This is a genomic window from Pseudomonas sp. BNK-45, assembly GCF_047456255.1.
GTDB lineage: Bacteria > Pseudomonadota > Gammaproteobacteria > Pseudomonadales > Pseudomonadaceae > Aquipseudomonas.
The window spans coordinates 5,219,946-5,444,855 of record NZ_CP179909.1 but is presented as its reverse complement, the minus strand read 5'-3'; the positions used below and the strand labels follow the sequence as shown (position 1 = coordinate 5,444,855).

Genomic DNA, 224,910 nt, shown 5'->3' with positions numbered 1-224,910 from the left:
CAGGCAACTCCGACCAGCAGTCGGTGTTCGTTGCCGGCACCGAGCGCAGCCTGCGCTTCCAGGACATTGCTGCGTTGCGTGAAGGGGACTATTTCAGCGGCGGCAAGCTGCACGATGCCGAAGGCAATGAGGTTCCGCTGGTGGCTGAGGTTGCCGGCCAGTCATCGCCGCAGCCCGGAGACGGTTCTGCGCCAAGCCATGCCCGCGGCAGTGCCGAGGTCACGCATTGAGTGCCAGTGTCGCGGCATGAAGAAACGGCGCCCTGAAGGCGCCGTTTTTTATCGAGGCGTGATTATTCGAGGTTTTCCAGGGGCTCCAGGGCCTGCAGGACCTCCGGGTTGTCCTGGTACTGGCTGCGCAGGGCGGCGAGTTGGCGATCGTGGCCGACGCAGACTTCATTGACGGCCTTCTCCAGTTCGGCCCGGCGCTCTTCGTCGTAGGCCTCCTCGCCGGCAAAGTGCAGGCAATCCTCGTGGCGCTGGATAAAGGTCGTGACCTCGCCGGGAAGTTGCGGGCTGCCGTAATGACTGCCCAGTTGCAGGCGCTTTTCCTCGACCCAGCCGCTGTAGTCCTCGCCGTCCTTGGCGATGTACATGATCTGGGCCCAGCCACTGTCGCTGGAGGCGTACACCGTCAGGCCGTCGCCAGGGATCACATAGAGTTTCTTGTTGATGCAGGCGGCGTCTGGTCCGCTGTGCAAGTGCAGCCGTCCTTCACCGATGACCTTGGCCTCCAGGGGCGGGCGGTATTGGCCGGCCTCCAGGGAGGCGTTGTCACTCAGGGCGGCGCAATCCACCGGCGGGCTGGCCTGGGCCGGCAGCGGCAGCAGTGACAGCAGTCCACACAGAGGCAGGAGGCGCAGGGCTCGGTCCATTGCAGGGTTATCCGTTGGGGGGATTCGAAGGGCGCGATGGTAATGACAAAAACGCGGCCTGGGAATGACCAGGGCCGCGTCGGCAGAGGACAGTCCTGCTATTGCGCAACGTTATCGAGTTGCTCCTGGCGCACCAGGGACACGGCAAACCCCACGACCACCGCCGCGGCCACCGACAGGGTCAGGGGCAGGCCATAGCTGCCACCGCTCATGGCCGCGCCACTGAGTAGAGGGCCCAGCAGGCTGCCGATGCCCCAGAGCAGGCCGGCACTTGCATTGGCGGTGACCAGGTCCGCGCCGCTGAAGGATTGACCGATCAGCACGATGGCCAGGGTGTAGATACCGCCTGCCGCCGCTCCCAGGATGACCAGGCTCGGCCAGATCAGGCCGGGGGCGCTCATCAGCAGTGGCAGGCACAGGCCGATCAGCAGGGCGATGCAGCCGCAACCCAGGTAGATGCCGGGGCGTCCCAGCTTGTCCGAGAGCCAGCCCAGGGGAAACTGGAACGCCGTATCCCCCAGGAGAATGATGGTCACCATCAGCGCCGCCAGCTTGATGCTGTAGCCGTGGCCGGCTGCGTACACCGGAAACAGCGACAGCACCACGCTGTCGAAAAAGGCGAAGAACAGGATGCCCACGCACAAGGCCGGGGCGATGCGGATAAAGCCCAGAACCGAGAAGCTCCGGCTTTGCTCATGGACGTCCGAGGCGTCTGTCTGGGGCAGGGTCAGCCAGACCACGGCAATCGCGATGGCATAGCCGACGCTGACGATCGCCAGTACCGCCGGCCCTTCTGTGCCGAGCAAAGACACCAGCCCTGGGCCCAGCAGTTGGAAGAAAGTGAAGCAAGTGGTGTAGACCGCCACCAGTCGTCCGCGACTGGTGTCCTCGGCCATTTCATTGACCCAGGTCTCCCCGAGAATGATGATCAGCCCGGCACCCAGCCCCATGGCGACCCGGGCCAGGCCTAGGCTGTAGAGACTGGCATCGGGCAGTTCCAGGGCGGCCACGCTCAGCGCGCAGAGGCTGAAGCACAGCAGATAGATCTGGCGTCGGGTCAGGCGCTGGCCCAGGGCATTGACCAGAAAGGCCGAGAGCATCATGCCCGCCGCAGGCAATGCCGACATGATGCCGATCTGGTTGTTCGAAGCGCCGGCCTGATACAGGCGCAGGGCAAGGATCGGCACCGTGGAACCTATGCTCAGGCCGACAATGGAAATGCCCAGGATCAGGGCGGCTAACAAGGCTTTGTTCATGTTCAAGACCTGCGCCGGCAACTTCAGGCGCTGAAAAAATAGAGGTGTTGCGGAGGCCGCGTGACAGCATCCGCCGAGATATGGGCGATAGCCGGGCCTGTGCCCTTGGCGTCGGGGCCGGCTGCAGGCGAAGCGCTCAATGAAGTGGGGGCACTTCGAGACGTCTTTGCTGGTCAGCCAGATTCGGCCGGCGGCACCGGGCTCAATCGCGGTTAGCGACGTCCCTGGTGCGGGGAGAAGGTGAAGGCGAACAGGACGCTGCGGCGTCGACGGTTGATCGCGCAATCATGCTGGGCAACGGCCAGGGTTGCCGAAGGGCTCATCGAAGGGGAGAGGCACGGGGACTGTGCTGGCAGGAACATCGTGGTCTGACTGGCCGGAAAAGTAGGCGCACAGCCTACGTCAGGCCATTGCGCCAAGGCAACCAGACCTTGGCATGACACATTCGGTCCGGCAACGCACTTTTCCCGCATGCCGGACTGACATGCGGGTCGGGGAACTAACAGGGGGGGTATGAGCTTGGTCTGATTTGCCGCAAGAGCAGGGCGCTCTTGTTGGGTGTGAGGCAAATCAGTGCAGGAATATGGCTCCACGACCTGGACTCGAACCAGGGACCCAGTGATTAACAGTCACTTGCTCTACCAACTGAGCTATCGCGGAATGCGCCGTATCTTACTGATTCAAAAAGGGAAGTCAACAAGCTTGGGAGATTTTTTTAAGCACGGCGCGAATCTGAATCAACTGCCGGCATGACTTCGAGGGTTTTATCGGCTGGCGGGCCGATACGTGAGCCGATAGGGGCTACCATGGCTGCCCGGAAGTGGTTTCACGCGCTACCGGCCTCCAGTCGCACAGGTAAGCCTTTATGATCCGCTTCGATTTATCCCAGGTTCCTTCCCGGTTGTTCCCGCCTTGCTGCGGGGTACTGTCATGAGCATCGAGCAGATCAGCCTGCCCAAAGGGGTAGGGCCTCAGGCCAGCAAGCTGTTGGACGCCATCACCCAGGCCGGGTCGGCGCCCGATCTGCAGCGTGCCGGCGGCAAGGCCGAAGGTTTTGTCCTCGGGCTGGAAAGCGCCAAGGCCATCAAGAGCCAGGTGGCCGAGGCGTTGTACGTGGCGTTTGATGATGCCGCCAGTCAACGCTTGGCTGAACTGACGGGCTGAGGCAGCTCAACCGCCGAAGGTCAGGCTGCCGAGCATCAGTTTGGCCATCAGCGACGTGGCCGCCAGTTGCACCAGCCACAGGGCCAGCCCGCCGAGAAACACGCCGAGGGCAATTTGCAGTACCAGGCTCTTCTCGCGTTTCTGCGAGCGGGGCAGATAGTGCTCAAGTTCGTCGCGGTCGGCCCGCAGGTCATCGTTTTTCATCGGTTTCTCGATCAGCAGGGGAAACAAGGTCACAGTCTAGAGGGTGCAGGGCTTGGCAATAGCTGAGCGCCCACAAAAAAGGGAAGCCGGCTGGCTTCCCTTTTTTTACTACGGGTGCGGATCAGATCACCTGGAGGATGGCCTTGGTCACTGCCTCGATGTTGCTCTGGTTCAGCGCGGCAACGCAGATGCGGCCGGTGTCCAGGGCGTAGATGCCGAACTCGTTGCGCAGGCGGGTCACTTGCTCGACGGTCAGGCCGGAGTAGGAGAACATGCCGCGCTGGCGACCGACGAAGCTGAAGTCGTGCTCAGGGGCGCCTTTGGCCAGCAAGTCGACCATCTGGGTGCGCATGCCGCGAATCCGCAGGCGCATTTCCGCCAGTTCCTGCTCCCACTGGGCGCGCAGTTCCGGGTTGTTCAGCACCGCGGCGACGATGGTTGCACCGTGAGTCGGCGGGTTGGAGTAGTTGGTGCGGATCACGCGCTTGACCTGGGACAGCACGCGAGCGCTTTCCTCCTTGGAGCTGCTGACGATGGACAGGGCGCCAACGCGCTCGCCGTACAGCGAGAACGACTTGGAGAACGAGCTGGAAACGAAGAAGGTCAGGCCCGACTCGGCGAACAGGCGCACGGCCGCGGCGTCTTCATCGATGCCGTCGCCGAAGCCCTGGTAGGCCATGTCGAGGAATGGCACGAGGTTTTTCGCCTTGACCACTTCCAGGACGTTTTTCCAGTCCTGCGGGCTCAGGTCGACACCGGTCGGGTTGTGGCAGCAGGCGTGCAGCACCACGATCGACTGGGCCGGCAGGGCGTTGAGGTCTTCCAGCAGGCCGGCACGGTTCACGTCGTGGGTGGCGGCGTCGTAGTAGCGGTAGTTCCGCACTGGGAAACCGGCTGTTTCAAATAGTGCGCGGTGGTTTTCCCAGCTCGGATCGCTGATGGCGACCACGGCGTTGGGCAGCAGTTGCTTGAGGAAGTCGGCACCGATTTTCAGGGCGCCAGTACCACCAACGGCCTGGGTGGTGACCACGCGGCCAGCGGCCAGCAGTGGCGAGTCGTTGCCGAACAGCAGCTTTTGTACCGCCTGGTCGTAGGCGGCAATGCCGTCGATCGGCAGGTAGCCACGGGAAGCGTGTTGAGCGGCGCGAATTGTCTCGGCTTCGACAACGGCGCGCAGGAGTGGAATGCGTCCCTCCTCGTTGCAGTACACGCCCACTCCAAGGTTGACCTTGTTGGTACGGGTGTCGGCGTTGAATGCTTCGTTGAGGCCCAGGATTGGATCGCGTGGTGCCATTTCGACAGCGGAGAACAGGCTCATTTTTACGGCGGCTCTGAATGGAGTGTGGAGGGACGTGTCGCGCTCCAGCCGAATGCACTAGAGCGGTGCACAAACGGGGAGCTAGTATAGAGGCCATCATCGCGGGGGGCGACAGCCGATTGACCTTTTGCGACAAGTTTTTCGCTTTATTTTTCGACCGTTAGTCTTATTGCAACCTTCCGGGTGTTAACGGGTGTAAGACCTTTACCTTGAAAGCCGTGGTATCTGCCTCCACATCCAGCTCATTCCGGTTTTTTTCCTCGGCGACATGGGTCGTACGCGGTGTTTCTCGTTCCTGTACGGTATGGCCGCGCATGAACGATCCCAGAGGTAGATATGTCCGAATTCCAGCTAGTCACTCGCTTCCAGCCCGCCGGCGACCAGCCGGAAGCCATCCGCCTGCTGGTCGAAGGCATCGAGGCCGGACTGGCCCACCAGACCCTGCTCGGCGTGACCGGCTCGGGCAAGACCTTCAGCATCGCCAACGTCATCGCTCAGGTGCAGCGCCCGACCCTGGTACTGGCGCCGAACAAGACCCTGGCAGCCCAGTTGTACGGCGAGTTCAAGGCGTTCTTCCCGAACAATGCGGTGGAGTACTTCGTTTCCTACTACGACTACTACCAGCCCGAAGCCTATGTGCCGTCCTCGGATACCTTTATCGAGAAGGATGCCTCGATCAACGACCACATCGAGCAGATGCGCCTGTCGGCGACCAAGGCGCTGCTGGAGCGCAAGGACGCGATCATCGTCACTACGGTGTCCTGCATCTATGGCCTGGGCAGCCCGGAAACCTACCTGAAAATGGTTCTGCACGTGGACCGCGGCGACAAGCTCGACCAGCGTGCCTTGCTGCGCCGCCTGGCGGACCTGCAATACACCCGCAACGACATGGACTTTGCCCGTGCCACCTTCCGCGTGCGGGGAGACGTGATCGACATCTATCCGGCGGAATCCGACCTTGAGGCGATCCGCATCGAGCTGTTCGACGACGAGGTGGAAAGCATCAGTGCCTTCGACCCGCTGACCGGCGAAGTGATCCGCAAGCTGCCGCGTTTCACCTTCTATCCCAAGAGCCACTATGTGACGCCACGGGAAACCCTGCTGGATGCGATCGAAGGCATCAAGGTGGAGCTGCAGGAGCGTCTGGAATACCTGCGCTCCAACAACAAGCTGGTAGAAGCCCAGCGCCTGGAGCAACGCACCCGTTTTGACCTGGAGATGATCCTCGAGCTGGGCTACTGCAACGGTATCGAAAACTACTCGCGCTATCTCTCGGGCCGTCCCGCCGGGGCCGCGCCGCCCACCTTGTACGACTACCTGCCGGCGGACGCGCTGTTGGTGATCGACGAATCCCACGTCAGCGTGCCCCAGGTCGGCGCCATGTATAAGGGCGACCGTTCGCGCAAGGAAACCCTGGTGGAGTACGGCTTCCGTCTGCCGTCGGCGCTGGATAACCGGCCGATGCGCTTCGACGAGTGGGAAGGGGTCAGCCCGCAGACCATCTTTGTCTCCGCCACTCCGGGCAACTACGAGGCGGAACACGCCGGGCGCGTGGTGGAGCAGGTGGTGCGCCCCACCGGCCTGGTGGACCCGCAAGTGGAAGTGCGCCCGGCCCTGACCCAGGTGGACGACCTGCTGTCGGAAATCACCAAGCGCGTGGCGCTGGAGGAGCGGGTGCTGGTCACTACCCTGACCAAGCGCATGGCCGAGGACCTGACCGATTACCTGGCCGACCACGGCGTGCGCGTGCGCTACCTGCACTCGGACATCGACACCGTGGAACGGGTGGAAATCATCCGCGACCTGCGCCTGGGCACTTTCGACGTGCTGGTGGGGATCAACCTGTTACGTGAAGGCCTGGACATGCCGGAAGTGTCCCTGGTGGCGATTCTCGACGCCGACAAGGAAGGCTTCCTGCGCTCCGAGCGCTCATTGATCCAGACCATCGGTCGGGCTGCGCGCAACCTCAATGGCCGGGCGATTCTCTATGCCGACCGCATCACCGGCTCCATGGAGCGGGCGATTGGCGAAACCGAACGTCGGCGCGACAAGCAGATCGCCTTCAACCTGGCCAACGGCATCACCCCCAAAGGGGTGTTCAAGGATGTTGCGGACATCATGGAAGGCGCCACCGTGCCGGGCTCGCGCAGCAAGAAGCGCAAGGGCATGGCCAAGGCGGCCGAGGAAAGTGCCCGCTACGAAAACGAACTGCGTTCGCCGAGCGAAATCAGCAAGCGCATCCGTCAGCTCGAAGAGAGGATGTACCAGTTGGCCCGCGACCTGGAGTTCGAGGCCGCGGCGCAGATGCGCGACGAAATCGCCAAGCTGCGCGAGCGCCTGCTGACCGTCTAACGACGCTCGATCCCTCGTAGGAGCCGGCTTGCCGGCGAAGAGGCCCTCAAATCCTGTGCAAGGGTTGGGAGCCTATTCGCTGGCAAGCCAGCTCCTACAGGCAATTCGTGGGTCAGTGGGCTTCTCCTGCCTTCAAGCCCTTGGGCAGGGCCTTGGTCAGCAGGACCGCCAGCATGCTGACGCCCAGGGCGATGCCGACAAAATGGAAGGCGTCGTTGTAGGCCATGATCTGCGCCTGCTGGTGGGTGATCTCGCTGAGCTTGCCAAGGGCCGCGGACTCGCTGCCGAACTTGTCGGTGAGGGTCGCCAGGCGTTCCGCCACCTGCGGGTTGCTGGGCACCAGCGCTTCACGCAGATAGTCGAAATAGGTCTTGGTCCGGGCATCCAGCAGGGTCGCCAGCAAGGCGATGCCGATGGCGCCTCCCAGGTTGCGCAGGATGTTGAACAGGCTCGACGCCGAGCCCGCGTCCTGGGGCTGTATGTAAGCCGTGGCGATCAGCGAGATGGTGACCATGATCAGCGGCTGGCCCAGGGCGCGGATGATCTGGATCTGGTTGAACTGCGGTCCGGCGAAGTCCGGATTGAGCACGCCTGACGAGAAACTCGCCAGCCCGAACAGGCCGAACCCCAGGGCGCATAGCCATTTGGGCGAGATGAACTGCATCAGCTTGGGCACCAGCGGAATCAGGAACAGCTGCGGTATCCCCATCCACATGATCACTTCGCCGATCTGCAGGGCGTTGTAGTTCTGGATCTGCGCCAGGTACAGCGGCAGCAGGTAGATCGAGCCATACAGGCCAACCCCCATGCCCAGGCTGGAAATGCTCGACAGGCCGAAGTTGCGATTGCGCAGGATGCCCAGGTTGATCAGTGGATTGGGCTTGGAAACCTGGACGATGACGAAGGTGATCAGGCTGACCAGGGCGATGCTGCCCAGGGTCACGATCAGGTTCGACTCCAGCCAGTCCTTGCGGTGGCCCTCTTCAAGAAACACCTGCAGGCAGCCCAGGCCCAGGCCGAGGGTCAGGATGCCGGTGTAGTCGGTGCTTTTGAGCAGTTCCCAGTGGGCTTCCTTCTTTTCCAGGCCGTACAGCATGCCGGCGATCATCAGCAGGCCCGGCGGCACGTTGATATAGAAGATGTATTCCCAGCCCCAGTTTTCCGTCAGCCAGCCGCCCAGGGTCGGGCCGATGGAGGGGGCGAAGGTGGCGGTCATGGCGAACATGGCCATGCCCTTGGCCCGGTGGTGCTCGGGGAGCTTGATCAGGGTCAGGGTGAATGCCAGGGGAATCAGCGCGCCGCCGGTAAAGCCCTGCAGGGCGCGGAACACGATCATGCTTTCCAGGCTCCAGGCCATGGAGCAGAGCAGGGAGGCGATCAGGAAACCCACCGAAACCCAGGTCGCCAGCCGCCGGGCCGAGAGCAACTGCACCAGCCAGGCGGTGAGGGGGATCATGATGATCTCCGCCACCAGGTAGGAGGTGGAGATCCACGAGCCTTCCTCAAGGGTGGCGGAGAGGGCGCCCTGGATGTCCTTCAGCGAGGAGTTGGTGATCTGGATGTCGAGCACCGCCATGAAGGCGCCGAGCATGGCGCTCATGACCGCTATCCAGTCGCGCCGGCTGGGCTCCGCCAGCGGGTGCAGCAGTTGATCACCGGCCATCGACAGGGTCTTTGACGTTCACTTTGACCGTGACCGACATGCCCGGACGGATCTTGCCCTGTAGGGGGGTGTCGGGGGCGAAGGTCAGCTTTACCGGAATGCGTTGTACCACCTTGGTGAAGTTGCCAGTGGCGTTGTCCGGTGGCAGCAGGCTGAACTGTGCGCCGGACGCGGCGAATAGGCTGTCGACCCGGGCCTGGATCGGGGTGTCGCCGTAGGCGTCGAAGGTCAGCTCGGCCTGTTGTCCGGGTTGCATGTGACCGATCTGAGTCTCCTTGAAGTTGGCCTGAACCCAGATGTCCTGGTCAGGAACGATCGACAGCAGGTAGGCGCCGGCCTGTACCACCTGGCCGTTGCGCGCTGCACGCTGGCCGATGATGCCGCTGATGGGGGCGTGGATTTCGCTGCGGCTCAGGTTCAATTGCGCCTGGGCCAGGTCGGCCCGGGCATTGGCAATCTGTGCGTCGAGGCGCTTGATCTCGGCGTTCAGGGCGTTGACCTGCTGGCGCTGGCCTTGCAGGTCGGCTTCAGCCTTGGCTACTTGGGAGCGGGCGATGTGGTTGTCGGCGGAAAGGGTGGTGACCCGTTCTTCGGAGACATAACCGGGCTTGCGCAGGGTCTGGGCCCGGAACAGGTCGATCTGCGAGCGACCGAGGCTGGCCTGGCTCGATGCCACCTGGGCCTGGCTGGCGGCGATCAGGCTGGCTTGTTGGGTCAGTTTGCTCTGGGCCTGCAGGCGTTCGGCCTCGCGGGTGGCGAGGGCGGCCTGGGCGCGATCCACCGCCAGCTGGAAGTCCTGACCTTCCAGGCGTATCAGCAATTGGCCTTGCTCTACGTGCTGGTTGTCCTGCACGCGCACTTCTTCAATCCGTGCGCTCAGTTGGCTGGAAACCCGGGTGATTTCGCCCTGGACGTAGGCGTTGTCGGTGGTTTCATAAAAACGGCCGTGGAACCACCAATGGGCGAGCAGTCCCAGGGCGATCAGCAGGACCAGAGACAGGAAAACAAACAGGCGACGCTTGAGTTGGGCAGGCATGGGCAGACTGTAGTCGAGAAAAGTGTAAGGAAATCTATCAGCCGGCGAATCTGGCATATAGCCACTGGGTGGTAAATGCCGCTTGTTGATTATTGGCCATTCAGCGGGCTGGCAGCGGCCTGTAGTCGCAACCTTGGCTTAAATGCCCTCCTCACTGGAGCGGTGCTGGTGTCGCCTGTTACCATTCGCCCCCTGTTTTATTCCTCGTTTTTCTATCTGTTCGAGACCAGCCATGACCACCGTTCGCACGCGCATCGCGCCATCGCCTACCGGGGACCCCCACGTAGGTACCGCTTACATCGCTTTGTTCAACTACTGCTTTGCCAAGCAGCATGGCGGTGAGTTCATTCTGCGTATCGAAGACACCGATCAGTTGCGCTCGACTCGCGAGTCCGAGCAGCAGATCTTCGACGCCTTGCGCTGGTTGGGCATCAATTGGAGCGAAGGCCCGGATGTCGGCGGTCCTCACGGCCCGTATCGCCAGAGCGAGCGCGGTGACATCTACCAGAAGTACGCCCAGCAACTGGTGGACCTGGGCCACGCCTTCCCGTGCTTCTGCACCGCCGAAGAGCTGGACCAGATGCGTGCCGAGCAGATGGCTCGTGGCGAAACCCCGCGTTATGACGGCCGTGCGCTGCTGTTGTCCAAGGAAGAAGTGGCCCGGCGCCTGGCGGCCGGCGAGCCTCACGTGATCCGCATGAAGGTGCCGACCGAAGGCGTCTGTGTGGTGCCGGACATGTTGCGTGGCGACGTCGAGATCCCGTGGGATCGCATGGACATGCAAGTGCTGATGAAGACCGACGGCCTGCCGACCTACTTCCTGGCCAACGTGGTCGATGACCACCTGATGGGCATCACCCACGTGCTGCGTGGTGAGGAATGGCTGCCTTCGGCGCCGAAACTGATCCTGCTGTACGAATACTTCGGTTGGGAGCAGCCGCAGCTGTGCTACATGCCGCTGCTGCGCAACCCGGACAAGAGCAAGCTGTCCAAGCGCAAGAACCCGACCTCGGTGACCTTCTACGAGCGCATGGGCTTCATGCCCGAGGCCATGCTCAACTACCTGGGGCGCATGGGCTGGTCGATGCCGGACGAGCGCGAGAAGTTCTCGTTGCAGGAAATGGTCGATAACTTCGACCTGTCGCGGGTATCCCTGGGTGGGCCGATCTTCGATATCGAGAAGCTGTCCTGGCTCAATGGCCAGTGGCTGCGGGATCTGCCGGTGGAAGAGTTCGCCAGCCGGGTCCAGACCTGGGCGCTGAACCCCGAGTACCTGATGAAGATCGCGCCCCATGTGCAGGGCCGGGTCGAGACCTTCAGCCAGATCGCACCGTTGGCCGGCTTCTTCTTCGCGGGTGGTGTGACCCCGGATGCCAAGTTGTTCGAATCCAAGAAACTTTCGGGTGATCAGGTGCGGCAACTGATGCAGTTGATCCTGTGGAAGCTCGAAAGCCTGCGTCAGTGGGAGAAAGACAGCATCACCGCGACCATTCAGGCAGTGGTTGAATCCCTGGAACTGAAGCTGCGCGACGCCATGCCGCTGATGTTCGCGGCCATCACTGGCCAGGCCAGTTCTGTATCGGTGCTCGATGCCATGGAGATTCTGGGGCCGGACCTGACGCGTTTCCGTCTGCGTCAGGCCATCGATCTGCTCGGTGGTGTGTCGAAGAAAGAGAACAAGGAATGGGAAAAACTGCTGGGCGCCATCGGCTAAGACGCCTTTGCAGGACGGTTGCGCCAAGGGCGGCGATCTTTTCGGCTACGCTTGAAATCCAGGCGCAGACGGTTTGATCGTCGCCCTTGGCGTTTTCTGTCGGCCTGTAACGAACCTTTTGCGGGGGTTGATGCGGGTCGACAAAGCCGCAAAAGCCAGGGTTTTCGGGGCGGGGCGGTAAGTGGTTGTTATCCCGGCAAATTTTTTTTCAAAAAGCGGAAAAAAAATTGACAGCCTTCAGATCCCCCCTTAAGATTCGCCCCGTCCTCACCGACGAGGGGCTATAGCTCAGCTGGGAGAGCGCTTGCATGGCATGCAAGAGGTCGACGGTTCGATCCCGTCTAGCTCCACCAATTTACAGTTCAAGGCCTGGCCACACCGGCCTTGAATCGATCAGTACTCAGCACTGGTCAGTTGTATAGAAGGGTTTGCGTCCCCTTCGTCTAGTGGCCTAGGACACCGCCCTTTCACGGCGGTAACAGGGGTTCGAGTCCCCTAGGGGACGCCAGTTTCACACAAGCGATGTTGCAAGATGTCGCTGCGCCGCGAGGCGAAAATCCGGGGCTATAGCTCAGCTGGGAGAGCGCTTGCATGGCATGCAAGAGGTCGACGGTTCGATCCCGTCTAGCTCCACCAATTTACAGTTCAAGGTTTGGCCACACCGGCCTTGAATCGATCGGTACTCAGCGCCGATCAGTTGTTTAGAAGGGTTTGTGTCCCCTTCGTCTAGTGGCCTAGGACACCGCCCTTTCACGGCGGTAACAGGGGTTCGAGTCCCCTAGGGGACGCCAGTTTCACACAAGCGATGTTGCAAGATGTCGCTGCGCCGCGAGGCGAAAATCCGGGGCTATAGCTCAGCTGGGAGAGCGCTTGCATGGCATGCAAGAGGTCGACGGTTCGATCCCGTCTAGCTCCACCAATTTTTACAGTTCAAGGTCTGGCCACACCGGCCTTGAATCGACCAGTGCTCAGCGCTGGTCAGCTGTCAGAAGGTTTGTGTCCCCTTCGTCTAGTGGCCTAGGACACCGCCCTTTCACGGCGGTAACAGGGGTTCGAGTCCCCTAGGGGACGCCACGATTACCCGCTCTGCGGGATTTTTAAGGGTCATTCAATTATTGAATGGCCCTTTTGTTTTTCTTGCGCCCAGCCAGCTCCCGCTTTCTTCCTGAACCTGTACTTCTGACCGATGGTCACACTGGCGACTTGCGGAAAATTATTATGAGTATAATATTTTTTCCGTAATATTCGGAGGCAACGATGAACGACAAAAAAGCTCAAACCCGCGAACGCATTCTCCAGGCCGCCAGTTCCGCGCTGATTCAGCGGGGCCCGGCAGAGCCCAGTGTGGGGGAAGTCATGGGCGCGGCCGGGCTGACCGTGGGCGGCTTCTATGCGCACTTTGAGAGCAAGGATGCGTTGATGCTCGAAGCCTTCACCCAATTGCTCTCCCATCGTCGAGGCTTGCTCGACGAGATGGACTCAAGCCTCAGTGGCGAGGAGCGCAGGGCGCTGACGGCGGCTTTCTACCTGTCGCGCAAGCATCGCGATTCGACGGAACAGGCCTGCCCGATTCCGGCGTCCGTGGGCGAATTTGGGCGCTTGCCCGAGAGTTTCCGCAAGGCCTTGACTGAACACATGGAGTTGATGGTGGCGCAGTTGGCCACTTGCCCGGAGGACACGGACAAGGCTCTGGCGGACATGGCGTTGATGGTGGGAGGGCTATCCCTGGCGCGGGCCCTGGGCCCGGGGGAGTTGTCCGATCGTTTGTTGCGTGCCGCCAAGTCGGCAATTCAATGACCTGAAGTTCGGTTGCGAGGTAGCGAGAGATGAACGGATTGAGCTGGATTCGTGGCGTCAATGGCACCCTTGGCTGGGTGGCGCCTCAATGGGCGGCGAATCGGATGCGCCAGCTGTTCATGACGCCTCGCGAGCTGCCGCCGCGGGAATGGGAGCTGCCGCTGCTGGAGCGCGCCGAGCGACTGACCCTGCGCTTTGGGCTTTCTGCCTTGCGTTGGGGGCAGGGGCCAACGGTCATGCTGATGCATGGCTGGGAAGGGCGACCCACCCAGTTCGCCAGCCTGATCGAGGCGCTGGTGGCGGCCGGTTATACCGCGGTGGCGCTGGAGGGGCCGGCCCATGGTCGCTCTCCGGGGGATGAGGCCAATGTGGTGCTGTTCGCCCGAGCGATGTTGGAGGCCGCAGCAGAGTTGCCGCCGTTGCGTGCAGTGATCGGCCATTCCATGGGGGGTGCCAGCGCCATGCTCGCGGTGCAATTGGGGCTGCGTAGCGAAACCCTGGTCAGCATTGCCGCGCCCGCCCGCATCCTCGGCGTATTGCGAGGTTTCGCCCGATACATGGGCTTGCCGCCCAGGGCGCGTTCGGCCTTTATTCGTCAGGTGGAGAAAGAGGTCGGCATGCGCGCGGCGAGCCTGGATGTGGCCCAGTATCAACTGGACATGCCTGGCCTGATCGTTCACGCGGAGGATGATCGCTTCGTGCCGGTCAAGGAGTCGGAGCTGATCCATCAAGCCTGGTTCGACAGTCGCCTGTTGCGCTTGAGCGAGGGTGGTCATCAGCGGGTGCTGGCCGATCCGCGGGTGGTCGAAGCGGTGATTGCCCTGGTCGCGGGGCGTCATCTGCAAGCGCGCCAATCCGCCTGAGCATCCGTTACACTGCCCCGGTCAAAAATCTGACCGGGAGTCGGGCATGAGTTGGGATCTGGCAACGCCATTCGTCATCGATCTGCAGGTGGCGGCCGAGGATATCGATGGACTGGGGCACGCCAACAACGCGGTTTATGTCTCGTGGCTGGAGCGTTGTGCCTGGCGGCACTCCCAGCGCCTGGGGCTGGACCTGGCGGAGTATCGCCGGTTGGATCGGGCGATGGCCGTGGTGCGACACGAGATCGACTACCTGGCTGCGGCTTACGAAGGGGATGAGTTGCAACTGGCCACCTGGATCGTCGATTGGGATCAGCGTCTGAAGATGACCCGGCGTTTCCAGTTGGTTCGCCCGAGCGATGGCAGCACCTTGTTGCGGGCTCAGACCACCTTCGTCTGCATCGAGCTGTCCAGCGGCAAACCCAAGCGCATGCCCGCCGAGTTCCTCGAAGGCTACGGCCCGGCCCTGCAAGGCGCCTGACGCCTGCCTGTGCCCGTAGCGTAACGAAGGCGTCCACCAAGGCTCGTTCGCGACCTGCAGGCCCCGACAAAACTCCTGCTCAAGGGCGAAACCCAGTAAACTGGCGGACGTTTTTTCGCCCGTTTTTTCGTTGAGTGTGTTTCATGCAAATTGCCCTGGCGCCCATGGAAGGGTTGGTCGACAACATCCTGCGGGATGTGTTGACTCGTGTTGGCGGGATCGACTGGTGTGTCACCGAGTTCATCCGCGTCAACGACCGTCTGCTGACGCCTGCCTATTTCCACAAGCTCGCTCCCGAGTTGCTGCACGGTGCGCATACCGCTGCCGGTGTGCCGTTGCGCGTGCAGTTGCTGGGTTCGGATCCGGTGTGTCTGGCCGAGAACGCCGCGCTGGCCTGTGAGCTGGGCAGCGAGGTTATCGATTTGAACTTCGGTTGCCCGGCCAAGACCGTCAACAAGTCCCGGGGCGGCGCGGTGCTGCTCAAGGAGCCCGAGCTGCTGAACCAGATCGTCGAGCATGTGCGGCGCGCGGTGCCGGCGCACATTCCGGTCACGGCAAAAATGCGGCTGGGTTTCGACAGTCCGGACGGCTCGCTGGTGTGTGCGACCGCTTTGGCCGAGGGCGGTGCCGAGCATATCGTGGTTCACGCCCGGACCAAGGTCGACGGCTACAAGCCGCCGGCTCACTGGGAGTGGATTCCCCGGGTCCAGGAGGTGGTCAAGGTGCCGGTGTTCGCCAACGGTGATATCTGGAGCGTCGAGGATTGGCGGCGCTGCCGGGAGATCAGTGGTGTCGAGGACATCATGCTCGGCCGAGGCTTGGTGTCGCGTCCGGACCTGGCACGACAGATCGCCGCTGCCCGGGCGGGCGAAGAGGTGGTGGCCATGTCCTGGGCCGATCTGCAGCCCCTGCTCCAGGACTTCTGGGCCCAGGTGGTGGTGCAATTGACGCCGCGTTCGGCGCCGGGGCGGCTCAAGCAGTGGCTGGCCATGCTGACCCGCAACTACCCGGAGGCGGTGGAGTTGTTTACCGCTCTGCGCCGGGAAACCGACCTGGACCAGGTGGGGCGCCTGCTGGGTGTACCGCGCAGCGAGGCGGCGTAAAAAAATTCAAAAAAGGGCTCTTGAAATGCCAGGGCCGATCCCTATCTCTTGGGTACGCGACGCCGAATTCGGGTCGCGGAGATAACCACTCGCTGAAATATCAGGAGATAGACCCATGAGTACTGCATTTTCCCTGGCTCCACTGTTCCGTTCCTCTGTTGGCTTCGACCGTTTCAACGACCTGTTCGAATCGGCGTTGCGCAATGAGCCGGGCAGCAGCTATCCACCCTACAACGTAGAAAAACACGCCGACGACCAATACCGCATCGTCATCGCGGCTGCCGGTTTCCAGGAAGAAGACCTGGAACTGCAAGTGGAGAAAGGCGTGTTGACCGTGAGCGGTGGCAAGCGTGATGCCAATGAAAGTGTCACCTACCTGCACCAGGGCATTGCCCAGCGTGCATTCAAGCTGTCCTTCCGCCTGGCCGACCATATCGAGGTCAAGGCCGCGGCCTTGAGCAACGGTCTGTTGAACATCGACCTGCTGCGGGTTGTGCCGGAAGAGGCCAAGCCAAAGCGCATCCCGATCAACGGTGCGCAGCAGCCGGCTCTGCAACACTAAGACCGCTGCAAAAAAAGGGCGCCCTGGTGGCGCCCTTTTTCGTGCCCGTCATTTCAGCAGTTTCTTGAATTCGCCGAGGGGCAGCGGCCGGCTGTGCAGGTAGCCCTGGTACAGATGGCATTCCAGCCCCTGGAGGAACTCCAGTTGCTGCGGGGTTTCCACGCCTTCGGCGATGACCTTCAGGTTCAGGCTGCGGGCCATGGCGACGATGGCGCGGATGATTTCCGCATCGTTGGGGTCATGGGTGGCGTCGCGGACGAAGGACTGGTCGATCTTCAGGGTGTCCACCGGCAGGCGCTTGAGGTAGGTCAGGGACGAATAACCGGTGCCGAAGTCATCCATGGCGAAGCTGACGCCGAGCTTTTTCAGGCGGCGCATCTTGCTGATGGTGTCGTCCAGGTTCTGGATCACGATGCCCTCGGTGATTTCCAGCTTGAGCAGCGATGAGGGCAAAGCGTACTCGGTCAGGCTGTGTTCGATTTTCTCGACAAAGTCGGTCTGGCGGAATTGGCGCGGACTGATGTTGACGCACAGGCTGAAGTGATAAGGATCCACCAGACCCTCTTCCATCAGTTGGCTGAAGGCCAGGCAGGCTTCATCGAGAATCCAGGTGCCGACTTCAAGGATCAGGCCGCTGTCCTCCAGCACCTTGATGAATTCGGTCGGTGATTGGGCGCCCAGTTCCGGATGCTGCCAGCGCACCAGGGCCTCGGCGCCGACGATGCGGTTGTCGCGGGCGTCGACCTGGGGTTGGAAGTGCACGCTGAATTCGCCGCGGGACAGGGCCAGGCGCAGATCGGTTTCCATGCGCAGGCGCTCGCTGGCGGCCTTCTGCATGGTGTTGTGATACATCTGCGTGGTGTTGCGCCCGGAGTCCTTGGCCCGGTAAAGGGCGATGTCGGCGCGCTTGAGCAGGTCGGTGGGGGTCGAGCCGTGATCGGGAATCAGCGCCACGCCGATACTGGGGGTGACCTGCAGGCGCTGGCCGTCGAGGAACATCGGTTCCGAGAGCAGTTCGCGCAGGGTTCCCGCCAGGTGCCGTACCTGTTCGCTGACCTCGTTGCGCGAGCCTTCCAGGCCGCTGAGCAGCACCACGAATTCATCGCCGCCCAGGCGCGCCACGGTGTCCTCCATGCGCACGCTGGCTTCCAGCCTGGCGGTGATGATCTTCAGCACGGTGTCGCCCACCGGATGGCCCAGGGAATCGTTGATGTGCTTGAAGTGGTCCAGGTCGAGGAACAAAAGGGCGCCCCGCAGGTTGTGGCGCTTGAGCAGGGCGATCTGCTGGCTCAGGCGGTCCATCAGCAGGGCGCGGTTGGGCAGGTTGGTCAACGGGTCGTGGTAGGCCAGGTGGCGGATCTGCGCCTGGGCATTCTTCAGCAGGCTGACATCCCGGGCGGTGAGCAGCAGGCACGGGGTTTCGTTGAGGATGATCGGCTCCACCGACACCTCCAGGGTGAGGATTTCCCCGCGCTTGTTTCGCCCGAGCATTTCCAGGTGGTGCACGCGTCCCTTGAGTCTGAGTTCCGCCAGCAGCGTGGCGAGCTGGCCTTCTTCGGCCCAGATGCCGACCTGGTACATGGTATGGCCGAGCACTTCATCGGTGCGGTAGCCGGTCAGGCGGCAGAAGCCGTCGTTGACCTCCAGATAGCGGCCGGTCTCGCGCTCGGTGATGGTGATGGCGTCGGGGCTGGAGTGGAAGGCCTTGGCGAACTTCTCCTCGCTGGCCTTGAGGGCGGCCTCGGAGCGCTGCTGCTGGGTGATGTCCCGCAGCGTGGTGACGATGCACGGCTGTTTGTCGACGGTAATCAGGCGGCTGGAAATGATGCAGGTCAGCGAATGGCCGTCCTTGTGGTTGACCATCACCGCCACGTTGTTCAGCGCCTGTTCGCGAATCACCTGCTCGATCCGCCGCAGGCGCGGGGCAGGATCCTCCCAGAAGCCGATCTGCTCGGCGCTGCGGTTGATCACGTCGTCCTGGGTCCAGCCAAAGGTCTGGGTGAAGCTTGAATTGATCTCGATGAACTGGCCGGTTTCCAGCAGGGTCAGGCAGATGGGGTCCGGGCTGACCTGGAACAGACTGGCGAATTTCTCCTCGGAGGTGATCAGGCGCTGTTCGCGCTCCACCTGCTCGGTGATGTCCAGCAGCGTCCCGGCCATGCGCAGGGGATTGCCCGAGTCGTCGCGATAGAGGCGGGCGCGGCTTTCGAGGTAGCGCGAGCTGCCGTCCGCCAGTTGCACCCGGTAGGTCAGCTGGTAGTTGCCCGCCGGGCCTTCGCGCAGGCTGCGATAGGCATCGCGCATGCTGTCGCGCTCTTCGGTGGGTACGCCCTCGAAAAAGGCCTCGAAGGATTCGTGGAAGGGCGCCGGGGCCAGGCCGTGCAATTGCGCGGCCCGCGCAGAGCCGTACAGCATGCCGCTGGGAATGTGCCAGTCCCAGGTGCCCAGTTGTGCCGAGTCCAGGGCCAGGTCGAGGCGTTCCTGGCTGTCCTTGAGCGCCTGTTCAGCCCTTTTGCGCTCGCTGGTGTCGAGAAAGGTGCTGAGCAGGTAGGGCTTGCCTTCCAGTTCGATCTTCTGCGCGCTGAGGATGCCGTTGTGGATCTGGCCGTTGCTGGCGCGGAACTGCACTTCGAGGCTCGCGGCCTGGCCTTTCTTCTGGACGGCCTTGATCAGTTGGGCGCGCTGCTCGGGATTGACCCACAGGCCGATCTCCAGGGTGGTACGGCCGATCACATGTTCGGCGGGCCAGCCGAACTGGCTTTCGAAGTACTGGTTGGCCTCACTGATCAGGCCATCTTCCAAGCGAGTCAGCAGCACCGTATTGGGGCACAGGTGAAACAGGGTGGCGAAGCGCTTTTCCGAGTTGCTGAGGGCTTCCTCGCGTTGGCGCTGGTGGGTGATCTCGCGGATCACCCCGATCATGCGGGGTTTGCCGTGCTTGTCCGGCAGTACGCTGCCGTTGATCTCCAGCCAGTGCAGGCTGCCATCGGGCCAGCGAATGCGGTGGTGCATGGCGTGTTCCAGCGGGGCGCCCGCCAGCACCGAATGAAAGGCGCGCACTGTCCTGGCCCGGTCCTCGATGGGCAACAGGTCAAGGTATTCGAGGTTTTCCGGCAGCGGCTGGCGCGGGTCGAAGCCAAACAGCGCCTGGGTGCCCCGGGACCAGCTGATCTGCCCGCTTTCAATATCCCAATACCAGGCCCCCAATCGAGCACCATTGAGGGCGGCAAGCAGTTGTGGCGCGCTTTCCCAGCTTTGCTCCGACTCCTTTGGGTCGATGGCATGGATGCGCGGCATGGGTGGAATACGATCAGCGGGTTTTGGCATGGGGGTCAGGCCTTGAGCTGAGTCATTCGTTTTACGCGAGGAACTCATGGCGGTGCGGCGTGGCACGGGCACTACCCGGAAAAGCTATGCCGGGTTCCCTGGCCAATCGACTTGTGCATCCAGTAGGGCCATGAAAGCCCGCGCAGCGTTCGACAGCGTCCGTTCGGTGTGCAGGATATAGCCTAGCTGGCGTCGCAGTTGTATGCCCGGTAAAGGGATGCGCGCCACCTGATCATCGAGCATGGTACGCGGCAGCACGCTCCAGGCCAGGCCGATGGACACCATCATCTTTATAGTTTCCAGATAGTTAGTGCTCATCGCGATGTTCGGTGTCAGGCCCTGGGCCTCGAACAGGCGTTGGACGATGTGGTGAGTAAAGGTGTTGCCGCCGGGAAATACCGCCGGATGCAGGGCGATGTCCGCCAGGCTGACCTGGCCATTGCTGACCAACGGATGCTCCGGGGCGGCAACGAAGTCCAGCGGGTCGTCCCAGACGGCGCTGGCCCTGATCAGGCTGTGGGGCTCTGGCGCCAGGGTGATCACTGCCAGCTCGGCCCGGCCATGGAGGATTTCCTCGTAGGCCACCTCTGAATCGAGGAATTGAATGTCCAGCGCCACTTGCGGGTAGCGCCGGGTAAAGGCCCGCAACAGCGGCGGCAGGCGATGCAGGCCGATGTGATGGCTGGTGGCCAGGGTCAGGCGGCCGCTGACTTCGCCGTTGAGGTTGGTCAGGGCGCGGCGGGTGTCGTCCAGCACGTTGATGATCTGATAGGCCCGGGGCAGCAGGGCGCGTCCGGCCTCGGTCAGGCCGATTTCCCGGCCCAGGCGGTCGAACAGCCGCACATTGAGCTGCTGCTCCAGGCCGGCGATGCGTTTGCTGATGGCGGGCTGGGTCAGGTGCAGGCGTTCACCGGCGCCGGAAAAGCTGCCGGTTTCGGCAATGGCAATAAAGGCGTTGAGGTTGGCCAGGTCCATGGTTGCATTCCAGTTGGTTATCCAAGGCATGAAAAAGATGAATTTGAGTTATTTAATCTAACGCCATAGCATCAGCCTCACAAGCCAAGGGGTTATTGATCGGCTCGCGATCAGGGCCCGGGGCATAGAAACAAGCTGATGAGGAATGGTCCGATGGCCGGTAAGACGCTTTACGACAAGCTCTGGGATTCGCATTTGGTCAAGCAGCGCGACGATGGTTCGGCGCTGATCTATATCGATCGTCACATCATCCACGAAGTGACCTCGCCACAAGCTTTCGAAGGCCTGCGTCTGGCCGGGCGCAAGCCTTGGCGCATCGATGCCAACATCGCCACCCCGGACCACAACGTACCGACCACCCCCGAGCGCAAGGGCGGGATCGAAGCGATTGTCGACCAGGTTTCCCGTCTGCAGGTGCAGACCCTCGATGACAACTGTGACGAATACGGCATTGTCGAATTCAAGATGAACGACGTGCGCCAGGGCATCGTCCACGTGATCGGTCCGGAGCAGGGCGCCACCTTGCCGGGCATGACCGTGGTCTGCGGCGACTCCCATACCTCGACCCATGGCGCGTTCGGCGCGCTGGCCCACGGTATCGGCACCTCCGAGGTGGAGCACGTGCTCGCCACCCAGTGCCTGGTGGCCAAGAAGATGAAGAACATGCTGGTGCGCGTGGAAGGCACCTTGCCTTTCGGCGTGACCGCCAAGGACATCGTTCTGGCGGTTATCGGCAAGATCGGCACCGCCGGTGGCAACGGGCACGCCATCGAGTTCGCCGGCAGCGCGATTCGCGACCTGTCCATCGAAGGCCGCATGACCATCTGCAACATGTCCATCGAAGCCGGTGCTCGTGTCGGCCTGGTGGCGGCGGATGACAAGACCGTGGCCTACGTCAAGGGCCGTCCGTTCGCCCCCAAAGGCGCCGAATGGGACTTGGCGGTCGAAGCCTGGAAGGATCTGGTGTCCGATGCCGACGCCAAATTCGACACCGTGGTCGAGCTCGACGCGGCGCAGATCAAGCCGCAGGTCAGCTGGGGCACCTCGCCGGAAATGGTCCTGGCCGTGGATCAGCGGGTGCCGGATCCGGCCCAGGAAATGGACCTGGTCAAGCGCGACTCCATCGTCCGCGCCTTGAAATACATGGGCTTGAGCGCCAACCAGGCGATCACCGACATTCAGCTGGACCGGGTGTTCATCGGCTCCTGCACCAACTCGCGGATCGAAGACCTGCGCGCCGCCGCGGTCATCGCCAAGGGCCGCAAAGTGGCTTCCACCATCAAGCAGGCGATCGTGGTGCCGGGCTCGGGCCTGGTGAAGGCCCAGGCCGAATCGGAAGGCCTGGACAAGATCTTCCTCGAGGCCGGTTTCGAATGGCGCGAGCCGGGCTGCTCGATGTGCCTGGCGATGAACCCGGATCGCTTGGAGTCCGGTGAGCATTGCGCTTCCACCTCGAACCGCAACTTCGAAGGGCGTCAGGGCGCGGGTGGGCGTACCCACCTGGTGAGCCCGGCCATGGCCGCCGCCGCCGCTGTCAGCGGTCGTTTCGTCGACGTCCGTGAATTGATCTAAGGAGCGCAGCATGAAAGCTTTCACTCAGCACAATGGTTTGGTCGCGCCTTTGGATCGTGCCAACGTCGACACCGACCAGATCATCCCCAAGCAGTTCCTCAAGTCGATCAAGCGCACCGGCTTCGGCCCCAACCTGTTCGACGAGTGGCGTTACCTGGATGTGGGGCAGCCGTACCAGGACAACTCCAAGCGTCCGTTGAACAAGGATTTCGTTCTCAACGCCGAGCGTTACCAAGGTGCCAGCGTGTTGCTGGCGCGGGAGAACTTCGGTTGCGGCTCCAGTCGCGAGCACGCGCCGTGGGCGCTGGAAGAGTACGGTTTTCGCAGCATCATCGCCCCGAGCTATGCCGACATCTTCTTCAACAACAGCTTCAAGAACGGCTTGTTGCCGATCATCCTCAGCGATGCGGAAGTCGATGAACTGTTTCAGCAGGTCGAAGCCACCCCGGGTTACCAGTTGCATATCGACCTTGAGGCGCAAACCGTGACCCGTCCTGACGGCAAGGTGCTGAAGTTCGAGATCGATGCCTTCCGCAAGCACTGCCTGCTCAACGGTCTTGACGATATCGGCCTGACCTTGCAGGACGGCGACGCCATCGCCGCCTTTGAAGCCAAGCACCGGGCCAGCCAGCCCTGGTTGTTTCGCGACGCCTGATCGCCGGCAAGCCGGTGCCTGCGAAATTGCGCAGGTGCCGGCCTTGCAGGAGCTGGCTTGCCAGCGAACGCTGTTTCCCTTGTCCAGAAGGATCGTGCCATGACCAGCAACGCCCACAGCCAGGTAGTACAGAAGCAATTTGGTGAACAGGCTTCGGCCTACCTGAGCAGCGCTGTACACGCTCAAGGCGCCGAATTCGCGCTGCTACAGGCCGAGGTGGCGGGCCAGGAGCAGGCGCGGGTCCTCGACCTGGGGTGCGGTGCCGGCCATGTCAGCTTCCATGTCGCGCCGCTGGTCAGGGAAGTGGTGGCCTACGACCTCTCCCAGCAGATGCTGGATGTGGTGTCGGCAGCCGCCCAGGAGCGTAATCTGCACAACATCCGCAGCGTGAAAGGGGCTGCCGAACGCTTGCCGTTTGCCGACGGCGAGTTCGATTTTGTCTTCAGTCGCTACTCGGCTCACCACTGGAGCGACCTGGGCCTGGCCCTGCGGGAAGTGCGCCGGGTGCTCAAGCCCGGTGGCGTGGCGGCGTTCATCGATGTCTTGTCGCCGGGTAGTCCGCTGCTGGACACTTACCTGCAAAGCGTCGAAGTGCTGCGTGACACCAGTCATGTACGCGATTATTCGGCGGGTGAATGGCTGCGCCAGGTCAGCGAGGCCGGGTTGCACACCCGCAGCACTGCTCGGCAAAGACTGCGCCTGGAGTACCACTCCTGGGTCGAACGCATGCGCACCCCCGAGTCGCTGCGGGTGGCGATCCGCGAGCTGCAGCAGGCGATGGGCAACGAAGTGCGCGAATATTTTGAGATTGAGGCCGATGGTTCGTTCAGTACAGATGTACTGGTGCTGTGGGCCGAGCGATAGAACTTTTCCGGTTGCGCCCAGGGGCCGGCCGACAGAGCAAACGAGGAACGCATGAGCAAGCAGATTCTGATTCTCCCAGGTGATGGCATTGGTCCGGAAATCATGGCCGAGGCGGTCAAGGTGCTGGAGTTGGCCAACGACAAGTACGGCCTGGGCTTCGAGCTGAGCCACGATGTGATTGGTGGCGCGGCCATCGACAAGCATGGCGTGCCTCTGGCTGACGAAACCCTGGATCGTGCCCGCGCCGCCGATGCGGTGTTGCTGGGTGCGGTGGGTGGGCCGAAATGGGACAAGATCGAGCGCGATATTCGCCCTGAGCGCGGCCTGTTGAAGATCCGCGCGCAACTGGGCCTGTTCGGCAACCTGCGTCCGGCGATTCTCTACCCGCAACTGGCGGATGCCTCGAGCCTGAAGCCGGAGATCGTTTCCGGCCTGGACATCCTCATCGTTCGCGAGCTGACCGGCGGCATTTACTTTGGCGCCCCTCGTGGCACCCGCGAGCTGGAAAACGGCGAGCGCCAGTCCTACGACACCCTGCCTTACAGCGAGAGTGAAATCCGCCGCATCGCCCGGGTCGGCTTCGACATGGCCCGTGTGCGCGGCAAGAAGCTGTGCTCGGTGGACAAGGCCAACGTCCTGGCCTCCAGCCAGCTGTGGCGTGAAGTGGTCGAGCAAGTCGCCCAGGACTACCCGGATGTCGAGCTGAGCCATATGTATGTCGACAACGCCGCCATGCAACTGGTGCGTGCGCCGAAGCAGTTCGACGTGATCGTCACCGACAACATGTTCGGCGACATTCTTTCCGATGAAGCCTCGATGCTCACCGGCTCCATCGGCATGCTGCCGTCGGCGTCCCTGGACGCCAACAACAAGGGCATGTACGAGCCGTGCCACGGTTCGGCGCCGGACATCGCCGGGCAGGGCATTGCCAACCCGCTGGCGACCATCCTCTCGGTGTCGATGATGCTGCGCTACAGCTTCAACCTGACCGAGGCGGCGGACGCCATCGAGCAGGCGGTGAGCCGGGTGCTGGATCAGGGTTTGCGCACCGGGGACATCTGGTCGGCCGGTTGCACCAAAGTCGGTACGCAGGAAATGGGCGATGCAGTAGTCGCCGCGCTGCGGAATCTGTAATCTTTCGGGCCCACTGCATAGACAGTGGCCCACTTTTGTAAAGGTGTAGTTGCGATGAAACGTGTAGGTCTGATCGGTTGGCGCGGTATGGTCGGTTCCGTGCTCATGCAGCGGATGCTGGAAGAGCAGGACTTCGATCTTATTGAACCGGTGTTTTTCACCACTTCCAATGTCGGTGGCCAAGGGCCGTCGGTGGGCAAGGATATTGCTCCGCTGAAGGACGCCTACAGCATTGAAGAGTTGAAAACCCTCGACGTGATTCTGACCTGCCAGGGTGGCGACTACACCAGTGAAGTCTTCCCCAAGCTGCGCGAAGCCGGCTGGCAGGGCTACTGGATCGACGCCGCATCCAGCCTGCGCATGCAGGATGACGCGGTGATCATCCTCGACCCGGTGAACCGCAAGGTCATCGACCAGCAGCTGGATGCCGGGACCAAGAACTACATCGGCGGCAACTGCACCGTCAGCCTGATGCTGATGGGCCTGGGCGGCCTGTTCGAAGCCGGCCTGGTGGAGTGGATGAGCGCCATGACCTACCAGGCGGCCTCCGGTGCCGGCGCGCAGAACATGCGTGAGCTGATCAAGCAGATGGGCGCGACTCACGCGGCCGTTGCCGATGACCTGGCGAACCCGGCCAGCGCCATCCTCGATATCGACCGCAAGGTAGCCGAGGTCATGCGCAGCGATGCCTACCCGACCGAGAACTTTGGCGTGCCGCTGGCCGGCAGCCTGATTCCGTGGATCGACAAGGAACTGCCCAACGGCCAGAGCCGCGAAGAGTGGAAGGCCCAGGCCGAAACCAACAAGATCCTCGGGCGCTTCAAGAACCCGATTCCGGTGGACGGCATCTGCGTGCGTATCGGTGCCATGCGCTGCCACAGCCAGGCGCTGACCATCAAGCTCAACAAGGACGTGCCGATCGCTGATATCGAAGGGCTGATCAGCCAGCACAACCCCTGGGTCAAGCTGGTGCCGAACCAGCGTGACATCAGCATGCAGGAGCTGAGCCCGACCAAGGTCACCGGCACCCTGAATATCCCGGTTGGCCGTCTGCGCAAGCTGAACATGGGTTCGCAGTTCCTCGGTGCCTTCACCGTGGGCGACCAGTTGCTGTGGGGCGCGGCCGAGCCGCTGCGGCGCATGCTGCGGATCCTTCTGGAACGTTGATCCGCTGAGTGGTTGAAAGAACCCGCGCCCGAACCAGGACGCGGGTTTTTTTATGCTTGCCTTCGCAGGGGCAGGCTGGCCGGCGAAGAGGCCCGTTCCTGCCGCTGGCCCTCGCGAATTGCCTCGTCACCCCGTGCCGGGTAAAGTGCCGCTCCCCCGTTTCACCTGAGGTAGCGCCATGACTCCATCCTTTGATATTGCCGTGATCGGTGCCACCGGTACCGTTGGCGAAACCCTGGTGCAGATACTCGAAGAACGCGATTTCCCGATTGCCAACCTGCACCTGCTGGCCAGCAGCGAGTCGGCCGGTCATTCGGTGCCGTTTCGCGGCAAGAACGTGCGTGTGCGTGAGGTCGACGAATTCGATTTCAGCAAGGTGCAACTGGCATTTTTTGCCGCAGGTCCAGCGGTCACCCTGAGCTTCGCGCCCCGTGCCACCGCGGCCAACTGCGCAGTGATCGACCTTGCCGGCGCCTTGCCGTCGGCCCAGGCGCCCAATGTCGTGCCTGAGGCCAACGCCCAGGTGTTGGCCGGTTTGAGCAAGCCCGTGCAACTGAGCAGTCCCAGTGCCGCGGCCACCGCTTTGGCAGTGGCTCTGGCGCCTTTGCAGGGCTTGCTGGACATCCAGCGGGTGAGCCTGACCGCCAGTCTGGCCATCTCCAGCCAGGGGCGTGAGGCGGTCAGCGAACTGGCTCGACAAACTGCCGAGTTGTTGAATGTGCGTCCACTGGAGCCGCGCTTCTTCGACCGCCAGGTGGCCTTCAATCTGCTGGCTCAGGTTGGCGCGCCGGATGCCCAGGGCCATACCCTGCTGGAAAAGCGTCTGGTCAGGGAACTGCGTGAAGTGCTGGGGCAGCCTTTATTAAAGATTTCTGTCACTTGCATTCAAGCGCCGGTGTTTTTTGGCGATAGCTATAGCGTGACTCTGCAGTCGGGTGCCGATGTCGATCTGGCGGCGGTAAACGCGGCGCTGGAGGCCGCTCCGGGCCTGGAATTGGTGGAAGCCGGTGATTATCCCACCGCTGTGGGTGACGCCGTGGGCCAGGACGTAGTCTATGTGGGGCGGGTTCGTTCCGGCATCGATGATGCGACGGAACTGAATCTGTGGCTGACCTCGGACAACGTCCGCAAAGGTGCGGCCTTGAACGCTGTGCAGCTGGCTGAATTGTTGATAAAAGACCTGCTGTAAAAGATACTTGGCAACAATTTGCAGAATGAATCTAGCCGGGCGCTATGCTTGGCAAGTTGCTGGAGGTGAGTGGCCGTCAGGTGCTCCCGGGGCATGCAGAAAATAATCCCGCGTGGTGGTCGTGGCCTCCGCGCAGTGCCTTATGGCAGCCGCTACAAAACCTTCTCGCTGGCCGAGGAAAGTTCAAACAAAGGATGAGGCTATGGTTCAAGTTCGCAAACTGGTGTTAGCAATAGCGGCCGCCTCGGCGCTGTCCTCCGGTATGGCGCAGGCGCTTGGGCTTGGGGAGCTGACCCTGAAGTCGAGTCTGAACCAGCCTTTGGTAGCCGAAATCGAATTGCTCGATATCAAGGACCTGACTGCCGCTGAAGTGGTGCCCAGCCTGGCCCCGGCAGAAGAGTTCGCCAAGGCCGGCGTCGATCGCCAGGCCTTTCTCAATGACCTGAGTTTTACCCCCGTTCTCAATCCCGGCGGCAAGAGTGTGCTGCGGGTGACTTCGAGTCAGCCGCTGTCTGAGCCGATGGTCAAGTTCCTGGTGCAGGTGATGTGGCCCAACGGCCGCCTGCTGCGCGATTACAGCGTGCTGCTGGATCCTTCGAAGTTTTCCCCGCAAGCCGCCGCTGCTGCTCAGGTTGCTCCGGTCGCAGGTCCCGCGGTGAATGCCCCGGTTACCCGTGGCAACAAGGTCAGCAAGCCTGCGCAATACACCACTGCGGCCCGTGACACGCTGTGGGAAATCGCCGCGAAGAATCGCAATGGCGCCTCGATCCAGCAAACCATGCTCGCGATCCAGGCGTTGAACCCGGATGCCTTTATCGACGGCAACATCAATCGACTGAAGGCTGGCAGGGTCCTGCGTCTGCCTGACGTAGTGCAGAGCACTGCGTTGGCACAGCCCAAGGCCATTGCCGAGGTGGCTGCGCAAAACGCGGCCTGGCGCCAGGGGCGTCGGGCCGGGGCCCGCAGTCAGCAGCAGGTGGATGCCACCCGTCGTGCCGGTGCCGACAAGGCACCCAAGCAGGTCAATACCAAGGACAACTTGAGCCTGGTCTCGGCAGAAAGCGGCAAGGCGCGGGGCAAGGGGGCGGCAGGCGACAGCAAGGCGCTGAACAACAAGCTGGCGGTGACCCAGGAAAGTCTCGACGCGACCCGTCGCGACAACGCCGAGCTCAAGGAGCGCATGGCGGATCTGCAGAGTCAGCTGGACAAGCTGCAGCGTCTGATCGAACTGAAGAACAACCAGTTGGCCAAGCTGCAGGCCGAGGGTGCGGCGCCGGCTGCTCAGCCTGTACCGGCGATGCCGGCCGAGCTGGTGGCCAAGCCTGAGGCTGCGGCCCCGGTGGTGGCGCCAGTGGCTCCTGCGGCGCCAGTCAGTGAACCGGCTGCCGCTCCGGCAGTGGATGAGCTGGCCAAGACCGACGAAGACAAATATGGCGATCTGCTGACCAATCCGATCCTGCTGGGACTGGTAGGCGGCGGTGCGGTAGCGGCCGTGCTGTTGCTGTTGCTGTTGCTTGCCCGTCGCCGCAAGGCCCAGCAGGAAGCGGAAAAGCACCTGCGCATGGCGCGGGCCTTGTCCGAGGAAAGCAATGACTTCACCGAGGAGCTGGAATTGCCGGAAGGCAGTTTCGAAGGCCTTGAAGTTCCACCGCCCAGCGTCAAGCTGGCTCCAGCCCCAGCCCCAGCCCCAGCCCCAGCCCCAGCCCCAGCCCCAGCCCCAGCTCCAGCTCCGGTGGTGGCACCCATCCCGGCGGCACCGGTGGAGCGGGCCACGGACGTGCTGGGCCAGGCACAGAATCATATCGACGCCGGTCGTCTGAACCAGGCCGCTGCGCTGCTTGAAGAGGCAGTCAAGCTGGAGCCGCAGCGCAGTGATCTGCGCCTCAAGTTGATGGAGGTCTACGCGCATCAGGGTGATCGCAGCGCCTTTGTCGCCGAGGAGCGGCAACTGGTGGCCAATGGTGATAACCATGCCCAGGTCGAGCAACTCAAAAGCCGTTTCCCGGCGATGGTCGCAGTGGCTGCGACGGCCGGTCTGGCGGCGGCTGCGGTGGCGGCTGAGCTGGATGCCCAGTACGTCAAGGAGCTGCTGGACGAGCCGCAAACCCCTGAGCCTGCGGCGCCTGTCGAGGGGCTGGATGCGGATTTCGACCTGAGCCTGGACGATCTTGAGGCGGCTTCGCCTGCGGTCGTGGCGTCCGAGCCTGCGATCGAGCTGGAAGACTTCCCGCTGGATGACGACCTGAGTTTCGGTTCGGTACTGGAGCAGCAGACCGCCGCTCAGGAAAGCCTGGATGACCTGGGGGACTTCGATCTGGACCTGGGGGCTGATCTGCCCGCGGCGACCCAGAACGATGAAGATTTCCTGCTGAGCCTTGAGGATGATCTCAAGGATGTGCCGGCCGGCGATGTGCCTACGGTTACGGAGGCGGCTCTGGATGATCTGGACTTGTCGGCGGATTTCGATCTGTCCCTGGCCGATGAGATGGATGCGGCCGCCGAGCCCAAGGATGCGTTCGCTTCCGAGCTGGATGATGTCAATGCCGAGCTGGATCGTCTGGCTCAGAGTCTGGATCAGCCTGAGCCGGCCGTACCGAGTTTCACGGCTGAAGATGCAGCGGCGGCGCCTGAAGAGGCCGACTTCGACTTCCTGTCCGGCAGCGATGAAGTGGCTACCAAGCTCGATCTGGCTCAGGCCTATATCGATATGGGAGACAACGATGGCGCGCGAGACATCCTTGGCGAAGTGCTCAGCGAAGGCAGTGAAGGGCAGAAGAGTGAAGCCCAGGAAATGCTGGCGCGACTGGCCTGAAGCCAATACCGCTTGACCAGAACGGCAGCCGATGAGGCTGCCGTTTTTGTTGGTGCCGTTTTTTGGGCTGTTCGAATCGGAGCGCTTTGCTCGGGCGTGGCGTTGCTCTCTTTGTCCGGTGTTGAGCGAGGAGGGCGATGAAATGGCGGTCGATGCGCTCAATCTTCAACTAAACCGTGGCGGTGCATGGCGTCTGCCCCCGGCGGCCTTATAATGAGCGCCTTTGCGCATATCAGCAGGCTGTAAGTTCTTGGCAAATATAGATAACCCGGCAGCCGAAATGGCAGCCGAAGGCTTTTCCCGCATTGCTCTGGGTGTTGAATACAAGGGGTCGCGCTATCGCGGTTGGCAGCGTCAGGCCACGGGTGTGCCCAGCGTCCAGGAAACTCTGGAGAAAGCCTTGTCCAGAGTCGCGGACTCTCCCGTGCTGGTGTCCTGTGCGGGGCGCACTGATGCCGGTGTACATGCCTGCGGTCAGGTGGTGCATTTCGACACCCAGGCCGTGCGTTCGATGAAGGCATGGGTCATGGGGGCCAATATCAACCTGCCCCATGACATCAGCGTCAGTTGGGCTCAGGAAATGCCCGCGCATTTCCATGCGCGGTTCAAGGCCATAGCCCGGCGTTATCGCTATGTGATCTACAACGATCAGATCCGTCCGGCTCATCTCAATGAAGAGGTCACCTGGAATCATCGCCCCCTGGATACCGAGCGCATGGCCCAGGCCGCACAGTTTCTGTTGGGCACCCATGATTTCAGTGCCTTTCGGGCGGGTCAGTGCCAGGCCAAGTCGCCGATCAAGGAGATTCATCACCTGCGGGTGACCCGGCACGGCAAGATGATCGTCCTGGACATTCGTGCCAGTGCCTTCCTGCATCACATGGTGCGCAATATTGCCGGGGTCTTGATGACCATTGGTGCCGGCGAGCGCCCGGTGGAGTGGGCGCGGGAAGTACTGGAGAGTCGGGTTCGCCGCGCGGGCGGGGTCACCGCCCATCCTTTTGGCCTGTACCTGGTTCAGGTCGAGTACAAGGACGAGTTTGCGCTGCCAGAGCGCTACATCGGGCCACATTTCCTTACCGGTTGGCCTGAACTTGACGGCTGACGCCCGGAAAAGCATTTGCTACCATCCGGAACTTTCCGAATTTGCCCCCGAGGTTCACACGACATGTCAGCTGTTCGCAGCAAGATTTGCGGGATTACCCGCATAGAAGACGCGTTGGCGGTCGTGGAGGCGGGGGCTGACGCCATTGGTCTGGTGTTCTATGCCAAAAGTCCGCGGGCGGTGTCGGTGCAACAGGCGCGGGCGATCATTGCCGCCTTGCCGCCGTTCGTGACCACGGTCGGGCTGTTCGTCAATGCCAGTCGTTGCGAGCTGGGGGAGATCCTCGATGCCGTACCGCTGGATTTGCTGCAGTTTCACGGCGATGAGTCGGCGGCCGATTGCGCCGGCTATCACCGTCCCTATATCAAGGCGCTACGGGTCAAGGCCGGAGATGATATTGCCGCGGCCTGCCTGGCGTATCCGCAGGCCAGCGGAATTCTGCTGGATACCTATGTCGAGGGCGTGCCGGGGGGAACTGGCGAGGCTTTTGACTGGTCACTGGTTCCTCGGGAAGTGAGCAAGCCTATCATCCTGGCCGGCGGCCTCAGTGCGGAGAACGTTGCCCAGGCCATTGCCCAGGTTCGTCCTTATGCGGTGGATGTCAGCGGCGGAGTCGAGCAGGGCAAGGGCATCAAGGATCCGGCCAAGATCCGGGCATTTATGCAGGCCGTGCGTCGCAGCAGTGAGTCGATGTGACGGCTGGCAGTCTGCCGCCGTCCATAACACCACTGTACAAAACAGGCAGGCGTCGCCTTCAGGCGAGGCCGGAATCGAGTGGCAACCGCTCTATTGCGGGTTGTCGGGATGGCTGAGGAACGTTTCGTTGCAGGCAGGTCGAGCCCGGTGCTGACCGCGGTAGCGAAGTGAACATCGCCGCACACATGAATTTAGCTCAAGGGCATACGCGGGGTTGCGAACCAGAGCGTTCGGGCCGCCGGTACTGGAGAAAGAAAGCATGAGCAACTGGTTAGTAGACAAACTGATCCCTTCGATCATGCGTTCCGAGGTGAAGAAAAGCTCGGTGCCTGAAGGTCTGTGGCACAAGTGCCCGTCCTGCGAGGCGGTGCTTTATCGTCCGGAGCTGGAAAAGACCCTGGATGTTTGCCCCAAGTGCAATCACCACATGCGTATCGGCGCGCGGGCGCGCATCGACATCTTCCTGGATGCCGAGGGGCGTGCCGAGCTGGGCGCCGATCTGGAGCCAGTGGATCGCCTGAAGTTTCGTGACGGCAAGAAGTACAAGGACCGCTTGACCGCGGCACAGAAGCAGACTGGCGAGAAGGACGCGCTGATTTCCATGAGCGGCACCCTGCTGGGCATGCCGGTGGTGGTCTCGGCCTTTGAGTTCTCCTTCATGGGCGGCTCCATGGGGGCGATCGTCGGCGAGCGTTTCGTTCGTGCGGCCAACTACGCCCTGGAAAACCGTTGCCCGATGATCTGCTTCTCCGCCTCCGGTGGTGCGCGGATGCAGGAAGCGCTGATTTCCCTGATGCAGATGGCCAAGACGTCCGCGGTGCTGGCGCGCCTGCGCGAAGAGGGCATTCCCTTCGTCTCCGTGCTGACCGACCCGGTCTACGGTGGGGTATCCGCCAGCCTGGCCATGCTGGGTGACGTGATTGTCGCCGAGCCCAAGGCCCTGGTGGGCTTTGCCGGTCCGCGGGTCATCGAGCAGACCGTGCGGGAAAAACTGCCCGAGGGCTTCCAGCGCAGTGAGTTCCTCCTGGAGCATGGGGCGATCGACATGATCATTTCCCGTCAGGAGTTGCGTCCGCGCCTGGGCAACCTGCTGGCTCAACTGATGGGGCTGCCGACGCCCGAGTTTGTCGCGGCACCCGTTGAACCTATTGTGGTTCCGCCGGCTCCAGCAAACCTATGACCCAGCGCACCCTGGGCGATTGGCTCGCCTACCTTGAGCAGTTGCACCCTTCGGCCATCGACATGGGGCTGGAGCGCTCGCAACAGGTAGTGGCCCGGATGGGGCTGGGCAAGCCGGCGCCTCGGGTGATCACGGTCACCGGAACCAACGGCAAGGGCTCTACCTGTGCCTTTGTCGCCTCCCTGCTGCGAGCCCAGGGCTTGCAGGTGGGGGTCTACAGTTCACCGCACCTGCTGCGTTACAACGAGCGGGTGCAGATCAATGGTCTTGAGGCTTCCGATCAGCAGCTGTGTGAAGCCTTTGCGGCGGTAGAGGCGGGACGCGGTGACACTTCCCTGACCTATTTCGAAATGGGCACGCTGGCGGCGTTCTGGCTGTTCCAGCGGGCGGCGCTGGATGCGGTGGTGCTGGAGGTCGGTCTGGGCGGGCGCCTGGATGCGGTCAATCTGGTGGATGCCGACCTGGCGCTGGTGACCAGCATTGGTGTCGATCATATCGAGTACCTGGGGGACTCCCGGGAGTCGGTAGCCTTTGAGAAGGCCGGGATCTTCCGTGCCGGTGCACCCGCGTTGTGTGGCGACCTGAATCCGCCACAACCGCTGCTGGATAAGGCGCGGGAGCTGGGGTGTCCGTTTTTCCTCCGGGGACGGGATTTCGATCTGGCGCTGACCGAAGAGCATTGGCAGTGGCGCGGCCTGGATGCCCAGGGTCATCAGGTCGAGCTGCGGGATCTGCCGCTGCTCGATCTGCCCATGGAGAACGCGGCACTGGCCTTGCAGGCTTACCTGCTTACCGGGTTGCCCTGGCAGCCTGAGCAGATTGGCGCGGCTCTGCAGCAGACCCGGGTGACCGGTCGTCTGGATCGTCGGCAGATCGAATGGCAGGGCAAGCGCCTGAACCTGCTGCTGGATGTGGGGCACAACCCCCACGCCGCGCAGTATCTGGCCGAGCGCCTGGCACGTCGACCGCTGAACGGTCGGCGCCTGGCGGTATTTGGCCTGCTGGCGGACAAGGATCTGCCGGGGGTGGTGGGGTGTCTGCAGTCTTCGGTCCAGAGCTGGGCGGTGGCACCGCTGGATTCGCCCAGGGCGCGCCCGGCGCAGGATCTGCAGGTCGCGCTGGAGAGCCTTGGCGCTTCGGTAGCGTCCTACGCCAGTGTTGCAGCGGCATTGGAAGCGCAATGCGCGCAAGCGACCGCGGATGATGAAATTCTGCTGTTCGGATCTTTTTATTGTGTCGCCGAGGCGCTTGAGTGGCTCGCCCGGCGCTCCACGGAGGAAGCTGCACATGGCAATGCTGGATAACGTCTACAAGCAGCGAATGGTTGGAGCACTGGTGTTGGTGGCCTTGGCCGTGATCTTCCTGCCGATGCTGTTTTCGCGCGAGGATGAGCAGCGCCACGTAGCAGTTGAGGCGCCACCTGTGCCGCAGGCCTCGGCCATGCCGCAGGTTCAGGTTGAGCCGGTGGTGGTTCCCGAGCCCAAGGCCTTGCCTCAGGAGCCGGTGCCTGTCGAGGAGCCGGTGGTGCAGCAGGTTGCGCCTTCCATGCCGATTGCCCCGAGTGCGCCGGCGGTGGCTCCGGCGCCTGCAGTGGCGAGCAAACCGGTGCCAAAGCCTGCGCCTGCGCCTGTGCCGACCCCGGCGCCAGCCCAGCCGATTGCCGCCGCCAAGCCTGACACCAGTCAGAGCCGGATCGATGCCAATGGCCTGTCTATCAGCTGGTCGGTGCAGCTGGCCAGCCTGTCGAGCCGGGAAGGTGCGGAAAACCTGCAGAAAACCCTGCGCAGTCAAGGCTATAACGCATATATCCGTTCCGCCGAAGGCAAGAACCGGGTATTCGTCGGGCCGCTGATCGAGCGGGCCGAGGCTGATCGTCTGCGTGACCTGTTGGGTCGTCAGCACAACCTCAAGGGGTTTGTGGTGCGCTTCCAGCCGGAGCGTGGTTGAGGCTATCTGGCTGATTTCAAAAGCACAGTGAATCGCAGCTTACCGACAGCCAAGCGCTCTGTTAAAATGCGCCGCCTTATCCGTCTGTAGGCTGCACTGTGCCATTTACCTGGGTTGACTGGGCGATCGTTGCAATAATCGCCATCTCCGCTTTGATCAGCTTGAGCCGCGGTTTCGTCAAAGAAGCCTTGTCGTTGCTTACCTGGATCATCGCAGGAGTCGTTGCCTGGATGTTTGGTGGCTCACTGTCCGAGTACCTCGGCGGTTATATCGAAACTCCCTCGGCTCGCGTGATCGCGGGCTGCGCAATCATGTTTGTCGCCACCTTGCTGGTGGGGGCAATGGTCAACTATCTCATCGGCGAATTGATTCGCGTCACCGGCCTCTCCGGGACCGATCGATTCCTCGGCATGGCCTTCGGCGCGGCGCGTGGCGCGCTGCTGGTGGTCGTGGCAGTCGGGCTCTTGAGCCTGGGGCCGGTACAGCAGGATTCCTGGTGGCAGCAGTCGCGGCTGGTGCCACAATTTCTATTGGTTGCAGACTGGTCCAAGAACCTCATCCTGGGGTGGAGCAGTCAGTGGCTGGCCAGCGGTATCAGCGTACCCGCTGAAATACCGTTCAAGGAGCACCTCTTACCGGCCAAAACGCCTCAGTAAGATGGGTTCAGTTCAGTTTCATTAAGTAGGGGTTGCGTCGCATGTGTGGCATCGTCGGTATCGTCGGTAAGTCGAACGTCAATCAGGCGCTGTATGACGCGCTAACCGTCCTCCAGCACCGCGGCCAGGACGCTGCCGGTATCGTGACCAGCCATGATGGCCGGTTATTCCTGCGCAAGGACAATGGCCTGGTGCGTGATGTGTTCCAGCAAAGGCACATGCAGCGCCTGGTGGGTCACATGGGTATCGGTCATGTGCGTTATCCAACCGCGGGCAGCTCGACCTCGGCCGAGGCCCAGCCGTTCTACGTCAACTCGCCTTATGGCATCACCCTGGCGCACAACGGCAACCTGACCAATGTTGAACAATTGGCCAAGGAGATCTACGAGTCCGACCTGCGCCACGTCAACACCAACTCCGACTCCGAAGTGTTGCTCAACGTGTTCGCTCACGAGCTGGCCCAGCGCGGCAAGCTGCAACCGACCGAGGAAGACGTGTTTGCTGCGGTGACTGACGTGCACAACCGTTGCGTCGGTGGTTACGCGGTGGTGGCCATGATCACCGGTTACGGCATCGTCGGTTTCCGTGATCCCCACGGCATCCGCCCGATCGTTTTCGGCCAGCGTCATACCGACGAGGGCGTGGAATACATGATCGCCTCGGAAAGCGTTTCCCTGGATGTATTGGGCTTTACCCTGATTCGCGACCTGGCTCCGGGCGAAGCGGTCTACATCACTGAAGAGGGCAAGCTCTACACCCGCCAGTGCGCGACCAATCCGCAGCTCACTCCATGCATCTTCGAACACGTCTACCTGGCCCGTCCCGACTCGATCATCGACGGTGTCTCGGTGTACAAGGCGCGGCTGCGCATGGGCGAGAAGCTGGCCGAGAAGATCCTGCGCGAGCGTCCGCAGCACGATATCGACGTGGTGATTCCGATTCCCGACACCAGCCGTACCGCCGCGCTGGAGCTGGCCAACCACCTGGGGGTTAAGTTCCGCGAAGGTTTCGTCAAGAACCGCTACATCGGCCGTACCTTCATCATGCCGGGCCAGGCAGCGCGGAAAAAATCCGTGCGCCAGAAGCTCAATGCCATCGAGCTGGAGTTCCGCGGCAAGAACGTGATGCTGGTGGACGACTCCATCGTTCGCGGGACCACCTGCAAGCAGATCATCCAGATGGCCCGTGAAGCCGGCGCGAAGAACGTCTACTTCTGCTCGGCGGCTCCGGCAGTTCGTTACCCGAACGTCTACGGCATCGACATGCCTAGCGCCCACGAGTTGATTGCTCACAATCGCTCGACCCAGGACGTGGCTGATCTGATCGGCGCTGACTGGCTGATCTACCAGGACCTGCCGGACCTGATCGAGGCGGTCGGTGGCGGCAAGATCAAGATCGAGAACTTCGACTGCGCGGTGTTCGACGGCAAGTACGTCACCGGCGACGTCGACGAGGCCTATCTGAACAAGATCGAGAACGCTCGCAACGATGCGTCCAAGGCCAAGACCCAGGCGGTCAGCGCCATCATCGATCTGTACAACAACTGATCCAGAGCATTTAAGAAGACATTAGGAGTAGGCGGCATGAGTCAGGATTGGGATGCCGGTCGGCTGGACAGCGACCTTGAAGGCGTAGCGTTCGATACCCTGGCGGTGCGCGCCGGCCAGCACCGTTCGCCGGAAGGCGAGCACGGTGATCCGATGTTCTTCACGTCCAGCTATGTGTTCCGTACAGCCGCCGACGCGGCTGCACGGTTCGCCGGCGAAGTGCCGGGCAACGTCTATTCGCGTTACACCAACCCTACGGTGCGCTCGTTCGAAGAGCGCATCGCGGCGCTGGAGGGTGCTGAACAGGCGGTCGCCACGGCCACCGGCATGGCGGCCATTCTCTCGGTGGTCATGAGTCTGTGCAGCGCCGGCGATCACGTGCTGGTATCGCGCAGTGTGTTCGGCTCGACCATCAGCCTGTTCGAGAAGTACTTCAAGCGTTTTGGTGTTGAAGTCGATTACGTGCCCCTGGCGGACCTGTCCGGGTGGGATGCGGCGATCAAGAGCAACACCAAGCTGCTGTTTGTCGAATCCCCCTCCAATCCGCTGGCCGAGCTGGTGGATATCGCCGCCTTGGCTGAACTGGCGCATGCCAAGGGCGCGATGCTGGTGGTCGACAACTGCTTCTGCACCCCGGCCCTGCAGCAACCCTTGAAGCTGGGCGCGGACGTGGTGGTGCATTCGGCCACCAAGTTCATCGACGGCCAGGGTCGTTGCATGGGGGGCGTGGTCGCTGGACGCAGCGAGCAGATGAAAGAAGTGGTGGGCTTTCTGCGCACTGCGGGGCCGACCCTGAGTCCGTTCAATGCCTGGATCTTCCTCAAGGGCCTGGAAACCTTGAGCCTGCGGATGCGTGCCCACTGTGCCAATGCTCTGGCCCTGGCGCAGTGGCTTGAGCAGCAGGACGGTGTCGAGAAGGTGCACTACGCCGGTCTTGCCAGCCACCCGCAACACGAACTGGCCAAGCGTCAGCAGCGTGGTTTCGGTGCGGTGGTGAGCTTCGAGGTCAAGGGTGGCAAAGAGGGCGCCTGGCGCTTTATTGATGCCACTCGGCTGATTTCGATCACCGCCAACCTGGGTGACAGCAAAACCACCATCACCCATCCGAGCACCACATCCCACGGCCGCCTGGCGCCGCAGGAACGTGAGGCGGCCGGTATTCGCGACAGTCTGATCCGTATTGCGGTCGGCCTGGAGGACGTGGCTGATCTGCAGGCCGACCTGGCTCGTGGGTTGGCAGCCTTGTGATCGAGTTGTCCACGCCTCAGGGTGGCGGCAACGGACGTGTCGCGCTGGTGACTGGTGCGGCACGGGGCATTGGCCTGGGCATCGCTGCCTGGCTGATCAGCGAAGGCTGGCAGGTGGTGCTGACCGATGTGGACCGGGAGCGCGGCTCCAAGGTGTCCAGGGTGATGGGCGAGAATGCTTGGTTCATCACCATGGATGTGGCGGATGAAGAGCAGGTGGCGCAGGGCGTGGCCGAGGTGCTGGGGCAGTTCGGGCGCCTGGACGCTCTGGTGTGCAACGCCGCGGTGGCTGATCCGCACAACATCACTCTGGAAAGCCTGGATCTGGCTTACTGGAATCGGGTGCTGGCGGTGAATCTCGGTGGTCCCATGCTGCTGGCCAAGCATTGCGCGCCTTATCTGCGCGCCCATGGCGGTTCCATCGTCAATCTGGCGTCGACCCGGGCTCGGCAATCGGAGCCCGATAGCGAAGCCTATGCGGCCAGCAAGGGCGGTCTGTTGGCCCTGACCCATGCCCTGGCCATCAGTCTGGGGCCGGAGATCCGGGTCAATGCCGTGAGTCCTGGCTGGATCGACGCGCGTGATCCCGCGGTGCGGCGTGCCGAGCCCTTATCCGATGCCGATCACGCCCAGCATCCTGCGGGCAGGGTAGGGACGGTGGAGGATGTGGCGTCCATGGTGGCCTGGCTGCTGTCGCGTAATTCGGGTTTTGTCACCGGCCAAGAGTTTGTGGTGGACGGTGGCATGACCAAGAAAATGATTTATCAGGCCTAGGGCCGCGCCAGGCTTTAAGCGGCAAGTGGGTAGTGCGGTTGCGTGCCAGCCGCTTTTTTCTTGCAGCTGACAGTTGGGCGCTTCCGCTGTTTTTTTTAAAAAACTTCAAGCCTGCTATTGACTTAGCTTCGTTACCTGCGTAAATTTCGCGGCCTCAGCGAAGCAAAGGGTGATTAGCTCAGCCGGGAGAGCATCTGCCTTACAAGCAGAGGGTCGGCGGTTCGATCCCGTCATCACCCACCATTCCTGAGTGTCTTTCGCAAGAAAGACGGAAGCTTCCACGGAAGCCTCCAACCGACGCGCAGCGGTAGTTCAGTCGGTTAGAATACCGGCCTGTCACGCCGGGGGTCGCGGGTTCGAGTCCCGTCCGCTGCGCCATATTTTCCAAGCCAGGCTCGCCTGGTTTGAGATCGAAAAGCCTCGAAGCTCTTCTTTCAGACGATTTAAACGATTCACATGGACGCAAGTCCAAGCGATACGCAGCGGTAGTTCAGTCGGTTAGAATACCGGCCTGTCACGCCGGGGGTCGCGGGTTCGAGTCCCGTCCGCTGCGCCATATCAGCCTCAAGGACCACTGAACGCCTTGAAGCAACGAAGCAAGCTACAGGCTTGGTTCGCATCGATAGCAAAGGCCCTCGTCGAAAGACCGGGGTTTTTTGTTTTCGGAATTTGCCTTTTTGCAATACCTGTTGTTTGCGCATAAAAAAACCGCCTGTTCGGCGGTTTTTTTGTGGCTGCGAAAAACTCGGGCTATCAGAAGCCAAGCTTGTCGCGAAGGCTGTAGTACCAGGCGCCCAGGGCGGTGAATGGCGTGCGCAGCAGCTGACCGCCAGGGAAGGGGTAGTGGGGCAGGTCGGCGAAAGCGTCAAAGCGCTCTGCCTGGCCGCGCAAGGCTTCGGCCAGCACTTTGCCCGCCAGGTGGGTATAGGTCACGCCGTGGCCGCTGCAGCCTTGGGAGTAGTAGATGTTGTCGCCCAGGCGGCCCACCTGGGGCAGGCGCGACAAGGTCAGCAGGAAGTTGCCGGTCCAGGCGTAGTCGATCTTGACGTTTTTCAGTTGCGGGAACGCCTTGAGCATCTTCGGTCGGATGATTGCTTCGATGTTGGCCGGGTCGCGAGCGCCGTAGACCACGCCGCCGCCGAAAATCAGGCGCTTGTCGCCGCTGAGGCGGTAATAGTCCAGCAGGTAGTTGCAGTCTTCGACGCAGTAGTCCTGAGGGAGCAGGCTGGCTGCCAGTTCGTCGCCCAGGGGCTCGGTAGTGATCACCTGAGTGCCGCAAGGCATGGATTTGGCGGCCAGTTCCGGGATCAGATTGCCCAGGTAGGCGTTGCCGGCGACGATGATGAACTTGGCGCGGACTTTACCCTGTGGAGTATGGACGACGGGATTGGCCCCGCGCTCGATGCGTACTGCCGGGGATTGTTCATAGATGGTGCCGCCCAGGGATTCCACGGCCGCCGCTTCGCCCAGTGCCAGGTTGAGCGGGTGGATGTGGCCGCCGCTCATGTCGAGCATGCCGCCCTTGTATTGATCACAAGCCACGACTTCGCGAATCCGTCGCTCGTCCAGCAATTCCAGTTGAGTGTGGCCGTAGCGCTCCCACAGGCGCTTCTGCGACTCCAGGTGGCCCATCTGCTTGCTGGTCAGTGCAGCGAACACGCCGCCGTCTTTCAGGTCGCACTGGATCTGGTACTTGGCTACCCGCTCGCGAATGATCCGGCCGCCCTCGAACGCCATTTGCCCCAACAGTTGTGCTTGCTTGGGCCCGACACTGCGCTCGATCACGTCGATGTCGCGGCTATAGCTGTTGACGATCTGTCCGCCATTGCGCCCGGAGGCACCAAAGCCGACCTTGGCAGCTTCCAGCACTGTTACGCGAAAGCCGTTTTCCAGGAGAAACAGGGCGCTGGACAGACCGGTATAACCCGCACCGATCACGCAGATATCGGTTTCCACTTCGCCTTGCAGCAGCGGGCGTTCCGGAGCTGCATTGGCGGATGCGGCGTAGTAGGACTGTGGGTAGGGAATATGCGCCATCCTGCGACCTCATGTGTTTAATATATTTTACGAGTGCGTCGATGCTACCTGAGTTGTAAAAGCGCTACCAGACAGAAGGAAAAACTTCTTCCGGGCGCCGAAATTAAAAAATTCGCATATTCATAGGCTTAGCTGCAAAAAAGGTGTTGACACCCCTTTGGAATTCCGTAGAATGCCGCCTCACAGCAGGCACGTAGCTCAGTTGGTTAGAGCACCACCTTGACATGGTGGGGGTCGTTGGTTCGAGTCCAATCGCGCCTACCAAACAAAATCCGCTCTGCTGGGCGGTCTAAAAGGGGTTCACCGAGAGGTGAGCCCCTTTTTTGTTTTGTGCGTTTTTAACGGCGCCGCAACACCCGTTCAGTGCCTCGCTGCACTTCCGGTCTTCCTCTTATGGCGCTGCTGATGGTGAAGGCAGTTTGAGGGCGCAGGCCGGGTTGGGGATGAAGCGTCAGGGCATTTGGCAGAACGCCTATCCATTCTTGATCAGCGGCTTGGCGATGTTACTGGCTGCTCGTCGCATCAGTTCCTTCGGTGCATTCAGAGAGGCCTTTTCATGCGGCGCCCATCCTGGCGTTTGTGGATTGTCCTGTGGGTTGATCCACCCGTTTCTATGCCGTTGATTATCGGCCGCTCTCGAAGCGTTGGAGCTGGGGTTGCCGATACTCCTGTTGGTCCTCGCCTTCAAAGGTTCTGCTGTTTGTCGTTGGCGCTGTTGCAAGCGCCCGTCCTGCTGCGGCGTCGGTTACCGGGCGGGTTGAAGATCTTTTACGTGCGCTCTGGTCTTTTCAGCGTTGTGCTCGTCAGTTCCGTGCCGGGGAGTCGTGGTCAGGCACGACTCCCTGGGGAGGGATGATCAGTTCTGAGGAGTGAACCGGTCGCCATGGAAGCTGCGCACCGGGTTGCCGCGCTCCACGCTGTGGTGGGCATCGCGGCGTTGCAGGCGCAGCGCCTCGGCAGATTGCTGTTGCCGCTCAGCCAGGCGTTGCAGAATCAGCAGGCGCGCAACGCGCTTGTTGTCGTACTGGCTGCGTTCTGACTGCACTTTCACGCTGATGCCACTGGCCAGGTGCGTGGCGCGCACCGCGGAGTCCGTGGTGTTCACGTGTTGCCCGCCCGGACCTGATGCACGCATGGCTTCAAAGCGGATGGCGCTGTCCATGCTGTCCTCTTGAGCCTTGAACAGTTGGCCGGCGAAATACCAGTTCTTGCGTTTGTGTCCGGGGCGATAAGGGCTCTTGCAGGTCCAGAGCAGGGTGCCGATCCAGCGTTCGGCCAGTCCCGCAGCCTGTTCCCCATCAAGGCTGACCAGTACCGACCTGCAGGTGCCGCGGCCCTGGCCGGCCACCTGCTCGACGAGGCTGGCGCGCACGTTTTGTGCCTCGGCTTCGCGATACAAGAGTTGCAGGGCCCTGGTCACCGCCAGTTCGCACTCGACGGGTCCCTGAGCGGAAGACAGCTGTAACAGCAGCATCAGCAGCACCCCCGGCGTTTGTAGGTCAGCACCGGCTTGAGCCGCGCGATGATCTGCACCAGGCCGGCATCCCTCAGGCTGCCGACCACGCTGTCGATGCTCTTGTAGGCTTCAGGGGCTTCCTCGTACATCAATCCGCGGTCTTCGCAGATCACCCGGCTACCCAGTTGAGTGCGCTTGAGCTGGTCGAGGCTGAAGCGCGCCGCCAGCCTGCCCTTGCAATCGCTGCGCAGCCATTTGCGCCCGGCGCCGTGGGCCAGGGAGTAGAGGCTGGCAGTGGCCGGTATCGGATGAACCAGATAGCTGTAGTCGCCCCTGGAGCCTGGGATGACCACCGGCCCCTGGTCCGACGGCGTAGCGCCCTTGCGATGCAGCCAGCCCGTAACACCGTCGACATTGGCTGGCGATACCAGGTTGTGGTTGATGTCCAGTATCGAGCGTCCCTTGGCCCGCAGGTTGTACAGCAGGCGTTCGGCGATCAGTCGGCGGTTGGCCTCGGCGAAGCGCAGGGCGGCGTCGTGCTCTTGCAAGTACTGGGCGCCGGCGGCGCTGGCCATTACCAGGCCGTTGTGCCCGTGCTGGTCCACATGGCGCCGCAGGATGGCTTCTCCCAGGCCCCGGGAGCCGCTATGCACCAGCAGCAACAAGGCTTTGGGATTCAGCTCCAGGGCCTGCAGGGCGCTGGCGTCGTACACCTGATCGAGTTGTTGCAACTCGGCGAAGTGATTGCCGCCACCGATGGTGCCCAGTGAGTGTTCATGACCGTTGATGGGCAGTCCCAACTGCGCTCGCTCTTCATCCCTCTGTTCATCCAGGGGGAGGTCGATGTTGCCGATTTTCTTCTCCAGCTTGTCGAGGTTGAGGCGGCTGCTGGAGAGGTCGGTTTGCCACAGCGTCATGCCGCAGCCGATGTCGTTGCCCACCAGGGCCGGGTAGGCCATCTCGGTGGAAAAGAATGCTGCTCCCACGGGGTAGCCTCGGCCTGGGTGCAGGTCCGGCATGCCGACCACCTGGCGCATGCCGGGCAGTTGAGCGGTGGTTTGCAGTTGTTGGAGCGCTTTATCTTCGATCCAGGTGGTGTCTGAGGCGATCAGTGAGACGCCGTTCGACAAATGACGGATGCAAGTGTCCATGTCCAATTCCTGATTGGAAAAAAATAGTCAGGTAGTGGCAGGACGAAGCGGGGTTAAGCGAAGGCGCTAGCGGGTAGCGGATACAGCGTTTAAACCAGGCACGTCCTGCAAGGGGTGATCAGCTGTTGCATGGTGGATCTCCTTGGCAAAAGTGTGGGAAGGGGCGCGAAGGTTAAACCTTCGGCTGGACCATGACAATGGGGAGTCCCGAATAAACAACGCCGGCCCTTGTGGCGGGGCCGTTAAAGCCATGGCCTGGGAGAGCGAGGCCGTTGCTGCAGGCCTTGGTTGAGGGCGGTCAGGATGGCGCTTGCCTTGCAGTAGGTTTTTTCTTCTGTCTGACGCCTTTTTTCTGTCGCCTGAGCGATACTCTCGCGTTTTATGGACGAGGTGGCAGCATGCGGGTGTTGATGGCGGTGATGGTTGCGGTTTTGTTGGCCGGCTGTGCGGGTTCCATCATGGACGACGCTCGGGCCAGAACGCCCAACAAGACCCTGAGCTCGGCCAAGGCCGATCAACTGGTGGCGCAGTGCGTACAGTTCGCCTGGCAGGATGAAGCGGTTTTCGGTGTTGATGCTGCGGCTTATCTGCAGCCGGGCAAGGGCGGTGGCTACACGGTGTATACCCGCGCCGCCGAATCCTTCGTGGACATCAAGGTCGAGCCTTCTGGAACCGCCGTTCACTACTACGCAGTCGAGGACAACGCGGTCTCGAAGCGCCGTCTCGCGGCATTGGCAACCTGCCTATAGACAATGGATGGCTTCAGGTGTTTTTCAGGACGAACCCGGCAATGGCCGGGTTTGTTTTTTCTGCTGGGCGCTTTTTCGGTGTTAGTTGGGCTGCTTGAGGTTTTTCATAAAGTGAAAGAACAAGTCCTGCTGTAGAAAAGCGTGTAATACATTGACTCTTCAAGTTGTCAGTTCAAATCGGAAAGTCCAGGGTTTAATAGGGCTGGCGCCGACTTTTGCATATTGTCCTGATTGGTTAGTTTGCGGGTGCGTGAAACAAGTCGATAAAAGTGCGCTAAGTTAAAGGTGCTCAACGAGGAGCGAACTTAATTAATCAATGGAGTGAAAGATATGAATAAGCCACAAGCTCAACTTAAACATGGTCGCATCGTGTCGCCTTCCAGTCGTGGCTCGGTCGCGGTGGAACTGGGGCTGCTGGGGACCTGGCAGGTGAATGAGATGGAAGGGGGGAAAAACTTCCCGTCCCTGGTCGCCGGTCCCTTCCCGAAACCCTACGACAGCGATGTGGCAAGCGCCGTACCACCCGCAGATGGCCATATTCTCAGCGGTGGCAAGGTTGATGAGCGCGACTGCATCAACTTCACCAACGATGAGATGTCGAAGAAGCTCAACCGTGCATTCAACTGGCCGCTGCTCAGTGTCGATCCGGGTCAGGTCTTTCGCGTGCAGTGGGAATACACCGCGCCTCACGTCACCCGTGGTTACAGCTGGTTCATCACCAAAGATGGCTGGGACCCGAAGCAGCGTATCAGCCGTGCACAACTGGAGCCCCAGGCTTTTTATCAGGACTTTTATACTGAAGTCCCGTTCGACAAGTTTGGTTCGGTGCTCAAGGCCAAGACCCATCATGAAGTTGTACTGCCGAAAAACAAGAAAGGCCATCATGTTGTGGTGTTGGTGTGGATAGTTGCCAATACCGGCAATGGGTTCTATCAGGCGTTCGATCTGGACTTCAAGTAAGTTGCAGGCTTGCAAAGTTATTTATCCGTTCTCAAGGATTAGAACATGAATAAAATCGACTTCACATCGATCAAGAGTCAGCCCGCGGATGCCGCATCCCTGATGCCGAGCATTGCCGGCAAGAAGATCCTCATGGGCTTCTGGCACAACTGGGCCGCCGGTCCCGCTGACGGTTACCAGCAGGGACAGTTTGCCAATCTCAATCTGTTGGATGTGCCCAAGGAATATAACGTGGTGGCGGTAGCCTTCATGAAGGGGCACGGCATTCCTACGTTCAAGCCTTACAACCTGACGGATGAAGAGTTCCGGCGTCAGGTGGGCGTGCTCAACAGCCAGGGGCGGGCGGTGCTGATCTCCCTGGGCGGTGCCGATGCGCATATCGAATTGCACAAGGGCAACGAGCAACCCCTGGCCAGCGAGATCATCCGCCTGGTCGAGACTTACGGTTTCGATGGCCTGGATATCGATCTGGAGCAGAGCGCTATCGACTTCGCTGACAACAAGAGCGTGTTGCCGGCCGCGCTGAAGCTGGTGAAGGATCATTACGCCGGCCAGGGCAAGCACTTCATCATCAGCATGGCGCCCGAGTTTCCGTACCTGACCAGCAATGGCAAATACGTGGCGTACCTGCAGGCCCTGGAGGGCTACTACGACTTTGTCGCGCCGCAGTATTACAACCAGGGGGGCGATGGGCTCTGGGTGCAGGAGGCCAATGGCGGGCAGGGGGCGTGGATCGCCCAGAACAACGACGCAATGAAGGAGGACTTTCTGTTCTACCTGACCGACAGCCTGGCCTCGGGTACCCGTGGCTACACCCGGATTGCCGCGGACAAGCTGGTGATCGGTTTGCCGAGCAACGTCGATGCGGCAGCCACCGGTTATGTCATCGAGCCTGCGGCGTTGAACAATGCGTTCAAGCGTTTGCAGGAGAGTGGGCACGCCATCAAGGGCTTGATGACCTGGTCGGTGAACTGGGATGCCGGAATCAATCGGCAGGGCGTGCATTACGACTGGGAGTTCCGCAACCGTTATGCGCCGTTGATCCATGGCGATGGCGGCGAGCCGGAGAGGCCCGGGGCACCGGGCAATCTGCTGGTGCAGGGGACCACTCGCAGCAGTGTCAGCTTGAGTTGGGGGGCTTCCGGCGGCCGGCGACCGGTGGAGTTCTATACCCTGTACCGCGATGGCAATGCGGTGGGCAAGACCGCGACTGCGGCCTATGAGGACAAGGGGCTGAATGCGGATACTCAGTACAGCTACTTCGTCACGGCAACAGACACTCAGGGCCGGGAATCCTTGCCCAGTCGCAGCCTGAGTGTCAGGACCGCGGGAGGCGTGGTCGACCCGAGCTTTCCCGAGTGGCGTACCAGCCAGCGCTATAGGAGGGAGGAGGGCGTGACTTATGAGGGCAATCGCTATCTCTGCCTTCAGGAGCACACCTCCAACCCGGGGTGGACGCCTTCCGTGGCATTCACGCTGTGGAGCAAGGTGCTGCTGGAGCGTCATGCTTGAGATCTAGAGGTCAGTGCCTGAGGGCATGATGGGGCGGTCCGCGCGGATGTTGTCGATCCGAATGCGGGCCGCTTTTTGGGTTTTTCCGGGGCTGCTCGGGTTGCCTCGTTGGTTGGTATCACGCCTGCGCAGACGCTGGTGCGGGTCATCGCCGCCGGTCTGTTGCCCCGCGTGAGCTTGGCTCAGTTGTAATCATTGGTAAGCGATGCTGCTTTTGGGCTTGGCTTGGTAGTAGGCTCGCGGCTCGATTGCATGAGCAAGGAAAGCCCGCGATGTTTCAAATGAATAACCTGGTTCCGGAAATGTTGGTCAGTCATCTGGAGCGCAGTCTGTCTTTTTACCGCGATACCCTGGGTTTCAAGGTGGAGTATCAGCGTCCCGAACATTTCTTTGCCTTTCTTTCATTCAACGGCGGGCAATTGATGCTGGAACAGGATGATCGGGAGGAGTCGGAGTGGCGGGTAGGTCCCTTGCAGGCACCCTTTGGTCGCGGCATGAACCTGTCCATCGAGTGCCCGGATATTCGCCAGCTGGCGGCGTCGCTGAAGCAGGCCGGTATCGCCTTGCGCAGGGACATCCAGGAATGCTGGTATCGCCATGATGAGTTGCTGCATGGTGAATTGAACCTGCTGGTGCAGGATCCTGATGGCTACCTGCTGCGGTTTACCGAGGACTTGGGGTTCAAGCCGGTGGAGCCGTCAGCAGGCGCCTGACCGCTGTGCCCGGGGGCGACGCCTGCATTGCTGCGGCGCCGCGTGCCGGGAGGCAGCGGTAGGATGGGATGCCAGAAAGGGGCGTTAGTCAGTGGGTGACGAACATCCGGTGCGCGGGAATCTGCTGTAGCCGCTATCCATTGAGGACAGGCGAAGGTTCTGTGGGAGAAGCTCGGGTTGAACAAGGCACGCGCCACATCAGCCTTGGGGTGCAGGCGAGGAGCGGGTGCTGATTGTGTTCAAGGGGTTTCGCGCTTGTCCGGGGCAGTGAGTCCGGCCTGAATGCGTTGATAGATTTCTTCACGGTGTACCGCGACATTTTTTGGCGCGTTGATTCCGATGCGGACCTGTTGGCCGCTGACGCCGAGAATGGTGATCGTAATGTCGTCACCGATGTTTATGCTTTCACCGACTTTGCGGGTGAGTATCAGCATGATCTTCTCCTTGATAGCTTTGTAGGGCACCAGATTCAAACAGTGCAGAGGTCGGTCTTAGGTATAGATTAGTGCGAAGTTCCACTGAGTGGGTGCCTCTTTCTGACGCGCAGACGATCTATTAATTCCCAAGGCGCAACTATACAGAGGCAATAAATATCATTCTTCCTGTTTCGGCCTGATTTTGTGACGAGGTCTCTCGTGGCTGGAGTGCTAAAATCGCCGCCTCAGACTTTCTAGGGGTGGGTTGTGCGCACAGTAGCGATGATGATGGCGGTGTTGGCCTTGGCCGGATGCGGCGAAGGCAAACGGGTCGAAGCGAACAAGACCGCGGCAGCGCAGGTTCAACCGGTTCAGGCCTCCAGTGCACCGCAGTGGGATGTGCTGGTGGGCAGCGAGTTGCCTCAGGCGGTAAGCGATCTGACCGGCTGGCTGATCGAGCACGGGATCATTTCCAACGTGGTGACCGTTGAGGGCAAGCGCCTGGTGGTGGTCGGCCCGTTTGCTTCCCAGGCCGAAGCCGAGGCCAAGAAGAATGAAGTGATTGAAAAGCTGGTCAAGGCCAAGAAGCGCGATATCGACGTCACTGTCATCGAGCATCAAGCCGCGCAATAAACCTGTTTGCACAGGATCCAGGATCGCCCGCGTTCAGCGGGCGATCTGCTTTCAGCCACAGGCCTTGAGGTTGACCGCGCCGACGAATTCATTGCCGCGCCCCATGACGCAGGCCACGCTCTGATTGCGCTGGCGTTCCCAGTCTTGCACCGGGTAGGTCTTGTTCCAGGCTTCGAAGAGCTGTCGGTCCTGCTTCGACAGGCGCAGGCCGTACTGCTTGCTCATGTAGAAGTAGGTGCGGGCGATCATGCCGCGAATCGAAGGCCGGGGCATGACCTTCTTGGCCTTGAAGTCGACCTGGGTCAGGCACGAACCGTACTGGCCCGATTGCTCCGGCAGCCAGCCGAAGCTGAAGTTGCTGCGGTCGCCATTCACTTCGCCAATGCTCGGTACCAGGTTGTGCAGGTCGGCTTCGGCGCGCTGATAGACCGCATCGGTGCGCGTGCAATTCTTGCGTCCGCCTTGCTGCCAGCACTGACGCTGATGGCCGATCTGCCAGGCCGGCACTATGTGTTCCCATTCGATGCGTTCGGCGCGCTTGGCGTTCTTGCGCGGTACATAGCCGCAGGCCGCCAGGTTCACCCGATTGCCGGTGTACTTGCAGCCGCAATAGAACTCGGTGGATTGGGGGGCATAGAGCTTCCAGGCGACTTTCTTAGCTTCGCTGAAGGTACGGGGCGCATCGGCTTGGGCGGTACAGGCGAGAAACAGCAACAGCAGGGCAAAACAACGAACACTCATTGACTCAGTCTTCCTTCGGCACAACCCAGAAAATCTGCACGCCGCCATCGTCGCGATAGGCGAGGGTGACGTTGTCGTTTTCGGCGATTTCTTCCAGCAGGCGCTCCCACTCGTCCTGAGGTTCGTCGGCGAGGCGGAAGATCAGCGCGGCCTTGGCTTTCTGTGCGGTGGGGGAGTTGATGATTTTCTGGATGCGTACACCCAGGCGTTCGTAGGAGCTGAGGGGTGTTTGAGTGTTGGCCACGGAACATTCCTTATTAAGCTGTACGTGCATACAGTATTTAACTGTAAGACATTTCGCAACTGCTTAAAATTCAAGAAGTTCCTCTGACAACGCTTTACGCATTTGTCTCACGAGGCGAGCAGATATTTTTACTGGGAGGAAGGAGGCGGTATCGGGACCACCCGCCCGGGCGGGCGAGTGGTTGCAAAACCGCTCGACCGGGGCCGGTCGAGCGGGGTTCTGTCAGTATTCCCAGAACATGCGTTGCAGTTCCTTGCTGTCCTGAGTCTTGGTCAGGGCGACCATGGCCAGGATGCGGGCTTTCTGCGGGTTCAGGTCATGAGCCACGACCCAGTCGTACTTGTCGTCAGGCTGTTCGGCGTTGCGCAGCACGAAACCACCGGCATTGACGTGGGAAGAACGAATGATCTGTACGCCGTTCTTGCGCAGTTCCTGCAGGGCAGGGACCACACGGGAAGACACCGAGCCATTGCCGGTGCCGGCGTGGATGATGGCTTTGGCGCCGCCCTGGGCCAGGGCCTTGTAGGCGGTGTCGCTGACGTTGCCGTAGCCGTAGGCGATTTCTACGTCAGGCAGGCTCTTGATGTTCTTGATGTCGAATTCCGAATCCATGGTGTGGCGCTTGGCCGGCAGGCGGAACCAGTAGGATTTGCCTTCCACCACCATGCCCAGCGGGCCCCATGGGCTCTTGAAGGCTTCAGTCTTGATGTTGATCATCTTGCTGACATCGCGACCGGACTGGATTTCGTCGTTCATGGTCACCAGTACGCCTTTGCCACGAGCATTCTTGCTACCGGCGACGGCGACGGCGTTGTACAGGTTGAGCATGCCGTCGGCCGACATCGCGGTGCCTGGGCGCATGGAGCCGACCACTACGATTGGCTTGTCGGTCTTTTCCACCAGGTTGAGGAAGTAGGCGGTTTCTTCCAGGGTGTCGGTGCCGTGGGTGATGACGATGCCATCAACGTCCTTGCTGTCGGCCAGTTCGGCAACGCGGCGACCCAGTTGCAGCAGGTTTTCGTTGGTGATGCTTTCCGAGGCGATCTGCATGACCTGCTCGCCACGCACGTTGGCCAGCTGGTTCAATTCCGGGATGCCGGCGATCAGTTGTTCGATGCCGACCTTGGCCGCCTGATAGGTGGCGCTGTTGGCTGCGCTGGCGCCGGCACCGGCGATAGTGCCGCCGGTGGCGAGGACCACGACGTTGGCGAGTTTCTGCTGGGTTTCAGCTTCTTTGGCCTGCAGGGCGGCAGGCAGAAGCAGGAGGAGGGCCAAAGCGCCCGGGGCGAAGGATTTGAAGGCAGATTTCATTATTTTCTCTCTAGTAGTGAGACGGTGCTGATGCAGGTTCATCTAGAAACACCACGGCGGCAGATCTGTTTGCGCCGAGGCAGCGAGGGTTGAGCAGGATCTGTACCAGCACTACCTTGGTCGGATAAGTATTTTAAGTTACTGATTTATATCAATTTTATTTCTGTTTATGGTCGCATTGAGTCAGACGGCGTCCGGGTTTCCGAACATTTGTGCAGCGCCGTGTTCGGCAATCCGAAAGTGCTCGTCGCCGGTCCTGGCGCGGCTTCTTGCACTTTCATTAAAGAATGTTCTGCGGCGGTCGATGATCCTTCTAGGATTTTTCACCAGGAGTTCCCATGTCACTGTCAGTCGGATTTCCAGGGGCAGGAGCCATTCTGATCAATGGTAAGACCCCCGCAACCATCGATGCATTGAGCGACGCCACCGCCGAGCAGGCGTCTAGTGCGCTGGGCACCGACGAGTCGGGCGCTTTGCGGGTCGGTTCCAGCAAGCAGGCCGAACAGTCTGAAAGCGAAGGCTCAAGCGAAGACAACCACAGCATCGTGGTCAAGATGCTGCTCAAGCGCATGCAGGAACTGCAGCAGCAACTTCGGGAGCAGCAACAGCAACTGGCTGCCGCCCAGGCCGCCAACTACCCAACCCCCGAGGCCAAGCAGACGACAGTCATGGCCATTCAAGGGCAGATCGCCGAAACCAACGGTGCCCTGGCAGAGGTCTCGGGCAACCTGGTGCGGGAGTTGGCCAAGGAGTCGTCCTCCTCCGGTGGCCTGGTGAATACCACCGCCTGAACCATCAGCCTGTCCGGGCGCATTTCCCGGGCAGGTCTTTCTCCAAGCGGCCGGCTGCGGATGGCTGCCCACTCTCTCTGATCGCACTTTGAACAGCGTTGACAAACTCTGGCGAGGTTCGCATAGTTCGTTTTACGCAAACGTTTGCGCGGTGCTCGGGAAGCGATGATGGTCTATCTTTCCACGCATGGCGCCGGCCAGCGCCGCTGGAAACCTGGTGGCCCCGCCGGGCGAACGCTGCTCACAATAATCATAAGATCGGAGTGAACCCATGAAGCTGCCCTTTGCTGGACGTCTACTCGCTGTCGCCGTTCTGGTCGCTGCATCCGCCGCCCTTCCTCTCTCTTCGGCTCTGGCCGACACCCCTCAGAAACCCAAGGTCGCCCTGGTCATGAAATCCCTGGCCAACGAGTTCTTCCTGACCATGGAAGACGGAGCCAAGGCTTATCAGAAAGAGCACTCCGGCGATTTCGACTTGGTGTCCAACGGCATCAAGGACGAAACCGATACCGCCAACCAGATCCGTATCGTCGAGCAGATGATTGTTTCCAAGGTCAACGCCCTGGTGATCGCGCCGGCCGACTCCAAGGCGATGGTGCCGGTGATCAAGAAGGCGGTGGACGCCGGGATCACGGTGATCAACATCGATAACCAGCTCGATCCCGGGGTGCTCAAGAGCAAGAACCTCAGCGTGCCTTTCGTCGGGCCCGACAACCGCAAGGGCGCACGCCTGGTGGGCGAGTACCTGGCCAAGCAACTCAAGGCCGGGGATGAAGTGGGCATCATCGAAGGCGTCTCCACCACCACCAACGCGCAACAGCGCACCGCCGGTTTCAAGGACGCAATGGAGGCCGCGCAGATCAAGGTGGTGTCGCTGCAATCGGGCGATTGGGAGATAGACGCCGGCAACCGCGTCGCCTCGGCCATGCTCAGCGAGTATCCGAATCTCAAGGCATTGCTGGCCGGCAACGACAGCATGGCGGTAGGGGCCGTGTCCGCTGTGCGGGCCGCCGGCAAGGCGGGCAAGGTCCAGGTGGTGGGCTACGACAATATCAACGCCATCAAGCCGATGCTCAAGGATGGCCGGGTCCTGGCCACTGCCGATCAGTTCGCCGCCAAGCAGGCGGTGTTCGGTATCGAGACGGCGCTGAAGATCCTCAAGGGCGAGAAGGTCGACAGCGGTGCCAATGGCGTGATCGAAACTCCGGTTGAGCTGGTCACCAAGTAGTCGTTGCGACGGCACAACGGCGCTCACCCGCAAGGGTGAGCGCATGGAGAGTTTCTTATGTCAGTTTCCGCTGCGAACGCTGTCCTTTCGGTCAGCGGTATCGGCAAGACCTATGCACAACCGGTATTGACCGGCATCGACCTGACGCTGCTGCGCGGGGAGGTGCTGGCCCTGACCGGGGAAAACGGTGCCGGCAAGAGCACCCTGTCGAAGATTATCGGTGGCCTGGTCAGTCCGACCACCGGGCACATGCAGTTCAACGGGCAGGACTATCGCCCCGCGAGCCGCACCCAGGCCGAGAACCTGGGTATCCGCATGGTCATGCAGGAGCTCAACTTGCTGCCAACCCTGTCGGTGGCCGAAAACCTGTTTCTCGACAACCTGCCCAGTAACGGCGGCTGGATCAGCCGCAAGCAACTGCGCAAGGCGGCGATCGAGGCCATGGCCCAGGTCGGCCTGGACGCCATCGATCCCGACACCCTGGTGGGTGAGTTGGGCATCGGTCACCAGCAAATGGTGGAGATTGCGCGCAACCTGATCGGCGACTGCCATGTGCTGATTCTCGATGAGCCCACGGCCATGCTCACGGCTCGCGAGGTGGAGATGCTTTTTGAGCAGATCGCTCGTCTGCAGGCCCGGGGCGTATCGATCATCTATATCTCCCATCGCCTGGAAGAGCTGGCCCGGGTCGCCCAGCGCATTGCCGTATTGCGCGATGGTTGCCTGGTCTGTGTCGAACCCATGGCCAACTACAACAGCGAACAGCTGGTGAACCTGATGGTGGGGCGCGAGCTGGGCGAGCATATCGATCTGGGCGAGCGCAAGATCGGCGCTCCGGCGCTGACCGTGAGCAACCTCTGCCGTTCGGACAAGGTCCGCGATGTGTCGTTTGAGGTGCGCAGTGGCGAGATCTTCGGCATTTCCGGGCTGATCGGGGCAGGGCGTACCGAGCTGCTGCGCCTGATCTTCGGCGCCGACCTGGCCGACAGCGGTAGCATCGCCCTGGGGACCCCGGCGCGGCCCGTGAGCATTCGCTCGCCGGTGGATGCCGTGGCCAACGGTATCGCCCTGATTACCGAGGATCGCAAGGGTGAAGGCCTGCTGCTGACCCAGTCGATCAGCGCCAACATCGCCCTGGGCAACATGCCGGCCATTTCCCGCCGCGGCCTGGTCAGTGGCCAGGACGAGGAACAGCTGGCCCAGCGGCAGATCGACGCGATGCGTATCCGCAGTTCCAGCCCGGCGCAACCCGTCAGTGAACTGTCCGGTGGCAACCAGCAGAAAGTGGTGATCGGTCGTTGGCTGGAGCGTGACTGTTCGGTGCTGCTGTTCGACGAGCCCACGCGCGGCATCGATGTCGGAGCCAAGTTCGATATCTACGGTTTGTTGGGCGAGTTGACCCGCCAGGGCAAGGCTCTGGTGGTGGTGTCCAGCGACTTGCGCGAGTTGATGCTGATCTGCGACCGGATCGGCGTGCTGTCTGCGGGACGTCTGATCGACACCTTCGAGCGTGACAGCTGGACCCAGGACGAATTGCTTGCCGCCGCATTTGCCGGCTATCAGAAACGAGATGCGCTGCTCAATGAAGCGGCGCCTAGGAATGCACCATGAAAACTGCACCTGCAAGCGGCAAGCGAGGCGGCCATTACTACGGCCTCGGCACTTACCTGGGGCTGGCGGGGGCCTTGTTGGGGATGATCGTCCTGTTCTCCCTGCTCAGCAGCCACTTCCTCTCCTATGACACTTTCAGCACCCTGGCCAACCAGATTCCCGACCTGATGGTGCTGGCGGTGGGCATGACCTTTGTTCTGATCATCGGCGGCATCGATTTGTCCGTCGGCTCGGTGCTGGCCCTGGCCGCCTCGACGGTCAGTGTGGCGATCCTCGGCTGGGGATGGAGCGTGGTGCCTGCGGCGTTGCTGGGCATGGCGTGTGCGGCGCTGGCGGGAACCGTCACCGGATCGATCACCGTGGCCTGGCGCATTCCGTCGTTCATCGTTTCCCTGGGCGTGCTGGAAATGGCCCGGGGCGTGGCCTACCAGATGACCGGCTCGCGCACGGCCTATATCGGCGACGCCTTTGCCTGGCTGTCGAATCCGATTGCCTTCGGCATTTCGCCGTCGTTTATCATTGCCCTGCTGATTATCTTTCTGGCCCAGGCGGTGCTGACGCGCACGGTGTTCGGCCGCTACCTGATCGGTATCGGTACCAACGAAGAGGCGGTGCGCCTGGCGGGGATCAACCCCAAGCCCTACAAGATCCTGGTGTTCAGCCTGATGGGATTGTTGGCGGGCATCGCCGCACTGTTTCAAATTTCTCGCCTGGAAGCGGCGGATCCGAATGCGGGCTCCGGTCTGGAGTTGCAGGTCATCGCCGCGGTGGTGATCGGCGGCACCAGCCTGATGGGCGGACGCGGTTCGGTGATCAGCACCTTCTTCGGCGTCTTGATTATTTCCGTGCTGGCTGCAGGCCTGGCGCAAATCGGCGCATCCGAACCGACCAAGCGCATCATCACCGGTGCAGTCATCGTGATTGCCGTGGTGCTGGACACCTATCGCAGCCAGCGCGCCAATCGGCGGGTTTGATTCATGGCAACAATCAAGGATGTGGCGGCGCTGGCGGGGATTTCCTACACCACGGTGTCCCATGTACTGAACAAGACGCGCCCGGTCAGTGAAGAGGTACGGGTCAAGGTCGAGGCGGCGATCAAGCGCCTGGACTACGTGCCCAGTGCGGTGGCCCGCTCCCTCAAGGCCAAGACCACGGCGACCATCGGCCTGTTGGTGCCCAACAGCCTCAACCCGTACTTCGCCGAGCTGGCGCGGGGGATCGAGGACTACTGCGAGCGCAACGGTTATTGCGTGATTCTCTGCAACTCCGACGACAACCCGGAGAAGCAGCGCAACTACCTGCGGGTGTTGCTGGAAAAACGCATCGACGGCTTGATCGTGACCTCCGCCGGAGGCGACAGCGGCCTGGCCCAGGGCCTGGCCGGGGTGCGCACGCCGATGGTGATTGTCGACCGCGGGCTGGAGGGCGTGGATGCCGACCTGGTGCGCATCGATCACCAATACGGTGCCTACCTGGCGACCCGGCACCTGTTGGACCTGGGGCATCGTGACATAGCCTGCATTGGCGGGCCGGCCCAGACCAGCGTGGCGCAGTTGCGTCTGGCGGGTTTTCATCAGGCGTTGGGCGAGGCGGGGGTTGCAGTCCCTGCCTCGCGCCTTCTGGAGAGTGATTTCAGCAGCACTGGTGGTTATCTCGCGGCGGCGCAACTGCTCGATAGCCCGAACCGGCCCAGCGCGATCTTCGCCGGCAACGACATGATGGGTATCGGCGTGTTGCGGGCGGCTGCAGAGCGCAATATCCGCGTGCCCGGCCAGCTCTCGGTGATTGGCTTCGACGACATTCTCATGAGTCGCTATGTCTACCCGGCGCTGACCACGGTCGGCCAGTCGATCCTGCAGTTGGGCGAGACCGCGGCAGAGTTGCTGCTGCGCCGGATCGCTTCGCGGGAGTTGCCGGTCGACCAGCGCATCGTGACGCCGAATATTGTCTTGCGGGAATCGACGGCGCCGCTTGGCGGCGCCTTTGCCGAATACCGCTGAACCCAAATGATTGAGTATCGATGTATGCCAGCAAAAGTAGTGGTAGTGGGAAGCCTCAATATGGACCTGGTTACCCGGGCCGAGCGCCTGCCCCGTGGGGGCGAGACGCTGATTGGCAAGTCCTTCGCCACGGTGTCCGGTGGCAAGGGGGCCAATCAGGCGGTGGCCGCGGCCCGGCTCGGGGCGCAGGTCTCGATGGTCGGCTGTGTCGGCGATGACGCCTATGGCGAGCAACTGCGTGGCGCCTTGCTCGCCGAGCAGATCGATTGCCAGGCCGTCAGCGTGGTCGAGGGCTCCAGCGGCGTGGCCCTGATCGTGGTCGATGACAGCAGTCAGAACGCCATTGTCATTGTCGCTGGCGGCAATGGTCTGCTCAGTCCCGAGAAGGTCGCAGGATTCGATCGGGTGCTGCAGGAGGCCGATGTGATCATCTGTCAGTTGGAAGTACCCATGGCGACGGTGGGCTACACGCTCAAGCGCGGGCGCGAGCTGGGCAAGACAGTGATTCTCAATCCGGCGCCGGCCAGCGCGCCGCTTCCGGGCCAGTGGTATGGCTCGATCGATTACCTGATTCCCAATGAAAGCGAAGCCTCGGCACTCAGCGGGGTGACCGTGGACTCCCTGGAGAGCGCCGAGGCAGCGGCCGGGCGCTTGATCGCCGCCGGCGCCGGCAAGGTCATCATTACCTTGGGCGCGCAGGGCGCGCTGTTTGCCGATGGCCGCAGCTGTGAGTATTTCCCGGCACCCAAGGTCAAGGCCGTCGACACCACGGCCGCGGGGGATACCTTTGTCGGTGGTTTTGCCGCGGCCCTGGCTGCCGGCAAGAGCGAGGTCGAAGCGATCCGCTTTGGTCAGGCCGCCGCGGCGTTGTCGGTGACCCGGGCTGGCGCACAACCTTCCATTCCCACGCTGTCCGACGTTCAGGCGTTTGTTCCCTCATGAAAAAGACCCCTTTGCTCAACATTGCCCTGTCACGCTTGATCGCCTCCCTGGGGCACGGCGACATCGTGGTGATCGGTGATGCCGGTTTACCGGTCCCTCCGGGCGTCGAGTTGATCGACCTGGCCCTGACCCATGGCGTTCCCGATTTTCTCGGCACGCTGAAGGTGCTGCTCAGTGAGATGCAGGTGGAGAGTCATGTGCTGGCCGAGGAGATTCTGCTCAAGCGGCCGCAGCCTCTGTCGGGGCTCGATGAGCTGAACCTCGGTGGCCAGCTGGGGGCGCGCAAACTGCTCAGTCATGAGGATTTCAAGGTGCTCTGTCGACAGGCCCGGGCGGTGGTCCGCACGGGAGAGTGCCAGCCCTATTGCAACATCGCCCTGGTTGCCGGGGTGACCTTCTAGGCCTTTTCATACCCAGCACAAGGAGTGCGCCATGCACCGCTATGCTCAGCTATTCAATCACTGGTTCCGGAGTCTGCTGCTTTTGTCCCTGCTCACTGCTACCGGCGCTCAGGCGGCGGAAAAAATCGATCTGATCATCGATACCGATCCGGGGGCCGACGATGTGGTGGCCCTGCTGTTCGCCCTGGCTTCGCCCGAAGAGCTGCACATCCGTGCCTTGACCACGGTGGCGGGCAACTTGCGCCTGGACAAGACCTCGCGCAATGCCCGGCTGGCTCGTGAGTGGGCGGGGCGTGATGAAGTGCCGGTCTATGCAGGAGCGCCCAAGCCGCTGCTGCGCACGCCGATCTACGCCGAGAATATCCACGGCAAGGAGGGCATCTCCGGGGTGACCGTGCACGAGCCCAAGGCGCCGCTGGCCAAGGGCAATGCGGTCAACTACCTGATCGACACCCTGCGCGCGGCCAAGCCTCACAGCATCACCATCGCCATGCTCGGTCCGCAGACCAACCTGGCGCTGGCGCTGATCCAGGCTCCGGACATCACCCAGGGCATCAAGGAAGTGGTGGTCATGGGCGGTGCGCATTTCAACGGCGGCAACATCACGCCGGTGGCCGAGTTCAACCTGTTCGCCGACCCGCAGGCCGCTGAAGTGGTGCTCAAGAGTGGCGTCAAGTTGACCTACCTGCCCCTGGATGTGACTCACAAGGTGCTGACCAGTGACGCGCGGCTGCAGAAAATCGCGGCCCTGAACAACAATGCCAGCAAAGTGGTGGGGGATATCCTCAACGAGTACGTCAAGGGGGATATGGAGCACTACGGGATTCCAGGTGGCCCGGTGCATGACGCTACGGTGATCGCCTACCTCCTGAAACCCGAGTTGTTCACCGGGCGCCAGGCCAACATGGTCATCGACAGTCGCGAAGGGCCGACCTTCGGCCAGACCATCGTCGACTGGTACGACGGCCTGAAGCAGGAAAAGAACGTGTTCTGGGTTGAGAATGGCGATGCTCAGGGCTTCTTCGATCTGCTCACCGAGCGTCTGGCCCGTCTCAAGTAAGTCGCGCCCCGCAGGCGTGACCTGCGGGGCTCTATTCCCGTTCCGGGGCCTGGGCGCCCAGGTGGTCGGCAGGGTACTTCTCGAATACCTGCGCGATGAATGCACGGGCGGACTGGGTTCCCAGCTCCTTGACCAGCAGATCTATGCCAATGATTGCCAACTCTTCCGGGCTTCCCGGGCTATAGGAGCACTGGCCCTGGGGCCATTTGGCTTTGATGTCGGCGTCAATACTCACGGTTGCCATGAAGGTCTCACGAATTCGGATAAGGCGGGCCTCAGGTCCGGACCTGGGCTGGTGTTTGCTACGGCGCAGAGTTAAGCATGTTGCCGGGTGTTTGGCACTGCGACTTAGGCATCAGGCAGGTGCTGTGCGACACTGGCGCTTTTCCTGCGCTCAAGGAAGCCACCGTGCAAATCGATTTGAACCAGCCTGATGCCCTGACCCTGGAGGCGGTGCGTCAGCTTCTGGCTTCGGCCAGTGACAGCGTGCATACCCAGTTGCGTGTCACCAAGGGCGGAATTGCTTACATCTCTTCGGGGGTAGTGGGTGGTGCCGAGATCGAGGGCCTATTGTTTCGCCTGGAAACCTGGGCGGCGGGATCCGGTTACGTCGGCAACGTGGCGGCCAGCGATGAGGTCTGGGTGATGCAGATCTTCAATGCGCTCAAGCAGAACTGGCCGAAGCCGGCGTTTGACTATATCGACATCTATTGAGTGCCGTTCATATTCAGTGACGATTGTCCTGTGAAAGTGGGGCGATGGCTGAGGCAGACTTGTCCGCCAGCCGTGGGGCAGGGCAAAAGGCCATTGGTTTTTGAAACCAAACGTGAAATCGACTGTCGCACGAACTCTGCTTAATTTTGAAAAGGAGGCTTCATGCCTTGGAAGCTCGCTTCATTCGGAACCTTGTTGGCCGCCGTTGTCCTCAGTGGATGCAGCACCGCCGGGTCGACAAAGGAACCTGTGGCCTCTGAGTCCGGGCACACGCGTTGTGAAGCATCGGCTGCCGAATTCGCCATCGGTAAGAAGGCTTCTCCAGAGCTGCTGGAGCAGGCTCGCAGTCGTTCTGGGGCGCAATATGCGCGCTTCCTCAAGCCTAACGACATGATCACGCTGGAATACCGCTCCGACCGCTTGAACCTCAACACGGACGCTAGCCTGGTGGTGAATCGGGTCAATTGTGGCTGAGTAGCTTTTTACCCGCCCACAAAAAACCCCGTCACATGTACGGGGTTTTTTTAGCTCGCTGAGAAATTACTCAGGACGAACTTGTGCAGCTTGCATACCCTTTTGGCCTTTCTCAGCCACGAAGGAAACGGTTTGGCCTTCTTTCAGGCTTTTGAAACCGTCGCTTTCAATAGCTTTGAAGTGTACGAACAGGTCGTCACCGCCACCTTGAGGAGTGATGAAGCCGAAGCCTTTTTCATCGTTGAACCATTTTACGGTGCCGGTTTGGCGATTAGACATGGTGTATCTCCAAGAAACATATATTTTCAGTAGTACTGTGCTGCTCAGGCCAACTGGGCACACCGAGCTATCATAGTCGAAATGTTCGACTTGGGAGCCCCCTGTAGGAGTTCTTTGCCTGGTGTGCCGCTGTATTTTGCTCTCCAAGTTGGCTGCAGGCCGCGGTTTAAGCGGCTTTTGCGGAAAACAAATGGTGATAAAAAAACCCGTAAAAGCTGTGTAAATTGTGAAAAAAGCCGCGTTTCAAGCTCGTTGAATAGTCGGGACACGGCCTATTTCCGGCGCGTGCGAGTTATTTGACCACTCGGCAAGCGGCGATGGCGTCCAGCGCTCGGGTTCTGAGTTCTGCGCTGGGTTGCTTGGTTTTGCTCATCAGCTCCTTGATTTCTTCGGTGGTGAATTTTTCATTCAGCTTGTCTGCACCGCAGGCGCAGTGCTTCTCGGCGCTTTTGGCATCGATGTTTTGGCTGGCTGCGGCGGTGCAGTCCTTCATGTAGTCGGCGCGAGCTCCGGCAGGCCAGGCAGCCTGGGCGCTCAACGGCAGAAGCAGGGCAAGCGGAGCGGCGAGGGCGAGCAGTTGGTTGAGGCGCATGGGGCGGGTTCTCCTGAGGTCGATGGCTAGGACGACGATTCTCGATGTATTTGAGGCTCGGCGTACATCGCAAGTTCACTTTCCTGCCAACAAAAGGCTGGAAAGTGGCTGGCGTGAAACATGCCGCGCGATGCTGGGATTTATCTGTGCTAGCATGCCCGGCTTGGGTGTTTTCAAGCTTTGGGTATCTCACTTCCCTCGCAGTCTATGCCTCATTAATTTTTGATGTGAACCCCAGTCACTCTGGTTCGGTTTCCCGGTTGGCCGCAAGGCTCTTGCCACTGTGAGGCAGGCGTTTGTTACAGAACGGCTGGACTGAATCGCGTACTGGCTCATCCCAACCCACGTGACCTTTGGTAGGGGTCACCACTAGGAGAGGAGGCGCCATGCCCACTATTACTCTTCCCGACGGCAGTCAACGTTCATTCGATCACCCGGTTTCCGTAGCTGAGGTCGCCGCATCCATCGGTGCCGGTTTGGCCAAGGCCACCTTGGCCGGCAAGGTCAACGGCAAGCTTGTCGACGCCTGTGATGTGATCGACAGCGATGCAACCCTGCAAATCATCACGCCAAAGGACGAAGAGGGGCTGGAGATCATTCGCCACTCTTGCGCTCACTTGGTGGGGCATGCGGTCAAGCAGTTGTACCCGACTGCCAAGATGGTCATCGGTCCGGTCATCGATGAAGGCTTCTATTACGACATCGCTTACGAACGGCCTTTCACTCCTGAGGACATGGCTGCCATCGAGCAGCGCATGCAGCAGTTGATCGAGAAAGACTACGACGTGATCAAGAAGGTTACGCCGCGAGCCGAAGTCATCGAAGTGTTCAAATCCCGCGGCGAAGACTACAAGTTGCGCCTGGTGGAGGACATGCCGAATGAGCAGGCAATGGGCCTGTACTATCACGAAGAATATGTCGACATGTGCCGCGGCCCGCACGTGCCGAACACGCGCTTCCTGAAATCTTTCAAGCTGACCAAGCTTTCGGGCGCCTACTGGCGTGGTGATGCCAAGAACGAGCAGTTGCAGCGGGTCTACGGTACCGCCTGGGCGGACAAGAAACAGCTCGCCGCCTACATCCAGCGTATCGAAGAGGCCGAGAAGCGCGACCATCGCAAGATCGGTAAGCGCCTGGGCCTGTTCCATACCCAGGAAGAAGCGCCGGGCATGGTGTTCTGGCATCCCAATGGCTGGACTCTGTACCAGGTGCTTGAGCAGTACATGCGCAAGGTGCAGCGTGAAAACGGCTACCTGGAAATCAAGACGCCCCAAGTGGTCGATCGTAGCCTTTGGGAAAAGTCCGGACACTGGGCCAACTATTCCGAGAACATGTTCACCACCGAGTCGGAAAGCCGCGACTACGCGATCAAGCCAATGAACTGCCCCTGCCATGTGCAGGTGTTCAATCAAGGGTTGAAGAGCTACCGCGAGCTGCCGATGCGCCTGGCCGAATTCGGAGCCTGCCACCGTAACGAGCCGTCAGGTGCGTTGCACGGCATCATGCGCGTGCGGGGCTTCACTCAGGACGATGCGCACATCTTCTGTACCGAAGATCAGATGCAGGCCGAGTCTGCTGCTTTCATCAAGCTGACAATGGATGTCTATGCCGACTTCGGCTTTAAAGACATCGAAATGAAGCTCTCCACTCGTCCTGAAAAACGCGTGGGTTCCGATGACTTGTGGGATCGCGCGGAAAATGCCTTGGCTGCCGCTTTGGATAGCGCAGGCTTGCCGTACGATCTGCAGCCGGGTGAGGGTGCGTTCTACGGTCCGAAGATCGAATTTTCGTTGAAGGACTGCTTGGGGCGCGTCTGGCAGTGCGGTACCTTGCAGCTTGACTTCAACCTGCCTATTCGTTTGGGCGCTGAATACGTTTCCGAAGACAATAGCCGCAAGCATCCGGTGATGTTGCACCGGGCTATCCTCGGTTCCTTCGAGCGTTTTGTCGGGATTCTGATCGAGCATTACGAGGGTGCGTTCCCCGCGTGGCTGGCTCCGACTCAGGCCGTGGTGATGAATATCACTGATAAACAGGCAGATTTTGCCCTCGAAGTGGAAAAAACACTCAATCAAAGCGGATTTCGTGCCAAGTCCGACTTGAGAAATGAAAAGATCGGCTTTAAAATCCGCGAGCATACTTTGCTCAAGGTTCCCTATCTCTTGGTTATCGGAGATCGGGAGGTCGAGATGCAGACTGTCGCTGTGCGTACCCGTGAAGGTGAAGACCTGGGCTCGATGCCTGTGGACCAATTCTCGGCGTTCCTCGCACAAGCGGTTTCCCGGCGTGGTCGCCAAGATTCGGAGTAATTATTATTAAGCGTGATATGAGACAAGATAAACGAGCTGCACCGAAAGCCCCGATCAACGAGAATATCTCGGCACGCGAGGTTCGGTTAATTGGCGCTGACGGCGAGCAGATTGGCATCGTCTCGATTGATGAAGCGCTTCGTATAGCTGAAGAAGCCAAGCTGGATCTGGTGGAAATTTCCGCCGACGCAGTCCCACCTGTTTGCCGGGTGATGGATTACGGCAAGTCGATCTTCGAGAAGAAGAAGCAGATTGCCGCTGCGAAGAAGAACCAGAAGCAGATTCAGGTTAAAGAAATCAAGTTTCGTCCAGGGACGGAGGAAGGGGATTACCAGGTAAAACTGCGCAACCTGGTACGTTTCCTGAGTGACGGGGACAGGGCCAAGGTATCCTTGCGATTCCGCGGCCGTGAGATGGCCCACCAGGAGCTGGGGATGGAACTCCTCAAGCGGGTTGAAGCTGACCTGCAAGAGTACGGTTCGGTCGAACAGCATCCTAAGATGGAAGGACGCCAGCTGATCATGGTCATCGCCCCGAAAAAGAAGAAGTAATCAACAGGGCACGGCAGGCCTTCTGATTATGTTTATCAACTGAATGCGGAGTATCCGAACATGCCAAAGATGAAAACCAAAAGTGGTGCTGCTAAGCGGTTTCTGAAAACTGCTAACGGTATCAAGCACAAGCACGCTTTCAAGAGCCACATCCTGACCAAAATGTCGACCAAGCGTAAGCGTCAACTGCGCGGTAGCAGCTTGCTGCATCCGTCTGACGTGGCAAAAGTCGAGCGCATGCTGCGCCTTCGTTAATTTTTGGATCAAGAATAGAGGAAGTAACTCATGGCTCGTGTAAAGCGTGGCGTCATTGCCCGTAAACGTCACAAAAAAATTCTGAAACTTGCTAAAGGCTACTACGGCGCTCGCTCGCGCGTATTCCGTGTTGCCAAGCAAGCGGTAATCAAGGCAGGCCAATACGCCTACCGTGACCGTCGTCAGAAAAAACGTCAGTTCCGCGCTCTGTGGATCGCTCGTATCAACGCTGGTGCTCGTATCAACGGTCTGTCTTACAGCCGTTTGATCGCTGGCCTGAAAAAGGCGTCCATCGAGATCGACCGTAAGGTTCTGGCTGATCTGGCAGTGAACGAAAAAGCGGCGTTTGCTGCGATTGTCGAGAAAGCTAAAGCCACCTTGGCTTAAGTACCCCCGACAGTCATCCGGGCTCACCTATCGTGGGCTCTGGTGTTAAACGTCATAAATAGGGGAAGAGCCTTCAAGCTCTTCCCCTATTTTGTATCTGGAGTCTGTACATGGAAAACCTGGATGCGCTGGTTTCTCAAGCACTTGAGGCCGTGCAACACGCTGAAGACATCAATGCCCTGGAGCAGATCCGGGTTCACTTCCTTGGCAAGAAGGGCGAGCTGACTCAGGTGATGAAGACCCTGGGCAATCTCCCTGCCGAAGAGCGCCCGCAAGTCGGTGCGCTGATCAACGTGGCCAAGGAGCGTGTGACAGAGGTTCTCAATGCGCGCAAAGCCGCTTTCGAGGAGGCGGAACTCAGCGCCAAGCTCGCCGCCGAATGCATTGACGTAACCCTGCCGGGCCGTGGCCAGACCTCCGGTGGTCTGCACCCGATTACACGGACCCTGGAACGTATCGAACAGTTCTTCACCCATATCGGCTATGGCATTGCCGAAGGCCCTGAGGTCGAAGACGACTATCACAACTTTGAGGCGCTCAACATCCCAGGCCATCACCCGGCCCGGTCGATGCATGACACCTTCTATTTCAATGCGAACATGTTGTTGCGCACCCACACCTCGCCGGTACAGGTCCGCACCATGGAATCGCAGCAGCCGCCGATTCGCATCGTCTGCCCGGGCCGTGTGTATCGTAGCGACTCCGATATCACCCACTCACCAATGTTCCACCAGGTCGAAGGCCTGCTGGTCGACCGCGATATCAACTTCGCCGACCTGAAAGGCACCATTGAAGAGTTCTTGCGGGTGTTCTTTGAAAAAGAACTGGCCGTACGTTTCCGTCCTTCCTACTTCCCGTTCACCGAGCCTTCCGCTGAAGTTGATATGGAATGCGTGATGTGCAGCGGTAAAGGCTGCCGTGTCTGCAAGCAGACTGGCTGGCTGGAGGTGATGGGTTGCGGCATGGTTCACCCGAACGTGCTGCGTATGTCCGGGATCGACCCGGAAGAGTTCCAGGGCTTTGCCTTCGGCATGGGCGCCGAGCGTCTGGCCATGCTGCGTTACGGTGTCAATGACTTGCGCCTGTTCTTCGACAACGACTTGCGGTTCCTTGCGCAATTTCGCTAGTCGCGCGTCCGTAACGAATTTATTAGGAGAGCAGGATGAAATTCAGTGAACAATGGTTGCGTGGCTGGGTTAGCCCGCAAGTAAGTCGCGACGAGTTGGTTGCTCGTCTGTCGATGGCCGGTCTTGAGGTTGATAGCGTAACGCCAGCCGCCGGTGATTTCAGTGGGGTAGTGGTGGGTGAGGTGTTGAGCACCGAGCAGCACCCGGATGCCGACAAGCTGCGTGTGTGCCAGGTCAGCAATGGCGCGGAAACCTTCCAGGTGGTCTGCGGCGCACCCAACGTGCGTCCAGGGCTGAAGATCCCATTTGCGATGATTGGCGCCGAGCTGCCGGGCGACTTCAAGATCAAGAAAGCCAAGCTGCGTGGCGTTGAGTCCAACGGCATGTTGTGTTCGCAGGCAGAGCTGCAGATCGGCGAAGGCAATGACGGTCTGATGGAGTTGCCGGCTGATGCCCCGGTGGGGGAAGACATTCGTGCCTACCTGAATCTTGACGATGCCAGTATCGAGGTTGATCTGACGCCAAACCGCGGTGACTGCCTGTCCCTGGCCGGCTTGGCCCGTGAGGTCGGCGCACTATACGCGGCGAAAGTCCAGCGCCCTGAAGTGAAAGCAGTGGCCGCCGCCCACGAGGAAGTCCGCCCTGTGGAAGTCCTGGCTCCAGCCGCCTGTCCACGCTACCTGGGCCGGGTCATCCGTAACGTCGATCTTTCCAAACCGACCCCACTGTGGATGGTTGAGCGCCTGCGTCGCGCCGATGTACGCAGCATCGATGCTGCGGTGGACATCACCAACTATGTGATGCTTGAGCTGGGTCAGCCGTTGCATGCTTTTGATCTCGCTGAGATCAATGGTGGCATTCGCGTGCGCATGGCAGAAGAGGGCGAGAAGCTGGTACTTCTCGATGGCCAGGAAGTGACACTGCGTAGCGATACCCTAGTGATCGCTGACCATACCCGCGCCCTGGCAATCGCCGGTGTGATGGGGGGTGAGCACAGTGGCGTCACCGCCAACACACGTGATGTATTCCTGGAAAGCGCGTTCTTCGATCAGATCGCAGTTGCCGGGAAGGCTCGTTCCTATGGTCTGCACACTGATGCATCCCATCGCTATGAGCGCGGTGTGGATTGGCAGCTGGCTCGCGAAGCTATGGAGCGTGCGACCGGTCTGCTGCTGGAGATCACTGGCGGTGACGCCGGCCCGATCATTGAAACAGTCAGTGAGCAGCACTTGCCGTCTGTAGCGCCTGTAACTTTGCGTGCTGAACGCATTACCCAGATGTTGGGCATGGCGATGGATGGTTCTGAGGTTGAGCGTCTGCTCACCGGGCTTGGCCTGGCAGTGACTGCCGATGGAGCAGGGCAATGGCGTGTTGAAGTGCCGAGCCATCGTTTCGATATCAGTCTTGAAGTCGACTTGATCGAAGAGTTGGCGCGTCTCTATGGTTACAACCGTCTGCCGGTTCGCTATCCGCAGGCTCGTCTGGCTCCTCAGGCCAAGGCGGAAGCGCAAGGTGATCTGCCCGTATTGCGGCGTTTGTTGGTTGCTCGTGGCTATCAGGAAGCGATCACTTACAGCTTCATCGATCCAAAACTCTTTGAACTGTTCAATCCGGGTGTCGAACCGCTACTGCTGGCGAACCCGATTTCGGCCGACATGGCGGCCATGCGTTCTTCCTTGTGGCCTGGGCTGGTCAAGGCACTTCAGCACAACTTGAACCGTCAACAGGATCGTGTCCGCTTGTTTGAAAGCGGCTTGCGTTTCGTTGGCCAGTTGGAGGGGTTGAAGCAGCAGCCAATGCTTGCGGGCGTCGTTTGTGGCAGTCGCTTGCCTGAAGGCTGGGCACAAGGCCGCGATGTCGTGGACTTCTTTGACGTCAAGGCGGATGTTGAGGCCGTGTTGGGGATTGCAGGGGCTCTGGATACATTCACTTTCGTTCCGGGCAAGCATCCAGCGCTGCATCCTGGCCAGACTGCGCGTATCGAGCGCGATGGTCGCGAGATCGGCTATTTGGGGGCGATTCACCCAGAGTTGGCAAAGACCCTCGGCCTTGACCGTCCGGTTTATGTGTTTGAGCTGGTTCTGAGTGAAGTGGCTCAGGGGCGTTTGCCGAAGTTCCACGAGTTGTCCCGTTTCCCAGAAGTGCGTCGAGATCTGGCGTTGCTGGCAGATCGTGATGTTGCGGCGAGCGCCGTTCTGGACGTAATCCGTGAAAATGCAGGTGAATGGCTGACAGACCTCAGGCTATTTGACGTGTACCAGGGTAAAGGCATTGATCCGCATAGAAAAAGCCTTGCCGTCGGCTTGACCTGGCAGCATCCATCGCGCACTCTTAATGACGATGAGGTGAACTCCACGACGCAAAATATCCTCACCTCGCTCGAACAAAGGTTGAACGCCACGTTAAGGAAGTGACGTATGGGGGCTCTGACGAAAGCTGAAATGGCCGAACGTCTCTACGAAGAGCTAGGCCTGAATAAACGCGAGGCCAAGGAATTGGTCGAGCTGTTCTTTGAAGAAATCAGGCATGCTCTCGAAGATAACGAACAGGTCAAATTGTCCGGTTTCGGTAACTTCGACCTTCGGGATAAACGCCAGCGTCCTGGCCGCAACCCGAAAACGGGTGAAGAAATCCCGATCACGGCTCGCCGTGTGGTCACCTTTCGTCCAGGGCAGAAGTTGAAGGCCCGAGTTGAGGCATATGCTGGAACCAAGTCATAACGACGAGCTCCCGGTGATCCCGGGTAAACGCTACTTCACCATCGGTGAAGTCAGCGAGCTCTGTGCGGTCAAACCGCATGTGCTGCGTTATTGGGAGCAGGAGTTTCCTCAACTCAACCCTGTCAAGCGCCGCGGAAATCGCCGGTATTATCAGCGTCAGGATGTGCTGATGATCCGGCAGATCCGCGCGCTGCTCTACGATCAGGGGTTCACCATCGGTGGTGCACGCTTGCGCCTTTCCGGTGATGAGGCCAAAGACGACACCACCCAGTACAAGCAACTGATCCGTCAGATGATTTCCGAATTGGAAGATGTGCTTGTGGTGCTTAAGAAGTAATTCTCTGTTTTAAATACTTCCACTTTTCAAAAGCTTGCGGTATATTCCTCAACGTTTCCTGAGAAGTGAAACAGGTTTCACGCCTAGTCGGGGCGTAGCGCAGTCCGGTAGCGCACTAGCATGGGGTGCTAGGGGTCGAGTGTTCGAATCACTCCGTCCCGACCATATTTCAAAGAGAGATCAAGCACCTAGCGGCTTGATCTCTTTTTTCGTTTGGGCATGCGCAAAATCCGCGCAAGGCGATCAGATGATTTCGCTGATGTTCAGGTCTGGAACTGCCTCCGGGCCGAAGATTTCAGGCTGATGACCTCCGGCCGTCTCTCGTTACCTTCTCCATCGCGCATCCACGCGCTTTTCTGATCATCCTTTACGGTCTTTGGCTACAGGTGCAACGATTGCGCCCTGGGTCCATGTCATCCCCGCGTCTCTTCATCATTCCATCAGAAGCCTTCCTGGCCCCTTTGAGGGTTCAACCTGGGTCCACGGATCTTGTGGTTGTGCCTGTTTTGGCTTTCGGCGGGCAGATTTGCGCTGCATTGGGTTCGTGGGCAACCGCGGCGGTGCGACCGGGCGCGCCGCGTGGTAGACGCCAGGGCAAGCTGCTAAAGGAGTTCTGACGTTGAGTGTCATCTCTGTACAGCCTTCACGAGCGTCTTGCGCTGCAAGCTGCGCGATGCCTGCTTTGCAGATGCGCTAAGATCCGCGGCCCGTTGCAAGGAGATCAAAAGGAATGATCGGCCGTTTATGCACAACGTTCAGAATCCAGTACCTGCCCTTTGAAAGGCGTACTGATGCTTGCTGCTGGGTGCAACAGCCCGCCCGGCAGTCTCTGGATGTCCGTGGTGTTCAGATGATGGAGAGTGATCGGTGTTAATGACGTTGTGGGTCTTGTGCCATTGGGAAAGTTGCGAATCCCTGGCCATTCTTCTCGTTCCGTTCCAGCTCTATACCTTGTGTTTCATGTCGATCTCAATGTTGATCCTGCGTTTTCGTGGTCGTATGCCTATGTTCGTCGCCTGCCTCTTGATGCTTGTGATTGCGGGTTGGCCTTCTGCAAACCTTCTACTTGCGACGTTGCCTTACTCGCTTGACTACAAGGACTACCGGGAGAATCTGCGGCAGGTGAGGGCGCAAGAGCGCCAGCAGCAAAAACTGGCGATGAAAGATGTCGACAAGCAACCCGTCCACTTGGCGGGCGGGATGGCTGGGCTTGAGGCCATCAAGGTGATGATGGTGACGCTGCCTTACTGGATTGAAGCCCAGGAGCAGCGCAAGAGCGCCAGGGTCTTGCAGGAGCAAGTGCCTGTGCAGTCTCCAAAAGCGCCGGAGGCAGTTGGCGCAAAACCGCCAAAGGCAGTTGAACAAGCGCCTGAAGCAGTTTCAGACAATTCCGGGCAGTGATGAAAGGTTTCAAAAAATGCTTTGTACGGCTGCCCGCCGAGGAGAGCGGGCAGATCGGCACCAGGCGCTGGCGACGCGTCGACAACCCGGCGCAATGACCCGCTCCGCACTTGCATCCAGGTGGATATAATCCGTTCCTTTTTCCAGGGAACGGTCGATGAGAAGCTTGGAAGATCTGATAAACAGCGGCGATTCTGCGTTGCCTTTGATCAAGACGATGCTGGAAGAAACCCGTCTGGACCATCAGCTACTGCCCCCATCCAGCGCAAACGCCAGGGTGCTGTCTGCGCTGCAAGTCACGACTCGATCAACCTTGGGAGCGATGGCCTACGAAACCGGCGGGCTGTTGATCGATCACGGCTGGCTGCGGGTGCTGGGTTCAGGGCATGGGCACTTGTCGCGCAATCTTGCTGATTGGAATGAGGGTCGCGTACAGGGGGCCTTGCTGGTGGCTGATGACGCCGTAGGAGGGTTCTTTGCCATCAACGGTGGCGGCCTGGGCGCTGATGTGGGGGCGATGTACTACTGGGCGCCCGATACGCTGCAATGGGAGCCGTTGGAGGTGGGCTACAGCGACTTTCTCGCCTGGGCCCTGAGCGACCAGTTGGCCGTTTTCTACCAGGACCTGCGTTGGGATGGCTGGAGGGCTGAGGTGCAGGCATTGAGTGCCGATCAGTGCTTTTCCTTCTACCCGTTTCTCTGGACTCGGGAGGGTTCGGTCCAGCACAGCCACCGCGCGATGATTGATGTCGGCGAATGCTTCGCCACGCACCTGGACCTGGCTCGCACACTCGATGGTGGCGTTTCGCTGCCCGGCTGATGCGCCTCTAGCCGCCACTCGCCGCTGCATCGGGCGCCCGGCCGCGGGGCCGGTTCAAGCCGCGCCAAGGCGCTTGTCAAATCAATGGACGGTAATGCCGCAATGAAACGCAACATGATGTTGTTGGCCTGTGCGCTGGCGCTGGCGCTGGCCGCACCGGCCTGGGCCGACGGCAAGCGGCTGATACCGCACAGTGAGCAAGCCACTGGCGGTTACCTCTCCTCGCAGTTGTTGCTCAAGCCTTGTGCGGATATCGACGCGCTGGGGTTCGCGGACGACGAGACCGCGCAGCGCAGCGCCGTGGAAGCGCGCCAGGCCCTGCCGGCGGGCACCTGCGAGGATGGGGCCCTGGTGGAGAAGCTGTTCAAGGCACGGTTTCTCCAGCACGCCACTCTCGCGGTGGTCTACACCCCGTGGCAGCTCGACGAGCAGATCGCCCGGCAGCAGCGGGCCATCGGTCGCTGCCGGGATACGCGGTGCCTGGCGCGGGAGCTGGATCGGGTGATTGCCGTTCTGGCGCCGCTGTACCTCGGTGCCCGGCGGCAATGGCCCAGCGGCAAGGGGCTGTGCAGCGCCGACCCGCGGGAGACGCCCGCCAGCAACGCACTGGCGCTGCTGGGGGCCGACGCCGCCAGGGCCATCAGCGCGACCTGTGCCGAGAGCCAGGTCAATGCCCAGACGTGCCGCGGCCCCCAGGGCCCGTTGCTGCTGGTCAGCTGTGGCCTGAGCGGCAATCAGGTCAATTCGGATCAATGGCTGTTCCTGGCGCGCAAGACGCCTCCCGAGCCGCTGCTGGCGGTCGAGGACGGCCCGGTGGCGGTGCTGACAACCACCTGCAACGGCCTGCCGGACCTGATGACCCAGGCCCGGGTCAGTGCCGGGGAGCAATACCTGAGTTACTACCGTTACGACGGCCAGGCCTATCGGCAGGTGTATGCCCAGAGCAATGAGTTTGTCGGCAACGACGCCAACGGCAACGACCTGATGATTGCCCAGGGTAGGGCAGAGGCCCGGGTGGTCTGCCGCTAGCGGGGGCGGATAGCGGCCCGCTGGCCTGTGGCGCGTTGGCCGGCGCCGAGCGCCAGTCATGCGGCCGATGGGGTTCGGGGCCGCCCGGGGCCCGGCGCGCCCGGACTAGCGCCCGGCCGTCTCCGGCTGCGCCTGCAGCAGTTCGTCGAGCACCCCCATGAAGGCTTCCACCAGTTGGCTGCGCCCCTGCCTGCGGGTCAGTACCAACAGTTGCGCGGTGGCGCCGGGGTCCGTCAGCGGGCGGTAGGTCACGCCCTTTTTGGCCAGGGTCTGGGTGCAGCGCGGCACCAGGGCAATGCCCTGGCCGGCCGCCACCAGGGCGATGATCGAGGTGATCTGCCGACCGCTGGGGCCGGGGCGCAGAGGCAGGCTGTTGCGCCGGTAGAGTTGTTCGATCGCTTCGTTGAGCCCCGAGCCGTAGTCGGCGGGAAACAGAATCAACGGATGCTCGCTGAGCTCGGCCAGGGTCACCTGATCCTGGGCGGCCAGGGGGCTGTCGCTGGAGATGGCCGCCACCAGGGGTTCGTCTCCCAGGGACAGGGCCTGGATTTCGCTCTGTTCGCAGGGCGGCCGCATCCGGCCCATGCCGATATCGATCCGTCCGTCGACAATCTGCGACCACTGGCTGACCGAGGCGCCTTCGACTAGGGTCAGTTGCACGTCGGGAAAACGCTGGGCGAAGGCCTGGATCGCCTGGCTGAACAGGTCCGACAGGGCGATGGAGCTGGCGTAGCCCAGGGCCAGTTGTCCGGCGCAACCCTTGGCCAGCTTGCCGGCCATGACCTGGGTCAGGTCCACCTGCTCCAGCACCGCCCGGGCATAAGGCAGGAAGTGCCGGCCCTGGGCGGTGAGGCTGACGGTGCGGCTGGTGCGATCGAACAGGCGAAACCCGAGCTCGGCTTCCAGTGCCGAAATCTGCCGCGTCAGCGGTGGTTGCGCAAGGTGCAGGCGCAGGGCGGCGCGGCCAAAGTGCAGCTCTTCGGCGACGGTCAAAAAGTAACGCAATCTGCGTAGATCGAGCATCCGGTTCCCTGGGTATTGATCGGTCGTAAATCGGTATTGGTCTTGGATCGGCGGCGTATTTTATAAAGGCCTTTCGTCAGAAAACGAGAGGTTTCATGAACTCGCGCCAGCATTGTGCTCGCATTGCCCTGTTTTTGTGTGGCTGTGCGGCTTTTCTCAACCTGTATGCCACCCAGGGGATTCTCCAGGAGTTCTCCCAGAGCTTTGCGGTGAGCATCAGGGAGGCCGGCTGGAGCATTACCGTGACCACTCTGGCGGTGGCCATCACCGCGCCCTTCGTCAGTCGGTTCACCGGCCGGTTCCAGCAGCGCTCGGTGATTGTCCTGGCGTCCCTGTTGCTGGCGCTGCCGGCGCTGCTCGCGGCCTGTGCCGGCAGCTTTGCCCAGTTGCTGGTCTGGCGCTTCATCGAAGGCATGCTGATCCCGGTGGTGTTCGCCACCAGCGTGGCCTACATCGGTGATCGCTGGAGTGGCGGCACCGTCACCGAAGTCACCAGCCTGTATGTGGCCGGCACCGTGCTGGGCGGGTTCGCCGGACGTTTCGTCACCGGCTTCATGACCGAATACGTCGGCTGGCGCGAGGCCTTCGCCCTGCTGGCGGGCCTGAGCCTGCTGATCGGCGTGGCCATTCACTACCTGCTGCCGGCCAACCCGTCGCCGGTTGCCAGAAGCCGGCCGAGCCGCCTGGGCGCCCTGCGCGAACTGTGCAGCCGGCCGTTGCTGGCGGCTTACGGCGTGGGCTTTTGCGTGCTGTTCTCGCAAGTCGCCACCTTCACCTACGCCGGGCTTTACCTCAGCCTGCCGCCGTTCGACCTGGGCGCCGCCGCCCTGGGGGCGATCTACAGCGTATTCCTCCTGGCGCTGGTGGTGATCCCGATTGCCGGCCGCCTGAGCCGGTCCCGGCCCCAGGCCGAGCTGCTGGTCGCCGCGGCCCTGCTCGGGGTCTGTGGTTCGGCCCTGACCCTACTGCCCTCGCTATGGCTGATCGTGCTGGGCCTGGCCCTGAGCTCCACCGGGGTGTTCCTGGCCCAGGCCGCGGCCAACTCCTTTACCACCGCCACCGCTGGCCACAACAAGGCCGGCGCGGTGGGGCTGTACCTGACGTTCTATTACCTGGGAGGCAGTTTCGGCGCCGTAATCCCGGCCTTGCTCTGGAGTCACTGGGGCTGGCCGGGCTGCGTGGCGTTGATCGTGGTCTTCCAGTTGCTGTCGCTGTTGATCGCCTGGGGCGGCTGGAAGCCCCTCAAACCCGAAACGCCGGCCGCCATGCGGCCGCTCAACCCGCTTGATTCATCATCCAACAAGGAATACGTGAGGTGACCATGAATAACGTACTGACCCGGCAGAGCCAATTGCTGAAGATCGTCGAACCTGTGTTGAACGACATGCCGGCCAGTGTCTTGAAGCATGCCCTGTTCGAAGCCTTCTGGAGCGAGGAAAACGCTCTGGTGGACATCGAGAATGCTTTCGAGAAACTCACCTCGCGCCGCCACCCGCCTGCGGTGTTGCGCAAGTTCTTCGCCAGCTGGTCGAAGACCAACAACTCCGCCACCAGCGTCTCCGGCCTGGCCAACCGCATCACCTTGCTGGCCCGTTCCGAGCAGGGTTCGGAAGCCGCCGAGGGCCTCTACCGGGCCTGCGGCAGCCTGCAGCGGATCACCGACGAGGACCTGGGCGCGCTGGGCAACACCCTGCACTCGGACCTGTTCTACAACATGGCCACGCCCATCTGCGGTGACGATCAGTGGCTGCTCAAGGAAAACTGCCTGCCTTCGGCGCAGGCGTTCAAGGACTGGACCGACTTCCGCCGCCTGCGCGACCGGGACCTGCTGCAAGGCTTGCTGACCACCCTGGTCCACGAGGTCTATACCCACGGCGAAGTGGAGTACATCCACCCGCTGTACAAGCAGTGGTTCGTCCGCGACATGGGCGTGCCGGCGGAAAAGGCCCGGACCACCGTGGCCTGGGTCACCGTGCACACCGGCGGCACCGAGAGCAACCACTTCGCCCATGCCGTGGCGGCGGTCAACGAGTTCGTCGAGGCCATGCAGGTGCAGGTCGACCCGCAGGCCGCGCGGGACATCTTCGCCGAATACCTGCAGCGCAAGGCCCGGGTGATGCGCGACTGCGCCCAGGCGCTGCGCTGAGGGTCGCCGGCCCGGCCCCGCATGCGGGGCTTGTGGCCGGCTCCGGCTTGCCTATCCTGTGACTGATCCGCTTCCTTTCCCTCCTTGCAACCTGGCCGACGATGAATGATCTGAAACACAGCGCCTCCCTGGAGGCCGCGCCGATGACGGATGCCAGCGTGCGTCGTCGCTCCCTGTTCGCCGGTTGCAGCGCCCATGCGGTGCATGACGGCCTGACTGACGTGATCTACGTGCTGCTGCCGATCTGGCAGGCGCAGTTCGCCATGAGCTATGCCCAGATCGGCCTGCTGCGCGGGGTCTATTCCGGAATGATGGCCGGCTTCCAGCTGCTGGCCAGTCGCGCCGCGCGGCGCTGGGGGCGTGAGCGCCTGCTGGTGGGCGGCACCGCCCTGGCCGGGCTGGCCTACCTGTTGGCGGGGCAGGCCGGAGGCCTGGGCGTGCTGCTCCTGGCCCTGCTGCTCGGTGGCCTGGGGGCCAGTACCCAGCACCCGCTGGCCTCCTCGCTGATCACCGATACCCATGAAGCCGGCGGTGGGGTCAAGGAGGCCCTGTCCCAGTACAACTTCGCCGGGGATATCGGCAAGACCCTGGTCCCGGGCCTGGTGGGCCTGTTGCTGACCCTGATCAGCTGGCGCGCCAGCGTCACCCTGATCGGCCTTCTGGGACTGGCCGCCGCAGTGCTGCTGTGGTGGCTGATTCCCTCCCGGGCCGTGACCAAGGCCATCAGCGAGAAAGCGCCCAAGACGGTCAAGGGCCAGGGCTCGGCCAGCGGGATGCGCGCGCTGATCCTCACCGGCACCCTGGACAGCGCAGTGCGCATGGGCTTTCTGACCTTCCTGCCGTTCCTGCTCAAGGCCAAGGGCGCCGGCACCGCCGGTATCGGCCTGGCCCTGACCCTGCTGTTCGTCGGCGGCGCCTTCGGCAAGTTGCTGTGCGGTTACCTCGGCGCGCGCATCGGCATGATGAAAACCGTGTGGATCACCGAGTTCACCACCGCCAGCCTGATCGTGCTGGCGGTGTTCCTGCCCTATGCCGGCCTGATGCTGATGTTGCCGCTGCTGGGCCTGGCCCTGAATGGCACGTCCTCGGTGCTGTACGGCGCGGTGCCGGACCTGGCCGGTGCCGGCAAGCGCGAGCAGGCGTTCTCGCTGTTCTACACCGGCACCATCGGCGGCGGGGCTCTGGCTCCGGTGCTGTTCGGCGGCCTGGGTGACGTCACCGGGATTCCCCTGGCGGTGATGGCCCTGTCCGCCACGCTGCTGCTGACGCTGCCCCTGTCCTGGTACGTGCAGCGGGGCATGGACGCCGACGCGAGGTCAGTCTCCGGCGCCGCCTGAAGACCGTTGTCGAGCCATAAACCATCAGGCCCGGGGCTGTTCTGCCCGGGCCTGATGCATTCTGTGCGCGGCTCGCGGCGCCTTCAGATAGTTCTTACTTTTCCAGTATCAATCACGACGCAAACGGTATTGGCCGGTGTTTGCGACTGTCATCAGAATGTAAGAAGACCTGGCTGGGGGCCTTGGCCAGGTGGGCTGTGCAAGGTGTTTTCCCGACTCCGGGGCGCCTTGCTTCCAGATCGTTTTCGCAGGTAACAACATGAATAACAGCGAAGCCACTGCAAGCCGCTTGTCTTTGTCCAACCGTGCCCTCGGCCTCAGCGCGCCGGGCACATCCAGCATGCGCAGCAAAGCCAACGCCCTGAAGGAAAGCGGGGTCAAGGTGATCAATTTCGCCGCCGGTGAACTGTCCTTCGATGCCTGCCAGGACATGCGCACCGGGGCCATCGAAGCCATTGAAAACGCGCGCAATCGCTACACCCCGCCCATCGGCCTGCCGGCGCTGCGGGAGAAGCTCGCCCAGCGGGTCAGCCAGCGCACCGGCGTGACCTTTGCGGCCAATGAAGTGGCGGTGACCGCCGGGGCCAAGCAGGCCCTATACAACGCCTGCATGGTGCTGCTCAACCCCGGTGACGAGGTGATAGTGCCCAGCCCGTACTGGGAAACCTTTCCCACCCAGATCCGCCTGGCGGGCGCCACCTCGGTGCTGGTGCAGACCCGCGACGACGACTACCGGCTGACCCTGGAAGCGGTGCAGGGGGCGCTGAGCGAACGCACGCGGATGATCGTCATCAACACCCCGAACAACCCCACCGGTACTGTCTATCAACGGGAGCAACTGCTGGCGATCGCCCAGCTGGCCTTCGAGCGCGGGCTGTGGGTGATGTTCGACGAGTGCTATCGCGGCCTGGTGCGCGAACCCCACGAGCACCACAACATCCTGGCGCTGTTCCCGGCGCTGAAGGCCCAGACCGTGCTGATCGATTCCTTCTCCAAGAGCCAGGCGGTGACCGGCTGGCGGGTCGGCTACGCCTGCGCCCCGGCGCCAGTGATCGCGGCCATGCACAACCTCCAGGGCCACACCACCTCCAACCCCAGCAGCCTGTCGCAATACGCCGCGCTCAATACCTTGAATGCCGACTCGACGCAGTTCGCCGACCAGGTCAATCCGTTCCTGCAGCGACAACTGCACGCCGCGCGCACCTACCTGGATCGCCTGGAAGGCATCCGCTATGCGCCGCCGGAAGGGGCGTTCTACCTGTACATCGACATCGCGTCGCGCCTGGGCGGCTACTACCGCGGCCAGCCGATCCGCGACGTCGACCACCTCGCCGACCTGCTGCTGACCGAGGCGCACATTGCCGTGGTCCCCGGTTCCGGTTGTGGCGACCCTCACTGCATCCGCATTTCCTACGCCGTCGAGTACCAGGAGCTGATCGAAGGCCTGAGCCGCTTCGCCCAGTTCATGTCGGCGATCGTCATGGATTAGCGCTGCCGTCACCCGCATCTGCCACCGCGTTGTTCCGGTTCCCGAGCCCGTCCAGAGGCCCGGGGTGGCGACGCCTGGCTTGTTGTCCGTGAACCCAAGAGTCACTACAGGAGAGAAACATGGAGAGTTCCCGCGAGGCGTTCATCGGCTATGTGCATCAGGCACTGGTGGATGTCGAGGATCGGAATCTGGTGGAAGCCCTGCTCACCGGCTTTGAAAACAACCCCGGCCTGTTGGACGGTTATTGCCTGACCTACCAGCGCATGACTTCCCGCCGCTGGTCCGTGGATTCGCTGTGCGCCTTTTTCTGCGGCTGGCGCAGCCCCGACGGCGCCGCCCATGCGGTGTCGAGCATCATCGTGCGGCTGCTGCAGGAGTCCGCGGAGCTGCCCGGCGATGACAACAAGCTCAAGCTGCTGGCAGCCGCCCGGCACTGTGGCGAGATCATCGTCGAGGACGTCGGCCTCGGTGAAATGCATGGCCATCCCCATCACTCCAAGCTCTATCACCGCATGGCCTCGGCCATCTGCGGCTCGGACAACTGGCGCCTGCAGGACAAGTACCTGAACCCCATCACCAAGGAGTTCTCCACCTGGGTCGGGCAGAAGCGCCCCCTGGCGCCGAACCTGGTGGAGGCCCTGGAGATGATGGCCCTGACCGAGCTGTTCAACACCGGCGAATACAACCTCATGACCCCGCTGTGGAAGAACTGGCTGCGCGAGTCCTGCGGGCATCCGGCGGGGGAGGCCAACCGCATCGCCGGCTTCCTCAGCGTTCACTGCGGCGCCGTCGAGGCCCGGCACTTCCGCCACGCCACCGAGGCCCTGCGGCTCTATACCCAGGCCACCGGCCAGCAGATCGACTACCGGCGCATCGCCGCGCTGTCCGACGAGTACGTGGTGCGGGCCTGCGCGCACCTGGAAAAAATGGCCTCCGTACTCAAGGAGTAGGGCGCCCCTGCACCACGCCGGGCAGGACGCGCCTGCCCGGCAACCCCGACCTGATTGCGCTTTGCGCCTACCACTGGAGCACCTTGAACATGCGTCATGAATCCGACTCGATGGGGACCATCGCCGTACCGTCCAACCGCTACTGGGGCGCCCAGACCGAGCGTTCCATCCACAACTTCCCCATCGGCCGTTCGCGCTTCCAGTGGGGCGCGCCGATGATCCGCTCCCTGGGCATCCTGAAGAAGGCCGCGGCCCTGGCCAACCTCACGCTCGGCGAACTGCCGGAAGCCATCGCCCTGCCGATCGTCAAGGCCGCGGACGAAGTCATCAGCGGGCAACTGGACGATCATTTCCCGCTGGTGGTGTTCCAGACCGGCTCCGGCACCCAGTCCAACATGAACGCCAACGAAGTGATCGCCAACCGGGCGATCGAGATGCTCGGTGGCGAACTGGGCAGCAAGAAACCCATCCACCCCAACGACCACGTCAACCGTGGGCAGTCGTCCAACGACACCTTTCCCACGGCCATGTACATGGTGGTGGTCAGCGAGATCCACGAAACCCTGCTGCCGGGGGTGGCGGTCCTGCGCGACACCCTGGCCGACAAGGCCGAGCAGTTCCGCGACGTGGTCAAGGTCGGCCGTACCCACCTGCAGGACGCCACGCCGATCACCCTCGGCCAGGAGATTGGCGGCTGGGTCGAGCAGATCGACTACGCCCTGGGCGCCATCCAGCTCAACCTCGGCGGCCTCTACGACCTGGCCATCGGCGGCACGGCGGTGGGCACCGGGCTCAACTCCCATCCGCAGTTCGGCGACGAGTGCGCACGGGTCATCGCCGAGCTCACCGGCTACCCGTTCAAGTCGTGCAGCAACAAGTTCTTCGCGCTCTCGGCCCACGACGCGCTGGTCAACACCTCGGCGGCGATCCGCACCCTGGCCATGGCCCTGATGAAGATCGCCAACGATGTGCGCTGGCTGGCCAGCGGCCCGCGCTGCGGCATCGGCGAGATCGATATTCCCGAGAACGAGCCGGGCTCCTCGATCATGCCGGGCAAGGTCAACCCGACCCAGTGCGAGGCGCTGACCATGGTCTGCACCCAGGTCTTCGGCAACGACGCTTGCGTGGCCTTCGCCGGCAGCCAGGGCAACTTCCAGCTCAACGTCTACAAACCGGTGATGGTGCACAACGTGCTGGAAAGCATCACCTTGCTGGCCGAGTCCTGCCGTGCCTTCAACGACCACTGCGCGCTGGGCATCGAGCCGAATCGGGCGCGGATCGAGGCCAACATCGAGAAGAACCTGATGCTGGTGACCGCCCTCAACCGCCACATCGGCTACGACAAGGCGGCCATCATCGCCAAGACCGCCCACCATCAGGGCAAGTCCCTGCGGGAAGTGGCGCAACAGCTGGGCTACGTCTCGGCCGCGGATTTCGACCGTTACGTGGTGGCCCTCGACATGACCCACCCCTGAGGCGGCCCGGCCGCCGCGAACCCGGAGTTCCCCAACCACAAGAGGCGCGTGAATCCCATGCAGGACGCTGATATTCGCCGAACCAACCTCAGCCAGTTGCTGCGCCGCAAGCGCTGTCTGCGGGTGCTTGAAGCCCACAGCCCGATCTCGGCGCTGCTGGCCCAACAATCCCGACTGGAGCGCGGGGCCGGGCCCAGCCTGAGCTATGACGCCATCTGGTCCAGCTCCCTGACCGACTCGACCCACAAGGGCCTGCCGGACATCGAGATCCTCTCGCCGAGCAATCGCTTGCACGGCATTCGCGAGATCTTCGATGTCTGTTCGCTGCCGATGATTTTCGACGGCGACACCGGCGGCAAGGCCGAGCATTTCGCGATCCACGTGAAGATGCTCGATCGGGCCGGGGTGTCGGCGGTGGTCATCGAGGACAAGTGCGGGCTGAAGAAGAACTCGCTGTTCGGCAACGCCGTGAGCCAGCTTCAGGACTCCATCGAGGAGTTCTGCGACAAGATCCGCGTCGGCTGCAGCAGTCGCAGCCACGAGGACCTGCTGATCATCGCCCGCTGTGAAAGCCTGATCCTCGACAAGGGCATGGACGACGCCATCGAACGCTGCCTGGCCTATGTCGCCGCCGGCGCCGACGGGATCATGATTCACAGCCGGAAAAAGGACGGCCTGGAGATCCTCGAGTTCGCCAGGCTGTTCCGCCGCCACTGCCCGCGGGTGCCGCTGATCTGCGTGCCGACCAGCTATGCCCACCTGAGTTTCGACGAGCTGGAAGGGGCCGGCTTCAACGCGGTGATCTACGCCAACCACATGTTGCGCAGCGCCTACATGGCCATGCGCGATGTGGCGGTGGGCATCCTTGAACACGGAAGGACCCTGGAGGTGGAGCCCCGTTGCCTGGGCATCGACGAGATTCTCGATCTGGTGCCGGGTACCCGTTGATCACGGCGTTCTTGAAAATGGCCTGTTTCGTCTTGGTGGGGCAGGGGATTCAGGCCGTTGAGGAATAAGAATTTTCTTACATACGCGGTTCGGACCGATGCCTAGAATGGCCCCCGTTCGCCCGGCCAGGTATCACAGTGAACCGCAACATGGCGGTGCCTGGTCAGGGCGGGCTGCAACATCGCGGCATCCGCCCGCCCGGCCTTCGTTGTACCGCCTACTGCCCCTGGCTGGCCGGGTTGGCTCCTATCCCCTCCAGGCATTGCTCCGGCATCCGCTCCGCGTCCCGCCGAACCCGGTTGGATGCCTTATGCAGTCCTGCACTATTTTTCACACAGATTTACAGCTCTCGGAAAACCCTCGCGCTAGCCTGTGATCGCGGCATGTACCGGCACCGAAGCGCTTCGACGGCCTCGGACAGTGACCGGACTGCGGCTCAATACTGGATCGACCAGTCAGTCTATGAATCGCGCCGGCAAGGCCTGTGGCGCCAGGGTGGGCAATGAGAACGGTAGACCCCTACAAGATGGAAGCCCGGCGCCAGCAGATCCTCGACGCGGCGCTGACCTGCTTCGCCCGGAACGGCTTTCACGCCACCCGTACCGCGCAGATCTGCGCGGCCGCCGGCATGAGCCCGGGCAACCTGTTCCATTACTTTCCGAGCAAGGCGGCGATCATTGCCGCAATCGCCGAGGAAGACCGCAAGGCCATGACGCGCCTGTTCTCCCAGTGGGACGCAGCCGAGGACGCCCTGGACGCCGTCGAGCACATCGCCCTGGCGATGATGCAGGCCTGCAGCGAGCCGCTGCACGCGCGGATCAGTATCGAGGTGGCGGCCGAGGCCACCCGCAACCCGCAGATGGGGGCCTTGTTCGCCGCCAACGAAGCGCGGGTCAAGGCCGACCTGGCGGCCTTGCTCCGGCGCGGCATGGCCGCCGGCCAGATCGACCCGCAGCTGGACCCGGACATGGCCGCGGTGTGGCTGCTGGCGCTGACGGAAGGCGCCATCGCCCGGGTGGTGATGGAGGCGGATTTCCAGGCCCTGGCCCACCAGCCGATGCTGCGCCTGATCATTCGTCGCTTCCTGCGTCCCCAGCAGCCCGAACCCGGCTGACTGCCTCCTTGCAACGGCTCTGTGGCCGTTGCCCTGCTTGCGTCATGGCGTCTCGGGCCGCTTGCCGGCTCCGGGGCAGCGTGCCCGTGTTCCGGGCGCCGATGAATCCTTGAGTACCCGACACATGAACTCGATCGATCCCACTCCCGAGCAATGTCGCAGCCAGCGCTTGCGGCGCCTGGCCAAACATACCCCCAGGCTGTTGCTGGTGACGCTGCTGACCCTGGTGGGCACGCTGCTGGCCCTGTGGTTGCCGCAGACCCAGTTGCCGGCAAGCCACGGCCAGGAACCACCGCCCGCGTTGAAAGTCAGCAGCGTGCAGGTCCGTACCGGCAATGTCGGGCAGCGCATCTTCATCAGCGGCACCCTGGTGCCCCAGGAAGAGATTGCCGTCGGCACCGCCCTGCAGGATCAGCGCCTGGCCTCGGTCCGGGTGGAGGAGGGCGACCGGGTCAGTGCCGGGCAGGTCCTCGCCGAGCTGGAAACCCACAACCTGGATGCTCAGGTGCACCAGGCCGAGGCCGCGCTGGAGCGAGCGACGGCGTTGATTGGTCAGCAGCAGGCGTTGAGCGTCGAGGCCCGGACCAGCCATCAGCGCCTGGAACAACTGGGCGGCATCGGTGCCGCCAGCGCCCAGCAAGTCGACCAGCAACGGGCCCAGGCCCGCGCCACCCAGGCTGCCCTGGCGGCGGCCCGGGCCGAGCAGGCCCAGGCCCGGGCGCAACTGGCGGACGCCCGGACGCAACGCCAGAAAGCCACGCTGCGAGCGCCGGTGGCCGGCGTGGTGTCCGAACGGCATGCCCGGGTTGGCGCCCTCGCCGGTTCCGAGCCGCTGTTCCGGCTGATCCGCGACAACCGCCTGGAGCTGGACGGCGAGGTGACTGAAAGCGCCCTGCGCGCCTTGCAGGTCGGCACCCGGCTGGCGGTCCAGGTAACGGGGCTGCCGACCCCGGTGCAAGGCCAGGTGCGCCTGCTGGCGGCGAAAGTCGACCCCGCGAGCCGTCGCGGTCGGGTGCGCATCACCCTGGCGGCCGACCCCGAGCTGCGCGCCGGCAGTTTTGCCACCAGTAGCCTGGAACTGCCGGCCCAGGGCCCGAGCCTGGTGCTGCCGCAGCGCGCCCTGACGTTCACCAGTGACGAACAGGCCGCGGTGGTGGTGCTGGACCCGGAGGGCAAGGCCAGTCTGCGGCAGGTTCGCGTCGGCCGGCGTGACGGCATCCAGGTGCAAGTGCTGTCCGGGCTGGCGGAAGGCGAGCGGGTGGTGGCCCGGGCCTCGGCCTTCGTGCGTGAGGGCGACCGGGTCCGGCCGGCTGAAGACGAGGAGCTGGAACCATGAGCCTGCGCCTGTCCTCCTGGGCGATCCGCCGACCGATTCCGACCCTGGTGCTGTTCCTGGTGCTCAGTGTGGGCGGCTGGTTGTCCTTTCTGCAGTTGCCGATCAACGCCAACCCGCGGGTCGAGTTCCCGGTGATCACGGTGCTGGTGTCCCAGGTCGGCGCGGCACCCACCGAGCTCGAACACGCGGTGACCCTGCGGGTCGAACGCGCGGTGTCCGGCCTGGCCGGCATCCGTCATATCACCTCCACGGTGGCCGACGGGATCTCGGTGACCACCGTGGAGTTCCAGCTCGGAGTCGATCCCGGGCGCGCCGCCAACGATATCCGCGACGCCATCGCGCTGATCCGCGCCGACCTGCCGCAGACCATCGAGGAACCGATGATCACCCGCATCGACGTCGAGGGCGGGGCCATCCTCAACTACGCCGTGAAGGGCACCACGCGAAGCCTGGTGGAGCTTTCCTGGTTCGTCGACGACCAGCTCAGCCGCGAACTGCTGGCGGTGCCCGGGGTGCAGAAGGTGCAGCGCCTGGGTGGGGTTGAGCGCGAGGTCAAGGTCGAACTCATGGCCGAGCGCCTGCAAGCCCTGGGCCTCACCGCCGAGCAGGTCAACGGCCAACTGGTGCAGGGCAATATCAACGTGCCCGGCGGGCGGACCCGGCTGGGCCACAGCGAACAGTCGATCCGCACCCTGGGCAGCGCCCTGACGGTGGAGGCCCTGAGCCAGACCCCGATTGCCCTGGGCGAGGGGCGCTGGGCGCGCCTGGGGGAGCTGGCCCGGGTGCATGACGGCGCCAGCCAGGCCCGTTCCCAGGCGCGTCTGGACGGCGAGGAAGTGGTGGGGTTCGCGGTGTTTCGCGCCAAGGGCTCCAGCGACACCCGGGTGGCGGCCGGCGTCGAGGCGGTCATCCAGCGCCTGCAGCAACAGCGCCCGGACCTGGAGATCCGCCAGATCTCCTCTTCGGTGGACTACACCCTGGCCAGTTACGACGCGGCGATCATGACCCTGGTCGAAGGCGCGCTGCTGACCGTCCTGGTGGTCCTGGTGTTCCTCCGAAGCTGGCGCGCCACCCTGGTGGCGGCCATTGCCCTGCCGCTGTCGATCCTGCCGACCTTCGCCGTCATGGCCGGGTTCGGTTATTCGCTGAACAGCATCACCCTGCTGGCCCTGACCCTGGTGATCGGCATCCTGGTGGACGATGCCATCGTCGAGATCGAGAACATCGAACGGCATCTGGACCAGGGCAAGCGTCCCTACCAGGCGGCCATCGATGCCAGCGACGCCATCGGCTTTGCCGTGGTGGCGATCACCGCCACCCTGGTCGCGGTGTTCCTGCCGGTGAGTTTCATCGGTGGCTTCATCGGCCAGTACTTCACCCCGTTCGGCATCACCGTCTCGGCGGCGGTGCTGGCTTCGCTGCTGGTGGCGCGCCTGGTCACGCCGTTGATGGCGGCCTATCTGCTCAAGCCCAAGGCCCCGGGTGCGGGCCATGAGCCGCGGCCGGTGGCGCCCGGCGGCCTGCTGGGGCGCTACCTGAAGCTGCTGGAGTGGGCGCTGCGGCACCGGCGCCTGAGCCTGGGGCTGGCCGGGCTGTTTTTAGTCGGCTCGTTCGCCCTGGTGCCGCTGTTGCCTTCGGGGTTCATGCCGGTGAATGACCTCAGCCTGTCGCGCATCGACGTCTCTCTGCCGCCCGGCACGCCCTTGGTGCGGACCGACAAGGTGCTGGCCGACATGGCCCGGCAGATTCGCCAGCGGCCCGAGGTGCTCTCGGTGTTCGTCACCGCCGGCGGCGAGGATGCCTCCGGGGCCACCGACGTGGCCACCGGCCAACTGCTGGTGCGATTGCTCCCGGCGGACCAGCGCGAGCTCAGCCAGAAGGCCTTCGAACAGTCCCTGCGGCCGCTGCTCAACGGCTTTGCCGACCTGCGCTACGCCTTCCGTGGCGAAACCGCGGCGCGGGATATCTCGATCATCCTGGTGGGGCCCGACGGGCCGGCGTTGAGCCGCGCCGCCCATGCCGTGCAACGCGACATGCGGGCGCTCCAGGGCATCGCCAACGTCCAGGTCAACGAGCCGCTGCCGCGTCCGGAGCTGCTGATCCAGCCGCGGGTGGACGAAGCGGCCCGGGCCGGGGTCAGTGCCCAGGCCATCGGCAGCGTGGCGCGGATCGCCACCGTGGGCGAAATAAACGCCAGTTCGGCACGCTTCAATTTCCATGACCGCCAGGTGCCGATCCGGGTGCTGCTGCCGGCCATCGAGCAGGGCGACCTGAATGCCCTGAGCAACCTCGGCGTCAGCACCGACAGGGGGACGGTGCTGCCCCTCAGCGCGGTGGCTGATATCGGCTATGGCAGCGGGCCGGCGCGGATCGAGCGCTTCTCCCGGTTGCGCCGGGTGTCGGTGGATGCCGATCTGGCCGGGATCACCCTGGGCACGGCCCTGGAAGCCATCGGCCAGTTGCCGGCGCTGCAGCAGTTGCCCGACGGCGTGCGCCGTGTCGAGTACGGCGATGCCGAATACATGAATGAAATGTTCGACAAGTTCGGCGTGGTCATGGGCCTGGGCATCATGATGGTGTTCGCCGTGCTGGTGCTGCTGTTCCGCGATTTCCTGCAGCCCTTGACCATCCTCAGCGCACTGCCGTTGTCCGTCGGCGGGGCGATTGGCGGCCTGTTGCTGTACGGCGCCGCCATCGACATGCCGGTGGTCATCGGCCTGCTGATGCTGATGGGCATCGTCACCAAGAACTCGATCCTGATGGTGGAATTCACCCTCGAGAAGCGTCGCCTTGGCATGCCCCGGCACCAGGCCCTGATCCAGTCGGGGGCCGAGCGCGCCCGGCCGATCATCATGACCACCATCGCCATGGTCGCGGGCATGGTGCCGGCGCTGCTCAGCAGCGGCGCCGACGCCGGGTTCCGCGCCCCCATGGCGGTGGCGGTGATCGGCGGGCTGATCACCTCGACCCTGCTGAGCCTGGTGCTGGTGCCGGTGGTCTTCAGTTGCATGGACGACCTGAAGCGCTGGCTGGCGCCGCGCCTGGCGCGCCTCACCTCAGTCACCGCGCAGGACCGCGCCGAGGCACGACCCTGAGCCGGGGCTGCGCAAGCCGCTGGGCGGGGGGCGCGGCAGCGGTCAGCCGAGGACGGAGGAGGTGCCCTGCGGGAGGAGGCTGCTGGCCCGGAACCTGCGACCTGCGACCGCTCTCAGGCGCCCACCATCCATTTGGCCAGCCCGTGGCGACCGCTGACCCCGAGCTTGGCGGCGGCGCGCTTGAGGTAGGTTTCCACGGAGCTGTTCTTGACGCTCAGGCGCTGGGCCATTTCCGGCACCGTGCCCCCGGTCAGCAGCCCCAGGCAGACCTCTTTCTCTCGGGCCGAGAGGTTGATGTCTCCCAGTGACAGGCGCTCGTCGAACTCCCGTTGCAGCGGCGTCTGCCGACGCGCGTCCAGAGGTCGCAGGCTCCAGTTGCGCAGGTGCTTGAGCGCCTGTTGCCGATGCAACTGGGCGTGGCGTTCCAGCAGCGGCAGCAGGGTCGCCGACAGGCTCTTGAGAAATGACAGTTCGCTGAGGGTGAAGCCGCCCTGGGCGGGATCGCGGTAGAGGGCGATGACACAGCGCCGGCTGGCTTTGCGCGACACCAGGTGGCACTGGTGCGGGGTCGGGCGAGCGGGGCTGCCCTGGGCATTCATTTGAATCAGCAGCGAGTCGTCCATTTCCAGCATCTTTTGCAGCAGCGGGTCATGGCGTCGCGGGGGCTCCGGCAGGGGCAGGTCATCCTGCAACCCGGCGCGTCCCAGCAGGGTGATCTCCAGGGAACTGGCCTGGCATTCGTCGAGGGTCCATTCACTGAGCTGCAACTGGTTCACCGGCACCAGCTGGTTCACCAGTTGCAGCATGTCCTTGGCGAAGCGGGCATGGCCGGTGCTGGAGATCAACTGCCCCAGCTCGAAGTAGAAATGCGAGGTTGGCATGTTGGCGATACTGCGGGTCTGATTCATATCCATATCATCCTTGATCGAGACGAATCGCTGCTCGAAACGCGACTGCCACGGCGGTCCGTGGCAGAGGCTCCTTGAACCTGTAGCGGTTCCCGGCATTGGATTTAAGCCCGGGCGAGCTCTGTGCGTCTGTAGGGGAAAACCTGGACACACAGGCCTCGCCAGGGCCTGGGGACGCGGCTCAGGGCTGGGGCGAGTACATCCAGCGCAGCAGCGAATGGCGGCCACTGATGCCCAGCTTGATGGCGGCGCGTTTCAGGTAGCTCTCGACGGTGTTGACCTTGAGCCTGAGCTGTTCGGCCAGTTGCGGCGCGGTGCGCCCGGCCAGCAGCCCGACACAGACTTCCAACTCACGGTTGGACAGGCTCAGCCCGGACTGCGCCAGACGCTCGTTAAAGCGCAGGCGCAGGGTTTGAAGGCCTTCGAGGGTGGCGCCGTCCTGCTCCGTGGAGGCGGCCTGGGGCTGCAGGGCGCTGATGTGCTTTTCCACCATTGGCAACAGCAGGGGCGAGAAGTCCTCCAGCAGCAGGCGCTCCTGGGGCGAGAAACTCTCGGTCTGATTGCTGCGGTACACCGAGAGCACGTAATGGTAGGCATCCTTGCGGCCGGTCAGGTGCAGTTGTGCCGTCTCGGCGCAACCCTCGCGGCGCGGCGGCAGTTGCCGGGCCTCGGACGTGCCGGCCGGCTCGGGAAAACCGGCCTGCAACAGCGGCTCGTCGCCGCAGTGGGCGTCGCTGTGCAGCGGGTAGTGGCTCTGCAGCTGCGGCTGCTCGCTGTGCTCGGGCGACTGGTGCGGGTCCACCGGCAGTCGAGTGATGTGGGTGGCGTCCACCGGCAGTTGGGTGAGGATCAGGTCGTGGAGCATGCGCGGAAAATGGCGGCTGCCGGTGCTGGCAATGACCTTGCCGATGCGTGGAAACAATACTTGTGCGTTCATCATTTCATCCATGAATGTGAAGGTGTGGCAGGACAGCGTTATAGCAACGAGTTCGGGTATCGCTGATTGATCTCCGTTCTGGTTCCGATCGACAAAGGATCGCCTCGTATCCTAGTACAGGGTTCTGCCGGCTGTTCGATGATAGGCGCAAAATCTTGCGCAGTGGACGGCGGGCAACGTCCGCGCCAGGGCGGCGGCATCGATATCAGCGCCGCCGCGTCGGGGGGCGGCGGCGCAACGGGCGGCGATTACAGGCGCGGCTGCTCCGGGGGCAGGCCCAGCAACTGGTGCAGGGTGTTGATCAGAGCCTGCTGGCGCAGCCGGTCCTCCTGGTGCCGGGCTTCGGCGGCGGCGACATCGGCGTGGCAGTGCGGGCAGGTGGTCTCGACGGCGTGGATGTACTCCAGGCAACTGCGACACAGGGCCAGGCGCGGCGGAATGCGGCCTTCGGCGGGGGCTGCCTGGCCCTGGTTGACCCAGGCCAGCTTGATCACCTGACCGCTGTCGCTGACGCTGGCCACGGCTTCGCCGGTGTCGATGCGCTCGGTGATCAGGTCGAAGCGGCCCACGGAGAAGGACGCCGGGCCGGCGTCTTCGAGTTTGACGATGCGCTCGCGCAGGCCTTTTTTCTGCAGGTCCAGGGCCCGGTAGTGGCAATAGGGGTTGTTGCCCGGCTTGCCCAGCAGTGAGTGCGAGGTCCAGGTGCAGCCGCCGCGGCAGACGTCGTTGTAGTAGCAGCTGCGGCAATAGCCCCACAGATCATCCACCGAGCGCAGGCGGCCGAAATGAATGCCTTCGCTGTAGTGCCAGATGTCGTGCAGGCTCATGTTGCGCACGTTGCCGCCGGAGAATCCGACGGTGGCCAGGGACGGGCAGCCCTTGACCGTGCCGTCGGCCTCCAGGGCCAGCACCGTCTGCCCGGCGGCGCAGCCGGTCCAGTGCACCCGGTCGTCGCCGAAGCCGCGCCACATGTGTTCGTAGGGGCCGTAGTAGCCGATGTTGTTGCCGATGTTCATCAGCAGGCCGCGCTCGTTGCCTTCGCGGTACAGGCGCGCCAGCAGCGGCATGACCTCCAGCAACTGGTAGGGCTGCATCAGCAGTTCCGGGTGATCCACGGCGTTGCCCATGGCCACCGTCAGCTGGATCTGCCAGTGCTTGGCGCCGGCGTCGATGATCAGGTCCATCAGGGCTGGCAGGTCGGGCAGGGTGGCGGCGCCGATCTGCGTGTTGACGCTGATCTTCAGCCCGGCCTGCCTGGCCCGGCGCAGGGTGTCCAGGGCCTTGTCGAAGGAGCCCGGCACATTGCGCACCGCGTCGTGCAGCGGCGCCAGGCCGTCCAGGGACACGCCGACGCCATCGAGCCCGGCGTCCACCGCGGCCTGCATCTTGGCCGGGGTCAGGTTGCGTCCGCCGGTCTGGATCGCCACGTACATGCCGTGGTCGTGGATGGCCTGGATCAGTCGCGTCCAGTCCTTGCGCAAATAGGCTTCGCCACCGATCAGGGTGATTTCCCGGGTGCCCAGGGCGGCCAGTGAATCGATCACCGCCAGGCATTCCTCGGTGCTCAGTTCCCCGGGGCGCCGGTGCCCGGCGCGGGAGCCGCAGTGCAGGCACTTGAGGTCGCAGGCGAGGGTGATTTCCCAGACCACGTGCACCGGCACATAGCGCTTGAGGTCGTTTTCGCTGAGGTAGCGGGCGGGGAGACGGTCTGACATGAAAGATCCTTGCGCACCCAGCGGTGCGCGGCAGCAAGCCATCGAAACAGGCGCGCCTCGGGTGTGCGGTGCGGGCGCGATCGGTTTGGCCCAAGTCGGGGCCGTCCGCTGACGGCCGGCCCCGCTGGCCTGGACTCAGCGGCGCTCCAGGCGGCTGATTTCCGCCTGCAGCTGCTGCACCGCCTGGCTCAGGTTTTCACTGTTGGCCAGCTGCTGCTCGCCCTGGGCCACCAGCGCCTTGAGTCGCGCCAGGTCGCCGCTGGTCTGGGCCTCCTGCAGCGCCACCGCGTACAGCGGGTGGGGATGCATGGCGGGCTGGCCGGCCTGGACTGCGCGTTCGCCTTGTTTCTGCTCCACCGGTGCCTGGCTCACGGCGGCGTGTTGCACCACGTGCCAATGCCCCTGGTACTGGTACTTGTAGCTGGCGAAGCCGCTGGCCCAGTCGAGGCCGAGGATGCCCTGCAGATGGAACGTCTCGGCGATTTGGCTGGTGGGACCGCTGGGGTTGCCGGCCAGGCTGAGGATGATGTGGCCCTCGCTGGACGGATCGAGCTTGACCTGGGAGTAGTCGCCCCAGACATCCGCCCGGAACTGCAGCGGTGGCGAGGTGCTCTGGGTGATCCGGGCCACGCCGCTGACTCTTTTCTGCGGGGTGTTGACCAGCAGGTCGAGGGTCAGCACCGGCGCTCCGATCACAGGATTGGCGACGATGATGCGGGTATGGAACAGTCCGATTGTCATGCTGCAACTCCTTATCTGGATAGAAGGCATCAGGTGCGATGAATCGCCTTGATCAGCGGCGTTCCTGCTTCTTGATCTCGGCCTTGGCGGCGTCCAGCGCGGTGCGGATCAGCGGCAGCTGCTCCAGTTGCTGGGTGGCCACCCGATGCAGGTTCTTCATCTGGGCCAGATCGCCGCTGGCGATGGCGCCGTGGATCGGCCCGCCGTACAGCGCGGCGCTGGTGCTGTTCACCGCGCTGTAGTGGCCCTGGTGCTCTGGCGTCGACAGGCTGCTGGACTGCACCGTCTCCTGCAGGCGGGCGGGGGCCTGATTGACCGAAACCCAGTCGTGGCCGTTGAAGTACTGGTAGTTGGCGATGCCTTCCTTCCAGTCGTCGCCGACCACCAGGTGCAGCTTGAAGGTGATGATGGCGTTGGAGCCGGGGCCGCCCTGATTGCCCTGGGCGGTGATGAGGATCTTGCTGGTGGTGGGGTGCATGACCGTGAGGTAGGTGTACTGACCCCAGACATCGCTGTGCAGGTCGGGTGGCGGGTTGAGCGCCTGGGTGATGGTCGAACCGCCGCGGACACTGTGGTCGGGGGTGTAGACCAGCAGGTTGAGAATCAGACTGGGCGCCCCGGGCTTATCGGTACCGATGCGATAGCTCAGTGGGAACAGACCTTCGGCGTGGGAATTGGAACCGGACATATGCTTTGCCTCCATTCAATGACGGGGAAACAGCGATCAGTGCTGCTCCAGCCGGGCGACTTCCTTGGCCAGCCGCTCGTAGGCGCTTTTCAGATCCTTGGGTTCGTCGCCCTTCGGATCGCGCTTGGCCAGCAGGGCTTTCATCTGGGGTAGCTGGCCTTCGGCGATGGCCGACTGGATCGCGACTCCGTAGGGAACAACCGTGTGTTGCGAGGTGGGGCTCATGGTGTGTGCCTTCCGTGGGGTTTAGGGGGGCTGCGGTGCTTGGCAGCCCTTGCAGTTAAGCAGCGCGGGGGGAGTTGGCGGGGTAGTGGCACATTGATTTTGTGGGTTTCCGACGGGTGGATTCACGGGGGTAAGGGGTTGATTTTGTGGAAATTCCAAAGGGCGATATGCAAGGGGGAGGTGAGTGCGGATGGCGATAGAGGGGGGGGCTGGCGGTTTCGCTTTTGCAGCGGTGGGTGGGGTACATGTCCGTTGCTGCGGTCACGGTGGCTTGGGGTTTCGATCTTGCGGCGAGTGGGGCGGGGTACATATTCGTTGCTGCGGTCACGGTGGCTTGGGGTTTCGCTCTTACAGCGGTGGGCGGTGTACATATCCGTTGCTGCGGTCACGGCCACTTAGGGTTTCGGTCTTGCAGCGAGTGGGATGGAGTACATATTCGTTGCTGCGGTCACGGTGGCTTAGGGTTTCGCTCTTACAGCGGTGGGTGGTGTACATATCCGTTGCTGCGGTCACGGCCACTTAGGGTTTCGCCCTTACGGCGACTCACTTTTGTCAAACGACACAAAAGTAAGCAAAAAGTCTTGCCCCTCCATACGGCCCCTCGCTGAGGCTCGGGGTGCCCGAGCTCCGGCATTGCTCCGGGGGCCCGCCGCCAACCGGCCATCCATGGCCGGGCGGCGGCTAGCTCGGCATCCATGCCGAGCTGCCCCCTACGCAACGCCTGCGCTCGGCCTGCTGGGAAGGGGCCGGAAGATCAAGATCTAGATCAAAAGCCAACGCCAAAACCCAGGTGCGCAGGCTGGTTCCTTGTAGCCGCTGCCACAGGCTGCGAACGAGCGCTAGCGCTCGCAAAACCAGGCGGCGCGGTGGTTCAGGAACAGTGGGTATGCAGGTTTAGCGTCTCCTGCGGAGCCGTTCGCAGCCTGCGGCAGCGGCTACATGTAACGCGAACGGCAATGAAACAGGCCGGCCGTAAGGCCGCCGTCAGATTTGGCTTTGGCTTTTGTTTTTGATCTGGTTTTTGATCTTCCTGCCCCTTAGACACGATGGCCGAACGCAGGCATTGATCCGAGGGTAACCCGGCAGGACGCCGGGTTAGCCGCACTGGGCCATGGATGGCCCATTGCGGCGGCCCACGGATCAATGCCGGAGTTCGGGCATGCCTCGCTATGCGAGGCACCGAGTGGAGGGGCAGAAGCGTTTTGCTTACTTTTGTCTGGGCCGGCATTCCGGATTTTCAAAAGTGAGTCGCTGTACGAGCGAAACCCTAAGTGGCCATGACCGCAGCAACGGATATGTACACAGCCCACCGCAACAACGGATACGCACACTCCACCCCCCAAAAAAAACTCAAACCACCCCCAACTCCCCCAACTGCCGCCGCGTCTCCCCCGCGGCCACATGATGAATCGCCCGCCACCCCAAGGCCCTGGCCGCGACGATATTCGGCGCATGGTCGTCAATGAACACCAGCTCCTCAGGCGCCACCCCCGGCACATGCGCGCGAATGCGCCCCAAGGCCGTGTGATAGATCTCGGCATCCGGCTTGATCTGCCGCTCCTGCCCCGACACCACGATGTCGCGAAACTTCTGCAAGAACGGGTAGTGCTCCCAGGCATAGGGAAAGGTTTCCTGGGACCAGTTGGTCAACCCGAACAGCGGCACCTGCGCCTGGTGCAGTTCCTCCAGCAGGGCCACGCCTTCGTCCAGTGGCCCCTTGAGCATCTCCGGCCAGCGTCCGTAATAGGCCTCGATCAACGGCGCATGCTCGGGATGCTCGGCCACCAGGCTGCGGGTGGCTTCGGCCAGGGGCCGGCCGGCGTCCTGCTGGGTGTTCCAGGCCTGGGTGCAGACGGTGTCGAGGAACCACTGGCGACGCTGGTCGTCGGGGATCAGTTGGCGGTACAGGTGGTGCGGGCTCCAGTCGAACAGCACGCCACCAAAATCGAAAACCACGGCACGAATCGTCATCAGCACTTCCTTTTCAGCGGTTGTGGATCAGGGCGTCATCCTGCGACGCGGCGCCGTGCAATGCAATTTGCCGGTGGCCATTGGTCCGCTGGCCGGCACCCTGGGAACGGATCGCGATCCAACGGCTGTCCCCGTCCTTTTGCGGGCTAGCACAGGAGCTGACCATGGCTGCCAAGACCCCCACGGGGCCGCGCTCGTCCGAGCACGCCTCGAATCATCATGACCCGGGTTTCGACCCCGATTCGCCAGACCTCGCCGACCCCCAGGTCGATCCGGTGGGGCCGGCCAGGGCGCCCCTGGATCAGCCGGAACCCGAGCACCAGCGCAAGCGCTCGCGGGCCTACGACCCTCTGGCCAACCTGAGGAAATGAGCGCGTCACGCCGACATGCGGCCGTCGCCGGATGGTTCTGCGGGTGTAAGGTAAAACGCCCAAGCCCCAGGCACGCGGAGAACAAGGGAGGTGTCCATGAGTACGCCGCTGCTGAACAAGCTGCAGATCAACGGTTATCAGGTATTGAGCGTCAACCACGGGCCCTGGAAGGTCTGTACGGCGGGTGATCGGCTCGCCACTTTCGGCACCCGGGAAGAGGCCATGGCTTTCGCCGCCGCCTTGCCCGTGCGCAGGGCATCACCGGCCACCCCGCATCGATAGCAGCCGACAGAAAAAAGCCCCGGAGCGATCGGGGCTTTTTTCTGTCCGGGCTGCTGCGAGCGCCGGGTCAGTCGACAATGACCTGCTCGTTCGGATCATCGCTCAGGCACACGGTCAATTGCTCCCCGGCCTTGTTGAACGCACAGCGGGGCAGGGATTGCTGCTTGATGAAGCTCAGCGGCGGCAGGATGAACGCCGCCGCCAGGACCAGCGCCCACAGGGTTTGCAGAAACAGCACATCGGCGCTGGTGGCGGCGGGCCGTGAGACGAGGCGTCGGCGCCAGTAGAAGTACAGGCCGCTGATAACGAACAGGCACACGATGCCCATCATGTAGTCCAGTTCCCAGTCCTGGGGGCTGAAGGAGCGGCTGCCATCTTCATCATCCGGGTAGGTGAGCCGCCACCAGGCTCCCAGCAGCAAGGGCACGAGCCCGGCCAGCAGCCACGCCAGGCGCGCGCCGGGCATCCGGGTCAGCAGGGCCAGGACCAGGCCGATCAGGCACAGCACCCAGGCAAACAGGTACAACTGAAAACCCATGGCGCCGCCGAACAGCGTGCCGCTGACATCCCGCGGTTGCATCATTTGCACGTCGCACAACAGCATCACCGACAGCGGGATGGCGACGACGATCCAGCACAGGGGGCGGTACAGCCACAACCACAGGGTAAACAGGCGAGACATGGGCACACTCATCAAGGTCAAGAAAAGGAGGAATGAAGTCAGGGGGCTATTCAGTCGACAATCACCCGGGTGCCCGGGCCCAGGCATACGCTCAACTGATTGCCGGCCCGGTCGAAGGCGCAATAGGGCAGTGGCTTGCGGGTGATGGCCTGCAGCGGTGGAAGGATGAAGGCCGCCCCCAGCACCAGGGCCCACAGGGTGCGCAGCAACAGCCGATTGCCAGTGGCGGGTGGACGCGGCTTGAGCCGCTGCTGACGCAACAGGTAGACGCCGCTGTAGACCAGGGCAAAGCCGAAGACCATCACATAGTCCAGCTCCCGGGGCTGGATGCTGAAGAGCAGGTTGCCGTCGAAATCATCCGGGTAGTTGATCCGCCACCACAGGCCCAGCAGCAACTGCGCCAGCCCGGCGACGATCCAGGCCAGACGCGCGCCGGGCACCCGGGTCAGCAGCGCCAGCACCAGGCCCAGGACGCTGAGGGCCCAGCCGCCCAGGTACATCACAAAGCCCATGGAGCCGCCGAACAAGGTGCCGCCGACCTCCCGGGGCACGATCAGGTTCAGGTTGCAATGGATCATGCTGGCCAGGGGCGCGGCCACGGCGATCCAGCACAGCGGCAGGTAGAGCCAGGAACAGAGGGTGTACAGACGGGACATGAAGGGACTCGATTGGGCAGCGGGTATCCGGCCCGGCGCCACTGGGCGCCGGGCCGGCAGGTTCAGCGTTTGTTGTGTTTCATCGCAAAGGCGATTCGGTTCTGCAGGTCGACCGATTGGCGGTACTCACTGGCCCGGCTCAGCAGTTTCGTGCGCAGGGCCAGCAGGGCAAAGGCCAGTGCCGGAACCAGATAGATCAGCAGCAGCGCGGCGTGGGCCAGGGTGTCGCCGCTGTACAGGCGGTCGATGATGCCGAACAGCTGCAGGCCCACTTCCAGGCAGCAGAGCACGCCAAAGGCCACGATGTACTGCGGTTTCAGCTTGATCAGGTTGATGATCAGCAGCAGTACGCCGCCGAGGATCAGCACCGAACTGACTTGCAACAGCAGCGGCTCATCGGCGAACACCCTTCGCGCTAGCTGGCTCAGAGGGCCGCCGATGCCGATCAGGGCCCAGATCGCCATCAGGTAGATATACCAGGGGCGTTTGCCGGGTTGACGCAGGGCGGCGGCGCCTTCGTTGGGGGTTTGACGTTCCATGTGAACTCCGGAATTTATTCAGGTCGGGCAGGGCTGGAGCGGTTGGGCAACGGGTACCCGTCAGCTGAAAAGCAGCGTAGTTCCTGCGGCGAACAGCACCAGGGCGAGGCTGATGCCCGCCAGGGGAATACGGAACCAGTAACGGATCGCCAGCAGCCACAGGCTGGCGAGAAAGCCCAGGCCGATCAGCAGCAGGCCGCGGGCTTCCAGCAGCAGGGCCGGGTGCAGCCAGGCCAGGTAGCCATAGACCAGGCCGAACAACATCGCCCCCAGGCTATGGCTGGCATTGAAGCCGACCCAGGCACGCCACAGGCTGGTCTGGCCGGTGATCATTGGCGACACCTGGCGCATGCGTTCGGCCAGGGCCGGATCACGGGGCTGGAATTTGTCGGTGGCGAAGGTGTAGATCAGGTGCAGGCTGCCCAGCAGCAGCACGATGGCTGAGCTGGCGACGATCAGGGCGGGGGCCAACACGTTTCTTCCTTGGGCGGTGTCCGGGTGCGAAGTATGCCGGGCCGCTTGCGGTTTTGCATCCGTGGGGTGTGCTGTTGCCTGAGCTTGGCGCTTGGCGCTGGAGTCGGGGCAGGGCGGCAGGCGCCCTGCCCGGATGCTCAGAAGTGCTCGGCGTCCAGGCCGAACAAGGAGGAACTGCCGGCGCGAATGCTCTGCTCCAGGCTGAGGATGCGCGGCAGCAGGCGGCTGAAATAGAACCGCGCGGTGGCCAGCTTGGCGCCATAGAAGCCGTCGTCCTCGGAGCGCTGGTGCTCGGCCACCTGGGCCATGCGCGCCCACAGGTAGGCGTAGGCCACGTAGCCGAACAGCTGCAGGTACTCGACGCAGGCGCTGCCCACCGCGTTGGGGTTCTGCGCTGCCTGCTCGCGCAACCAGTCGCTGAGGTCTTCCAGGCGCTGCACCGCGTCCAGCAGCTCGGCGGCGTAGGCGGCGCCGGGCAGGTAGGCATAGTCGCGGATCTCGCCGGTGAACAGGCGCAGGGCCACGCCGCCGTTGCCCACCACCTTGCGCCCCAACAGGTCCAGGGCCTGGATGCCGTTGGTGCCTTCGTAGATCTGCGCGATGCGCACATCGCGCACCAGTTGCTCCTGGCCCCATTCGCGAATGTAGCCGTGGCCGCCGAAGATCTGCTGGCCGAGCACGCAGCTGTCCAGCCCGGTGTCGGTGAAGAACGCCTTGGCCACCGGGGTCAGCAGCGCCACCAGGGCTTCGGCGTTGTGCCGCTCATGGGGCTGGTCGGCGAACTTGGCCAGGTCCAGCTGCTGGCCGACGTAGCTGGCGAAGGCCCGGCCGCCTTCGGTCATGGCCTTCATGGTCAGCAGCATGCGCCGCACATCGGGGTGGACAATGATCGGGTCGGCGATCTTGTCCTTGGCCACCGGGCCGGCCGGGGAGCGGCTCTGGATGCGTTCGCGGGCGTAGGTGCGGGCGTTCTGGTAGGAGTTCTCGGCGCAGCCGATGCCCTGGATGCCGATGGACAGGCGCTCGTAGTTCATCATGGTGAACATCGCCGCCAGGCCCTTGTTGGCCTCGCCGATCAGCCAGCCGCTAGCGCCGTCGAAGTTCAGCACGCAGGTGGCCGAGGCCTTGATGCCCATCTTGTGCTCGATGGAGCCGCAGCTCACCGCGTTGGCCGCGCCGAGCACGCCGTTGGCGTCGACATGGATCTTCGGCACCAGGAACAGCGAGATGCCCTTGGGCCCGGCCGGGGCGTCCGGCAGCTTGGCCAGCACCAGGTGGATGATGTTCTCGGTCAGGTCCTGCTCGCCGCCGGTGATGAAGATCTTGCTGCCGCTGATCCGGTAGCTGCCGTCGGCCTGGGGTTCGGCGCGGGTGCGGATGATCCCCAGGTCGGTGCCGGCGTGGGCCTCGGTCAGGCACATGGAACCGGCCCAGCGGCCTTCGTACATCGGTGGCAGGTAGCGCTGCTTGAGCTCCTCGCTGGCGTGGGCGTCGATGGCCAGGCAGGCCCCGGAACTCAGGGCCGAATACAGGGCGAAACTGGAATTGGCGGCGTAGAGCATCTCTTCGAACTGCACCGCGAGCATCTTCGGCATGCCCATGCCGCCGTAGGCCGGGTTGCCGCTCAGGCCGACCCAGCCGCCCTCGATGTAGGTGCGGTAGGCCTCCTTGAAGCCGGCCGGGGTGCGCACCTGCCCGGCGTGCCAGCTGGCGCCTTCCTCGTCGCCGCTGCGGTTGAGCGGGGCGATCAGATTGCCGGTGACCTTGGCCGCTTCTTCGAGAATCGCGTCGGCGGTGTCGGCGTCCACGGTGTCGGCCAGGGCCGGCAGGCGCGCCCAGAGCTTGGGTGCGTTGAACACTTCATGCAGGACAAAGCGCATATCGCGCAGCGGAGCATTGAATTCGGGCATTGCAGGAACCTCGGGCAAAAGGGGAGGTTGAGCGGCCGTGGCCGCATGAATCGAAAACGCCAAGCCCGCCCCCTTGTAGGAGCCGGCTTGCCGGCGAAGAGGCCCGCAAGCCATGCATCGCCCTGGCCGACGCCTTCGCCGGCAAGCCAGCTCCTACGGGGGCTGGGTCGGTGTATTCAGGCTAGAGGTTTTTCGCCAGGTCGCGCAGGACGAACTTCTGGATCTTGCCGGTGGAGGTCTTGGGCAAGGTGCTGAAGACCACGGTACGCGGCACCTTGAAGCCCGCCAGGTGTTCGCGGCAGAAGGCGATGATCTCGGCTTCGCCCACGTCCTGGTGATCGGCCTTGAGGGTGATGAAGGCGCAGGGGGTTTCGCCCCATTTTTCGTCGGGCCGGGCCACCACCGCCGCTTCCAGCACCGCCGGGTGGCGATAGAGCACGCCTTCGAGCTCAATGGTGGAGATGTTCTCGCCGCCGGAAATGATGATGTCCTTGAGCCGGTCGCGGATTTCGATATAGCCGTCCGGGTGGGTCACCCCCAGGTCGCCGGTATGGAACCAGCCGCCCTCGAAGGCTTCGGCGGTGGCGCTGGGGTTCTTCAGGTAGCCCTTCATCACGGTGTTGCCGCGCATGAAGATCTCGCCGATGGTCTGGCCGTCCCGGGGCGTGGGTTCGAGGGTTTTCGGATCAGCCACCATCAGCCCTTCCAGGGTCGGGTAGCGCACGCCCTGGCGCGACTTGATCTGCGCCCGCTGCTCCAGCGGCAGCTCGTCCCAGGCGGCGTGCCAGGCACACAGGGTCACCGGGCCATAGACCTCGGTCAGGCCGTAGACGTGGGTGACCTTGATGCCCATCTCCTCCACGGCGCCGATCACCTTGGCCGGTGGCGCGGCCCCGGCGACCATGGCGTTGACCGGGTGGTCGATGGCCGCCTTGGCCGATTCCGGCATGTTCACCAGGGCGTTGAGCACGATGGGCGCGCCGCACAGGTGGGTGATCTGGTGCTCGCGGATCAGGTTGAGGATCTTCTGCGGATCGACCCGACGCAGGAACACATGCACCCCGCCCAGGGCGGTGACGATCCACGGGTAGCACCAGCCGTTGCAGTGGAACATCGGCAGGGTCCAGAGGTACACCGGGTGGTTGCCCATGGCCCAGATCATCTGGTTGCCCAGGGAATTGAGGTAGGCGCCGCGGTGGTGATAGACCACGCCCTTGGGGTTGCCGGTGGTGCCCGAGGTGTAGTTCAGGGCAATGGCCTGCCATTCGTCTTCCGGCCACTGCCAGGGGTACTCCGGGTCGCCCTCGGCGAGAAAAGCCTCGTAGTCCAGGTCGCTGACCGCCTGGCCTTCGCCGTATTCCGGATCGTCGACATCGATCACCAGCGGCGGGTGATCGAGCATGGCCACGGCCGCGTGGATCACCCCGTGGAACTCGCGGTCGGCGATCAGCACCTTGGCCTCGCCGTGGGCCAGCATGAAGGCGATGGCCTCGGCGTCCAGGCGCACGTTGAGGGCATTGAGCACGGCGCCGATCATCGGCACGCCAAAATGCGCTTCGAGCATCGCCGGGATGTTCGGCAGCATCACCGCCACCGTGTCGTTCTTGCCGATGCCGCGTCCGGCCAGGGCCGAAGCCAGGCGCCGGCAGCGGCTGTAGGTCTGGGCCCAGGTGCGGCGGATCGAACCGTGGATCACCGCCGGATACTCGGGGTAAACCGCAGCGGTGCGTTCGATGAAGCTCAAGGGGGAGAGGGCGATATGGTTGACGGCAGACGGCGCGAGGCCTTGCTCGTAGATGGACATGGTTCGGGTACCCGGTGGCTGATTATTAGCTCTATTGGCCGAGGCTTGGGTGGCGCGTGCTGTGTACCTGAGGGACACCCACTGCAGGAGCTGGCTTGCCGGCGAAAGCGCTCTCACGGGCCCCTTCGCTGGCAAGCCAGCTCCTACGGTCAGGCGATCCTTATCAGGCGTTCCTTACAGGTACACAGCACACCCAGCGAAAGCTCGGTGACTTATCCGGGGTCTTTTATATACTGTTTGTTGATTTATATGGAAGTACTACCTGAGTTGTATAGTAGTTGTACTATATTGAATAAATCGCTGTTGCCACCCACAGGTTGATCGACCATGCCCACCTCCACCCACCTGAGCCGCTGGTTGCAGCTACAGCGCCAAGGCCAGCTGCCGGACTCGCCCTGGCTGGGTCACGACCCGCAGCCGAGCCTGCTGCTGGACGCCCGGGCGCAGCCGCTGGACCTCAACCCGGCATTGCGCCAATGGCTGGACGATGCGGCCACTGGCGATCTCGCGGCCCTGCTGCCGATCAACCATGCGGCCCTGGTGCGCGCCTGCCTGGAGCAGCAGCGTGCCATCGAGCAGGTGGAAGCCCAGTGGGGCGAACGCATCCTGCTCTGGAGCTTCATTCCCGACCCCCTGCACCAGCGGGTGCTGGCGCGCTGTCAGGAGGCCACCGCCCAGGTCCAGGCCGAGCGCGACTCGGCCCGGGCCCGGCGCCTGTACCGGCTGATCACCGAGAACACCACCGACCTGATTTCCCGGCACACCCCGGACGGCCGCTTCCTCGATGCCTCGCCGGCGTCCTGGACCCTGTTGGGCTACTGGCCCGAACAACTGCGCGGCCTGCTGGCCCGCAGCCTGTTCCACAGCCAGGGCCTGGCCGGGCTGATGCAGCGCACCCGCGACGCCCTGGAGCAGGACGGCTACCACACCATGACCTACCGCATCCGCCATCGCGACGGTCATTACCTGTGGTTCGAAACCGCCTGCCGGGGCATCCGCGACACCTACACCGGCACCGTGGTGGAAGTGGTGGCGGTGTCCCGGGACATCACCGCCCGGGTCCAGGCCGAAGAGAACAAGCGGCGCCTGGCCGAAGTGGTGGAAGCCAACCCCGACCCGGTGCTGTTCATCCAGCCCGGCGGCGCGGTGACCTACCTCAACCCGGCGGCGCGGCGCACCCTGGGGCTGGCGGCCGATCAGGCGATGCCCGGCCTGGCCTCGATACTCAGCGCGCACGTGCTGGACAGCCTGCAGCGCGAGGGCTGGGAGCGCGCCGAGCGCAGCGGCCGCTGGAGCATCGAGGCGCGCCTGCAACCGCCGGCCGGCGGCGCCTCGGTGCCGGTGTCGCTGATGCTCCTGGCCCACCGCGCGGCCAGTGGCGAGCGCTTCTATTCCCTGGTGGCCCACGACCAGAGCGAGCGCGAACTGCGCGAGGCCCAGCAGCGCCATCACCAGGACGAACTGGCCCACAGCGCGCGGCTGGTGACCCTGGGCGAACTGGCCTCGGGCATCGCCCATGAGATCAACCAGCCCCTGGCCGCAGTGGTCAATTACGCCAATGCCAGCCAACGTTACCTGCAAGCCCTGGACACCCAGCCCGAAGCCGCGCACAAGGTCGCCCAGGGCCTGGAGCGAATCGCCGAACAGGCGACCCACGCCGCCGAAGTGATCAAGCGCCTGCGGGCCTTCCTGCGCAAGGGCGGGCGCCGGGTGCAGGCCCTGGACCTCGCCGAAGTGGCCCGGGAAACCGTGCGCCTGTGTGCCTGGGAAGCCCAGGCCAGCCAGGTGACGATCGACTTGCACCTGGCGGATAATCTGCCGCCGGTGTACGCCGACCGGGTGCTGCTGGAGCAGGTGCTGCTGAACCTGCTGCGCAACGCCATTGAAGCCAATCGTGAAGTGCATGGGCAGCAGGGCTCGCACATTGTCCTGGCGGCCGAGGCGAGGAGCGAAGGCGGGGTGCAGATCAGCGTCAGCGACCAGGGCCCCGGGGTCTGTGCCGAGCAACTGCCGCAGCTGTTCACCCCGTTCTACACCAGCAAGGCCAACGGCCTGGGGCTCGGGCTGTCCATGAGCCGCAGCATCGTCGAGGGCTTTGGCGGCGACTTGCAGGCCCAGCCCCAGGCGGTGGGCCTGCGCATGTGCTGCCGGCTGCCGGCCAGCGCCCCGGCCGACCCCCCGGCAACTTCCCAGGCAACTTCCCCCGCAACGACAGGAGCAAGGCAATGACAAGTGAGGCGCAGCAGCTGGTGTACGTGGTCGACGACGACCCGGGCATGCTCGACTCCACCGTCTGGCTCCTGGAGTCGGTGGGGCTCAAGGCCGTGCCCTTCACCAGCGGCCGGGAGTTTCTCGAACACTGCGACCCCAGCCTCAATGCCTGCGTGCTGCTGGATGTGCGCATGCCCGGCATGGGCGGCCTGAATGTCCAGGAAGAGCTGCGCCAGCGCGATATCCACCTGCCGCTGATCTTTGTCAGCGGCCACGCCGATGTGCCCATCGTGGTCCGTGCCTTCAAGGCCGGTGCGGTGGATTTCATCGAGAAGCCCTACAACGAACAGCTGCTGCTGGACAGCGTGCAGCAGGCCCTGAGCCGCGCCGACCGCCATCAGCACCAGAGCGCCGGGCAGGCCCGGGTGCAGGCGCTGCTGGAGAGCCTGACGCCGCGGGAGAAGGACGTGCTGCTGCCCCTGGTGCAGGGCTACAGCAACCGCGAGATCGCCGAACAGCTGGGGGTCAGCATCAAGACCATCGACCTGTATCGCTCACGGGTGATGAAGCGCATGCAGGCCGAGCACCTGCCGCAGTTGGTGGGCATGGCGATTGCCGCCGGCCTGGTGGACCCGCTGCAACTGCGCTGAGGCTCATGCCACCGCGCTGTGCAGCGGTGCGCCACCCAGCAGGCGCTCGATGGCGCCGCTGAGCAGGTTTTCCAGCAGCGCCTCACGTTCACGCTCGGCCAGCGGTTGCTCGCTGAACCAGCTGGGGGCGCTGTTGAGCAGGTTGGCCAGGGCATGGGCGGCGGCGCGCTGGGCCGCCGGGCCGAGGCCGGGCGGGGTGCCCAGCAGTTGCAGCAGCTGTTGCTCGTAACGCTCGCGCAATTGCCCGACCCGCACCTGCTGGTCGGGATTGAGGCAGCCGCTGTCACGTTCCACCAGGCGAAAATGCCGCGGCAATTCCCGGTGCAGCTTCAGGTGGGCGCGAATCAGCGCCGGCAGGCAGTCGCCCTGCAACTTGCGCCTTTGCAGGCGCTTGAGGGTGCTGTGCAGCTCATCGAAGAACTCTTCAATCAGGTCCAGCAGCAGGTGCTGCTTGCTCGGGTAATGGTGGTACAGCGAGCCCGGGGTCAGCCCCAGATGGCTCGCCAGCTCACGCATGCCGACCTGGCCGAAGCCCTTGCTGGCGAACAGCTCCAGGGCCTTGTCGCGGCTTTCGGCAAAGCGTGAGCAGCGCTCAGCCATAGTGATGGAAACCCCGACCGGTCTTGCGCCCCAGGTAACCGGCGGCAACCATTTCCTTGAGCAGCGGCGCGGGGCGGTACTTGCTGTCGTTGAAGCCGTCGTAGAAGGCTTCGAGGATCGCCAGCAGGGTGTCCAGGCCGATCAGGTCGGCCAGGGCCAGCGGGCCGATCGGCTGGTTGCAGCCCAGGCGCATGCCGGCGTCGATGTCCTCGGCGCTGGCCAGGCCTTCCTGGAACACCAGGATCGCCTCGTTGATCATCGGCACCAGGATGCGGTTGACCACAAAACCCGGGCGGTTGCCGGCGGTGATCGCGGTCTTGCCCAGGCGCTCGGCCATATTCATGGCCAACGCGTGGGTCGCGTCGCTGGTCTGCAGGCCGCGGATCACCTCGATCAGGCCCATCACCGGCACCGGGTTGAAAAAATGCAGGCCGATGAAACGCTCCGGCGCGCTGACGCTGGCGGCCAGCTGGGTGATCGACAGCGACGAGGTGTTGGAGGCGATCACGCACTCGGCGCTGACCCGGGCGGCGATCTGCTGCAACACCTTGAGCTTGAGGTCGAGGTTCTCGGTGGCGGCTTCGATCACCAGCTGCGCGTCCTTGAGCGCACTGTAATCGGTGCTGATGCGTATCCGACCCAGGGCGGCGAGCTTGTCGCCTTCGCTCAGGGTGCCCTTGCTCACCTGCCGGTCGAGGTTCTTGCCGATGGTGGCCAGGGCCTTTTCCAGGGCGCCCTGGGCGATGTCCAGCAGGGTCACGTCAAAGCCCGCCTGGGCGCAGACCTGGGCAATGCCGTTGCCCATGGTGCCGGCGCCGATCACCCCGATATTCGCAAGATTCATCTTCAGCTCTTCCTTTGTTAATGGCCTTCGCGGAGCATGGCGCGGTTGCCTTGCCCAGCGCGTTATCCAGCGCGAGTCTAGAGCCGCACACGGTGGCCGGCCTATGCCGAAAGCGGTCAAGGGTGCTGGCGTTTTTTGCCATAGGTCCTGCTACGGGAGCACAGCCTCTACATGCGTGAAACGGATTCGGTCGCGGTCTACTTTGTCCGGGTGATGACCCACGCCCTGCGTGAGCAGCCGCAGCGGCTGGCGGCGGTACTGAGGGAGGCCGGCATCGACCCGGCGCTGCTCGACCAGCCTCGGGCGCGGGTGCCCGGCAGCGCCTTTGCCGCGCTGTGGCTGATCCAGATCCGCGAATTGCAGGACGAATTCTTCCAGCTCGACTCCCGTGGCATGCCGCCGGGGGCCTTTGCCCTGATCTGCCGCGGACTGATCCAGGAACCCAACCTGGAGAAGGCCCTGCGCCAGTGCCTGAACAACTTTGGCCTGTTTTTACGGGACGTCGGCGCCCACCTCAGCGTGCGCGGCAAGCGCGCGGTGATCAGCGTTGAAAGCCACTGCGCCGACCCGCTGCGCGGCCACTACGCCGAAGAAACCCTGCTGGTGCTGATCATCAGCCTGCTGTGCTGGCTGGGTGGGCGGCGGATCCCCATCGACCGCGCCGACTTTCGCCATTCCCGCCTGAGCCTCAGCGACGATGCGCTGCTGTGGGGCAGCAACCTGAGCTGGAATGCCGGGCGCACCGAGATCGAATTCGCCAGCCGCTTCTTGCGCCTGCCGGTGGTCCAGGACCTGGCCTCGCTCAAGGTCTTCCTGCGCAGCGCCCCGCAATGGCTGGTGATCCGTTTTCGCAACCAGCACGGCCTGACCCGCCAGGTGCACCAACGCCTGCGGGGCAGCCACTACAGCCAGTGGCCGACCCTGGAAGCCTTTGCCCGCGAAGTGCAGATGAGCGCCAGCACCCTGCGCCGGCGCCTGGAGCGCGAGGGCGGCTCCTATCAGGAGATCAAGGACGAAGTGCGCCGCGGCGTCGCCGTCGAACTGCTGCGCCGCACCCACGTCAGCATCAGCGAGATTGCCGAACTGACCGGCTTCCAGGAGCCCAGCGCCTTCCACCGCGCGTTCAAGAAATGGACCGGCGAAAGCCCCGGGCGCTACCGCGCCCGCCTCAACCCCACCCTGTAGCCGCTGCCGCAGGCTGCGCACGGCTCCGCAGGAGACGCGGGGGACTTCTCAGACGCTGAAGATTCGACTGGAGATCGCCAGGCAAGGTCCTGCGGGCCTTTGCGCAGCTTCGCCAAGGCTCAGCAGCGGCTACACAGACCGCAGGGATCGCAGGGATGCGTCCTGTAGCCGCTGCCGCAGGCTGCGAACGGCTCCGCAGGAGACGCGGGGATTTTGAAGGCGCTGAAGATTCGACTGGAGACCGCCAAGCAAGGTCCTGCGGACCTTTGCGCAGCTTCGCCAAGGCTCAGCAGCGGCTACACAGACCGCAAGGATCGCAGGGGTGGTTCCTGTAGCCGCTGCCGCAGGCTGCGCACGGCTCCGCAGGAGACGCGGGAATTTTGAAGGCGCTGAAGATTCGCCGGGAGACCGCCAAGCAAGGCCCTGCGGGCCTTTGCGCAGCTTCGCCAAGGCTCAGCAGCGGCTACACAGACCGCAGGGCGCGCGTAGGGGTGGTTCTTGTAGCCGCTGCCGCAGGCTGCGAACGGCTCCGCAGGAGACGCGGGGGACTTCCAAGGCGCTGAAGATTCGCCGGGAGACCGCCAGGCAAGGCCCTGCGGGCCTTTGCGCAGCTTCGCCAAGGCTCAGCAGCGGCTACACAGAGCGCAGGGATCGCAGGGGTGGTTCCTGTAGCCGCTGCCGCAGGCTGCGCACGGCTCCGCAGGAGACGCGGGGATTTTGAAGGCGCTGAAGATTCGCCGGCAGATCGCCAGGCAAGGCCCTGCGGGCCTTTGCGCAGCTTCGCCAAGGCTCAGCAGCGGCTACACAGAGCGCAGGGATCGCAGGGGTGGTTCCTGTAGCCGCTGCCGCAGGCTGCGCACGGCTCCGCAGGAGACGCGGGGATTTTGAAGGCGCTGAAGATTCGGCGGGAGATCGCCAGGCAAGGCCCTGCGGGCCTTTGCGCAGCTTCGCAGGCTCAGCAGCGGCTACAGGTTTTCATTGGGGTTAGACCGGGCTGCGGCCGGGCATCTGGATGCCGTGCTGCTGCACGCGGCGGTACAGGGTGGCGCGGGAGATGCCCAGGGCCTTGGCCGCCGCCACGGGTTTCCAGCGATGGCGCACCAGGGCATCCAGCAGGGCCTGGCGTTCGGGGCTGGTGGCGCTTTCCTGGGCGGGCAGGGCGCCTTCGGCTGCTGTGCCGCGCAGTTGTTCGGGCAAGTCATGCAGTTGGATCAGCGGCCCTTCGCACACGGCGCAGGCGTAGCGCAGCACGTGGCGCAGTTGCCGCACGTTGCCCGGCCAGCGGTAGCCCAGCAGGCACTCCAACGCCGCATTGCCCAGTTGCACCGGCGCGCCGCAGCGCTTGGATTCCTCTTCGACTATCTGGGTGATCAGTGCCAGCCGGTCGCTGCGTTCGCGCAGCGGCGGCAGCTGAAAGCGCGCGCCACCGAGGCGGAAATACAGGTCTTCGCGAAAGCTGCCCTCGGCCACCAGGGCTTCCAGGTCGCGGTGGGTGGCGCAGATCACCTGGATATCCACCGCCTTGCGTTGCGCGGCCCCCAGGGGCGCCACTTCACCCTCGGCCAACACCCGCAGCAAGCGGGTCTGCAAGGCCAGGGGCATGTCGCCAATCTCATCGAGGAACAGGGTGCCGCCATCGGCCTGTTGCAGCAGCCCCTGCATGCCCTTGCTCGACGCACCGGTAAAGGCTCCGGCGACATAGCCGAACAGCTCGCTCTCGATCAGGTTCTCGGGAATCGCCGCGCAGTTCACCGCGACAAAGGGCCGGTCCCGGCGCTGGCTGGCCTGGTGCAATTGGCGGGCGAAGACTTCCTTGCCGGAACCGGTCTCGCCCTGGATCAGCACCGGCAGATGCCGGTCCTTGACCCGCACCGCCAGGCGCAGGCTCTGTTCCACCCGCGGGTCCAGCGGCTCGCCGGCCAGGCTCAGGCGCGGGCGGCTCGGCGGCCGGCGCGGCGCCTGCAAGCGGCCATGCAGCTCGGCGGACAGCGGGCACAGGACCTCGTCTCGGGCGCGTTGCAACAGTTGCGGGTCGAACACCTGGGTGATGTGCTGCGGCAACTGGCCATAGCGGCGCAGCAGGTAATGACGCGCCGCCGGGTTCAGGGCCCGCAGGCAGCCGTCGTCGTCCCAGGCCAGCAGGTAGTCCGGCTGGCTGTCGACATAACCCGGGCTGGCATGGGCCCGCAGCACCCAGTAGCCCTGGGCGCTGTTCATGAAGAACGCCTGTTCGATCTCCCGCGCGCTCTGCACCACCATCTGCCGGATCAGGTGCTGGGAACGGCGGTCATCCGGGGAGCGCACTGCCGACACGTCCAGCACCCCCAGCAGCTCGCCCTGGGGATCGAACACCGGGGCGGCGGAGCAGGTCAGGCCGATGAAGGCGGCACGAAAATGATCGCGCTTGTGCACGGTGATCGGCGTGCGCGCGGTGAGCACCGCGGCCACGCCGCAGGTGCCTTCTTCACCCTCCGACCAGCAGGTGCCCAGGTACAGCCCGGCCTTGCGGCAGTCGTTGCGCAGGGTGGATTCCACCCGGTAGTCGATGGTCTGGCCCTGGGCATCGGTGAGCAGCACGCAGTAGTCGGCGTCGCGCACCCGGCCATGCAGGCGCGCCACTTCTTCGCTGGCAATGCGCAGGAACAACTCGGAGCGCTCGCGGCATTCCTTGAGCACGTTTTCCGAGAGGATGCGCGGCCCCTGCAGCGAACCGGGGTCGAGTTGGTGCTGCTCCATGGAGCGCCGCCAGGAGTCGAGGATCAGGCTCGGCACCGGCGCCTGGGGCAGGTGCGCGGCGTTTTTCAGGACCCGGCTGACGCAGTCCACATGGGCTTTGGAATGTGCGGAAAGCATGAAGGCCTCCGGTTGCAGCTTCTTATCGTTGTCGGCGCATTAAGCGCCGATCCGCCGCCCTGGACAAGCACCGAACGCCGCCGGGACGGCAGTGAGACGCAACGTCTCAAGGTCTCGCCCAGGCCCCGTGCAGCCTGACATGCGACGTCTCACGGGCGGCTGGCTTCAACGCGTCGCAGCAAGCCTGTCAGCCGCTCTGGAACGGCCTTTTTCAGAGATTTTCCGACAACTGGCACCGGCCTTGCTCTGGCCCTTGGCAACCAGTCCCCGGCAACCCGCGTCGACTGGCCCATCGAAGAATAAGAACGAGGTGCCCAATGTTTTCTCCTGCCTGTGCTCCGCCCGCGGTGAGCCCATGAACCGCCGCCCCCTGACCGTCGGCATCATCGCCAACCCGGCTTCGGGCCGTGATGTGCGCCGCCTCACCGCCAATGCCGGGCTGTTCTCCAGCACCGACAAGGTCTCGGTGATCCAGCGTCTGCTGGCGGCCTTTGGCGCCACCGGCATCGAGCAGGTGCTGATGCCCACCGACATGACCGGCATCGCCGCCGCGGTGCAGAAGAACAGCCGCAGCCGCCAGGCCCGGGAGCAGCACTGGCCGGCCCTGGAGTTCCTCGACCTGACCCTGCGCCAGAGCGTCGAGGACACCCGCCAGGCCGCGCGCTGGATGGCCGAGCGCGGGGTGGCGCTGATCGCCGTGCTTGGCGGCGACGGCACCCACAAGGCGGTGGCCGCCGAGGTTGGCGACATCCCGCTGCTGACCCTGTCCACCGGCACCAACAACGCCTTTCCGGAGCTGCGCGAAGCCACCAGCGCCGGGCTGGCCGGCGGGCTCTACGCCAGCGGCCGGGTGCCGGCCGAGATCGCCCTGCGGCGCAACAAGCGCCTGCTGGTGCGCGAACCGTCCCGGGGCCTTTGCGAGGTGGCCCTGGTGGACGTGGCGGTGTCGCCCCTGGCCTTCGTCGGCGCCCGGGCCATCAGCCGTGGCAGCGACCTGGCGCAGGTCTTCGTGACCTTCGCCGAACCCCAGTCCATCGGCATTTCCGCGCTCTGCGGGCTGTGGTTGCCGGTGACCCGCCAGGACCCCCACGGCGCCTGGATGCGCCTGGACCCGCAATCCCCCGAAGCGCTGCTGGTGCCCCTGGCCCCCGGCCTGCTGCAGGGCTGCGGGGTGCTGGAGGCTGGTTATCTGCAACCCAATGAGCCCCAGCCGCTGTGCCTGAGCGCCGGCACCCTGGCCCTGGATGGCGAGCGCGAGATCGAATTCAACCCCCACGACCGGCCCACGGTCACCCTGGATGCCGGCGGCCCGCTGAGCATCGACGTCAACGTGGTCCTGGCCCACGCGGCGCGCCAGCGCCTGCTGGCCATCGACCGCCATCACCGGCAACACCCCGTGAACCTTCAGTCCGAAGACACCCTGGAGAATAAAAATGTCGACACCCCTGACCACTGACCAGTTGCTCCACGCCTACCGGGTGATGCGCACCATCCGCGCATTCGAAGAACGCCTGCACGTGGAATTCGCCACCGGCGAGATCCCCGGTTTCGTCCACCTCTATGCCGGGGAAGAAGCCTCCGCCGCCGGGGTCATGGCCCACCTGCGCGACGACGACTGCATCGCCTCCAACCACCGCGGCCACGGCCATTGCATCGCCAAGGGCGTGGACGTCTACGGGATGATGGCGGAGATCTACGGCAAGAAGACCGGGGTCTGCCAGGGCAAGGGCGGCTCCATGCACATCGCCGATTTCGAGAAGGGCATGCTCGGTGCCAACGGCATCGTCGGTGCCGGGGCGCCGCTGGTGGTGGGCGCGGCCCTGGCCGCCCGGCTGCAAGGCACCGACGGCGTGTCGGTGGTGTTCTTCGGCGACGGCGGCTCCAACGAAGGCGCGGTGTTCGAGGCCATGAACATGGCCTCGGTGTGGAACCTGCCGTGCCTGTTCATCGCCGAGAACAACGGTTACGCCGAGGCCACGGCCTCCAACTGGTCGGTGGCGTGCGACCACATCGCCGACCGCGCCGCCGGTTTCGGCATGCCCGGGGTGACGGTGGACGGTTTTGATTTCTTCGCCGTGCACGAAGCCGCCGGCGCCGCCGTGGAGCGCGCCCGGGCCGGGGAGGGGCCGTCGCTGATCGAGGTCAAGCTGACCCGCTACTACGGCCACTTCGAGGGCGACGCCCAGACCTACCGCGCCCCCGACGAGGTCAAGCATTACCGCGAGCACAACGACTGCCTGATGCAGTTCCGCGAGCGCACCACCCGTTCGGGCCGGGTGCAGGCCAGCCAGCTGGACCAGATCGATGCCGACGTGGACGCGCTGATCGAGGACGCGGTGCGCAAGGCCAAGTCCGATCCCAAGCCGAGCCCCGCCGACCTGCTCAGCGACGTTTACGTCGCCTACCCATAACGCCCCATAGAACAACAAGAGATCACCATCATGGCGAGAAAAATCAGTTACCAGCAGGCCATCAACGAAGCCCTGGCCCAGGAAATGCGCCGCGACCCCAGCGTGTTCATCATGGGTGAAGACGTGGCGGGCGGCGCCGGCGCCCCCGGCGACAACGACGCTTGGGGCGGTGTGCTCGGGGTGACCAAGGGCCTCTACCATCAATTCCCCGGGCGGGTGCTGGACACCCCGCTGTCGGAGATCGGCTACGTCGGTGCCGCGGTCGGCGCCGCCACCCGTGGCGTGCGCCCGGTGTGCGAGCTGATGTTCGTCGACTTCGCCGGCTGCTGCCTGGACCAGATCCTCAACCAGGCGGCGAAGTTTCGCTACATGTTCGGCGGCAAGGCCCAGACCCCGCTGGTGATCCGCACCATGGTCGGCGCCGGCCTGCGCGCCGCGGCCCAGCACTCGCAAATGCTCACCTCGCTGTGGACCCACATCCCCGGGCTGAAAGTGGTCTGCCCGTCGTCGCCCTACGACGCCAAGGGCCTGCTGATCCAGGCGATCCGCGACAACGACCCGGTGATCTTCTGCGAGCACAAAATGCTCTACAGCCTGCAGGGCGACGTGCCGGAAGAGTCCTACGCGATTCCCTTCGGCGAGGCCAACTTCCTGCGTGACGGCAAGGACGTGACCCTGGTGTCCTACGGGCGCACGGTGAACACCGCCCTGGACGCGGCGCGCAGCCTGGCCGGGCGCGGCATCGATTGCGAGGTGATCGACCTGCGCACCACCAGCCCGCTGGACGAAGACAGCATCCTGGAAAGCGTGGAGAAGACCGGGCGCCTGGTGGTGATCGACGAAGCCAACCCGCGCTGCTCCATGGCCACCGACATCTCGGCGCTGGTGGCGCAGAAAGCCTTCGCGTCGCTGAAGGCACCGATCGAAATGGTCACCGCGCCCCACACGCCGGTGCCGTTCTCCGACGCCCTGGAAGACCTGTACATCCCCGACGCGGCGAAGATCGAACAAGCCGTGCTCACCGTGATTGAGTGGAGCCGCTGATGAGCCAGATCCATACCCTGACCATGCCCAAGTGGGGCCTGTCGATGACCGAGGGCCGGGTCGACGCCTGGCTCAAGGAAGAAGGCCAGAGCATCAGCAAGGGCGATGAAGTGCTGGACGTGGAGACCGACAAGATCTCCAGCAGTGTCGAGGCGCCGTTCTCCGGTGTCCTGCGCCGGCAGATCGCCCGCCAGGACGAGACCCTGGCAGTGGGCGCGCTGCTGGGCATCGTGGTCGAAGGCGAGGCCAGCGACGCCGAGATCGACGCGGTGATCGCGCAGTTCCAGGCCAGCTTCGTGCCCGGTGACAGCGCCGACGAAGACAGCGGCCCGGCGCCGCAGAAGGTCGAACTGGGCGGTCGGCTGATCCGCTATTTCGAGCGCGGCGAAGGTGGCACGCCGCTGCTGCTGGTGCACGGCTTTGGCGGCGACCTCAACAACTGGCTGTTCAACCACGAGGCCCTGGCCGCCGGGCGCCGGGTGATCGCCCTCGACCTGCCGGGCCACGGCGAATCGGCCAAGGCCCTGCAACGGGGCGACCTGGATGAGTTGAGCGAGGTGCTGCTGGCGCTGCTGGATCACCTGGAGATTCCCGTGGCCCATCTGGTGGGCCACTCCATGGGCGGCGCGGTGTCCCTCAACACCGCGCGGCTGGCGCCGCAGCGGGTGCGTTCTCTGACCCTGATCGGCAGCGCCGGCCTGGGCCGCGAGATCAACGGCGACTACCTGCAAGGCTTTGTCGAGGCGGGCAACCGCAATGCGCTGAAGCCGCAGCTGGTGCAGCTGTTCTCCAACGCCGAGCTGGTGAACCGGCAGATGCTCGACGACATGCTCAAGTACAAGCGCCTGGAAGGGGTGCAGGACGCCCTCGGGCAGTTGGCCGGCAACCTGTTTGCCGACGGCCGCCAGCAGGCCGACCTGCGCCCGGTGGTGCAGGACGGCGCGCAGCCGGTGCTGGTGATCTGGGGCAGCGACGACCGGATCATTCCGGCGAGCCACAGTGCCGATCTCAAGGCGCAGATCGAGGTGCTGCCGGGGCAGGGGCACATGCTGCAGATGGAAGCGGCGGAGCAGGTCAACCGCCTGATCCTCGACTTTATCCGCCAGCACTGAGGTGTGCTGCGGCGGCCAGGGGGCCGTCGCAGTCCTACAAGAATATGGAGAAGCCAAGATGAGTGTTTCCCTCAAGTCCGTTCCGAGCATGCGCGCCGCGGTCTGGCATGGCCGCCACGATATCCGCGTCGAAGACGTACCGCTGCCCGACGCGCCGCCTGCCGGCTGGGTGCAGATCCGCGTCGACTGGTGCGGCATCTGCGGTTCCGACCTGCACGAATACGTGGCCGGGCCGGTGTTCATTCCGGTGGACGCGCCGCACCCGCTGACCGGGATCAAGGGCCAGTGCATCCTCGGCCACGAGTTCTGCGGCGAGATCGTCGCCCTGGGCGAAGGGGTCCAGGGGTTCAGTGTCGGCCAGCCGGTGGCCGCCGACGCCTGCCAGCACTGCGGCACCTGCTACTACTGCACCCACGGCCTGTACAACATCTGCGAAAATCTGGCCTTTACCGGGCTGATGAACAACGGCGCCTTCGCCGAATTGGTCAACGTGCCGGCCAACCTGCTGTACGCCTTGCCGGAGAACTTTCCCGCCGAGGCCGGGGCCTTGATCGAGCCGCTGGCGGTGGGCATGCACGCGGTGAAAAAGGCCGGCAGCCTGCTGGGGCAGAACGTGGTGGTGGTCGGCGCCGGCACCATCGGCCTGTGCACCATCATGTGCGCCAAGGCCGCCGGCGCGGCCCAGGTGATCGCCCTGGAAATGTCCGGCGCGCGCAAGGCCAAGGCCCTGGAGGTGGGCGCGACCCACGTGCTCGATCCCAAGGAATGCGACGCCCTGGCCGAGGTCAAGCGTCTCACCGGCGGTTTGGGGGCCGATGTCAGCTTCGAGTGCATCGGCAACAAGCACACCGCCAAGCTGGCCATCGACCTGATCCGCAAGGCCGGCAAATGCGTGCTGGTGGGGATCTTCGAAGAGCCCAGCGAGTTCAACTTCTTCGAGCTGGTGGCCACCGAGAAACAGGTGCTCGGGGCCCTGGCCTACAACGGTGAATTCGCCGATGTGATCGCCTTTATCGCCGATGGCCGGCTGGATATCGCGCCGTTGGTGACCGGGCGCATCCAGCTGGAAGAGATCGTCGGCCAGGGCTTCGAGGAGCTGGTCAACAACAAGGAGCACAACGTCAAGATCATCGTGTCCCCCGGTCAGTTGCGACGCCCTTAAGGGGCGCTCTTTGGCGATGGCCGGCGGCGGCCATCGCACTTTTTTACAGTTTTGCGTTCTATCACCAGGCCTGGCCGCGCCGATCCCCGCCGCAGCCCGTGAATTTCGACCCGGTGCCGATGGCCTACGCTCCCTCTTCTTGCATGATGCAAACCCGCTTTGCGCGCCTGTTCCTGGTGGCGCTGCTGTTGTTTGGCGCCACGGCCTGCACCCAGCAGCAAGGCCGCGACCTGGCCAAACAGTTCCGTGAAGGCAAGCCTGACGAATTCTTCCAGACCAGTGTCGATCGCATGGCCACCATCGGCATGCGCGACAACCTGCAGAGCCTGTACCTGCTGATGGGCAAGCTCTACCTGCGCAATCCCAGCCAGTGGCGCAAGTCTGGTTTCCCCGACGGCACCACGGCCCAGCGCGAGATCCGCAACGCCATCGAAAAGCGCCAGCCATTGCCGGCCCTCGGCGATCGTCGTGATTTGGCGGCCTTGAGTTATTCCTTGAGCCCGGAGTTTGAGGGGGATCGGGTCGGTGCCTTTATCTATGCCATTGGCAGCATGCTGGTGACCGCCCATGGCGGGCGGACCGAGTTCTACATGACCGATAGCATCGATCCGCAGTTCATCAGCAATGCGGCGCGCAATATTGAAAAAGCCACCTGGCTGCTGAGCCAGCGCCAGGATGCCAACGGCGTGCTGTTGCTGTTCTCCAACGAGATTTCCGAGGAGGGCAGCAACCTGAGTTTTGCCGTGGAGTTTGGCAAGATCGTCGCGCGCCTGGATCTGCTGACGCAGATTCTGGATGAGCGCTATCGGCGGGTGGGGTTCAATTATGCGCAGAGCCTGTTGCTGATGAATTTCTTGCCGGTGCAGTAGGGCCAAGGCCTTGGCCGCAGGTGCTGATTTTCGCTGCAGACGGGCCCCCTCAACAATGATCCACGGGTACAGGCATTCAACCTTTGAAAAAGCTGAAGACATTCACCGTTCAGGGAACCGCGGTGGGCAGTGACCAGCGCATCCAGCTGGACGAGATCTCGATTCTCGCCGAGCCGGACACGCTCAGGGCGCTGGGTGAGTTCCTGATCAAGGCTGCAACTGACATGGCGGCCGATGGCCTGGAGCACGTGCACCTGCAAGACGTGATCGAGCACTTCTCGCACCAGGCGCATGTAGATGTGATTGCCCTCAACCGGGCGCTGATCAAGCCTGCCTGAGGCAGCGCATTGTTCGGCCTAGCTACATGTTGCGAATCCGCTCGTCGGCCCTGAGTTCGAACTTGAAGCCAATGCCCACGTCATTCAGGGTTTCGGTCACGCGGGCCATGAAGTATTCGGCTTGCTCGGGCAGTTCATACAAGCCCGTGACTTGAATGATCGGGTACTTGCCATAGGCGCCGGGGATCTCGGTGTAGATCTGGCCACCTTCGATGAAGGCGATGTAGGCGTTGATTTTCTCTTGCAGCAATAGCAAGTGCTCGCCCTGCGCTGCTTTGTTCCCCCATTCCAGGTGGTCGGTAATGACCAGGAGCAGGTCGTTGGGCGCCTCCTTGGAGATGCCCCAGAAATCGATGACTTTTGGATTGGTGATGGACACGTCTGATCCTTAACGAGGTCGGCTGGCAAGCATTTCATTTACCGGGTCACTGAGCGCCAGGTCACCAGCCCCTCCAGGCCATGCTCGGACTTCAGGTAGTTGAGGGTGTTCTGTGCCTCGGCCTTTTCTTCGAAGGGGCCGGCAAAAAGGTGCGGTGGTTCATCGAGAACCGTGGGTATATCGATGAGCCCCATCTGGGCCGCCATGCGCGCAAAGTCTTCATCGGTTTGCGGGGTGATGCGGGCCACCCATCCGCTGCGATCCCTCAAGGCGATAGGCTCCACGTCGGCACCGCAGCGCTTGCATCGTGAGGCGTTGGCCTTGATGTCCTGGCCGCAGGCAGGACAAGGGCGCAGATCTTCATGCACCAGCGCGTCAACGCCGGTCTTTGCCAGCCGGGGCATCAACCACAGGGCAAGCAGGGCGACACCCGGAAAGAACAGCCCGATTGCAAACCATCTTGGCCCCGAGCGCCCACGTGTACTGGCCGCGTAAGCGGTCATTGCCGTGAGAATGAGCCAGAGGGGGAGCGAGATGCCCATTGCAAGTCCTTGTGTTGAGGTGTGAGTACAGCTCCCGCTGAACGGGGGCTGCAAAATATCCGTTCTTTGGCGGCGACGCCATAAACCATCATTCGAGCGGCCTGGTGTGGGGTAGTGGCCAGTGAGGTCAAGCGGTCGCTCGGTCGGCGCCGCTGCCGTTATCAAACAGGAGCGCCTCTGTGTTGCTGGCGCGCCAGGCCATTGGCTTGCTGTCGAATGATGAGGACAATCACGGCGCGGGGTGATTCAAGGCCTTTCCCCGGGCGGCTGTCACGAACCACCCGGGTGCACCTTGAGCAAGAGCGGCTAGGCGCGTGCCTGCCGGGATAGCCGATCCTGTGCCTACCGTTATTCCCGGAGCCTTTGCCCAGTGCCTGACCTGTCGATCAACGCCGCCTATGCCAAACGCTTCAACGCGGTACTGGCCTACATCAATGAGAACCTTGAAGGCGATCTGTCGGTGAGGACGTTGAGCCGGGTGGCGAACTTCTCCGAGTTTCACTTCCATCGGCAATTCACCGCCTTCGTCGGCGTGCCGGTTGCACGTTATGTGCAACTGATGCGCTTGCGCGGTGCGGCCCATCGCCTGGTGTCCCGGGCGGACTACTCGGTGCTGGAGGCCGCGCTCGGCGCTGGTTTCGAAAGCCCCGAGGCGTTTTCCAGGGCGTTCAGGCGGGCGTTCGGCATGAGCCCGAGTGCGTTCAGGAAGCAGCCGAACTGGCAGGTCTGGAATGCGGTATTTGCCATCCCTCATTTTTCCAGGAGCATCATCATGCAGGTACGAATCGTGGACTTTGCCGACACCCGGGTTGCAGCGCTGGAGCACTGCGGGCCTGCCGAGCTGGTCAATGAAAGCGTGCGCAGGTTTATCGATTGGCGGATGCAGAGCGGGCAGTCGCCGGTGGCATCGAGTCGCAGTTTTGGCATTCCCTTCAACAACCCCGATACCACGGCGCCGCAGGAATTCCGCTTTGCCATCTGCGGCGAGATTCATGAGGCGGTGGTGGCCAATGAGGTGGGTATTGGCGAGATGCAGATTGCCGGTGGCCGCTATGCGGTGGTGCGGCATGTGGGTTCGCCGGATCACATCGGTGAAAGCATCTACCCGATCTACCGCGATTGGCTGCCGGGCAGTGGCGAGGAACTGCGGGATCAGCCGATGTTCTTTGAATACCTGAGTATTTATCCGCAGACCCCACTGGAGCAGTGGCTGACGGATATTTATGTGCCCTTGCAGTAGTGGGGATGGGTCAAACCTTGCTCATGACCTCGATTTGAGCATGACCTTCGGGTACAGGAGTTCGACCTTTGCCAACGTTGAAACGCTTTAGCGTTCAGGGAACCGCGGTGGGCAGTGAGCAGAGCATCCAGCTGGACGAGATCTCGATTCTCGCCGAGCCGGACACGCTCAGGGCGCTGGGTGAGTTCCTGATCAAGGCTGCAACTGACATGGCGGCCGATGGCCTGGAGCATGTGCACCTGCAAGAGGTGATCGAGGGCTTTTCCCATGAGCGGCATGTGGATTTCATTGCGCTTAACCGGGCGCTGATCCTGCCGGCATAAAGTGGTGCTGCGCGCTGCTCGACCGAGGGGCAGCGCGCAGCTGGCGGGCTACAGGCCGGGAGCCTGTTCGGTCACTTTCAGCTCGAAATCAAAGCCGATGCCGCGCTCGTTGAGGATCTCGCCAATGCGTTTGAAAAACCAATCGACCTGCCCGGGCAGCTCGTGCAAACCCAGGACCCGGATCATCAGCTGCTTGCCGCGGGCATCGGGAATTTCGCTGTAGATCTCCTCACTTTCGATAAAGGTGATGTAGGTGTTGATCTTCTCCTGCAGCAGGAGCAGGTGCTCGCTGTGCGCCGCTTCGTCACCCCATTCGAGAGGGTCGACCATGATCAACAGCAGGCTGTCGGGCGCGGATTTGGGGATTGCCCAGATATCGATGACTGTTGGGTTGGTGATGGACATGGCTGATCCTTCAGGCGGTTGAGGGCGGGATTGTATGCCGTAGCGGCTGGATTCTTCAGTGGGCAGTCGGTTTTTGCCCCGTCCAGGCGCAACCTGGCCGAGCGGTTTTCAAGAGCGGTCGGATCGACGGCAGTGACAAAATGCCATCATCTGCTATGGCTTGTTAGGCCCCCCGGTGGATAGACGCCGGGCTCCAGGTGCCATTGCCCCGAAGCATCGAGACAGCGCGGGCCGCGTTATTCGACTTAACTGATGCTCACCCGCCCGGGAGGCGGTTCGTGGGCGCAGGAGGACGGAGTGTGGCCTGCAATCCCGACAGGCCTGGATTGACCCGAGTGAGTATCGACGTTGCCGTGCCGAGTGGGCCGCTACCCCAGTCGTCGGCTTGTTTGTAGCTCTCTGACACTCAGTCGATAGCGTGGAATGAAAGCAGGGAAGTACCGACCATTCTATTAGAGAGATAAACCATGAACGTCAGGACAATGAATCTTGCTCCAAGGTCTGCCGCCTTTTTCTCGCTCATTGTCCTGGTGGTGTTCGCCCTGGGCATGGTCGCGGTGCTGCAAATGGGCAAGCTGCGAGACTCCGAGCAGGATGTCGAGACCAACTGGATGGCCAGCATTCGCGAGATCGGCAAGATGAAGACCGGCATCTTGCGCCTGCGCCTGGAAAGCATCCGCATCACCGTGACCACCGACGAACAACAGCGCCAGACCCGCATCGCCTCCTTGAGCGGTTACCGAAGCACCCTGCAGAACACCATCAGCCAGTACGTCCCCCTGATCACCGGGCCGGCGGAGCGTGAGCTGTACCAGGCGGTGGCGACCGATGTGCAGGCCTATTTCAAGCTGGTGGACGAGCTGGAGCCGCTGCTGCGCAGCGGTGACAACGCCGCGGCCATCACCTTGATCAACACCCGCATCAGCCCCATGACCAACGCCATGCAGGAGAAGATGGACAAGCTCTCGGACTTCAATGACGAGGGCGCCAGGCAGGCGGGGATCACCGCTTCGTCGGTGTACAACAGCGGCCTGACGCTGGTGCTGGTGTTGATGGGGGTGACGGTGGTGCTCACCGTGGTGCTGGCCACCGTGCTGACCCGCAGCATCACCGCGCCCATCGGCGATGCCCTGGCGGTGGCCGAGCGCATCGCCGGCAGCGACCTGTCCCGGGAGATCGGGGTCAATGGCCGCGATGAAGCCGGCCGCCTGCTGGCCGCCCTGGCCAAGATGCAGAGCAACCTGCGGGAAACCATCGCCCACATCGCCGACTCTTCGACCCAACTGGCCTCGGCCTCGGAAGAAATGACCGCGGTGACCGAAGACGCCAGCCGCGGGCTGGTGCGGCAGAACGATGAAGTCAGCCAGGCAGCCACCGCGGTGACTGAAATGAGCGCCGCGGTGGACGAGGTGGCACGCAACGCCGAAGCGGCCGCGCAGTCGTCCCGCGAGTCCATGGAGTTCACCCGTTCCGGCATCGAGAACGTGGCCCAGACCCTGAAGGCCATCGAAGGCCTGGCCGGCAACGTGGCCAGCACCGGCGAGCAGGTCAAGGCGCTGTCCGGCAGGGCCCAGGACATCAGCAAAGTGGTGGAAGTGATTCGCGCGATTGCCGAGCAGACCAACCTGCTGGCCCTCAACGCCGCCATCGAAGCCGCCCGCGCCGGTGAGCAGGGCCGGGGTTTTGCGGTGGTGGCCGATGAAGTGCGGGCCCTGGCCCACCGCACCCAGCAGTCGACCCAGGAAATTGAGCAGATGATCAGCGCGATCCAGGCCGATTCGACCCAGGCGGTGAGTGCCATGAATGTCAGCGCGGAGATGGCCAACAGCTCGATCTCGGTGGCGCAGAACGCTGATGTGTCGCTCAAGCAGATTGCTCAGGCGATCACCCAGATCAACGAACGCAATCTGCTGATCGCCACCGCCTCGGAAGAGCAGGCCCAGGTGGCGCGCGAGGCGGACCAGAACCTGACCAGCATTCGCGAGCTGTCGATCCAGAGCTCGGCGGGGGCCAGCCAGACGGCCAGTGCCTGCGGGGAGATGGCCAATCTGGCGATCGAGTTGAACCGGCTGGTGGCACGGTTCAAGGTTTGAGCGCGGTTTTTTGCCCTACGGTGGTCTGGTTCCTCCGTAGGAGCTGGCTTGCCAGCGAAGCTTGTCAATGAGGGCGCGGGGTGGGGGACATATCCGTTGCTGCGGCCAGGGCCGCTGGCGGTTTCGCTCTTACAGCGACTCACTTTTGAACAGCGCAAAAGCAAGCAGTTTCCTTATGGCCCTGACCGTTGAAACCTGTAGCCGCTGTCGAGCGCAGCGAGGCTGCGCACGAGGACGCAGTCCTCGCCAAACCTGCCGATGCTTTTCACCTGGCTGCATAGGGTTCTGCGTACCTATCCGTTGCTGCGGTTACGGCCACTTATGGTTTCGCTCTTACCGCGAGTCACTTTGGAAAAGCCGGAATGCCGGCCCAGCCCAAAGTAACCAAAGGGCTCCTGCCCCTCCACTCTGTGCCTCGCTAATGCTCGGCAGGCCCGAACGAAGGCATTGATCCGTGGGCCGCCGCCACCGGCCGTCCCTGGCCGGATGGCGGCTAACCCGGCGTCCTGCCGGGTTACCCACGGCTCAATGCCTGCGTTCGGCCATCGTGTCTAAAGGGGCAGGAAGATCAAAAGCCAAAACCAAAACCAGGGCCGGATCAACTCAACATCTGACGGCAGGCGGCCTGAGGGCGACTCTCCAACCTGACGGCGTTCTGCATTGGCCCTGTTCCCCGCTTGAGCCTGTGTTTAGCGCCCGAGCTTTTCCATTGCCGCATCGGCCAGGAAGGACGAGCGGCTCTTGATGTTGTGCTCGCGGACGAAGCGGTCGATCTGCTGAATCACATACCCCGGCAAGGTCACGTTGACCTTCTCGGTCTTGCCCAGGTAAGGCGTGATGTCGATCTCCAGCATGCCCCAGCCCATGCCCGCGAAATCGGGGTGGGTGCGGTGTTTGCCGGTGGGCGAGGGCAGGGGAATGGCCTGCCCGGCTCGGGCCCGTTCTTCGAGCATGACGTGGGCAATCTCGATGGCGGCGCTGTAGGCGGCCTCGAAGGTGTCGCCGGCGGTGACGGCGCCGGGGATGTCGGGAATCTGGATGCCGGTGGCGGTGTGTTCGTCGCCCCACTCGATGCAGATGGGATATTGCACGGGGATTTCCTCAATACAGGTGCGAAGAATGATGGGAGCTAAAGCAGCCCGGCCAGTTTCCTGATGGCCCTGACCGTTCCCCGGGGCAGATCCTTCTTCGGGTGAGGCACTGGAACGGTGTGGGGCCTGTAGGGATGCTGGAACAGATGATGGCTGCCAGTGACTCGCTCCAGCACCCATCCCGCGGCTTCAAGCTCCTTGATCAACTGTCTGCTTTGCACCTCCATCTCCTTGTCGGGGTGAGAGGTGCTTTATAACTCCAGGCGCATGATAACGCAGGTTGAATTGTGTGTCTGGAGTTATGTATCAAGGGGTGTCGTTCAGCAGGGGCCGGTGTGCTGGGCGGTCCCAGGCAACATGAAAGTGCCCTCGGTTTTTCATGGACGTGCCATTGCCGCCCATTGCACTATTGCCGCGGATTTTCAGTCACCCATCTCCCCCCGTCGAAGGCCGATCCATCGGCGGGTTCATGCCAAGGAAGTCATCAGATCCATGACCGTCAGCGAACTGCTTGTCGCCATTCGTAAACCCTATGTTGAAACCCTGGCGCGTGTTGCCGCAGAAGGGGCGGCGCATGTCGAGCCCGCGTACCGCAACAGCGATGGTTCGCTGGCGGTTGAGGGGGCCATGGGCACGCCTTGTCGGGTGGATGTGATCGCGGCCGAGAGCGGGGAGCCGGTGCAGGTCGATGCCGAAGCTGAGCTGGGTTTTGAGCCTGTGAGGTTTGCGATCGAGCAGATGGTGGTGGGGATCTCGCCCTTTGGCTGGGACTGGTTGCCGCTGGAGGTGCGGGGGTTGAGCCTGGAACAGGCCTCTGAGGTTATTCGGGCGTGGTTCTTTGAGTGGTTCGATGGCGAAGATGAGAACCGGCCAACCGAAGAAGGGCTGCAAGGGGTGGTGCATTTCGTGTCGGACCCGGAGGCCACGGAGGAGGGGTACAGGGTCAAGATTGATCTGGGGTCGGCCCCTGGAGAAGCGGTGGAGGGGTTGTTGTTTGCGTTGGCAGATGCTGGCGCTAGCGGAGCTTTCCTCGGATAGGCAGGCGGCTTTGCGATAGACCTGATATCGCCGCCACCCTGTAGGAGCTGGCTTGCCAGCGAAGCTCGCCAACGATGACGCGCAGGCACCTTCTTACCGAGTGCAGTTGGGGGCGGCTGGTTTACATATCCGTTGCTGCGGGTGCGGCGGCTGGCGGTTTCGCTCTTACAGCGACTCACTTTTGAAAAGCGCAAAAGTAAGCAAAACGCTCCTGCCCCCGCATCCGGCGCCTCGCCTAGGCTCGGCGTTCCCTCGCTCCGGCATTGCTCCGGGGGCCCGCCGCCACAGGCCATCCATGGCCTGGGGCGGCTAGCTCGGCATCCATGCCGAGCTGCCCCCTACGCAACGCCTGCGCTCGGCCTCCTGAAGGGGCAGAAAGATCAAAAGCAAGATCAAGATCAAAAGCCCAAGCGCGTTGTACGCGCTTTCGTAGGAGCCGGCTTGCCGGCGAATTGGCCCGCAAGCCATCCATCGCCCTGGCTGACGCCTGCGTAATACCTGCGCTTGACCTTCTGAAGGGGCAGGAAGATCAAGAGCCAAAGTCCAAAGCAAAGCCAACACCGTCAACGGCGACCTCACTCTCAGAGCTTCATGCCCACCGCCAGCCGGTTAAAGGCATTCATCAAGGACACGGCCAAGGTCAGGTCGGAAATTTCGACCTCGCTAAAGTGCGCTTTCAGCGGTTCGTACAGTGCGTCCGGCGCGCCCTTGTCGTGGACATAGGTGAGGGTTTCGGCCCAGTCCAGGGCGGCGCGCTCGCGGTCGTTGAACAGTTCGCTGACGCGCCAGCCGGCGAGGCAATCCAGTTTGTCCTGGGCGACTCCACATTCACGCAGGGTCTGTGAGTGCTTGCCCAGGCAGAACGAGCAGCCGTTGATCTGCGACACCCGCAAATACACCAGCTCCAGCAAGGGCAGGCCCAGGGGGCTGGCGGCCAGGGCGGTGTTGGTGGCGAGCAGGCCTTGATAGGCGGCCGGCGACAAAGTGGCAAAGGGCAGTCTGAGTTGGCTCATGGTGAAACTCCGATATGGAAAAAAGTGATCAGGCACAAACGAGGGGGTTGAACAGTGGCTGCAAGGACAGTGCGCTGCGGGCCTCGTCGAGGGTTGCACGCACCGCTTCGTCGCCGAACACCAAGCCCTGCAGATAAGTGAACTGCAGGTCGAACAGGCCAAGGGTGTTCAGCACCTGGCGCAGGTAAGGCGTGAGAAAGTCCGGTTGGCGTGCCCGCGGGCCTTGGTGAAAGCCGCCGGAACTCACCAGCACATGCACGGGGCGGTCCTTGAGCAGGCCGACCTTGCCCTCCGGGCCGGAGCTGAAGGTGCGGTGAATGCGCAGCACGTAGTCGATCCACAGCTTGAGCGCCGCCGGCAGGGTGAAGTTGTGCATGGGCGTGGCAATCAGCAGCACATCGCAGCGCTCCAACTCACGAATCAGCCCTTCGGACACCTCGAACAACGGCGCGTCGAAGGGCGTGGCGGTGGTCAGGGCGTGGGCGTAGTCCAGGCCCAGCGCTGGCAACGGCTGCGCCCCCAGATCGCGCTCGACCAGTTCGAGCTGCGGATAGCGTTGGCGCAGGGCGCTCAGCAGCTCCAGTGCCAGCCGGTGCCCCTGGGAAACCTGGCCATGGGGGCTGGCGTTGATCAACAGGACAGTGTTCATGCCGGCTCCCCACCGCGAAGCCGCTGGGTGAAGTGCATGCCGCGGGCCAGCAACCCCTGGCGGAAATAGAAGCGCTGGGCCAGGGGCATATGCAGGCCGGTATCCAGCACGAAGTGCTCGCATTGACGCTGCACGGCCTCATCCCGCACCGCACTCAACAGCCGCGCTCCCAGGCCGCTGCGCTGCAGCTCCGGGCTCACCACCAGGTCATCGACGTAGATGAAGCGCCCGTAGAGCAGGTTTTCCAGCTCGCGGTAACCGGCCAGGCCGACGATGCGCTCGGCGTCCCACGCGGCGAGCAAGCGGTAGCCCTGTTCGGTTTGCCGGGCCAGTTGGGCGACATAGGCCGCCGGGTGGGTGAGGTGCGGGCGCAAGACACGCATCACGTCGAAACTGGCCGCCAGGGCCGCCTCGCTATCGAGGTGTTGAAGGGTGTAGGGCATGTCCGTCATCCGCTGCAAAGAGATGACCCACTGTAGAAGGCCGATGGCTTAAGCTACAGGGCCAAAAAATGCATAAATGACTAGGCCATGATCCTTCCTTTCGAACTGGACCGCAGCCAGACGGCGCCGATCTATCGCCAGCTGTACCAGCGGTTTCGCGAGTCCATCGCCGATGGCCGCCTGCGTCCGGGGGACCGTGTGCCGGCGGTTCGCGCCTTGGCGGCGGAGCTCAACCTGGCGCGGGGCACTGTGGAAGCCGCCTATCAACTGCTGATAGGCGAGGGCTACCTGATTGCTCGCGGGGCCGCCGGGACCATTGTCACCCCGCAACTGGCGCCGATTTGTGCGCCCACGCAGCGCGCCCCGGTGGCTGCAACGACCCATCAAGCCACCCATGCCGGCACCTCGCCCCTGGCACTGCAAATGGGCCTGCCAGCGCTGGACGCCTTTCCGCGCAAACTCTGGACCCGCCTGGCGGGCCGGCAACTGCGCCAGGCGGGCGTCGAAGGCCTGGTCTACCCGGACGCCCGCGGCTACGCCCCGTTGCGGGCGGCCATTGCCTCCTACCTGGGGATTTCCCGGGGCATCACCTGCCACCCGGAGCAGATTTTCGTCTGCGCCGGCTACCGCGCCTGCCTCGACCTGATCAGCCACACCTTGATGCGCCCAGGCGCCACCTGCTGGCTGGAGGAGCCCGGCTACTTCATGGCCAGGAACGCACTGCTGGAAGCCGGCGCGCAGTTGGTGCCGGTGCCCGTGGACGATCAAGGCCTGGACGTCGCCCAAGGCATCGCCCGCGCCCCAGAGGCCGGCTTTGCCGTCGTCACCCCGACCCACCAGAGTCCGCTGGGAGTGTCGCTGTCCCTGCCGCGGCGCCTGGCCCTGCTGGACTGGGCCAACCGCCAAGGCAGCTGGATCATCGAGGACGACTACGACAGCGAATACCGCTACCAGGGCAAGCCCTTGCCCGCCCTCAAGAGCCTCGACCAGCAGGGCCGCGTGCTTTACACCGGCACCTTCAGCAAAGTGCTGTTTCCGGGGCTGCGCCTGGCCTACCTGGTGGTGCCCGCCGAACAGACCCCAGCGTTCGCCCGCCAGGCGGATCGTTTGCACAACCACTGCCCGCACCTGCTGCAAGCGACGGTCGCGGCCTTTCTCAACGAGGGGCACTTTGCCCGGCACCTGAACAAAATGCGTGGCTTGTATGCGCGTCGGCGGCAATGGCTGGTGGAGGCGTTGCACCAGCAGGTGGGTGGGCGTTTGCAGATAGACCCGCAGGCGGGGGGCATGCATGTGGTGGCTGGGCTGGGGGAGGGGGACGATGTGCAGATTGCCCGGCGGGCTCGGGGGGAGGGGATGGCGGTGGAGCCGCTGTCGCAGTGGTATCTGGGAGATGGGGGGAGGCAGGGGTTGGTGATGGGGTTTACCAATGTGGGCAGTGCGGAGCAGGCGGAGAGTGTGGCGGAGCGGTTGGGGCGGGTTGTTGGGTGAGAAGCGGGCTGTTGGCCGTTTTGCCTTGACGGCCACTCACTGTCGACGAGCGCAAAAGTGATAGCGCTTGTACCAAGATTGAAATAAATCAATACGTTTAATTGACGTCATTAAAACGCCAACCTAAGATCGCCGCCGTTTAATGGCACAAGGCCATGTAGAGGGATCTAGAAATGTGGCGTTTGGTACGTCGGACCAGGCTCAGCCTGCTGTCCGCTTTTTTTTGCCTGGGCACCGTCGGGATGGCCGAGTCCGCGCCCCTGCAGAATGCTCCAGGCGTCACCGACCTGATCCGGGACCGCCAGGATCGCTTGCTCGAAGAGCAACAACGTCGCCTTGAAGAACTCAAGGACCTGCCCGGAAAAGTCGTAGCGCCTAGCCAGCAGGCGGCGCCCACCGACACTCGTTGCTTCACCATCAAAACCGTCGACCTCAGTGGTGCCGATGCCTTGTCCGAGCGCGAGCGCAGCAACTTGCTCAAGCCTTACATCGGCCAATGCCTCGGTGTGCCCCAGCTCAATGAATTGCTCAAGGTCATCACCGACCAATACATGACCAAAGGGTTGGTCACCAGCCGTGCGTACTTGCCACAGCAAGACCTTTCCAGCGGCAACTTGAAGGTGCAGGTGGTCGAGGGTCGATTGGAGGGAATGAAGGGCGCAGAAAACAGTGGTGTCACCGACCGCCAGCTGTTTATGAGCTTCCCTGGCAAAACGGGCGATCTGCTCAATCTGCGGGAAGTTGAGCAGATGGTTGATCAACTGAACCGCTTGCCTTCCAACCAGGCGCAGATGGAATTGGCACCGGGCAAAGCCGTTGGCGGCAGCGAAGTGCTGGTCAAAAATACCCCACAAAAGCCCTGGCGCGTTGGCCTGTCGCGCCACAACGGTGGCCAGCGCAGCACGGGAGAGCAGCAGTGGGGTGCCAGTCTGGATTGGGATAACCCTCTCGGCCTGGCTGATCAACTCTCGCTGCGGGGCGGCCACGATGCGCTAAGCGATCACAAAAAAAACTCGAGCAACTCGATGCTCAACTACAGCCTGCCGTTCGGCTGGTGGAACCTCAATTACACCTACAGCGAAACCGAATATCGCTCCTTGGCCCAGGCCAGCGGTTTCAATTTCAAGCAATCGGGCGACAGCCAAAATCATCAGTTGCGCCTGGAGCGCGTGATCCATCGCGATGCCCTGAGCAAAACATCCCTCAGCACCGGCGTGGCGTACCTGCGCACCAACAACTTCATCGAGGACAGCAAGCTCGCGTTGAGCAGCAACCGTCTCAGCGAAGCCCAGTTCGGCATTAACCATGGCCGCCGCATTGGAGGCTCATTCCTCAACATCGACTTGGGCATGCAGGACGGCATCGGTGCGTTCGACGCCCAGGCCAATCACAACCCACGCCCCGGCCAGGCCGATGCGCGCTATCGCAAATACACCGCGACCCTGAGCTACCTGTACCCGTTCAAGCTGTGGGGCGAGTCGTTCAGTTTCAGCAGTCTGATGACCGGCCAGCGCAGCGAAGATGTTCTGTTCAGCCCTCAGCGCATGAGCCTGGGTGGGCAGTCGTCGATTCGCGGCTACAAGGATCAAAGCCTGGCTGGTGACAGCGGCGGTTACTGGCGCAATGACCTGCGCTGGAGCCGCCCGGTGACCTGGGACTGGATGCAGCCGGTGTTCAGCGAGTACGGCACCAGCCTGGGGTATGACCAGGGCGTGATCCGCCGCGATCGCTATAACGCCGAACAGCACGGGCGCATGACCAGCAACTCGGTGGAGCTGTTTGCACGTGGCCAGAACGTCGCCGCTACCGTGACCTTTGCCCACTCTTTGGAACGACCGGCGCCGATCACTGAGCGTGAAGCGCCGATCTATTTCCGCCTGGATTTCTTTCTCTAAATTTTTACCGCCCTTGGGCATCGAGACATGACATGGACGTTCAACAGCTCGCCTTCCTTGCGCGCCAACCTTCTGCATCCCTGAAAAGCCGCTCCCACTTCATGGGCTTGCCCAAACGCGGGTTGGCGTTTGTTTTGGCGAACGTCATGTTCTGGCAACCGTTGCTGGTGCAGGCGGAGGGGATTGTGGTCAGCGCGCCGGGCACCAGCCTGGATCAGGCGGCGAACGGCGTGCCTATCGTCAACATCAGCGCACCCAATGGCAGCGGGCTGTCGCATAACCAGTTCAGCGATTACAACGTCGGCCAACAGGGAGTGATCCTCAACAACGCCACCAGCCGCACTCAGTCCACGCAGTTGGGCGGGATCATCCTCGGCAACCAGAATCTCAACGGTACGGCTGCCAGGGTGATCCTCAACGAGGTCAACGGCGGTAGCCCCAGCCAACTGCGCGGTTTTACCGAAGTGGCGGGGCAGTCGGCCCATGTGATCGTGGCCAACCCGTATGGCATTACCTGCAACGGCTGCGGCTTTATCAACACCCCGCAAGCGACGTTGACCACCGGCAAGCCTGTGCTCGAAAACGGCCAGCTTCAGCGGTATCAGGTGGATCAGGGCAGCGTTGTTATTGAAGGGGGCAGGCTCAATACCAACAACATCGACCGCTTCGAAATCATTACCCGCTCAGCCAAGCTCAATGCCGAAATTCAGGCCAAGAACCTGACAATCATTGCCGGCGCCAATGATGTTGATGCCAAGACCCTGAAGGCTACTGCGCGTGCCACCGACCCGGCGACGGCTCCTCAACTGGCCATCGACTCCTCGGCTCTGGGCGGCATGTACGCCGGGGCGATCAAGCTAGTCAGCAGTGAAGCCGGTGTCGGCGTAAAGCTTGACGGCAACATGCTCGCCAGTGGTGGCGATATGCAGTTGGATGCCAATGGTCACTTGAGCCTGGCGCAGGCCACGGCGGCGCAAGCGGTTGTCATCAATGCCAAAAGCCTGGACGCCCAGGGCGCGATCTATGCCGGTACCCGTGTCGAAGCCACCACCCAAGGCACACTGACCAACCGTCATTCCATCGCCGCTCAGGACAGCGTCAAGCTGACCAGCGACGGTCAGCTCAACAACCTTGGCTTGATCGAGGCCGGTGTCACCCCGCAAAGCACCCGCAACCAGAGCGGTGATGTGACCCTCACCGCCAAGAGCATCGACAACCGTGGCCAGAGCGTCATCGCCAGTCGCGACCTCAAGGCAACCGTCAGCGAGACCCTCGACAACCGCGCCGGCACGCTGTCGGCGAACACCGGGATGAACCTCAACGCCCAGGACATCGACAATCGCAGCGGCACCCTGACCAGTCAGGGCACGCTCAACACTACTCTCGGTGGTCGGCTCAATAACCGCGACAACGGTACCCTCGCCAGCGCCGGTGAGCAGACCTTGAAAGCAGCCGCGGTGCAGAACACCAACGGGGTCATCAGCAGCCAGGATACCCTTGCCCTGGACGTGGTCAGCCTCGACAACAGCAGCGGTAAGATCACCACTAAAAGCGCGCTGACCCTGACGGGCACCACCGTCGAAAACGCTAAGGGTCAGATCACCAGTCAGGGTGACATCCGCGCCACCGCCAGAGTCTTCAACCAGCAAGGCGGCAAACTGATCAGCCAAGGCCAGCTCAGTCTGACCGCTGACACGATCGACAACAGCCTTGACGGATACATTGCCTCCGTCAATGCCATGGGCCTCACTGCCCATCAGCAACTGATCAACACCGGCAAAGGCATCATCAGCACCCAGCAGGGCCTGACCATCAACGGCGGTGCGGTGGACAACACCACGGGCAGCCTGCTCAGCCAGAGCGGCATCACCGCGACCTTGGGCGCAGGGCTGAATAACCAAGATGGCAGCGTCATCACCCAGACCGAAAACCTCACCATCGAAGCCCACAACGTTGATAACCGTGGCGGTGTATTGGCCAGTGTTGCGGGCAAGCTCAAGGCCACTTCGGCGACCGTGCTGGATAACGGGAAATCGCTCACCGCAGCTGACGAAGCGGGGCTGATCCAGGCCCATTCGATCAACCTGGGCGCGCAACAATCGCTACTGAACAATGGCGGCCAGATTGCTGCCCTGAGCGGCGATACCCAGATCACCAGCACGATCCTCGACAACCAGAACGGTGCATTGCTGGCCAAGCAAGCCCTGAACGTAAGCGCTACCCATCTCAACAACAGCCAAGGCCGAGCTGCCGCAGATGCCATCGATTTCGGCCTGACCGGCGAACTGAACAACCAATCTGGCCTGGTCGAAGGCGCCAGCGCTTTGCTGATTGACGCCGCGTCCATCAACAACCAGAACGGCAAATTGCGCTCCCTCGGTCAACAAGGCACCGCCAGCGTAGCCAGTGCGCAGTTGCTGGATAATCAGCGCGGCATGATCGAAGCCGCCAACCATGACGTGTCCCTGCGCATGGCCAGCTTCAAGAACACCGACGGCAATGTCCGTCACGTCGGCACAGGCACTTTTGCGGTCGATCTGGCGAAGTTCAGCAATATCGGCGGAAGTGTCGCCACTGCCGGCACGCTGACCGTCGACGCCGCCACCTGGGACAACAGCACGGATGTTCAGGCTGATGTGCTGAATGTCACCGTAGGCCAGCTCAACCAGGCAGCCACCGGCAAACTTGCCGCCAGCCAACGCTTCACCGGCAAGGGCGACAGCTGGACCAATGCCGGACGCATCACCAGCGGCGGAGCGTTCTACCTGACCGCCGCCAATGTCACCAACACCGGCACCCTCGGCGGCGCCGGCAAGGTTGATCTGAACGCCGAGGCGGTGCGCAACGATCACGGTCTGATCTTCAGCGGCACCGACATGGCGCTGCGCTTCAAGAACCTGACCAACTACTACGCCGACATCTACAGCCTCGGCGGCCTGAGCATGATGGCCCGCGACGGCGTGGCCCGCAGTGCGTTACTGGAAAACATCTCCAGCCATATCGAAGCCGCCAACGATGTGCTGGTGCGCAGCGACAGCGTAATCAACCGCAAGGACGTGTTCAGCACTGTCGACCAACTGGTGTCGGGCAGCCTGAGTGTGAGGTGCTACGACTGCAGCGGTGACCACCACAACGTCGATTACATTGCCAACGAAGTCTCCAAAAGTGTAGTGGCGACAGATTCGGCCAGCTCATCTATCCAAAGTGGGGCCAAGCTGACCGTCGATGGATCCAGCGTGCTGAATAAATACAGCACCATGGCCTCGGGCGCGGATCTGCTGATCACCGCCGACAACTTCGCCAACATCGGCGCTACCACCGGTACCAGCACACGCACACGCACCTGGAACACCGGCCGCGTTACCGACGGTACGGATGAGCGCTTCCGCGCCAACTGGATCTACCCCTACAACGCTCAGCCCAACCCCAAGGTATTGCCGGTGGGCGCGCTCAACTCTTTCAACCTGGTGGGCGACACCACCACCGTGACCCCGGGCGATCCCATTGCCTCGGTGATCCAGGCGGGCGGCAATATCAGCATCCAGGCGACCCAGCAGCTGGAAAACAGCAGCATCGTGCAGTTCACGCCGCCTACGCCCGTCGCGGACAAGGGCGGCGCCACGACCGTGACCAAGCCCGCCGTGGTGGTGCTGAACCCGCAACTGCCACCGGACCTGGCACAGCAACAAGTCAACCCGACCAGCATGCCGGGCTTCGCCCTGCCGAGCGGTACGAACGGGTTGTTTCACGTGGTCGACAGCGCCGCTGTTGCCAAAAACAGCCAGGACCTGAGCCAAGCCAACATCCAGGGCTCGGACGCCAGCCGGGTGTTCGTCGGCCCCAAATACCTGGTCGAAACCAACTCTGCCTTCACCGATCTCAAGCAGTTCATGAGCTCGGACTACCTGCTGGGCAAGCTGGGCTACGACCCTGAAACCAGCTGGAAGCGCCTGGGCGATGGCCTCTATGAACAACGCCTGATTCAACAAGCCGTCACCGCGCGCACAGGTCAGCGCTTTATCGCCGGCCAGACCACCGACGAAGGCATGTTCAAGTACCTGATGAACAACGCCATCGCCAGCAAGGACCAGCTCAACCTCTCCGTTGGCGTGACCTTGACCTCGCAGCAAGTCGCCGCACTGACCCATGACATCGTCTGGATGGAAGACCAGGTGATCAATGGCCAGCACGTGCTGGTCCCCGTGCTGTACATGGCCCAGGCGAACAACCGCCTGACGGCGGATGGGGCGTTGATTCAGGGCAAGGACGTCACCTTGATTGCCGGTGCGGATTTGAAGAACTCCGGCACGTTGCGCGCCAGCGAAAACCTTTCGGCAGCAGCGGGGAACAACCTCGTCAATACGCGGCTCGCGCAGGCCGGTGAAAAGCTGAAGCTGGTGGCGGGCAAGGACCTGGTGAACATGCAAGGCGGCATCCTCAAGGGTAAGGATGTTGACCTGAGCACCTTGACTGGGGATATCCGCAATGACCGGACCATCACCACGATTGAAAACAGTGGGAAGGGCTTCAGCTCCAAGACGGCAGTCGTCGATAGCGCCGCGCGGGTTGAGGCCGAGAACAACCTGACGATGCATGCAGCGCGGGACTTGCTGAATGTCGGCGGGGCCATTACCGCAGGCAAGAACGCTGAGCTGAGCGCGGGTAACGACGTGGTGATTGCGGCGGCTCGCGAGGAAACCGGCTCAACGCGCCAGGACAAACGGCATTTCTGGGCGCAGAGCCAGACGGTGCAGCATGCCAGTGAGATCAAGGTCGGTGGGAATCTTGATGTTGTGGCGACGAACGATTTGACGATGGTTGCCAGCCATGTCAAGGCAGGCGGCGACGTCAATTTATCGGGCAAGGATGTGAGCCTCCTTGCGGCTGCCAACGAAGAATCAAGTGAGTACCGCTATAAGCGCAGCGGCAAGAAGATCAAGCAGGAAGAAGACCATGTTCGCCAGCAGGGCACGACGATTGAGGCCGGTGGTGATGTAAAGGTTGCGGCGCTGCAAGACCTGACGATGGTCGCCAGCAAAATCAACGCCGGTAACGAGGCCTATCTGGTGGCCGGTAAGCAGTTGAATTTGATGGCTGAACTCAACCGCGACTACTCCCTCTACGACATGAGCAAAAAAGGCAGTTGGGGGAGCAACGCGGCGAAACGCGATGAAGTGACGCAGCACACTAACGTCGGCAGTGAAATCAAGACGGGCGGCGATCTCACGCTCAAGAGCGGCGGGGACCAGCGTTACCAAGTGGCAACCCTGGACAGCGGTAAGGACCTGACGCTGGACAGCGGTGGCCGCATCGTGTTCGAGGGAGTGAAGGACTTCCACGACGAGAGCCATACCAAGAGCAAAGGCGATTTGGCTTGGTACAAGATGAAGGGCGAAGGGAAGACCGATGAGACCCTTCGACAAAGCGCCCTGATTGCTCAAGGCAAGCTGGTGATCAAAGCTGCCGAAGGCATTCGTATCGATATCAAGCAGGTCGATCAACAGAGTGTTAGCCAAACCATCGATGCGATGGTGCAAGCGGATCCCAACCTGGCCTGGATGAAACAGGCGCAGGCCCGTGGTGATATCGATTGGCGCCAAGTCAAAGAAATTCACGACAGCTTCAAGTATGAGTCCTCTGGCCTCGGTGCTGGCGCCAAGATTGCCATCGCTATTCTGATGTCTTTCATCCTCGGCCCCGCTGGTTTGGGGTTGAGCGGGTCAAACCTGGCAGTTGCTGCCAGCCTGAGCACGACTGCGGTCACTAGCACCATTGATAACAAGGGCAACCTTGGTCTGGCGGTGAAAGATACGTTCAGTACGGGGAGTCTGAAGAACGCTGCGATTGCGGGATTCACTGCTGGCTTTCTTGATTACGCCGACGACAAATGGTTCACGGCAGCCGATGGCGCGGGCTCGGCCACACAGGGTATTCAACCCACGGATGGTGCTGCGGTAGGTGCGGCGAACTCCTCCAAAGATATCTTCCGTTGGAGTAATGCGTCTGATGCGGCGACTCGTACCGTTGGGCGAGCGCTTATCTCGAGCGGAGTGTCCTCGGCCATTGGGGGAGGCAGTTTCGGCAGCAACTTCAGTGCAGCCTTGATGGGCGAGGCCGGCCAAATGGCCATGGCCTCCGGCTTCAACTGGATTGGTGACAACGCCATTCATTTTCCAGATGCAAGCGTCCAAAAAGTGGTTGCTCACGCGATCATGGGTGGCTTGTTGGCTGAGCTGACGGGCAGTGACTTCAAGACCGGCGCAGCGGCAGCAGGGCTCAATGAAGTCATGGTGAGCTCGATGGGCGACCTGGGCCGGGATAACAAAGAGCTGAGGCTGGTTCTATCGCAACTTACCGGCTTGGTAGCGGCTGCGGCAGTCGACGGCGATTTGGACAAAGGCGTTGCCATCGCCAAAGGCGCCACTCAGTACAACCATGACCTGCATGAACCTGCGGCGAAACAGATGGCCCAGCAAGCGCTGGACCAATGTCGCGAAAACCCACTGCTATGCGACATGGGCATTGATTTCAGCAAGTTGACGGTCGACGACATCGTTTTTGCCATGCGTGTAGAGGGGGAGCATGGAAAGGGGATAGAGAACGCCAAGCCTGAAGCAATCGCTTTTGTTGACGGCTTTATGTTCAGCAGAGCTCCTCACATAGTTGGCGATTTGTACACTGAGACGGAGTCTGAGCGGTATAGGCTTGGTGTTGAGGCTAAGGCGAGCTTGGTACTGGCGGTCATCAATCTTGGCAATGGGATTCGTAGCTTTGGTAACTACCTGCAAGGATTGGTGAGGGCGACGCCAACAGGTGTACCTGTCGCCAAGGCTGTGGATGAGCTTGCGGCAAAAGGAACTGGTGGTGCGGGGCAAGCCGCCAAGAATCCTAATTCGACCAGTGCGATGACGGATGCCGAGGCGGGAATGCCCTATAGTCATCCGGTGAAGCCAGCTGCAAAAGAGACCGCGAAGAATCTAGTCTCAGGGGAAACTAAGGTTGTAGGTATTGATAAGCCAGCGGCTAACGATGCTAATTTTACGTTGGCATTACCTTCAGGAAAGAAAGGCTCTGTAGTTAGGGGGGCTTTAGAGGAACACGAGTTTAAACAGGCATCTGATATCGTTTCCTTTAGAGGAGGTCAATTTAAGGGGGCTGATACACCTAGTTTTGCGGGCATTGATGGCTGGCTTGATGGTGTTCCTGTTCAACTTAAGACAATCAAAGGGACTAGTATAAATTCGGTTAGAAGAAATATTCTTAGTGGCGCTGAAGACATGGCTAAAGCTGGGTATAAGGGGGATTTGTATATTGATGCAGCTAGTACAGGAGTGTCCATGGAGAAAATGTTAAGTCACTTTAAGTCGGGGTCCCCAGTCTCAAATGTTGTTGGTGAAGGGACGGTGAGTAATATTTATATAAAAACTCAGGATGGCTGGATGAATATATCCTCTGGTCGAGTTTCTCAATATAAAGGGTGGGAGTGATGTCATCTGGTTTATTTGTTCCGATCAAAGAAGTCCCAAACTTTCAAAGCCTCCTAAGAGAGCTGCTTACCTTCCTTTCTGGTTTTTTTTTAGAGGCAGGTCAATTAAGGGTCGGTGTGAATCTCGGCGGTGGGGGGGAATTGATTGATAGTTTTGTCTTTGTGCATGATCAAGAACAGGAGCCTCTTTGTTGGATTGGTTTTATGAGGCTTCCTGAAGATTCGAGAGAGGTTTCAGAGGTGGATTTACCTATTGTTGCTGAAGTTACAAGGAGCTCCAAAGAAAATATGTTGTTTTCGGTGGCAGTTGCTTGTGCGATAGGGAAGGCTTTCGGAGGGCGAGTGATATATGATGATGCTCATGTGTATTTTGATTGCAAGAAAGATGTTTATACTCTCTTGGAGAGTGAGGAGTATCTTTCTGTTAGATTGTGAAAGTGTTTGATGAGTTTGGTGGAATGTGTTTTTGAGCTGGGCGGATACTGTGCTTTTAGTTAGATATCAAGGTTGAAATGGAGCTGCTTTGTACCGCCACTTTCTGTTTGTGCGAATTTTCAACAGGTTGCGTTTTGCTAGGATTCTTAGGTTTCAGAGGTTTTGGTAGATATTGCTGAATGAGAAATACTGGCTTTTGATGGTGAGGCTTAAAAGTCAAAGGGTGCAGTGTTCTTATCTATAAGGATGGGGTTCATATCAATCAGTTAGATCGGTAAGTGGATTGCGTTGTTGTTGGGTTGTAGGGGGTGTTATCGGGTTTATTAGTCAGTGTGCAGGGAAGGTTTGTGTTCTGTTAATTGAGTATGAAAAATGGAAAAGTTCGAACTGTCCAAGCTAGAATATCCCGCGATGAGAGAGGAACTGATCTCTTACTTGGAGGGGTTGTCTAGTGTTGATTATCAATACAACGCTTGGGTATCTAGAGCGAACCCTGATATAGGTTATGATGAGTTTAATTATGCTGTTCATTTTTTATACGATGACACTGATTTGGCAAACGATCCTCGCTCTTGGATTGGAATTGTGCTGAGAGGGGAAAGCGAAGTTGCAGCGATTTCTGATGTTGTTAACAGTATTGACAGGGTTTTTGATAAGTATGGGACTTGTCTTACAGATGCGGAGTACTTGACGAAGCCTGAATGGGTTGATGTTGTTGAGTCATCAAAAAGAGCTTTAATAATATTTTCTCAGATGTTGTCGTTCTGATTTTGTCTGGTACTTGAAATTGAGGAGCCCCAGCTTGCGGCGTGGTTCTTAATTTACCCTAGTAAGATCACTGACCTATTCTTGCCGACCTTGATTCTGATCTTTCGAGTGACCTAAAAACCTGTCTGCTTCAGCCAGCGGCTGGCTATCACCGGTCTATACCTACTTTTCGTACAAAACCTAAGTAGTAGCGACGGTCAAGTTTTTCCCGCTGTAGAGCCCGGCAAATGGCTGAAGGATTATAATGATGGTTTTTTGAATGGGAAGAAGCTATCGGTGCAGTATTTTAAAAGTGAAGGTGGTAAGTTGCTCGGTGTAAAAATATGATTGCAATAGGACGAGGTGGTAGAACTAAAGGAGTAATGCTTTGATGAAAGATTTTTCGTTGATTGTAGAGGTTTTTGGGGCTGATGAAGTTTGCAGGGTCATTTCTGCACTGTCCATTGGTTTGTTAACTTCGGTTCGCTCTGGCTTGATGTCGCTAGAGGAGGCTGAGCAAATTCTTTTTACACCGAGAACTGAGAAAGTCTTAAGAGATAAAGGTGTCTCTTCTGTTATTTGCGATCTTGTACTTGAATGTTGTGAACTAGAGGATGTGCTTAGCTTGTTGCCTCATAGGTATGAGAAAAATATAGATATGCTTGTTGAAAGGTTTTCAGGGGTATTGAGTAGTATTTGTGCGCCAGATATGCAGTGGAAGCTTGCAAGGCTGCGTTGATAAAGAGTTTAAGTTAGAGCAGGTTTGCTCGTGTTCGAAATGAGTGTGGTGCGATTTGGACAAAGGCGTTGTCATCGCCAAAAGCGCCACCTATGTTCCCTAGGGAAAAGAGATAGTGAAGAATAATGATTAGGGTTCTGCGGCTGAATGAGTTGCTCGTCGCTCACAACTGCTTGCATGCCATTAGTATTCAGTTGAACGAAGATGGTGTGGCTTATGATTTATCTCTATCAATTTCGGACTCTGAAAAGGCAGGGGCTGATGTCGTGTGTATCAGATTTATTGATATCAGTCATTTTGCGTCCCGTGATATTGGTGGCGGATTGACTCAGTTGATGCATATGACCGTGAGTCAGTTGGATTCGGGTTTTGACCGGATGCGTTATCAGTTGGTCGATCTTGAAGATAATAAGTTGTCATTTTACTTCTCATCATTTTCGGTTGAGTAGAGGGAGCAAAAGAGAGCTAGCCCGTGATTGGAACTGTGGTGTAACTGGTCGTCTCAATGCAGTCAGGTGATGCAGCTATTTGGCCGTCGAAACCTGTAGCCGCTGTCGAGCGCAGCGAGGCTGCGCACGAGGACGCAGTCCTCGCCAAACCTGCCGATGCTTTTCATCTGGCTGCATACGGTTCTGTGGACATATCCGTTGCTGCGGTCACGGCTGCTTAGGGTTTCGCTCTTACAGCGACTCACTTTGGAAAAGCCGGAATGCCGGCCCAGCCCAAAGTAAGCAAAGGGCTCCTGCCCCAGCATCCGGCGCCTCGCCTAGGCTCGGCGTTACCTCACTCCGGCATTGCTCCGGGGGCACGCCGCCACAGGCCATCCATGCCCAGCTGCCCCCTGCTCAGGGCGAAGGCGGCATACGTGCGTCGGCCAGTATTTTCAAGCCGCACTCCGCTTCAACGTTGCCAGCAGGCCGCAAAACGCTTGCACACCTCAAAGCGCTGATCCAGATCGGCCATGCGTGCCTGATGTGCGCTCAGTGTTTCCTTCAGCAGTGCTTGCTGGGCTCGGTAGTAGTACTCCAGCATTTCATTATTGGTCGACATTGCCTTGCTACGGTCGGCCGCTTCGCTGTTGGGCAAAAGTTCCTTGATCGCAGGGGTGTCGAGCTGGCCCAGACGGTTGGTGTAGTAGTCCTTGTACAACTGCAATGAACGGGCCTTGGTGCCCCTCATCTCATTGGAGAACTGCTCCAGGTTCTGCTGATATTCAGTCCAATAGGCATCGGGCAGGCTGAAGTCGAGGCGCTGTTTACGTTCCGCTACGGATCTGTCGAGCAGTGTTTTCTGGACCGAAGGGGAATCGTCGGCGTCGGGCTTCATTTTCGCGATGACACTCGCGTCGACGATCTGCGCGATCAGCGCTGCACGCTCCGCTGACTGCGGTTGTGCTTCGGTGGGCTTAGGGAAAATAGGGTTGTGGCCGGCGCAGGCGGGCAGGCCTTTGTTGGTCAGCACGATCGGCGTGCGCACAGTCTTGCCATCGATCTGGCGCAGACGGCTAAGGGTGACCTGGCAAGTGCGACCTACTTTGCGGAAGTCCGCTTCGTACTCGCCGCCGCTCTGCGGGGTGAAGTTGAAACCCACGGTGCACACGCTGCCGGTGCTCAAGGTATTGGCTCGCGCGAATAGCTCATGGCCCGGTTGCAGCCGCACTTCCAAGTAGGCCTTGGCATCCTCGGGTGCAGCGGCACTCATGTCTGCCCGTCGCCGGGTATTGGCGCTGAACAGGTTATTGAGCAGCCCCGTGGTTTGGCCGCCGCAGTGTTCGGCATCGAACAAGTCGAGCGTCGAGCTGTCACTGCTGCTGATAAAGCGCAGCTTCGCCGCATCGGGGGCACTGGCGTCCGGGTAGGTGCCATTGAAACTGCACCCGCCAAGTACCAGCGCGGCAATGCTTACAGCGCCACGCACGCGCCATTGGGAAAAACAGAACATGTTGATAGATCGTCCTTGATGCTCGAGTGGGCGAAAGGCCATCATGCTAAAGAAGGCAGTCGCCGCCGTCCAGCGCGCCTGTCGTCCCTGAATTTTCTGGGGATTTTCTTTGTCTCCCACCGAGGTAGCGGAATGTTTGGCTCGCGCAACATCTTTGCAATTGGCCTGATTGGATTACTGGCTGGTTGTTCGTCAATGCCAGCTGAAATGGCCTTGAATTCACCCGTATACAACGCGCAAAACGCGGGCCTAGTGGTCGGCGCGCTGCTGGAAGGCGGCCCCTACGGAACCTACCTTGAGTTTCGCGATATCAAGAGCGGCAAGACTTATGGCTGGGGACCCAAGGATGACTACTCGGCATGGCTACCTGCCGGTGACTATGAAGTGAGCCGCCTGGGTCACCGTCGCGGGGCCATGGGGGCTTACTCCAAACCGCTGCGTTTTACCGTCACCCAAGGGCAGCTCAATTACCTTGGCGAGATGGTCTACGGCTGCTCGGCCGTCGCGCAACCGGCTGCGGTGTACGGCGTATTGAACTGCGGGGCCCTCGCGCTTGGCGAATGCACCGTCCCTAGCCCTAACGTGAACGTATGCGTGGTGGATCGCCAGGATCAAGCGATCAAGCATTTTTTGCAGCAACATCCCGAGCAAGCCCCTTTGCCCGTGCGTAACGCGGTTATGTCGGCAGCGGCCTCTGGACCGAGCGTCCGCTTTCCCTAGGCTTTGTGCGAAAAGCCTTGGTGCTCGGTGACGCTGCGTTACTTTCGATACTCATGCGCATAGCTGCAAATAGGGCCCTGGCTATGGGCCCAAGGTTAAAGGGGCGAGGGTAGTTGATGAGTACAGTGTCGCGGTTGGGGGAGCAACGGGGCGTCTCAACGCAGTCAGGTGATGCAGCCATTTGGCCGTCGAAACCTGTAGCCGCTGTCGAGCGTAGCGAGGCTGCGCACGAGGACGTAGTCCTCGCCAAACCTGCCGATGCTTTTCACCTGGCTGCATAGGGTTCTGTGTACATATCCGTTGCTGCGGTCACGGCCACTTACGGTTTCGCTCTTACAGCGACTCACTTTGGAAAAGCCCCAAAGTAAGCAAAGGGCTCCTGCCCCCGCATCCGGCGCCTCGCCTAGGCTCGGCGTTCCCTCTCTCCGGCATTGCTCCGGGGGCACGCCGCCACAGGCCATCCATGGCCTGACGGCGGCTAGCTCGGCATCCATGCCGAGCTGCCCCCTACGCAACGCCTACGTTCGGCCTTCTGGAGGGGGCAGGAAGATCAAGATCAAAAGCAAGATCAAAAGCCAAAGCCAGATCAAAAGCCAAAGCAAAGCCAAGCGCGTTTTGCGCGCTGGTTGAGTTCAAAGGCGTTCAGGACTCTTGCGCTGTTCGCCACTGAATCACCTCCAGCACCGCGCAACCCTCCCGGGTGAGCAGATGCACCCCTCGGGTGACCCGCGTCAGGTCGCAGTCGGCAATGTCTTTCAGGTTAAGCGTGGACAGCGTGTCCATCAGATCCCGCACCACGGTGAAACGATGGGCCGCACTGCTGGCCAGATCGCTCAGAGAGGCTTGGGTGTCGAGGTAGAAAACGGCTTGGTTGGCGTCGTGGGTGTCGACGGCGGTAAAGCGCGAGAGTGGCTGGTCAATCATCGGTACAGCTCCTGTTTATGGAGCAATCACCTGAGTTGCCGACGACGAAGAAAATGACCACTGTGCGCGCCTATGACGACCGGAGAATCACCGCGCACAGCCGTCATAACATCCTGTCGCGGGCACTGGAGAGGCGACTGCAAAGGTGTTGTGGACGCTGATGCTGCGTTGTAATTCGACCGGCCAAGGTCGTTCGCGATTTCGCTGCGAAGGCGAACTATATGGTGGGTGGTTGAGAGCGACAACCGGGTATCGGTTGAGATTGTTTGAGGAGGTGTGTCGTAGCGTTAGCAATGGGCACGGAAGGTATGTCACTAAGTTGTGGTACCCCTTGGCTTTGTTGACAGACCTGAGAGGCAACTTTCGGCCAACTGCTACATGTCGCGAAATGCCGCAATTGATCGATTTTTTTAAAGATAAGCGCTTTGTATAACACTTAGGGGGGGCGTCTGTTGATTTGCCTACGTTCAGCGCGGCTGGAATGACGGTGTCGGGCCTGAATCTGGAGAAGAGAAATGGACAATAAAAACTCGATCTGCCTTTGGTACGATGGCACTGCTCAGGATGCAGCGCAGTTCTAGGTACGGATATTCCCTGATAGCGCGGTAGTCGCCGTTCATCACGAGCTTGGCGACTATCCGACGGGCAAGTGAGGCGATGTCATAACGGTTGAGTTCACAGTAATGGGCACCCCTTGTCTCGGATTGAACGGTGGGGCGGGGATCAACCATAACGAGGCTTTTTCATTCCAGATTGCGAACGACGATTAGGCCGAAACTGATCGTTTGTGGAGCGCGATTGTCACAAATGGCGGTCAGGAAAGCGTCTGTTGCTGGTGCAAAGACAAGTGCCCCGTGTCTTGATTTCCGCGTTTTTGGTCAAGATCAAGCTGCGAACAAGCGCGATTTTGAGGTCATAATGACTATGACCAAGATAGAAACTGCTGAAATCGAAGCAGCACTCGCAGGTTATCGGGTCAGCATTCTGGCTGCGCGATTTCAGATAAGACGTGCTGCCGACCGACTCAATGATGGTTATCTGTGTGCGCAACTTGTATCAACTATCAGCGTGCCTACGTTAATGGGTCTGCCTCCTGCTGTTTTCTGCTTGTCACGAATGACCAGAAAATAGTCTGTTGGCGCTCAAAGGTTGCCTTGCTCAATAACATAACCACTGTCTGGAATCAGCGCGGATTAAAAATTTTAATGTATTGAATGATTTGGGTTTTTAATGATTTTGAGGGTGTTCAGGTTTGATTTTGTAAAGAGGGTTCCTGTCAAATCATGTTGATAGGCGAGCTTGGATGTATGTAAGGTTAGAGTTTACTAGTTCTGCAAGAGTCAAAAGATGAGGCAGCAAACTAGAAAATTAATTCATAAAGGTGACGGAAAAATTTAGTCTGTAAAGCTTCTCGTAAAGCTAGAGACGCAGCCTTTTGGCGCTAAAAAGGGGGCCATTGAGGGCACAACCAAACGGTGTCATCATCTGGCCATCAATAGGGAGAAGGATTTCCACGATGACGCCATTCGTATCAGCCAGCTACCGAGCCATGAAAGGTGGGCACCTTCATGACTGAGCCTACTCTTGGGTGCCGACATACAGGGCAGCAAGTTCCCTACCAAATCCACCAGGGCCTGGCGCCCATGTACGTGTTCCAGTTGAGTGAGCAGTGGGACACCGAGAAGCACCGGATTATGGGGCAGCTGATAGCCGACGTTCCCGATGCCGCCGCAGACCCCAACGTGCTTTTCGATCAATTGCCCGCTTATGGGTTGTCTGATTTCCATTGGAGTTGGCTGGATAAAGCTATTGCGTTCAGGAGCGACGATTACCACTGGTTTTTCCTAAGTGCTCTGGGACGGATTCAAGCAACATGCGTTATCTATCATCCCAAGGAAAGCCGCTTGGATGGCGAGCGCATTTTCTACATTGATTATGTTGCTTCAGCATATTGGAATAGAGATAGACCAAACTATGAAAAGCAGTTCGGAAGCGTCAGTCGTATTTTGATTGCCCACGCCTCCCACTTCGCCATCAATACCTTGGGATACCGGCCTGGTTTCTGCTTGCATTCACTGCCGACTGCGGAGGGGTATTATCGCTACCTCGGCATGATTGAGTATGAGGTTGATGCTGAGAAAGAAAATCTTCGGTATTTTGAAGCTCCTCCTGACATAGCTGGGAAACTGGCGAGGGAGGCTCATCATGTCTGACACCCCAGAGAGTTTCCCAGAGGATTTTGAGGTCTACCCTTCCTCGCGGGCTGCTGCAGTAGACTTCACAGCGGCTCTTACAAGCTTGAAAAAAGCATTGAAGCCATCGGATGCTAAGACGCATGCGCGGCGAGGGGAAGCTTATGACGACTTCATTATTAGGCTGGCGCTCAATGCAACAAACAACAACGCCGTGCTCTACCGGAAGAATCATTCGGCCGAAGAGACCAAGATTCAAGCATGGTTGTCATTGGTCAATGAGAAATCAAAAATTTCTGTGTTGAGCCGAGCGATTCCTAAGTTTCAGGGACTGAGCCGTGAGCAACTTAGGGAGATCGCGCTTCTAAGCTTAGAACCAGACCGCACCACGTCGCTCATTGAACTCCTGGCCGAAGCCTATGGTGTTCTCTTGGTAGTGGAGCCAGGTTTCAAGTCTATGAAGATGGACGGGTGTACCTTCAAGCTCTCGCAGGGAACTCCGGTCATAGGAATAGCACTTCGGTACAATCGGTACGATAGTTTCTGGTTCACGTTAATGCATGAGCTTGCACATATTTCTTTGCATTACCAGCAGCTTGATCAGCCTATCCTAGATAACTTTGAAGAAAATGATGAATCTGAAGTAGAGATCGAGGCGAATATCATCGCCAAAGATAGTCTGGTTTCGCGAGAAAATTGGCGACTAATTTGGAATGCTCGGACCGAAAAGCGTCAGTTTCATATGTATTGTGAGCGAGCAGGTGTGCATCCGGCCATTGCTGCCGGAATGCTTCGTCATCAGTCTAAAAATTACAAGCTTTACCCTGAGTTTGTCCAAGTCATGAATTTGCGTGAGGCTTTTGGGTTTGCAGATGATTAAGTACATTCCGTTTTTGAAGTTTAAACAAAATGAGATTCAAGGTGTTGCTCAGCTTGGCTCAGGGGTTAGAGATCAGATAGCACCACTGTATGATTTGCCTCGTTCTCAAAGTGTAATGACAGAGGTCGAAATTCTAAAGCGAATTAGACTGGCTGCGGCTGAGCTAAAAAAGTCTAAAGATGCTGATTCTGAGTATTGGTTTTTTGTAGATAATTTTGATATTGATGAAAGCATAAATCTTGCAGGGTCTTTCCAGTATAGATATATGCTTGATGCGCTAAAAACCTACAGGCTGATGCCAGTAGTAGCTCTGGATCGCAGCCCTGATCATAACTCGGCAGCGTTTGACTTTATTCGGCGGAAGCCGGGCTTGGTAGGAGTGCGCTTACAAGAAACAGACATAGAGAGCTACAACATCACCAAGCCAAGACTCGACTTGCTTTGGAGTGAAATTCAGGCAGCTCAGCCTGCCGGCGTTGTTCTTCTAATAGATCTTAGAGTTATTGATGATCATATTGAGTCTAAAAGAAAAGTCGAACGCTTTTTGTCTAGATTTAGGCTGGACTTCCAAGTTAATGCGACATCGGTATCTGGATCTGTAATCCCAGGGAATATTGCAACCTTGATAGGAACGGATGTTCAGAAGCATGTGGTACGAGAGGAGTACCGGCTCTGGCGCACTTTGACGAGCTCGCCCGACTACCAACACATCCTTTATGGGGATTACGGTGTGGTAAGTCCTGAGTACTCAGATCTCGATCTCAATCCGGAACTGATGAGTGGCGTATCTACTCCAAAAGTTTTCTACACCCACAGTGACCAATTTTATATATCACGTGGCAGGCGATTCAAAACTCACGGTTATCAGCAGTATTTTACTATTTCCGATGATATTGTTGGGCAGGCTTTTTATCGGGGTGCCGCTTATTCATATGGTGATAACTACATCCACGAGAGAAGCTATCTATCTGCGCGCAGGCCACCTAAAGGTGGAAGCCCCAGTACATGGATAAAATCACTCACTGCTGCTCATATCACGTTCATTGTGAATACCATTTAATGGTCGGCTGACGATTGCGCTCTGAATCCCGTTCAGGGCGTCCTCTTTAGTAATTCCCATACTAATTGCCGACGCAATGTCTGCTCGAGTGAACGACTTTTTTACTGAGACTTGAGGATGTGCGTTTGCAATCGCGGTCAGTTCGGCCTTCCAAAGCATCAGTAAAGCTTTTTGCTTGCAAAAGCTAAAGTTTGTGCCTGCTTTCCGGATATAGCTGAGCACAACCCGGCCCCTTTGCACTTTTGCTAGCATTAAGCCCCAGTGCTCGGGGGCATGTGCAGCAGCCCACCTTATATGGTTCTCAGTTGTCACCAGAGTAAGCTTTGGAAATGACTGAGAATAAAATTCAGATTGAGCTAATAGTCGCCTGACGTTGTCAGTCTGCCCTTTAATTTCATAGCAGTGCATTTCGCGATAGCACGCTACAACATCTGCGATGGCATTACCATTATCGATGGTGAGTTCTTCGAGCACCCGAGCAGGCTTAGGCGACCTCTTCATCAAGTGGTCAATCAAAGCGTTTCGAATTTCTTTATCTCTGAGCACTCAGAGCTCCAGGTAATCGCAAACGCAGGATTTTAGCCTATTGAGGTTCTTTGTTGGGAGTCTGATTGGGATGAGTGATAAGGGTTTCGACCGATAGCACCAAAATCATTCGCAGCGCAATCAGCCTTACCGTTTTGGGCTAGACAGTAGTGCGAGTGATAGCCTATGCGCCATCACGCAGCAATGTATATGTACGCCAATAAACCCGACGAGCCAGGTTTTGGGGGGCGCTGCGCGACCCAGCTGGAGCAAGCTCTCTCACCAGGCCGGCAGTTCACGAATCTATCCCCTCAATCTCAATGCACAATCTGCGCAAGAAACGCCTTAGCCCTCGGACTCTTCGGCGCCCCAAAAAACGCCTCCGGCGGTGCATCCTCCACAATCCGCCCCCCATCCAAAAACAACACCCGCTCCGCCACCTGCCGCGCAAACCCCATCTCATGGGTCACGCACAACATCGTCATCCCACTCCCAGCGAGCTTCACCATCACATCCAACACCTCACTCACCATCTCCGGGTCCAGCGCCGAGGTCGGTTCATCAAACAACATGATCTTAGGCTCCATGCACAACGCCCGGGCAATCGCCACGCGCTGTTGCTGCCCGCCAGACAACTGGCTCGGGTACTTATCCGCCTGATTCTCAATCCCCACCTTGGCCAGAAACCCCCGGGCCAGTTCTTCAGCCTTTTTCCGCGACAACCCACGCACGGTCATCGGTGCCAGGGTGCAGTTGTCCAGCACGCTCATATGCGGGAACAGATTGAAGTGCTGGAACACCATGCCCACTTGGCTGCGCACCTGGGCGGCTTCGCGGGTGTTTTGCGAGAGGTCGGTGCGGTCCACCAGGATGCGGCCTTTTTCGGCAATCTCCAGGCGGTTGATGCAGCGGATCAGGGTGGATTTGCCGGAGCCAGAAGGCCCGCAGAGGACGATGCGTTCGCCCTGGCGCACTTTGAGGTCGATGTCGTGCAGTACATGGAAAGCACCGTAGAACTTGTTCACCCCGGCAATATCGATCACCACTTCACGCGGGTCGGCAGCGGGGCGGACAGGCGCTTCGGAAGCGGCGGGAAGCGGGGCGGTCTGGGTCTGCATGGCGGTTCTCCGTCGGTCAGTTGAAGCGCTCGGCGCGGTAGGGGGTGGGGTCGGTGAACGGGGTTTCGCCGGTGACCATTTGCGCCAGCAGTTGGCCGCTCACTGGGCCCAGGGTCAGGCCGTGGTGGGCGTGGCCGAAGTTGAACCACAGGCCAGGGTGGCGCGCGGCGGGGCCGATCACCGGGCACATGTCCGGCAGGCACGGGCGGCGGCCCAGCCAGGGTTCGGCGTCGAGGCGTTCGCCCAGGGGGTAGAAGCTTCGGGCCAGGGCTTCGCAGCGGCGCAGTTGGATTTCGTTGATCGGGTCGTCGCAGTCGGCGAATTCGATGCCGGTGGTCAGGCGGATGCCGCCCACCATCGGCGCCAGGACGTAGCCACCTACCGGGTCGAGGATCGGGTGCTGCAGGCGGGTGCCGGGCAGGGCGGCGTAGTGCATGTGGTAGCCGCGCTTGATCGCCAGGGGAATGCGGTAGCCCAGGGGCTCGAAGATCCCGCTGGCTTGCGGGCCCAGGGCCACCACCACTTCCTGGGCGGTGATCGGGCCGAGTTCGCTCTGTACCTGCCAGCCGCCTTCGATCTGGGTCAGGCTCAGGGCATCGCCGATGACGAATTGGCCGCCGCGTTGCTTGAACAGTTCGGCGTAGCCGCGGGTCAGGCCGCCGGGGTCGCTCACGGTCTTGGGGTCGAGCCAGTGCAGGCCGCCCACGATGTCGGGGTGCAGGCCGGGTTCCAGGGCCAAGAGTTCGGCGCGGTCCAGTACCCGGTAGTTGAGTTCGTAGTCCCGCAGGTCGGCGGCGGCGCGTTGGGCGAAGTCGAAGGCTTGCTGGTCGTTGAAGGCTTCGAGCCAGCCGCCGTCGGCGATCAGCTCCAGCATGTTGGCCGGGCGGGCCAGGGCCAGGTGTTCGGTGACGCAGCGTTCGATCAGCGGCAGCATGGCGCGGGTGGCGGCGGCCAGGCCCTTGGGCGAGGAGTGGCGCCAGTATTGCAGCAGCCAGGGGCCGGCCTTGGGCAGGTGGCGCAGGCTGTAGCGCACGTCCGATTGCTGGTTGAGGCCGTAGCGCACCAGCTTGGTCACTTCCCGGGGGAAGGCGTAGGGAATCACGCTGGCGCGTTCGATCAGCCCGGCGTTGCCGTGGCTGGTGCCGTTGCCCGGGGGCTGGCGGTCCAGCAGCACCACTTGGCGGCCGCGGGCCTGCAGGTGCAGGGCGCTGCTGACGCCGACGATTCCGGCGCCCAGAACGAGGGTTTGGCAATGCATGTTTCGGTCCTTATGACAGGGGCCGCGGGGCGGCCCGCTAAAGGGTTCAGTTCAGGTGCCGGCCCAGGCGGCCTTCCAGGTATTTGAGGCTGCGCCGCACCACTTCGACGATCAGCAGGTAGAGCACCGCGGCCCACAGGTAGATCTGGAAATCGAAGCTGCGGGAGAAGGCCAGTTTGGTCACCCCCATCAGGTCGTAGATGGTCACCAGGGAGGCGATGGCGCTGGCCTTGATCATCAGGATCAGCTCGTTGCCCAGAGGCCCGATGGCGATCAGCAGCGACTGCGGCAGGATCACTTTGCGAAACGCGGTCCAGCGCGACAGGCTCAGGGCCTTGCAGGCTTCGCGCTGGCCCTGGGCGACGGCCAGCAAGCTGCCGCGCAGGATCTCCGCCTGGTAGGCGGCGGTGTTCAGGGTGAAGGCCAGCAGGGTGCAGAACCAGGCGTCGCGGAAGAACCACCACAGGCCCACGTCCTGCCAGAAGCCTTTGAACGAGCCCAGGCCGTAATACAGCATGAACAGCTGGGCCAGCAGCGGCGAGCCGCGAAAGAAGTACACGTAGGCCCCGGTAAAGCGCCGCAGGAACTGATTGTTGGACAACCGCCCAAGGGCGATCAGCAGGCCGAGCACCGCGCCCAGACTGAAGGAAATCGCCACCAGCTTGGCGGTCACCAGCAGGCCGTCGATAAAGCGCGGGCCGTAGCGTTCCAGCAGGTCCTGGTTGAGGAACAGGTTCAGCAGGTCATCCAGGCTCATGGTTGCAGGCTCCGTTGCGCACGGTTGAAGCGCCGTTCAAGAAAGCTGAACAGGTGCCCCGACAGCGCCGAGAAGAACAGGTAGCCAAAGCAGGCCACGCTGTAGAACAGCATGGGCTCCTTGGTCACGCTGACCGCGAGGTTGGTCTGGCGCATCAGGTCCACCAGGGAAATGGTCGACACCAGGGAGGTGTCCTTGAGCAGCGACAGCCAGTTGTTGGAAAGCCCCGGCAGGGCGATGCGGGTCAGTTGCGGCAGCAGCACCCTGGTGAAGGTGGTGCGGCGCGACAGGCTCAGGGCGCTGGCGGCTTCGTACTGGCCCTTGGGCAGGGTCTTGAACGCGGCCAGCCAGATCTCGCTGGAGAAGGCGGCGAACACCAGGCTGAAGGCGATCATCGCGGCGACAAAGGTGTTGATCGCCACTTCACCGGGGTAGCCCAGGGCGCCGAGGATCTTCTGCGCGGCGATCTGGCAGCCGTAGTAGATGATCAGCAGGGTCAACAGCTCCGGCAGGCCGCGAAACACCGTGGAAAAGGTCGTGGCCCAGGCCCGCGCCCAGCGGTTTTTCGAGCGTGCGGCCAGGGCTACCAGCAAGCCCAGGGGCAGGCCGATGGGCACGCAGGCCAGGGCCAGGGCGATGGTCACCAGGGCCCCGGCAAGCAGGGCCGAGCCCCAGCCGCCGCTGGCAAAGGACAGGAGTGACAGCTGTTCGAACATGCGCGAACCCTCTGGAGGATTGAACCGTGCAGGGCGCCGCCGCGCTCGGGGGAACGCGGGGGCAACGGCAGCGGCAAAGGCGGGCGGTCAGTAGATGTCGAAGGCGAAGTAGCGGCTGGAGATCTGCTTGTAGGTGCCGTCGGCGACGATCGCGTCCAGGGCCTTGTTCAGGCGCTCGCGCAGGGCGTTGTCTTCCTTGCGCACGGCGATGGAAGCGTCGGCGGTGGTGCCGTTGACGTCACCGATGATCTTGCAGCAGTCCTTGCCGGCGCTTTCGGCCCAGGCCAGCAGCGGGAACTTGTCGGCAATCACCCCGTCCACGCGTCCGGCGGCCAGGTCGCTGTTGGCTTCGTCCAGGGTCGGGTAGAACTTCACGTCGGCGCCGGCCGGGCCGTAGTGGTCCTCGGCGTAGATGGCCTGGGTCGAGGAGGCCTGGGCGCCCACGGTGCGGCCCTTGAAATTGGTCTGGGCGTCGGTGATGTCCGAGTCCTTGGCCACGGCTACCGACAGCGGGGTGCGGTAGTAGTGGTTGCTGAAGGCGATCTTTTTCTTGCGCTCGTCGGTGGCGATCATCGAGGCCACCACCGCGTCGTATTTCTTCGCCAGCAGCGCCGGGATGATGCCTTCCCAGTCCTGGGCGACGATCTGACATTCGACCTGCATCTGCTTGCACAGGGCGTTGGCGATGTCCACGTCGAAGCCGTGCAGCTGGTTGTTGGAGTCCACGTAGTTGAAGGGCGGGTAGGCGCCTTCGGTGGCGATCTTCAGGGTTTCGGCCTGGGCCGCGGAGGCGGAGAAGACCAGGGCGCAGGCACTGGCGAAGCGGACGACGTTGTTCATGGAGCACCTCGGTTATTTATTGTTTTGCGCGGGTGGACGATGTGTAGCCAACAAATTCGTTATGCAGGGCGGCCGTGGCTTCCAGGCGTTTTTCCACCTCGGGGCCCAGGTGCTTGCACACCTCGTTGATCAAGAGGTGCACCAGCGACAGCATGGCCGCGGTGGATTCCCAGAACAGGTTGAACTCGGTGGGCACGCGGAACACCTCGTCGGCGTTCTGCTCGGCCCAGTCGCAGAAGGTGTCGGTGACCAGGGTCACCGGAATCCCCGCCTCGCGAGCCTTGTGGCACAGGGTCAGGGCGTGGCGCGAATAGCGCCGGGCCTCGAACACCACCAGGGCGCAGTCTTCGGCGGGGCTGAGCAGTACGTCGGCGAAATGCCCGGCAGAGCCGTCCACCAGGTGCACGCCGTCGCGCAGGTATTGCAGCAGGTGGACCATGGAGGCGGCGATGCCGCGCTCGGTCTGGAACCCCGCCACGTACACCCGGCGCCGGCTGGCCAGGCGCTGGACCACGGTCTGCCAGGCCGGGGTCAGGCTGTATTCGTAGACCTTGACCAGCGCCGCCACTTCCAGCTCGAAACTGCGGGGCAGGCCCTGGGCCGCCGGGTTGGGCTGCTGGCGAAATTCCTGCAGGCGGTCGCCCACCAGCCACGGGCCTTCGCCGAGGTCGTTCTTCAGGTCGTTTTTCAAATCCTTGAAATGGCTGTAGCCGATGGCGCGGCAGAACCGGCCGACGCTGGATTCGCTGACGCCGAGTTTTTCGGCGATGTCGGCGGCGGTCTGGAAGGGCAGCTCATAGAGGTTGGCCAGCATGTAGCTGGCAATTGCCCGGCCCGACGCGGTGGCGCTGGACAAGCTGCTTTCAAGGCGTTGTTTGATGGGCTGGCTCATGGCCGCTCCTTGTTTTTATTGACCGCTGGAAACGGAAAATGAAGGTTTTCTGTCATGAAGTCAACATTTGACAGTTAACTGGCGTGACGCGATAGTCAGGCCCCTTCCAATAACAATTCCAATGGAGCTGCAATGACCGACGCGAACCACGCGACCGTGGCGCAGGCAGATGCCGAGTACCTCGACCTGCCGGCCTTGACCGACTTGCTGCAACGGATTTTTCTTCGCCACGGCACCTCTGCCGAGGTGGCCCGGGTGCTGGCCGACAACTGCGCCCGCGCCGAGCGCGACGGCTCCCACAGCCACGGGGTGTTCCGCATGCCCGGTTACCTGTCGTCCCTGGCCAGTGGCTGGGTCAACGGTCAGTCCGTGCCGCAAGTGGAGGATGTGGCCCCCGGCGTGGTGGCGGTGGACGCCGCAGGCGGCTTTGCCCAGCCGGCCCTGGCCGCGGCCCGCGCGCTGCTGCTGAGCAAGGCCCGCAGCGCCGGGATCGCGGTGCTGGCGATTCGCAATTCCCATCACTTCGCGGCCTTGTGGCCGGACGTCGAGCCCTTCGCCGAAGAAGGCCTGGTGGCCCTGAGCCTGGTCAACAGCATGACCTGTGTGGTGCCCCATGGCGCCCAGCGCCCGCTGTTCGGCACCAACCCGATTGCCTTCGCCGCCCCCCGCGAGGGCGCCGAGCCCATCGTCTTCGACCTGGCCACCAGCGCCATCGCCCACGGCGATGTGCAGATCGCCAAGCGCCAGGGCCAGCAGCTGCCACCGGGCATGGGGGTGGACCGCGACGGCCAGCCCACTTGCGATCCGGCAGCGATTCTCGACGGCGGCGCCTTGCTGCCCTTTGGCGGGCACAAGGGCTCGGCGCTGTCGATGATGGTGGAGCTGCTGGCGGCGGCGCTGACCGGCGGCAACTTCTCCTTCGAGTTCGACTGGTCGCAACACCCGGGGGCGCAAACGCCGTGGACCGGACAACTGCTGATCGTCATCGACCCCAGCCACCTGGGCGGCGGGCATTTTGCCCAGCGCAGCGGCGAGCTGGTGCGGCAGATGCAGGCCGTGGGCCTGGAGCGCATGCCCGGGGACCGGCGCTACCGCACCCGGGCCAAATCGCTGGAGCACGGCATTCCCCTGGCTACCGCCGAGCTGGCGCGGTTGCGCGCGCTCGCGGGCGACGATAAGACGGGCGACGACTGAACGGCCGACGACTTAAGGACTTCATCCCTTCGCACCCGGGGCCATGAGCCCTTGGTGTTACTCCAGGTAGTGGGCCCGGTAGCGGTCCGGTCGTGGATCGGATTTGCCGCTCCCTGCCAGCCCCTCCAAAGCACTGGCAATCTGCCTCCAAGGCAGCCTGTCAGTGCCCTGGGGCCCTTTCGATAATCGCCTCCGACATTTCGTCCCCCGTTTGCGGAGCGCGCCATGCATAACAATAAGAACTGCCAGTACCCTCTGATTCCGGCCCTGCTCGTCGGCCTGTCGACCCTTGGCCTGGGCACTGTCGCCGAAGCCGAGATCATGCTGTACGACAAGGACCAGACCACCTTTTCCACCGACGGCTACATCAACGCCTTCTACGTCAACAGCAAGGTCGACCGCGCCGGCGACCAGTACGACCGCCGCCAGGCGCGGGTCAAGATGGGCTTTCTGCCCAACTACCTGGGCTTCAACATGGGCAAGCAGGTGGACGACCTCAAGCTCGGCGCCCGGGCCTCGTTCTGGGTGACCATCAACGACAGCGAAACCAACGGCACCGACACCGCCATCGACGTGCGCCAGTTCTACGGCACCGTGGCAAACCCGGAGTGGGGCGAGGTGCTGATCGGCAAGGACTTCGGTCTGTTCGCCCGCTCCAACATCCTGCTCGATGAAATGCTCGCCGGGTACGGCCAGGTCAGCGACAGCCTGGGGCTGGTGGACGGCGGCGGGGTGTCGTTCGGCAACATCGGCAGCGGTTATCCCTATCCCTTTCCGTCGTCGCAGATCACTTACCGCAGCCCGATGATGGACGGCCTGCGGGTGGCGGTGGGCATCCTCGACCCGGTGGACACCAACGACAGCAGCGCCCTGGGCAAGGCCTACCAGAAGAACCCGCGCACCGAGAGCGAGGTCACCTACCAGTTCGACCTGGGCGGGGCCAAGTTCTACAGCTGGCTCAACGGCAGCTACCAGACTTCCGACAACACCGACCCCAACGTGCAGTCGGTGACGTCCAAGGGCCTGGGCTATGGCCTGCAGGCCAAGATGGGCGGCCTGTCCCTGACCGGCTCCGGGTTCCAGGCCAAGGGCATCAACCCGTTCTTCACCAACAACGCCGGCGAAGCCACCCTGCGCAACGTGGACAGCAAGGGCTACCTGCTGCAGGGCTCGTACAAACTGGGCAAGAACCGCCTGGCGCTGTCCTACGGCAAGACGAAGGACGACGGCAACGGCGTGGTCGGCAGCGGCGCCGATTACCAGACCCGGGGCGTGGCGCTGTTCCACGACATCAACGACAACCTCAAGCTGGTGGCCGAGTACAACCAGTTCGAGATCGACGGCCATCACACCAATGCGCAAAACGAAAACACCGACACCTTCGCCGTGGGTGCGGTACTGACCTGGTAACCCCAGCGCCGGCCCTGGCGTGCGCATCGCGCCCGGGCCGGCGCCCCGCATTCCCATTTCTCCCCTATTTGCGCCTTCCCCTGTAGGAGCCGGCTTGCCGGCGAAGAGGCCCTCAAGCCTTGCACCAGCCCGGATGACGCCTTCGCTGGCAAGCCAGCTCCTACGGAGGTCGCGCCGCGCATTCCCCGCCTATTTTCCGCATTGGCGCATTTCCTGTAGGAGCCGGCTTGCCGGCGAAGCGGCCCTCAAGCCTTGCACCAGCCCTGATGACGCCTTCGCTGGCAAGCCAGCTCCTACGGAGATCGCGCCGCGCATTCCCCGCCTATTTTCCGCATTGGCGCATTTCCCGTAGGAGCCGGCTTGCCGGCGAAGAGGCCCTCAAGCCTTGCACCAGCCCGGATGACGCCTTCGCTGGCAAGCCAGCTCCTACGGAGGTGGTGCCGCGCATTCCTCGCCTATTTTCCGCATTGGCGCATTTCCTGTAGGAGCCGGCTTGCCGGCGAAGAGGCCCTCAAGCCTTGCACCAGCCCGGATGACGCCTTCGCTGGCAAGCCAGCTCCTACGGAGGTCGCGCCGTGCATTCCCCGCCTATTTTCCGCATTGGCGCATTTCCTGTAGGAGCCGGCTTGCCGGCGAAGAGGCCCTCAAGCCTTGCACCAGCCCGGATGACGCCTTCGCTGGCAAGCCAGCTCCTACGGAGGTCGCGCCGCGCATTCCCCGCCTATTTTCCGCATTGGCGCCTTCCCCGTAGGAGCCGGCTTGCCGGCGAAGAGGCCCGCCAGCCTTGCACCAAACCGGCCGACACTTTCGCTCGCAAGCCAGCACCTACGCCCATGGAACCGGCTACCCGCTACCCAAGTAGCATTCGTGCCCCGGGGCCTGCTTCGTACACTCATTGCTCAGACAACCGGCGCCGGAGGCGACGATGCAGCAAGCCCAGAGCGAGGGCGTGGTCAGTGCCATGTCCCAGGCCGTCGATCCGCAGCAGGTGGCCCAGGACCTGGCCAGCCAGTTGCTGCATCCGCACCTGGGCTTCGTGCTGTTTTTCTGTTCCGCCGAATACCCCCTGCACACCCTGGGCCCGGCCCTGCAGCAGAGCTTTGGCGGCATCCCCCTGGTGGGCTGCACCAGCGCCGGGGAAATCACCCCCCTGGGCTACGGGCGCAATTGCGTGACCGCCATCGGCTTCGATCACCGGCACTTTTCCATCGCCGCCGAGCTGATCGACCAGATGGAACACTTCAGCCTGATCGACGCCCAGCAGATGGTCGAACGCCTGGTGGGCCGCTGCCGCAGCAACACCCTGGCGCCGATCAAGGGCAACAGCTTCGCCCTGACCCTGCTGGACGGCCTGTCGAGCCGCGAAGAAATGGTCCTGGCCGCTCTCAGCGCAGCCCTGGGGGACATTCCCCATTTCGGCGGTTCGGCCGGCGATGACAACTACCTGACCCACACCCACGTGTATTACGGCGGCGAGTTCCACAGCGGCGCGGCGGTGGTGGTGCTGGTCAACACCTGGCTGGATTTCGAGGTGTTCACCACCCACCACATCCAGCCCCGGGAAGAAAAACTGGTGGTCACCGGCGCCGACAGCGCCTCGCGCCGGGTCTATGAACTGAACGCGGAACCGGCCGCCGAGGAGTACGCACGGTTGATCGGCGTGCCCCTGGCGCAGCTCGACCATCGGGTGTTCGCCGCCCACCCGCTGGCGGTGCGCATCAACCAGCACTACTACGTGCGCGCGGTGCAGCAGGTGCACCCGGACCTGAGCCTGAGTTTCTACTGCGCGGTGGAGAACGGCATCGTCCTCACCGCCATGACCCCCGGCCCTTTGCTGCCCAACCTGCAACAGCTGTTCGACGGCTTGCAGCAGCGCCTGGGCAGCCTGTTGCTGACCATCGGCTGCGACTGCTTTTTGCGTCGCCTGGAGCTGGAGGATCGCGGCAGCCTGGATGAGATCGGGGCCTTTTTGCGGGATCAACGGGTGATGGGTTTCAACACCTACGGAGAACAGTTCAATGGCATGCACATCAACCAGACCTTCACCGGGGTCGCCATTGCCCGCAGTCGAACTCCGGCCCGCCGCTGAGCTGCAAGCGCAGCTCGACTGCCTGCAGCGCGAGAACCGCAAGCTGCGGCGGATCAACGCGGCGCTGATCGAACGGGTCGAATCCGGCATCACCCGCGGCAACGACCCTTACGCGGCGTTCCAGCATTCGGTGGTGCTGGCCGAGCAGGTGCGCGAACGCACCGACGCCCTGAACCAGGCCATGGCCGAGCTCAAGGCCGGCAACCATCTGCTCAGCGAGGCGCGGCTGCGGGCCGAGACAGCTCACCAGCACCTGATCGACGCCATCGAGAGCATTTCCGATGCCTTCGTGCTGTTCGACCAGGAGCAGCGCATCGTCCTGTTCAACAGCCGCTTCCGCGCCTTCTGGACCCACGGCCGGGTGCGGATCATGGCCGGCATGCGCCTCTCGGAAGTGCGCCGGCTGATGACCAGCACCGGGTTGTTCAGCGAGGAACCGCGCAGCGGCGCCGACGAACAACCGCTGTATCGCCTGCACAACGGCCGCTGGCTGCAGGTCAGCGAACGGCCGACCCGGGAGGGCGGGCGGGTGATCCTGTTCACCGACATCACCGAGGTCAAGCACAGCGAAACCCTGCGTCGGGAGCAGGCGGTGGCGCAAAAGTCCCACCTGCTGCAACGGGCGGTGGACAACCTGTCCCAGGGCGTGGCCATGGTCAGCGCCGAGGGCATTCTCGAACTGTGGAACCGGCGCTTCCTGGAGCTCAGCGGGCTGGCCCCGGTGGCCGCGCATCGGATGTTTGCCGAGGTGATCGGCGACAGTGAGCTGAGCCTGCTGACCCCCGCCAGCCGCGACGGCAATGGCCGGGTGATCCACGAGTGCGAGCAACGTTTGAGCGACGGCCGGGTCCTGGAGATCCGCACCCATCCGCTACCCACCGGCGGTTTCGTCAACACCTTCACCGACATCACCGAGCGCTACCAGCACGCCGAGGCCCTGAGCGAGAGCGAACGCTGGATTCGCCTGATCACCGACCATGTGCCGGCGCTGATTGCCTACCTGAATGCCGACCTGGTGTATGAGTTCACCAACAAGGTCTATGAGGAATGGTACTGCTGGCCCCGGGGCGTGATGCTCGGCCAGAGCCTGCGCGAGGTGCACAGCGAACAGCACTACCAGCGCCTGGAAAGCTATGTGGAGCGGGCCCTGGCGGGGGAGAGCGTGACCTTCGAATTCGCCGAAACCAACGTCAACAACCAGGAGCGCTACATGCTGCGCTCCTACGTGCCCAACCGCCTGGCCAATGGCGAAGTGGTGGGGATCTTCGTGCTGATCCGCGACATCACCGAACGCCGGCGCACCGCCGAGGCCTTGCATCAGGCCTACCAGAACCTGGAACTGCGGGTGCGCGAACGCACCGCCGAACTGACCACCCTCAACCAGCAACTGCTGCGCGAGATCGAAGAGCGCAGCCGGGTCGAGTCGCGGCTGCGCGAGGCCAAGAGCGAGGCCGAGCGGGCCAACCTGTCGAAGACCAAGTTCCTCGCCGCGGTCAGCCATGACCTGCTGCAACCCCTGAACGCCGCGCGGCTGTTCACCAGCGCCTTGCTGGAGCGTCGCGACCCCCAGGCCAGCAGCGCCCTGGTGCGCAATGTCAGCAACTCCCTGGAAGACGTGGAAAACCTGCTGGGCACCCTGGTGGACATTTCCAAGCTCGATGCCGGGGTGATCAAGGCCGACATCGCGCCTTTCGCCTTGAGCGAACTGTTGGAAAACCTTGCCGCCGAGTACGCCCAGGTGGCCCGCAGCGAAGGCCTGGAACTGCACTTCGTGGCCTGCTCGGCCCTGGTGCGCAGCGACATCCAGCTGCTGGCGCGGATCCTGCGCAACCTGCTGAGCAACGCCATCCGCTACACCTGTCAGGGCCGCGTTGTGCTCGGTTGCCGGCGCCAGGGGCACTGGCTGTCGATCGAAGTCTGGGACAGCGGCATGGGCATCGCCGCCGAACGCCTGGAAGAAATCTTCCAGGAATTCAAGCGCGGTGAAGAACAGCGCCCGGACCAGGACCGCGGCCTGGGCCTGGGGCTGGCCATCGTCGAGAAGATTGCCGGGATCCTCGGCCACCGCATCGGCGTGCGCTCCTGGCCGGGACGCGGCTCGGTGTTCAGCGTGCAGGTGCCGATCAGCGCCAGCGCGCCCTTGCCGGCGCCGCGCCCGGAGCTGGGCGACGCCCTGCTGGAGCGTTTGCACGGCGCGCGGATCTGGGTGCTGGATAACGACGCGGCGATCTGCGCCGGCATGCGCACCCTGCTCGAAGGCTGGGGCTGCCAGGTGATCACCGCCTTGTCCGAAGAAGACCTGGCGCGCCAGGTCGACGACTACCGCGCCGACGCCGACCTGCTGATTGCCGACTACCACCTGGACCACCAGCAGAACGGCATCGACGCCGTGGCCCGGATCAACGCCCGCCGTGCCCTGGCGATCCCGGCGATGATGATCACCGCCAACTACAGCAACGAGCTCAAACAGCAACTGCGGCAGCTGGGCCACACCCTGATGCACAAACCGGTGCGCCCGATGAAACTCAAGACCGCCATCAGCCACCTGCTGACGCCCCCCCTGTAGCCGCTGCCGCAGGCTGCGCCCGGCTCCGCAGGAGACGCCAACCCTGGCAACGCGGTCCACCAGAACAACCCGCGTGACCCAATTCACCGCCACGGCGTTGGTCGCAATGATTGCGCGGGTCTTTAGAATCGCAGGAAGGGCCTTCGGCCCTTGTCGCAGCCTCGCCGAAGGCTCGGCAGCGGCTACAGGACCTGCAGGGCGCGGAAGGCTTCATGTAGCCGCTGCCGCAGGCTGCGCCCGGCTCCGCAGGAGACGCCAACCCTGGCAACGCGGTCCACCAGAACAACCCGCGTGATCCGATTCACCGCCACGGCGTTGGTTGCGATGAATGCGCGGATCTTCAGAATCGCAGGAAGGGCCTTCGGCCCTTGTCGCAGCCTCGCCGAAGGCTCGGCAGCGGCTACAGGGGTTAGCGGCGCAGGTAGGCGCCGAAATCGATATCCCCGGCACTGAGGATTGCTTGCACCCGGTTGTGCACGTTGAGCTTGCGCAGGATCGCCGAGACGTGGGCCTTCACTGTGGTTTCGGCAATGTCCAGGGTGTAGGCGATCTGCTTGTTGGATTCGCCCTTGGTCATGCGTTCCAGCACCAAAAGCTGTTTGCGGGTCAGGGCCTGGAGCAGTTCCGGGGGGAAGCTCGGGGTCTCGCTGTTGCGGCGCCCCGGTTGGCTTTTCTGGGTGCGGATGATGTCCGGCGGCAGGTACACGTTGCCGTTGAGGATCTGTTCGATGGCCTCGGTCATCTGCGAGCGCGCCGAGGATTTGGTGATGAAGCCGACGGCGCCGTAGGTGATGGCCTGGAGCACGATCTGCTTGTCCTGCTCGGCGGAGACGATCACCACCGGAATGGTCGGCGCTTCGTTGCGCAGGGTGATCAGGCCGTTGAGGCCGTGCATGCCGGGCATGTTCAGGTCCAGCAGGATCAGGTCCAGGTCGTCGTGCTCCTGGGTCAGGGCCAGGGCGCTGTCCAGGTCGGCGGTTTCCATCACCTCGCTGCCGGGAAATCCGTCGCTGATGACGTTGTGAATGGCTTCGCGAAACAGTGGGTGATCGTCGGCTATCAGAATTTTATACATGGCCTTTCACCTCGTTATTGTGATTGTGCGGGGGCGCGCTGGCGGCTTCAGGGAAAGGCTTCCGGCTGGGCCGCCACCACCGGTAACCCGGCGGCCTCCCAGGCGTCCAGGCCGTCGCGATACCAGTAGAGGGAGGTATAGCCCAGGGCTGCGGCGCGTTTTACCGCGTTCCAGCTCAGCCAGCAATCGGCGCGGCAATAAAAGACCAGCGGTTGTTGCAGGTTGCCGGCGCTGAGCTGCTGCAGGTAGCGGCTGAAGTAGCCTTGCCACTCGGGGCTCAGCTCGCCGTCGCCGGTATTGGCCAGCCAGTGGCTGCCGGGCAGGTTGGCGTGGGGCTCGCTGTCGATGAAGCGGCCTTGCAGCCATTGCCGGCGATAGACGTCGATCAGCAGGGGTTTGGGTTGCGCCTGGAGCAGGGCCTGCAAACCCTGGGTGTCGATGATCTGCGCGACCTCGATCTGCGTGGGCGTCGGGCTGCGGTAGAGGCTGGTGCGATAGCCGTCGGCGGAAAACAGCGGCGTCTCGGCCTGGGCCATTCCCAGGGTCAGGCTCAGGGACAGCAGGGCCAGGGTCTGCAGGGCACGGGGCATAAGGGGGTTGTCCTTCTTGTTATGCGCCCATTACATGCCAGCGCGGGGGCATTTGTGAATGCGACCATCGACAGCAAAAGCAGTACCAAAGTCGTAGGTACTGGCTGGGTGACGCTCTTGTAGTTGTCTGTAGCCGCTGCCGCAGGCTGCGAACGGCTTGGGCGGCATTCCGACGGAGGAGACGCCAGACCTGCCGACGCGGCCTAGCAGGACAGTCCACCGGGTTCTGTTCACAGCTATGTGTCGGTCTTTGTATCGCTGGAAGGGCCTGCGGCCCTTGTCGCAGCCTCGCCGTAGGCTCGACAGCGGCTACAGGCGTTGTAGAGATTGCGGAGATTGCAGGGCTTCGTGTAGCCGCTGCCGCAGGCTGCGAACGGCTCCGGAGGAGACGCTAAACCTGCCGACGCGGTCCAGCAGGACAGTCCACCGGGTTCTGTTCACAGCTATGTGCCGGTCTTTGCATCGCTGGAAGGGCCTGCGGCCCTTGTCGCAGCCTCGCCGTAGGCTCGACAGCGGCTACAGGGATTGCAGGGCGCGCCAGGTTCCGTGTAGCCGCTGCCGCAGGCTGCGAACGGCTCCGGAGGAGACGCTAAACCTGCCGACGCGGTCCAGCAGGACAGTCCACCGGGTTCTGTTCATAGCTATGTGTCGGTCTTTGCATCGCTGGAAGGGCCTGCGGCCCTTGTCGCAGCCTCGCCCTAGGCTCGGCAGCGGCTACAGAGGCTCTTTATCTGGAGATGTTTAGGCGGTGCTTTTGCGCAGGGCGGCGTGTTGCGGGTTGAAGGTCAGTACCGCCAGCAGGGAGAACACCAGGGTCAGCCCCAGGCACACCGCCAGGGCCAGGAGGTTGAGGCGTTGATACAGGGCGAAGCGCACCAGCTCCACGGCGTGGGTGAAGGGGTTGAGGGCGCACAGCCAGTACAGCCAGGGGCTGGCTTCGAGCATCTTCCACAGCGGGTACAGCGCCGAAGACAGGAAGAACAGCGGGAAGATCACGAAGTTCATCACTCCGGCAAAGTTCTCCAGTTGGCGGATGGCGTTGGACAGCAGCAACCCCAGGGCGCTGAGCATCAGGGCCACCAGCAGCAACGCCGGCAGCGCCGCCAGCAGGCCCATGGCCGGCGGCTGCACGCCATACAGCCAGGCCACGGCGAGGAAGGCGTAGACCTGCAGCAGCGAGATCAGCGAGGTGGCCAGCAGCTTGCTGGCCAGCAGGAAGGCCCGGGGCAGGGGGCTGGTGAGCAGCACGCGCATGCTGCCCATTTCCCGGTCGTAGACCATCGACAGCGAGCCCTGCATGCCGTTGAACAGCAGGATCATGCAGGCCAGCCCCGGGACGATGTAGACCTCGTAGGGAATGTAGGTGCTGTAAGGTTCGATGATGGCGATGCCCAGGGCGGCGCGAAAGCCGGCGGCGAACACCAGCAGCCACAGCAGGGGCCGCACCAGGGCGCTGAGAAAGCGTGTGCGCTGCAGCACGAAGCGCAGCCATTCGCGCAGCACGATGCCGCGCAGGCACTGCCAGTAGGCGTTCATGCGAGCGGTTCTCCGATCGGCGCCGGGCGCGGCTGGGGATTCTGGGTCAGGCGGGCGAAGGCCGTGCCCAGGTCGCCGCCCTGTTGCTGGCTGATGGCGCTGGCCACGCCACTGGCCACCAGGCGCCCCTGATGCAGGATCAGCAACTGGTCGTCGGCCTGCACTTCGTCCAGCAGGTGGGTGGTCCACAGCACGCTCAGGCACTGCTCCTGGCACAGCTGGCGAATGTGTCGGTTGAGGGCCAGGCGGCTGGCCGGGTCGAGGCCGGCGCTGGCTTCATCGAGCAGCAGCAGGCGCGGTTCATGCAGCAGGGCGCGGGCGATCTCCACCCGCCGGCGGTGGCCGCCATTGAGGGCGCGCACGCTCTCCCGACGCCGTTCGGTGAGGCCCTGGCGCGCCAGTTCGGCGTCGATCCGTGCCTGGCCCTGGCGCCGCGACAGGCCGTGCAGTGCGGTGTGGTAGTGCAGGTTCTGCTCGACGCTCAGGTCCAGGTCCAGGGTGCTTTGCTGGAACACCACGCCGAGCTGGCGCAGGGCGGCCCGGGCGGCGTTGCGCAGGGAGCAGCCGCCGACGCGGATGTCGCCCTGCTGCAGGTCGTAGAGCCTTGTGAGCAGGGCTATCAGGGTCGACTTGCCGGCGCCGTTGGGCCCCAGCAGGGCGGCAAAGCGCCCGGGAGCCAGGCTCAGGCTGACCTGATCGAGGGCCTGGCGCGGGCCGTAGGCGAAGCTCAGCTGGCTGACCTCCAAAGCGTTCATGGGGTCACCACCACGCCCCAGGGATAGCGCCCGACCTTCACCGACTTGAGCACCTTGAGGCTGTTGACGTCGATCACCGAGACATCGCCGCTGACCCCGTTGGTGGCCAGCAACTGGCTCTGGTCCGGGGTGAATGCCAGCTGCCAGACCCGCCGCCCCACCAGCAGGTAGTCGAGGATCTCGTAGGTCTTGGCGTCGATCACCGCCACGTGGTTGGCCGGGCCCAGGGCGACGAAGGCGTACTTGCCGTCGGCGCTGAGCTTGATGCCCACCGGCTGCACCTTGTCCGGGTGCACGCCCTTGATCTTGAAGTTCAGGGTCTTGAGCACCTGGCGCGTGGCCACGTCGAGGATGGTCACGGTGCCGCCGATTTCCGCCGAGGCCCAAAGCCTTGAGCCGTCCTGGTTGAACTCGACGAAGCGCGGGCGCTGGTCCACCAGGGTGCTGTCGGCCAGGGTCTGGGTGCTGGTGTCGATCCAGTGCAGCATGTTGGTGGTTTCGCTGGTGTTGACCGCCCACTTGCCATCAGGGCTCACCGCCATGCCCTCGGGCTCGACCCCGACGTTGATCTGGCCGAGGACCTTGGCGGTCTCGGTGTCGATCACCGTGACCAGCGCATCGTCCTCGTTGGACACGTACAGCCAGCGGTTGTTGGGGTGCAGGGCGAACTGCTCGGGGTCCTTGCCGGAGGGCAGCTCCTTGATGATCTTGCGGGTGGCCACGTCCATCACCTGGACCCGGTCCGAATCGCTGGCGCAGATGTACAGCAGCTTGTTGTCATGGGACAGCAGCAGCCCGCGCGGGCGCTGGCCCACCGGCAGGGTCTGGGTGACTTCCAGGGTCTGCAGGTCGATCAGGCTCAGGCTGTTGTCCTTTTCGTTGGAGACCCAGGCCGTGGCGGCCATGGCGTGCCCGGCGGCGAGCAGCAGGCCCGCGCAGAAGGCGGAGCGGCAGAGAAGAGGGCGGCGCATGGCGGATTCCTTGTTGTTGTGGTGATGGGATCAGGGGTAGCGGCAGGTCACTTCGGGGCGGTCGTAGCCCAGGCTGTCCATTTCGTTGAAGGGGTGCAGGAAACCGTCCTGGGGCGAGGTGCTGACCAGGGCCCGGGGTTGCACCAGGGGAATCGGTTGGCGCAGTTCGCCGTTCCACGGCCGGTAGCTGAGCTTGCGGCCCTTGAAGCCGTCCAGCGGCAGCTGGTCGCTGAGCAGCAGCGCCTGCAGGGGCCGCGGGTCGGCCTGGCGCAGTTTGCTCACGGCGCTGGCGACGCTGCGCACGGCCATCCAGGCGGCGAAGTCGCGGTCGTTCATCCAGCGCCCGGCCTGGGCTTCGAAGCGTTTTTGCAGCTGTGCGGCGCCGAAGGTCTCGACGCTCTTGTGCCAGCCGGTGGGGGTCAGGCCCTGGGTGCCGGCCACCGGGCGCGGGTACCAGGTCTGGTAGGGCAGGTATTCGCCGAAATCGCCGCGCTCGTCGGCCACCAGCACCACGTCGTATTCGGCGGTCTGGGTGAACAGCGGCATGTCGGCCTGGGCGCTGCGGCGCTGGTCGTTGTCGAAGCTCCAGGCTTTCTCGGCGACGATCTTCAGGCCGAAGCGCTGCATGGCCCGGCGCAAGGCGTCGGCGTAGGCGCGGTCGTCTTCGGTCTGGCCGACGATGAGCAAGGCCCGCTGCCATTTGCGCAGCACCATGAACTGCACCAGGGCGTCGGCCAGCATCGCCCGGCCGGGCAGGCTGTGCAGCACGTTGCCCAGGCACTGGCTGCTGCGCAGGGCATCGTCGGGGCTGCCGGCGTTGAACAAGAGGCTGTCGGGCAGGGCCGCCGACAACTCCCGCAGGCTGGCCGCCGGGGCATTCACCACGAACAGCCGCAGGCCCTGGTCGTGCTGGGCCCTGGCGGCTTGCAGCAGCGCCTCGGGGCTGTCGACGCTGACGCTGTCGAGCTGGAACTGCTGCTTGAGAAAGCGCCCGGTGCTGTTGCTGTCGACAATCGCCAACTGGGCGCCTTGCAGACCGGCGTCGGCGGGCTCGGGGATGATGTTGGACAGCAGCGGGCCGGGGTCGGGGCGATAGCCCAGGTAGCCGATGCGCACCTGCAAGGGTTCCTCGCTGGCCTGGCTGGCGCTCAGGGGCAGCAGGAGCGAGGCCAGCACCAGCAGGCAAGTCGGGATAAGCGGGGCAGGCTTGTGCATAGGGCGCTCCACGGCAGGTGGCGCCAGCATAGGAACAGCGTCGGGGCGGGGAAATATGCAGAAAGTAGCGCCCGGGCAGTACCAAGGTAGTAACCCGGCGCGGGCGCGGCGGTCTTAGCATGGTCCCAGCGGCCTCGATCCTGGCCTGAATCTGCCCCGAACCCTGAGCCCGAACCTTGAGAGCGACGCCCATGCGCATCATCAAAGTGCTGCTCCTGCCCTTGCTGCTGATCCTCAGTCTGATCGGCGTCGATCGCCTGCACGGCCCGCGCCCGGTCGTGCCCCTGGCGGTGCCGTTGGTTCCGGGGCGCTAGGCATGTCGGCGCTGTGGCGGATCAACCTGTGGGTCACGGCGTTCTTTGCCGTGGTGACCCTGGCCTGCGCCGGCTTGCTGCTGCACCAGGCGGTGGCCGATGTCGAGCGTGAACTGCAGTCCGCCGAAGCGGTGGTGGAGTACTTGAGCGACAGCGCCGAGCGCAACCCGGCGGGGCTGCAACCGCATCTCACCCAGAGCCTGCGCCATGTGCGGGTGCACTGGCTGGGGCCGGACGAGGCGGCGCGCATGCCCGAGCAGGCCGGGCTGGACGCCTGGCTTGGCCGCCAGCTGTTCAGTGACCGCCGCCACAGCGCCCGCGAACTGGACCTGGGCGACGGCCGCCGGGTGCTGATCGCCGTGGACGCGCGGGACGAGATCGATGAAGTCTGGGATTCCCTGCAACAGCTGTTGAGCCTGTGCGGCCTGGCCCTGCTTTTGAGCCTGCTGACCATCCGCTGGGCAGTACGTCGGGGCATGGGCTTGCTGGATGATTTGCTGCGGGCCTTGCAGCAGGTGTCCGGCGGGCAACTGGCGGTGCGCCTGCGCGAAGCCGGCCTGCCGGAAGCGCGACAACTGGCCGGACACTTCAACCGCATGACCGCGACCCTGGAGCAGACCCGGGCCGACAACGCGCAACTGACCCAGGCCCTGCTGGCGGTGCAGGAGCGCGAACGCACCTACCTGGCGCAGACCCTGCACGACGACCTCGGGCAATACCTGGCGGGCATCCGCGCCCAGGTCTGCCTGCTGCGCATGGTCAGCGGCCAGCCCACGGTGGTGGAACACACGGCCCAGGCCCTGGAACTCAATTGCGAACGCTTGCAGCAGGGCTTTCGCGCCCTGGTGCAGGACCTGTACCCGGTGGTGCTGCAGCACCTGCCGCTGGCCGAAGCCTTTGGCCTGCTGGTGAGCCAATGGCAGGACAGCCAGGGCATCGACTGCCAATTGCGGGTCGGCGCCGACCTGCCAGCGTTGCCCGACGCCAGCAAGACCCACCTCTACCGCCTGCTGCAAGAGGCGCTGACCAACGTCGCCCGGCACGCCGGCGCCAGCCAGGTGCGGGTGCGCCTGCAACGCAGCGCCCAGGGCCTGCGCCTGCTGGTGCGCGACAACGGATGCGGCGCGCGCCAGCCCCAGCGCCCCGGTGTCGGCCTGCACTCGATGGCCGAACGCGCCCGCAGCCTGGGGGGTGAACTGCACATCCTCAGCCGTCCCGGCGCCGGTTGGGCGCTGGCCTTGAACATGCCCCTGAACATGCCCGTGGAGGCCTGATGAACATCTTGTTGGTGGATGACCACGCCGTGGTTCGCCAGGGTTACGCCAGCCTGCTGCGCGCGGTACTGCCGGCGATGCAGGTGCGCGAAGCGGCCAGCGGCGAAGAAGCCCTGACCCGGGTCGCTGAAGAAGTGCCGAACCTGGTGATCATGGATTTCGGCCTGCCGGGCATCAGCGGCCTGGAGACCACCCGCCGCCTGCGCCAGCGCCTGCCGCAACTGCGGGTGCTGTTTTTCAGCATGCACGACGAACTGCCCCTGGTGCGCCAGGCCCTGGAGGCGGGTGCCTCGGGCTACCTGACCAAGAACTCCGCGCCCCAGGTGCTGATCGAAGCGGTGCACCGGGTGCTGGCCGGGCACGCCTACATCGAACAGCCCCTGGCCACCCAACTGGCCTGCACCCCGGCGCAGAACGCCAGCGACCCGCGCTTGCAGAGCATGACCCAGCGCGAGCTGGAGATCTTCGTGATGCTGGCCAAGGGCACCCCGGCGCGGGTGATTGCCGAGCAGCTGTGCATCAGCGCCAAGACTGTGTCGAACCATTTGACCTTGCTCAAGAGCAAGCTGCAGGTCAGCTCCCATGCGGAGTTGGTGCATTTGGGGATTGATATGGGGGTGGTGCGGGTGGCGGGGTGAGGGGATATGGTTTGGCAAATTTTGTCAAAGGCGGACAAAGCCATGAGCACCATGAACATTTCCCTGCCGGACGCTCTCAAGTCCTTTGTCGATGATCAAGTCAGCCAGCGCGGCTACAGCACCAGCAGTGAATATGTGCGTGAGCTGATTCGCAAGGATCAGAATCGGCAACATCTGCGTGGCCTGTTGTTGGCCGGTGCTCAATCGGCGCCGGGCACTGCTGTGCAGGGTGACTATTTCGAATCCCTGCGTGCCAGGGTTCACAAGGCGCGAAGATGAAAGCCAAGCCGGTCATGCCACGCGCCCTTGCCAGCCAGGATGTGGAAGGCGCTATCAACTACTACCTTGACCAACAGGCCGAGCAGGCTGCGCTCGGTTTTATCGATGCTTTGAAAAGCCCTATCTACATATCGGCCGCCATCCGGCCTCGGGTATGTCTCGCTACGCCCACGGGCTGGATCTGCCGGGGGTGCTTTGCTGGCCGCTGAAGCGCTATCCCTATCTGGTGTTCTACGTTGAACGCGATGACCACATCGATGTATGGCGGGTTTTGCATGGTATGCGGGACTTTCCTGAGTGGTTGGCTGAAGGTGTTTTCCGGTAGTGGTGGGGGATGTTGGGGGCTTTTTGTGGTGAAGGGGCGGGGTGTATATCCGTTGCTGAGGGTGTGGCTGCTGGTGGTTTCGTCTTTAGGGGGCTGTGCCACGGGGTACATATCCGTTGCTGCGGGTGCGGCCACTTAGGGTTTCGCCCTTACGGCGATGGGGGACGGAGTACATATCCGTTGCTGCGGGTGCGGCCACTTAGGGTTTCGCCCTTGCGGCGATGGGGGACGGAGTACATATCCGTTCCTGCGGTTATGGCCACTTATGGTTTCGCCCTTACGGCGAGTCCCTTTTTACAAACGCCTAAAAAGGAACCAAAAACGCTTGCCCCTCCATGGGCCCCTCGCTGGGGCTCGGGGTTCCCTCTCTCCGGCATTGCTCCGGGGGCCCGCCGCCAACCGGCCATCCATGGCCGGGTGGCGGCTAGCTCGGCATCCATGCCGAGCTGCCCCCTACGCAACGCCTGCGCTCGGCCGGCTGGGAAGGGGCCGGAAGATCAAGATCAAAAGCCAACGCCAAAACCCAGGTGCGCAGGCTGGTTCCTTGTAGCCGCTGCCGAAGGCTGCGAACGAGCGCTCGCGCTCGCAAAACCAGGCGGAGCGATAGGTCAGGAATATCGGGGAGGCAGGTTTAGCGTCTCCTGCGGAGCCGTTCGCAGCCTGCGGCAGCGGCTACATGTAATGCGAACGGCGATGAAACAGGTTGGCCGGCAGGCCGCATTCAGATTTTGTTTTTGATCTGGCTTTTGATCTTCCTGCCCCCTTAGACACGATGGCCGAACGCAGGCATTGAGCCGTGGGTAACCCGGCAGGACGCCGGGTTAGCCGCACTTGGCCATGGATGGCCCATTGCGGCGGCCCACGGATCAATGCCGGAGTTCGGGCATGCCTCGCTATGCGAGGCACCGAGTGGAGGGGCAGGAGCCTTTGGTTACTTTGGGCTGGCCGGCATTCCGGGTTTCAAAGTGACTCGCTGTAAGAGCGAAACCGCCAGTGGCCGTGAACGCAGGAATGGATATGTACCCCGTCCCACTCGCTGTAAGAGCGGAACCCTAAGTAGCCCTGACCGCAGCAACGGATATGTACACAGCCCACCGCTGCAAGAGCGAAACCACCAGAGGCCACACCCCCAGCACCGGCTATGCCCCCAACCCCCTACTTATCCCACGTCCCCGGACACCCCTGGCACCCCTCCATATTGGCATCCTGAAAATTCCCATAATGCTGCCGCGCCCCGCGCAAATCGGCGCGTTCCAGATTGCTCTCACCCAACTTGGCCTCTTGCAGATTGGCCTCGCTCAGATTGGCCCCTTGCAGATCCGCCTTGCTCAACCAGGCCATCTCCAGGTCCGCCGCTTGCAGGTTGGCCTGGTGCAGCTTGGCCCCGGACAGCCGGGCAAATTGAAGGTAGGCCGCGCTGAGGTTGGCGTTCTCGAATTGCGCGCCCTGGGCAAACAGGCCCCAGCCCTGAATGGCCATCAGCTTGGCGTCGGTAAAGTCCGCCAGCCGCAGGTTGCTCTGTTGCAGGCTGGCGCGGGTCAGGTTGGCGCCTTGCAGGCGGGCTTTTTCCAGATTGGCCAGGTCCAGCTGGGCATGGCGCAGGTCGGCGCCGGAGAGGTCGGCGCCGGCCAGGTTCATCTTGCGCAGGTCCTGGTTGGCCAGGTTGGCGCCGCGCAGGTTGGCGCCCGGGCATTGGCTGGATTCGGCAATCAGGCAGCCATTGATGGTCAGGGGTACATCGTTGCCGTCGTCGTCGACGTTCACCGCGAAGGCGGGAGATAGGCCCAACAGCAGGACCAGGGGCAGGTAGTTCATGGTGCGGTTCTCCAGGCGGGAGTGAAGGCGGGTGGGGCGAGGGCGCTGGCGCCCGCTGGACCGGCCGGCGCCCCGGGGGCGTAGCCGTCGTGCACCCGGCCCACGCGGTAGGCCTAAGCTATCGCGTGGGCAGGGTTCGGGGCCGCTGCGCGGCCCAGCGGGCGCCAGCGCCTCGCCACCAGTCGGTCAGCGCTGGGCGGTCTTGTTATCCCAGCTCGGGATCTTGAACACCCAGAACGAACCGCCTTGGGCCACCGGCTTGGTCAGTTCGGCCATGTCGCCACCCCACAGCGGCACCGCGCCGCCGTAGCCCACGGTCACGCCGATGTACTGCTCGCCATCCTGTTCCCAGGTGATGGGCGGCGAGACGATGCCGCTGCCGGTCTGGAATTTCCACAGCTCCTTGCCGGTCTTGGCATCGAAGGCCTTGAAGAAGCCGTCGCCGGTGCCGGTGAACACCAGGTTGCCCTTGGTCGCCAGGACGCCGGCCCACAGCGGCAGGTGTTCCTTGTGTTCCCACACCAGCTTGCCGGTGGTCGGGTCCATGGCGCGCAGGGTGCCGACGTGGTCGTCGTACATGCGCTTGATGCGGAAGCCCATCCCCAGGTACGCCGAGCCTTTCTTGTAGTTCACTTCCTCGGTCCAGTACTCCTCCTTCCACTGGTTGCCGGGGATGTAGAACAGCCCGGTGTCCTGGCTGTAGGCCATGGGGTTCCAGTTCTTGCCACCCAGGAACGGCGGCGAGACTTCCACCGGCTTGCCCTTGGTTTCACCCGGCAGCGGCTTGGCCGGACGCTGGCCGGGATTCTCTACGGGGCGCCCGGTCTTGAGGTCGATGTGGCTGGCCCAGGTGATGTTGTCGACGAAGGGGAAGGCGTTCTGCAGTTTGCCGTTGTTGCGGTCCACCACGTAGAAGAAGCCGTTGCGGTCGGCGTGGCCGGTGGCCTTGACCACCTTGCCGTCCTTGTTCTTGTAGTCGAACAGCACCAGTTCGTTGTTGCCGGAGAAGTCCCAGGCGTCGTTCGGCGTGTGCTGGTAGAACCATTTCACTTCGCCGGTGCTCGGGTCGACGCCGACCTGACCCGAGGTGTAGAGGCTGTCGTAGTCGTGGGGGTTGCCGTCTTTCGAGGTCCGCGCCCAGGTGTTCCACGGCCCGGGGTTGCCGGCGCCGACGATGATGGTGTTGGTTTCGGCATCGAAGCTGGCGCTCTGCCAAGGGGCGCCGCCGCCGTGGCTCCAGGCTTCGACCTTGCCGGTTTCGGTGGTCTTGTCATCGGGCCAGGACGGTGCCTTGACGTCGCCGGTGGGGGTGCTGTCCTTGCCGTTCAGGCGGCCCATGTGGCCTTCGACGAAGGGCCGCATCCACACCTCTTCGCCGGTCTCCGGGTCGCGGGCGAACAGCTGGCCGACCACGCCGAATTCATCGCCGGAGCTGCCGTGGATCAGCAGCACCTTGCCGCTGGTCTTGTCCTTGATCAGCACCGGGGCGCCGGTCATGGTGTAGCCGGCGCTGTGGTCGCCGAACTTCTTGTTCCACACCACCTTGCCGGTGTTCTTGTCCAGGGCGATGACCCGGGCGTCGAGGGTGCCGAAGTAGATCTTGTCGCCGTAGATCGCCGCGCCGCGGTTGACCACGTCGCAGCACGGGCGAATGTTGTCCGGCAGGCGGTGGTTGTAGGTCCACAGGCGCTTGCCGGTCTTGGCGTCGAGGGCGAACACCCGCGAGTAGGAGCCGGTGACGTAGACCACGCCGTCGCTGACGATGGCCTGGGATTCCTGGCCGCGCTGCTTCTCGTCGCCGAAGGAGTAGGACCAGGCCGGGGTCAGCTTGAACACGTTCTTGTCGTTGACCTGGGCCAGGGGGCTCCAGCGCTGGGCGTTGGTGCCCATGCCGTACTGCAGCACGTCCTGGGTGGTCAGGTGGTCGTTGGCGATGTCTTCCCAGGTGACGTTCTTGCTGGCAGGTGCCGCCGGGGCGGTGGCCGCTGTGGCCGCCGTGCCCAGGGACAGGCTGCCGGCCAGCAGCAGGGCCTGGACGGCAAGGCTCAGGGGGGAAAGGGCGGGTAGCGATCTTATTGTCATGGTTGCAGTTCCCAGTGGAGGTTTTGGCCTGACTAGGGTCTGCCCCGGGGCGGGTGTTGAGATACGGAAAAAGTCCCGCCCTTACCGGGAATAGTTCCCGGGCGGCATCTGATTTAGGCCCGCGCCACAAGCCCTACTACCAAGGGAGTAGGGCGCGACCACCAAAGCAGCATACGGCCGTCCGCCGGCTGTTCCTAAGATGGCGCCATGGCCTCTGTAGCGAGGTCTTGCGTGCAATCTTGAGGGCATAACAATGACAACAAAACGCAACGCCTTGCTCGCGGTAGGGCTGCTGACCGGTGCCTTGGCCACCGGTGCTGTATGGGCTCATGGCAACGTGGTGCCCCAGGCGGTGGAAACCAAGGGCCTGACGCCGATCAAGGACGCCGGGGTGAGCGTCGATGGCGACGGCTGGGCTTCGGTCAACCCGTACCGCACCTCGCCCGAGCACGACAAGGCGGTGGAAATCGGCGCCTCGGCCTACAACCAGAACTGCGCCGCCTGCCATGGCCTGGAAGCCAAGTCCGGCGGTATCGCTCCAGACCTGCGCATGCTCGATGCCGGTGAAGCCGGGGATGAATGGTTCGTCGAGCGGGTGCGCCACGGCGCGGTGCGCGATGGCCGGGTGTACATGCCGAAGATGGCCGACTACCTGAGCCAGGAAGCCCTGTGGGCGGTGCGCACCTACCTGGACAGCGTGCGCGTCGAGGAGTGATTGCCATGGGCCGCCTGGCGCTGTTTCTCAGTGGCTTGCTGCTGTGCTGCGCGGCGGCGCAGGCCGGGGTGCGCAACTACGACACGATGATCGCCTCCGGTGAGCTGAAGGTGGCGGTGTACCAGGATTTTGCCCCCTACAGCTTCGAGGACCAGGGCCAGCCCCGGGGCGTCGACGTCGAGCTGGCGCAAGCCCTGGCCGAGGCCCTGGGGGTGCGCCTGCAACTGATCTGGGCGCCCCCCGGGGAGAAGCTCGACGACGACTTGCGGGACTACATCTGGCGCGGCAGCCCGCTGCGTCACCAGCAGTTGGCCGACCTGATGATGCGCGTGCCCTACGACCACGACTACGCGCAAAAGCGCAACGAACTGGGGGAGCTGGCCAACGACCACGTGGTGATGTTCGGCCCCTATCAGGAGGAGCGCTGGCAGGTGGCATTCGACCGCCGCCGGCTGGATTCGGTGGCCAGCGTCGCGGTGTTCCAGGAGCACCCGATCGGGGTCGAGGTGGACAGCGTGCCGTCGTTCTACCTGACCTCGGTGTTCAACGGCATGCTCAGTGCCAAGACCCATCATTACCCCAGCGTGCAGCAGGCCTTCGGTGCCTTGCGGGCCGGGCAGGTGGACGCGGTGATGGCCATGCGCGGCGAGATCGACTGGCAGTTGCATAAGGCCGCCGACCCGCAATTGGCCCTGGCGGAAAACGCCTACCCGAACATGGGCAAGCAGGTGTGGGAGATCGGCATGGCGGTGCATGAAAGCAACCGCCAGCTGGCCTATGCCGTGGAGGAGGCCCTGGAAGGGCTGATCCGCGACGGTCGCCTGCAGGCGCTGTACGCCCGTTATGGCCTGCGTTACGAGGTCCCGGAGATGTATCAATAGGAGCTGCGATGAACTGGCGAGCGACCTGTCTGCTGGCGTGCTGGCTGCCCTTGGCGACCCCGGCGCTGGCCACCGATCCCCAGGCCCCGGGCGCGGACCCGGTGCCCTCGGTGATGTGGGCCTTCTACCACAAGCAATTGCTGGGCGATGCCGCGTTCGTCTTCGATGACCGGGTCAAGCTGCTGGCGCCGCCCTTTGCCGAGGATGCGCGACAGGTGCCGCTGGAGATCGACGCCCGGGCCTTCAGCGGCGACGTGGTGCGCATCCTCGCCTGGGCCGAGCTCAACCCCTTGCCGCGCATTGTCGATTTCGTGCCGGGGGAGCGGGTGCTGCCCTGGCTGTCGATCCGCATCCGCATCGAGCAGGCCACGCCGCTGCGCGCCGCGGTGCAGACCCGCGACGGCCTGTGGCACGTGGGCTCGACCCTGATCGATGCCGCCGGTGGCGGCTGCACCGCCCCCAGCGTGGTGCGCACCCAGCCGGGTTGGGAAGAGCACATCGGCGAGGTGCTGGGCGGGCGTTACCCCCGGGGTGATGCCAGCCGCCTGCGCCTGCAAGTGTCCCACCCGATGGACAACGGCCTGGTCAGCGGCATCCCCGAGTTCTTTCTCAACCACGCCGAACTGCGCGACCCGAACGATCAGCTTCTGGCCAGCCTCGAACTGTTCCCGGCGGTCAGCGAAAACCCCAACCTGGGGTTCGACATCCAGGGGACGGGGCAGACCCGCTTGCTGTTGCGCGACAACAGCGGCAACCAGTTCGAGGCCAAGCTGCCCTGAGCGCATCCTTTGACCCACCCGAGCCGAGGCGCACCATGCGTTGGATCCTGCTGTTGCTGCTATGCCTGGGCCTGCCGGCCCGGGCCGACCTGGACTATCAACTCAAGCCCCGGCAGATCGCCACGGGCACCTGGCTGCTGGAAGGCAGCACCGACAATTTCGCCAAGGCCAACGGCGGCAACATCGTCAACACCGGGTTCATCGTCACCGACAGCGGGGTGGTGGTGATCGACAGCGGGCCGTCGAAACGCTACGGCGAAGCCTTGCGCCGGGCGATTGCCGCCACCACCGACAAACCGGTGATCCAGCTGCTGTTGACCCATCATCACCCTGACCATGTGCTGGGAAACCAGGCCTTTGGCGATGTGCCCATCGGCGCCCTGGCCGGCACCAGCGATCTGCTGCGCCAGCAGGGCGAGGCCATGGCCGAGAACCTGTACCGCATGGTCGGCGACTGGATGCGCGGCACCGAGGTGGTGCTGCCGAACCGGGTGCTGGAGCCCGGGGTGCTTGAGGTGGGCGGGCATCGCTTGCGCCTGCTCAGTTTGAGTGGGCACACCGGCGCCGACCTGGCGATTCTCGATGAGAACACCGGGGTGCTGTTTGCCGGTGACCTGGTGTTCTACGAGCGCGCGCTGACCACCCCCAACAGCCCGGGGCTCGGTGTCTGGCTCAAGGACCTGGACACCTTGCAGGCCCTGCCGTGGAAGCTGATCGTCCCAGGCCATGGCCCGGTGACGACGGATGCCCGGCCCTTTGCCCAGATGCGTGACTACCTGGGCTGGCTGGACGGGTTGATGCGCGACGGCGCCGCCCAAGGCGACGACATGGCGGAGATGATCCGCCGCCCGATCCCCGAGCGCTTTGCCGGCATCAGCCTGACCCGCTACGAGCTGATCCGTAGCGTCAGCCACCTGTACCCGCGTTACGAGCGCCAGCGCCTGCAGCGTATCGACGATCACTGACCCTCGCCACATCTACATGAGGGATCTTGTGAGGGCTTGCCGGCGAAGGCGATCTTGCGGACCTCTTCGCTGGCAAGCCAGCTCCTACGGTAGGCAGGTACATCGCGTGGAGCCTTGTAGGAGCCGGCTTGCCGGCGAAGGCGATCTTGCCGGCCTCTTCGCTGGCAAGCCAGCTCCTACGGTAGGCAGGTACATAGCTTGGAGCCTTGTAGGAGCCGGCTTGCCGGCGAAGGCGGTCTTGCGGGCTTCTTCGCTGGCAAGCCGGCTCCTACGGGAGGCAGGTACATCGCGTGGAGCCTTGTAGGAGCCGGCTTGCCGGCGAAGGCGATCTTGCGGACCTCTTCGCTGGCAAGCCAGCTCCTACAGTGCGGGGGCATGGCGCCTGCTTGCCGCTTGTTGCTTGAAGCTTGCCTCTGCCCCTCCAGTACCAAGGAACTAGAAAACTCCGCACTGCGGGCAATTGTTGGCAAACAGGCCGGGACCAAGAATTCCCGGCAGACCGGGAAAATTTCCCGGGAACAACAATAACCGCCGAGGTAGCCGTCATGACCCAACCCCCACGTCGTCCCTTTTTCGCCGTGAGCCTGGTGCTCAGCGCCATGCTGCTGTCCAGCGCGGCCCTGGCCGCCGTCACCGATGAAGAGATCCTCCAGGACCCGAAGAACCCGCAGCAGATCGTCACCAACGGCCTGGGTGTCCAGGGCCAGCGCTACAGCCCGCTGGACCTGCTCAACGTCGATAACGTCAAGGAGCTGCGGCCGGTCTGGGCCTTCTCCTTCGGCGGCGAGAAGCAGCGCGGCCAGCAGGCCCAGCCGCTGATCAAGGACGGGGTGATGTACATGACCGGCTCCTACTCGCGGGTGTTCGCGGTGGACGCGCGCACCGGCAAGAAGCTCTGGCAGTACGACGCGCGCCTGCCGGACGACATCCGCCCGTGCTGCGACGTGATCAACCGCGGCGTGGCGCTGTACGGCGACCTGGTGTTCTTCGGCACCCTGGACGCCAAGCTGGTGGCCCTGAACAAGGACACCGGCAAGGTGGTGTGGAGCAAGAAGGTCGCCGACCACAAGGAGGGTTACTCCATCAGCGCGGCGCCGATGATCGTCAACGGCAAGCTGATCACCGGGGTCGCCGGCGGCGAGTTCGGGGTGGTCGGCAAGATCCAGGCCTACGACCCGAAAAACGGCGAGCTGCTGTGGATGCGCCCCACCGTGGAAGGCCACATGGGCTATGTGTACAAGGACGGCAAGGCCATCGAGAACGGCATCTCCGGAGGCGAGGCGGGCAAGACCTGGCCGGGCGATCTGTGGAAGACCGGCGGCGCGGCGCCGTGGCTCGGCGGCTACTACGACCCGGAAACCAACCTGCTGCTGTTCGGCACCGGCAACCCGGCGCCGTGGAACTCCCACCTGCGCCCTGGCGACAACCTGTATTCCTCGTCGCGCCTGGCCCTGAACCCGGACGACGGCACCATCAAGTGGCACTTCCAGAGCACCCCCCACGACGGCTGGGACTTCGACGGCGTCAACGAGCTGATCTCCTTCAACTACAAGGAGGGCGGCAAGGAGATCAAGGCCGCCGCCACCGCCGACCGCAACGGCTTCTTCTACGTGCTCGATCGCACCAACGGCAAGTTCATCCGCGGTTTCCCCTTTGTCGACAAGATCACCTGGGCCACCGGCCTGGATAAGAACGGCCGGCCGATCTACAACGAGGCCAGCCGTCCCGGCGCCCCGGGCAGCGAAGCCAAGGGCAGTTCGGTGTTTGTCGCTCCGGCCTTCCTCGGCGCCAAGAACTGGATGCCCATGGCCTACAACCGCGACACCGGGTTGTTCTATGTACCGTCCAACGAGTGGGGGATGGACATCTGGAACGAAGGCATCGCCTACAAGAAGGGCGCGGCGTTCCTCGGCGCGGGCTTCACCATCAAGCCGCTGAACGAGGACTACATCGGCGTGCTGCGGGCCATCGACCCCATCAGCGGCAAGGAAGTCTGGCGCCACAAGAACTTCGCGCCGCTGTGGGGCGGGGTGCTGACCACCAAGGGCAACCTGGTGTTCACCGGCACGCCTGAGGGCTTCCTCCAGGCGTTCAACGCCAAGACCGGCGAGAAGGTCTGGGAATTCCAGACCGGCTCCGGGGTCCTGGGCTCGCCCGTGACCTGGGAAATGGACGGCGAGCAGTACGTCTCGGTGCTCTCCGGTTGGGGCGGCGCGGTGCCGCTGTGGGGCGGCGAAGTGGCCAAGCGGGTCAAGGACTTCAACCAGGGCGGCATGCTCTGGACCTTCAAGCTGCCCAAGGACCTGGTGAGCAAACGCTAATCGTAGGAGCCAGCTTGCTGGCGAAGGCGCCCGCACGACCGCTTTCGCCGGCAAGCCGGCTCCTACAAGCCCCGGGATATCCCTGCCGACCGTAGGAGCCAGCTTGCTGGCGAAGAGGCCCGCAAGAGCGCCTTCATCGGCAAGCCGGCTCCCGCACGGGGCAATCAACCTACGACCAAATGACGAGAGCCCCCCCTGCCAACGATGCATTCGTCCGGCCCCCGAGGCTCTCTACCATCGGTCCATCGCCTGTCGTCGGACAGGCCTCGACCAGCAGAGGCTCAGCATGATCTACGCACAACCCGGAACCCCAGGCGCCGTCGTGTCCTTCAAGCCACGCTACGGCAATTTCATCGGCGGCCAGTTCGTGCCGCCGGTGGAAGGCCAGTACTTCACCAACACCTCGCCGGTCAACGGCGAAGTGATCGCCGAATTCCCCCGTTCCAGCGCCGCCGATATCGACAAGGCCCTGGACGCCGCCCATGCCGCCGCCGATGCCTGGGGCAAGACCAGCGCCCAGGACCGTTCGCTGGTGCTGCTGAAGATCGCCGACCGCATCGAGCAGAACCTGGAGATCCTCGCGGTCAGCGAGACCTGGGACAACGGCAAGGCGGTGCGCGAAACCCTGAACGCCGACGTGCCCCTGGCCGCCGACCACTTCCGTTACTTCGCCGGTTGCATCCGTGCCCAGGAAGGCGGCGCCGCGGAGATCAACGAACTGACCACCGCCTACCATTTCCATGAACCTTTGGGCGTGGTCGGGCAGATCATCCCGTGGAACTTTCCGCTGCTGATGGCCGCCTGGAAACTGGCCCCGGCCCTGGCCGCCGGCAACTGCGTGGTGCTCAAGCCTGCCGAGCAGACCCCGCTGTCGATCATGATCTTCGCCGAGCTGATCGCCGACCTGCTGCCGGCCGGCGTGCTGAACATCGTCCAGGGTTTCGGCCGCGAAGCCGGCGAGGCCCTGGCCACCAGCAAGCGCATCGCCAAGATCGCCTTCACCGGCTCGACCCCGGTGGGCTCGCACATCATGAAATGCGCCGCCGAGAACATCATTCCGTCCACCGTGGAACTGGGCGGCAAATCGCCGAACATCTTCTTCGAAGACATCATGCAGGCTGAGCCCAAGTTCATCGAAAAGGCCGCCGAAGGCCTGGTGCTGGCGTTCTTCAACCAGGGTGAAGTCTGCACCTGCCCGTCCCGCGCCCTGGTGCAGGAGTCGATCTACGAGCCGTTCATGGCCGAGGTGATGAAGAAGATCGTCAAGATCAAGCGCGGCAACCCGCTGGACACCGAGACCATGGTCGGCGCCCAGGCATCGCAGCAGCAGTACGAGAAGATCCTCTCCTACCTGCAGATCGCCCAGGAGGAGGGCGCCGAGCTGCTCACCGGTGGCGCCGCCGAGCGCCTGGAAGGCGACCTGTCCAGCGGCTATTACATCCAGCCGACCCTGCTCAAGGGCCACAACAAGATGCGCGTGTTCCAGGAAGAAATCTTCGGCCCGGTGGTGGGCGTGACCACCTTCAAGGACGAAGCCGAAGCCCTGGCGATTGCCAACGACAGCGAGTTCGGCCTGGGCGCCGGGCTGTGGACCCGCGACATCAACCGCGCCTACCGCATGGGCCGGGCGATCAAGGCCGGTCGGGTGTGGACCAACTGCTACCACCTGTACCCGGCGCATGCCGCGTTCGGTGGCTACAAGAAATCCGGCGTGGGCCGCGAGACCCACAAAATGATGCTCGACCACTACCAGCAGACCAAGAACCTGCTGGTGAGCTACGACATCAATCCCCTGGGCTTCTTCTAAGGGCAAGAAAGGGCGGGGTAGTTGGGTGCTGCCCCGCTTTGTGTGGCAACGGCGCGACGTCTTGGGTGGACGTCGCGCCGTTTTTTTAGAGACCCCGATCCCCTCAACTTGCGCCATCCTGTAGCTGCTGCTGAGCCCCAGCGAAGCTGCGCAAAGGCCCGCAGGGGCTTGCCTGGCGATCCCCCACCAAACCCGCAGCGGCCTCAAGAACGCAGCGGCCCTTCGTGCCGTTCGCAGCCTGCGGCAGCGGCTACACCAACCTCGGATCGACACCGGCCCTGTAGCCGCTGCCGAGCCCCGGCGAGGCTGCGCAAAGGCCCGCAGGGCCTTGCCTGACGATCCCCCACCAAACCCGCAGCGGCCTCAAGAACGCTGCGGCCCTTCGTGCCGTTCGCAGCCTGCGGCAGCGGCTACACAACCTCGGATCGACACTGGCCCTGTAGCCGCTGCCGAGCCTCGGCGAGGCTGCGCAAAGGCCCGCAGGGCCTTGCCTGGCGATCTCCCGCCAAACCCGTAGCGGCCTCAAGAACGCTGCGGCCCTTCGTGCCGTTCGCAGCCTGCGGCAGCGGCTACACCAACCTCGGATCGACACCGGCCCTGTAGCCGCTGCTGAGCCCCGGCGAAGCTGCGCAAAGGCCCGCAGGGCCTTGCCTGGCGATCCCCCGCCAAACCCGTAGCGGCCTCAAGAACGCCGCGGCCCTTCGTGCCGTTCGCAGCCTGCGGCAGCGGCTACACCAACCTCGGATCGACACCGGCCCTGTAGCCGCTGCCGAGCCCCGGCGAGGCTGCGCAAAGGCCCGCAGGGCCTTGCCTGACGATCCCCCGCCAAACCCGCAGCGGCCTCAAAAACGCCGCGGCCCTTCGTGCCGTTCGCAGCCTGCGGCAGCGGCTACACGTGCGCCAAGCCCCTACCAACGCACCCCGCCGGCTCGTCCCAAAGTAGCATTCGGCCGCCGCGCGCCCCGTGCATTAATGCCTCTACCGGAATCGTCCGGCACAACAAGAGGATTGACCCCATGTGGCATAAACCCGCGTACACCGACCTGCGCATCGGCTTTGAAGTGACCATGTACTTCGCCAACCGCTGAGCCGTCCCGCTCCGGCCGCTCCTGGTGTTGGCCGGAGTCTTTTGCCCTTCAGGAGCACGTCATGCATATCCGCATTCTCGGTTCCGCGGCGGGCGGTGGTTTTCCCCAGTGGAACTGCAACTGCCGCAACTGCGCCGGGGTGCGCGACGGCAGCCTGCGCGCCCAGCGCCGTACCCAGTCGTCCATCGCCTTGAGCGACCACGGCAACGACTGGATCCTGTGCAACGCCTCGCCGGATATTCGCGCACAGCTGGAGTCCTTCCCGGTGCTGCAACCGGCCCGGCATTTGCGCGACACCGCCCTGGCCGGGGTGATCCTGCTGGACAGCCAGATCGACCACTGCACCGGCCTGCTCAGCCTGCGCGAAGGCTGCCCGCATCAGGTCTGGTGCACCGAGATGGTCCATCAGGACCTGTGCAGCGGCTTCCCCCTGTTCACCATGCTCAGCCACTGGAACGGCGGCTTGCAGTGGCAGCCCATCCACCTCGATGGCCGCGAATTCAGCCTGCCGGCCTGCCCGGACCTCGCCTTGCGGGCTATTGCCCTGCGCAGCAGCGCGCCGCCGTATTCGCCCCACCGTGGCAACCCGCACCCGGGGGACAACATCGGCCTGTTCATCGAGGACCGGCGCAGCGGCGCCAGCCTGTTCTATGCCCCGGGGCTGGGGCAGGTGGATGAGGCCCTGCTGGAATGGATGGACCGCGCCGACTGCCTGCTGGTGGACGGCACCCTGTGGCGCGACGATGAAATGCGCGTCTGTGGCGTCGGCGACAAGCTGGGCAGCGAGATGGGCCACCTGGCGCAAAGCGGCCCCGGCGGCATGCTCGAGGTGCTGGACCGCTTTCCCCGGGCGCGCAAGGTGCTGATCCACATCAACAACACCAACCCGATCCTCGACGAAGACTCCGCCGAACGCGCCGAACTGACCCGTCGCGGCATCGAAGTGGCGCATGACGGCCTGGACATCCACCTCTGACGCCACCCGGTCCCTGTAGCCGCTGCTGAGCCACGGCGAAGCTGCGCAAAGGTCCGCAGGGCCTTGCCTGGCGATCTCCCGCCAAACCCGCAGCGGCCTCAAGAACGCTGCGGCCCTTCGTGCCGTTCGCAGCCTGCGGCAGCGGCTACACCAACCTCGGATCGATACTGGCCCTGTAGCCCTGTAGCCGCTGCTGAGCCACGGCGAAGCTGCGAAAAGGTCCGCAGGACCTTGCCTGGCGATCACCCGCCAAACCCGCAGCGGCCTCAAGAGCGCTGCGGCCCTTCGTGCCGTTCGCAGCCTGCGGCAGCGGATACAGGGCCTGCGAGGCTGCGAAGTCCGCCGATGGTCGGATTGCTTTCAGCAACGGATGCTTTAGGCTGGCGTTCTCCTTTCAGAACAATAAGAAAACAGGCTTCCGTCATGAGCCAGAATCTCAGTCTGCTGCGCAAGTTCGTGTCTCCGGAAATCATCTTTGGCGCCGGTTGCCGGCATAACGTCGGCAACTATGCGAAGACCTTCGGCGCGCGCAAGGTCCTGGTGGTCAGCGACCCCGGGGTGATCGCCGCCGGTTGGGTCGCCGATGTCGAGGCCAGTCTCCAGGCCCAGGGTGTCGACTATTGCCTGTACAGCCAGGTGTCGCCCAACCCGCGGGTGGAGGAGGTGATGCAGGGCGCCGAGGTCTACCGCGAAAACGCCTGCGATGTGATCGTCGCCGTCGGCGGCGGCAGCCCGATGGACTGCGGCAAGGGCATCGGCATCGTGGTGGCCCACGGGCGCAGCATCCTCGAGTTCGAAGGGGTGGACATGATCCGCGTGCCGAGCCCGCCCTTGATCATGATTCCCACCACCGCCGGCACCTCGGCGGACGTCTCGCAGTTCGTGATCATCTCCAACCAGCAGGAGCGGATGAAGTTCTCCATCGTCAGCAAGGCGGTGGTGCCGGATGTGTCGCTGATCGACCCGGAAACCACCCTGGGCATGGACCCGTTCCTCTCCGCCTGCACCGGCATCGACGCCCTGGTGCATGCCATCGAGGCTTTTGTTTCCACCGGTCACGGGCCGCTCACCGATCCCCATGCCCTGGAAGCCATGCGCCTGATCAACGGCAACCTGGTGCAGATGATCGCCAACCCGGCGGACATCGCCCTGCGCGAGCAGATCATGCTCGGCAGCATGCAGGCCGGTCTGGCGTTCTCCAACGCGATTCTCGGCGCGGTGCATGCCATGTCCCACAGCCTGGGAGGCTTTCTCGACCTGCCTCACGGGCTGTGCAACGCGGTGCTGGTGGAGCATGTGGTGGCCTTCAACTACAGCTCGGCGCCGGAGCGCTTCAAGGTGATTGCCGAGACCTTCGGCATCGACTGTCGCGGGCTCAACCAGCGGCAGATCTGCGGGCGCCTGGTGGAGCACCTGATCGCCCTCAAGCACGCCATCGGTTTCCACGAAACCCTGAGCCTGCATGGGGTCAGCAGCAGCGACATTCCGTTCCTCTCGCAGCATGCGATGGACGATCCGTGCATCCTCACCAACCCTCGCGAATCCAGCCAGCGTGATGTCGAGGTGGTGTATGGCGAGGCCCTCTGACGAACAGCAACGGGCCCTGGCGGGGCTTTTGGGGCTGGGCAATCACTCGGCGCGCAAGAGTCACTACCCGGAACTGGCGGCGCGCCTGGAAGACCTGGAAACCGAGCGCAACCGCTACAAGTGGCTGTTCGAGCATGCGGTGCACGGGATCTTCCAGGCCAGCCTGCAGGCCGGCCTGCGCGCGGCCAACCCGGCCCTGGCGCGCATGCTGGGCTATCAGGACCCGCAGGAAGTGCTGTTCTCCCTGGCCGACCTGGCGGGCAATCTGTTCGTGGGCGGCGCTGCGGAACTGGCCGCCATCGGCGAGCAGTTGCAGCGCCAGCGCAGCCTGCTGGGTTATGAAACCCAGTTGCGGCGCAAGGACGGCAGCAGCATCGACGTGCTGATGAACCTGCTGCTCAAGCCGGATCAGGATGGGCTGGTGGAAGGTTTTGTCGCCGACATCACCGAACGCAAGCTGGCCCAGCAGCGCCTGGAGCAGCTCAACGACCAGTTGGAGCAGCGCGTGGCGGCGCGCACCGATGAGCTGCTGGAGGCCAACCGCAACCTGCAACAGCAGATCGCCCGGCGCGAGCGCATCGAGCGCGACCTGCGCGAGGCCCGGGACGCCGCCGAGGCGGCCAATCGCAGCAAGGACAAGTACCTGGCCGCCGCCAGCCACGACCTGCTGCAACCCTTGAATGCCGCGCGCCTGCTGATCTCCACCTTGCGCGAGCGGCGCCTGCCGGCGGCCGAGCAACTGCTGGTGGAGCGCACCCACCAGGCCCTGGAAGGCGCCGAGGACCTGCTCACCGATCTGCTGGACATCTCCAAGCTCGACCAGGCGGCGGTCAAGCCGGACCCTGCGGTCTATCGCCTGGATGAGTTGCTCGCGCCGCTGGTCTCGGAGTTCCAGTCGGTGGCCGAGGCGGCGGGCCTGGAGCTGCGGGTGCGCTTTGGCGACTTTGCCCTGTTCACCGACCTGCGGCTGATGACGCGGATTCTGCGCAACTTCCTCAGCAATGCCTGCCGCTACACCGAGCGCGGCAGCATCCTGCTGGCGGCGCGGCGTCGCGGCGATCAGTTGCGGCTGGAGGTGTGGGACACCGGGCGCGGCATTGCCGCCGACCGCCTGGAATCGATTTTCCTCGAATTCAATCAGCTGGACGTGGGCCGTGCCGCCGACCGCAAAGGGGTGGGCCTGGGGCTGGCGATCGTCGAGCGCATCGCCAAGATTCTCGGTTACCGGGTGCAGGTGCAGTCGCGGCCGGGGCGGGGCTCGCGGTTCAGTATCGAGGTGCCCCTGGCGGACCGGGTGCCATTGCCCATCAGCTTGCAGGCACCGCAGCCGGGCACCGGCAACCCGCTGCCGGGGCGGCGTCTGCTGGTGCTGGACAACGAGCTGAGCATCCTTGAGAGCATGGCCGCGCTGCTCGGGCAGTGGGGCTGCGAAGTGCTCACCGCCACCGATCAGGCGGCCGCCCTGGCGGTGCTTCAGGGCCGGGCGCCAGAGCTGATCCTGGCGGATTTTCACCTGGATCACGGGGTCACCGGCTGCCAGGTGGTGCAACAGCTGCGCGAGTACTTCCAGCAGCCGCTGCCGGCGGTGATCATCACCGCCGACCGCAGCGACCAGTGTCGCCGGGCCTTGCAGCAACTGGGCGCGCCGTTGCTCAACAAGCCGGTGAAGCCGGGCAAGCTGCGGGCCGTGCTCAGCCAGTTGCTGGGCTAGGGCCGGGCCGGTTCCATGGGGCATCCGAGGATGGGGCGCTCGGGTACGGGGCTTCTGGCATGGGGGCAGGCTTGCGGCTAAGATGCCGCTCTTTTTTTCAAGGACGAAGCCGGCTCCTGCGCCAGCGCACCGGGCCGCCGTTGACCCATCGATGAAACCCCTGTCCTCGTATCACCCGCTGCTGTACTGGCTGCGGGTGCGCCAGAAGCGCCTGATGCGCCACCTGGCCTGGCGCTGTTCCGGGCGCCGTTACGCCCGGCCCGAGGCCGGCAGCCCGCGCTTGCCCCATCGGTTGATCAAGCACACTTCGAAACTGATCCGCACCCTGGGCGACTCCGACCTGGCGCTGCAGCACAACAAGGTGATCAACCTCAAGCTGGCGGTGGCCTGCATCGATGGCGTGCGCATCGCCCCCGGCGAGTATTTTTCCTTCTGCAAGCTGGTGGGCCGACCCAGTCGCCGGCGCGGTTTTGTCGAAGGCATGGAGCTGTCGTTCGGCGAGGCCCGCAGCGGCATCGGCGGTGGCATCTGCCAACTGAGCAACCTGATTCACTGGATGGCGCTGCATTCGCCGCTTGAGGTGGTGGAGCGGGCCAACCACAGCTTCGACCCGTTCCCCGACGAGGGCCGGGTGCTGCCCTTCGGTTCCGGTGCGGCGATCTTCTACAACTACATCGATCTGGTGCTGTACAACCCCGGGCCGCAGACCTTGCAGCTCAAGCTGCTGGTCGGCGCGCAGCAACTGGAGGGCGAGCTGCTCTGCGAGCGGCCGCGGGAGTATCGCTATCACGTCTACCAGCGGGCCCATCGCTTTGTGCGCGAGGGCGCCCGGGTGTACCGGGAGAACCAGATCTGGCGCGACATTCGCACCAAGGGCCAGGACGCCCAGCTGCTGCGCCAGGAGTGCCTGTATCGCAACCGGGTGCTGGTCAAGTACCCGGTGGCCGAGGCGCTGCTCGATCAGCCGGCGCCGGGCTCAGATGATGCCCAGCATCCACAGTAGGCCCAGGTAGACCGCGGCGCCGCCCAGGGGCCAGACCACCAGCAGGCGGGTCTGGCTGAAGAACGCTGGCGCGGGCTCCACCCGGGTCGACTCCTCCAGCTGTTGCAGGGTCCTGGCGGGCTCGCCGTCCTCGACCGGGGCGTTGAGCTGCGCCTCGATCAGCGGTTCCACGGCCTCGACCTTGCGCATCAGCGTCCGGCCCGAGGCGAACAGGGCGGCGCCGACGAAGATCAGCAGGTAGATCAGCAGGAACTTCCAGTGCGCGGCGTTGCTCAGGCGCAGGAAGTCGGGGGTCGGGCTGTTGTCCCAGAACCAGTCCAGGGCCCGGGTGTTTTCCGAGACCATCAGGGTGAACTGCTGAATCGGGCGGTTGATGGTGCTCGCCATGGCGGTGTAGCTGTCCAGGCGCCAGTGGAGCATTTTCAGGGTGGAGAACAGCGTGGAGATCAGTGCGCCGGTGAACATCAATGCGCCTGCGCCAATCTGCAGCCGGTACTTCAATTGGGCCTGGGTGTAGTTCATCTGTGCGTCCTGCCATGAAGAAAGTGGCGCAATACTATATTTCACCGGCACGGGCCGATAGGGGCGGTGCTGCTCAGGCTATCCTTGGCTCCCTCTCTACTCGGACGAATCAGCCCATGCTGCAGGTACAAGGCGTCTTCAAGAGTTACCCCACGCCCCAGGGCCCGCTGGCGGTGCTGCAGGGCGTGGACCTGCAGCTGCGGCACGGCAGCAGCCTGGCGCTGATGGGCGAGTCGGGCAGTGGCAAGAGCACCTTGCTGCACCTGATCGCCGGGCTCGACCGGGTCGACGCCGGCAGCATCCGCATCGGCGGGCAGCACCTGGAGCAGATGACCGAGGGCCAGCGCGCCGACTGGCGACGCACTGAAGTGGGCCTGGTGTTCCAGCAGTTCAACCTGATCAGCAGCCTGCGGGTGGAAGACAACCTGAGCTTCCAGGCGCGCCTGGCCGGGCGCCTCGATCCGCTGTGGCAGGCGCAGCTGGTGGCGCGCCTGGGCCTGGGGGACCTGCTGCGGCGCTATCCGGAGCAGCTCTCCGGCGGACAGCAGCAACGGGTTGCCCTGGGCCGGGCCCTGGCGGCGAAACCCGGGTTGCTGCTGGCGGACGAACCCACCGGCAGCCTCGACGAGGCCACCAGCGACGAGGTGCTGGATTTGCTCCTGGAGCTGTTGGCCGACAGCCCCACCAGCCTGTTGATGGTCACCCACAGCCAGCGGGTGGCCAGCCGCCTGCAACAGACGGTGGTGCTGCATCGCGGCCGTCTGGCCGACCCGGTCGGGGTTTGAGATGCGGGTCTTGGTGACGGCCCTGCAGGCGTTGCTGAGTCATTGGCGCCAGCATCCGGTGCAGTTCTTCAGCGTGCTCACCGGGCTGTGGCTGGCCACCAGCCTGTTGACCGGCGTGCTGGCCCTCAACAGTCAGGCCCGGGACAGTTATGCGCGGGCCAGCCAGCTGATCGGCGGCGAGCCCCAGGCCAGCCTGAGCAGCCCCAGTGGAGCCAGTGTCGCCCAGCAATGGTTCGTCGACCTGCGTCGTGCCGGCTGGCCGGTGTCGCCGGTGCTGCAGGGGCGCCTGCAGGTGCCGGGACATGACGACCTGTCCCTGCAAGTGCTGGGCATCGAGCCGTTGTCGCTGCCTGCCGGTGCCGCGGTGGCCGGGCAGACGCTGGCGTTGCAGCAGAGGGTCGAATTCATCAGCCCGCCGGGGGTGACCTGGGTGGCGCCGCAGACCCTGGCCAGCCTGGGCTGGCAACCGGGCGAGCAACCCTCGGCACTCAACGGCCAGCGCTTGCCGCCGCTGCGGGGGCAGGCGGACATGGCCCCGGGCGTGTTGTTGATGGACATCGGCTTTGCCCAGCAGGTGCTGGGCCAGCCCGGGCAGTTGAGCCGGCTGTTGCTGCCCAAGGCGTTTGCCGCCAGCGCGCCGCCGTTGCCCGAGGCCCTGAGGGGGCAACTGGTGTTGCGCCAGGGGCAGGCACAGAGCGATCTGGCGCGCCTGACCGAGAGCTTTCACCTGAACCTGGATGCCCTGGGGTTCCTGTCCTTCGTGGTCGGGCTGTTTATCGTGCATGCCGCCATCGGCCTGGCCCTGGAACAGCGGCGTGGCTTGCTGCGCACCTTGCGGGCCTGCGGGGTCAGTGCGCGCGTGCTGATCCTCTGCCTGAGCGTCGAACTGGGCGGCTTGGCGCTGCTGGGCGGAGTGGCGGGGGTGGTCAGCGGCTACCTGCTGGCCGGTGTGTTGCTGCCGGACGTGGCCGCCAGCCTGCGGGGCTTGTACGGCGCGCAAGTGGCGGGGCAGTTGAGCCTGAGTCCCGGGTGGTGGTTCAGCGGTATCGGCCTGAGTCTGTTGGGCGCCTTGCTGGCCGGTGGCGCCAGCCTGTTGCGGGCGGCGCGCCTGCCGCTGCTGGCCCTGGCCAATCCCCAGGCCTGGCACCAGGCCCATGCCCGCTGGTTGCGGCGCCAGGGCTGGATCGCTTGCCTGGCCTTGCTGGTGGCGCTGCTGGCGTGGCGCTGGGGCGACAGTCTGGGCAGTGGGTTCGTGCTGATGGCGGCCTTGCTGCTGGCGGCCGCCCTGGGCCTGCCGGTGCTGCTCAACGCGGTGCTGGGCGGTTTGCTGGGGCGCAGCCGCGGGGTGTTGGCGCAGTGGTTTCTCGCCGATTGCCGGCAGCAGTTGCCAGCCCTGAGCCTGGCCTTGATGGCCTTGCTCCTGGCCCTGGCGGCGAACATCGGCGCCAGCAGCATGACCGCCGGTTTTCGCCAGACCTTCACTGACTGGCTGGAGCAGCGCTTGAGCGCCGAGCTCTACGTCAATCCGCAATCCCCCGAGCAGGCCCGGCAACTGCGCGACTGGCTGGCGCAGCAGCCCCAGGTGACGGCGCTGTTGCCCAGCTGGCAAGTGACGTTGCAGATCCAGGGCTGGCCGGCGGACCTGTACGGGGTGGTCGAGCATGACAGCTACCGTGAGCACTGGCCGTTGCTGGAGGCGGCGGGCGCCGATCCCTGGGCGCAATTGGCGAGCCAGGACAGCCTGATGCTCAGCGAGCAGTTGGCCCGGCGGCTCAGGCTGCGGGTCGGCGATCGCCTGGAACTGCCGGTGCCGCAAGGGCAGTGGGCACCGCAGGTGGTGGGGATCTACGCCGATTACGGCAATCCTCGGGGGCACCTGCTGGTGAACGTCGAGCACCTGCTGCGGCACTGGCCGGACCTGACGCCAAACCGTTTCAACCTGCGCCTTGCGCCAGCGGCGGTGCCGGCGCTGATCGGCGAGATGCAACGGCAATTTCACCTGGATGACAGTCGGGTCATCGATCAGGCCCGGCTCAAGGGCTGGTCGCAACAGGTCTTCGAACGCACCTTTGCCGCCACCGCGGCCCTCAACAGTCTGACCCTGGGGGTGTCCGGGGTGGCGTTGTTCATCAGCCTGCTGACCCAGAGCCAGAGCCGCCTGGGCCAGTTGGCGCCACTCTGGGCCCTGGGTGTGGCGCGGCGTCAGTTGCTGCTGCTGAACCTGGCCCAGACCTGGCTGCTGGCCTTGCTCACCCTGGTCCTGGCGCTGCCCTTGGGCATCGTCCTGGCCTGGTGCCTGGACAGCGTGATCAATGTCCAGGCCTTTGGCTGGCGCCTGCCGTTGCGGGTGTTTCCCGGGCAGTTGCTGCAATTGCTGGGGCTGGCGATGCTGGCGACCCTGCTGGCTTCGGCCTGGCCGCTGCTTCGCCTGTACCGTGCGCAACCGGCGGATCTGCTGAGGAGCTTTGCCCATGAAGACTGAGCCCGTGTGCCGCGGCCTGCTTGCGCTGTGGTTGGTGTTGTCCTTGGCCGGTTGCGACCAGGACGCCGCGGCGCCCCAGGGGTTTGCCGGGCTGGGCAATGAGGCCGCGGCCTTCGCCCCGGTGCTGCCGGGGCGCAGGTTCAGCTTTCCTGCCGATCATGGTCCCCACGACGGTTTTCGCATCGAGTGGTGGTACCTCACCGCCGACCTCAAGGACGCGGAGGGGCGCCGCTTCGGTGTGCAGTGGACGCTGTTTCGCAGCGCCTTGCGCGCCGCGCCGGAGCAGCCCGGCTGGAGTGCGCCGCTGGTCTGGCTGGGGCACGCGGCGGCCACTTCGGCCAGCAGCCATCATGCCGCCGAGCGTTATGCCCGGGGCGGGGTGGGGCAGGCCGGGGTCACGGCACAGCCGTTCCAGGCCTGGATCGATGACTGGCGCTTCGACAGTCTGTCCGGCGGCGACAATCCCCTGGCACGGATGCAGGTGCAGGCCAGCGGACCGGGGTTTGCCTATCGGTTGCAACTGTCCAGCAGCCGGCCCCTGGTGCTGCAGGGCGAGGGTGGCTACAGCCGCAAATCCGATCAGGGGCAGGCGTCCTATTACTACAGCCAGCCGTTTTTCCAGGCCACGGGTCAGTTGCAGATCGATGGCCAGCGTTACGAGGTCAGCGGCCCGGCCTGGCTCGACCGGGAGTGGAGCAGCCAGCCCCTGGCGGCCGACCAGAGCGGTTGGGACTGGTTTTCCCTGCATCTGGACAGCGGCGAGCGGCTGATGCTGTTCCGGGTCCGGCAGGACGGTCACGCGCCCTATATCACCGGCACCTGGATCAATGCCGACGGCAGCACCCAGAGCCTGGGACGGGAGCAGATCCGCATGACGGCGCTGGACACTGCCCTGGTCGAGGGACGGCGCCTGCCGATCGCCTGGCAATTGAGCATCCCCGACAAGGGGCTGGACATCAGGACACGGGCCTTGAATCCCCAGTCCTGGATGCAACTGAGCATTCCCTACTGGGAAGGGCCGGTCACGCTGGAGGGCAGCCACGGCGGCAGCGGCTATCTGGAGATGACCGGCTATTGAGGGTGGCCGGCTCGCACCGGCGCGGCGGGTGGCAGTGCCGATCGCTGCAGTTTTATTCAGATTCGGCCCACGGACATTCCCGGGTAGTTGCACTAGAATGCCAAGCGTTCGCCCGGTGCAAGGGCTCTTTACCGGTGCATGGATTGCCAAGGCCAGAGCACTGGGCGGACACCTTTCCCTGTCGCGCTCGGCGATGTTCCTGCTTCATCCTTCCTTGCTTCCTTGCTTCCTTGCTTCCTTGCTTCCTTGCGCCTTCTTCGGTTACGCCCGAGCGACGCTCAAAGTGCCAGCGGTTGCAGACTCACCTGACGGGCCAGCAGGCTGACGAATCCCGGCCGTGGCGGGGTGCGTCCCTGCACGCTCAGCAGGACGATGGAGGCGCCCATGGCCAGGGCCGCGCCACCGTCCTCGTCCACCTGGAGCAATTGCCCGGTGATGTGCAGTCCGTCCTTGTCCCGAGCCATTCGCGGCTCAGGCCCGGTGCCGACCCACAGGTTGTGCTGCCAGCGGAACTCATCCTCCAGACTCAGCTCCACCTCGTGCTCCTGGGCAACCTGGGGCGGGGCTCCCAGCCATTGGCCCCGGCCTTCACCGAAAGCACAGCTGAAGTCGACCCACAATGCTGACGACGGGTCGCTGTGGAGGGCGGTGAGAGTGATGCGCATGTCAGGTGTTTCCGTTGTCGAGGGGCAAGGGCGCGCGGTCCATGGACCGTTCAGGCGACAAGGCTGCAGGGAGCGGCAGCGCCTGGCAAGTTGCCCGAGGCTTTTTATTGCGCTGTTGCACGGCTGGGGCACAGAATCCCCCCCGGCCCGACCGGGCCGCCGGTGAACGGGCCATGTGCTGGAGATTAGGGATTGATCTGGTTGAAGCGTTTTCTGATGGCGATGGGCGGGCTGGTGCTGGTGCTGATTGCACTTTACGTGGCCTTGATGGACTTCACCAACGCGCCGGCCCGTGGGCTGGCCGAGCACCCCAATGCCCAGTGGCAGGGCGCGGCCGATGGTGGGCATTACATTGAAATCACCCGCGCCGAGCCGCCTTATTACTTTGTGCAGGTGCGTTATGAAAGTGGTCAGTTGTGGGATGAGGGCTGGCTTAAATATGAAGGGCGCGACGGTGAAACTTTGAGTGCCAATGAAGTACTCGCATTCGACGGCGATGGGGTGATCTACCTGCAATTGCGCAAAGTGCTGAGCGCGGATAAGTCGGCGGCCCATTGACGGCGCTCGGTGCGGCAGGGGTGAGCGAGCCAGGCGGGGCGGCGCGATTAATACCACTTGTTGCATAAAACCAAATACAACTGTGCAAGAAGTTGCGCATAAGAACTTAAATATATTTGTATTAGAGGTTTATCAATCTATATAAGAAATATCCTATATTTTTGCCTGGGGTGTTCCGTTAGGGTTTTGCCACCTGAATGGATATCCGGTAGTTCCAGTGCGCACTTTGTTTCCCACCTTTGTCAGACTTTTCTTCAAAGAGCGTAATCAGCGCTTTTGTCTGAGCGGCGTGGCGGGCATGGAAAGTGGCCAGCCATGAGCTACTCCCGCAAGTTGTATTCCCATCACCTCAATCTCGCCCAGTCCCCTGTGCACGAGCACAGTTTCGCCGGCGAAGACGTACGCTTCTCCAACGAGTACGAAGCCCTGGAAAACGAGCTGGGCAAAGCCCAGTCGCTGCATGCCAACGGTCAGATCGACTGGCTGAAGGTCCAGGAGCAAAGCGAAGCCCTGTTGCGTCATCAATCCAAGGATCTGCGGGTCGCCGCCTGGCTGACCTGGGCCCTGCATCAGCGTGAGTCTTTCCCAGGCCTGCTGGCGGGCCTGGGGCTGTTGCGCCACCTGTGCGAACACCATTGGGAGCAGGTGCATCCGGCCAAGCCGCGCACCCGTGCCGCGGCGGTCGCCTGGCTGGTGCCGCGCCTGCAGGAAGCCCTCGACGACGATGTGCCGATCAAGGAGCAGTTGCCGCTGTTCCGCCGCCTGGTGGAGCAGATCCAGGGGCTGGACGGCATCCTGACCGGGCACCTGGGGGACGAAGCGCCCTTGCTGCTGCCCATCTGCCGGCGTCTGCAGGGCATGGTCACCCGGGCCGCGGACCAGCAGCCGGAACCCGGCGCCGTGGGCAGCGTGGTGGCTCAGGTCAAGCAGGCAGCGGCGCAGCTGTTCACCCCCGGTTCACCCATCGATAACGAAAAGGATGCGCACAAGGCCCTGCGTGCCCAGCAGGACAACGCCCGGCCGCTGTGCGCCTGGTGGCTGCGGCAGAAGGCCACTGATCAACGGGCCCTGCGCCTCAATCGCACCCTGATGTGGCTGGCCATCGATGCGGTGCCCGAGCGCAATGCCGAGCAGGTCACTGCCTTGCGCGGGCTGCCGGCGGACAAGCTGCGTCACTACCAGGAACGTTTCGCCCAGGGCCAGTACGCCGATCTGCTGGTGGAGCTGGAAGCGAGTCTGGCCCGGGCGCCGTTCTGGTTCGACGGTCAGCGCATGGTCTGGGAGTGCCTGCAGGAGCTCAATGCCGAGTCGGCCATGCGCGAGGTGGAGTTCCATTTCGCCCTGCTGCTGCAACGCCTGCCCGGGCTGATCGAGCTGCGTTTCCATGACGGCGTGGCCTTTGCCGATCCGGCCACCCGCGCCTGGGTCAGCGCCCAGGTCCTGCCCCATCTGCAAAGTGCCGACGTGCCGCGCAAGGTCGAAGCGGACAGCCAGCTGCCGGCCTGGGAAGAGGCCCTGGAGGAGGTCCTGCCGATCCTGCGCAAGGACGGCCTCAAGGCCGCGGTGCAGGTGCTCAAGCAGGGACTGCAGAACGCCCAGGGTGGGCGGGTGCGGTTCTTCTGGCAGTTGAGCCTGGCGCGCCTGTGTTTCACGGCCAAGAAGTACGAACTGGCCAAGACCCAGCTGGAGACTCTCGACCAGCAGCTGCAGCACTCGGGCCTGCAGGCCTGGGAGCCGCAGCTGGCGCTGGAGGTACTGCAGCTGCTGCACAACTGCTGCGAGCTGTTGCCGCAAAACCACGCGGTGCGCGAACGCAAGGAAGAGGTTTATCGCAGGCTGTGCCATCTCGATCTCGAGGTGGTACTCGAATAGGCCCCAGGGCCAACAACCCAAGGAGAAGTGTCATGGCCAAAGAAGGCTCTGTAGCCCCCAAGGAACGGATCAACGTCACGTTCAAGCCCGCCACCGGCGGCGCCCAGGAAGAGATCGAACTGCCGTTGAAACTGCTGGCGATCGGCGATTACACCCAGCGCCTGGACGAGCGCAAGGTCGAGGATCGCAAACCCATCAGCATCGACAAGATGACCTTTGACGAGGTCCTGGCCAAGCAGGAACTGCGCCTGACCCTGAGCGTGCCCAATCGCCTGCAGGACGACGGCGGCAGCGACGAGCTGGCGGTGCAATTGCGGGTTGATTCGATGAAGGACTTCAATCCCGCAAGCCTGGTGGAGCAGGTTCCGGAGCTGAAGAAACTCATGGAGCTGCGCGACGCCCTGGTGGCGCTCAAGGGGCCGCTGGGCAACGCGCCGGCCTTTCGCAAAGCCATCGAAGGCGTGCTGGCCGATGACCAGTCCCGGGACCGGGTCCTGGGTGAACTGGGTCTGAACGCCGCCCCCGCCCTGCAAGACTGAGCCCTCAACCGCCAAGGAAGCTAGAACATGAGTAGCAGTGCCGCACAGCAGAAGCACCAGGACAGCAGTGAATACAGCATTCTCGACAGCATCATCGCCGAGACGCGCCTGACCCCGGATGACGAGGCCTATGACATCGCCAAGCGCGGGGTCTCGGCCTTTATCGAAGAGTTGCTGAAACCGCAGAACAGCGGCGAGCCGGTGAAGAAGGCCATGGTCGATCGGATGATTGCCGAGATCGACGCCAAGCTCAGCCAGCAGATGGACGAGATCCTCCACCATCCCGACTTCCAGTCGCTGGAGTCGGCCTGGCGTGGCCTGCAGTTGCTGGTGGACCGGACCAATTTCCGCGAGAACATCAAGATCGAGATCCTCAACGTCTCCAAGCAGGACCTGCTGGACGACTTCGAGGACTCTCCGGAAGTGATGCAGGCCGGCCTCTACAAACACATCTACACCGCTGAATACGGCCAGTTCGGTGGCCAGCCGGTGGGGGCCATCATCGCCAACTACTTCATGTCCCCCAGCTCGCCGGACGTGAAGCTGATGCAGTACGTGTCCAGCGTGGCCTGCATGTCCCACGCGCCGTTCATTGCCGCGGCGGGGCCGAAGTTCTTCGGCCTGGAAAGCTTTACCGGGCTGCCGGACCTCAAGGACCTGAAGGACCACTTCGAAGGCCCGCAATTTGCCAAGTGGCAGAGCTTCCGCCAGTCCGAGGATGCGCGCTACATCGGCCTGACCCTGCCGCGTTTCCTGCTGCGCAATCCTTACGATCCGGAAGAAAACCCGGTGAAATCCTTCGTCTACAAGGAAAACGTTGCCAACAGTCACGAAGACTACCTGTGGGGCAACACCGCCTACGCCTTCGGCACCCGCCTGACCGACAGCTTCGCCAAGTTCCGCTGGTGCCCGAACATCATCGGCCCGCAGAGCGGCGGCGCGGTGGAGGACCTGCCCCTGCACCACTTCGAGAGCATGGGCGAGATCGAAACCAAGATCCCCACCGAGGTCCTGGTATCCGACCGGCGCGAGTACGAGCTGGCGGAGGAGGGCTTCATCTCCCTGACCATGCGCAAGGGCAGCGACAACGCCGCGTTCTTCTCCGCCAGTTCGGTGCAGAAACCCAAGTTCTTCGGCATCAGCGCCGAGGGCAAGGCGGCGGAGCTCAACTACAAGCTCGGCACCCAGCTGCCCTACATGATGATCGTCAACCGCCTGGCCCATTACCTGAAGGTGCTGCAGCGCGAGCAACTGGGCTCCTGGAAGGAACGCACCGACCTGGAGCTGGAACTCAACAAGTGGATCCGCCAGTACGTGGCCGACCAGGAGAACCCCAGCAGCGAAGTGCGTGGCCGGCGTCCGCTGCGTGCGGCGCAGATCATCGTCAGCGACGTCGAGGGCGAGCCGGGCTGGTACCGGGTCAGCCTCAACGTGCGGCCGCATTTCAAGTACATGGGGGCGGACTTCACCCTGTCGCTGGTGGGCAAGCTGGACAAGGAATAGGGCAGGAGCCGAGCCATGCGTCGATACGGCAGCCTTTTCGAACGCCTCGGTGGCGAGGCCGAACAGCGCGTCGGCTGGAGTCGCGAAGTGGCCGCCATGGCGTCGGTGGCTGCCCATCTGGCGAAGATGCTCAGCACCCGGGCGGGCAGTGTGCAGACACTGTCCGACTACGGGCTGCCGGATCTCAACGACATGCGCCTGAGCCTGCACGACGCGTTGAGTCAGGCGCGAGAGGCCATCGAAGGCTTTATCGAGACCTATGAGCCCAGGCTGTCCAACGTGCGAGTCAAGCCACTGCCTCGGGACCACGATCCCCTCAAGCTGGCCTTCAGCATCGAAGGCCTGCTGGAGGTGGAAGGGGTCAGGCGCCAGGTGAGCTTCGCCGCGCGGCTGGATGGCAGCGGGCAGGTACGGATCAAGTAAGGAGTGAACAAGGATGTCTGGAAAACCTGCGGCACGGCTCAGCGACCCAACGGCCTGTCCGATTCCCGGGCATGGGGTCAATCCCATCGCCAGTGGCTCGGCGGATGTGCTGTTCGACGGTCTGCCGGCGGCTCGCCAAGGTGATGTGTCGGCCTGTGGCGGTGCCCTGAGCGGCGCCTTGAGCAGCACCGTGTTCATCAATGGTCGGCCAGCCGCCACCCTGGGGTCGCTGGGCAGTCATGGCAACACGGTGATAGGCGGATCAGGGACGGTGATCATTGGCGATACCCATGTCCCGGCACCGTTTGTGGCGCCGTTGCCTTTGGTTATCGCTGGTGAATTCAATCAATTTTTTGAATTCAGGACTGCGAGCGGAAAGGTCGTTAAGGATCTGCAGTTTTTCATTCGTTCTGAAAGTGGAATTGAAAAAAGTGGTACGACTTCAACGGGTGTTTCGAGCAGCATTTCGACTGGAGGAAAGTCGGAGGTTCTCACCGTACTGGTTTCCGCGGGGTGACAGATGTGAAGACAGTCGTTGTTGTCGACGGTGTTAATTATGTCTTTTTGACGGAGAAAGGGACTACAAAACTAAAGCTGGAAGCAGTAACAACCGAAGCAACAGATGTTGCGGGTGTGCAACTAAAGCTGCCAGATATCTGGGTGGTCACGAGAAAGAATGGAACTCCCATTTTCGGTTTGAAGCCTAAGCCCGGCGATAAAGCGTTCCGTATATTGACGGCAGAGAAGTTATACGAGGAGAAAGTTCAATGGTTTGAACCATTGGCCCGTTATTACAGGCAGTTGGTCTGGTTGAATCCAGAGTCAATCCGAAAAGGCGCAGATGCATATTTTGCCTACAAGCATGTCACCTGGGGAAAGCTCATAAAGTTTGCCATTGTTGATCGATTGTCGATCAGTTTTCACAGTTTGCTTCCAGGGGACTGGAAAAAGTCTGATGAGGGAGGGGACGGATATCTGTTAGTCCTGATCCAGGGACAACCTTATTGGACTGACGGTGTTGGGCAGATTCCCTATGCGGTTAACACATTCAGGAAATACTGGAGAGAGACTCGGAACAAGGACTTTGCTATCAGAAAAACAGGAGAGATAGGAATTGAGTGGGGAAGCGGCAAAGTCTACGAGCCCGCGGAAACAGGGCCTGGAGACGTTTACGACAATTTCATGATCTTGAGGGGAGCCTTGTGGGCATCTGAAAATTTCAGACTTGAAGTAAAACAGCACACCATTCTTGATCGAGGCATTCCTTATGAAATAGAGACAACAAACGCAGTGTATGCGCCCACGTCAAGGACTAGGCTGACTCGCTCTATTTCACAGTCTGATATAGACAGGTATGGAGTTTGGCAGGGATGAGTGTCAGGCAAGGTCTGGGCGTTGGTGTACACCTTTTGTTTTGTGTGATTTATATATTTTTGCATGACTGTCTTGTCGGTATTTATGTTTCGTTTTATGGAGGGTTTACGTCCCGAGGTATCGCTATCGCCATGACCAGTGGCTTGATGTTTTACCTCTTTGCTTTCATGAATTTTGTAGTTTTTTGTATTTCAGGTTTCAAGTGGAAGCTTGTGGCGATTTTTTTGTTGATGATTTCGATATTTTTTTATTTTTATCCGCGTTATCCCGTGCGCGCGATCGTGTATTCGCTACTTGAGGGAGGGTTGATCATGTTGGCGGTTTTTCTCCGGGTCTGGCTGGAAAAGTGGTTGCTTAAAGTTGGGCGCTGAAATCATCAGTCGTTGGGTATCTGAATTTCTGCGCCATTGTCCGGCTGTAGAACGCGGTCGTTTTACGGTTTCAAGTAACACGCGTCGAATCTGAGCAATGACCTCAGTCAGGGTTTTCATGTGCTCGCCCCTTCAACAGTGATCCCAGGCAGGTAAACCATGTCCTTCAACCACTACTACCAAAGCGAACTCACCGCGCTGCGCCAGTTGGGGCGGCGTTTCGCCGAGCGTAGTCCGGCCCTGGCTCCGTTTCTCGGGCAGGCCGGGCGGGACCCGGATGTGGAGCGGTTGCTGGAGGGCTTTGCCTTTCTCACCGGGCGTTTGCGGCAGAAGCTCGATGACGAGCTGCCGGAGCTCAGCCATTCGTTGATGCATCTGTTGTGGCCCAACTACATGCGGCCGTTGCCGGCGTTCAGCATCCTGCAGTTCGATCCGTTGCAACGTTCGGGGCCGGCGGTCGGCGTGCCTCGGGACACGCCGGTGGAAAGCCGGCCGATCAACGAGGTGCACTGCCGGTTCCGTACCTGCTACCCCACCGAAGTGCTGCCCCTGGCGCTGGACGGACTGACCTATTCGGTCAAGGGCGATGGGGCCTTGCTCAGTTTGCGCCTGGAGATGACCTGCGACGGGCATCTGGGCGAGTTGGAGCTGGGGCGCCTGCGCCTGCATCTGGCCGGTGAGCGCTACATCAGCCAGATGCTCTACCTGAGCCTGTTGCGCAACCTGGCCGGGATCGAGCTGGTGCCGCTGCGTGCCAGTGGCGAGCCGTTGCGCGCAGCCAACGGCGATCCGCTGGCGTTGCGGATCCCGGGCAACAAGGTGCAGCCGGTGGGCTTTGCCGAGGAAGAGGCGTTGATTCCCTATCCGCTGAACACCTTCCGCGGCTACCGCTACCTGCAGGAGTATTTCTCCTTCCAGGACAAGTTCCTGTTTGTCGACCTCGGCGGCCTGGAGGTGTTGCGGACGCTGCCGGAGGACAGCCTCAAGCAGGTGTGCGGCCTGGAGCTGCGCTTCGATATCCGCAAGAGCGGTATCCAGCGCCTGCGGCCGACCCTGGACAACGTCAAGCTGTACTGCACGCCCATCGTCAATCTGTTCAAGCACGACGCGCTGCCGATCCGCCTCGACGGCAAGCAGGACGAGTACCTGCTGCTGCCGGCGGAATACGACCTGGAAAACTGCGGGGTGTTCTCGGTGGATTCAGTCACCGGCTGGGCGCCGGGCGGGGTGGGCTACCAGGACTATGTGCCGTTCGAGTCCTTCGAGCACGACCCCAGTTTCGACGTGCCCCAGAGCCGTCCGCACTACAGCATCCGCCAGCGTTCATCCCTGCTCCACGATGGCCTGGACACCTACCTGAGCTTCGCCATCCGCCACACCGAGGCCCAGGAAACCCTGTCCATTGAGCTGACCTGCACCAACCAGAACCTGCCCCGTCAGCTCAAGCTCGGCGACATCGATCAGCCTTGCGAGGACACCCCGGACTTTCTGCGCTTTCGCAACATCACCGCAGCCACGTCCAGCTACGCGCCGCCGCTGAGTCGCGACTTCCTGTGGAAGCTGATCAGCAACATGTCCCTCAACTACCTGTCCCTGGCCAACGTCGATGCGCTCAAGGTGATTCTCGAAACCTACGACCTGCCGCGCTACTACGACCAGCACGCCGAGCGGGTCAGCAAACGTTTGCTGGGGGGGCTCAAGTCGATTCGTCACGAACACGTCGACCGCCTGCACCGCGGCCTGCCGCTGCGGGGCCTGCGCACCGAGCTGACTATCGACCCGCAAGGCTATATCGGTGAAGGCGACCTGTTCATCTTCGCTTCCGTGCTCAACGAGTTTTTCGCTCTTTACGCCAGCCTCAATTCGTACCACGAGCTGCGGGTAAACAGTACACAAGGAGAGGTGTACCAATGGACGCCACGCATGGGGCTACAGCCCCTGCTTTAAGCGAGCTGTCCCGAGGCATACGGGAGTACTCGCTGTTCCAGGCGGTGATGCTGGTGGTCGATCGACTGCGCGAGGCTCACCCCCAGATGAACGACGACGAGCTCTACGATCAGCTGGAGTTCCAGGCCAACCCGAGCCTGGGATTTCCCGGCAGCGATGTCGATCGCGTGGAGTTCTTCGAAGAGCACGGACTGTTGCATGCGCGCCTGCGCCTGAACCTGATCGGCCTGTTCGGCTCCGGCTCGCCGCTGCCGGCCTTCTATGGCGAGCAGGCCCTGGGCGACACCGAGGAGGGCAACCCGACCCGGCATTTTCTCGATCTGTTCCACCATCGCCTGCAGCGGCTGATGCTGCCGATCTGGCGCAAGTACCGCTATCGCGCGAGCTTCTCCAGCGGTGCCCTGGATCCGTTCTCCAGCCAGTTGTTCGCCTTGATCGGCCTGGGCGGCGTGGAGATTCGCCAGGCCCGGGAACTGAACTGGAAACGCCTGCTGCCCTACCTCGGGCTCTTGAGCCTGCGGGCCCACTCGGCGGCGCTGATCGAGGCGGTGCTGCGTTACTACTTCAAGCATGCGCAGCTGGTGATCGAGCAGTGCATCGAGCGTCGGGTGCAGATTCTCGACGAGCAGCGCAACCGCCTGGGCCTGGGCAACAGCGTGCTCGGCGAGGACCTGGTGCTGGGGGAGCGGGTGCGCGATCGCAGCGGCAAGTTCCGCATCCACATCCGCGAGCTCGACTGGCAGCGCTTCCATGAATTCCTGCCGATCGGCTTCGGCTATCAACCGCTTTGCGCCCTGGTGCGTTTCACCTTGCGCGACCCGTTGGACTACGACATCCGCCTGGTACTGCGCCAGGAGGAAATCCGTGAACTGTGCATCGGCGAGCAGAACGCTTGCCGCCTGGGCTGGACCAGCTGGCTGGGACGTGAACGCGCCGATGGCGTGGTGACCCTGGGCAGCCTCTCTCATTAAGGACGAGACCGATGATCAACGTCGATTTGCAACAACTGATCCAGGCACTGGATGCCGATACCCGCCGCGACCTGGAGCGCTGCGCCGAGCGTTGCGTGGCCCGTGGCGGCAGCAAGATCCTGGTGGAGGACCTGCTGCTGGAACTGCTGGAGCGGCCCCAGGGGCTGCTCGCCCGGGCCCTGCAGGATGCCGGGATCGAGGCCGCCGAGCTGGTGGCGGTGCTGCAACCGGGTACCGAGCACAGCGCTTCACGCAACCCGGTGTTTGCACCGGAGCTGGTGCAATGGCTGCAAGACGCCTTGCTGGTGGCCAGCCTGGAACTGGGGCAGACCCAGGTGCAGCAGGCGGCGTTGCTCCTGGCCTTGCTGCGCAACCCGCTGCGCTATGCCGGCAGCCGCTACCAGCCGTTGCTGGCACGGCTCAACAGTCAGCGCCTGAAGGACTTCGCCCTGGCCCAGCAGGGGGATCCCGGGGCCCCGGGCCAGCCGCTGGCCGGCGGCGAATCGCTGTTGCAGCGCTTTACCCACAACCTCACCCAGCAGGCCCGGGACGGCCGGCTCGCCCCGGTGCTGTGCCGCGACGAAGCGCTGCGCCAGATGGTGGATATCCTCGCCCGGCGGCGCAAGAACAACCCGATCATTGTCGGCGAAGCCGGGGTCGGCAAGACCGCGGTGGTGGAGGGGCTGGCGTCGCGCATTGTCGCCGGTGAAGTGCCCCAGGCGTTGCAGGGCGTCGAGTTGCTGGTCCTGGACATGGGCTTGCTGCAGGCCGGGGCCAGCGTCAAGGGCGAGTTCGAGCGCCGGCTCAAAGGGGTGATCGATGAGGTCAAGGCCGCGCCTCAGCCGATCATCGTGTTCATCGACGAGGCCCATACCCTGATCGGGGCCGGTGGCAACGCCGGCGGTGGCGACGCCGCCAACCTGCTCAAGCCGGCCCTGGCCCGGGGCGAGCTGCGCACCATCGCCGCCACCACCTGGAGCGAGTACAAGAAATACTTCGAAAAGGACCCGGCCCTGGCCCGGCGTTTCCAGCCGGTGCAGTTGCATGAGCCCAGCGTCGACGAGGCGGTGACCATCCTGCGCGGCCTGGCCCCGATCTATGAAAAGAGCCACGGCATTTACCTGCGCGATGACGCGGTGGTGGCGGCAGCGCAGTTGTCGGCCCGCTACCTGGCGGGTCGGCAGTTGCCGGACAAGGCCGTCGACGTCCTGGATACCGCCTGCGCCCGGGTGCGCATCAGCCTCGCCGCGGCGCCGCAAAGCCTGGAACGCTTGCGCGCCGAACTGGCGGAAGGCGCTCGCCAGCGCCAGGCCCTGCGCCGCGATGCCGAGGCCGGGCTGGACATCGACCAAGAGGCTTTGCAGCGTCTGGAGCAACGCTTGCAGGATGCCGAGCGCGAGCAACTGGCCCTGGAGCAGCGCTGGATCGAGCAGCGCCAGCAGGCCGAGCGCCTGCTCGCCCTGCGCCAGGAACTGGCCCGGGCGCGGGAAGCGCTGGTGGCCACTTCCGAGGACCGGCAAGCGCCGGCTGAGGATGCCCGGGACAGCGAGCCGCAGGCGCACCTGCAGGCGTTGCAGGCCGAGCTGGTGGCGGTCCACGGCGCGCTCAGCAACGCCCAGGCCGAGGAGCGCCTGGTGAGTTTCGAGGTGTGCCCGCGGTTGGTGGCGCAAGTGATCAGCGCCTGGACCGGTGTGCCCCAGGAGCAACTGGCCCGGGAGCACAACGCCCGGGTCGCCAGTTTCGCCGACGATCTGCGGGCGCGGATCCGCGGCCAGGAGCAGGCGGTGCAGGCCCTCGACCGTTGCATGCGCGCGGTCGCCGCGGGCCTGAACCAGCCCGACGCGCCGGTGGGGGTGTTCCTGCTGGTGGGCCCCAGCGGTGTCGGCAAGACGGAAACCGCCCTGGCCCTGGCGGACCTGCTGTACGGCGGCGAGCGCTTCCTGACCACCATCAACATGTCCGAGTTTCAGGAGAAACACAGCCTCTCGCGGCTGATCGGCGCGCCGCCGGGTTACGTCGGTTACGGCGAGGGCGGCATGCTCACCGAAGCGGTACGCCAGAAACCCTATTCGGTGGTGCTGCTGGACGAGGTGGAGAAGGCCGATCCGGACGTGCTCAACCTGTTCTACCAGATCTTCGACAAGGGCCTGGCCAACGATGGCGAAGGGCGCGCGATCGATTTTCGCAACACCCTGATCCTGATGACCTCGAACCTCGCCAGCGAACGCATCGACGCCCTGTGCCAGGGCTCGCAGCGTCCCAGCACTGAGGACCTGGAGCGGGCGATCCGCCCGGTCCTCAGCGCCCACTTCAAGCCGGCGCTGCTGGCCCGCATGCGGGTGGTGCCGTTCTACCCGGTGGACGCTGCGGTGCTGCGGGAGCTGATCGAGATCAAGCTGCAGCGCCTGGGCCAGCGCCTGGCGCGCCGGCACTTGCAGTTCAGTCATTGCCAGCAGTTGGTGACGCAACTGGCCCGGCGCTGCGGGCAGAGCGACAGCGGTGCACGGCTGATCGACCACCTGCTGGAAGCGCATCTGCTGCCCCGGGTGGCCGATCGTTTACTGCAGGCCATGGCCAGCGGCGAGTCCCTCGTGCAGGTGCACGCCACGGTGGATGGCGACGGCGGCGTGGTCTGCGAGTTTGCTTGAGGGCACCCGGATGTTTACCCAGATTGCCCAACCGCTGGCCTATGCCGAATCCCTGCTGGGGATGTACTGCGAGCTGGCCCGGAGCGGCGACGAGGCCAGCCTGCTGGCGGACTTCGTGGCTGCCGTCGCCCGGCTCAGCGGTTGCCAGTTGACCCAGCTGTACCTGTTGGACGCCACCCACACCCGCCTGGAGCTTTGCGCCGAATGCCTGAGCGACGCCACACGGCCGCGGCCAGTGGCCGAGCTGCCGGCGGACTACAACGGCGAGCAGCTGTTGCAGTTCTCGCTGTGCCAGGACCGCGTGCTGTTCCTCGCCGACCTGGGCAGTGGCCTGTACCAGACCGACTTCCTGCCGGAGGCGGGCGGTGCCTGGCGCTCGCTGCTGTGCGTGCCCCTGGCCAGCCCCCAGGGCGCGGTGCAAGGGCTGCTGCTGTGCGCCAGCCGCGGGCCTGCCCGGTTGCAGGGATTCGCCGGCTCGTTGCGCCTGTCGGGCAGCTTCCTGCTGGCCCAGCGCAGCCTGCGGCAACACTGGCGGCGCGCGGCGGCCACGTTGCCGACCGAGCCCGAGGCCCCGCGCCGGGCCGGCGACTATGGGCTGATCGGCAGCAGCCCGGCCATGCGCCAGACCTGTCAGCTGATCAGCAAGGTGCTGCACAGCCCCTACACGGTGCTGCTCCAGGGCGAGACCGGCACCGGCAAGGAGGTGGTGGCGCGGGCCATCCACGATTACGGTCCGCGCCGCTCGCGGCCCTTTATCGTGCAGAACTGCGCGGCTTTGCCCGAGCACTTGCTGGAGAGCGAATTGTTCGGCTATCGCAAAGGCGCGTTCACCGGCGCCGACAGCGATCGCATTGGCCTGTTCGAGGCGGCGCAGGGCGGCACGCTGCTGCTGGATGAAATCGGCGATATGCCGCTGGTGCTGCAGGCCAAGTTGCTGCGGGTGTTGCAGGAAAGCGAAATCCGCCCCTTGGGCAGCAACGAGCCGCGCCAGATCGATGTGCGCATCATCGCTGCCACCCACCGCGACTTGCCGACCCTGGTGAGCAGCGGCGAGTTTCGCGAGGACCTCTATTACCGCCTCGGCCAGTTCCCCATCGAACTGCCACCCCTGCGCCAGCGTGCGGGGGATGTGGCGCAACTGGCGCGCTACTTCTGCGACAAGACCTGCGCCTTTCTCCAGCGCGAAGCGCTGCAGTGGTCCGACTCGGCGCTGCAACTGCTTGGCGGCTACGCCTTTCCCGGCAACGTGCGCGAGCTCAAGGGCCTGGTGGAGCGGGCGGTGCTGCTGTGCGAAGGCCACGAGCTGCTGCCCGAGCACTTGCTGCTGCAGCGCGCGGCGCCGGAGGGCTCGCCGACCCTGAACCTGCGGCTGCGCATGGAGCAGATCGAGCGCGGCCTGTTGCTGGAGTGCCTGCACAAGCACGGCGGCAATCGCACCCACGCCGCCCGCGAGCTGGGCATGTCGCGGCGGGCCCTGCATTACCGCCTGGCGCGCTTGCAGATCCAGCCCCTGGAACCCGAGGCGTCCTGCTCATGAGCGCCCTGTGGCTGTGCTTGTCGCTGACCGGCGGCGCCCGATTGCTTGGGCGCCGCGCCCCTTACCTTGATCCGGAGAACCGCTGATGTCCGTTCGTCCCTGGCCCCTTGTCCTGCTGTTGCTGGTGGTTTTCGGCCACCTGGGCGCTTGCAGCGGCAATTACAAATTCAATGACCCCAGCTACCGCCCGCTAGGTGACCCGCAGACGGTCAACCGCGGCAAGTGAGCGCAAGGAGCAGCACCATGGAACTGGTTTTTGAAATGCTCGACAGCCCTCAGCGCCTGCCGGCCGCAAGCGTCAGCAAGACCTTCGGGCGGGGCGGGGGACGGATCGGCCGCGGCGCCGATTGCCACTGGGTGATTCCCGACCGCCAGCGGCACCTGTCCAACCATCACGCGCAGGTCAGCTATCGGGACGGGGCGTTCTTCCTTACCGATACCAGCAGCAACGGCATCGTCCTCAAGGACAGCGGCGCGCGCCTGCCCAAGGGCACGCCGCTGCGCATCGAGCAGGGCAGCACCTATGTGCTGGGGGGTTTCGTGATGCGCGCGCGGCTGATGCCGGCGAGCGCGCCCCTGGCGCTGGACGTCGGCCGGCCGCTGGCCGCGGGCAGCATCATTCCCGATGACGCCTTTCTCGATCCGGACCCGCTCAAGGCCCTGGCGATGGAGGAGCAGGGCGAGCTGACGGACGATCCTCTGGCGCTGCTCGACAGCCCGCCCCAGGCCCTGGAGCCCTTCGCCGACTACGCACGGATCGACACCGAGCACCTGCTGGTGCCCGAGCTGGTGGCGCCCACGCCGCTCCCGCCAGCGAGCCCGGTATCGCCGCTCCAGGGCCCTGGGGAGTCGTTCTGGGAGCAGTTTGCCGAGGCCCTGGGCGTTGAACTCAAGGACCTCGATCCGCCGGCCCGGGAGGCCCTGGCGCTCAAGGCGGCGCGCCTGCTCAAGCAGAGTGTTGCCAGCTTGCAGCAGAGCCTGCGCACCCGTAGCGAACTGAAGAACGAACTGCGCCTGGGCCAGACCCAGGTCCAGAGCGCCGGCAAGAACCCGCTGCGCTTTGCCCCGGACGCCGGCGAGGCCCTTGAGCGGCTGCTGCTGGACGACAAGCCCGGGCAGTTGTCCGGGCCCCAGGCCATTGCCCGGGCCTTCGGCGATTTGCAGGCGCATCAGGTGGCTTTGCTCGCCGCCAGCCGGGCCGCACTGCGCAGCACCCTGGAGCACTTCTCGCCGCAGCAGTTGACCCTGCGTTTCGAGCGCGACGGCAAGCGCCCCTGGCTGGCCACCGCCGGGCGTCACTGGCGGGCCTATACCCGCTACCACCAGAACCTGCGCCTGGACGACTGGAGCGAACGCCTGCTGGCCCGGGACTTTGCCCAGGCCTACGAGGAGCAGCACCGGCTGATTTCCACCCTCAACACCCACGCTCACCAAGGATGATCCCCATGCTTCGCTGCAAGGTTTTGTTGATGCGCGCCGCGACCCTGCTGGCGTTGTCGCTGCTCGGCGCCTGCGCCTCGATGTCGCCGTATTCGAGCCTGACCAAGCTCGACCTCAGGCTCAGCGCCAGTGACCAGTTGAACCCCGACCTCAACGGCCGGCCGTCGCCCATCGTGGTGCGGCTGCTGGAGCTCAAGCACCCGGTGGCCTTTGAAAACGCCGATTTCTTCAGCCTCTACGAGCGGGCCAAGGAGTCCCTGGCCCCGGACCTGGTGGCCAGCGAGGAACTGGAACTGCGCCCCGGGCAGAGCCTGGAGCTCAAGCTCAGCGTCGAGCGTGACAGCCGTTATGTCGGGGTGTTGGCGGCCTACCGCGACCTGCCGGAAACCCGCTGGCGCTATGTGATTCCGATCACCGCGATGGAGGTCACCCGCAGTGAGCTGATCCTCGACCAGGCGGGCATTCGCAACCGTCTGCAACCTCTGGCCCGGGCGGATGAACAGCCATGAACGAACATAAAGTCATCTGGCAGGAAGGCATGTTGCTGCGGCCCCAGCACTTCCAGCACAACGACCGCTATTTCGACCATCAGCTCAAGACCCGCACCCAGTTGCTGGGCAGCTACACCTGGGGCTTTCTCGGCCTGGAGATCGACCTGCAGTACCTGAACATGGGCAAGCTGGTGATCAGCCGGGCCTCGGGGATCCTGCCGGACGGCAGCCTGTTCGCCCTCGGGGAGAGCAGCGAGCCCCTGGCCCTGGACGTGCCGGCCAACACCGGCAAGACCTCGGTGTACCTGGCGCTGCCCCTGGTCACCGGCAACCACATCGAAGCCCGGCGCGCCGAGCAGTCCGATGTGCTGGCGCGCTACATCACCTACGAAGCGCAGATCGCCGACTCCAATGCCGACGACGACTCCAGCAGCCAGATCAGCTGCGGGCGACCGGACTTCCGCCTGTTGCTGGGGGAGCAGCAAAGCGACCAGGCCTACGTCAAGCTCAAGGTCTGCGAGGTGCAGGGCAGCAACGCCGAAGGGGTGATCAACCTCGATCAGGAGTTCTTCCCGACCTTCATCCAGACCCACGCCTCGGCCTACCTGCTGTCGTGCCTGAAGGAGGTGATCAGCATGCTCGCCCACCGTGGCGACACCATCGCCGAGCGCATCCGCTCCAATGGCAAGGTCGGTGGCGCCGAGGTCGGCGATTTCATGATGCTGCAGTTGATCAACCGCAGCGAAGTGGTGCTGCGCCACTACCTGGACCTGGAGCAGGTGCACCCGGAGGAGCTGTATCGCACCTTGCTCGGCATGCTGGGCGACCTGTCGACCTTCTCCAGCGAGAGCAAGCGCCCGCGCCTGGACACCCGCTACCAGCACAGCGACCAGGGGGCGAGTTTTCGCAGCCTGATGGACGCCATCCGCCAGGTGCTGTCCATGGTCCTGGAGCAGCACGCCATGGAGTTGGCCTTGCAGGAGCGCCAGTACGGCATCCTGGTGGCGGCCCTGCACGATCACTCGTTGCTGGAGTCGGCCTCCTTCGTCCTGGCCGCCAGCGCCAACTGCGACGCCGAAGAGCTGCGGCATCGCCTGCCGGCGCACCTCAAGGTCGGCCCGGTGGAGAACATCCGCCAGTTGGTCAACCTGCACCTGCCGGGGATCAAGGTCAAACCGCTCTCGGTGGCGCCGCGCCAGATCCCGTTCCACTCCAGCAAGACCTATTTCATCCTCGAATTCAGCCCCCAGGAGCTGACCCAACTGGAACGCTCCGGGGGCTTTGCCTTCCACGTTTCCGGGGAGTTCTCCGAGCTTGAGCTGAAATTCTGGGCCATCAGGAACTGACTGCCATGACCAAGGACAGTGAATACCCGCAGGACGACAAGACCGTCCTCGTCGATCGCCACGAGCCCCACGCCGGCAGCGGCCCGCTGACGGACTCCGTCGCGCCGCCGCGTATCGAGCAACTGGAGCAGCGGATGATCTATGCCGCGCGCCTGCAACCGGCCCAGGCCTTCAACGTCAGCCTCAACGCCCTGGTGGCCGCGGCGTCCGAGCTGCTTTCGGAAGTGGTGCGGCTCAAGCACAGCGTGGTGCGCGAAGACCTGGGCGCGCTCAACCAGCAACTGAGCGCCGCCATCCGGCGGTTCGAGGCCCGGGCGCTGCACGACGGCGCCGAGGCGGGCCAGGTGCGCAGCGCCCGCTATGTGCTGTGCACGGTGGCGGACGAGGCGGTGGTGAGCACCCCCTGGGGCAATGAGAGCCAATGGTCGCAGATGAGCCTGCTGAGCAGCTTTCACAACGAGACCTTCGGCGGTGAAAAGGTCTTTCAGCTGCTGGAGCAACTGACCCGCAATCCGCTGCGCCACCTGCCGATGCTGGAGCTCATCTACCTGTGCCTGTCCCTGGGGTTCGAGGGCAAGTACCGGGTCGCGCCCCGCGGCATGCTGGAGCTGGAAGGCATCCGCGATGCCCTGTATCGGCAGATCCGCCAGTTGCGCGGCGACGTGCCCCGGGAGCTGTCGCCGCAGTGGCAGGGCTTTGGCGATCAGCGCCCGGACCTGGTGCGGATCGTGCCCTGGTGGACGGTGGCGCTGTTCACCCTGGTGAGCCTGGCGGTGATGTATTCCGGGTTTGCCTGGGTTCTGGCGCAGCAGCGCGAGAGCGTGCTGCAACCTTATCGTCAGCTTGATTCGGCGGCGTCCGTGAGTGCGCCGCAAGACGGGAAACTGTGATGAAGACTCTGTTGAAGAAAGTCGGTCTGTTCCTCGCCAGGACCTGGGTCTGGACCCTGGTACTGGTGCTGTTGATGGCGTTGCTGGTGTGGTTCGTCGGGCCCTTGCTGGCGGTGGATGACTATCGGTTCTGGGCCAGCACCACCGCGCGGCTGTTGACCATCAGCGGCTTGTGCCTGATCTGGGGCCTGAGCATGGTGTTCGTCAACTGGCGCGCCGGGGTGCGCAAGACCGCCCTGGAGGACAGCGAGGAAGGCCGGCAGAGCCTGGAGCGCGAACAACGCATGGATGACGAGGAGAAAGAACTGCGCAGTCGCTTCAGGGAAGCGCTGCGCACCCTCAAGACTTCCAGCCTGTATCGCGGCCGCAGCGAGCGCTGGCGCCAGGACCTGCCCTGGTACCTGCTGCTCGGGCCCAAGGGCGCCGGCAAGACCAGCCTGCTGGATTTTTCCGGGCTGGAATTTCCCCTCAATCGCATTGATCGCAAGCTGACCCGCGACACCCAGGGCAGTGCCCACTGCGACTGGTACTTCGCCGAACACGGGGTGCTGATCGATACCGCCGGGCGTTACCTGACCCAGCCCGATCCCGAGGCCGACAGCCACGCCTGGAGCACCTTGCTCGGTCTGCTGCGCAGCCGTCGGCGCAATCGGCCGCTCAATGGCGTGCTCCTGGCCCTGCCGGTGGACGTGTTGCAGGGCGGCGACGAACAGGCCCTGGAGCTTTTCGCGCGCCAGGTGCGCAGTCGCCTGCAGGAAGTGCGGCAAAAACTGCATGTGGAGGTGCCGGTGTACCTGGTGCTGAGCAAGGCCGACCAACTGCTGGGGTTCGACGAGTTCTTCGATCAACTGAGCCGTGAAGAGAGCGAACAGGTGCTGGGTGTCAGCTTCCGTCGCGAGCAGGACGGCACCGATGTGGCGGTGCTGCGCGATGAATTCGAAGACCTGCTGCGGCGCCTCAACAGCCAGATGATCATGCGCATGCACCAGGAGCGCGACACTCAGCGTCGCGGGCGGATACTGGATTTTCCGCACCAGCTGGGACTGATCGGCGAGCGCCTTTGCCTGTTCGTCGACATGGCCTTCACCGGCAACCGCTACCAGCGCGCCAGCCTGTTGCGCGGTTTCTACCTCACCAGCGCGCCGCACCTGAGCCAGTCACTGGACCCCGACACGGCCGGGATCGGCGCCAACCTGGGCCTGCCGAGCAGCCTGTTGCCGAACCTGCACAGCGGGCGGGCGCGATTCATTCATCACCTGCTCAGTCAGGTGATCTTCCCCGAAGCCGAACTGGCGGGCCTGGAGAAGGGCGAGCGCCGGCGCATCGATTGGGGCCAGCGCGCCCTCTATGTGGGGGCGCTGGGTTCCCTGGGGCTGTTCGGGCTGGTATGGGCCAGTGGCTTTTCCGCCAACCATGGGCGCCTGGAGCAACTGCGCGAACTGGCCCGGGAATGGACCCAGCACCGCGCCACCCTGAGTGACCGGAGCGACGCCATGGCCGCGCTCAAGAGCCTGGACCTGAGCGACCAGGCGACCCGGGTGTTCCCGCCCAAGGGCCAGGTGTCGCTGCATGAGCGCGGCGGTCTGTACCAGGGCGAGGCCAGCAACCCGCTGCTGCGCGCCGCCTATGAGCGCGAGCTGCAAGAGCAGCTGCTGCCGAAGGTGGCGCAGATGCTCGAAGGGCAGATCCGCAGCAACCTCAAGGACCGCGAGCGCCTGCTCAACAGCCTGCGCGCCTACCTGATGCTCAACCTCAAGGAGCGCCGCGACCCCAGTTGGCTGCGGGACTGGGTGGCGGCCGACTGGTCGCGGCGCTACCCCGGCAACAGCGCGGTGCAGAACGGCCTCAACCGTCACTTCGAGCGCCTGTTGCAGCAACCCTTCAGCTACCCGCTCAATGAGCCGCTGGTGGCCCAGGCGCGCCAGGTGCTGCGCAGCGAGTCGCTGGCCGACGTGATCTACCGGGTGCTGCGCGAGCAGGCCCGGAGCCTGCCGGACTATCGCCTGAGCCAGCACCTGGGGCCCCAGGGCCACCTGCTGCTGGGCGCCGATTATGTGATCCCGGGCTTCTACACCCAGCAGGGCTATCAGCAGTATTTCTCGATCCAGGGCGCCAGCCTGGTGAGCGACATCCTCCAGGACAACTGGGTGCTGGGGGAGGGCAGCGACATCAGCGGCATGGACCTGCGCCAACTGATGGTCAAGCTGGAGCAGCTGTACTTTCGCGACTACGCCAACCACTGGGGCGAGGCGGTGGGCCGGGTGGCCCTGCAGCCGATCAACGATGCCGGCGAAGGGGCCGAGCAAGTGGCCGGCCTGACCTCGGCCAACTCGCCGATCCTGCAACTGCTGGTGGAAGTGCGGGAGAACACGCGCTTTCCGGTGCTGGCCGAGCCCGCCGCAGAGCTGAGCGAGGCCGCCGACCAGCTGGTCGGCGGCGGCGCCTTGGGCAAGGTCGCGGCGGCGGCCGCGGGCAAGGCCAAGGACGGGTTGCTGAAAAAACTCCCGGACACCGCGCGCAAATCCCTGCAAAGCCGCTTCGAGCCGCTGCACCGTTTGCTCGACGACAATAACGGCCCCACCGCGGACCTGGCCCCGGCCCTGCAGGCGCTCAACGAACTGCAGCTGCAACTGGCGTTTCTGGCCCGCTCCGGCAATCCCGAGCAGGCGGCCTTTGAAATGGCCAAGACCCGCATGAGTGGCCAGCGCGATGCCCTGAGCACCCTGCGCACCAGCTCCGGGCGCCTGCCGCGGCCGGTCAGCGCCTGGTTCAACCTGCTGGCCGAGGACACCTGGCGCCTGGTGCTCAACGACGCGTACCAGTACCTCAACCAGCGCTATCAGGGCGAGCTCTACGGCTTCTACGGCAAGGCCATCAAGCAGCGCTATCCGTTCGATGCCCACAGCAGCAGCGAGGTGGCCATCGGCGACTTCCGCGAGTTCTTCAAGGCCCAGGGCCTGGCCGAGCGCTTCTTCGATACCTACCTGCGGCCCTTCGTGGTGGGCGATCCGGGCAATTACCGGCTGCGGAACATCGACGGCTACAGCCTGCCGGTGTCCCGGGTCTACCTGGACCAGATGGCTGCGGCCCAGGTCATCCGCCAGAGCTTCTTCGCCGAGAACCCGGCCGAGCCCCAGGTGCAGTTCCGCCTGGAACCCTACACCCTGGACCCCAGCGTCAGCCGCGCCGAGTTCCGCTTCGGCGACCAGCAGATCGAGTACCGCCATGGTCCGATCGTGCCCATGGCCTTCAAATGGCCCACCGATGCGGAAAACGGCCGCACCAGCCTGGTCCTGGAAAAACTCGCCGGCCGGCCCATCGGTATCGAGAAGAACAGCGGTCCCTGGTCGCTGTTCCGCCTGTTCGACCTGATGCAGAACGAATACCTGAGCGGACGCGACGTGATGGTGATCAAGGCCGACCTGGGCGGATTGCGGGCCAATTACCTGCTGCACAGCCAGCGCACCCCCAACCCCTTCGACATGGGCGTGCTGCGCAGCTTCCGCCTGCCGGTGCAGCTCTGATGAACGCTGCCGGGACCTGGCGCAGCGCGGCCCGTACCGACCCGGGCAAGGTTCGCCGGCGCAACGAGGATGCCTTTCTCGACTGCCCGGAGCGCGGCCTGTGGGTGGTGGCCGACGGCATGGGCGGGCACCAGGGCGGCGACATCGCCAGCCGGCTGATCGTCAGCAGCCTCGCCGAGCTGCCGACCGAGGACAGCTTCGAGGCCCGCCTGGCCGGCGTGCGCCAGTGCCTGCACTGGCTCAACCGGCGCCTGGGCCAGGAACTGACGGTTACCGCCGGACGGCGCGACAGCATCATGGGCAGCACCGTGGTCGCGCTGTTGCTGCAGGGCGATCGCGCCGCCTGCGTCTGGGCCGGTGACAGCCGCTGCTACCTGTGGCGCGAGCAGCGCCTGTACCAGCTGTCGCGGGATCATTCGCTGATGCAGAAACTCATCGACGAGCAGCAGATGAGCGTCGAACAGGCCCGCTCGCACCCGGCGGCCAACGCCCTGACCCGGGCGGTGGGCGCCAGCGAGCGCCTGAGCCTGGAAGTGCTGGAACTGCAGGTCTATCCCGACGACGTGTTCCTGCTGTGCAGCGACGGCCTGTACCAGGAGTTGACTCGCAACGCCTTGTGCCGTGCCTTGAGCCTGGCGGCGCCGCAAGTGGCCTTGCAGCGTTTGTTCGAGGACGCCCTGGACGGCGCGGCGCGGGACAACCTGACCGCGGTGGTGGTGCGCCAATGAACCTGCCGCTGTTGCACCCGCATTCACCCTCGCCGGCGCCGGGCGAACTGACCCGGGTGGTGGCGGCTGCGGCAACGCAGCCGCGGCCGGTCAAGGGGCGCGGCAAAGGCTCCAAAGGGCGCGGCAAGGCCCGGGGTGGCGGCAAACGGCGCTTGCCGACCGGCCCGCCGCTCAAGGCGCTCGACCCCCAGGGCGGGCTGCCCCAGGTGCTGGCCGGGCGCTACCGGCTGGAGCGCTTGCTGGGGGCCGGCGGCATGGGCGTGGTGTACCGCGCCCGGGACCTGCTGCATGAACAGTTCGGCGACCCGGAACCTTATGTGGCGCTGAAGCTGCTCAGCGAAGCCTTCGCCGATGCGCCGGATGCCAGCGCCTTGCTCTACGGCGAATTCGCCCTGACCCGGCGCCTGCACCATCGGCACATCGTGCGGGTGCACGGCTTCGACGTGGACACCGGGCATGCCTGCGCCTTTATCACCATGGAACAGTTGCGCGGCATGCCCCTGGACCAACTGCTCTGCCAGTGGCCCCTGGGGTTGCCCTGGGCGCAGTCGCGGGAGGTGATTCTGGCATTGCTGGAGGCCATGGCTTACTGCCATGGCCGCGGGGTGCTGCACGGCGACCTCAAGCCCGGCAACCTGATGCTCGGCGATGACGGCCTGCGCCTGTTCGACTTCGGTCTGAGCCGCGCCGCCCAGGGTCAGTTGCCGGGCCTGCCAGGGCTCAACCGCCAGCGTTTCGCCGCCTGGACTCCCAGCTACGCCGCCCCGGAGCTGCTGGAAGGCGCGCCGCTGTCGGCAGCGGCGGATCTGTTCGCCGTGGCCTGCGTGATCCACGAACTGGTCAGCGGCAAGCACCCTTATCGCCGCCTGCCCTCGACCCAGGCCCGGGACCAGCAGCTGGACCTGCAACTGCAACGCCCGCGCCAACTGCCGGAGTACTGCTGGCCGGCGCTGCGCACGGCCCTGGCGCTGAATGCCGCGGAGCGGGCCATCGGCGTCGAGGAACTGCGGGATGCCTTTGCCCCCAGGGGCGGCTGGCTGGGCGGCTGGTTGCAGCGGCGTGAACCATGAACAGCGAACAAGGAGCAGCACATGTTCAACTCGGCCAGTGAAACCCACTTCAGCCTGAGCGTCGAAGACTTTGCCAATGACTTGCAGGTGCTGGGATTCAAGGGCACCGAAGGCATCAGCCAACCCTTTCGCTTCGACCTGCAACTGGTCAGCGACAACCCGGCCCTGGACCTGGAAGGGCTGCTGCACAAGCAGGCCTTTCTCGCCTTCGATCCCCAGGGCCATGGCATTCATGGCCAGATCCGGCGCGTGGCCCAGGGCGACTCCGGCCAGCGCCTGACCCATTACCAGCTGTCCCTGGTGCCACGCCTGGACTACCTGCGCCACCGCATCAACCAGCGGATCTTCCAGCAACGATCGGCGCCGACCATCATCGCCGCGATTCTCGAAGAGCACGGCATCCTCGCCGACGCCTATCGGTTCCAGATCGAGCATCCGTGCCCGGAGCGCGACTACTGCGTGCAGTACGACGAGAGCGACCTGCACTTCATCCAGCGTCTGTGCGAAGAGGAAGGCCTGCATTACCACTTCCAGCACAGTCGTGGCGGCCACCTGCTGGTGTTTGCCGACAATCAGACCGCGTTCCCCAAGCTCGGCCGGCCCACCGCCTATGTGCGCGGCAGCGGATTGGTGGCCGACGAGCCGGTGATCAAGGGCTTGGAAGTGCGCCTGGAGTCGCGCACCCGCCGCACCAGCCGCCGCGATTACGACTTTGAAAAGCCGCGCCTGCTACTGGAGGCCGCCTACCGGCCCGAGGCCCGAAACCCGGAACCGGACCTGGAGGACTATGACTACCCCGGACGCTTCACTGACCGTGCCCGGGGCAAGTTGCTCAGCCAGCGCGCCCTGGAACGCCACCGCGCCGACTACCGCCAGGCCGAGGGCTGGGGCGATGAACCACGGCTGGTCAGCGGGCATTTTCTGCAATTGTCCGAGCACCCGCGCCGGGAATGGAACGACCTCTGGCTGCTGACCCAGGTGACCCACGAAGGCAAGCAGCCCCAGGTGCTGGAAGAGTCCATCACCAGCGATACCCGGGCCGAGGACGGCTTCCAGCAGGGCTACCGCAACCGCTTTCTGGCCACCCCCTGGGACGTGTTCTACCGACCGCCGCTCAAGCACCCCAAGCCCCAGGTGCTGGGCAGCCAGACCGCGGTGGTCACCGGCCCGGCGGGGGAGGAGATCCACTGCGATCAGTACGACCGGGTCAAGGTGCAGTTTCATTGGGACCGCGAGGGCCAGGGCGACGACAAGAGCAGTTGCTGGCTGCGTGTGGCCTCCGGCTGGGCCGGCGACCGCTACGGCGCCCTCGTCATCCCGCGCATCGGCATGGAAGTGCTGGTGAGCTTTCTCGAAGGCGACCCCGACCAGCCCCTGGTCAGCGGCTGCCTGTACCACAAGGAACACGAAGTGCCCTACGCGCTGCCAGCGCACAAGACCCGCAGCGTCTTCAAGACCCTGAGCTCGCCGGGTGGCGGCGGTTTCAACGAACTGCGCATCGAAGACAAGAAGGGCGCCGAACAGATCTTCGTCCACGCCCAGCGCGACTGGGACCAGAACATCCAGCACGATCAGAAGATCCGCATCGGCCACCAACGTCACGACAGCGTGGAGCAAAACGCCTACAGCGAATTCAAGGCCGAGGAACACCGCACCACCCACGGCGCGCGCAAGACCGAAATCCGCGCCGACGACCACCTCACCGTGGGCGACACCCAGCACATCAAGCTCGGCGTGGCGCAACTGACCCAGGCCGGCCAGGAAATCCACCTCAAGGCCGGGGACAAGATCGTCATCGAAGCGGCCCTGGAAATGACCCTCAAGGCCGGCGGCAGCTTTATCAAGCTCGACCCCGGCGGCGTGACGATCGTCGGACCGCTGGTGAAACAGAACGCCGGCGGCGCCCCGGGCAGTGGCAGCGGGATCGCCATCAAGGCGCCGTTGCAGCCGGGGGCGGCGGATCGGGATGTACCGGGAGCCTTGCCCCAGGTCGCCGCGCCCAACCCGCCGCCGGTGTGCAAGGAGTGCCTGGCCCGGGCCAAGGCCAACAACCAAGCGCTGGAAGCACGCTAGAGGAGCCCGCCATGTACACGAGCAATCCCCTGTGGCACGAACTGCTGTGGCAACAGGTACAGCGACTGGAGCACGAGCACCTCGACCTGCTGATCGATGCCACCAGCCTCGACTACCCGCTGCTAGCGGAACTGGCGACCCTGACCGAAGGCCCGCAACTGGCCAAGCTGTTCGACCACACCCCGGAAGCGAGCATTGCCGACGCCGGCCCGTTGCTATTGCGGCTGAAGCTGCGGCACCAGACCTGGCTGAAGGCTTTTCTCAGCGCCGTCGACTGCACCCAGCACGTACTGGCGCTGCTCAGCCCCTGGCCCTTCGACGCCCTGGCCGCCCACCTCAGTCGCTGCACCCAGGTGCAGTGGAACCAGGGCCGCGAACAAGGGGTGCTGCGCTACTACGACCCGCGCGTGTTCCTACCTGTGAGCGAAGCCCTGACCCCGGCCCAGGGCCGCGTCCTGCATGGCCCGGTGATCGCCTGGCACTGGCTCGACCGCGACCACCGGGCACAGCAGCTGTTGGGGCACTACTCCCGACACAGCGACGCCCCAACGGCGGAAGGCTTCCTGTTCGACCCCGCGCAGGTCACCAGCCTGAAGGCTTGGGCCGATGCCGACGGGCACCGCCGCGAGCACAGCGCCACCCCGCAGCACTACGGCCTGAGCCGCGAGGAAGGCCTGATGCGCCACCTGTTCCACAGCCAGATGGCGGCCTGCCAGCAAGGGCTTCAAGAGCCCCACGAGCGGCAGGCGTTTATTCGCCAATGGCTGTTGGATAACTCGCCGTTTGTGGTGGATGAGTAGGGGAGGGGGATGCCATGAAGTGGATGTGCAAAACGCGGAACTGGAAGACCGCAGTGTCATTGGCCGGGTGGTTGAGTGCCGTGTTGCTGGTCACAGCCTGTCGGAGCCAGTCCCCGATGCTGAGCGCCCCGGTGACGGGGTACAACCATACTTCGGCGGCGATCAATCGGTTATCTGTTAATGGGGCAGGGGGCGGAAACATTGGTCCACATCAAGGAGGAGGTAGCCAAGTTTGCTGCGGTGTTGTTCCTCGTCATTGGGTTCCAGGGTTGAGAGCCATTGTTGAGTGGGAAAAAGATCCGGATCCTCGCGGTTATATTAAACGAGACCAGTATGGTCAATTTGATAATAAGGATTATGAGCGTCATGCCGCCAATTACTCTAGACATAAAGTGATTGTAGAAATTCCTCGGTATACCGTGGCCGGAACCTTAAAGGTCCATTTTCTTCCCTGCGACCAAGTGCGCGTTTCTGCGGACAACATCAAGGTAGTGGATCCGCGTTATCCCTACAACTATCCAATGAAAATGGAGGAGCCTGAAGTATGTTAGGGCTAATTATGGAGAAGTTTTTTGCGAGCGGTTTATTTGGTGTCTTAAGTGTTGTTCGTGGATGCTTGTTGGTCGCCGGTCTGTTGGCTGCAAGCGCTTGTCAGTCTGAGTCGAAGATGTTATCGGCGCCGGTGACTGGCTATAACCATACCTCGGCAGCGATTAATCGGTTTTCGGTTAATGGGGCTGGTGGGCCGAACTTGGGTGCGTATCAAGGTGGGGGTAGCCAAGTTTGCTGTGGCGTTGTTCCTCGTCATTGGGTTCCAGGATTAAGAGCCATTGTTGAATGGGAAAAAGATCCCGATCCATATTCTTATGGGAAATGGCCAGAGCGCCCATATTCTGACGCTTGGAATAAGCGAATGGCAAGGGAGAAACAACGGTATTCGCGTCACAAAGCTGTTGTGGAAATTCCCCGGTACGATAGTCCGGGCGACTTGAGAGTTCATTTTTTACCTTGCGATCAGGTACGTGTAACCGCTGCTGGAACCTCTCCAGGATACCCTGGTTATCCCTACAATTATCCAATGAAAATGGAGGAGCCAGAAGTATGTTAGGGCTAATGATGAGGAAGGGTTTAGTGGGTGGTTTATTTGGTGTCTTGAATGTTGTTCGTGTGTGCTTGTTGGCCGCAGGTATGTTGACTGCAAGCGCTTGTCAGTCTGAGTCGAAGATGTTGTCGGCACCGGTGACGGGTTATAACCATACTTCGGCGGCGATCAATCGCTTTTCGGTGAATGGGGCGGGTGGGCCGAACTTGGGACCGCATCAGGGCGGTGGTAGTGAAGTTTGCTGTGGTGTTGTTCCGCGTTATTGGAAACCAGGGTTGAGAGCTGTTGTTGAATGGGAAAAAGATCCGGATCCATACGCTTATGGGGAGTGGCCAGAACGTCAGTTTTCAGATGCTTGGACTAAACGTATGGCGGAGCATAAAAAAGGGTATTCACGACATAAGGTAGTTGTGGAAATTCCCCAGTATTCCATCGCGGGATCTTTGAAAGTTCATTTTTTGCCGTGTGACAAAGTTCGTGTTTCTGCCGATAATTTGCGGAGAGATGATCCTGACTATCCTTACAGGTATCCTATTAAAATGGAGGAACCTAATGTATGTCCAAAATAAATTTTAATATGAAAAGCTGTTCCGTTTCTACGTTGATTGCTCCGGATTTTCCGTTGGATCGGCTTCTGCCTGATGCTCCAAAACAGCTCTCTGAAAATATCCGAAGACAAAAATTTGATGAATTCGCATTCGGTGAGCAGCAGCGTAAAATCGTACAGGCGAGGGGCGATGCATACAGCGGAACACCTTGCTGTAAGACTTTACATATTACATTGGCGTTCGATGGGACTAATAATAACAACGAGGCTGACAGCGCTTCGAGCCCATCTTCGTGTAGCAATATGGCTCGGCTTTATCATGCGAGTCTAGGATCGGATGATGCTACTCGGGAGAATGGTTATTTCAGGTATTACAGTCCGGGCGTGGGTACGGTGTTTCCGGATGTTAAGGAAATGGTACCTACCGATATGGGGCTGATAGCTGCCAGTGGTGGTGAAAACCGAATCAACTGGGGCCTGACTCGACTAATAGCAGCGTTAAAGGATGCAATACCGAAACAAAAACTTCTTTCAGTGACCGAAACCCAGTCTCTGGTGGAGGACATGGCTACTTGTTGGTATGGCAACGTGGCAACTTTAGGTCTACTGGAAAACGGCGAAAAGAAACGTGAAGCCGCCATGCGTCCGTATATGAATGACCTGAAAAAGCTATTAGATCAGCGAAGAGAAGTCGGGGAAAAACCCCATATCTTGGCCATGCGCCTATATGTCTATGGCTTCTCCAGAGGCGCTGCACAAGCCCGAACTTTTGCCAATTGGCTGCAAACCCTGACCCGTTGCCAAGGCAGCGATGGCGCAGTGGAGTATCGCTTTGCCGGGCTGCCGATCTCCATTGAGTTCCTCGGTATCTGTGACACGGTGGCGGCAGTGGGTATCGCCGACAGTTTTCCCTTTACCGCCGGGCATATGGATTGGGCTGATGGCACCATGCGTTTACCTGATGAAGAGTCTGCTACCTGCATGGACACTTCCATTCCTGAGGACTGTCACTTTCTCAAGCGTTGCGTGCACTTGGTGTCGGCCCATGAACAGCGCGCCAGTTTCCCATTGGACTCGATCCGGCGCCGACCGAAAAACGCCAGCGGCCAGCGCGATACGACTCAGCCCTCCAGTTACCGAAGTGGCACAGTCGAATATCTTTACCCCGGCGTGCACTCGGATGTCGGCGGTGGTTACGCGCCTGGGGATCAGGGCAAGGCGGTTGCCGGTACCGAGCATTTGTTATCGCAAATCCCTTTACAGCATCTGTATGCAGAAGCGTTTTCGGCTGGGGCGCCTTTGCAAGTGCCACAAGCTGCATATCGGGAAGGAATTCATGAGAAGTGGAGGAAAATGAGTGGTGAAACGTTAGAAGAGTTCAACGTCTCCGACGAACTCATCAAACGCTTCAACGCCTGGCAAGCCGACGCCGCTCAACACACCGGCACCCTGGAAGAGATGATCGAGTGGCAACAGGCGCTGATCACCGGTTGGCGCATCGACCGTTATGCCGGTGGGGTGGAAAGGCAGCCGTTCTATCAGAATGCTCCGCCGGATATGCCCAAGGCCGAGGTCGAGGCCTGGGAGGCGATCCAGGCGCGCAATGATGCCGAAACCAAGGCCGCCGCCAAAGGCAAACCGGTACCGACTTACACCGAGGCACAGGAGAAGGAGTACCAGCGCCATGTGCAGATCGTCGGTGGTGAGGAAAAGGCCAAAGGCATGCGCAGGGAAAAAGTCTTCGACCCGCCCCTGGATCACCAGCAACTCAAAGGCGCCGCCGACGAGTTTCGTCATGACTACAAGCAAGAGTGGGGACTGCTCGACGACAGCATGAAGGTCGGCGGCGTTCTGGATTTGCTGCTGGGCGGCACGGTGTTCCTGGTCAACGAGGAAGACGAGGCCAAGGAGTATGCCTACCTGCACGATAAAGGCACCGAGCTTTACCGGGAGTTGTTCAGTGCACCCAACACGCCCAAATCGGGCAAGGAAGATCTGGTGGCGCTGTTCGACGAGCAGATCCACGACTCCCGCGCCTGGTTCATGAACACCTCGGCGCTGGGCCCCCGCGAGCCGTTCACCGATTACTTCCGCATTCGCCTGGTGCATTTTGACAACGAGTCGAACAAGGAGCTGTCGCTGCTGGCCACCGCGGGCCGGGTGGTGGGGGTGGGACTGGCGCTGGCCAGTGTCGGCCTGAGCATCAAGAAGAAGGACCCGCGCATGTTGCTCGGCCTGTTCCTGCCGTCTTTGGCGCGGCCGGTGCTGGCGGGCAAGGTCGGGGTGCCGGGTTCGCCGCAAGTCAGCGCTTTCGACCCGCTGACCGGTCTGGCCTTGCCGATGCTGAGCAATCTGGATGGGCTGCGGGCCTTCACTCAATCCCCGGGGGATGTGGTCGCCCTGGTCGCGGCGATGCCGCCTCCGCCACCCTTGAACGCCAACACCGCCACCACCCCGGAGCTGCAGAAAATCCTGGTGGCCCACCAAGCGCTGGAAGCGGCACAAGCGGCACAAGCGGCGCAGGACAAGGAGGACGCCCGACTTGCCGGGCTATTGGCGAGCGCCAACGATCAGGGGCAGCCGGCTGGCTGGCAAGACCTGCTGGCCGAGCAGGTGGGCAATCTGAAATCGTCCGGGAAGCAGGTATAGCGATGGATAACCTGAAGGGGCGGCACTCCCGGGGCCGCCCTTTGAGGGAGGAATCAGGCGCGTGCCTTACTGGGGGTTGGCCTCGGGCAACAGTGCCTGGGACAGATCATCCACCACCGCCTTGCCCATTTCGCACAGGTAGTAGGCCGGCCAGGCGTAGCGCTCGCCTTGAGGCTCCAGGGCCGCATCCAGCATGAGTTTCTTGGCGTAATAGAACAGGTTGGACGCATGTTCCAGGGCTTCGCCCACGGGTATGTCCGGGTTGACCTTGAACAGGCTTTGGTCTTTGTCACCGCAGGGGGCGAAGGTGACGATGCCGAGGGTTTTGACGGAGAAGGTCATTGGGCACCTCCGGCGGTTTGCTGCGGGTGCTGAGGTTGGTGTCGATGGAATACGTACATGGCGTGGCTCCTTTTGCTAGAAGACGCTGCCGTTTTCGTTTCCAGGCGAAGGGGTGGCAGCTGTACGCGGGCTGGAAAACCGAGGCAAAAGGAACCCGGCAGACCCGAAGGTCTCCCACGTACAGCCGCCATGACACAAGAACGCAGGCACAAAAAAAGCGCCTGCAGTTGATGGTCTGGGCGCTGCTGTAGCGCCTTTTGCACTTGCGGGTTTCCAGGCCCGGCCGCTGATTATGCAGCGGCGGGCGAAGGATAGCGGGGCAGGGTGATCCGCTGCAACGGCGTTGGCGCGCTATTGTATGACGCCTTGTGTTTGCAGGCTTCTACCCTGGACGCGGCTGATGATTGAACAGCGTGCTTGCACTCAAGCGCTCAAGGCCGCGCCCCCACCCCATACGCATCCCACAACTTATTGCGGAACTTGTTCTGCGGATCGACCCGGGCTTTCAACGCGAGAAACTCCCCGGCCCGTGGATAGGCCGCGCGAAACTGCTGCGCCGTGGCGTGGATCTGGTACGGCAGGTAGTAGCTGCCGCCGTGCTGGATGGCGCTGTCCACCAGGGCGCGGGTCCATTCGCCGACTTCCTTGCGTTCCTCCGGCGCGGTGCTCTGCTGGTAGTACAGCACCAGGGCGAAGACTTCGGTCTTGGCCCAGGCCAGTAGGGTGCCGGGGTCGGTCTTGGCGTGGCGGATCGACAGGTTGATCACGTTGACCTTGTGCGCCCGCAGGGTCGCGCCCATCTCCTGGATGAAGCTTTCCAACTGGTCGGGGGGCACGAAGTATTCCTGCAGCACGTAGGTGCGCTGGGCCCGGGACTCGGGTTCCAGTTCGCGCACGTCGAGGCTGGCTTCGTGGTTGCGCCAGGACACTTGCGGTTTCTTCAGCACCAGGGGGTCGATCACTTCCTGGCGCAGGGTCTTGCCGCCGGGCCACTGGCTCACCACTTTCAGGGCCTTCTGTTCTTTCCAGTAGTTCTGGTCCAGGGGCGTGAGGCGTTCCTTGACCGTGACCGGCAGCTCGGTCTGGCTGTAGGACACCGCGCGCAGGGTCTGGTACCGGTCGGGGTAGAGCACGGCGTTGTGCAGGATGACCTTGGGGTTGTTGTGGATCCGGGCCTGGAAGTAGGGCCGGTAGTCGCCGAGGGGCATTTCGTCGACGCTGCGCAGCAGGCGCACGTTGTCGCTCAGGTGCAGGGTGGCTTGGACGATCACCCCCAGGCCGCCGTAGCCGCCGATGGCGCCGTAGAACAGCTCACTGTTGTGCTGCGGGCTGGCGTCCACCACTTGGCCGTCGGCCAGCACCAGCTTGATGGCTTTCACCGAGCTCACCAGCGGGCCGTAGCCGATGTAGCGGCCATGGGCGTTGACGCTCAGGGCGCCGCCGACGGTGAAGTTGGCGTAGCTCTGCATGATGCTCACGGACAGGTCGTGGGGGTCGATGTAGTCCTGCACGGCGCGCCAGGTGATGCCCGGCTGCACGGTGATTTCCTTGCGCTCTTTGGAGAAGTCGAGCACTTGGTTGAAGCCGCGCATGTCGATCTGCAGGGCGTGCTCGGTGGCGGTCTGGCCGCCCATGCTGTAGCGCCCGCCGCCGATGGCGATGGGCCCGGGGTGCTCGGCCACCTGCTTGACGATCTGCTCCAGGGTGGTGGGGCGCACCACCTGATCGACCACGATGGGGTTGAGCTGGGTGATGTCGTTGACGGTTTCTGCGGCGTGGGTGGTGAGTGTATTGCAGAGTGCCGCGCATAAAAACAGGCCGATCGCGAATCTCATTCGCCGTGTCCATCCCTGTTGGTGGCGCGCCGCCGGAGGGGCGCAAATGGCGGCAGAATAACGCCGCGGCGGCTCCGTGACCATGGGCGAACGCACCGGGGGGAGGGCGGCATCGACCCCTGGGTCGATGCCGGGCGCGGCTTACAGCGTCGGCAGGCCGAGGGTGGCGGCGCACTGCTCCAGGGAGCGTTGCTGGGTCTGGGCGTACAGCTGCAGCTCGTCGAGGGTGGCGCGGCCCAGGGCGTTTTCAAAGGCCTGGCGGTTGGAGTGCTCGGCGTAGTGGCTCTGGCTGTCGTCACCCAGGTTGGACTGGAAGATCCCGGCGGCGCTCACCGGCAGGAAATCCTCATAGACCAGGGGCTCGAAGCCCAGGTGGCCGGCTGCCAGCAGGGCCGGCAGGGTGGTGGGGCGCTGGGGCTCGGCGCGGGCCGCGAGCCCGGCTTCGCTGACGAAGTAGCGAAAGTACGCCAGGCCCTGTTCGCGCATGGCCGGGTGGCTGTCGGGAAACGCCCTGAAGTGCTCTTGCATCAGCTGGTTGTAGCGCTGGGCGTTGGCTTCGGTGGGGAAGTCGCCGAGGGCGTCGCGGGCGGCGTTCAGCAGGCGGTCGTAGAGCTCGCGGCCCTTGGGAGTCAGCGCCGCGCCGCGCTGTTCGATCTCGCCAAAACGCGCGCTGTGGCTGCCCTGGGTGTCGGTCTGGTCGCTGAAGGCCACGGGTTCCTCCAGGG

Annotated in this window: 200 protein-coding genes, 12 tRNA genes and 4 pseudogenes (2 of these 216 running past the window's edge); 150 read left to right on the top strand and 66 right to left on the bottom strand. The window is 62.9% G+C overall.

The annotated features are described in order from the left end of the window. Positions 1–230, top strand: the 3' portion of a protein-coding gene (locus ACMGG8_RS24565) for a nucleobase:cation symporter-2 family protein (protein WP_060838387.1). The gene continues 1,312 nt to the left of window position 1, outside the view; the window shows 230 of its 1,542 coding nt (coding positions 1,313–1,542); its start codon lies off the left edge, out of view; it ends in the stop codon at positions 228–230. Positions 231–292: 62 nt separating this feature from the next. Here the strand turns inward: ACMGG8_RS24565 and ACMGG8_RS24560 are convergent, their stop codons facing one another. From ACMGG8_RS24560 to ACMGG8_RS24550, 3 genes are all read right to left on the bottom strand, one after another. Next, a complete protein-coding gene (locus ACMGG8_RS24560) occupies positions 293–874 on the bottom strand; it encodes an SH3 domain-containing protein (RefSeq protein WP_414158608.1) in 582 nt (193 codons plus the stop codon). 98 nt (positions 875–972) lie between these two features. Beyond that, entirely contained in the window at positions 973–2,130 is a 1,158-nt protein-coding gene (locus ACMGG8_RS24555; RefSeq protein WP_414158607.1) for an MFS transporter, read from the bottom strand. 584 nt (positions 2,131–2,714) lie between these two features. After that, positions 2,715–2,790 (bottom strand) — tRNA-Asn (locus ACMGG8_RS24550). A 270-nt stretch (positions 2,791–3,060) separates the two neighbouring features. Between ACMGG8_RS24550 and ACMGG8_RS24545 the strand changes: the two genes are divergently transcribed. After that, on the top strand, positions 3,061–3,294 hold the full coding sequence (locus tag ACMGG8_RS24545) for a hypothetical protein (protein WP_060838390.1): 234 nt from the start codon (positions 3,061–3,063) through the stop codon (positions 3,292–3,294). A 6-nt stretch (positions 3,295–3,300) separates the two neighbouring features. Here the strand turns inward: ACMGG8_RS24545 and ACMGG8_RS24540 are convergent, their stop codons facing one another. Together ACMGG8_RS24540 and ACMGG8_RS24535 are read right to left on the bottom strand one after the other, a co-directional pair. Continuing rightward, positions 3,301–3,498 (bottom strand): hypothetical protein, encoded by a 198-nt coding sequence (locus ACMGG8_RS24540; protein ID WP_060841907.1) that lies wholly within the window; start codon positions 3,496–3,498, stop codon positions 3,301–3,303. Between the two features lie 121 nt (positions 3,499–3,619). Next, the gene (locus tag ACMGG8_RS24535; protein ID WP_060842993.1) at positions 3,620–4,816 is read right to left on the bottom strand and encodes an amino acid aminotransferase; all 1,197 of its coding nucleotides are present in this window, start codon (positions 4,814–4,816) and stop codon (positions 3,620–3,622) included. Between the two features lie 336 nt (positions 4,817–5,152). Here ACMGG8_RS24535 and uvrB point away from each other — a divergent pair, with 336 nt between their 5' ends. Beyond that, a complete protein-coding gene (uvrB, locus tag ACMGG8_RS24530; protein ID WP_414158606.1) occupies positions 5,153–7,168 on the top strand; it encodes an excinuclease ABC subunit UvrB in 2,016 nt (671 codons plus the stop codon). Between the two features lie 112 nt (positions 7,169–7,280). Here the strand turns inward: uvrB and ACMGG8_RS24525 are convergent, their stop codons facing one another. After that, positions 7,281–8,831 (bottom strand): MDR family MFS transporter, encoded by a 1,551-nt coding sequence (locus ACMGG8_RS24525; RefSeq protein ID WP_414158605.1) that lies wholly within the window; start codon positions 8,829–8,831, stop codon positions 7,281–7,283. Further along, positions 8,821–9,867 (bottom strand): HlyD family secretion protein, encoded by a 1,047-nt coding sequence (locus tag ACMGG8_RS24520; protein WP_414158604.1) that lies wholly within the window; start codon positions 9,865–9,867, stop codon positions 8,821–8,823. Before ACMGG8_RS24520 ends, ACMGG8_RS24525 begins: the two co-directional genes overlap by 11 nt. Positions 9,868–10,099: 232 nt before the next feature. On the opposite strand from ACMGG8_RS24520, the gene gltX reads away from it, so the two are divergent. From gltX to ACMGG8_RS24460, 12 genes are all read left to right on the top strand, one after another. Next, on the top strand, positions 10,100–11,581 hold the full coding sequence (gene gltX / locus ACMGG8_RS24515) for a glutamate--tRNA ligase (RefSeq protein ID WP_016965547.1): 1,482 nt from the start codon (positions 10,100–10,102) through the stop codon (positions 11,579–11,581). Positions 11,582–11,858: 277 nt separating this feature from the next. Continuing rightward, positions 11,859–11,934, top strand: a tRNA-Ala gene (locus tag ACMGG8_RS24510). A gap of 79 nt (positions 11,935–12,013) precedes the next feature. Next, positions 12,014–12,089 (top strand) — tRNA-Glu (locus ACMGG8_RS24505). 52 nt (positions 12,090–12,141) lie between these two features. Beyond that, a tRNA-Ala gene (locus tag ACMGG8_RS24500) sits at positions 12,142–12,217 on the top strand. 79 nt (positions 12,218–12,296) lie between these two features. Beyond that, a tRNA-Glu gene (locus ACMGG8_RS24495) sits at positions 12,297–12,372 on the top strand. 52 nt (positions 12,373–12,424) lie between these two features. Continuing rightward, positions 12,425–12,500: transfer RNA gene (locus tag ACMGG8_RS24490), tRNA-Ala, on the top strand. Positions 12,501–12,579: 79 nt separating this feature from the next. Then, a tRNA-Glu gene (locus tag ACMGG8_RS24485) sits at positions 12,580–12,655 on the top strand. A gap of 183 nt (positions 12,656–12,838) precedes the next feature. Beyond that, on the top strand, positions 12,839–13,378 hold the full coding sequence (locus ACMGG8_RS24480) for a TetR/AcrR family transcriptional regulator (protein WP_060838395.1): 540 nt from the start codon (positions 12,839–12,841) through the stop codon (positions 13,376–13,378). A gap of 29 nt (positions 13,379–13,407) precedes the next feature. After that, positions 13,408–14,241 (top strand): alpha/beta fold hydrolase, encoded by an 834-nt coding sequence (locus tag ACMGG8_RS24475; protein WP_060838396.1) that lies wholly within the window; start codon positions 13,408–13,410, stop codon positions 14,239–14,241. Positions 14,242–14,287: 46 nt separating this feature from the next. Then, a complete protein-coding gene (locus tag ACMGG8_RS24470; protein WP_060842998.1) occupies positions 14,288–14,722 on the top strand; it encodes an acyl-CoA thioesterase in 435 nt (144 codons plus the stop codon). Positions 14,723–14,865: 143 nt separating this feature from the next. Beyond that, the gene (locus ACMGG8_RS24465) at positions 14,866–15,825 is read left to right on the top strand and encodes a tRNA dihydrouridine synthase (protein WP_060838398.1); all 960 of its coding nucleotides are present in this window, start codon (positions 14,866–14,868) and stop codon (positions 15,823–15,825) included. Positions 15,826–15,940: 115 nt separating this feature from the next. Beyond that, the gene (locus ACMGG8_RS24460; protein ID WP_060838399.1) at positions 15,941–16,387 is read left to right on the top strand and encodes an Hsp20 family protein; all 447 of its coding nucleotides are present in this window, start codon (positions 15,941–15,943) and stop codon (positions 16,385–16,387) included. 48 nt (positions 16,388–16,435) lie between these two features. On the opposite strand, the gene ACMGG8_RS24455 is transcribed toward ACMGG8_RS24460, so the two are convergent. Together ACMGG8_RS24455 and ACMGG8_RS24450 are read right to left on the bottom strand one after the other, a co-directional pair. Next, positions 16,436–19,714, bottom strand: coding sequence for an EAL domain-containing protein (locus ACMGG8_RS24455; protein WP_414158603.1), 3,279 nt, complete (start codon positions 19,712–19,714; stop codon positions 16,436–16,438). An 84-nt stretch (positions 19,715–19,798) separates the two neighbouring features. After that, positions 19,799–20,689 carry a LysR family transcriptional regulator gene (locus ACMGG8_RS24450; RefSeq protein WP_060838401.1) on the bottom strand — a complete coding sequence of 297 codons (891 nt, stop codon included), beginning with the start codon at positions 20,687–20,689 and terminating at the stop codon, positions 19,799–19,801. A 153-nt stretch (positions 20,690–20,842) separates the two neighbouring features. Between ACMGG8_RS24450 and leuC the strand changes: the two genes are divergently transcribed. From leuC to ACMGG8_RS24355, 19 genes are all read left to right on the top strand, one after another. After that, positions 20,843–22,261 (top strand): 3-isopropylmalate dehydratase large subunit, encoded by a 1,419-nt coding sequence (gene leuC, locus ACMGG8_RS24445; protein WP_060842999.1) that lies wholly within the window; start codon positions 20,843–20,845, stop codon positions 22,259–22,261. 10 nt (positions 22,262–22,271) lie between these two features. Next, on the top strand, positions 22,272–22,916 hold the full coding sequence (gene leuD, locus ACMGG8_RS24440; protein ID WP_016967984.1) for a 3-isopropylmalate dehydratase small subunit: 645 nt from the start codon (positions 22,272–22,274) through the stop codon (positions 22,914–22,916). 99 nt (positions 22,917–23,015) lie between these two features. Beyond that, positions 23,016–23,780 carry a class I SAM-dependent methyltransferase gene (locus tag ACMGG8_RS24435; protein ID WP_414158602.1) on the top strand — a complete coding sequence of 255 codons (765 nt, stop codon included), beginning with the start codon at positions 23,016–23,018 and terminating at the stop codon, positions 23,778–23,780. A 51-nt stretch (positions 23,781–23,831) separates the two neighbouring features. After that, positions 23,832–24,914: a 3-isopropylmalate dehydrogenase gene (leuB, locus tag ACMGG8_RS24430; RefSeq protein WP_060838404.1), complete on the top strand. Its 1,083-nt coding sequence runs from the start codon at positions 23,832–23,834 to the stop codon at positions 24,912–24,914. Between the two features lie 54 nt (positions 24,915–24,968). Further along, complete coding sequence (gene asd / locus ACMGG8_RS24425) at positions 24,969–26,081, top strand: aspartate-semialdehyde dehydrogenase (protein ID WP_060838405.1); 1,113 nt, start codon at positions 24,969–24,971, stop codon at positions 26,079–26,081. A gap of 178 nt (positions 26,082–26,259) precedes the next feature. After that, positions 26,260–27,270, top strand: coding sequence for an aspartate-semialdehyde dehydrogenase (locus tag ACMGG8_RS24420; protein WP_414158601.1), 1,011 nt, complete (start codon positions 26,260–26,262; stop codon positions 27,268–27,270). A 202-nt stretch (positions 27,271–27,472) separates the two neighbouring features. After that, positions 27,473–30,082, top strand: a complete 2,610-nt coding sequence (locus tag ACMGG8_RS24415; RefSeq protein WP_414158600.1) for a FimV/HubP family polar landmark protein — start codon at positions 27,473–27,475, stop codon at positions 30,080–30,082. A 280-nt stretch (positions 30,083–30,362) separates the two neighbouring features. Then, positions 30,363–31,187 carry a tRNA pseudouridine(38-40) synthase TruA gene (gene truA, locus ACMGG8_RS24410; RefSeq protein WP_060838408.1) on the top strand — a complete coding sequence of 275 codons (825 nt, stop codon included), beginning with the start codon at positions 30,363–30,365 and terminating at the stop codon, positions 31,185–31,187. A 63-nt stretch (positions 31,188–31,250) separates the two neighbouring features. Beyond that, positions 31,251–31,883 carry a phosphoribosylanthranilate isomerase gene (locus ACMGG8_RS24405; protein ID WP_414158599.1) on the top strand — a complete coding sequence of 211 codons (633 nt, stop codon included), beginning with the start codon at positions 31,251–31,253 and terminating at the stop codon, positions 31,881–31,883. A 259-nt stretch (positions 31,884–32,142) separates the two neighbouring features. Further along, complete coding sequence (gene accD / locus ACMGG8_RS24400) at positions 32,143–33,063, top strand: acetyl-CoA carboxylase, carboxyltransferase subunit beta (protein ID WP_060838410.1); 921 nt, start codon at positions 32,143–32,145, stop codon at positions 33,061–33,063. Then, a complete protein-coding gene (gene folC / locus ACMGG8_RS24395; RefSeq protein ID WP_060838411.1) occupies positions 33,060–34,367 on the top strand; it encodes a bifunctional tetrahydrofolate synthase/dihydrofolate synthase in 1,308 nt (435 codons plus the stop codon). The genes accD and folC overlap by 4 nt, the downstream gene beginning before the upstream one ends. Then, positions 34,351–35,010, top strand: a complete 660-nt coding sequence (locus ACMGG8_RS24390; RefSeq protein WP_060843005.1) for an SPOR domain-containing protein — start codon at positions 34,351–34,353, stop codon at positions 35,008–35,010. Before folC ends, ACMGG8_RS24390 begins: the two co-directional genes overlap by 17 nt. Positions 35,011–35,108: 98 nt before the next feature. Next, positions 35,109–35,666 (top strand): CvpA family protein, encoded by a 558-nt coding sequence (locus tag ACMGG8_RS24385; RefSeq protein ID WP_016968003.1) that lies wholly within the window; start codon positions 35,109–35,111, stop codon positions 35,664–35,666. A 41-nt stretch (positions 35,667–35,707) separates the two neighbouring features. Further along, positions 35,708–37,213 (top strand): amidophosphoribosyltransferase, encoded by a 1,506-nt coding sequence (gene purF, locus ACMGG8_RS24380; RefSeq protein ID WP_060838413.1) that lies wholly within the window; start codon positions 35,708–35,710, stop codon positions 37,211–37,213. Between the two features lie 36 nt (positions 37,214–37,249). Beyond that, entirely contained in the window at positions 37,250–38,461 is a 1,212-nt protein-coding gene (locus ACMGG8_RS24375) for an O-succinylhomoserine sulfhydrylase (RefSeq protein WP_016968005.1), read from the top strand. Then, positions 38,458–39,234 (top strand): SDR family oxidoreductase, encoded by a 777-nt coding sequence (locus tag ACMGG8_RS24370; RefSeq protein ID WP_060838415.1) that lies wholly within the window; start codon positions 38,458–38,460, stop codon positions 39,232–39,234. The genes ACMGG8_RS24375 and ACMGG8_RS24370 overlap by 4 nt, the downstream gene beginning before the upstream one ends. Before the next feature lie 167 nt (positions 39,235–39,401). Continuing rightward, a tRNA-Val gene (locus ACMGG8_RS24365) sits at positions 39,402–39,477 on the top strand. 58 nt (positions 39,478–39,535) lie between these two features. Beyond that, positions 39,536–39,612, top strand: a tRNA-Asp gene (locus ACMGG8_RS24360). Positions 39,613–39,713: 101 nt separating this feature from the next. Beyond that, positions 39,714–39,790 (top strand) — tRNA-Asp (locus ACMGG8_RS24355). A gap of 197 nt (positions 39,791–39,987) precedes the next feature. Here ACMGG8_RS24355 and ACMGG8_RS24350 read toward each other — a convergent pair. Beyond that, positions 39,988–41,271, bottom strand: a complete 1,284-nt coding sequence (locus tag ACMGG8_RS24350; RefSeq protein ID WP_060838416.1) for an NAD(P)/FAD-dependent oxidoreductase — start codon at positions 41,269–41,271, stop codon at positions 39,988–39,990. Between the two features lie 187 nt (positions 41,272–41,458). On the opposite strand from ACMGG8_RS24350, the gene ACMGG8_RS24345 reads away from it, so the two are divergent. Then, positions 41,459–41,535 (top strand) — tRNA-Val (locus tag ACMGG8_RS24345). A gap of 592 nt (positions 41,536–42,127) precedes the next feature. Here ACMGG8_RS24345 and prfH read toward each other — a convergent pair. Beyond that, on the bottom strand, positions 42,128–42,745 hold the full coding sequence (gene prfH, locus ACMGG8_RS24340; protein WP_414158598.1) for a peptide chain release factor H: 618 nt from the start codon (positions 42,743–42,745) through the stop codon (positions 42,128–42,130). After that, positions 42,745–43,878 carry an RNA ligase RtcB family protein gene (locus tag ACMGG8_RS24335; protein WP_414158597.1) on the bottom strand — a complete coding sequence of 378 codons (1,134 nt, stop codon included), beginning with the start codon at positions 43,876–43,878 and terminating at the stop codon, positions 42,745–42,747. The genes prfH and ACMGG8_RS24335 overlap by 1 nt, the downstream gene beginning before the upstream one ends. A 398-nt stretch (positions 43,879–44,276) precedes the next feature. Here ACMGG8_RS24335 and ACMGG8_RS24330 point away from each other — a divergent pair, with 398 nt between their 5' ends. The 4 genes from ACMGG8_RS24330 to ACMGG8_RS24315 all read left to right on the top strand — a co-directional run bounded on the left by ACMGG8_RS24330 (position 44,277) and on the right by ACMGG8_RS24315 (position 47,812). After that, positions 44,277–44,627: a hypothetical protein gene (locus ACMGG8_RS24330; protein ID WP_129406664.1), complete on the top strand. Its 351-nt coding sequence runs from the start codon at positions 44,277–44,279 to the stop codon at positions 44,625–44,627. 330 nt (positions 44,628–44,957) lie between these two features. Beyond that, positions 44,958–45,587 carry a lytic polysaccharide monooxygenase auxiliary activity family 9 protein gene (locus ACMGG8_RS24325; RefSeq protein ID WP_060838419.1) on the top strand — a complete coding sequence of 210 codons (630 nt, stop codon included), beginning with the start codon at positions 44,958–44,960 and terminating at the stop codon, positions 45,585–45,587. A gap of 45 nt (positions 45,588–45,632) precedes the next feature. Further along, the gene (locus ACMGG8_RS24320) at positions 45,633–47,099 is read left to right on the top strand and encodes a carbohydrate-binding protein (protein ID WP_129406663.1); all 1,467 of its coding nucleotides are present in this window, start codon (positions 45,633–45,635) and stop codon (positions 47,097–47,099) included. 272 nt (positions 47,100–47,371) lie between these two features. Further along, entirely contained in the window at positions 47,372–47,812 is a 441-nt protein-coding gene (locus ACMGG8_RS24315) for a bleomycin resistance protein (protein WP_060838421.1), read from the top strand. A 239-nt stretch (positions 47,813–48,051) separates the two neighbouring features. Here ACMGG8_RS24315 and csrA read toward each other — a convergent pair whose 3' ends face one another. Next, positions 48,052–48,246, bottom strand: coding sequence for a carbon storage regulator CsrA (gene csrA / locus ACMGG8_RS24310; protein ID WP_060838422.1), 195 nt, complete (start codon positions 48,244–48,246; stop codon positions 48,052–48,054). 264 nt (positions 48,247–48,510) lie between these two features. Between csrA and ACMGG8_RS24305 the strand changes: the two genes are divergently transcribed. Next, entirely contained in the window at positions 48,511–48,861 is a 351-nt protein-coding gene (locus ACMGG8_RS24305; protein WP_060838423.1) for a hypothetical protein, read from the top strand. 51 nt (positions 48,862–48,912) lie between these two features. On the opposite strand, the gene ACMGG8_RS24300 is transcribed toward ACMGG8_RS24305, so the two are convergent. The 3 genes from ACMGG8_RS24300 to ACMGG8_RS24290 form a co-directional block, all read right to left on the bottom strand. Then, a complete protein-coding gene (locus ACMGG8_RS24300) occupies positions 48,913–49,602 on the bottom strand; it encodes an endonuclease (protein ID WP_016963688.1) in 690 nt (229 codons plus the stop codon). Positions 49,603–49,606: 4 nt separating this feature from the next. Beyond that, positions 49,607–49,876, bottom strand: a complete 270-nt coding sequence (locus tag ACMGG8_RS24295) for a DUF1654 domain-containing protein (protein WP_060838424.1) — start codon at positions 49,874–49,876, stop codon at positions 49,607–49,609. Between the two features lie 192 nt (positions 49,877–50,068). After that, positions 50,069–51,157, bottom strand: a complete 1,089-nt coding sequence (locus ACMGG8_RS24290; protein ID WP_047303134.1) for an asparaginase — start codon at positions 51,155–51,157, stop codon at positions 50,069–50,071. A gap of 338 nt (positions 51,158–51,495) precedes the next feature. On the opposite strand from ACMGG8_RS24290, the gene ACMGG8_RS24285 reads away from it, so the two are divergent. From ACMGG8_RS24285 to ACMGG8_RS24250, 8 genes are all read left to right on the top strand, one after another. Beyond that, positions 51,496–51,948 (top strand): hypothetical protein, encoded by a 453-nt coding sequence (locus ACMGG8_RS24285; protein ID WP_060838425.1) that lies wholly within the window; start codon positions 51,496–51,498, stop codon positions 51,946–51,948. A 271-nt stretch (positions 51,949–52,219) separates the two neighbouring features. Beyond that, a complete protein-coding gene (locus tag ACMGG8_RS24280; RefSeq protein WP_235758628.1) occupies positions 52,220–53,176 on the top strand; it encodes a sugar ABC transporter substrate-binding protein in 957 nt (318 codons plus the stop codon). A 57-nt stretch (positions 53,177–53,233) separates the two neighbouring features. Further along, complete coding sequence (locus ACMGG8_RS24275; RefSeq protein WP_414158596.1) at positions 53,234–54,787, top strand: sugar ABC transporter ATP-binding protein; 1,554 nt, start codon at positions 53,234–53,236, stop codon at positions 54,785–54,787. Next, the gene (locus ACMGG8_RS24270; RefSeq protein WP_060838428.1) at positions 54,784–55,761 is read left to right on the top strand and encodes an ABC transporter permease; all 978 of its coding nucleotides are present in this window, start codon (positions 54,784–54,786) and stop codon (positions 55,759–55,761) included. Before ACMGG8_RS24275 ends, ACMGG8_RS24270 begins: the two co-directional genes overlap by 4 nt. A gap of 3 nt (positions 55,762–55,764) precedes the next feature. Then, positions 55,765–56,787 carry a LacI family DNA-binding transcriptional regulator gene (locus ACMGG8_RS24265; RefSeq protein ID WP_060838429.1) on the top strand — a complete coding sequence of 341 codons (1,023 nt, stop codon included), beginning with the start codon at positions 55,765–55,767 and terminating at the stop codon, positions 56,785–56,787. 24 nt (positions 56,788–56,811) lie between these two features. Further along, entirely contained in the window at positions 56,812–57,729 is a 918-nt protein-coding gene (rbsK, locus tag ACMGG8_RS24260) for a ribokinase (RefSeq protein WP_414158595.1), read from the top strand. After that, on the top strand, positions 57,726–58,130 hold the full coding sequence (gene rbsD, locus ACMGG8_RS24255) for a D-ribose pyranase (RefSeq protein ID WP_060838431.1): 405 nt from the start codon (positions 57,726–57,728) through the stop codon (positions 58,128–58,130). The genes rbsK and rbsD overlap by 4 nt, the downstream gene beginning before the upstream one ends. 31 nt (positions 58,131–58,161) lie before the next feature. Further along, positions 58,162–59,190, top strand: a complete 1,029-nt coding sequence (locus tag ACMGG8_RS24250) for a nucleoside hydrolase (protein WP_414158594.1) — start codon at positions 58,162–58,164, stop codon at positions 59,188–59,190. A 31-nt stretch (positions 59,191–59,221) separates the two neighbouring features. Here ACMGG8_RS24250 and ACMGG8_RS24245 read toward each other — a convergent pair whose 3' ends face one another. Continuing rightward, positions 59,222–59,434 (bottom strand): hypothetical protein, encoded by a 213-nt coding sequence (locus ACMGG8_RS24245; RefSeq protein WP_060838433.1) that lies wholly within the window; start codon positions 59,432–59,434, stop codon positions 59,222–59,224. Positions 59,435–59,598: 164 nt separating this feature from the next. On the opposite strand from ACMGG8_RS24245, the gene ACMGG8_RS24240 reads away from it, so the two are divergent. Both ACMGG8_RS24240 and ACMGG8_RS24235 read left to right on the top strand, forming a co-directional pair. After that, on the top strand, positions 59,599–59,904 hold the full coding sequence (locus ACMGG8_RS24240) for a hypothetical protein (protein WP_060838434.1): 306 nt from the start codon (positions 59,599–59,601) through the stop codon (positions 59,902–59,904). 162 nt (positions 59,905–60,066) lie between these two features. After that, positions 60,067–60,378, top strand: coding sequence for an I78 family peptidase inhibitor (locus tag ACMGG8_RS24235; protein WP_060838435.1), 312 nt, complete (start codon positions 60,067–60,069; stop codon positions 60,376–60,378). A gap of 66 nt (positions 60,379–60,444) precedes the next feature. Here the strand turns inward: ACMGG8_RS24235 and ACMGG8_RS24230 are convergent, their stop codons facing one another. Beyond that, positions 60,445–60,657: a cold-shock protein gene (locus tag ACMGG8_RS24230; protein WP_003179963.1), complete on the bottom strand. Its 213-nt coding sequence runs from the start codon at positions 60,655–60,657 to the stop codon at positions 60,445–60,447. 292 nt (positions 60,658–60,949) lie between these two features. Further along, positions 60,950–61,249: a hypothetical protein gene (locus ACMGG8_RS24225; protein WP_060838436.1), complete on the bottom strand. Its 300-nt coding sequence runs from the start codon at positions 61,247–61,249 to the stop codon at positions 60,950–60,952. Between the two features lie 386 nt (positions 61,250–61,635). Between ACMGG8_RS24225 and thrS the strand changes: the two genes are divergently transcribed. From thrS to ACMGG8_RS24165, 12 genes are all read left to right on the top strand, one after another. Further along, the gene (gene thrS / locus ACMGG8_RS24220) at positions 61,636–63,558 is read left to right on the top strand and encodes a threonine--tRNA ligase (RefSeq protein ID WP_060838437.1); all 1,923 of its coding nucleotides are present in this window, start codon (positions 61,636–61,638) and stop codon (positions 63,556–63,558) included. Next, positions 63,558–64,109 carry a translation initiation factor IF-3 gene (infC, locus tag ACMGG8_RS24215; RefSeq protein ID WP_169893379.1) on the top strand — a complete coding sequence of 184 codons (552 nt, stop codon included), beginning with the start codon at positions 63,558–63,560 and terminating at the stop codon, positions 64,107–64,109. The genes thrS and infC overlap by 1 nt, the downstream gene beginning before the upstream one ends. Before the next feature lie 60 nt (positions 64,110–64,169). After that, positions 64,170–64,364 carry a 50S ribosomal protein L35 gene (rpmI, locus tag ACMGG8_RS24210; RefSeq protein ID WP_002553160.1) on the top strand — a complete coding sequence of 65 codons (195 nt, stop codon included), beginning with the start codon at positions 64,170–64,172 and terminating at the stop codon, positions 64,362–64,364. 30 nt (positions 64,365–64,394) lie between these two features. Beyond that, complete coding sequence (gene rplT / locus ACMGG8_RS24205) at positions 64,395–64,751, top strand: 50S ribosomal protein L20 (protein ID WP_081818697.1); 357 nt, start codon at positions 64,395–64,397, stop codon at positions 64,749–64,751. A gap of 110 nt (positions 64,752–64,861) precedes the next feature. After that, positions 64,862–65,878 carry a phenylalanine--tRNA ligase subunit alpha gene (pheS, locus tag ACMGG8_RS24200; RefSeq protein WP_011060419.1) on the top strand — a complete coding sequence of 339 codons (1,017 nt, stop codon included), beginning with the start codon at positions 64,862–64,864 and terminating at the stop codon, positions 65,876–65,878. A gap of 35 nt (positions 65,879–65,913) precedes the next feature. Continuing rightward, positions 65,914–68,292 (top strand): phenylalanine--tRNA ligase subunit beta, encoded by a 2,379-nt coding sequence (gene pheT / locus ACMGG8_RS24195; RefSeq protein WP_414158593.1) that lies wholly within the window; start codon positions 65,914–65,916, stop codon positions 68,290–68,292. Positions 68,293–68,295: 3 nt separating this feature from the next. Beyond that, a complete protein-coding gene (ihfA, locus tag ACMGG8_RS24190; protein WP_002553164.1) occupies positions 68,296–68,598 on the top strand; it encodes an integration host factor subunit alpha in 303 nt (100 codons plus the stop codon). Beyond that, positions 68,579–68,935: a MerR family transcriptional regulator gene (locus ACMGG8_RS24185; RefSeq protein ID WP_007920509.1), complete on the top strand. Its 357-nt coding sequence runs from the start codon at positions 68,579–68,581 to the stop codon at positions 68,933–68,935. Before ihfA ends, ACMGG8_RS24185 begins: the two co-directional genes overlap by 20 nt. 88 nt (positions 68,936–69,023) lie before the next feature. After that, a tRNA-Pro gene (locus tag ACMGG8_RS24180) sits at positions 69,024–69,100 on the top strand. Between the two features lie 702 nt (positions 69,101–69,802). Next, the gene (locus ACMGG8_RS24175; protein ID WP_414158592.1) at positions 69,803–70,336 is read left to right on the top strand and encodes a hypothetical protein; all 534 of its coding nucleotides are present in this window, start codon (positions 69,803–69,805) and stop codon (positions 70,334–70,336) included. Between the two features lie 157 nt (positions 70,337–70,493). Further along, positions 70,494–71,156, top strand: coding sequence for a DUF2625 domain-containing protein (locus ACMGG8_RS24170; RefSeq protein ID WP_414158591.1), 663 nt, complete (start codon positions 70,494–70,496; stop codon positions 71,154–71,156). Between the two features lie 102 nt (positions 71,157–71,258). Next, complete coding sequence (locus ACMGG8_RS24165) at positions 71,259–72,185, top strand: hypothetical protein (protein WP_414158590.1); 927 nt, start codon at positions 71,259–71,261, stop codon at positions 72,183–72,185. 105 nt (positions 72,186–72,290) lie between these two features. Here the strand turns inward: ACMGG8_RS24165 and ACMGG8_RS24160 are convergent, their stop codons facing one another. Next, positions 72,291–73,208: a LysR family transcriptional regulator gene (locus ACMGG8_RS24160; RefSeq protein WP_060838443.1), complete on the bottom strand. Its 918-nt coding sequence runs from the start codon at positions 73,206–73,208 to the stop codon at positions 72,291–72,293. 95 nt (positions 73,209–73,303) lie between these two features. Here ACMGG8_RS24160 and ACMGG8_RS24155 point away from each other — a divergent pair, with 95 nt between their 5' ends. From ACMGG8_RS24155 to ACMGG8_RS24110, 10 genes are all read left to right on the top strand, one after another. Further along, positions 73,304–74,527, top strand: a complete 1,224-nt coding sequence (locus ACMGG8_RS24155) for an MFS transporter (RefSeq protein WP_060843018.1) — start codon at positions 73,304–73,306, stop codon at positions 74,525–74,527. A gap of 2 nt (positions 74,528–74,529) precedes the next feature. Next, positions 74,530–75,354: a hypothetical protein gene (locus ACMGG8_RS24150; protein ID WP_060838445.1), complete on the top strand. Its 825-nt coding sequence runs from the start codon at positions 74,530–74,532 to the stop codon at positions 75,352–75,354. A 101-nt stretch (positions 75,355–75,455) separates the two neighbouring features. Then, positions 75,456–76,691 (top strand): MFS transporter, encoded by a 1,236-nt coding sequence (locus ACMGG8_RS24145; protein WP_060843019.1) that lies wholly within the window; start codon positions 75,456–75,458, stop codon positions 76,689–76,691. A gap of 259 nt (positions 76,692–76,950) precedes the next feature. After that, positions 76,951–78,180, top strand: a complete 1,230-nt coding sequence (locus tag ACMGG8_RS24140) for a pyridoxal phosphate-dependent aminotransferase (RefSeq protein ID WP_414158589.1) — start codon at positions 76,951–76,953, stop codon at positions 78,178–78,180. A 119-nt stretch (positions 78,181–78,299) separates the two neighbouring features. Then, positions 78,300–79,130, top strand: a complete 831-nt coding sequence (locus ACMGG8_RS24135; protein ID WP_414158588.1) for a hypothetical protein — start codon at positions 78,300–78,302, stop codon at positions 79,128–79,130. Positions 79,131–79,219: 89 nt separating this feature from the next. Then, positions 79,220–80,605 carry a class II fumarate hydratase gene (fumC, locus tag ACMGG8_RS24130; RefSeq protein WP_060838449.1) on the top strand — a complete coding sequence of 462 codons (1,386 nt, stop codon included), beginning with the start codon at positions 79,220–79,222 and terminating at the stop codon, positions 80,603–80,605. A gap of 57 nt (positions 80,606–80,662) precedes the next feature. Then, positions 80,663–81,553 carry a phosphoenolpyruvate mutase gene (gene aepX, locus ACMGG8_RS24125; RefSeq protein ID WP_060843020.1) on the top strand — a complete coding sequence of 297 codons (891 nt, stop codon included), beginning with the start codon at positions 80,663–80,665 and terminating at the stop codon, positions 81,551–81,553. 502 nt (positions 81,554–82,055) lie between these two features. After that, positions 82,056–82,667 carry a TetR/AcrR family transcriptional regulator gene (locus tag ACMGG8_RS24120; protein ID WP_060838451.1) on the top strand — a complete coding sequence of 204 codons (612 nt, stop codon included), beginning with the start codon at positions 82,056–82,058 and terminating at the stop codon, positions 82,665–82,667. A gap of 124 nt (positions 82,668–82,791) precedes the next feature. Then, positions 82,792–84,003 (top strand): efflux RND transporter periplasmic adaptor subunit, encoded by a 1,212-nt coding sequence (locus ACMGG8_RS24115; RefSeq protein WP_060838452.1) that lies wholly within the window; start codon positions 82,792–82,794, stop codon positions 84,001–84,003. Beyond that, positions 84,000–87,098, top strand: a complete 3,099-nt coding sequence (locus ACMGG8_RS24110) for an efflux RND transporter permease subunit (protein WP_414158587.1) — start codon at positions 84,000–84,002, stop codon at positions 87,096–87,098. The genes ACMGG8_RS24115 and ACMGG8_RS24110 overlap by 4 nt, the downstream gene beginning before the upstream one ends. 113 nt (positions 87,099–87,211) lie before the next feature. Here the strand turns inward: ACMGG8_RS24110 and ACMGG8_RS24105 are convergent, their stop codons facing one another. The 7 genes from ACMGG8_RS24105 to ACMGG8_RS24075 form a co-directional block, all read right to left on the bottom strand. Further along, on the bottom strand, positions 87,212–88,006 hold the full coding sequence (locus ACMGG8_RS24105) for a helix-turn-helix transcriptional regulator (protein ID WP_060838454.1): 795 nt from the start codon (positions 88,004–88,006) through the stop codon (positions 87,212–87,214). 181 nt (positions 88,007–88,187) lie between these two features. Then, on the bottom strand, positions 88,188–88,955 hold the full coding sequence (locus tag ACMGG8_RS24100) for a helix-turn-helix transcriptional regulator (RefSeq protein ID WP_414158586.1): 768 nt from the start codon (positions 88,953–88,955) through the stop codon (positions 88,188–88,190). Positions 88,956–89,191: 236 nt separating this feature from the next. Then, positions 89,192–90,658: a GDL motif peptide-associated radical SAM/SPASM maturase gene (locus ACMGG8_RS24095; RefSeq protein ID WP_060843025.1), complete on the bottom strand. Its 1,467-nt coding sequence runs from the start codon at positions 90,656–90,658 to the stop codon at positions 89,192–89,194. 135 nt (positions 90,659–90,793) lie between these two features. After that, positions 90,794–91,399 (bottom strand): DUF1842 domain-containing protein, encoded by a 606-nt coding sequence (locus ACMGG8_RS24090; RefSeq protein WP_060838457.1) that lies wholly within the window; start codon positions 91,397–91,399, stop codon positions 90,794–90,796. A 52-nt stretch (positions 91,400–91,451) separates the two neighbouring features. Further along, positions 91,452–92,087 (bottom strand): DUF1842 domain-containing protein, encoded by a 636-nt coding sequence (locus ACMGG8_RS24085; protein ID WP_414158585.1) that lies wholly within the window; start codon positions 92,085–92,087, stop codon positions 91,452–91,454. A gap of 36 nt (positions 92,088–92,123) precedes the next feature. Further along, positions 92,124–92,312 (bottom strand): DUF1843 domain-containing protein, encoded by a 189-nt coding sequence (locus ACMGG8_RS24080; RefSeq protein WP_060843028.1) that lies wholly within the window; start codon positions 92,310–92,312, stop codon positions 92,124–92,126. 1,350 nt (positions 92,313–93,662) lie between these two features. Then, complete coding sequence (locus tag ACMGG8_RS24075) at positions 93,663–94,283, bottom strand: HAD family hydrolase (protein WP_060838460.1); 621 nt, start codon at positions 94,281–94,283, stop codon at positions 93,663–93,665. A 164-nt stretch (positions 94,284–94,447) separates the two neighbouring features. Between ACMGG8_RS24075 and ACMGG8_RS24070 the strand changes: the two genes are divergently transcribed. Beyond that, complete coding sequence (locus ACMGG8_RS24070; RefSeq protein WP_162884127.1) at positions 94,448–94,654, top strand: DUF6021 family protein; 207 nt, start codon at positions 94,448–94,450, stop codon at positions 94,652–94,654. 96 nt (positions 94,655–94,750) lie between these two features. Continuing rightward, positions 94,751–94,936: a DUF2188 domain-containing protein gene (locus ACMGG8_RS24065; RefSeq protein ID WP_414158584.1), complete on the top strand. Its 186-nt coding sequence runs from the start codon at positions 94,751–94,753 to the stop codon at positions 94,934–94,936. A 67-nt stretch (positions 94,937–95,003) separates the two neighbouring features. On the opposite strand, the gene ACMGG8_RS24060 is transcribed toward ACMGG8_RS24065, so the two are convergent. The 6 genes from ACMGG8_RS24060 to ACMGG8_RS24035 all read right to left on the bottom strand — a co-directional run bounded on the left by ACMGG8_RS24060 (position 95,004) and on the right by ACMGG8_RS24035 (position 101,001). Continuing rightward, entirely contained in the window at positions 95,004–95,618 is a 615-nt protein-coding gene (locus ACMGG8_RS24060; RefSeq protein WP_414158583.1) for a hypothetical protein, read from the bottom strand. A 50-nt stretch (positions 95,619–95,668) separates the two neighbouring features. Further along, entirely contained in the window at positions 95,669–96,274 is a 606-nt protein-coding gene (locus ACMGG8_RS24055) for a hypothetical protein (protein WP_129406650.1), read from the bottom strand. Positions 96,275–96,336: 62 nt separating this feature from the next. Further along, positions 96,337–96,813 carry a hypothetical protein gene (locus ACMGG8_RS24050; RefSeq protein WP_060838465.1) on the bottom strand — a complete coding sequence of 159 codons (477 nt, stop codon included), beginning with the start codon at positions 96,811–96,813 and terminating at the stop codon, positions 96,337–96,339. A gap of 60 nt (positions 96,814–96,873) precedes the next feature. Then, on the bottom strand, positions 96,874–97,287 hold the full coding sequence (locus tag ACMGG8_RS24045) for an LIC_13387 family protein (RefSeq protein WP_060838466.1): 414 nt from the start codon (positions 97,285–97,287) through the stop codon (positions 96,874–96,876). A gap of 137 nt (positions 97,288–97,424) precedes the next feature. Then, a complete protein-coding gene (locus ACMGG8_RS24040; protein WP_129406649.1) occupies positions 97,425–99,197 on the bottom strand; it encodes an acyl-CoA dehydrogenase C-terminal domain-containing protein in 1,773 nt (590 codons plus the stop codon). Between the two features lie 181 nt (positions 99,198–99,378). Beyond that, positions 99,379–101,001, bottom strand: coding sequence for an acyl-CoA synthetase (locus ACMGG8_RS24035; RefSeq protein ID WP_060838468.1), 1,623 nt, complete (start codon positions 100,999–101,001; stop codon positions 99,379–99,381). Positions 101,002–101,328: 327 nt separating this feature from the next. On the opposite strand from ACMGG8_RS24035, the gene ACMGG8_RS24030 reads away from it, so the two are divergent. Both ACMGG8_RS24030 and ACMGG8_RS24025 read left to right on the top strand, forming a co-directional pair. Next, positions 101,329–103,230, top strand: a complete 1,902-nt coding sequence (locus ACMGG8_RS24030; protein WP_414158582.1) for a PAS domain S-box protein — start codon at positions 101,329–101,331, stop codon at positions 103,228–103,230. Further along, the gene (locus ACMGG8_RS24025) at positions 103,227–103,862 is read left to right on the top strand and encodes a response regulator transcription factor (protein WP_060843037.1); all 636 of its coding nucleotides are present in this window, start codon (positions 103,227–103,229) and stop codon (positions 103,860–103,862) included. Before ACMGG8_RS24030 ends, ACMGG8_RS24025 begins: the two co-directional genes overlap by 4 nt. 3 nt (positions 103,863–103,865) lie before the next feature. On the opposite strand, the gene ACMGG8_RS24020 is transcribed toward ACMGG8_RS24025, so the two are convergent. Then, entirely contained in the window at positions 103,866–104,462 is a 597-nt protein-coding gene (locus tag ACMGG8_RS24020) for a TetR/AcrR family transcriptional regulator (RefSeq protein ID WP_060843038.1), read from the bottom strand. Continuing rightward, positions 104,455–105,306: a 3-hydroxybutyryl-CoA dehydrogenase gene (locus ACMGG8_RS24015; protein ID WP_060843039.1), complete on the bottom strand. Its 852-nt coding sequence runs from the start codon at positions 105,304–105,306 to the stop codon at positions 104,455–104,457. The genes ACMGG8_RS24020 and ACMGG8_RS24015 overlap by 8 nt, the downstream gene beginning before the upstream one ends. 171 nt (positions 105,307–105,477) lie before the next feature. On the opposite strand from ACMGG8_RS24015, the gene ACMGG8_RS24010 reads away from it, so the two are divergent. Beyond that, positions 105,478–106,491 (top strand): AraC family transcriptional regulator, encoded by a 1,014-nt coding sequence (locus ACMGG8_RS24010; protein WP_060838473.1) that lies wholly within the window; start codon positions 105,478–105,480, stop codon positions 106,489–106,491. Between the two features lie 984 nt (positions 106,492–107,475). Here the strand turns inward: ACMGG8_RS24010 and ACMGG8_RS24005 are convergent. Beyond that, positions 107,476–109,344 carry a sigma-54-dependent Fis family transcriptional regulator gene (locus ACMGG8_RS24005; protein WP_414158581.1) on the bottom strand — a complete coding sequence of 623 codons (1,869 nt, stop codon included), beginning with the start codon at positions 109,342–109,344 and terminating at the stop codon, positions 107,476–107,478. A 355-nt stretch (positions 109,345–109,699) separates the two neighbouring features. Between ACMGG8_RS24005 and ACMGG8_RS24000 the strand changes: the two are divergent. The 7 genes and pseudogenes from ACMGG8_RS24000 (at position 109,700) to ACMGG8_RS23970 (ending at position 116,280) form a co-directional block, all read left to right on the top strand. Further along, positions 109,700–110,775, top strand: a pseudogene (locus ACMGG8_RS24000) (ATP-NAD kinase family protein). A gap of 2 nt (positions 110,776–110,777) precedes the next feature. After that, positions 110,778–111,755: a thiamine pyrophosphate-dependent dehydrogenase E1 component subunit alpha gene (locus ACMGG8_RS23995; RefSeq protein ID WP_060843042.1), complete on the top strand. Its 978-nt coding sequence runs from the start codon at positions 110,778–110,780 to the stop codon at positions 111,753–111,755. Between the two features lie 30 nt (positions 111,756–111,785). After that, positions 111,786–112,799: an alpha-ketoacid dehydrogenase subunit beta gene (locus ACMGG8_RS23990; RefSeq protein ID WP_060843043.1), complete on the top strand. Its 1,014-nt coding sequence runs from the start codon at positions 111,786–111,788 to the stop codon at positions 112,797–112,799. Beyond that, entirely contained in the window at positions 112,799–113,911 is a 1,113-nt protein-coding gene (locus tag ACMGG8_RS23985; protein WP_060843044.1) for an acetoin dehydrogenase dihydrolipoyllysine-residue acetyltransferase subunit, read from the top strand. The genes ACMGG8_RS23990 and ACMGG8_RS23985 overlap by 1 nt, the downstream gene beginning before the upstream one ends. Before the next feature lie 88 nt (positions 113,912–113,999). After that, positions 114,000–115,073, top strand: coding sequence for a 2,3-butanediol dehydrogenase (locus ACMGG8_RS23980; protein WP_231979048.1), 1,074 nt, complete (start codon positions 114,000–114,002; stop codon positions 115,071–115,073). A gap of 143 nt (positions 115,074–115,216) precedes the next feature. After that, on the top strand, positions 115,217–115,942 hold the full coding sequence (locus tag ACMGG8_RS23975) for a hypothetical protein (protein ID WP_060843045.1): 726 nt from the start codon (positions 115,217–115,219) through the stop codon (positions 115,940–115,942). A gap of 83 nt (positions 115,943–116,025) precedes the next feature. After that, the gene (locus ACMGG8_RS23970; protein ID WP_060838481.1) at positions 116,026–116,280 is read left to right on the top strand and encodes a hypothetical protein; all 255 of its coding nucleotides are present in this window, start codon (positions 116,026–116,028) and stop codon (positions 116,278–116,280) included. 22 nt (positions 116,281–116,302) lie between these two features. Here ACMGG8_RS23970 and ACMGG8_RS23965 read toward each other — a convergent pair whose 3' ends face one another. Continuing rightward, a complete protein-coding gene (locus tag ACMGG8_RS23965; RefSeq protein ID WP_060843046.1) occupies positions 116,303–116,659 on the bottom strand; it encodes a DUF6572 domain-containing protein in 357 nt (118 codons plus the stop codon). Between the two features lie 38 nt (positions 116,660–116,697). Beyond that, positions 116,698–117,201, bottom strand: a complete 504-nt coding sequence (locus tag ACMGG8_RS23960; RefSeq protein ID WP_060843047.1) for a zinc ribbon domain-containing protein — start codon at positions 117,199–117,201, stop codon at positions 116,698–116,700. A 370-nt stretch (positions 117,202–117,571) separates the two neighbouring features. On the opposite strand from ACMGG8_RS23960, the gene ACMGG8_RS23955 reads away from it, so the two are divergent. Beyond that, the gene (locus ACMGG8_RS23955; protein WP_060843048.1) at positions 117,572–118,441 is read left to right on the top strand and encodes an AraC family transcriptional regulator; all 870 of its coding nucleotides are present in this window, start codon (positions 117,572–117,574) and stop codon (positions 118,439–118,441) included. A 68-nt stretch (positions 118,442–118,509) separates the two neighbouring features. Beyond that, on the top strand, positions 118,510–118,764 hold the full coding sequence (locus ACMGG8_RS23950; protein ID WP_060843049.1) for a hypothetical protein: 255 nt from the start codon (positions 118,510–118,512) through the stop codon (positions 118,762–118,764). 48 nt (positions 118,765–118,812) lie between these two features. On the opposite strand, the gene ACMGG8_RS23945 is transcribed toward ACMGG8_RS23950, so the two are convergent. Next, complete coding sequence (locus tag ACMGG8_RS23945; protein ID WP_060843050.1) at positions 118,813–119,169, bottom strand: DUF6572 domain-containing protein; 357 nt, start codon at positions 119,167–119,169, stop codon at positions 118,813–118,815. A 467-nt stretch (positions 119,170–119,636) separates the two neighbouring features. Between ACMGG8_RS23945 and ACMGG8_RS23940 the strand changes: the two are divergent. Next, positions 119,637–120,407, top strand: a pseudogene (locus ACMGG8_RS23940) (MCP four helix bundle domain-containing protein); the annotation flags it as partial. After that, positions 120,399–121,262, top strand: a complete 864-nt coding sequence (locus ACMGG8_RS23935) for a methyl-accepting chemotaxis protein (RefSeq protein WP_414159978.1) — start codon at positions 120,399–120,401, stop codon at positions 121,260–121,262. The pseudogene ACMGG8_RS23940 and the gene ACMGG8_RS23935, both read left to right, overlap by 9 nt. A 689-nt stretch (positions 121,263–121,951) precedes the next feature. Here ACMGG8_RS23935 and ACMGG8_RS23930 read toward each other — a convergent pair. Then, entirely contained in the window at positions 121,952–122,353 is a 402-nt protein-coding gene (locus ACMGG8_RS23930) for a type II toxin-antitoxin system HicB family antitoxin (protein WP_016968754.1), read from the bottom strand. 38 nt (positions 122,354–122,391) lie between these two features. Next, positions 122,392–122,574: a type II toxin-antitoxin system HicA family toxin gene (locus ACMGG8_RS23925; RefSeq protein ID WP_042942436.1), complete on the bottom strand. Its 183-nt coding sequence runs from the start codon at positions 122,572–122,574 to the stop codon at positions 122,392–122,394. Between the two features lie 271 nt (positions 122,575–122,845). Here ACMGG8_RS23925 and ACMGG8_RS23920 point away from each other — a divergent pair, with 271 nt between their 5' ends. After that, the gene (locus tag ACMGG8_RS23920) at positions 122,846–123,391 is read left to right on the top strand and encodes a hypothetical protein (RefSeq protein WP_414158580.1); all 546 of its coding nucleotides are present in this window, start codon (positions 122,846–122,848) and stop codon (positions 123,389–123,391) included. 581 nt (positions 123,392–123,972) lie between these two features. On the opposite strand, the gene ACMGG8_RS23915 is transcribed toward ACMGG8_RS23920, so the two are convergent. From ACMGG8_RS23915 to ACMGG8_RS23905, 3 genes are read right to left on the bottom strand one after another with little or no spacing between them, the layout of a single operon-like run. Continuing rightward, positions 123,973–124,404 (bottom strand): carboxymuconolactone decarboxylase family protein, encoded by a 432-nt coding sequence (locus ACMGG8_RS23915; RefSeq protein ID WP_016968757.1) that lies wholly within the window; start codon positions 124,402–124,404, stop codon positions 123,973–123,975. Positions 124,405–124,432: 28 nt separating this feature from the next. Next, entirely contained in the window at positions 124,433–125,053 is a 621-nt protein-coding gene (locus tag ACMGG8_RS23910; protein ID WP_414158579.1) for an FMN-dependent NADH-azoreductase, read from the bottom strand. Beyond that, the gene (locus ACMGG8_RS23905; RefSeq protein WP_250330613.1) at positions 125,050–125,496 is read right to left on the bottom strand and encodes a GNAT family N-acetyltransferase; all 447 of its coding nucleotides are present in this window, start codon (positions 125,494–125,496) and stop codon (positions 125,050–125,052) included. The genes ACMGG8_RS23910 and ACMGG8_RS23905 overlap by 4 nt, the downstream gene beginning before the upstream one ends. Before the next feature lie 87 nt (positions 125,497–125,583). Between ACMGG8_RS23905 and ACMGG8_RS23900 the strand changes: the two genes are divergently transcribed. The 7 genes from ACMGG8_RS23900 to ACMGG8_RS23870 all read left to right on the top strand — a co-directional run bounded on the left by ACMGG8_RS23900 (position 125,584) and on the right by ACMGG8_RS23870 (position 138,738). Beyond that, the gene (locus tag ACMGG8_RS23900; RefSeq protein WP_414158578.1) at positions 125,584–126,987 is read left to right on the top strand and encodes a PLP-dependent aminotransferase family protein; all 1,404 of its coding nucleotides are present in this window, start codon (positions 125,584–125,586) and stop codon (positions 126,985–126,987) included. A gap of 173 nt (positions 126,988–127,160) precedes the next feature. After that, entirely contained in the window at positions 127,161–128,882 is a 1,722-nt protein-coding gene (locus ACMGG8_RS23895; protein ID WP_060838494.1) for a ShlB/FhaC/HecB family hemolysin secretion/activation protein, read from the top strand. A gap of 32 nt (positions 128,883–128,914) precedes the next feature. Next, positions 128,915–136,369, top strand: coding sequence for a DUF637 domain-containing protein (locus ACMGG8_RS23890; RefSeq protein WP_414158577.1), 7,455 nt, complete (start codon positions 128,915–128,917; stop codon positions 136,367–136,369). Then, positions 136,369–136,803: a hypothetical protein gene (locus ACMGG8_RS23885; RefSeq protein ID WP_235758583.1), complete on the top strand. Its 435-nt coding sequence runs from the start codon at positions 136,369–136,371 to the stop codon at positions 136,801–136,803. Before ACMGG8_RS23890 ends, ACMGG8_RS23885 begins: the two co-directional genes overlap by 1 nt. Before the next feature lie 372 nt (positions 136,804–137,175). Further along, positions 137,176–137,571 carry an SCO4402 family protein gene (locus ACMGG8_RS23880; protein WP_235758582.1) on the top strand — a complete coding sequence of 132 codons (396 nt, stop codon included), beginning with the start codon at positions 137,176–137,178 and terminating at the stop codon, positions 137,569–137,571. A 370-nt stretch (positions 137,572–137,941) separates the two neighbouring features. After that, positions 137,942–138,289, top strand: a complete 348-nt coding sequence (locus tag ACMGG8_RS23875) for a DUF3969 family protein (RefSeq protein WP_108546324.1) — start codon at positions 137,942–137,944, stop codon at positions 138,287–138,289. 125 nt (positions 138,290–138,414) lie between these two features. Continuing rightward, positions 138,415–138,738, top strand: coding sequence for a hypothetical protein (locus ACMGG8_RS23870; RefSeq protein ID WP_414158576.1), 324 nt, complete (start codon positions 138,415–138,417; stop codon positions 138,736–138,738). 451 nt (positions 138,739–139,189) lie between these two features. On the opposite strand, the gene ACMGG8_RS23865 is transcribed toward ACMGG8_RS23870, so the two are convergent. After that, positions 139,190–140,230, bottom strand: coding sequence for a hypothetical protein (locus tag ACMGG8_RS23865; protein WP_231979019.1), 1,041 nt, complete (start codon positions 140,228–140,230; stop codon positions 139,190–139,192). Between the two features lie 18 nt (positions 140,231–140,248). On the opposite strand from ACMGG8_RS23865, the gene ACMGG8_RS23860 reads away from it, so the two are divergent. Continuing rightward, positions 140,249–140,950, top strand: a complete 702-nt coding sequence (locus tag ACMGG8_RS23860) for a hypothetical protein (protein WP_231979020.1) — start codon at positions 140,249–140,251, stop codon at positions 140,948–140,950. A gap of 642 nt (positions 140,951–141,592) precedes the next feature. On the opposite strand, the gene ACMGG8_RS23855 is transcribed toward ACMGG8_RS23860, so the two are convergent. Further along, entirely contained in the window at positions 141,593–141,874 is a 282-nt protein-coding gene (locus ACMGG8_RS23855; protein WP_047303285.1) for a hypothetical protein, read from the bottom strand. 515 nt (positions 141,875–142,389) lie between these two features. On the opposite strand from ACMGG8_RS23855, the pseudogene ACMGG8_RS23850 reads away from it, so the two are divergent. From ACMGG8_RS23850 to ACMGG8_RS23835, 4 genes and pseudogenes are all read left to right on the top strand, one after another. Next, positions 142,390–142,843: pseudogene (locus ACMGG8_RS23850) on the top strand (VOC family protein); the annotation flags it as partial. A 599-nt stretch (positions 142,844–143,442) separates the two neighbouring features. Then, entirely contained in the window at positions 143,443–144,087 is a 645-nt protein-coding gene (locus ACMGG8_RS23845) for a hypothetical protein (RefSeq protein WP_228102368.1), read from the top strand. After that, entirely contained in the window at positions 144,080–144,946 is an 867-nt protein-coding gene (locus ACMGG8_RS23840; protein ID WP_414158575.1) for an ImmA/IrrE family metallo-endopeptidase, read from the top strand. The genes ACMGG8_RS23845 and ACMGG8_RS23840 overlap by 8 nt, the downstream gene beginning before the upstream one ends. Then, complete coding sequence (locus ACMGG8_RS23835) at positions 144,939–146,006, top strand: beta family protein (RefSeq protein ID WP_414158574.1); 1,068 nt, start codon at positions 144,939–144,941, stop codon at positions 146,004–146,006. The genes ACMGG8_RS23840 and ACMGG8_RS23835 overlap by 8 nt, the downstream gene beginning before the upstream one ends. Here ACMGG8_RS23835 and ACMGG8_RS23830 read toward each other — a convergent pair. The 7 genes from ACMGG8_RS23830 to ACMGG8_RS23800 form a co-directional block, all read right to left on the bottom strand. After that, on the bottom strand, positions 145,962–146,552 hold the full coding sequence (locus tag ACMGG8_RS23830) for a sce7726 family protein (RefSeq protein ID WP_194237895.1): 591 nt from the start codon (positions 146,550–146,552) through the stop codon (positions 145,962–145,964). The genes ACMGG8_RS23835 and ACMGG8_RS23830 overlap by 45 nt on opposite strands. A 296-nt stretch (positions 146,553–146,848) precedes the next feature. After that, positions 146,849–147,649 carry an amino acid ABC transporter ATP-binding protein gene (locus tag ACMGG8_RS23825; RefSeq protein ID WP_414158573.1) on the bottom strand — a complete coding sequence of 267 codons (801 nt, stop codon included), beginning with the start codon at positions 147,647–147,649 and terminating at the stop codon, positions 146,849–146,851. Positions 147,650–147,665: 16 nt separating this feature from the next. After that, positions 147,666–148,907: an NAD(P)/FAD-dependent oxidoreductase gene (locus ACMGG8_RS23820; protein ID WP_414158572.1), complete on the bottom strand. Its 1,242-nt coding sequence runs from the start codon at positions 148,905–148,907 to the stop codon at positions 147,666–147,668. A 46-nt stretch (positions 148,908–148,953) separates the two neighbouring features. Then, a complete protein-coding gene (locus ACMGG8_RS23815) occupies positions 148,954–149,664 on the bottom strand; it encodes an ABC transporter permease (protein ID WP_414158571.1) in 711 nt (236 codons plus the stop codon). Next, positions 149,661–150,380 (bottom strand): ABC transporter permease, encoded by a 720-nt coding sequence (locus ACMGG8_RS23810; protein ID WP_025130068.1) that lies wholly within the window; start codon positions 150,378–150,380, stop codon positions 149,661–149,663. Before ACMGG8_RS23810 ends, ACMGG8_RS23815 begins: the two co-directional genes overlap by 4 nt. A gap of 87 nt (positions 150,381–150,467) precedes the next feature. Further along, a complete protein-coding gene (locus ACMGG8_RS23805; RefSeq protein ID WP_414158570.1) occupies positions 150,468–151,220 on the bottom strand; it encodes a transporter substrate-binding domain-containing protein in 753 nt (250 codons plus the stop codon). 16 nt (positions 151,221–151,236) lie between these two features. Next, positions 151,237–152,112: a MurR/RpiR family transcriptional regulator gene (locus ACMGG8_RS23800; RefSeq protein WP_060838506.1), complete on the bottom strand. Its 876-nt coding sequence runs from the start codon at positions 152,110–152,112 to the stop codon at positions 151,237–151,239. Between the two features lie 132 nt (positions 152,113–152,244). On the opposite strand from ACMGG8_RS23800, the gene ACMGG8_RS23795 reads away from it, so the two are divergent. From ACMGG8_RS23795 to nahK, 4 genes are all read left to right on the top strand, one after another. Beyond that, a complete protein-coding gene (locus ACMGG8_RS23795) occupies positions 152,245–153,306 on the top strand; it encodes an Ldh family oxidoreductase (protein ID WP_414158569.1) in 1,062 nt (353 codons plus the stop codon). A gap of 225 nt (positions 153,307–153,531) precedes the next feature. Further along, positions 153,532–154,716, top strand: coding sequence for a porin (locus tag ACMGG8_RS23790; RefSeq protein WP_414158568.1), 1,185 nt, complete (start codon positions 153,532–153,534; stop codon positions 154,714–154,716). Between the two features lie 925 nt (positions 154,717–155,641). After that, positions 155,642–156,805 (top strand): nitric oxide-sensing protein NosP, encoded by a 1,164-nt coding sequence (gene nosP / locus ACMGG8_RS23785; RefSeq protein ID WP_060838509.1) that lies wholly within the window; start codon positions 155,642–155,644, stop codon positions 156,803–156,805. Continuing rightward, positions 156,735–159,371, top strand: a complete 2,637-nt coding sequence (nahK, locus tag ACMGG8_RS23780; RefSeq protein WP_414158567.1) for a hybrid sensor histidine kinase/response regulator NahK/ErcS' — start codon at positions 156,735–156,737, stop codon at positions 159,369–159,371. The genes nosP and nahK overlap by 71 nt, the downstream gene beginning before the upstream one ends. Positions 159,372–159,780: 409 nt before the next feature. Here nahK and ACMGG8_RS23775 read toward each other — a convergent pair whose 3' ends face one another. From ACMGG8_RS23775 to ACMGG8_RS23750, 6 genes are all read right to left on the bottom strand, one after another. Continuing rightward, entirely contained in the window at positions 159,781–160,446 is a 666-nt protein-coding gene (locus ACMGG8_RS23775; protein ID WP_092316068.1) for a response regulator transcription factor, read from the bottom strand. A 47-nt stretch (positions 160,447–160,493) separates the two neighbouring features. After that, the gene (locus ACMGG8_RS23770; protein ID WP_060843067.1) at positions 160,494–161,036 is read right to left on the bottom strand and encodes a PQQ-dependent catabolism-associated CXXCW motif protein; all 543 of its coding nucleotides are present in this window, start codon (positions 161,034–161,036) and stop codon (positions 160,494–160,496) included. A 741-nt stretch (positions 161,037–161,777) separates the two neighbouring features. Next, entirely contained in the window at positions 161,778–162,572 is a 795-nt protein-coding gene (locus tag ACMGG8_RS23765) for an ABC transporter permease (protein ID WP_060838512.1), read from the bottom strand. Next, the gene (locus ACMGG8_RS23760) at positions 162,569–163,327 is read right to left on the bottom strand and encodes an ABC transporter ATP-binding protein (RefSeq protein ID WP_414158566.1); all 759 of its coding nucleotides are present in this window, start codon (positions 163,325–163,327) and stop codon (positions 162,569–162,571) included. The genes ACMGG8_RS23765 and ACMGG8_RS23760 overlap by 4 nt, the downstream gene beginning before the upstream one ends. After that, a complete protein-coding gene (locus tag ACMGG8_RS23755; RefSeq protein WP_414158565.1) occupies positions 163,324–164,298 on the bottom strand; it encodes a YVTN family beta-propeller repeat protein in 975 nt (324 codons plus the stop codon). The genes ACMGG8_RS23760 and ACMGG8_RS23755 overlap by 4 nt, the downstream gene beginning before the upstream one ends. Positions 164,299–164,328: 30 nt before the next feature. Beyond that, a complete protein-coding gene (locus ACMGG8_RS23750) occupies positions 164,329–165,513 on the bottom strand; it encodes an ABC transporter substrate-binding protein (protein WP_414158564.1) in 1,185 nt (394 codons plus the stop codon). 191 nt (positions 165,514–165,704) lie between these two features. Between ACMGG8_RS23750 and ACMGG8_RS23745 the strand changes: the two genes are divergently transcribed. The 5 genes and pseudogenes from ACMGG8_RS23745 (at position 165,705) to ACMGG8_RS23725 (ending at position 168,343) form a co-directional block, all read left to right on the top strand. Then, positions 165,705–165,827, top strand: coding sequence for a hypothetical protein (locus ACMGG8_RS23745; protein ID WP_019092738.1), 123 nt, complete (start codon positions 165,705–165,707; stop codon positions 165,825–165,827). Positions 165,828–165,829: 2 nt separating this feature from the next. Then, on the top strand, positions 165,830–167,101 hold the full coding sequence (locus ACMGG8_RS23740) for a histidine kinase (protein ID WP_414158563.1): 1,272 nt from the start codon (positions 165,830–165,832) through the stop codon (positions 167,099–167,101). Further along, positions 167,101–167,739 carry a response regulator transcription factor gene (locus ACMGG8_RS23735; RefSeq protein ID WP_060838517.1) on the top strand — a complete coding sequence of 213 codons (639 nt, stop codon included), beginning with the start codon at positions 167,101–167,103 and terminating at the stop codon, positions 167,737–167,739. Before ACMGG8_RS23740 ends, ACMGG8_RS23735 begins: the two co-directional genes overlap by 1 nt. 42 nt (positions 167,740–167,781) lie before the next feature. After that, on the top strand, positions 167,782–168,018 hold the full coding sequence (locus tag ACMGG8_RS23730) for a type II toxin-antitoxin system ParD family antitoxin (RefSeq protein WP_414158562.1): 237 nt from the start codon (positions 167,782–167,784) through the stop codon (positions 168,016–168,018). Further along, positions 168,015–168,343 (top strand): annotated as a pseudogene (locus tag ACMGG8_RS23725) (type II toxin-antitoxin system RelE/ParE family toxin). Before ACMGG8_RS23730 ends, ACMGG8_RS23725 begins: the two are co-directional and overlap by 4 nt. A 1,155-nt stretch (positions 168,344–169,498) precedes the next feature. On the opposite strand, the gene ACMGG8_RS23720 reads toward ACMGG8_RS23725, so the two are convergent. Together ACMGG8_RS23720 and exaA are read right to left on the bottom strand one after the other, a co-directional pair. Beyond that, positions 169,499–170,158 (bottom strand): pentapeptide repeat-containing protein, encoded by a 660-nt coding sequence (locus ACMGG8_RS23720; protein WP_414158561.1) that lies wholly within the window; start codon positions 170,156–170,158, stop codon positions 169,499–169,501. A 186-nt stretch (positions 170,159–170,344) separates the two neighbouring features. Next, entirely contained in the window at positions 170,345–172,240 is a 1,896-nt protein-coding gene (gene exaA / locus ACMGG8_RS23715) for a quinoprotein ethanol dehydrogenase (RefSeq protein WP_414158560.1), read from the bottom strand. Positions 172,241–172,493: 253 nt separating this feature from the next. On the opposite strand from exaA, the gene pedF reads away from it, so the two are divergent. The 11 genes from pedF to ACMGG8_RS23660 all read left to right on the top strand — a co-directional run bounded on the left by pedF (position 172,494) and on the right by ACMGG8_RS23660 (position 186,073). Next, on the top strand, positions 172,494–172,955 hold the full coding sequence (gene pedF / locus ACMGG8_RS23710; protein ID WP_016967318.1) for a cytochrome c-550 PedF: 462 nt from the start codon (positions 172,494–172,496) through the stop codon (positions 172,953–172,955). Positions 172,956–172,960: 5 nt separating this feature from the next. Beyond that, entirely contained in the window at positions 172,961–173,836 is an 876-nt protein-coding gene (locus ACMGG8_RS23705; protein WP_108542704.1) for a substrate-binding periplasmic protein, read from the top strand. A gap of 8 nt (positions 173,837–173,844) precedes the next feature. Then, positions 173,845–174,615 (top strand): quinoprotein dehydrogenase-associated SoxYZ-like carrier, encoded by a 771-nt coding sequence (locus ACMGG8_RS23700; RefSeq protein WP_414158559.1) that lies wholly within the window; start codon positions 173,845–173,847, stop codon positions 174,613–174,615. Positions 174,616–174,650: 35 nt separating this feature from the next. Next, positions 174,651–175,580: a quinoprotein relay system zinc metallohydrolase 1 gene (locus ACMGG8_RS23695; RefSeq protein ID WP_414158558.1), complete on the top strand. Its 930-nt coding sequence runs from the start codon at positions 174,651–174,653 to the stop codon at positions 175,578–175,580. Positions 175,581–176,125: 545 nt separating this feature from the next. Further along, complete coding sequence (pedH, locus tag ACMGG8_RS23690; RefSeq protein WP_016967314.1) at positions 176,126–177,901, top strand: PQQ-dependent alcohol dehydrogenase PedH; 1,776 nt, start codon at positions 176,126–176,128, stop codon at positions 177,899–177,901. Positions 177,902–178,187: 286 nt separating this feature from the next. Further along, positions 178,188–179,708 (top strand): aldehyde dehydrogenase family protein, encoded by a 1,521-nt coding sequence (locus ACMGG8_RS23685; protein ID WP_060838523.1) that lies wholly within the window; start codon positions 178,188–178,190, stop codon positions 179,706–179,708. Positions 179,709–180,724: 1,016 nt separating this feature from the next. Then, on the top strand, positions 180,725–180,796 hold the full coding sequence (pqqA, locus tag ACMGG8_RS23680) for a pyrroloquinoline quinone precursor peptide PqqA (RefSeq protein ID WP_011060521.1): 72 nt from the start codon (positions 180,725–180,727) through the stop codon (positions 180,794–180,796). Between the two features lie 61 nt (positions 180,797–180,857). After that, positions 180,858–181,772: a pyrroloquinoline quinone biosynthesis protein PqqB gene (pqqB, locus tag ACMGG8_RS23675; RefSeq protein WP_414158557.1), complete on the top strand. Its 915-nt coding sequence runs from the start codon at positions 180,858–180,860 to the stop codon at positions 181,770–181,772. Between the two features lie 423 nt (positions 181,773–182,195). Beyond that, on the top strand, positions 182,196–183,359 hold the full coding sequence (gene ercA, locus ACMGG8_RS23670; protein ID WP_414158556.1) for an alcohol dehydrogenase-like regulatory protein ErcA: 1,164 nt from the start codon (positions 182,196–182,198) through the stop codon (positions 183,357–183,359). Continuing rightward, on the top strand, positions 183,343–185,070 hold the full coding sequence (locus ACMGG8_RS23665) for a NahK/ErcS family hybrid sensor histidine kinase/response regulator (protein WP_414158555.1): 1,728 nt from the start codon (positions 183,343–183,345) through the stop codon (positions 185,068–185,070). Before ercA ends, ACMGG8_RS23665 begins: the two co-directional genes overlap by 17 nt. A 151-nt stretch (positions 185,071–185,221) precedes the next feature. Beyond that, entirely contained in the window at positions 185,222–186,073 is an 852-nt protein-coding gene (locus ACMGG8_RS23660) for a VanW family protein (protein ID WP_060843078.1), read from the top strand. Here the strand turns inward: ACMGG8_RS23660 and ACMGG8_RS23655 are convergent. Further along, positions 186,047–186,595 carry a YniB family protein gene (locus tag ACMGG8_RS23655; RefSeq protein WP_414158554.1) on the bottom strand — a complete coding sequence of 183 codons (549 nt, stop codon included), beginning with the start codon at positions 186,593–186,595 and terminating at the stop codon, positions 186,047–186,049. The genes ACMGG8_RS23660 and ACMGG8_RS23655 overlap by 27 nt on opposite strands. A gap of 116 nt (positions 186,596–186,711) precedes the next feature. Between ACMGG8_RS23655 and ACMGG8_RS23650 the strand changes: the two genes are divergently transcribed. The 3 genes from ACMGG8_RS23650 to ACMGG8_RS23640 are packed head-to-tail and all read left to right on the top strand — an operon-like array spanning position 186,712 to position 190,940. After that, the gene (locus ACMGG8_RS23650) at positions 186,712–187,380 is read left to right on the top strand and encodes an ABC transporter ATP-binding protein (protein ID WP_414158553.1); all 669 of its coding nucleotides are present in this window, start codon (positions 186,712–186,714) and stop codon (positions 187,378–187,380) included. Between the two features lies 1 nt (position 187,381). Beyond that, positions 187,382–189,862, top strand: a complete 2,481-nt coding sequence (locus tag ACMGG8_RS23645; RefSeq protein ID WP_414158552.1) for an FtsX-like permease family protein — start codon at positions 187,382–187,384, stop codon at positions 189,860–189,862. Further along, on the top strand, positions 189,852–190,940 hold the full coding sequence (locus ACMGG8_RS23640) for a lipocalin-like domain-containing protein (protein ID WP_060838531.1): 1,089 nt from the start codon (positions 189,852–189,854) through the stop codon (positions 190,938–190,940). The genes ACMGG8_RS23645 and ACMGG8_RS23640 overlap by 11 nt, the downstream gene beginning before the upstream one ends. A gap of 278 nt (positions 190,941–191,218) precedes the next feature. Here the strand turns inward: ACMGG8_RS23640 and ACMGG8_RS23635 are convergent, their stop codons facing one another. After that, complete coding sequence (locus ACMGG8_RS23635) at positions 191,219–191,605, bottom strand: hypothetical protein (RefSeq protein ID WP_414158551.1); 387 nt, start codon at positions 191,603–191,605, stop codon at positions 191,219–191,221. A 192-nt stretch (positions 191,606–191,797) separates the two neighbouring features. Here ACMGG8_RS23635 and ACMGG8_RS23630 point away from each other — a divergent pair, with 192 nt between their 5' ends. The 26 genes from ACMGG8_RS23630 (at position 191,798) to ACMGG8_RS23505 (ending at position 222,008) form a co-directional block, all read left to right on the top strand. After that, a complete protein-coding gene (locus tag ACMGG8_RS23630; protein ID WP_414158550.1) occupies positions 191,798–192,163 on the top strand; it encodes a hypothetical protein in 366 nt (121 codons plus the stop codon). A 315-nt stretch (positions 192,164–192,478) separates the two neighbouring features. Beyond that, on the top strand, positions 192,479–194,035 hold the full coding sequence (gene tssA / locus ACMGG8_RS23625) for a type VI secretion system protein TssA (protein WP_414158549.1): 1,557 nt from the start codon (positions 192,479–192,481) through the stop codon (positions 194,033–194,035). A gap of 32 nt (positions 194,036–194,067) precedes the next feature. Then, complete coding sequence (gene tssB, locus ACMGG8_RS23620) at positions 194,068–194,574, top strand: type VI secretion system contractile sheath small subunit (RefSeq protein WP_016965108.1); 507 nt, start codon at positions 194,068–194,070, stop codon at positions 194,572–194,574. Positions 194,575–194,601: 27 nt separating this feature from the next. Continuing rightward, positions 194,602–196,077 (top strand): type VI secretion system contractile sheath large subunit, encoded by a 1,476-nt coding sequence (gene tssC, locus ACMGG8_RS23615; protein ID WP_016965107.1) that lies wholly within the window; start codon positions 194,602–194,604, stop codon positions 196,075–196,077. Positions 196,078–196,092: 15 nt separating this feature from the next. Next, positions 196,093–196,500, top strand: coding sequence for a type VI secretion system baseplate subunit TssE (gene tssE / locus ACMGG8_RS23610; protein WP_060843086.1), 408 nt, complete (start codon positions 196,093–196,095; stop codon positions 196,498–196,500). Between the two features lie 13 nt (positions 196,501–196,513). Then, positions 196,514–197,017: a PAAR domain-containing protein gene (locus tag ACMGG8_RS23605; RefSeq protein WP_414158548.1), complete on the top strand. Its 504-nt coding sequence runs from the start codon at positions 196,514–196,516 to the stop codon at positions 197,015–197,017. A 5-nt stretch (positions 197,018–197,022) separates the two neighbouring features. Continuing rightward, positions 197,023–197,874 carry a hypothetical protein gene (locus tag ACMGG8_RS23600; RefSeq protein WP_414158547.1) on the top strand — a complete coding sequence of 284 codons (852 nt, stop codon included), beginning with the start codon at positions 197,023–197,025 and terminating at the stop codon, positions 197,872–197,874. Further along, positions 197,871–198,245: a hypothetical protein gene (locus ACMGG8_RS23595; RefSeq protein WP_414158546.1), complete on the top strand. Its 375-nt coding sequence runs from the start codon at positions 197,871–197,873 to the stop codon at positions 198,243–198,245. Before ACMGG8_RS23600 ends, ACMGG8_RS23595 begins: the two co-directional genes overlap by 4 nt. Positions 198,246–198,404: 159 nt before the next feature. After that, a complete protein-coding gene (gene tssF, locus ACMGG8_RS23590; RefSeq protein WP_414158545.1) occupies positions 198,405–200,192 on the top strand; it encodes a type VI secretion system baseplate subunit TssF in 1,788 nt (595 codons plus the stop codon). Beyond that, positions 200,156–201,163 carry a type VI secretion system baseplate subunit TssG gene (gene tssG / locus ACMGG8_RS23585; RefSeq protein ID WP_414158544.1) on the top strand — a complete coding sequence of 336 codons (1,008 nt, stop codon included), beginning with the start codon at positions 200,156–200,158 and terminating at the stop codon, positions 201,161–201,163. Before tssF ends, tssG begins: the two co-directional genes overlap by 37 nt. Before the next feature lie 11 nt (positions 201,164–201,174). Then, positions 201,175–203,811, top strand: coding sequence for a type VI secretion system ATPase TssH (gene tssH / locus ACMGG8_RS23580; protein WP_414158543.1), 2,637 nt, complete (start codon positions 201,175–201,177; stop codon positions 203,809–203,811). 10 nt (positions 203,812–203,821) lie between these two features. Then, complete coding sequence (locus tag ACMGG8_RS23575; protein WP_414158542.1) at positions 203,822–205,348, top strand: sigma-54 interaction domain-containing protein; 1,527 nt, start codon at positions 203,822–203,824, stop codon at positions 205,346–205,348. An 85-nt stretch (positions 205,349–205,433) separates the two neighbouring features. Next, positions 205,434–205,574, top strand: coding sequence for a hypothetical protein (locus ACMGG8_RS23570; protein ID WP_047303353.1), 141 nt, complete (start codon positions 205,434–205,436; stop codon positions 205,572–205,574). 17 nt (positions 205,575–205,591) lie between these two features. Next, positions 205,592–206,788: a type VI secretion system-associated FHA domain protein TagH gene (gene tagH, locus ACMGG8_RS23565; RefSeq protein ID WP_414158541.1), complete on the top strand. Its 1,197-nt coding sequence runs from the start codon at positions 205,592–205,594 to the stop codon at positions 206,786–206,788. A gap of 5 nt (positions 206,789–206,793) precedes the next feature. Then, positions 206,794–207,297, top strand: coding sequence for a type VI secretion system lipoprotein TssJ (tssJ, locus tag ACMGG8_RS23560; RefSeq protein ID WP_060843097.1), 504 nt, complete (start codon positions 206,794–206,796; stop codon positions 207,295–207,297). Next, positions 207,294–208,625 (top strand): type VI secretion system baseplate subunit TssK, encoded by a 1,332-nt coding sequence (tssK, locus tag ACMGG8_RS23555; RefSeq protein WP_016964839.1) that lies wholly within the window; start codon positions 207,294–207,296, stop codon positions 208,623–208,625. Before tssJ ends, tssK begins: the two co-directional genes overlap by 4 nt. A 5-nt stretch (positions 208,626–208,630) precedes the next feature. Continuing rightward, entirely contained in the window at positions 208,631–209,515 is an 885-nt protein-coding gene (icmH, locus tag ACMGG8_RS23550) for a type IVB secretion system protein IcmH/DotU (RefSeq protein WP_108542719.1), read from the top strand. Further along, positions 209,515–213,039: a type VI secretion system membrane subunit TssM gene (gene tssM / locus ACMGG8_RS23545; RefSeq protein WP_414158540.1), complete on the top strand. Its 3,525-nt coding sequence runs from the start codon at positions 209,515–209,517 to the stop codon at positions 213,037–213,039. Before icmH ends, tssM begins: the two co-directional genes overlap by 1 nt. Next, positions 213,039–213,767 (top strand): PP2C family protein-serine/threonine phosphatase, encoded by a 729-nt coding sequence (locus ACMGG8_RS23540; RefSeq protein ID WP_060838547.1) that lies wholly within the window; start codon positions 213,039–213,041, stop codon positions 213,765–213,767. Before tssM ends, ACMGG8_RS23540 begins: the two co-directional genes overlap by 1 nt. After that, entirely contained in the window at positions 213,764–214,837 is a 1,074-nt protein-coding gene (locus ACMGG8_RS23535) for a serine/threonine-protein kinase (protein WP_414158539.1), read from the top strand. Before ACMGG8_RS23540 ends, ACMGG8_RS23535 begins: the two co-directional genes overlap by 4 nt. A 21-nt stretch (positions 214,838–214,858) precedes the next feature. Continuing rightward, the gene (gene tssI, locus ACMGG8_RS23530; RefSeq protein WP_414158538.1) at positions 214,859–216,910 is read left to right on the top strand and encodes a type VI secretion system tip protein TssI/VgrG; all 2,052 of its coding nucleotides are present in this window, start codon (positions 214,859–214,861) and stop codon (positions 216,908–216,910) included. A gap of 11 nt (positions 216,911–216,921) precedes the next feature. Continuing rightward, positions 216,922–217,710: a DUF4123 domain-containing protein gene (locus tag ACMGG8_RS23525; protein ID WP_414158537.1), complete on the top strand. Its 789-nt coding sequence runs from the start codon at positions 216,922–216,924 to the stop codon at positions 217,708–217,710. Between the two features lie 23 nt (positions 217,711–217,733). Further along, a complete protein-coding gene (locus ACMGG8_RS23520; protein WP_414159977.1) occupies positions 217,734–218,261 on the top strand; it encodes a DUF3304 domain-containing protein in 528 nt (175 codons plus the stop codon). Positions 218,262–218,377: 116 nt separating this feature from the next. Then, on the top strand, positions 218,378–218,818 hold the full coding sequence (locus tag ACMGG8_RS23515) for a DUF3304 domain-containing protein (protein WP_414159976.1): 441 nt from the start codon (positions 218,378–218,380) through the stop codon (positions 218,816–218,818). A gap of 80 nt (positions 218,819–218,898) precedes the next feature. Further along, complete coding sequence (locus ACMGG8_RS23510; RefSeq protein ID WP_231979049.1) at positions 218,899–219,381, top strand: DUF3304 domain-containing protein; 483 nt, start codon at positions 218,899–218,901, stop codon at positions 219,379–219,381. Between the two features lie 530 nt (positions 219,382–219,911). Further along, a complete protein-coding gene (locus ACMGG8_RS23505) occupies positions 219,912–222,008 on the top strand; it encodes a T6SS phospholipase effector Tle1-like catalytic domain-containing protein (protein WP_414159975.1) in 2,097 nt (698 codons plus the stop codon). 66 nt (positions 222,009–222,074) lie between these two features. Here ACMGG8_RS23505 and ACMGG8_RS23500 read toward each other — a convergent pair whose 3' ends face one another. The 3 genes from ACMGG8_RS23500 to ACMGG8_RS23490 form a co-directional block, all read right to left on the bottom strand. Next, positions 222,075–222,350, bottom strand: coding sequence for a DUF3077 domain-containing protein (locus tag ACMGG8_RS23500; RefSeq protein ID WP_060838551.1), 276 nt, complete (start codon positions 222,348–222,350; stop codon positions 222,075–222,077). 431 nt (positions 222,351–222,781) lie between these two features. Continuing rightward, entirely contained in the window at positions 222,782–224,185 is a 1,404-nt protein-coding gene (locus ACMGG8_RS23495) for an FAD-binding protein (RefSeq protein ID WP_414158536.1), read from the bottom strand. A gap of 141 nt (positions 224,186–224,326) precedes the next feature. Continuing rightward, positions 224,327–224,910: the 3' portion of a VOC family protein gene (locus ACMGG8_RS23490; protein ID WP_414158535.1), read on the bottom strand. It continues 811 nt past the right edge of the window; 584 of the gene's 1,395 nt are visible here — the last part of the coding sequence; its start codon lies off the right edge, out of view — the gene reads right to left on this strand; the stop codon is at positions 224,327–224,329.

Excerpts from the sequence above, each read along its gene's own strand:
- ACMGG8_RS24560 (WP_414158608.1), bottom strand. The coding sequence starts at position 874 with ATGGACCGAGCCCTGCGCCTCCTGCCTCTGTGTGGACTGCTGTCACTG.
- ACMGG8_RS24555 (WP_414158607.1), bottom strand. The coding sequence starts at position 2,130 with ATGAACAAAGCCTTGTTAGCCGCCCTGATCCTGGGCATTTCCATTGTC.
- ACMGG8_RS24545 (WP_060838390.1), top strand. The coding sequence starts at position 3,061 with ATGAGCATCGAGCAGATCAGCCTGCCCAAAGGGGTAGGGCCTCAGGCC.
- ACMGG8_RS24540 (WP_060841907.1), bottom strand. The coding sequence starts at position 3,498 with ATGAAAAACGATGACCTGCGGGCCGACCGCGACGAACTTGAGCACTAT.
- ACMGG8_RS24535 (WP_060842993.1), bottom strand. The coding sequence starts at position 4,816 with ATGAGCCTGTTCTCCGCTGTCGAAATGGCACCACGCGATCCAATCCTG.
- uvrB (WP_414158606.1), top strand. The coding sequence starts at position 5,153 with ATGTCCGAATTCCAGCTAGTCACTCGCTTCCAGCCCGCCGGCGACCAG.
- ACMGG8_RS24525 (WP_414158605.1), bottom strand. The coding sequence starts at position 8,831 with ATGGCCGGTGATCAACTGCTGCACCCGCTGGCGGAGCCCAGCCGGCGC.
- ACMGG8_RS24520 (WP_414158604.1), bottom strand. The coding sequence starts at position 9,867 with ATGCCTGCCCAACTCAAGCGTCGCCTGTTTGTTTTCCTGTCTCTGGTC.
- gltX (WP_016965547.1), top strand. The coding sequence starts at position 10,100 with ATGACCACCGTTCGCACGCGCATCGCGCCATCGCCTACCGGGGACCCC.
- ACMGG8_RS24480 (WP_060838395.1), top strand. The coding sequence starts at position 12,839 with ATGAACGACAAAAAAGCTCAAACCCGCGAACGCATTCTCCAGGCCGCC.
- ACMGG8_RS24475 (WP_060838396.1), top strand. The coding sequence starts at position 13,408 with ATGAACGGATTGAGCTGGATTCGTGGCGTCAATGGCACCCTTGGCTGG.
- ACMGG8_RS24470 (WP_060842998.1), top strand. The coding sequence starts at position 14,288 with ATGAGTTGGGATCTGGCAACGCCATTCGTCATCGATCTGCAGGTGGCG.
- ACMGG8_RS24465 (WP_060838398.1), top strand. The coding sequence starts at position 14,866 with ATGCAAATTGCCCTGGCGCCCATGGAAGGGTTGGTCGACAACATCCTG.
- ACMGG8_RS24460 (WP_060838399.1), top strand. The coding sequence starts at position 15,941 with ATGAGTACTGCATTTTCCCTGGCTCCACTGTTCCGTTCCTCTGTTGGC.
- ACMGG8_RS24455 (WP_414158603.1), bottom strand. The coding sequence starts at position 19,714 with ATGCCAAAACCCGCTGATCGTATTCCACCCATGCCGCGCATCCATGCC.
- ACMGG8_RS24450 (WP_060838401.1), bottom strand. The coding sequence starts at position 20,689 with ATGGACCTGGCCAACCTCAACGCCTTTATTGCCATTGCCGAAACCGGC.
- leuC (WP_060842999.1), top strand. The coding sequence starts at position 20,843 with ATGGCCGGTAAGACGCTTTACGACAAGCTCTGGGATTCGCATTTGGTC.
- leuD (WP_016967984.1), top strand. The coding sequence starts at position 22,272 with ATGAAAGCTTTCACTCAGCACAATGGTTTGGTCGCGCCTTTGGATCGT.
- ACMGG8_RS24435 (WP_414158602.1), top strand. The coding sequence starts at position 23,016 with ATGACCAGCAACGCCCACAGCCAGGTAGTACAGAAGCAATTTGGTGAA.
- leuB (WP_060838404.1), top strand. The coding sequence starts at position 23,832 with ATGAGCAAGCAGATTCTGATTCTCCCAGGTGATGGCATTGGTCCGGAA.
- asd (WP_060838405.1), top strand. The coding sequence starts at position 24,969 with ATGAAACGTGTAGGTCTGATCGGTTGGCGCGGTATGGTCGGTTCCGTG.
- ACMGG8_RS24420 (WP_414158601.1), top strand. The coding sequence starts at position 26,260 with ATGACTCCATCCTTTGATATTGCCGTGATCGGTGCCACCGGTACCGTT.
- ACMGG8_RS24415 (WP_414158600.1), top strand. The coding sequence starts at position 27,473 with ATGGTTCAAGTTCGCAAACTGGTGTTAGCAATAGCGGCCGCCTCGGCG.
- truA (WP_060838408.1), top strand. The coding sequence starts at position 30,363 with ATGGCAGCCGAAGGCTTTTCCCGCATTGCTCTGGGTGTTGAATACAAG.
- ACMGG8_RS24405 (WP_414158599.1), top strand. The coding sequence starts at position 31,251 with ATGTCAGCTGTTCGCAGCAAGATTTGCGGGATTACCCGCATAGAAGAC.
- accD (WP_060838410.1), top strand. The coding sequence starts at position 32,143 with ATGAGCAACTGGTTAGTAGACAAACTGATCCCTTCGATCATGCGTTCC.
- folC (WP_060838411.1), top strand. The coding sequence starts at position 33,060 with ATGACCCAGCGCACCCTGGGCGATTGGCTCGCCTACCTTGAGCAGTTG.
- ACMGG8_RS24390 (WP_060843005.1), top strand. The coding sequence starts at position 34,351 with ATGGCAATGCTGGATAACGTCTACAAGCAGCGAATGGTTGGAGCACTG.
- purF (WP_060838413.1), top strand. The coding sequence starts at position 35,708 with ATGTGTGGCATCGTCGGTATCGTCGGTAAGTCGAACGTCAATCAGGCG.
- ACMGG8_RS24375 (WP_016968005.1), top strand. The coding sequence starts at position 37,250 with ATGAGTCAGGATTGGGATGCCGGTCGGCTGGACAGCGACCTTGAAGGC.
- ACMGG8_RS24350 (WP_060838416.1), bottom strand. The coding sequence starts at position 41,271 with ATGGCGCATATTCCCTACCCACAGTCCTACTACGCCGCATCCGCCAAT.
- prfH (WP_414158598.1), bottom strand. The coding sequence starts at position 42,745 with ATGCTGCTGTTACAGCTGTCTTCCGCTCAGGGACCCGTCGAGTGCGAA.
- ACMGG8_RS24335 (WP_414158597.1), bottom strand. The coding sequence starts at position 43,878 with ATGGACACTTGCATCCGTCATTTGTCGAACGGCGTCTCACTGATCGCC.
- ACMGG8_RS24330 (WP_129406664.1), top strand. The coding sequence starts at position 44,277 with ATGCGGGTGTTGATGGCGGTGATGGTTGCGGTTTTGTTGGCCGGCTGT.
- ACMGG8_RS24325 (WP_060838419.1), top strand. The coding sequence starts at position 44,958 with ATGAATAAGCCACAAGCTCAACTTAAACATGGTCGCATCGTGTCGCCT.
- ACMGG8_RS24320 (WP_129406663.1), top strand. The coding sequence starts at position 45,633 with ATGAATAAAATCGACTTCACATCGATCAAGAGTCAGCCCGCGGATGCC.
- ACMGG8_RS24315 (WP_060838421.1), top strand. The coding sequence starts at position 47,372 with ATGTTTCAAATGAATAACCTGGTTCCGGAAATGTTGGTCAGTCATCTG.
- csrA (WP_060838422.1), bottom strand. The coding sequence starts at position 48,246 with ATGCTGATACTCACCCGCAAAGTCGGTGAAAGCATAAACATCGGTGAC.
- ACMGG8_RS24305 (WP_060838423.1), top strand. The coding sequence starts at position 48,511 with ATGATGATGGCGGTGTTGGCCTTGGCCGGATGCGGCGAAGGCAAACGG.
- ACMGG8_RS24300 (WP_016963688.1), bottom strand. The coding sequence starts at position 49,602 with ATGAGTGTTCGTTGTTTTGCCCTGCTGTTGCTGTTTCTCGCCTGTACC.
- ACMGG8_RS24295 (WP_060838424.1), bottom strand. The coding sequence starts at position 49,876 with ATGCACGTACAGCTTAATAAGGAATGTTCCGTGGCCAACACTCAAACA.
- ACMGG8_RS24290 (WP_047303134.1), bottom strand. The coding sequence starts at position 51,157 with ATGAAATCTGCCTTCAAATCCTTCGCCCCGGGCGCTTTGGCCCTCCTC.
- ACMGG8_RS24285 (WP_060838425.1), top strand. The coding sequence starts at position 51,496 with ATGTCACTGTCAGTCGGATTTCCAGGGGCAGGAGCCATTCTGATCAAT.
- ACMGG8_RS24280 (WP_235758628.1), top strand. The coding sequence starts at position 52,220 with ATGAAGCTGCCCTTTGCTGGACGTCTACTCGCTGTCGCCGTTCTGGTC.
- ACMGG8_RS24275 (WP_414158596.1), top strand. The coding sequence starts at position 53,234 with ATGTCAGTTTCCGCTGCGAACGCTGTCCTTTCGGTCAGCGGTATCGGC.
- ACMGG8_RS24270 (WP_060838428.1), top strand. The coding sequence starts at position 54,784 with ATGAAAACTGCACCTGCAAGCGGCAAGCGAGGCGGCCATTACTACGGC.
- ACMGG8_RS24265 (WP_060838429.1), top strand. The coding sequence starts at position 55,765 with ATGGCAACAATCAAGGATGTGGCGGCGCTGGCGGGGATTTCCTACACC.
- rbsK (WP_414158595.1), top strand. The coding sequence starts at position 56,812 with ATGCCAGCAAAAGTAGTGGTAGTGGGAAGCCTCAATATGGACCTGGTT.
- rbsD (WP_060838431.1), top strand. The coding sequence starts at position 57,726 with ATGAAAAAGACCCCTTTGCTCAACATTGCCCTGTCACGCTTGATCGCC.
- ACMGG8_RS24250 (WP_414158594.1), top strand. The coding sequence starts at position 58,162 with ATGCACCGCTATGCTCAGCTATTCAATCACTGGTTCCGGAGTCTGCTG.
- ACMGG8_RS24245 (WP_060838433.1), bottom strand. The coding sequence starts at position 59,434 with ATGGCAACCGTGAGTATTGACGCCGACATCAAAGCCAAATGGCCCCAG.
- ACMGG8_RS24235 (WP_060838435.1), top strand. The coding sequence starts at position 60,067 with ATGCCTTGGAAGCTCGCTTCATTCGGAACCTTGTTGGCCGCCGTTGTC.
- ACMGG8_RS24230 (WP_003179963.1), bottom strand. The coding sequence starts at position 60,657 with ATGTCTAATCGCCAAACCGGCACCGTAAAATGGTTCAACGATGAAAAA.
- ACMGG8_RS24225 (WP_060838436.1), bottom strand. The coding sequence starts at position 61,249 with ATGCGCCTCAACCAACTGCTCGCCCTCGCCGCTCCGCTTGCCCTGCTT.
- thrS (WP_060838437.1), top strand. The coding sequence starts at position 61,636 with ATGCCCACTATTACTCTTCCCGACGGCAGTCAACGTTCATTCGATCAC.
- rpmI (WP_002553160.1), top strand. The coding sequence starts at position 64,170 with ATGCCAAAGATGAAAACCAAAAGTGGTGCTGCTAAGCGGTTTCTGAAA.
- rplT (WP_081818697.1), top strand. The coding sequence starts at position 64,395 with ATGGCTCGTGTAAAGCGTGGCGTCATTGCCCGTAAACGTCACAAAAAA.
- pheS (WP_011060419.1), top strand. The coding sequence starts at position 64,862 with ATGGAAAACCTGGATGCGCTGGTTTCTCAAGCACTTGAGGCCGTGCAA.
- pheT (WP_414158593.1), top strand. The coding sequence starts at position 65,914 with ATGAAATTCAGTGAACAATGGTTGCGTGGCTGGGTTAGCCCGCAAGTA.
- ihfA (WP_002553164.1), top strand. The coding sequence starts at position 68,296 with ATGGGGGCTCTGACGAAAGCTGAAATGGCCGAACGTCTCTACGAAGAG.
- ACMGG8_RS24185 (WP_007920509.1), top strand. The coding sequence starts at position 68,579 with ATGCTGGAACCAAGTCATAACGACGAGCTCCCGGTGATCCCGGGTAAA.
- ACMGG8_RS24170 (WP_414158591.1), top strand. The coding sequence starts at position 70,494 with ATGAGAAGCTTGGAAGATCTGATAAACAGCGGCGATTCTGCGTTGCCT.
- ACMGG8_RS24165 (WP_414158590.1), top strand. The coding sequence starts at position 71,259 with ATGAAACGCAACATGATGTTGTTGGCCTGTGCGCTGGCGCTGGCGCTG.
- ACMGG8_RS24160 (WP_060838443.1), bottom strand. The coding sequence starts at position 73,208 with ATGCTCGATCTACGCAGATTGCGTTACTTTTTGACCGTCGCCGAAGAG.
- ACMGG8_RS24155 (WP_060843018.1), top strand. The coding sequence starts at position 73,304 with ATGAACTCGCGCCAGCATTGTGCTCGCATTGCCCTGTTTTTGTGTGGC.
- ACMGG8_RS24150 (WP_060838445.1), top strand. The coding sequence starts at position 74,530 with ATGAATAACGTACTGACCCGGCAGAGCCAATTGCTGAAGATCGTCGAA.
- ACMGG8_RS24145 (WP_060843019.1), top strand. The coding sequence starts at position 75,456 with ATGAATGATCTGAAACACAGCGCCTCCCTGGAGGCCGCGCCGATGACG.
- ACMGG8_RS24140 (WP_414158589.1), top strand. The coding sequence starts at position 76,951 with ATGAATAACAGCGAAGCCACTGCAAGCCGCTTGTCTTTGTCCAACCGT.
- ACMGG8_RS24135 (WP_414158588.1), top strand. The coding sequence starts at position 78,300 with ATGGAGAGTTCCCGCGAGGCGTTCATCGGCTATGTGCATCAGGCACTG.
- fumC (WP_060838449.1), top strand. The coding sequence starts at position 79,220 with ATGCGTCATGAATCCGACTCGATGGGGACCATCGCCGTACCGTCCAAC.
- aepX (WP_060843020.1), top strand. The coding sequence starts at position 80,663 with ATGCAGGACGCTGATATTCGCCGAACCAACCTCAGCCAGTTGCTGCGC.
- ACMGG8_RS24120 (WP_060838451.1), top strand. The coding sequence starts at position 82,056 with ATGAGAACGGTAGACCCCTACAAGATGGAAGCCCGGCGCCAGCAGATC.
- ACMGG8_RS24115 (WP_060838452.1), top strand. The coding sequence starts at position 82,792 with ATGAACTCGATCGATCCCACTCCCGAGCAATGTCGCAGCCAGCGCTTG.
- ACMGG8_RS24110 (WP_414158587.1), top strand. The coding sequence starts at position 84,000 with ATGAGCCTGCGCCTGTCCTCCTGGGCGATCCGCCGACCGATTCCGACC.
- ACMGG8_RS24105 (WP_060838454.1), bottom strand. The coding sequence starts at position 88,006 with ATGAATCAGACCCGCAGTATCGCCAACATGCCAACCTCGCATTTCTAC.
- ACMGG8_RS24100 (WP_414158586.1), bottom strand. The coding sequence starts at position 88,955 with ATGGATGAAATGATGAACGCACAAGTATTGTTTCCACGCATCGGCAAG.
- ACMGG8_RS24095 (WP_060843025.1), bottom strand. The coding sequence starts at position 90,658 with ATGTCAGACCGTCTCCCCGCCCGCTACCTCAGCGAAAACGACCTCAAG.
- ACMGG8_RS24090 (WP_060838457.1), bottom strand. The coding sequence starts at position 91,399 with ATGACAATCGGACTGTTCCATACCCGCATCATCGTCGCCAATCCTGTG.
- ACMGG8_RS24085 (WP_414158585.1), bottom strand. The coding sequence starts at position 92,087 with ATGTCCGGTTCCAATTCCCACGCCGAAGGTCTGTTCCCACTGAGCTAT.
- ACMGG8_RS24080 (WP_060843028.1), bottom strand. The coding sequence starts at position 92,312 with ATGAGCCCCACCTCGCAACACACGGTTGTTCCCTACGGAGTCGCGATC.
- ACMGG8_RS24075 (WP_060838460.1), bottom strand. The coding sequence starts at position 94,283 with ATGACGATTCGTGCCGTGGTTTTCGATTTTGGTGGCGTGCTGTTCGAC.
- ACMGG8_RS24070 (WP_162884127.1), top strand. The coding sequence starts at position 94,448 with ATGGCTGCCAAGACCCCCACGGGGCCGCGCTCGTCCGAGCACGCCTCG.
- ACMGG8_RS24065 (WP_414158584.1), top strand. The coding sequence starts at position 94,751 with ATGAGTACGCCGCTGCTGAACAAGCTGCAGATCAACGGTTATCAGGTA.
- ACMGG8_RS24060 (WP_414158583.1), bottom strand. The coding sequence starts at position 95,618 with ATGTCTCGCCTGTTTACCCTGTGGTTGTGGCTGTACCGCCCCCTGTGC.
- ACMGG8_RS24055 (WP_129406650.1), bottom strand. The coding sequence starts at position 96,274 with ATGTCCCGTCTGTACACCCTCTGTTCCTGGCTCTACCTGCCGCTGTGC.
- ACMGG8_RS24050 (WP_060838465.1), bottom strand. The coding sequence starts at position 96,813 with ATGGAACGTCAAACCCCCAACGAAGGCGCCGCCGCCCTGCGTCAACCC.
- ACMGG8_RS24040 (WP_129406649.1), bottom strand. The coding sequence starts at position 99,197 with ATGCCCGAATTCAATGCTCCGCTGCGCGATATGCGCTTTGTCCTGCAT.
- ACMGG8_RS24035 (WP_060838468.1), bottom strand. The coding sequence starts at position 101,001 with ATGTCCATCTACGAGCAAGGCCTCGCGCCGTCTGCCGTCAACCATATC.
- ACMGG8_RS24030 (WP_414158582.1), top strand. The coding sequence starts at position 101,329 with ATGCCCACCTCCACCCACCTGAGCCGCTGGTTGCAGCTACAGCGCCAA.
- ACMGG8_RS24025 (WP_060843037.1), top strand. The coding sequence starts at position 103,227 with ATGACAAGTGAGGCGCAGCAGCTGGTGTACGTGGTCGACGACGACCCG.
- ACMGG8_RS24020 (WP_060843038.1), bottom strand. The coding sequence starts at position 104,462 with ATGGCTGAGCGCTGCTCACGCTTTGCCGAAAGCCGCGACAAGGCCCTG.
- ACMGG8_RS24015 (WP_060843039.1), bottom strand. The coding sequence starts at position 105,306 with ATGAATCTTGCGAATATCGGGGTGATCGGCGCCGGCACCATGGGCAAC.
- ACMGG8_RS24010 (WP_060838473.1), top strand. The coding sequence starts at position 105,478 with ATGCGTGAAACGGATTCGGTCGCGGTCTACTTTGTCCGGGTGATGACC.
- ACMGG8_RS24005 (WP_414158581.1), bottom strand. The coding sequence starts at position 109,344 with ATGCTTTCCGCACATTCCAAAGCCCATGTGGACTGCGTCAGCCGGGTC.
- ACMGG8_RS23995 (WP_060843042.1), top strand. The coding sequence starts at position 110,778 with ATGTCGACACCCCTGACCACTGACCAGTTGCTCCACGCCTACCGGGTG.
- ACMGG8_RS23990 (WP_060843043.1), top strand. The coding sequence starts at position 111,786 with ATGGCGAGAAAAATCAGTTACCAGCAGGCCATCAACGAAGCCCTGGCC.
- ACMGG8_RS23985 (WP_060843044.1), top strand. The coding sequence starts at position 112,799 with ATGAGCCAGATCCATACCCTGACCATGCCCAAGTGGGGCCTGTCGATG.
- ACMGG8_RS23980 (WP_231979048.1), top strand. The coding sequence starts at position 114,000 with ATGCGCGCCGCGGTCTGGCATGGCCGCCACGATATCCGCGTCGAAGAC.
- ACMGG8_RS23975 (WP_060843045.1), top strand. The coding sequence starts at position 115,217 with ATGATGCAAACCCGCTTTGCGCGCCTGTTCCTGGTGGCGCTGCTGTTG.
- ACMGG8_RS23960 (WP_060843047.1), bottom strand. The coding sequence starts at position 117,201 with ATGGGCATCTCGCTCCCCCTCTGGCTCATTCTCACGGCAATGACCGCT.
- ACMGG8_RS23945 (WP_060843050.1), bottom strand. The coding sequence starts at position 119,169 with ATGTCCATCACCAACCCAACAGTCATCGATATCTGGGCAATCCCCAAA.
- ACMGG8_RS23935 (WP_414159978.1), top strand. The coding sequence starts at position 120,399 with ATGCAGAGCAACCTGCGGGAAACCATCGCCCACATCGCCGACTCTTCG.
- ACMGG8_RS23920 (WP_414158580.1), top strand. The coding sequence starts at position 122,846 with ATGACCGTCAGCGAACTGCTTGTCGCCATTCGTAAACCCTATGTTGAA.
- ACMGG8_RS23915 (WP_016968757.1), bottom strand. The coding sequence starts at position 124,404 with ATGAGCCAACTCAGACTGCCCTTTGCCACTTTGTCGCCGGCCGCCTAT.
- ACMGG8_RS23910 (WP_414158579.1), bottom strand. The coding sequence starts at position 125,053 with ATGAACACTGTCCTGTTGATCAACGCCAGCCCCCATGGCCAGGTTTCC.
- ACMGG8_RS23905 (WP_250330613.1), bottom strand. The coding sequence starts at position 125,496 with ATGCCCTACACCCTTCAACACCTCGATAGCGAGGCGGCCCTGGCGGCC.
- ACMGG8_RS23900 (WP_414158578.1), top strand. The coding sequence starts at position 125,584 with ATGATCCTTCCTTTCGAACTGGACCGCAGCCAGACGGCGCCGATCTAT.
- ACMGG8_RS23895 (WP_060838494.1), top strand. The coding sequence starts at position 127,161 with ATGTGGCGTTTGGTACGTCGGACCAGGCTCAGCCTGCTGTCCGCTTTT.
- ACMGG8_RS23890 (WP_414158577.1), top strand. The coding sequence starts at position 128,915 with ATGGACGTTCAACAGCTCGCCTTCCTTGCGCGCCAACCTTCTGCATCC.
- ACMGG8_RS23885 (WP_235758583.1), top strand. The coding sequence starts at position 136,369 with ATGTCATCTGGTTTATTTGTTCCGATCAAAGAAGTCCCAAACTTTCAA.
- ACMGG8_RS23880 (WP_235758582.1), top strand. The coding sequence starts at position 137,176 with ATGGAAAAGTTCGAACTGTCCAAGCTAGAATATCCCGCGATGAGAGAG.
- ACMGG8_RS23875 (WP_108546324.1), top strand. The coding sequence starts at position 137,942 with ATGAAAGATTTTTCGTTGATTGTAGAGGTTTTTGGGGCTGATGAAGTT.
- ACMGG8_RS23870 (WP_414158576.1), top strand. The coding sequence starts at position 138,415 with ATGATTAGGGTTCTGCGGCTGAATGAGTTGCTCGTCGCTCACAACTGC.
- ACMGG8_RS23865 (WP_231979019.1), bottom strand. The coding sequence starts at position 140,230 with ATGTTCTGTTTTTCCCAATGGCGCGTGCGTGGCGCTGTAAGCATTGCC.
- ACMGG8_RS23860 (WP_231979020.1), top strand. The coding sequence starts at position 140,249 with ATGCTCGAGTGGGCGAAAGGCCATCATGCTAAAGAAGGCAGTCGCCGC.
- ACMGG8_RS23855 (WP_047303285.1), bottom strand. The coding sequence starts at position 141,874 with ATGATTGACCAGCCACTCTCGCGCTTTACCGCCGTCGACACCCACGAC.
- ACMGG8_RS23845 (WP_228102368.1), top strand. The coding sequence starts at position 143,443 with ATGACTGAGCCTACTCTTGGGTGCCGACATACAGGGCAGCAAGTTCCC.
- ACMGG8_RS23840 (WP_414158575.1), top strand. The coding sequence starts at position 144,080 with ATGTCTGACACCCCAGAGAGTTTCCCAGAGGATTTTGAGGTCTACCCT.
- ACMGG8_RS23835 (WP_414158574.1), top strand. The coding sequence starts at position 144,939 with ATGATTAAGTACATTCCGTTTTTGAAGTTTAAACAAAATGAGATTCAA.
- ACMGG8_RS23825 (WP_414158573.1), bottom strand. The coding sequence starts at position 147,649 with ATGCAGACCCAGACCGCCCCGCTTCCCGCCGCTTCCGAAGCGCCTGTC.
- ACMGG8_RS23820 (WP_414158572.1), bottom strand. The coding sequence starts at position 148,907 with ATGCATTGCCAAACCCTCGTTCTGGGCGCCGGAATCGTCGGCGTCAGC.
- ACMGG8_RS23815 (WP_414158571.1), bottom strand. The coding sequence starts at position 149,664 with ATGAGCCTGGATGACCTGCTGAACCTGTTCCTCAACCAGGACCTGCTG.
- ACMGG8_RS23810 (WP_025130068.1), bottom strand. The coding sequence starts at position 150,380 with ATGTTCGAACAGCTGTCACTCCTGTCCTTTGCCAGCGGCGGCTGGGGC.
- ACMGG8_RS23805 (WP_414158570.1), bottom strand. The coding sequence starts at position 151,220 with ATGAACAACGTCGTCCGCTTCGCCAGTGCCTGCGCCCTGGTCTTCTCC.
- ACMGG8_RS23800 (WP_060838506.1), bottom strand. The coding sequence starts at position 152,112 with ATGAGCCAGCCCATCAAACAACGCCTTGAAAGCAGCTTGTCCAGCGCC.
- ACMGG8_RS23795 (WP_414158569.1), top strand. The coding sequence starts at position 152,245 with ATGACCGACGCGAACCACGCGACCGTGGCGCAGGCAGATGCCGAGTAC.
- ACMGG8_RS23790 (WP_414158568.1), top strand. The coding sequence starts at position 153,532 with ATGCATAACAATAAGAACTGCCAGTACCCTCTGATTCCGGCCCTGCTC.
- nosP (WP_060838509.1), top strand. The coding sequence starts at position 155,642 with ATGCAGCAAGCCCAGAGCGAGGGCGTGGTCAGTGCCATGTCCCAGGCC.
- nahK (WP_414158567.1), top strand. The coding sequence starts at position 156,735 with ATGGCATGCACATCAACCAGACCTTCACCGGGGTCGCCATTGCCCGCA.
- ACMGG8_RS23775 (WP_092316068.1), bottom strand. The coding sequence starts at position 160,446 with ATGTATAAAATTCTGATAGCCGACGATCACCCACTGTTTCGCGAAGCC.
- ACMGG8_RS23770 (WP_060843067.1), bottom strand. The coding sequence starts at position 161,036 with ATGCCCCGTGCCCTGCAGACCCTGGCCCTGCTGTCCCTGAGCCTGACC.
- ACMGG8_RS23765 (WP_060838512.1), bottom strand. The coding sequence starts at position 162,572 with ATGAACGCCTACTGGCAGTGCCTGCGCGGCATCGTGCTGCGCGAATGG.
- ACMGG8_RS23760 (WP_414158566.1), bottom strand. The coding sequence starts at position 163,327 with ATGAACGCTTTGGAGGTCAGCCAGCTGAGCTTCGCCTACGGCCCGCGC.
- ACMGG8_RS23755 (WP_414158565.1), bottom strand. The coding sequence starts at position 164,298 with ATGCGCCGCCCTCTTCTCTGCCGCTCCGCCTTCTGCGCGGGCCTGCTG.
- ACMGG8_RS23750 (WP_414158564.1), bottom strand. The coding sequence starts at position 165,513 with ATGCACAAGCCTGCCCCGCTTATCCCGACTTGCCTGCTGGTGCTGGCC.
- ACMGG8_RS23745 (WP_019092738.1), top strand. The coding sequence starts at position 165,705 with ATGCGCATCATCAAAGTGCTGCTCCTGCCCTTGCTGCTGATCCTCAGT.
- ACMGG8_RS23740 (WP_414158563.1), top strand. The coding sequence starts at position 165,830 with ATGTCGGCGCTGTGGCGGATCAACCTGTGGGTCACGGCGTTCTTTGCC.
- ACMGG8_RS23735 (WP_060838517.1), top strand. The coding sequence starts at position 167,101 with ATGAACATCTTGTTGGTGGATGACCACGCCGTGGTTCGCCAGGGTTAC.
- ACMGG8_RS23730 (WP_414158562.1), top strand. The coding sequence starts at position 167,782 with ATGAGCACCATGAACATTTCCCTGCCGGACGCTCTCAAGTCCTTTGTC.
- ACMGG8_RS23720 (WP_414158561.1), bottom strand. The coding sequence starts at position 170,158 with ATGAACTACCTGCCCCTGGTCCTGCTGTTGGGCCTATCTCCCGCCTTC.
- exaA (WP_414158560.1), bottom strand. The coding sequence starts at position 172,240 with ATGACAATAAGATCGCTACCCGCCCTTTCCCCCCTGAGCCTTGCCGTC.
- pedF (WP_016967318.1), top strand. The coding sequence starts at position 172,494 with ATGACAACAAAACGCAACGCCTTGCTCGCGGTAGGGCTGCTGACCGGT.
- ACMGG8_RS23705 (WP_108542704.1), top strand. The coding sequence starts at position 172,961 with ATGGGCCGCCTGGCGCTGTTTCTCAGTGGCTTGCTGCTGTGCTGCGCG.
- ACMGG8_RS23700 (WP_414158559.1), top strand. The coding sequence starts at position 173,845 with ATGAACTGGCGAGCGACCTGTCTGCTGGCGTGCTGGCTGCCCTTGGCG.
- ACMGG8_RS23695 (WP_414158558.1), top strand. The coding sequence starts at position 174,651 with ATGCGTTGGATCCTGCTGTTGCTGCTATGCCTGGGCCTGCCGGCCCGG.
- pedH (WP_016967314.1), top strand. The coding sequence starts at position 176,126 with ATGACCCAACCCCCACGTCGTCCCTTTTTCGCCGTGAGCCTGGTGCTC.
- ACMGG8_RS23685 (WP_060838523.1), top strand. The coding sequence starts at position 178,188 with ATGATCTACGCACAACCCGGAACCCCAGGCGCCGTCGTGTCCTTCAAG.
- pqqB (WP_414158557.1), top strand. The coding sequence starts at position 180,858 with ATGCATATCCGCATTCTCGGTTCCGCGGCGGGCGGTGGTTTTCCCCAG.
- ercA (WP_414158556.1), top strand. The coding sequence starts at position 182,196 with ATGAGCCAGAATCTCAGTCTGCTGCGCAAGTTCGTGTCTCCGGAAATC.
- ACMGG8_RS23665 (WP_414158555.1), top strand. The coding sequence starts at position 183,343 with ATGGCGAGGCCCTCTGACGAACAGCAACGGGCCCTGGCGGGGCTTTTG.
- ACMGG8_RS23660 (WP_060843078.1), top strand. The coding sequence starts at position 185,222 with ATGAAACCCCTGTCCTCGTATCACCCGCTGCTGTACTGGCTGCGGGTG.
- ACMGG8_RS23655 (WP_414158554.1), bottom strand. The coding sequence starts at position 186,595 with ATGAACTACACCCAGGCCCAATTGAAGTACCGGCTGCAGATTGGCGCA.
- ACMGG8_RS23650 (WP_414158553.1), top strand. The coding sequence starts at position 186,712 with ATGCTGCAGGTACAAGGCGTCTTCAAGAGTTACCCCACGCCCCAGGGC.
- ACMGG8_RS23645 (WP_414158552.1), top strand. The coding sequence starts at position 187,382 with ATGCGGGTCTTGGTGACGGCCCTGCAGGCGTTGCTGAGTCATTGGCGC.
- ACMGG8_RS23640 (WP_060838531.1), top strand. The coding sequence starts at position 189,852 with ATGAAGACTGAGCCCGTGTGCCGCGGCCTGCTTGCGCTGTGGTTGGTG.
- ACMGG8_RS23635 (WP_414158551.1), bottom strand. The coding sequence starts at position 191,605 with ATGCGCATCACTCTCACCGCCCTCCACAGCGACCCGTCGTCAGCATTG.
- tssA (WP_414158549.1), top strand. The coding sequence starts at position 192,479 with ATGAGCTACTCCCGCAAGTTGTATTCCCATCACCTCAATCTCGCCCAG.
- tssB (WP_016965108.1), top strand. The coding sequence starts at position 194,068 with ATGGCCAAAGAAGGCTCTGTAGCCCCCAAGGAACGGATCAACGTCACG.
- tssC (WP_016965107.1), top strand. The coding sequence starts at position 194,602 with ATGAGTAGCAGTGCCGCACAGCAGAAGCACCAGGACAGCAGTGAATAC.
- tssE (WP_060843086.1), top strand. The coding sequence starts at position 196,093 with ATGCGTCGATACGGCAGCCTTTTCGAACGCCTCGGTGGCGAGGCCGAA.
- ACMGG8_RS23605 (WP_414158548.1), top strand. The coding sequence starts at position 196,514 with ATGTCTGGAAAACCTGCGGCACGGCTCAGCGACCCAACGGCCTGTCCG.
- ACMGG8_RS23595 (WP_414158546.1), top strand. The coding sequence starts at position 197,871 with ATGAGTGTCAGGCAAGGTCTGGGCGTTGGTGTACACCTTTTGTTTTGT.
- tssF (WP_414158545.1), top strand. The coding sequence starts at position 198,405 with ATGTCCTTCAACCACTACTACCAAAGCGAACTCACCGCGCTGCGCCAG.
- tssG (WP_414158544.1), top strand. The coding sequence starts at position 200,156 with ATGGACGCCACGCATGGGGCTACAGCCCCTGCTTTAAGCGAGCTGTCC.
- tssH (WP_414158543.1), top strand. The coding sequence starts at position 201,175 with ATGATCAACGTCGATTTGCAACAACTGATCCAGGCACTGGATGCCGAT.
- ACMGG8_RS23575 (WP_414158542.1), top strand. The coding sequence starts at position 203,822 with ATGTTTACCCAGATTGCCCAACCGCTGGCCTATGCCGAATCCCTGCTG.
- ACMGG8_RS23570 (WP_047303353.1), top strand. The coding sequence starts at position 205,434 with ATGTCCGTTCGTCCCTGGCCCCTTGTCCTGCTGTTGCTGGTGGTTTTC.
- tagH (WP_414158541.1), top strand. The coding sequence starts at position 205,592 with ATGGAACTGGTTTTTGAAATGCTCGACAGCCCTCAGCGCCTGCCGGCC.
- tssJ (WP_060843097.1), top strand. The coding sequence starts at position 206,794 with ATGCTTCGCTGCAAGGTTTTGTTGATGCGCGCCGCGACCCTGCTGGCG.
- tssK (WP_016964839.1), top strand. The coding sequence starts at position 207,294 with ATGAACGAACATAAAGTCATCTGGCAGGAAGGCATGTTGCTGCGGCCC.
- icmH (WP_108542719.1), top strand. The coding sequence starts at position 208,631 with ATGACCAAGGACAGTGAATACCCGCAGGACGACAAGACCGTCCTCGTC.
- tssM (WP_414158540.1), top strand. The coding sequence starts at position 209,515 with ATGAAGACTCTGTTGAAGAAAGTCGGTCTGTTCCTCGCCAGGACCTGG.
- ACMGG8_RS23540 (WP_060838547.1), top strand. The coding sequence starts at position 213,039 with ATGAACGCTGCCGGGACCTGGCGCAGCGCGGCCCGTACCGACCCGGGC.
- ACMGG8_RS23535 (WP_414158539.1), top strand. The coding sequence starts at position 213,764 with ATGAACCTGCCGCTGTTGCACCCGCATTCACCCTCGCCGGCGCCGGGC.
- tssI (WP_414158538.1), top strand. The coding sequence starts at position 214,859 with ATGTTCAACTCGGCCAGTGAAACCCACTTCAGCCTGAGCGTCGAAGAC.
- ACMGG8_RS23525 (WP_414158537.1), top strand. The coding sequence starts at position 216,922 with ATGTACACGAGCAATCCCCTGTGGCACGAACTGCTGTGGCAACAGGTA.
- ACMGG8_RS23520 (WP_414159977.1), top strand. The coding sequence starts at position 217,734 with ATGTGCAAAACGCGGAACTGGAAGACCGCAGTGTCATTGGCCGGGTGG.
- ACMGG8_RS23515 (WP_414159976.1), top strand. The coding sequence starts at position 218,378 with ATGTTATCGGCGCCGGTGACTGGCTATAACCATACCTCGGCAGCGATT.
- ACMGG8_RS23510 (WP_231979049.1), top strand. The coding sequence starts at position 218,899 with ATGTTGACTGCAAGCGCTTGTCAGTCTGAGTCGAAGATGTTGTCGGCA.
- ACMGG8_RS23500 (WP_060838551.1), bottom strand. The coding sequence starts at position 222,350 with ATGACCTTCTCCGTCAAAACCCTCGGCATCGTCACCTTCGCCCCCTGC.
- ACMGG8_RS23495 (WP_414158536.1), bottom strand. The coding sequence starts at position 224,185 with ATGAGATTCGCGATCGGCCTGTTTTTATGCGCGGCACTCTGCAATACA.